Source organism: Myxococcus faecalis (assembly GCF_050039385.1).
GTDB lineage: Bacteria > Myxococcota > Myxococcia > Myxococcales > Myxococcaceae > Myxococcus > Myxococcus fulvus.
Genome location: NZ_CP144336.1, coordinates 9966803 through 10197488 on the forward strand (window position 1 = coordinate 9966803; position 230686 = coordinate 10197488).

At 68.6% G+C, this 230686-nt stretch carries 162 protein-coding genes, 2 tRNA genes and 1 riboswitch (2 of these 165 cut by a window edge); of the genes, 71 read left to right on the forward strand and 93 right to left on the reverse strand.

All coding sequences use genetic code 11. From position 1 onward, the window contains the following. Together VZQ01_RS39795 and VZQ01_RS39800 are read left to right on the forward strand one after the other, a co-directional pair. Positions 1–450 carry the 3' portion of a hypothetical protein gene (locus VZQ01_RS39795; RefSeq protein ID WP_426746239.1) on the forward strand. It extends 123 nt beyond the left edge of the window, so the window shows 450 of its 573 coding nt (coding positions 124–573); its start codon lies beyond the left edge, outside the window; it ends in the stop codon at positions 448–450. 202 nt (positions 451–652) lie between these two features. Continuing rightward, entirely contained in the window at positions 653–1225 is a 573-nt protein-coding gene (locus tag VZQ01_RS39800) for a hypothetical protein (RefSeq protein WP_408890272.1), read from the forward strand. An 84-nt stretch (positions 1226–1309) separates the two neighbouring features. Here the strand turns inward: VZQ01_RS39800 and VZQ01_RS39805 are convergent, their stop codons facing one another. After that, positions 1310–3181, reverse strand: a complete 1872-nt coding sequence (locus VZQ01_RS39805) for a vWA domain-containing protein (RefSeq protein ID WP_223785833.1) — start codon at positions 3179–3181, stop codon at positions 1310–1312. Between the two features lie 99 nt (positions 3182–3280). Between VZQ01_RS39805 and VZQ01_RS39810 the strand changes: the two genes are divergently transcribed. Beyond that, positions 3281–3769 carry a VOC family protein gene (locus tag VZQ01_RS39810; RefSeq protein WP_223751793.1) on the forward strand — a complete coding sequence of 163 codons (489 nt, stop codon included), beginning with the start codon at positions 3281–3283 and terminating at the stop codon, positions 3767–3769. Here the strand turns inward: VZQ01_RS39810 and VZQ01_RS39815 are convergent. After that, the gene (locus VZQ01_RS39815; protein ID WP_223751794.1) at positions 3755–4864 is read right to left on the reverse strand and encodes a heparan-alpha-glucosaminide N-acetyltransferase domain-containing protein; all 1110 of its coding nucleotides are present in this window, start codon (positions 4862–4864) and stop codon (positions 3755–3757) included. The two genes, VZQ01_RS39810 and VZQ01_RS39815, sit on opposite strands and share 15 nt — an antisense overlap. Before the next feature lie 309 nt (positions 4865–5173). On the opposite strand from VZQ01_RS39815, the gene VZQ01_RS39820 reads away from it, so the two are divergent. Together VZQ01_RS39820 and VZQ01_RS39825 are read left to right on the forward strand one after the other, a co-directional pair. Further along, positions 5174–6154 carry a pirin family protein gene (locus tag VZQ01_RS39820; RefSeq protein WP_426749029.1) on the forward strand — a complete coding sequence of 327 codons (981 nt, stop codon included), beginning with the start codon at positions 5174–5176 and terminating at the stop codon, positions 6152–6154. Positions 6155–6376: 222 nt separating this feature from the next. Continuing rightward, positions 6377–7738 (forward strand): DHA2 family efflux MFS transporter permease subunit, encoded by a 1362-nt coding sequence (locus tag VZQ01_RS39825; protein WP_223751830.1) that lies wholly within the window; start codon positions 6377–6379, stop codon positions 7736–7738. A 29-nt stretch (positions 7739–7767) separates the two neighbouring features. On the opposite strand, the gene VZQ01_RS39830 is transcribed toward VZQ01_RS39825, so the two are convergent. The 25 genes from VZQ01_RS39830 to VZQ01_RS39950 all read right to left on the reverse strand — a co-directional run bounded on the left by VZQ01_RS39830 (position 7768) and on the right by VZQ01_RS39950 (position 32996). Further along, on the reverse strand, positions 7768–8937 hold the full coding sequence (locus tag VZQ01_RS39830) for a hypothetical protein (protein WP_324289176.1): 1170 nt from the start codon (positions 8935–8937) through the stop codon (positions 7768–7770). Positions 8938–9230: 293 nt separating this feature from the next. Continuing rightward, entirely contained in the window at positions 9231–9362 is a 132-nt protein-coding gene (locus VZQ01_RS39835; protein WP_255510287.1) for a hypothetical protein, read from the reverse strand. A gap of 22 nt (positions 9363–9384) precedes the next feature. Further along, positions 9385–9603: a hypothetical protein gene (locus tag VZQ01_RS39840; protein WP_426746240.1), complete on the reverse strand. Its 219-nt coding sequence runs from the start codon at positions 9601–9603 to the stop codon at positions 9385–9387. A gap of 112 nt (positions 9604–9715) precedes the next feature. Then, a complete protein-coding gene (locus VZQ01_RS39845; RefSeq protein ID WP_223751797.1) occupies positions 9716–10483 on the reverse strand; it encodes a hypothetical protein in 768 nt (255 codons plus the stop codon). Positions 10484–10496: 13 nt separating this feature from the next. After that, the gene (locus tag VZQ01_RS39850; protein WP_223751798.1) at positions 10497–12200 is read right to left on the reverse strand and encodes a hypothetical protein; all 1704 of its coding nucleotides are present in this window, start codon (positions 12198–12200) and stop codon (positions 10497–10499) included. A gap of 26 nt (positions 12201–12226) precedes the next feature. Further along, positions 12227–12436, reverse strand: a complete 210-nt coding sequence (locus tag VZQ01_RS39855; RefSeq protein WP_223751799.1) for a hypothetical protein — start codon at positions 12434–12436, stop codon at positions 12227–12229. Next, on the reverse strand, positions 12433–14181 hold the full coding sequence (locus tag VZQ01_RS39860) for a tail fiber domain-containing protein (RefSeq protein ID WP_426746241.1): 1749 nt from the start codon (positions 14179–14181) through the stop codon (positions 12433–12435). Before VZQ01_RS39860 ends, VZQ01_RS39855 begins: the two co-directional genes overlap by 4 nt. Further along, positions 14178–15572 (reverse strand): hypothetical protein, encoded by a 1395-nt coding sequence (locus VZQ01_RS39865; RefSeq protein WP_267700825.1) that lies wholly within the window; start codon positions 15570–15572, stop codon positions 14178–14180. The genes VZQ01_RS39860 and VZQ01_RS39865 overlap by 4 nt, the downstream gene beginning before the upstream one ends. Further along, complete coding sequence (locus tag VZQ01_RS39870) at positions 15569–17152, reverse strand: baseplate J/gp47 family protein (RefSeq protein WP_426746242.1); 1584 nt, start codon at positions 17150–17152, stop codon at positions 15569–15571. Before VZQ01_RS39870 ends, VZQ01_RS39865 begins: the two co-directional genes overlap by 4 nt. Continuing rightward, positions 17134–17622, reverse strand: coding sequence for a hypothetical protein (locus VZQ01_RS39875; protein WP_141323100.1), 489 nt, complete (start codon positions 17620–17622; stop codon positions 17134–17136). Before VZQ01_RS39875 ends, VZQ01_RS39870 begins: the two co-directional genes overlap by 19 nt. A 46-nt stretch (positions 17623–17668) precedes the next feature. Beyond that, positions 17669–18079, reverse strand: a complete 411-nt coding sequence (locus VZQ01_RS39880) for a contractile injection system sheath initiator (RefSeq protein WP_141323099.1) — start codon at positions 18077–18079, stop codon at positions 17669–17671. Beyond that, a complete protein-coding gene (locus VZQ01_RS39885; RefSeq protein WP_223751803.1) occupies positions 18079–18729 on the reverse strand; it encodes a hypothetical protein in 651 nt (216 codons plus the stop codon). The genes VZQ01_RS39880 and VZQ01_RS39885 overlap by 1 nt, the downstream gene beginning before the upstream one ends. A gap of 2 nt (positions 18730–18731) precedes the next feature. Next, on the reverse strand, positions 18732–19364 hold the full coding sequence (locus tag VZQ01_RS39890) for a phage baseplate assembly protein V (protein WP_223751804.1): 633 nt from the start codon (positions 19362–19364) through the stop codon (positions 18732–18734). Continuing rightward, positions 19361–19906 (reverse strand): hypothetical protein, encoded by a 546-nt coding sequence (locus VZQ01_RS39895; RefSeq protein ID WP_223751805.1) that lies wholly within the window; start codon positions 19904–19906, stop codon positions 19361–19363. The genes VZQ01_RS39890 and VZQ01_RS39895 overlap by 4 nt, the downstream gene beginning before the upstream one ends. Then, positions 19903–20787, reverse strand: a complete 885-nt coding sequence (locus VZQ01_RS39900; protein WP_223751806.1) for a hypothetical protein — start codon at positions 20785–20787, stop codon at positions 19903–19905. Before VZQ01_RS39900 ends, VZQ01_RS39895 begins: the two co-directional genes overlap by 4 nt. Position 20788: 1 nt before the next feature. Next, complete coding sequence (locus VZQ01_RS39905) at positions 20789–21817, reverse strand: hypothetical protein (protein ID WP_426746243.1); 1029 nt, start codon at positions 21815–21817, stop codon at positions 20789–20791. A gap of 3 nt (positions 21818–21820) precedes the next feature. Next, positions 21821–22030 (reverse strand): hypothetical protein, encoded by a 210-nt coding sequence (locus tag VZQ01_RS39910; RefSeq protein WP_223751808.1) that lies wholly within the window; start codon positions 22028–22030, stop codon positions 21821–21823. Positions 22031–23916: 1886 nt separating this feature from the next. Next, positions 23917–24783: a hypothetical protein gene (locus tag VZQ01_RS39915; RefSeq protein WP_426746244.1), complete on the reverse strand. Its 867-nt coding sequence runs from the start codon at positions 24781–24783 to the stop codon at positions 23917–23919. A gap of 3 nt (positions 24784–24786) precedes the next feature. Then, the gene (locus VZQ01_RS39920) at positions 24787–25176 is read right to left on the reverse strand and encodes a hypothetical protein (RefSeq protein WP_046713998.1); all 390 of its coding nucleotides are present in this window, start codon (positions 25174–25176) and stop codon (positions 24787–24789) included. 15 nt (positions 25177–25191) lie between these two features. Then, positions 25192–26562 carry a phage tail sheath C-terminal domain-containing protein gene (locus VZQ01_RS39925; protein ID WP_426746245.1) on the reverse strand — a complete coding sequence of 457 codons (1371 nt, stop codon included), beginning with the start codon at positions 26560–26562 and terminating at the stop codon, positions 25192–25194. Positions 26563–26709: 147 nt separating this feature from the next. Continuing rightward, positions 26710–27216, reverse strand: a complete 507-nt coding sequence (locus VZQ01_RS39930; protein ID WP_426746246.1) for a hypothetical protein — start codon at positions 27214–27216, stop codon at positions 26710–26712. A gap of 225 nt (positions 27217–27441) precedes the next feature. Continuing rightward, entirely contained in the window at positions 27442–28977 is a 1536-nt protein-coding gene (locus tag VZQ01_RS39935; RefSeq protein ID WP_426746247.1) for a DUF1501 domain-containing protein, read from the reverse strand. A 3-nt stretch (positions 28978–28980) separates the two neighbouring features. Continuing rightward, positions 28981–30648, reverse strand: coding sequence for a DUF1800 domain-containing protein (locus VZQ01_RS39940; RefSeq protein ID WP_426746248.1), 1668 nt, complete (start codon positions 30646–30648; stop codon positions 28981–28983). A gap of 102 nt (positions 30649–30750) precedes the next feature. After that, on the reverse strand, positions 30751–31224 hold the full coding sequence (locus VZQ01_RS39945; RefSeq protein WP_426746249.1) for an MEKHLA domain-containing protein: 474 nt from the start codon (positions 31222–31224) through the stop codon (positions 30751–30753). Between the two features lie 29 nt (positions 31225–31253). After that, on the reverse strand, positions 31254–32996 hold the full coding sequence (locus tag VZQ01_RS39950) for a thiamine pyrophosphate-dependent enzyme (protein WP_426746250.1): 1743 nt from the start codon (positions 32994–32996) through the stop codon (positions 31254–31256). A gap of 331 nt (positions 32997–33327) precedes the next feature. Here VZQ01_RS39950 and VZQ01_RS39955 point away from each other — a divergent pair, with 331 nt between their 5' ends. Then, on the forward strand, positions 33328–34845 hold the full coding sequence (locus VZQ01_RS39955) for a hypothetical protein (RefSeq protein WP_426746251.1): 1518 nt from the start codon (positions 33328–33330) through the stop codon (positions 34843–34845). 63 nt (positions 34846–34908) lie between these two features. Here the strand turns inward: VZQ01_RS39955 and VZQ01_RS39960 are convergent, their stop codons facing one another. The 3 genes from VZQ01_RS39960 to VZQ01_RS39970 all read right to left on the reverse strand — a co-directional run bounded on the left by VZQ01_RS39960 (position 34909) and on the right by VZQ01_RS39970 (position 38485). Then, positions 34909–36726, reverse strand: a complete 1818-nt coding sequence (locus VZQ01_RS39960; RefSeq protein WP_426746252.1) for a hypothetical protein — start codon at positions 36724–36726, stop codon at positions 34909–34911. Positions 36727–36821: 95 nt separating this feature from the next. After that, positions 36822–37385 (reverse strand): thioredoxin-like domain-containing protein, encoded by a 564-nt coding sequence (locus VZQ01_RS39965; RefSeq protein ID WP_223785847.1) that lies wholly within the window; start codon positions 37383–37385, stop codon positions 36822–36824. Further along, the gene (locus tag VZQ01_RS39970) at positions 37385–38485 is read right to left on the reverse strand and encodes a DHH family phosphoesterase (RefSeq protein ID WP_426746253.1); all 1101 of its coding nucleotides are present in this window, start codon (positions 38483–38485) and stop codon (positions 37385–37387) included. The genes VZQ01_RS39965 and VZQ01_RS39970 overlap by 1 nt, the downstream gene beginning before the upstream one ends. A 133-nt stretch (positions 38486–38618) precedes the next feature. Between VZQ01_RS39970 and uvsE the strand changes: the two genes are divergently transcribed. The 5 genes from uvsE to VZQ01_RS39995 all read left to right on the forward strand — a co-directional run bounded on the left by uvsE (position 38619) and on the right by VZQ01_RS39995 (position 44951). Then, on the forward strand, positions 38619–39557 hold the full coding sequence (gene uvsE, locus VZQ01_RS39975) for a UV DNA damage repair endonuclease UvsE (protein WP_426746254.1): 939 nt from the start codon (positions 38619–38621) through the stop codon (positions 39555–39557). 52 nt (positions 39558–39609) lie between these two features. After that, complete coding sequence (locus VZQ01_RS39980; protein ID WP_141323082.1) at positions 39610–41442, forward strand: M2 family metallopeptidase; 1833 nt, start codon at positions 39610–39612, stop codon at positions 41440–41442. Between the two features lie 117 nt (positions 41443–41559). Further along, entirely contained in the window at positions 41560–41763 is a 204-nt protein-coding gene (locus VZQ01_RS39985) for a cold-shock protein (protein ID WP_015349926.1), read from the forward strand. A gap of 91 nt (positions 41764–41854) precedes the next feature. Beyond that, complete coding sequence (locus VZQ01_RS39990; protein ID WP_426746255.1) at positions 41855–43981, forward strand: hypothetical protein; 2127 nt, start codon at positions 41855–41857, stop codon at positions 43979–43981. Positions 43982–44000: 19 nt separating this feature from the next. Continuing rightward, on the forward strand, positions 44001–44951 hold the full coding sequence (locus VZQ01_RS39995) for a class I SAM-dependent methyltransferase (protein WP_141323081.1): 951 nt from the start codon (positions 44001–44003) through the stop codon (positions 44949–44951). An 8-nt stretch (positions 44952–44959) separates the two neighbouring features. On the opposite strand, the gene VZQ01_RS40000 is transcribed toward VZQ01_RS39995, so the two are convergent. Then, positions 44960–45691 (reverse strand): FKBP-type peptidyl-prolyl cis-trans isomerase, encoded by a 732-nt coding sequence (locus tag VZQ01_RS40000; RefSeq protein WP_223751818.1) that lies wholly within the window; start codon positions 45689–45691, stop codon positions 44960–44962. Between the two features lie 174 nt (positions 45692–45865). Here VZQ01_RS40000 and VZQ01_RS40005 point away from each other — a divergent pair, with 174 nt between their 5' ends. From VZQ01_RS40005 to VZQ01_RS40065, 13 genes are all read left to right on the forward strand, one after another. After that, a complete protein-coding gene (locus tag VZQ01_RS40005; RefSeq protein WP_046713983.1) occupies positions 45866–46213 on the forward strand; it encodes a PilZ domain-containing protein in 348 nt (115 codons plus the stop codon). 119 nt (positions 46214–46332) lie between these two features. Beyond that, positions 46333–47139, forward strand: a complete 807-nt coding sequence (locus tag VZQ01_RS40010) for a TP0624 family protein (protein WP_194869005.1) — start codon at positions 46333–46335, stop codon at positions 47137–47139. Between the two features lie 50 nt (positions 47140–47189). After that, positions 47190–47570, forward strand: coding sequence for a PEGA domain-containing protein (locus VZQ01_RS40015; RefSeq protein ID WP_426746256.1), 381 nt, complete (start codon positions 47190–47192; stop codon positions 47568–47570). A gap of 870 nt (positions 47571–48440) precedes the next feature. After that, positions 48441–49607 (forward strand): AI-2E family transporter, encoded by a 1167-nt coding sequence (locus VZQ01_RS40020; RefSeq protein WP_194869008.1) that lies wholly within the window; start codon positions 48441–48443, stop codon positions 49605–49607. A 130-nt stretch (positions 49608–49737) separates the two neighbouring features. After that, positions 49738–50415, forward strand: coding sequence for a uracil-DNA glycosylase (locus VZQ01_RS40025; protein WP_426746257.1), 678 nt, complete (start codon positions 49738–49740; stop codon positions 50413–50415). 86 nt (positions 50416–50501) lie between these two features. Then, positions 50502–50573: transfer RNA gene (locus tag VZQ01_RS40030), tRNA-Val, on the forward strand. A gap of 79 nt (positions 50574–50652) precedes the next feature. Further along, positions 50653–52581, forward strand: a complete 1929-nt coding sequence (gene thrS, locus VZQ01_RS40035; protein ID WP_426746258.1) for a threonine--tRNA ligase — start codon at positions 50653–50655, stop codon at positions 52579–52581. Positions 52582–52925: 344 nt separating this feature from the next. Next, positions 52926–53132: a 50S ribosomal protein L35 gene (gene rpmI / locus VZQ01_RS40040; RefSeq protein WP_046713978.1), complete on the forward strand. Its 207-nt coding sequence runs from the start codon at positions 52926–52928 to the stop codon at positions 53130–53132. A gap of 92 nt (positions 53133–53224) precedes the next feature. Next, entirely contained in the window at positions 53225–53572 is a 348-nt protein-coding gene (gene rplT / locus VZQ01_RS40045; RefSeq protein ID WP_141323077.1) for a 50S ribosomal protein L20, read from the forward strand. Positions 53573–53730: 158 nt separating this feature from the next. Beyond that, the gene (pheS, locus tag VZQ01_RS40050; protein ID WP_074952357.1) at positions 53731–54780 is read left to right on the forward strand and encodes a phenylalanine--tRNA ligase subunit alpha; all 1050 of its coding nucleotides are present in this window, start codon (positions 53731–53733) and stop codon (positions 54778–54780) included. Positions 54781–54873: 93 nt separating this feature from the next. Continuing rightward, complete coding sequence (pheT, locus tag VZQ01_RS40055) at positions 54874–57288, forward strand: phenylalanine--tRNA ligase subunit beta (protein ID WP_426746259.1); 2415 nt, start codon at positions 54874–54876, stop codon at positions 57286–57288. 99 nt (positions 57289–57387) lie between these two features. Then, positions 57388–57777: an integration host factor subunit alpha gene (locus VZQ01_RS40060; RefSeq protein ID WP_046713974.1), complete on the forward strand. Its 390-nt coding sequence runs from the start codon at positions 57388–57390 to the stop codon at positions 57775–57777. Positions 57778–57873: 96 nt separating this feature from the next. Then, positions 57874–57950: transfer RNA gene (locus VZQ01_RS40065), tRNA-Pro, on the forward strand. Here the strand turns inward: VZQ01_RS40065 and VZQ01_RS40070 are convergent. Next, complete coding sequence (locus VZQ01_RS40070) at positions 57929–58318, reverse strand: tyrosine-type recombinase/integrase (protein ID WP_426746260.1); 390 nt, start codon at positions 58316–58318, stop codon at positions 57929–57931. The two genes, VZQ01_RS40065 and VZQ01_RS40070, sit on opposite strands and share 22 nt — an antisense overlap. Before the next feature lie 75 nt (positions 58319–58393). Between VZQ01_RS40070 and VZQ01_RS40075 the strand changes: the two genes are divergently transcribed. After that, positions 58394–58597: a hypothetical protein gene (locus VZQ01_RS40075; protein WP_426746261.1), complete on the forward strand. Its 204-nt coding sequence runs from the start codon at positions 58394–58396 to the stop codon at positions 58595–58597. A 17-nt stretch (positions 58598–58614) separates the two neighbouring features. Here VZQ01_RS40075 and VZQ01_RS40080 read toward each other — a convergent pair whose 3' ends face one another. Together VZQ01_RS40080 and VZQ01_RS40085 are read right to left on the reverse strand one after the other, a co-directional pair. Further along, positions 58615–59106, reverse strand: a complete 492-nt coding sequence (locus VZQ01_RS40080; protein WP_426746262.1) for a hypothetical protein — start codon at positions 59104–59106, stop codon at positions 58615–58617. Between the two features lie 641 nt (positions 59107–59747). Beyond that, positions 59748–60725, reverse strand: coding sequence for a DUF932 domain-containing protein (locus tag VZQ01_RS40085; RefSeq protein ID WP_426746263.1), 978 nt, complete (start codon positions 60723–60725; stop codon positions 59748–59750). Positions 60726–61001: 276 nt separating this feature from the next. Here VZQ01_RS40085 and VZQ01_RS40090 point away from each other — a divergent pair, with 276 nt between their 5' ends. The 4 genes from VZQ01_RS40090 to VZQ01_RS40105 all read left to right on the forward strand — a co-directional run bounded on the left by VZQ01_RS40090 (position 61002) and on the right by VZQ01_RS40105 (position 66723). Further along, the gene (locus VZQ01_RS40090; protein WP_426746264.1) at positions 61002–62366 is read left to right on the forward strand and encodes an AHH domain-containing protein; all 1365 of its coding nucleotides are present in this window, start codon (positions 61002–61004) and stop codon (positions 62364–62366) included. A 15-nt stretch (positions 62367–62381) separates the two neighbouring features. Next, a complete protein-coding gene (locus tag VZQ01_RS40095; protein WP_426746265.1) occupies positions 62382–63632 on the forward strand; it encodes an imm11 family protein in 1251 nt (416 codons plus the stop codon). A 191-nt stretch (positions 63633–63823) separates the two neighbouring features. Beyond that, on the forward strand, positions 63824–65752 hold the full coding sequence (locus VZQ01_RS40100) for a serine/threonine protein kinase (RefSeq protein ID WP_426746266.1): 1929 nt from the start codon (positions 63824–63826) through the stop codon (positions 65750–65752). A gap of 74 nt (positions 65753–65826) precedes the next feature. Next, on the forward strand, positions 65827–66723 hold the full coding sequence (locus VZQ01_RS40105; RefSeq protein WP_426749030.1) for a DUF2381 family protein: 897 nt from the start codon (positions 65827–65829) through the stop codon (positions 66721–66723). A gap of 127 nt (positions 66724–66850) precedes the next feature. On the opposite strand, the gene VZQ01_RS40110 is transcribed toward VZQ01_RS40105, so the two are convergent. Next, positions 66851–67348, reverse strand: coding sequence for a hypothetical protein (locus VZQ01_RS40110; RefSeq protein ID WP_426746267.1), 498 nt, complete (start codon positions 67346–67348; stop codon positions 66851–66853). A 416-nt stretch (positions 67349–67764) separates the two neighbouring features. Between VZQ01_RS40110 and VZQ01_RS40115 the strand changes: the two genes are divergently transcribed. Continuing rightward, entirely contained in the window at positions 67765–69042 is a 1278-nt protein-coding gene (locus tag VZQ01_RS40115) for a phospholipase D family protein (protein ID WP_426746268.1), read from the forward strand. A 43-nt stretch (positions 69043–69085) separates the two neighbouring features. Here VZQ01_RS40115 and VZQ01_RS40120 read toward each other — a convergent pair whose 3' ends face one another. Then, the gene (locus VZQ01_RS40120) at positions 69086–70264 is read right to left on the reverse strand and encodes an IS256 family transposase (protein WP_426746269.1); all 1179 of its coding nucleotides are present in this window, start codon (positions 70262–70264) and stop codon (positions 69086–69088) included. Between the two features lie 190 nt (positions 70265–70454). Between VZQ01_RS40120 and VZQ01_RS40125 the strand changes: the two genes are divergently transcribed. After that, positions 70455–72017: a helicase-related protein gene (locus tag VZQ01_RS40125; protein ID WP_426749031.1), complete on the forward strand. Its 1563-nt coding sequence runs from the start codon at positions 70455–70457 to the stop codon at positions 72015–72017. Here the strand turns inward: VZQ01_RS40125 and VZQ01_RS40130 are convergent. Continuing rightward, a protein-coding gene (locus VZQ01_RS40130; RefSeq protein WP_426746270.1) for an IS3 family transposase occupies positions 72005–73191 on the reverse strand; the annotation gives its coding sequence in 2 pieces (ribosomal slippage) (positions 72005–72909 and positions 72909–73191; 1188 coding nt in all). The two genes, VZQ01_RS40125 and VZQ01_RS40130, sit on opposite strands and share 13 nt — an antisense overlap. Before the next feature lie 54 nt (positions 73192–73245). On the opposite strand from VZQ01_RS40130, the gene VZQ01_RS40135 reads away from it, so the two are divergent. Further along, the gene (locus tag VZQ01_RS40135; RefSeq protein ID WP_426746271.1) at positions 73246–74193 is read left to right on the forward strand and encodes a hypothetical protein; all 948 of its coding nucleotides are present in this window, start codon (positions 73246–73248) and stop codon (positions 74191–74193) included. Between the two features lie 268 nt (positions 74194–74461). On the opposite strand, the gene VZQ01_RS40140 is transcribed toward VZQ01_RS40135, so the two are convergent. From VZQ01_RS40140 to VZQ01_RS40230, 19 genes are all read right to left on the reverse strand, one after another. Further along, positions 74462–75385 (reverse strand): hypothetical protein, encoded by a 924-nt coding sequence (locus VZQ01_RS40140; RefSeq protein WP_426746272.1) that lies wholly within the window; start codon positions 75383–75385, stop codon positions 74462–74464. Next, the gene (locus VZQ01_RS40145) at positions 75372–76124 is read right to left on the reverse strand and encodes a hypothetical protein (protein WP_426746273.1); all 753 of its coding nucleotides are present in this window, start codon (positions 76122–76124) and stop codon (positions 75372–75374) included. Before VZQ01_RS40145 ends, VZQ01_RS40140 begins: the two co-directional genes overlap by 14 nt. A gap of 258 nt (positions 76125–76382) precedes the next feature. Further along, entirely contained in the window at positions 76383–77564 is a 1182-nt protein-coding gene (locus VZQ01_RS40150; RefSeq protein ID WP_426746274.1) for a DNA cytosine methyltransferase, read from the reverse strand. Further along, positions 77561–78007, reverse strand: a complete 447-nt coding sequence (locus tag VZQ01_RS40155) for a very short patch repair endonuclease (protein WP_426746275.1) — start codon at positions 78005–78007, stop codon at positions 77561–77563. The genes VZQ01_RS40150 and VZQ01_RS40155 overlap by 4 nt, the downstream gene beginning before the upstream one ends. A 42-nt stretch (positions 78008–78049) precedes the next feature. Further along, positions 78050–79270, reverse strand: coding sequence for a PD-(D/E)XK nuclease family protein (locus tag VZQ01_RS40160; RefSeq protein WP_426746276.1), 1221 nt, complete (start codon positions 79268–79270; stop codon positions 78050–78052). Positions 79271–79280: 10 nt separating this feature from the next. After that, complete coding sequence (locus tag VZQ01_RS40165; RefSeq protein ID WP_426746277.1) at positions 79281–85901, reverse strand: DEAD/DEAH box helicase; 6621 nt, start codon at positions 85899–85901, stop codon at positions 79281–79283. Positions 85902–85916: 15 nt separating this feature from the next. Further along, positions 85917–89003 carry a hypothetical protein gene (locus VZQ01_RS40170; protein WP_426746278.1) on the reverse strand — a complete coding sequence of 1029 codons (3087 nt, stop codon included), beginning with the start codon at positions 89001–89003 and terminating at the stop codon, positions 85917–85919. Positions 89004–89101: 98 nt separating this feature from the next. Then, positions 89102–90055 carry an HNH endonuclease gene (locus VZQ01_RS40175; RefSeq protein ID WP_426746279.1) on the reverse strand — a complete coding sequence of 318 codons (954 nt, stop codon included), beginning with the start codon at positions 90053–90055 and terminating at the stop codon, positions 89102–89104. A gap of 456 nt (positions 90056–90511) precedes the next feature. Then, a complete protein-coding gene (locus tag VZQ01_RS40180) occupies positions 90512–91096 on the reverse strand; it encodes a phospholipase D-like domain-containing protein (RefSeq protein ID WP_426746280.1) in 585 nt (194 codons plus the stop codon). Next, a complete protein-coding gene (locus tag VZQ01_RS40185; protein ID WP_426746281.1) occupies positions 91059–93581 on the reverse strand; it encodes a helicase-related protein in 2523 nt (840 codons plus the stop codon). Before VZQ01_RS40185 ends, VZQ01_RS40180 begins: the two co-directional genes overlap by 38 nt. A 391-nt stretch (positions 93582–93972) precedes the next feature. Further along, entirely contained in the window at positions 93973–94458 is a 486-nt protein-coding gene (locus VZQ01_RS40190) for a helix-turn-helix domain-containing protein (protein ID WP_426746282.1), read from the reverse strand. Beyond that, a complete protein-coding gene (locus tag VZQ01_RS40195; protein ID WP_426746283.1) occupies positions 94455–95780 on the reverse strand; it encodes an MFS transporter in 1326 nt (441 codons plus the stop codon). The genes VZQ01_RS40190 and VZQ01_RS40195 overlap by 4 nt, the downstream gene beginning before the upstream one ends. Positions 95781–95868: 88 nt before the next feature. After that, complete coding sequence (locus VZQ01_RS40200) at positions 95869–97617, reverse strand: FAD/NAD(P)-binding protein (RefSeq protein WP_426746284.1); 1749 nt, start codon at positions 97615–97617, stop codon at positions 95869–95871. 12 nt (positions 97618–97629) lie between these two features. Continuing rightward, complete coding sequence (locus VZQ01_RS40205; RefSeq protein WP_426746285.1) at positions 97630–104664, reverse strand: non-ribosomal peptide synthetase; 7035 nt, start codon at positions 104662–104664, stop codon at positions 97630–97632. Then, positions 104661–107093: a penicillin acylase family protein gene (locus tag VZQ01_RS40210; RefSeq protein WP_426746286.1), complete on the reverse strand. Its 2433-nt coding sequence runs from the start codon at positions 107091–107093 to the stop codon at positions 104661–104663. The genes VZQ01_RS40205 and VZQ01_RS40210 overlap by 4 nt, the downstream gene beginning before the upstream one ends. A gap of 32 nt (positions 107094–107125) precedes the next feature. Beyond that, positions 107126–110386 carry a non-ribosomal peptide synthetase gene (locus VZQ01_RS40215; RefSeq protein ID WP_426746287.1) on the reverse strand — a complete coding sequence of 1087 codons (3261 nt, stop codon included), beginning with the start codon at positions 110384–110386 and terminating at the stop codon, positions 107126–107128. A gap of 35 nt (positions 110387–110421) precedes the next feature. After that, complete coding sequence (locus VZQ01_RS40220; RefSeq protein ID WP_426746288.1) at positions 110422–115779, reverse strand: non-ribosomal peptide synthetase; 5358 nt, start codon at positions 115777–115779, stop codon at positions 110422–110424. Then, positions 115766–121540, reverse strand: coding sequence for a type I polyketide synthase (locus tag VZQ01_RS40225; protein ID WP_426746289.1), 5775 nt, complete (start codon positions 121538–121540; stop codon positions 115766–115768). Before VZQ01_RS40225 ends, VZQ01_RS40220 begins: the two co-directional genes overlap by 14 nt. Before the next feature lie 41 nt (positions 121541–121581). After that, positions 121582–122457 carry a TauD/TfdA dioxygenase family protein gene (locus VZQ01_RS40230; protein WP_141332462.1) on the reverse strand — a complete coding sequence of 292 codons (876 nt, stop codon included), beginning with the start codon at positions 122455–122457 and terminating at the stop codon, positions 121582–121584. Between the two features lie 151 nt (positions 122458–122608). Here VZQ01_RS40230 and VZQ01_RS40235 point away from each other — a divergent pair, with 151 nt between their 5' ends. Continuing rightward, a complete protein-coding gene (locus VZQ01_RS40235; protein ID WP_426746290.1) occupies positions 122609–124612 on the forward strand; it encodes a RiPP maturation radical SAM C-methyltransferase in 2004 nt (667 codons plus the stop codon). Between the two features lie 217 nt (positions 124613–124829). Further along, positions 124830–125843, forward strand: a complete 1014-nt coding sequence (locus VZQ01_RS40240) for a lactonase family protein (protein WP_426746291.1) — start codon at positions 124830–124832, stop codon at positions 125841–125843. A 58-nt stretch (positions 125844–125901) separates the two neighbouring features. Here the strand turns inward: VZQ01_RS40240 and VZQ01_RS40245 are convergent, their stop codons facing one another. Beyond that, positions 125902–127062, reverse strand: a complete 1161-nt coding sequence (locus tag VZQ01_RS40245; RefSeq protein ID WP_426746292.1) for a methyltransferase — start codon at positions 127060–127062, stop codon at positions 125902–125904. A 517-nt stretch (positions 127063–127579) separates the two neighbouring features. Between VZQ01_RS40245 and VZQ01_RS40250 the strand changes: the two genes are divergently transcribed. Beyond that, on the forward strand, positions 127580–128398 hold the full coding sequence (locus VZQ01_RS40250) for a siderophore-interacting protein (RefSeq protein ID WP_248542546.1): 819 nt from the start codon (positions 127580–127582) through the stop codon (positions 128396–128398). Positions 128399–128446: 48 nt separating this feature from the next. Here the strand turns inward: VZQ01_RS40250 and mxcL are convergent, their stop codons facing one another. The 13 genes from mxcL to VZQ01_RS40315 all read right to left on the reverse strand — a co-directional run bounded on the left by mxcL (position 128447) and on the right by VZQ01_RS40315 (position 147816). Continuing rightward, the gene (gene mxcL, locus VZQ01_RS40255) at positions 128447–129715 is read right to left on the reverse strand and encodes a myxochelin B biosynthesis transaminase MxcL (RefSeq protein ID WP_426746293.1); all 1269 of its coding nucleotides are present in this window, start codon (positions 129713–129715) and stop codon (positions 128447–128449) included. A gap of 59 nt (positions 129716–129774) precedes the next feature. Then, positions 129775–130965, reverse strand: a complete 1191-nt coding sequence (gene mxcK, locus VZQ01_RS40260; RefSeq protein ID WP_426746294.1) for a myxochelin export MFS transporter MxcK — start codon at positions 130963–130965, stop codon at positions 129775–129777. A gap of 80 nt (positions 130966–131045) precedes the next feature. Beyond that, entirely contained in the window at positions 131046–131876 is an 831-nt protein-coding gene (locus tag VZQ01_RS40265; RefSeq protein ID WP_426746295.1) for a TonB family protein, read from the reverse strand. Next, positions 131863–132312, reverse strand: coding sequence for an ExbD/TolR family protein (locus VZQ01_RS40270; protein ID WP_426746296.1), 450 nt, complete (start codon positions 132310–132312; stop codon positions 131863–131865). Before VZQ01_RS40270 ends, VZQ01_RS40265 begins: the two co-directional genes overlap by 14 nt. Before the next feature lie 2 nt (positions 132313–132314). Further along, positions 132315–132980: a MotA/TolQ/ExbB proton channel family protein gene (locus VZQ01_RS40275; RefSeq protein ID WP_426746297.1), complete on the reverse strand. Its 666-nt coding sequence runs from the start codon at positions 132978–132980 to the stop codon at positions 132315–132317. A 93-nt stretch (positions 132981–133073) separates the two neighbouring features. Continuing rightward, the gene (locus VZQ01_RS40280) at positions 133074–134303 is read right to left on the reverse strand and encodes a DUF4374 domain-containing protein (protein ID WP_426746298.1); all 1230 of its coding nucleotides are present in this window, start codon (positions 134301–134303) and stop codon (positions 133074–133076) included. Positions 134304–134351: 48 nt separating this feature from the next. Next, complete coding sequence (mxcH, locus tag VZQ01_RS40285) at positions 134352–136922, reverse strand: TonB-dependent siderophore myxochelin receptor MxcH (protein ID WP_426746299.1); 2571 nt, start codon at positions 136920–136922, stop codon at positions 134352–134354. 105 nt (positions 136923–137027) lie between these two features. Further along, positions 137028–138404, reverse strand: a complete 1377-nt coding sequence (locus VZQ01_RS40290; RefSeq protein ID WP_426746300.1) for a class II 3-deoxy-7-phosphoheptulonate synthase — start codon at positions 138402–138404, stop codon at positions 137028–137030. Continuing rightward, on the reverse strand, positions 138401–143023 hold the full coding sequence (locus tag VZQ01_RS40295; RefSeq protein ID WP_426746301.1) for a thioester reductase domain-containing protein: 4623 nt from the start codon (positions 143021–143023) through the stop codon (positions 138401–138403). The genes VZQ01_RS40290 and VZQ01_RS40295 overlap by 4 nt, the downstream gene beginning before the upstream one ends. A gap of 69 nt (positions 143024–143092) precedes the next feature. Further along, entirely contained in the window at positions 143093–144019 is a 927-nt protein-coding gene (locus VZQ01_RS40300; protein ID WP_223749098.1) for an isochorismatase family protein, read from the reverse strand. Positions 144020–144061: 42 nt separating this feature from the next. Next, positions 144062–145693 (reverse strand): (2,3-dihydroxybenzoyl)adenylate synthase, encoded by a 1632-nt coding sequence (locus tag VZQ01_RS40305; protein WP_267700866.1) that lies wholly within the window; start codon positions 145691–145693, stop codon positions 144062–144064. Continuing rightward, on the reverse strand, positions 145690–146907 hold the full coding sequence (gene dhbC, locus VZQ01_RS40310) for an isochorismate synthase DhbC (RefSeq protein WP_223785906.1): 1218 nt from the start codon (positions 146905–146907) through the stop codon (positions 145690–145692). Before dhbC ends, VZQ01_RS40305 begins: the two co-directional genes overlap by 4 nt. 135 nt (positions 146908–147042) lie before the next feature. Next, positions 147043–147816 (reverse strand): 2,3-dihydro-2,3-dihydroxybenzoate dehydrogenase, encoded by a 774-nt coding sequence (locus VZQ01_RS40315; protein WP_223749095.1) that lies wholly within the window; start codon positions 147814–147816, stop codon positions 147043–147045. Positions 147817–148348: 532 nt separating this feature from the next. Here VZQ01_RS40315 and VZQ01_RS40320 point away from each other — a divergent pair. From VZQ01_RS40320 to VZQ01_RS40350, 7 genes are all read left to right on the forward strand, one after another. Next, positions 148349–149152 carry a cyclic nucleotide-binding domain-containing protein gene (locus tag VZQ01_RS40320; protein WP_426746302.1) on the forward strand — a complete coding sequence of 268 codons (804 nt, stop codon included), beginning with the start codon at positions 148349–148351 and terminating at the stop codon, positions 149150–149152. Positions 149153–149532: 380 nt separating this feature from the next. Next, complete coding sequence (locus VZQ01_RS40325; RefSeq protein WP_426746303.1) at positions 149533–157560, forward strand: non-ribosomal peptide synthetase; 8028 nt, start codon at positions 149533–149535, stop codon at positions 157558–157560. Positions 157561–157566: 6 nt separating this feature from the next. Further along, positions 157567–158799, forward strand: coding sequence for an aminotransferase class I/II-fold pyridoxal phosphate-dependent enzyme (locus VZQ01_RS40330; RefSeq protein WP_223783371.1), 1233 nt, complete (start codon positions 157567–157569; stop codon positions 158797–158799). Continuing rightward, a complete protein-coding gene (locus tag VZQ01_RS40335) occupies positions 158796–159686 on the forward strand; it encodes an aldolase/citrate lyase family protein (RefSeq protein WP_141331190.1) in 891 nt (296 codons plus the stop codon). Before VZQ01_RS40330 ends, VZQ01_RS40335 begins: the two co-directional genes overlap by 4 nt. Next, entirely contained in the window at positions 159683–160210 is a 528-nt protein-coding gene (locus tag VZQ01_RS40340) for a MaoC/PaaZ C-terminal domain-containing protein (protein ID WP_046713949.1), read from the forward strand. The genes VZQ01_RS40335 and VZQ01_RS40340 overlap by 4 nt, the downstream gene beginning before the upstream one ends. Beyond that, positions 160197–161195: an NAD(P)H-quinone oxidoreductase gene (locus VZQ01_RS40345; RefSeq protein ID WP_223749092.1), complete on the forward strand. Its 999-nt coding sequence runs from the start codon at positions 160197–160199 to the stop codon at positions 161193–161195. Before VZQ01_RS40340 ends, VZQ01_RS40345 begins: the two co-directional genes overlap by 14 nt. 145 nt (positions 161196–161340) lie before the next feature. After that, entirely contained in the window at positions 161341–162666 is a 1326-nt protein-coding gene (locus VZQ01_RS40350) for an IS701 family transposase (protein ID WP_223752272.1), read from the forward strand. A gap of 58 nt (positions 162667–162724) precedes the next feature. Here the strand turns inward: VZQ01_RS40350 and VZQ01_RS40355 are convergent, their stop codons facing one another. Both VZQ01_RS40355 and VZQ01_RS40360 read right to left on the reverse strand, forming a co-directional pair. Beyond that, positions 162725–163795 (reverse strand): ornithine cyclodeaminase family protein, encoded by a 1071-nt coding sequence (locus tag VZQ01_RS40355; protein WP_228557217.1) that lies wholly within the window; start codon positions 163793–163795, stop codon positions 162725–162727. Between the two features lie 202 nt (positions 163796–163997). Continuing rightward, a complete protein-coding gene (locus VZQ01_RS40360) occupies positions 163998–165011 on the reverse strand; it encodes a formylglycine-generating enzyme family protein (RefSeq protein ID WP_426746304.1) in 1014 nt (337 codons plus the stop codon). A 236-nt stretch (positions 165012–165247) separates the two neighbouring features. On the opposite strand from VZQ01_RS40360, the gene aspD reads away from it, so the two are divergent. The 5 genes from aspD (at position 165248) to VZQ01_RS40385 (ending at position 171723) form a co-directional block, all read left to right on the forward strand. Then, the gene (gene aspD, locus VZQ01_RS40365) at positions 165248–166915 is read left to right on the forward strand and encodes an aspartate 4-decarboxylase (protein ID WP_426746305.1); all 1668 of its coding nucleotides are present in this window, start codon (positions 165248–165250) and stop codon (positions 166913–166915) included. 36 nt (positions 166916–166951) lie between these two features. Then, complete coding sequence (locus VZQ01_RS40370; protein WP_223749088.1) at positions 166952–168118, forward strand: type II asparaginase; 1167 nt, start codon at positions 166952–166954, stop codon at positions 168116–168118. Between the two features lie 24 nt (positions 168119–168142). Next, a complete protein-coding gene (locus VZQ01_RS40375) occupies positions 168143–169282 on the forward strand; it encodes a hypothetical protein (protein WP_267700871.1) in 1140 nt (379 codons plus the stop codon). A gap of 110 nt (positions 169283–169392) precedes the next feature. After that, the gene (locus VZQ01_RS40380; RefSeq protein WP_223749086.1) at positions 169393–170283 is read left to right on the forward strand and encodes a hypothetical protein; all 891 of its coding nucleotides are present in this window, start codon (positions 169393–169395) and stop codon (positions 170281–170283) included. 111 nt (positions 170284–170394) lie between these two features. Then, entirely contained in the window at positions 170395–171723 is a 1329-nt protein-coding gene (locus VZQ01_RS40385; protein WP_426746306.1) for a DUF1254 domain-containing protein, read from the forward strand. Positions 171724–171941: 218 nt separating this feature from the next. Here the strand turns inward: VZQ01_RS40385 and VZQ01_RS40390 are convergent, their stop codons facing one another. The 3 genes from VZQ01_RS40390 to VZQ01_RS40400 form a co-directional block, all read right to left on the reverse strand. Then, positions 171942–172799, reverse strand: a complete 858-nt coding sequence (locus VZQ01_RS40390; protein WP_426746307.1) for an SMI1/KNR4 family protein — start codon at positions 172797–172799, stop codon at positions 171942–171944. A gap of 358 nt (positions 172800–173157) precedes the next feature. Then, positions 173158–174981, reverse strand: a complete 1824-nt coding sequence (locus tag VZQ01_RS40395) for an aspartate:alanine exchanger family transporter (RefSeq protein WP_408890326.1) — start codon at positions 174979–174981, stop codon at positions 173158–173160. Between the two features lie 108 nt (positions 174982–175089). After that, entirely contained in the window at positions 175090–175809 is a 720-nt protein-coding gene (locus VZQ01_RS40400; protein ID WP_223749082.1) for an outer membrane beta-barrel protein, read from the reverse strand. Positions 175810–175988: 179 nt separating this feature from the next. Here VZQ01_RS40400 and VZQ01_RS40405 point away from each other — a divergent pair, with 179 nt between their 5' ends. Together VZQ01_RS40405 and sugE are read left to right on the forward strand one after the other, a co-directional pair. Then, positions 175989–177695 (forward strand): SulP family inorganic anion transporter, encoded by a 1707-nt coding sequence (locus tag VZQ01_RS40405; protein WP_426746308.1) that lies wholly within the window; start codon positions 175989–175991, stop codon positions 177693–177695. A gap of 104 nt (positions 177696–177799) precedes the next feature. Beyond that, positions 177800–177859, forward strand: a riboswitch (guanidine-III (ykkC-III) riboswitch). 18 nt (positions 177860–177877) lie between these two features. Next, positions 177878–178204, forward strand: coding sequence for a quaternary ammonium compound efflux SMR transporter SugE (sugE, locus tag VZQ01_RS40410; protein ID WP_223749081.1), 327 nt, complete (start codon positions 177878–177880; stop codon positions 178202–178204). Positions 178205–178210: 6 nt separating this feature from the next. On the opposite strand, the gene VZQ01_RS40415 is transcribed toward sugE, so the two are convergent. After that, positions 178211–179272, reverse strand: coding sequence for a hypothetical protein (locus VZQ01_RS40415; RefSeq protein WP_223749080.1), 1062 nt, complete (start codon positions 179270–179272; stop codon positions 178211–178213). Between the two features lie 200 nt (positions 179273–179472). On the opposite strand from VZQ01_RS40415, the gene VZQ01_RS40420 reads away from it, so the two are divergent. From VZQ01_RS40420 to VZQ01_RS40430, 3 genes are all read left to right on the forward strand, one after another. Next, a complete protein-coding gene (locus VZQ01_RS40420) occupies positions 179473–180840 on the forward strand; it encodes an amidohydrolase (RefSeq protein ID WP_426746309.1) in 1368 nt (455 codons plus the stop codon). 116 nt (positions 180841–180956) lie between these two features. Next, on the forward strand, positions 180957–181256 hold the full coding sequence (locus tag VZQ01_RS40425; protein ID WP_141330885.1) for a hypothetical protein: 300 nt from the start codon (positions 180957–180959) through the stop codon (positions 181254–181256). A 51-nt stretch (positions 181257–181307) separates the two neighbouring features. Continuing rightward, complete coding sequence (locus tag VZQ01_RS40430; protein WP_426746310.1) at positions 181308–182078, forward strand: ATP-binding protein; 771 nt, start codon at positions 181308–181310, stop codon at positions 182076–182078. Positions 182079–182093: 15 nt separating this feature from the next. Here the strand turns inward: VZQ01_RS40430 and VZQ01_RS40435 are convergent, their stop codons facing one another. Then, the gene (locus VZQ01_RS40435) at positions 182094–182357 is read right to left on the reverse strand and encodes a hypothetical protein (protein ID WP_141330881.1); all 264 of its coding nucleotides are present in this window, start codon (positions 182355–182357) and stop codon (positions 182094–182096) included. A 269-nt stretch (positions 182358–182626) separates the two neighbouring features. Here VZQ01_RS40435 and VZQ01_RS40440 point away from each other — a divergent pair, with 269 nt between their 5' ends. Both VZQ01_RS40440 and VZQ01_RS40445 read left to right on the forward strand, forming a co-directional pair. Continuing rightward, the gene (locus VZQ01_RS40440) at positions 182627–184159 is read left to right on the forward strand and encodes a methyl-accepting chemotaxis protein (protein ID WP_426746312.1); all 1533 of its coding nucleotides are present in this window, start codon (positions 182627–182629) and stop codon (positions 184157–184159) included. A gap of 258 nt (positions 184160–184417) precedes the next feature. Then, a complete protein-coding gene (locus tag VZQ01_RS40445; protein WP_426746313.1) occupies positions 184418–185179 on the forward strand; it encodes a hypothetical protein in 762 nt (253 codons plus the stop codon). 683 nt (positions 185180–185862) lie between these two features. Here the strand turns inward: VZQ01_RS40445 and VZQ01_RS40450 are convergent. Next, positions 185863–187365 carry an MFS transporter gene (locus tag VZQ01_RS40450; RefSeq protein ID WP_426746314.1) on the reverse strand — a complete coding sequence of 501 codons (1503 nt, stop codon included), beginning with the start codon at positions 187363–187365 and terminating at the stop codon, positions 185863–185865. Between the two features lie 208 nt (positions 187366–187573). Here VZQ01_RS40450 and VZQ01_RS40455 point away from each other — a divergent pair, with 208 nt between their 5' ends. The 6 genes from VZQ01_RS40455 (at position 187574) to VZQ01_RS40480 (ending at position 193210) form a co-directional block, all read left to right on the forward strand. After that, positions 187574–188572 carry a polyprenyl synthetase family protein gene (locus VZQ01_RS40455; protein WP_223783361.1) on the forward strand — a complete coding sequence of 333 codons (999 nt, stop codon included), beginning with the start codon at positions 187574–187576 and terminating at the stop codon, positions 188570–188572. Next, a complete protein-coding gene (locus VZQ01_RS40460; RefSeq protein WP_141332387.1) occupies positions 188569–189159 on the forward strand; it encodes a GbsR/MarR family transcriptional regulator in 591 nt (196 codons plus the stop codon). The genes VZQ01_RS40455 and VZQ01_RS40460 overlap by 4 nt, the downstream gene beginning before the upstream one ends. 10 nt (positions 189160–189169) lie before the next feature. After that, on the forward strand, positions 189170–189691 hold the full coding sequence (locus VZQ01_RS40465) for a gamma-glutamylcyclotransferase (protein ID WP_267700880.1): 522 nt from the start codon (positions 189170–189172) through the stop codon (positions 189689–189691). A 402-nt stretch (positions 189692–190093) separates the two neighbouring features. Beyond that, positions 190094–190753 (forward strand): thioredoxin domain-containing protein, encoded by a 660-nt coding sequence (locus VZQ01_RS40470; RefSeq protein ID WP_426746315.1) that lies wholly within the window; start codon positions 190094–190096, stop codon positions 190751–190753. Then, complete coding sequence (locus VZQ01_RS40475) at positions 190750–192249, forward strand: methyl-accepting chemotaxis protein (protein WP_426746316.1); 1500 nt, start codon at positions 190750–190752, stop codon at positions 192247–192249. Before VZQ01_RS40470 ends, VZQ01_RS40475 begins: the two co-directional genes overlap by 4 nt. Positions 192250–192325: 76 nt before the next feature. After that, positions 192326–193210, forward strand: a complete 885-nt coding sequence (locus VZQ01_RS40480; protein WP_426746317.1) for an efflux RND transporter periplasmic adaptor subunit — start codon at positions 192326–192328, stop codon at positions 193208–193210. A 9-nt stretch (positions 193211–193219) separates the two neighbouring features. Here VZQ01_RS40480 and VZQ01_RS40485 read toward each other — a convergent pair whose 3' ends face one another. The 4 genes from VZQ01_RS40485 to VZQ01_RS40500 are packed head-to-tail and all read right to left on the reverse strand — an operon-like array spanning position 193220 to position 200990. Then, entirely contained in the window at positions 193220–194614 is a 1395-nt protein-coding gene (locus tag VZQ01_RS40485) for an MBL fold metallo-hydrolase (RefSeq protein ID WP_426746318.1), read from the reverse strand. Between the two features lie 4 nt (positions 194615–194618). Next, complete coding sequence (locus VZQ01_RS40490) at positions 194619–196838, reverse strand: peptidase domain-containing ABC transporter (RefSeq protein ID WP_223749065.1); 2220 nt, start codon at positions 196836–196838, stop codon at positions 194619–194621. Then, positions 196831–197787: an efflux RND transporter periplasmic adaptor subunit gene (locus VZQ01_RS40495; RefSeq protein ID WP_223749064.1), complete on the reverse strand. Its 957-nt coding sequence runs from the start codon at positions 197785–197787 to the stop codon at positions 196831–196833. Before VZQ01_RS40495 ends, VZQ01_RS40490 begins: the two co-directional genes overlap by 8 nt. Next, positions 197784–200990 (reverse strand): lantibiotic dehydratase, encoded by a 3207-nt coding sequence (locus tag VZQ01_RS40500; RefSeq protein ID WP_426746321.1) that lies wholly within the window; start codon positions 200988–200990, stop codon positions 197784–197786. Before VZQ01_RS40500 ends, VZQ01_RS40495 begins: the two co-directional genes overlap by 4 nt. A gap of 255 nt (positions 200991–201245) precedes the next feature. On the opposite strand from VZQ01_RS40500, the gene VZQ01_RS40505 reads away from it, so the two are divergent. Further along, positions 201246–201452: a hypothetical protein gene (locus VZQ01_RS40505; protein WP_223749062.1), complete on the forward strand. Its 207-nt coding sequence runs from the start codon at positions 201246–201248 to the stop codon at positions 201450–201452. Positions 201453–201642: 190 nt separating this feature from the next. Further along, a complete protein-coding gene (locus VZQ01_RS40510; protein ID WP_426746322.1) occupies positions 201643–202839 on the forward strand; it encodes a lanthionine synthetase C family protein in 1197 nt (398 codons plus the stop codon). 91 nt (positions 202840–202930) lie between these two features. Here the strand turns inward: VZQ01_RS40510 and VZQ01_RS40515 are convergent, their stop codons facing one another. The 7 genes from VZQ01_RS40515 to VZQ01_RS40545 all read right to left on the reverse strand — a co-directional run bounded on the left by VZQ01_RS40515 (position 202931) and on the right by VZQ01_RS40545 (position 213183). Then, positions 202931–203281, reverse strand: a complete 351-nt coding sequence (locus tag VZQ01_RS40515; protein ID WP_223749060.1) for a DUF2019 domain-containing protein — start codon at positions 203279–203281, stop codon at positions 202931–202933. Continuing rightward, positions 203281–204633: a SitA5 family polymorphic toxin gene (sitA5, locus tag VZQ01_RS40520; protein ID WP_223783353.1), complete on the reverse strand. Its 1353-nt coding sequence runs from the start codon at positions 204631–204633 to the stop codon at positions 203281–203283. Before sitA5 ends, VZQ01_RS40515 begins: the two co-directional genes overlap by 1 nt. Positions 204634–204770: 137 nt before the next feature. Then, a complete protein-coding gene (locus tag VZQ01_RS40525) occupies positions 204771–205385 on the reverse strand; it encodes an NAD(P)H-dependent oxidoreductase (protein ID WP_223783352.1) in 615 nt (204 codons plus the stop codon). A 600-nt stretch (positions 205386–205985) separates the two neighbouring features. Beyond that, positions 205986–208190: a 1,4-alpha-glucan branching protein GlgB gene (gene glgB / locus VZQ01_RS40530; protein ID WP_223783351.1), complete on the reverse strand. Its 2205-nt coding sequence runs from the start codon at positions 208188–208190 to the stop codon at positions 205986–205988. Further along, a complete protein-coding gene (locus tag VZQ01_RS40535; protein ID WP_426746323.1) occupies positions 208187–209521 on the reverse strand; it encodes a phosphotransferase in 1335 nt (444 codons plus the stop codon). Before VZQ01_RS40535 ends, glgB begins: the two co-directional genes overlap by 4 nt. Next, positions 209518–211173 carry a maltose alpha-D-glucosyltransferase gene (gene treS, locus VZQ01_RS40540; protein WP_141331174.1) on the reverse strand — a complete coding sequence of 552 codons (1656 nt, stop codon included), beginning with the start codon at positions 211171–211173 and terminating at the stop codon, positions 209518–209520. The genes VZQ01_RS40535 and treS overlap by 4 nt, the downstream gene beginning before the upstream one ends. A gap of 15 nt (positions 211174–211188) precedes the next feature. Next, complete coding sequence (locus tag VZQ01_RS40545; RefSeq protein ID WP_426746324.1) at positions 211189–213183, reverse strand: alpha-1,4-glucan--maltose-1-phosphate maltosyltransferase; 1995 nt, start codon at positions 213181–213183, stop codon at positions 211189–211191. Positions 213184–213403: 220 nt separating this feature from the next. Between VZQ01_RS40545 and VZQ01_RS40550 the strand changes: the two genes are divergently transcribed. The 3 genes from VZQ01_RS40550 (at position 213404) to VZQ01_RS40560 (ending at position 216571) form a co-directional block, all read left to right on the forward strand. Beyond that, the gene (locus tag VZQ01_RS40550; RefSeq protein ID WP_426746325.1) at positions 213404–213994 is read left to right on the forward strand and encodes an RNA polymerase sigma factor; all 591 of its coding nucleotides are present in this window, start codon (positions 213404–213406) and stop codon (positions 213992–213994) included. 106 nt (positions 213995–214100) lie between these two features. Further along, on the forward strand, positions 214101–214775 hold the full coding sequence (locus VZQ01_RS40555) for a response regulator transcription factor (protein ID WP_426746326.1): 675 nt from the start codon (positions 214101–214103) through the stop codon (positions 214773–214775). Beyond that, on the forward strand, positions 214772–216571 hold the full coding sequence (locus VZQ01_RS40560; RefSeq protein WP_426746327.1) for a HAMP domain-containing sensor histidine kinase: 1800 nt from the start codon (positions 214772–214774) through the stop codon (positions 216569–216571). The genes VZQ01_RS40555 and VZQ01_RS40560 overlap by 4 nt, the downstream gene beginning before the upstream one ends. A gap of 16 nt (positions 216572–216587) precedes the next feature. Here VZQ01_RS40560 and VZQ01_RS40565 read toward each other — a convergent pair whose 3' ends face one another. Both VZQ01_RS40565 and VZQ01_RS40570 read right to left on the reverse strand, forming a co-directional pair. Continuing rightward, a complete protein-coding gene (locus VZQ01_RS40565; RefSeq protein ID WP_223783348.1) occupies positions 216588–218123 on the reverse strand; it encodes an ankyrin repeat domain-containing protein in 1536 nt (511 codons plus the stop codon). Positions 218124–218195: 72 nt separating this feature from the next. Further along, positions 218196–218546: a hypothetical protein gene (locus tag VZQ01_RS40570; RefSeq protein WP_426746329.1), complete on the reverse strand. Its 351-nt coding sequence runs from the start codon at positions 218544–218546 to the stop codon at positions 218196–218198. 401 nt (positions 218547–218947) lie between these two features. Here VZQ01_RS40570 and VZQ01_RS40575 point away from each other — a divergent pair, with 401 nt between their 5' ends. The 3 genes from VZQ01_RS40575 to VZQ01_RS40585 all read left to right on the forward strand — a co-directional run bounded on the left by VZQ01_RS40575 (position 218948) and on the right by VZQ01_RS40585 (position 220876). Further along, the gene (locus VZQ01_RS40575) at positions 218948–219106 is read left to right on the forward strand and encodes a hypothetical protein (protein WP_223749049.1); all 159 of its coding nucleotides are present in this window, start codon (positions 218948–218950) and stop codon (positions 219104–219106) included. Positions 219107–219230: 124 nt separating this feature from the next. Then, positions 219231–219911 carry a hypothetical protein gene (locus VZQ01_RS40580; RefSeq protein ID WP_223749140.1) on the forward strand — a complete coding sequence of 227 codons (681 nt, stop codon included), beginning with the start codon at positions 219231–219233 and terminating at the stop codon, positions 219909–219911. Between the two features lie 11 nt (positions 219912–219922). Continuing rightward, on the forward strand, positions 219923–220876 hold the full coding sequence (locus VZQ01_RS40585; RefSeq protein WP_223749048.1) for a hypothetical protein: 954 nt from the start codon (positions 219923–219925) through the stop codon (positions 220874–220876). Between the two features lie 252 nt (positions 220877–221128). On the opposite strand, the gene VZQ01_RS40590 is transcribed toward VZQ01_RS40585, so the two are convergent. Further along, complete coding sequence (locus VZQ01_RS40590; RefSeq protein WP_426746330.1) at positions 221129–222064, reverse strand: DUF4382 domain-containing protein; 936 nt, start codon at positions 222062–222064, stop codon at positions 221129–221131. Between the two features lie 158 nt (positions 222065–222222). After that, entirely contained in the window at positions 222223–223620 is a 1398-nt protein-coding gene (locus VZQ01_RS40595; RefSeq protein ID WP_223749046.1) for a sigma 54-interacting transcriptional regulator, read from the reverse strand. 62 nt (positions 223621–223682) lie between these two features. On the opposite strand from VZQ01_RS40595, the gene VZQ01_RS40600 reads away from it, so the two are divergent. The 3 genes in view from VZQ01_RS40600 to VZQ01_RS40610 are tightly spaced (at most 52 nt apart) and all read left to right on the forward strand, a layout consistent with a single transcriptional unit that may run on beyond the window. Next, positions 223683–225743, forward strand: coding sequence for a serine/threonine protein kinase (locus VZQ01_RS40600; RefSeq protein ID WP_426746331.1), 2061 nt, complete (start codon positions 223683–223685; stop codon positions 225741–225743). Positions 225744–225770: 27 nt separating this feature from the next. After that, positions 225771–228170 carry a protein kinase domain-containing protein gene (locus VZQ01_RS40605; protein ID WP_426746332.1) on the forward strand — a complete coding sequence of 800 codons (2400 nt, stop codon included), beginning with the start codon at positions 225771–225773 and terminating at the stop codon, positions 228168–228170. Between the two features lie 52 nt (positions 228171–228222). Next, on the forward strand, positions 228223–230686 hold the 5' portion of the coding sequence (locus tag VZQ01_RS40610) for a serine/threonine-protein kinase (RefSeq protein WP_426746333.1). Its footprint extends 1820 nt past the window's final position; 2464 of the gene's 4284 nt are visible here — the first part of the coding sequence; its start codon is at positions 228223–228225; its stop codon lies off the right edge, out of view.

Below are 230686 nucleotides of genomic sequence, written 5' to 3' on the forward strand. Positions count from 1 at the left end.
GTGCGCGCGGGCATGCTTCCGCCCATCCACGACATCTTCCTGAGCCGGCTGGCCTCCGGGACGTGCGCGTGGCCCGCGGCCAGCATCGGGCTGGGCACCTCCATCAACTCCACACCCAGCCTGTCCCTGGTGGCCAATGACCTGGGCGTGGCGGCGGGCTTCACGGTCAAGAGCGGCTACAGCGGCAGCTCCCCCAGGACCGTGGGCATCAAGCACGTGGACCCGGAGCTGCTGACGGTGGTGCGCAACACCGGCTTCGCGGTGTACCTGGGCACCGGCAGTGTCTTCCTGGGCTACCTGGCCATCGGCGCGGACGGCACCACGCTCACCGCGGGCGGGACGAAGGCGGGCATCATCAGCCCCACCGAGACGGGCAGCGGCAGCAACTTCATCGCGACGTTCCCGGACTTCTTCACCAGCACCACCCCACCCAGCGTCGTCGCGTACTGAGCGCGGCCGTGGGCGGACCGGGCCTCCAGGTGATTCTCGGAGACGGAGAGGATGGGGTTGGGGTTCTCAGCGCGTGAGTCTTTGTCTGGCTGCGATTCCGGATGCAAGACATTGCGGGGGTGGTACGGTGCCGCCGCCACATTCCTGAACCGGGGGTTGTCACGTCATGGGGTTCCTCAAGAAGTCTGTCTGTCTTTGTGCGATGTCGGTCCTCTCCGCCTGCGGTGGGGAGGCTCCCGGGAGCGAGCAGGAGGCGTCACTGGAGGCTCGGGAGGCGGCGCTGTCGTCCACGGCGACGTCCAGGGGCTGCACGTTCGAGGTGACGTCGGTGGTCGTGACGCAGGCCCCGGTGCCTCCCGTCACCGAGAACAAGCTGCACCGGCGCGCGTCCGCGTCGTGCCCGTGGGCCGCGGCGAGCCTGTCCCTGCCCTCGTCCAGCGGCTACGCGCCCCCGTCGCTGTACGTCGCGGCCAACGAGCTGGGCGTGGCGGTGGGCCTCACCTACAAGAGCAGCTATGGCGGCGGGCCCTACCGCACGCTGAGCTTCTTCCACGTGGACCCGGAGACGATGACCATCATCCGGCGGGATGGCCACCAGGTGTCCGGCACGATTGACCTGACGTCGGTGGCCATCGAGCTGGACGGCACGACGCTGACGTCCTACGGGACCAAGGCCGGCGTCATCTACGGTGAGACGGGCACCGGCCCGGAGTTCGTGGTGTCGTACCCCGACTTCTTCACCAGCACCACGCCGGGCACCGTCCTCGCGTTCTGAGCGGGCGTGCCGGAATGAAAAAGTGGGGTGGAAGGCTCCCCCAGTGGGCCTTCCACCCCACGACCCCCGACAGCGAACCTCTCTTCAGCGACCGCGCGCCGAGGCACCCGACAGCGCGCGGGCCTGCGTCACCAGCCGGACGAACTCGGCGCGGTCCGCGTCACCGCCCACGGCGCCCTCGGCCAGCTTCTGCGCGGTGGCCAGGCTCCAGCCCTCGGCGGCCGGGTTGCCGCGCAGCACGTCGGCGGTGGCGGCCACGGCCAGCGCGAAGCGGAAGTCGGGCGAGGCGGCCTCCAGCGAGTCGCGCAGCAGCGAGCGCTCCAGCGGGAAGGCCTGCTCGGAGGCCTCCGTGCCGTTGGGCGCCTTGGCGCGCACGCGCACCGTGGCCAGCGACTCCCTGGCGCCCTTCACCAGCTCCACCTCGTACAGCGCCGTCACGTTGTGGCCCGCGCCAATCTCACCCGCGTCCACCTTGTCGTCGCGGAAGTCCTTGTCCGCCACGTCGCGGTTCTCGTAGCCGACCAGGCGGTAGCGGCTCACGGCGGCGGGGTTGAACTCCACCTGCAGCTTCACGTCCTTGGCGATGACCTCCAGCGTGCCCGTCAGCTGCGTCTCGAAGACCTTCTTGGCCTCCTTGTAGCTGTCCACGTAGAAGCTGTTGCCGTTCCCCTTGTCGGCCAGCTTCTCCATCATGTCGTCACGGTAGTTGCCCATGCCGAAGCCCACGGTGGTGAGGGTGACGCCCTCGGCCACGTACTTGCGGATGCTCTCCAGCATGGACTCCGGGGACACGCTGCCGATGTTGGCGTCGCCGTCGGTGAGCACCACGACGCGGGAGACGACCTGCCCGGACGCCTTCTTCACCGCGTGCTTGTAGGCCATCTCCATGCCCGAGCCCATCGCCGTGCCGCCGCCGGACTCCAGCCCGTCCAGCGCCGCGTGGATGCGCTTGACGTCCGTGGCGGGCGTGGGCGCCAGCACGTCCCGCGTCGAGCCCGCGTAGGTGACGATGGCCACCGTGTCGTTCTCGTTGAGGTTCTTCACGGCGATCTTGATGGCCTCCTTGGCGAGCGGCAGCTTGTCCTGCGACGCCATGGAGCCGCTGGTGTCGATGAGGAACACCAGGTGCGCGGGCTTGCGCTGCGAGCGCGAGACGACCTTGCCCTGCACGCCCACGCGCACGAAGTGGCGCTTCGAGTCGAACGGGGAGGGCGCCGCCTCCAGGTGCACCGTGAACGCGCCCTTCTCCGGCGGGGCGTAGCGGTACTTGAAGTAGTTGACGAACTCCTCCACGCGCACCGCGGAGGCCGGCGGCAGGTTGCCCTGCTGCAGGTAGCGGCGGGCCACCGTGTACGACGCGGTGTCCACGTCCGCGGCGAAGGTGGACAGCGCGTCCTTGGCCGTCTCGGTGAAGGCGTTGGGCTTCCAGTTCTCGAACGTGTTGCCCTGGTGCGTGGTGTCCGCGTCCGCCGGGGCCAGCGTGTCCTGCGCGGGCTTGCGCGTGGGGAGGCTGGGCATGCTCTTGCTGGGGCCGGGGGCCGCGCGCTTGGCGAGCTCCATGGCCCTGGGCGCGGCGCCCGCGCCACCCAGCGTGGCGGGGCTCGGCGGAGGAGGCGCGGCCATCATCACTGCGCTCGGCTCCTCCATGGGCGCGCCTTCCACCGCGGAGGACTCGTCGTGCTCGGTCTCGGCGAACGTGTGGGGGTCGGCCTTGGGCGCCTCGGGCCGCATCGCCTGCGCCACGGCGCCCGCGGGGGCCTTCTCCCTGCGCTCGTCCTTGGCGCCGTCCTGCGCCGCGTCATCTCGGTGGGCGGCCCGGGGCTTGTAGTCGGCCTGGGGGGCCACGGAGAGGCCCTCCGCGGTGGGCTTGGACGACGTGCACGCCGGCAGGGTGCAGGCGACGAGCAGGGCACTTCCCCACTGGCTCAGGCGGCGCTTCAGGAAGGACTGGGACATGCGTTCTCCGGGGGACGGATACGACGTTCGCCGCTTCGAAACGCACGACCTGGGAAATGGGTCTATTCCCCCGGATTTTCCCGTGACAGGGTGCCCCCCATGGAGACCTCGAGACCCTTTCGAATCCTGGGCGTCCAGCAGATCGCCATCGGCGCCGCCGACAAGGCCCCCCTGCGCAAGCTGTGGGTGGACCTGCTGGGCCTGACGCCTCACTCCACCTATCGCAGCGAGCGCGAGAACGTGGACGAGGACATCGTCACGGCCGGTGCGGGCCCCTTCAAGGTGGAGGTGGACCTGATGCAGCCCATCAACCCCGAGGGCAAGCCCCGGGTCCACGAGACGCCGCTCAACCACGTGGGCTTGTGGGTGGATGACCTGCCCGTCGCCGTGGCGTGGTTGGAGAAGCAGGGCCTGCGCTTCGCCCCCGGCGGCATCCGCAAGGGCGCCGCGGGCTTCGACATCTGCTTCGTGCACCCCAAGGCCAACGAGCAGTTCCCCTACAGCGGAGAGGGCGTGCTCATCGAGCTGGTGCAGGCCCCGCCCGAGGTCGTCTCCGCCTTCGAGAAGCTGGCGTCAGCTTCCCACTGACGTCAGCGCTCCACGCGGGCGCTTCGTCACGGCCCGGAGCGCGCTCTTCACCAGGCGCTCCAGCCCGTCCCACGCCAGGCACAGCATCCACGTGGCGACGATGAGCACGGCGGTGAGCAGCCAGTACTGGGGCCAGTCGCTCTTGTCCCCCCAGAAGCGCTGGAACGAGAAGACGCCCCCCAGCCGGTAGAACAGCAGCATCTCGTGGAAGAAGTATGCGGAGAGCGACGAGGTGCCGAACACCTCGATGAACCGCCGCAGGCGCGAAGGCGCGCTCGCCTCCGCCACGCGCCCCTCCAGCCACATCAAGCCGAGCAGCACCGCGCACACCCACGCGAAGCGCGCCGCGGAGTTGGACGGGTTGGCCACGAAGAAGCGGTGGTGCGGGTAGAGCTGGAAGAGGAAGTCGCCGGACGCGGCGCCCACGGCGCCCACCGTCACCAGCGCCAGCAACGCCAGGGCCAGCGCGCGGCGGCCCCACGCGCCCGCGAGTGTCCCCGCGAACGCGCCCAGCCACCCGAAGCCCAGCCAGGGCAGCAGGGGGAACGGCGCGAAGGAGGACTTGTTCGTCAGCGTGGCCCACGGCCCCGTCACCTGTTCCCCCAGCGGCGCCACCGCGAAGACGGTGAACGCCAGCGCGAGGCTCAGGCCGGCCAGCGCGCGGGGACGCGAGGCGAGCAGTGCGGCCACCGGCAACATCAGGAGCAGGCACACGCCCACGCACTGGAGGATGTCCATGCGCAGCAGCCACTTCGGCTCGCTCAGCAGGGGGAACCAGGCCCAGTTGACCAGCGAGGCCACCAGCAGCACCTCGCAGGCGCGGCGGAGGTTTCGCGGCACGCGCTCGCGCAGCTTCCCGGCGGCGGCGCTGCGCACCATGACGAGGGCCAGGGCGAAGCCCGCGGAGAAGATGAACGCGGGGGCCACCAGCCCGTCCACCTTGAGCAGGCGGCCCACCCAGACGCTCTTGCGCAGCTCCGGGGTGAGCAGGGCCAGCGAGTGCGTCTGGACCATGAACAGCACGGCGATGCCGCGCAGCCAGTCGATGGCGCGCACGCGCTCTTGGGACACGGCGAAGGGGGGGGATGGGCTCACGGCGGGCGAACCCTACGGCAACCCCAGGCGAAGGTGTATGGGGAGCGGGCTGGCGGGCCCCGGACGTGAAAGAATGCGCCCCGGGCTGGCCGGGATTAGAGGCTCCGGACGGCGTCACGCGTGGCAGGAGGCCCCTTGAGCGAGGAAGTCAGTCGGAGAGCGGCGCTGCGGTTGCTCGCGGTGGCGGGGGCCACCACCACGGCGAGCTGCACGAAGAGCCCGGGAAAGGCAGAGGAGCAGGGGATGAGCCAGTCGTCGAAGGGGAGTGAAGCGCCACCCGTCATCCTGGGCATGAGCCCCCTGCGGGGCATGCCCTGGCCCACGCCGGACCCGTTCCTGTTCTGCGTCCACCACGTCGACGCCTACCCCCAGGGCAACGAGCAGCTGGGGCCCACCGCGTCGCTGGCGGGCCGGCAGCTGGGCCAGGACTTCGAGGGTCGCGACGGCTGGAACATGTACCACGGCACCGTGGTGCCGGGCTTCCCGCAGCATCCGCACCGGGGCTTCGAGACGGTGACCATCGTCCGCAGCGGGCTGTTGGATCACTCGGACTCGCTGGGCGCCGCGGCGCGCTTCGGCGGCGGGGACGTGCAGTGGCTCACGGCGGGCAGCGGCGTGCTGCACTCGGAGATGTTCCCGCTCCTGAAGAAGGACGCGCCCAACCCCGTGGAGCTGTTTCAAATCTGGCTCAACCTCCCGCGCGCCGACAAGCTCGTGGCGCCGCACTTCTCCATGCTCTGGGACCACGCCATCCCCCGCCACGTGGCGAAGGACGAGGCGGGGCGCACCGCCGAGATCACCGTGGTGGCCGGCAGGCTGGGGGACGCGAAGCCGCCGTCGCCTCCGCCGAAGTCCTGGGCCGCGCGGGTGGACTCGGACGTGGCCATCTGGACGGTGAAGCTGTCGCCCGGCGCGCGCTGGACGCTGCCCGCGGCCCAGCGCGGCAGCAACCGCTTCGTGTACTTCTTCAAGGGCTCCACGCTGAAGGTCGGCGGCCGGGACGTCCCCGCCCGGCATGTCCTGCAGCTGCGCCCGGACGCGGACGCGCTGCTGGAGAACGGCCCGGACGAGACGGAGCTGCTCATGCTCCAGGGGCGCCCCATCAACGAGCCCGTCGTGCAGCACGGGCCGTTCGTCATGAACTCGCGGGAGGAGATCGTCCAGGCGTTCAACGACTACCAGCGCACCCAGTTCGGCGGGTGGCCCTGGAAGAGCGACGACCCGGTGCACGCGCGCGAGGAGGGGCGCTTCGCCCGGCACGCGGATGGCCGGCTGGAGCGGCCGGCCTGACGAGTCCCCCGCGCCCCGTCCGTGATTCCACCGGGGCGTCGGCCGAGTGCCGGCCGCCCGGTGGCAGGGTGGGCGAGGGGCCGCCCGCGCGCAGTGTCGTCGAGCGTGACAGTCGCGCGGCCACATGTGCATAGAAGAGAGGTGTCCGACTCCCCTGGCTCCTCTCCACCCGGCTCGCCGCCCGCGTCCTCCCAGAGAGGCTCCCGGCTGGCGTCCATCGCGGTGGCGAGCGCGCTGTTCATGGAGTTCGTCGACTCCACCGCGCTGTCCACCGCGCTGCCGACGTTGTCCGCGGCCTTCGGCACGGACCCCATCCACCTCAAGCTGGCGCTGACGTCGTACATCCTGGCCCTGGCCGTGCTCGCGCCGGCGAGCGGCTGGGTGGCGGACCGCTTCGGCCCTCGTCGCGTCTTCATGGTCGCGATGAGCGTCTTCCTGCTGGGCTCGGTGTTGTGCGGCTTCTCGCGCACGCTGCCGCAGCTGGTCCTCTTCCGCACGCTGCAGGGGTTGGGCGGCGCGCTGATGACGCCCGTGGGCAGGCTCATCGTGGTGGGCTCGGCGCCACGCGAGAAGCTGGTGTCCGCGCTGAGCTGGTTCACCATGCCCGCGCTCGTGGGGCCGCTCATCGGTCCCCCCATCGCCGGGCTCATCCTGGGCGTGGCCGACTGGCCGTGGATCTTCTTCGTCAATGTCCCGGTGGGCCTGTTGGGCATGCTCGCGGTGGCGCGCTTCGTCCCGGAGCTGCCGCAGCCGCACCCGGGGCCCTTCGATTGGAAGGGCTATGCCATCGCCGCCGTGGCGATCACGCTGACGATTGTCGCGGTGGAGACGCTGGGTGTGGGGCTGGTGCCTCCGGAGACGCAGCTGGGCATGGCCCTGGTGGCCGTCGGCGCGGGGGTGCTCTACGTGCGCCACGCGCTGCGGCGCCATCGGCCGGTGCTGGACGTGCGGCTGGTCAAGGTGGCCACGTTCCGCGCCAGCATCGCGGGCGGAGGGCTGGTGCGCATGGGCCTGGGCGCGACGCCCTTCCTGCTGCCGCTGCTCTTGCAGGTGGGCCTGGGATGGGGCCCCTTCGAGGCGGGCATGATGACCATCGGCACGGGCCTGGGGGCCATGTCCTGCAAGCCGCTGGCGCCGTGGGTCATCCGCAAGCTGGGCTTCCGCGCCACGCTGACGGGCTCCAACCTGGCCGCCGCGGTGCTGACGGCCGTGCCGGCGTTGTTCCGCGTGGGCACGCCCATCCCGGTCATCGTCGTCACGCTGTTCGTCAGCGGCTTCGTGCGCTCGCTCCAGTTCACCGCCATCAACGCCGTGGCCTACGCGGACATCCCCCCGGAGAAGATGAGCCAGGCGTCGACCATGGCGGTGGTGACGCAGCAGATGGCGTTGAGCGTGGGCATCAGCTTCGGCGCGCTCATGCTGCACCTGGCGCGCGGGGCCGGCGAGCTGCCCCTGACGCCGGACCGCTTCCTGATGCCCTTCATCGCCATCGGCGTGGTGTCCTCGCTGGCGGGGTTCTTGTTCCGCCGGCTGCCCGAGGACGCGGGCTCGCGCATCGGTGGACGCGCGGCCCGGGCATCGTGAGGCACCCGGGCCGCGAGGAATGGCGGTGACTACAGGCCGTCGTGGTAGCAGAAGCCCATGGTGCGGTCGAAGCCGCCGGGCGGACGCGAGTAGCTGAAGTAGCCCAGCTCCTCACCCGGACCGCAGTTCGTGCGGGCCCGCTCGTAGCGCAGGCAGGTGGCGGTGCCCGTGCGGCCCAGGTCCAGGCACGTGCCGCGCGCGCCCTCGCTGCCGCAGAACTCGGCGAACGTCACGCCCGGGGTGCACGTGGAGCCCACCGGCGCGGTGTCGAACCGGAAGCCGAACGACTGCAGCACGGCCTGCGTGGTGCACAGGCCGTAGACGCCGCACATCATGCCCTCGGGGCACCCAGGGTCGGCGGCCAGGAAATCACACGTCTGGGTGCACTGCGCGTTCTCCGAGAGCAGGTCCGTGCAGGTGTAGCCCTGCTCGCAGTCCGTCGACGCCAGCTCGTACTCGCTCGCGGCCGGCGTGGTGGTGCACGCCTCGCCCTGCGTCTTGGTCCCCAGCGAGCGCTCCAGCGTGCCGTCCGAGGCCACGTAGTTGGTGGGCACGCACGTGGTGTCCGGCAGGTTCGCCGTCAGCGAGCCCTGGCGGGGATCACACCCGCCCTGGCGCACGGTGTTCCACGTCGCGAAGCGGATCCACTTGCACTCCCCACCCGGCACCAGCGCGCTGCCCCAGAAGGGCGCGTTGAGGGGCGGGGCGTCCACGGCCTCGCGCAGCACCACGTTGGCCAGCGCGCCGATGGTCTGGTCGGGGGACACCTTCAGCGCCAGCAGCAGCGTGCCGGACTCGGCCACCAGGTCCTTCTGCGTGGCCGCGCCCGAGTCCTTGGTTCCGAAGACGCACTGGTCGCACGCGAAGGTGTTTCCGCCCGCGGTGGCCAGGTTGTAGAGGCCCGGCGTCGTGTCCACGTCCAGGCGGATGAACGCCCGGTCCCGGGCGGCCGGGTCTCCGAAGCTGCTGAAGTCGCCGCGCAGCGTGGGCTGGTTGGTGTACATGACCGGCGTCAGCTCGACGCCATTGGCCATCTCCCCGAGGGTGATCTCCTCACAGCCCGGAGGCGCCGTCAGCAGCCTGGCCTGCTCCTCCAGGGAGCCCACCTCCTGGTGATTCGTCGCGGGCTCCTTCGTCGTCGTGGGCTCACAGCCCACCAGGCCCGCCAGCAACACCGCACCCCAACGCAAACCCTTCACGCTCGAAACAGCTCTGACGTAGGACGCCATGTGTCTCCCTTTCGCTCGAATGCTGACTGGAATGACATGGGCGCCGGTGTGCCGGCCTCCCATGCATTGGATTGAACGAGCGGGGGCGGGAATTGTCGCGGGAGATTTGTCAGGACTGGCTATTTTGTCTGGATTTCATGGTTAGGTGTGACTGAGTGTGTGATTGATGTCACTCGCGGCGTGGCTCATCTCGCGGATGGGGTGGGGTGGCCAGACGTGGCGGCTCCTTCCTTCGAGAGGAAGGGGCCGCCATGCTGCGGACGTCAGGGCTGGTAGTCATTGACGCGGAAGCCGCCGACCCAGGTGAACCCGTTCGGGTCCCTGGCCGCGAAGCCAATCACATACCGCTCACCGGCCAGGATGGTGTGCGCGGGAGGCGTGCCCCGCGCGTCCATGCCTCACCCCAGGCCGCGCGGCTCACGGCAGGAAGTAGCGGGCGCGGAAGCCGTAGAAATTGACGCTCGCGTTGGGGTCGCGCGTGCCGAAGCCAATCGTATACCGGTTACCCACCGTCACCGTGTGGGCCGGCTGGGACGCGGAGAAGATGGGGAAGCTGGTGAAGCCGCCGTTGATCGCCACACCCGAGGACTGCCAGGTGCCTCCCAGCGCGTGCACGGTCGACAGATGACGAGGCATGTCGATGTCCTTTGGGTTCGTAGTGCGTGCGTGGGTGATCGCGCCCGAATGTCGATGGGACGACACATGCTGGAGTTGCTTCAATTGCTGCTTAGTCTAGCTGTTGTGAATCCTACGTTTCCCGCCGCACCTCGAGGATGATGCCCTCGGACTCGGGCGTGCCGAGCGAGACGAGCTGCTCCAGCTCTCCGCGGACCAGGAAGTTCGCCTGGGCGCGGTGATAGGGAATGTCGCCCTGCAGCTCCAGGGTGCGATGGACCTCCACCAGGGTGGCCTGGGGTTGGAGCAATCGCAGACGCACCCCGGAGGTCTCCGCCTCCGTGTCCTCGTCCTCCAGGTTTCCCAGGTCCGCGGACGCGGCCAGGGCCGCGGCGAGCGCGCGGGACAGCAGCGGCGCCGCGTTGCCCGGGGACTTCACCCACGCGCGGATGGACAATCGCAGCTCACAGCGCCGCCGCTCCAGGAAGCCCTCGGCGCGGGTCCCTCGCAGGTAGGCCACCACGGCCTCGCTGGCGACCGCGGGCGCGCGGTACAGGCGCAGCGTGGACTCCTCCACGACGTAGTCGTCGCCCCGACGCAGCGGACGGCCAGGAGGGGACTCCACCTCCACCACCTGTCCCGTCGCGTTCGCCGGCAGGGTGAAGTCCTTGCGCGTGCCATTGCCAGCCCAGCGATGCACCTGCGCGAAGTAGGACGGCTGTCGCAGCGCGGTGAGGTCATCGCCCTCGGGCAGCGTGAGCTTCATCCGCGAGGCGATGACCTCGACGAGCGCCTCCATCTCGACGGAGGGCCCTCGCGAGGGGCCGGTCGCGACCTCCACCGTCTCGGGAATCGCGGCGCGCAGCGCATCGTGGAAGTAGGACTCGATGGCAAGGAGCATGGGTGGGGGCTCGCTATCTCGGGAAGAGCGCGTAGGTCTCCTGCCGGGGGATGACGACCTGGAGTCCGGAGAGGGTGACCTCACCGGCCACGCGGGATTGGACGATGAGCTCGAGCGGTGGTGCTTCGCCCGTTCCTCCGGGCGGAGTGAGCACCGCCAGCGCCTGGGCGTCCAGGTGGACGACGCCGTCACCGTCCGGTGTCACGTCGAGCACCTTCGTACCCCAGCGCAACTGGAGCCGGGGCGGAGGCGGCGGCACGGGCACGATGGGGCGGAGGCGGGGACGGGCGCAGGCCCAGAGCGGCGCGGCTCCCGGGGCCTCTCCGGGCAGCTCGCTGTCGCGCGGCAGCCAGGGGCCGGTCGGCTCGGTGCGATGGAGCGTGGTGTCCGGTGTCACCGCTCCCGGCTCGGGTGTGCCGGACGCGGGCTCGATGAGGCTCCAGAGGACCTCTCCCTCGTCGGTGGTGACGACCACCCACCAGCGCCCCTTGTTCAGCGCGAGGGGCTTGGGGAGCGTGAAGGACACCCAGCGCGCGGGCCACGGCGGAGGCCCCGACGCCTCGAGCAGCAGTGGCACGGCGCTCCCCGGGAGCGGTGCCTCGTCGGGCCGGTCGTGCACGTCCGCGTGGAGGGCGACGGTGCCCGTCACCTGGCGCGTCCCCGGGCGCAGGTGGAGGTCCACGGCCGTCAACGCCCCCGGAGCACGCGACGCGATGAAGGCCTGTGCGGCGGAGCGCCCGGAGCCGCAGCGATGAGCGCGCGAGGGCCGCGCGGGTGGACGCGGTGTCAGAGGCAGGTGCTCGTCGCGCAAGGCGTGGCGCACGTGGAAGCGCACCTCCGACAGCGCGCGGTCCCTGGGGACGGAGACGCTCGCGATGGCGGTGCCGTCCGTGTCCAGCGCCAGCGTCCGCTCATCGGCGCCGTCGCTGAAGCGTCGGATGTCATCGAGCGTGTCCAGCGCGAGCCGGACGCGGTCGAACATGCCCAGCCCGGAGGCGCGCAGGGACACCGTCACGCGGCCCGCCTCGAGGTTCGCGGGCCAGGCGCGCTGGAGCGCCTGGGTGAGCACGTCCTCCATCACCAGCTCCTGGCGCGCGTTCATCGGGAGCGCCTGGTGGAAGAAGAGCGCGCCCGAGCCCGTGCCCGCGGAGGCGGTGAGGTCCGGCGGACGCGCGGGCGCGCGCAGGGTGAGGCTCGCGAGCTTCGTCGCCGACAGCGTCTTCGGCGTCCCCAACGGAGGGTGGGAGTTGTTCGCCTCCACGAACTCCACCAGCAGGCGGCTGGCGAAGATGCCGGGCAGGGGCTCCACGGCGTTGACGCCCACCGTGTCGGACGGCGTGGGCGGATACCAGGCGCCGCCCTCCGCGATGCTGAGGCGGCCCTTCTTGGCCGTCTGGGTCGGTAACGCCGGAAGGGTCAGCTCCATCGAGGACAGGGGCCGCCGCGAGCCCCAGTCCAGGCTGAGCCAGGTGATGGCCTGGCTCGCGTCCACCACGTTCTGCCCGGTGCTCGTGGCCAGCGTGGCGGTGGGAATCAGGTTCACCGTCACGTCGTCGCCCGGGGCGCGCAGGGCGAGCGACGCGCGCAGCAACACCACCCCCGCCGGCACCTCCAGCGCGACGACGAGCCCGGCCGGGTCCACCGGCACCTGCGCGGGCGTGGGAGGAGTGGCCGTTCCGGTATAGGTCAGCGTGGCGCCGACGCGCGTGTCGCTCATGGCAGGAGTCTCTGCGCCGCGGGGCTTCAGCGCGCGGCGTGCGGGAGGTTCGTCACGGTGGCGTTGGTGGCCTCGTCGGCGGGCAGGAGCTCCTGGAGCACCTGCATGGCGCCCTCGATGCGCAGCATCGTCTGCACCAGTCCCGTGCGCTTCGCATCCAGCTCCGCGAGCATCTTCTGTCCCGCCTCGTGCTCGGCCTTGAGGTCCGCGAGGCGCTTCTCGATCTGGCTCTTCATCCGTGCTGCTCCTGGTCGTGGAGGCGCCGCTCCAGCGCCTCGATGCGTGTGTCGTAGTGCGCCTTGAGCTCCTGGAGCGCTGCGATGGCCAGCACGCTGAAGGCCTCGTACGCGAGCCCCTTGAGCGGCTTGCCGTCCTCGAGCATGGGCGCGTCCGAGACGAGCTCCGGGAACAGGGGCTCCACCTCCTGCGCGACGAGCCCCAGCTGGTGATGGCCCGTGGACTTCAGGTCGAAGCTCACCGGGCGCAGCGCGAGCACGCGCGGGAGGATGCCCTGGAGCGACTCGATGTTCTCCTTGAGCTGGACGTCGGAGAACTTATGCCACTCACCATCCTGGGGCATGTAGCGGCCGTTGCCGCTGCTGTGGAACATGCGGAAGGTGCCCTGGCCCTCGTACGCGATGTCGATGTAGCGACCGGAGGTGTTCTCGCTGAGGCGGATGCCCACGTTCGCCTCGCGCTGCTGGACATGCAGGGGGGCCGAGGGCCGCGCCGCGCCGATGCCGACGTTGCCGTTGACGATGCACAGCCGCTCCGCGGTCCCCTGGAAGATGGCGAACGCGTCCCCGGGGTCGTTCTCGACGCCGATGACCAGCCGGCCATTCTCCTCGTCGCCCGGGAGCGGATTGGGGAGCCGGTAGTAGCGGATCCACGCGCCGTCGCCCGCGCCACCGAAGGCGTCCACGGGGAACTGGATGCCATTGCCCGTGGAGTTCCCGATGGAGGGCGTGATGGCGCCGCTGACGCGCAGGTTGCCCCCCTGGACGTCCAGCCGCGCGCCCGGCGTCTGCGTGCCGATGCCGATGTTCCCATCCGCGTTCATCCACAGCGTCGACGTGTTGTTGACGATGAAGGAGAACGCGTTGTTCGCGCGCGCACCCACGTCCCAGAACAGGCCGGAGGCCGTGCCGCCGCTCAGGCCATAGCGGATGGAGGCCCGCGACTCGCCCTTGTGCCAGACGACGTGGGGGTTGTTGATCATCAGCCCCGCGGCCTGCCCCGCGCCGATGGTGACGTGGGACATGCCGGGGGACCAGTCGCTGGTCAGGTTCACCACGAAGCGGTCGAACCCGGACGCGCCCCCTGGCAGCCGCACGTCCAGCGCGCCCTGCGGATCGTTGGTGTTGAGCCCCACGCTTCCGCCGGCCTTGATGTGCAGCCGAGGCGTGCCCGGGCCCGAGCCCGTCTCCGGGTCTCCTCCGTCCTCGGTGATCTGCAAGCCCAGCGCCGCCGGGCCGGGCTCTCCGCGCACCTGCCAGCTCTTGGTTCGGGTGCGCAGGAGCATGGACGCGCCCTCCGCGCCGCCCATCGTCTTGACGACGAGGCCGATGCCCCAGGTCTGGCTGCCCGAGGTGCGCACCTCCAGGGGCGCGGGGGCCTCGGTGTTCGGCGGTGCCACCACCAGCAGGCGCTTGGTCCCCGGCGCCGCGCCGATGCCCACGTTGGCGTTCACCGTCAGCGGGCCACTCAGGGTGCCCCCCGTGAGGGACAGCTTCTGGGCCTCCAGGTCCAGGAAGCGCGTGGTGACGTCGACATTCCTCACCACGAGGGTGTCGGTGGCCTCGACGCGGGTCACCTTCAATATGGCGGAGGGGGAGATGCTGTCGCCCGCGAGCTGCTTGCCATCCAGGCCGCCGCGGTGGGTGTGGTTGTGGATCTCCGCTCGCGCCTGCAACTGCATGTTGTTCCAGGTGTCCGCGAGGATGGGGTCACCGGGACGGGCGGGGTAGTAGGGCTGACTCATGGCTGGAACCTCGAGGTATCGAAACGGGTGCCGTCGAAGACGCCACCCCAGGTCAGCGACTCCTGGGGCGCGGGGAACTGTTCATGCAATTCGATGTGGGAGCCGAACGACGTCAGCGCGTCGGTGGGAACGAGCCGCTCGGAGAAGTCCGCCTCCAGCACGACGCCCAGCGGGCCCTCGCGCGCCACGAGCGCCTCGGCGGGCATGGGCAGCGTCAGCTCGATGCGCGTGCGCACGCCGGCGCACCGTCCGTACTCCAGCGCGGCGGTGAGCTCCTGCACCAGCCCTGGCAGTCCGGGCGTCACTCCCTCCTCGTTCGGCTCCAGCAGGTGCGGCGGGATGTGGTCCGCGGGGATGCGCAGCGAGAAGGTGGCGGGGGACACCTCCGTCCAGTCGAAGCGCAGCTCCAACGGCGGGGTGTCCCGCTGGGGCAGGGCCTGGGCCTCGGCCTCGAGCACGTCCTCCTCGCTCCACCCGAGCAGATAGGCGCGCACCTCGGGCCGCTCCAGCGTGCCGTAGGTCCAGTGACTCTCGCCGGGCGGCAGCTCCGGCAGCCGATGGTCCTCCTTGAACACGGAGAAGCGGGAGTCCACCGCGTCGAAGCGCGTCGGTGGGCTCGTCCCGTTCTCGTCGGAGAAGCGGGTGGGGTGGGCCAGGATGATGGGCCGCTCCACGGGGACGCCGTCGAGCATGGGCGCGAAGCCGTCCCGCAGCTTCAGCGTGGCGCCCTGGGGGATGCGGCCCAGGTAGATGAGGTCGAGCCCGGACTCCGCGTGCCGCAGGATGGGGACCGCGACCTCGCGCGAGGTGGCCCGCAGGGTGATGGTGGGCATCGCCGTCGCGAGCCCCGCGTTCGTGGTGAGCAGCCGCTGGCCGCCGCTCACGTCGCGGAAGCCGGCGGTGGCGGGCGTCTGCGGATTGTCCACCAGCTCCAGGGTGAGCGGCCGGAAGGTGCCGTCCTTCCGGGGCACGACGAGCCGGGCCACCGTCCGGCCCTCCTCCCACGTCACCGCCGGAGGTTGCCGCGCCATGTAGACCAGGGAGACCAGGCGCAGCAGCGCGGACGCCGAGCCCAGGCCCGTGCGGTGCAGCTCCACCACCGTCGCCAGTCGCGTGCGGAAGTACTCGGCGGACTCCCCCCGGCGGGGCAGCAGCCCGTGGAGCGCCCCGAGCCGCCCCAGCTCGGAGAGCGCCTTGTCCGCGGGTGACTCCGCCACGGCGAAGCCCCGGGCCAGGGTGTACCAGCGCGAGCGCATCAGCCGCGTCAGCCCGCCCTCCATCTGCTCCAGCTCCAGGGCGAGCGTGGAGAAGAACGCGTTGAGCTTCGTCCCCGATTGGAGGACCGGGGGAAGGTAGCCGACCATGCGGCGTCTGCGCTGGTCCGCGCTCATCCGACCCCCACCAGCTCCGCTCCGCCGAACACGAGGCGCAGGTCCGCGGACACCTCGAGCTGCGTCACCTCCTCGGTGAGCGCATTCGCGGAGGCGGCGGAGACCAGGGCCACCGTGGTCCCCGACGGCAGCGTGACGTCACAGCCGAGCAGCCCCGCGACGTGGGCCTGCGAGCGCAGCGCCTCCTCCAGCTTGCCGCGCGTGAGGTACGTCGGGAGGGTGGGGCGCTGCTGCGCCTCCTCGGTGAGCCGCGCCGCGTGGACCTCCATCGCGCCGCGCAGCGCGTCGCGCACCTGCTCCGCCGTGCGCGTGTCGCCCTGGGCGAGCGTGACGACCAGGTCCAGCCGCCACGTCGGCGGGCGCAGCCGGGTGATGCGCGGCGGCTTGCGCACCAGGTCCACGCGCGCGGCCTCGAGCGACTCCAGCCGCCAGTCCCGGTTGGCCCCATACAGGCGGCTGGTGGACTCCAGCACGAGCGTCTTCTCGAGCGCGGCCTCGGAGGCGGTCCCCCACACGTACGTCTCCACCTGGATGTCGGAGATGCGCCGCACCGCCGGGTCGCCGTAGAACAGCGCCTCCAGCTTGCGCCGGCTCACCGACGCGCCCACGGGCAGCTCCCGCATGTAGCTGGACAGCTTCTGCTGGAGCTCGCGGCGCAGCCGGTCGAACGTCGCCTCGTCCATGGCGTCGTCGTTCGGCTCCACCTTGAAGTCGAGCAGGAAGAAGATGGTGCGCGCATAGCGCAGCCGCACCAGGATGCCCGCGGCCTTGGACTCGCGGATGGCGGCCTCGACGCGCCGGACGCCCTCGACGTCCGACTCGAAGTCCGTGTCGCCCACCAGCACGTCGACGACGCCAGGCGGCGCGTCCGCGGGCTCTCGCACCGTGACGTGTTGGACCCCTTGCTTGCGCACCGCCGCGGCGATGGACTCCAGCGTGCCCTTCTCGCCGTCGCGCATCGCGGTGCGCGCGCGGGCGCGCAGGTCCGTGTCCGTCTCGTCCTCCGAGTCCCGGCGCAGCGGGGCCGGGTTGGAGACGGCCTCGATGCCCAGGATGGGCCGGGGCATCAGCGTCAGCTGGAAGGGGTTGATGACGGGGGGCGCCTGACGCGCGTCCTCGTCGTCCGACTGGACCTCCTGCACCGGGATGAGCACACGCGTGTCACCCTTGCGCAGCGTGGCGTCCTCGAGCGTCTCGAAGAGGGGCAGGGGCTGGCCGTCCGCCGCCATGCCCGTCACCTGCCGTCCGGCGGGGATGCCGATGTCCTCCGGCGCGGGCGCGGCGCGGCTGAGCTCCACCTCGCCGGTGAGGCGTCCGGCGCGTGCGCGCGTGAGGCCCAGCACGGCCACCACGTTGTCCAGCGCCGCGCCCTCGGCGGTGTCCAGGTAGCCCGAGCGGTGCGCCAGCTCCATCATCGCGTAGAACGTCGCCATCTCCCGCGCGTACGCCTCCGCGAGGGTCCGAGCCATGCCTCCGGCGTTGGGGTCCGTTCCGGCCCCCATGTTCGCCAGCAGCCGCTCGACGATGGCGCTGAACGTGGTCGTCTCCGGAGGGATGAGGCTCAAAAGGAGATCTCCCACGTCATCTTCATGACCATGTTGGAGCCCCGGTTGACCTCCTCGAAGCGCACGCGGTTGAAGAGGATGGGCGCCCCCGTCCCCAACGTGACGAGGATGCCGGCCTCCGTCAGGGGCTGGACCGTGGACTGGGCCGGCGGCGGGGGCAGGGTGGCCGTCACCAGGGCGCGCACCGTGCTGGTGCCGTCGCCGAGGATGACCTCCTCCACCTTGGGCGCGGTGTCCGCGGCCAGGTCCACCTGGTTGTCGAGCTTGATGTTGGAAGGCATCGGCTGCGTGGTGCCGGTGCCCACGGCGATGGACCAGCTCGTGGTCAGCGCGTTGACGCGCCCCATGAGCAGCTCCGCCACCAGTCGCTTGCCGGCGATGGTGATGAGGTTGGGGACCTTGCGGCGCTCCATCAGCGTGCCGTCCAGGTTCAAGAGCTCCAGGGTCAGCACTCCGTTCATGCCCTGCGTTTCCTTGCCGTTCATCACGCTCTCCCGAAGTCGTGTCCGTACCCCGTGTGTCCCGCCGCGCTCAGCCCAGGTCGAGCGATAGCCCCAGCTCCACCGGGTCGCCGGTGATGGCGCGGATGCGCGCCCGCACCTCCACGGCCCCCGGGAGGTCCGGCCGCGCGGAGACGGTGAGCTGCAGCACCTCGTCCACGCGCGGGTCCTCCTTGATGGCCTGCCGCACGTACCTGCGCAGCAGGTCCAGGTTGGCGCGGTCCAGCGGCTCGCCGATGAGGTCCGCCACCCGGCTGCCGTAGCGCTGGTGGCCCAGCTGCTCCAGGTGTCCGCGGTAGACGAGCAGCCGCATCGTCAGGGCCTGGATGAGGTTGTCCTTGCCGCTCACCGTCGCGGCGCCGCCGTCGTCGGACCAGTCCAGGTCCACGCCGCCCGACTCCTTGAAGGAGAGCCGCAGGTCGGTCTTGAGCGCGTCCGCCATCAGAGCAACCTCCCCGGGCCCGCGGTGGCGCCGGGCGAGCTGGGGATGCCCGGGGCGACCTTCAGGCGCGTCATCATCTGCGTGAGCGCGTCGGCCAGCGTCTGCGCCATCGCGCCCGCCAGGTCCGGCGCGTTCTCTCCCCGGATGCCACCGGCCTGGAGGAAGCCGAGCGCAATCGGCTGGAGCATGGGCTTGGCGGGCGCGGCGCCCATGAGGCTGCCCGGCGACGTGGTGGTGAAGCCCGCGATGGCCATCCCCGGCGCCACCATCACCGTCGTGGTGAAGAGCACCAGGGCCTGCTCCACCGTCTGCGCGATGGCCTTCGCCAGCGCGTCGCGCTGCTCGCCGTTGAGCTGGTTGGACGCGAGCAGGCCCTTGGCGATGGGCTCTATCTGCGACGCGCCGGGGCCGCCCGCGGGCGGGGGCAGCATCATGCCGGGCCCCGCGGTGCTGCCGGCGCCCGGAGGCGGAGGCGCGGCGGCGGGGATGCCTGGTGACACGATGGCCATGTTCGCGAAGAGGGTGAACGCCTGGCCGCACGCGTCGCCGAGCGCGGTGGCCAGGTCCGGGGCGTTCTCTCCCCGGAGCCCCGCGGACTGCATGGCGCCCTTCGCCAGGCCGCCTATCTCGCTTCCGCTCGGTGCGGGCATGGTTACTTGGCCTTCACGTCCTGCGAGCCCTTGAGCGGCGCGCCGGTGAAGTAGCACTTGTGGCTCTGCTCGGTGATGACGCCGCTGCCGCCCTTGCCCAGGTCGATCTTCCCGGACGCGTCCACCGTGCAGTCGGTGCACTTGAGCTGCACGTTGCCCTCCACCTCCAGCGACAGGTCCGTCTTGCCCTTGATGGTGATGACGTCGTCCTGCTTCACCGTGACGACGGTCTCCCCGGCGGTGATGACCACCGACTGCTCCTGGTCGATGGCGATGGACGTCTTGCCGTTGGGGGGCGAGACGACGCGCCACTCGTCCGCCTCGTGGATGGGCGGGTTGAGCTTGTCCGAGTAGAGCCGGCCGGTGATGACGGGGCGGTTGGGGTCGCCGTTGAGGTACGTGATGACGACGAGGTCCCCGGCGTGCGGCGCGCTCACCATGCCCAGGTGCGGCGTCGCGATGGGCACGCGGCGCAGCTCCAGGCCGCTCTCGCGCAGCTTCACGTTGCACTCGTGGTTGTGCGCGTCGCCGTCCGCGTGGGGGAAGGCGCTCGTCACCACGCCCAGGTCTCCCAGGCGCAGCGAGGCCAGCTCGTCGCGGATGATGGCGCGGATGATGGTGACCAGGTCGCTCATGCTCCGCCTCCCACGAGCTGGGGCGCGCTGGACGGCAGGGCGGTGAACGACTCGGTGCCGGGGGCGACGAGCGCTTCGGCCAGCTCTTTCAGCGTGTCCTTCAGGTCGATGACGGCCCCGCGCAGCGACGCGAGGGACTGCTTGGGCAGGTAGCCCTGGAGGACGACGGTGACGCCCGCGCGGATCTTCTCCAGGAGCTGGTGCGCCGCGTGCGCCGCGCCCGCCAGCGGGGCCAGGGGCTCCAGACCCATGTCGCGCATCTCCTGTTCGGACTTCTCGCCCAGCGCCTTGAGCCCATCGAGCGCGGGGTCCAGCGCGTCGAGCAGGTCCGGGATGGCCGCGACCTGCTCCAGCTTGCCGATCCACGTGATGATGAAGTCCAGCGCCTTGTCCATGCCGTCGAGGACGACCTTCACGGGGGCGCCGATGCCGCACTTGCGCACCAGCCGGACGATGGCGGCGACGGTGTTGGATTCGAGCAGCTCGTCCAGCGCGTCGATGAGCCGGGTGATGCCATCCACGATGTCGGCCGTCGTGCTCACGGGAGTTTCTCCAGGTCCTTGAAGGGGCCGAGCGGATCGAACCCGCTGATGACCTCGCCCAGGGCGACAGCCTCCTTGCCCACGCGCTGGACCTTGGCGAGGAAGTCTCCGGCGCCGGCGATGTCCTTGATGATTTCGAGCGCGTCGCCCAGGTCCAGGCCCGTCATCTGCTCCAGGATGTTGATGCCCTCGGTGGCGAGCTTCTCGATGAACTCGCCCAGGCTCCCCGCCTGGCTGAGCGACTGCACGAAGCCGATGATGGCGCCGGGGTTCACCTTGCCGAGCTTGCCGAGCAGGCTGCTGAAGTTGCCTCCGGTGAGCGAGCCCTTGGTGCCGTTGACCACCGAGCCCAGCTCGTCCGGCGACAGGTGGCCGAGCAGCTCCGGGTTCGCGTCCACCGCGTCCATGAGCGTCTCCGGCTTCTGGAGCACGCCCGCGGCGTCCGTGGAGCTCCTGGCCCAGGACTGCGCGTCCTGGGAGACGGCGTCGTTCACCGCGCCCACGCCCGCGTCCGCCTTGGCGGGGGGCTCGACGTACTCCTTCACGCGCAGGAAGAAGCTGAAGCGGCTCTGGTGGCCCGCGAGCTGGCGCACCTGGAAGTCCGCGATGAGGACGTCGGTGAGGTCCGCGCCGGCGATGGCGTCCGAGGCGAACGACAGGGGCGTCGCCTTCATCTGCGCCTGACGCAGCTCCTCCAGCGCGGCCTGCGGGTCCTCGCCGAGCAGCAGGCCCTCCATGACCACGGTGACGGGCTCGCGGCCCAGGTCCTGGAAGACGCTGCCGGCCTGCCCGGGCACGCGCTGCTGGACGAGGTTTCGCGCGTCCTCGGTGTAGATCTTCGTGAGCCCGATGAGCTCGATTCTTCCGATGCGGACGGGCATGTCAGAGCTCCATCCGGGTGGTGAAGCCCGTGCGGGCGTCGAGCTGGTGGCGCACGGTGCGCACGCGGAGCACCTGTCCGGAGAGCAGGTCCTCCACGGGGTGTCCCTGGGGGATGTCCTTCACGGCGATGAGGTCTCCGGGTTGGACGGCGGGCGCGCCGAGCACGACGAGGAAGCCCTGGAGCTTGCGTGACGCCAGCGCGGTGACGCGGCCCTTGGCCTGCGCGGAGGCGCCGTGACCGCTGCGCACGGCGCCGTCCTTCACCTCGCGCGAGTGCTTGCCCACGGAGCCACCGCGGACCTGCCCCTGGTCACCCAGCGCGGCCTTGCCGTGGATGGGGGCGACGTCGTCCACCAGCCAGTGGGCCTTGCTGTCGCCCTGGGAGCTGGCCGCGCCCTCTCCCCAGACCTCGAAGCCGTCGATGGCGGGGAGCGCCTGGTGCAGCTGCGTGCGCAGCACCTGGGTACGGTAGACGAACGTGTGGTCCGCGCCGCCCTTCCTGGGCGCGGAGAAGTGCACCTGGCCTCTTCCGTTCGTGAAGACGTCGAAGCCGCACTGTTCGGCCAGGCGCTGGATGTGGCGCAGGGCGCGAGGGCCGCGGTGGAGCACGTAGCTGGGGAACGTCAGGCCGTCCTCGACGGTGCCCGCCTTCGCGCTCGCGAGCCCGAGCAGGTCTCGCACGATGGCGCCCGCGGACATCTGCTCGTAGGCGCCCGTGGCGTCGATGCGGGCGAGCTGGGTCAGCGCGTCGCCGCCGATGACGACGGCGGAGTCCGCGGCGGCGCGGGCCTCCAGCACCTGTCCGGTGAAGACGGTGATGGAGCCGTCACCCGGGTCCAGGGCGATGGTGGTGGATTCGCCGGGAGAGGGGAGCCCCGCGTCGGAGGGGACGAGCTCCACGGTGCATCGTCCGCCCACGCCGTCCATGGTCAGCTCGCTGGAGATGGAGCGGACCAGGGCCTGGCCCTGTCGGGAGGAGTTGGAGGCCCGGAGCGAGCCGATGCTCACCGTGTATCCGATGCCGGCCATGGCTCAGACCTCCAGTCCGTGGCGACGCGCCGACTCGCGGAGGATGTCCACCAGCGCGTCCTCCAGCGTGCGCCGGTCCATGCCCGTCGCCGTGTTGTCGGCGCCGACCTGCACGCTCACGTTGAACGTGTTCTGGACGGGGGCGCTGGTGTTGGGCTCGGTGCTCGGGGCGGGGACGGAGAGCTGTCGCGCGTGCTCCAGCAGCGGCGCCATCGCGTGGGAGACATCACGCGAGAGGGGGAGCACCGGCTGGGGGGAGGGCGCGGCAGCGGGCGACGGCGCTTCGGGAGGCGCGAACGTGAGTCGGGACTTGGGACGAGCGTGGGGAGTCGTGGGCGACGGCGGTGTGGGAGACAGCAGCTGCACGACGCGTGGGCGTGGGCCGACGTCCGCGCTCGTGGGAGTACCGCTCGCGGCGGGCGAGGGGAGGGGGACCTCGAAGGCTCGCTCGTGCGGAGCTGGGAGGGTCGTCGCATCGGCGACGAGCGGCGGAGCGGGCACCGCGGTGCTGCTGGGAGGCAGGGTTCGCATGAGCCGGACGACCTGTCGCTTCGGCGAGGCCGGGTCCGTGGACTTGACGGTGATGCGGAGTCCTTCCGGTGCGGGTCTTGTTGCGGCGGAAGCAACGGGCGTCCCGGCGGAGACCTCGGGCCCTCGGGGAACGCTGGCGTGCGGCGATGCATCGGGGCGCGGTCCCACGGAGACGGACAGGGGAGTCGTGGCCGTGCCGCTTCCGTCATCGCTCGCGAACATCGAGGCGTCGGAGGACCACCCCCTGGGAACAGGAGAGGCTCCGAGGGACTCGGACGCCCGCGACGCAACTCCGTGCTGCACGCGCGGAGCGTGTTCATGTGTCGCGGAGGCACCGGTTCGCACCGAGTCACCCGACGAGGCGTGAGACGCGGACGCTTCAGGGGAGAGCCCCCGAGCGGCGAGGGCGGCTTCGCTCGATGACGCAAGCGATGTGAGGTCGGATGCCCCATGCGCCGCATCACGGGATGAGGCCCAAGACGGGCTGGAGGCCGCTGCTCCATCTGCTGCGTGACTCGCGACGGGACCGTGCCGAGCCTCGCGCGTCGCAACCATCGAGAGGGCAAGAGCGCGCGTCCCGTGTGCTGTGTGACTCGCGCGCGAAGCGTGCTGCATCTCACGCGTCGCATCCGTTGAGAGGGCGAGGTCGCGTGTTCCCTGCGCAGTGTGACCAGCGGAAGGAGCCTGCTGCGCCTTGTGCGCGGCATCCGCCGAGGGGACGAAGTCGCGCGGCCCAGGCGCTGTGTGACTCGCGGAAGGAGCTTGCTGGGCTATGTGAGCGGCATCCGCCGAGGGGACGAAGTCGCGCATCCCAGGCGCTGTGTGACTCGTGGAAGGAGCTTCCTGGGCCTTGTGCGCGGCCTCCGTCAAGAGCGCGAAGTCGCGCGGCCCAGGCGCTGTGTGACTCGCGGAAGGAGCTTGCCGCGCCTTGTGCACGCCATCCGTCGAGAGGGCGAAGTCGCGCGGCCCAGGCGCTGTGTGACTCGCGGAAGGAGCCCGCTGGGCCTTGTGCGCGGCCTCCGTCGAGAGGGCGAAGTCGCGCGTCCCAGGCGCTGTGTGACCCGAGGAAGGGCCTTGGGGGGCCATGTGCGCGGCCTCCGTCGAGAGCGCGAGGTCGCGCGTCTCATGCGCTGCGTGACTCGCGGCCACGTCCTGCTGGATCTTGTGCGTGGCAGCCGTCGAGAGGCTGCTCGGAACGGATGCTTGGGACGCAAGCCCCCGCGTCTCAATCGATGGGGAGAGGGGTGCTCGTTGGGGCGGCGCCACGTCCCTCGACGAGAGGCCTGAGGGCACCTCGTGTCCATGCGCGGGCTTCAAGAGTGCTCCGTCATTCGCCATGACGAGCGCTCCGGACTGCATGTGGCTTGACGGGTTCGGAGTGCGAGCCAGGCGGGATGCGTCGGTTCCAGCCGTCGCGCTCGCGACGTTCTCCTCGGCTGGCCCGGGACGTGGCTCCTCGAGGGGGCGCGGGAGGGGCGCGCCGATCTGCCGCGCGACCCCTTCGAGTGCACGCAGCGCCGGGGTGCGCAGGCGTGAGGTCAGCTCCGCGGTGGTGAACGTCGTTCGCATCAGTCGTCCTCCACCTGGATGACCACCGCATCGGGAAGGTCGGACAGCCGCGGGGCCCGCGATGCGGGGGGCTGACGCGGAGGCGGAGCAGGAGGCTCCGTGAGCTTCAACATCGTCAGCAGTCGGTCCACCTCGGAGGCGGGCGTCGCCCAGACCTGGGCGGGAGTCCACCCCAGGGCACGGCACAGCTTCAGCGTCATCTCCGCGAGGACCCGGGCCTGCTTGCCGGAAGCCTCCAGCATCCGGTCCTCGGGACTCGCGGCGTCCGCGTTGACGGTGACCACCGCCTCCAGCAGCGCCGCGGTGGTGGCGCCGTCCAGCGACTCCAGCGTCACCGGGGGAGCCCACTCGACGACCGACGCGTCGAGCATCCCGCGCAGATACCGCTCCAGGCTCAGCTCGCGGGCGCCATCGGCCATCGTGACCAGGCTCGCCTCGAGCACCTGGGTGCGCTCGGCGAACGTCCATGGGCGCAGCCGGGCACGCACCTCGCCCACCTGCCGCCATCCCTCGGGAAGCACCCCGACGGACGGCTCGCGAAGTCCACACAGCGCCCACCACAGCGCGAGCGGCGCCAGCTCCGTGAAGCACGACTCCGGAACGCCCGAGTCCCGCAGCACGTCGAGCGCGAAGCCCTCCGCGTCGAAGTCCAGCCCCGCGCCCTCCAGCCGCGCGTGCGAGTCCAGCGCGCGCAGGTGCGCCCCGAAGCCCCACCGTCGGAGCGGGACGCGCTCCCCGGTGGCGACCTCCACCTCGATGCTCCGCGAGGAGTCCTCGGTGTGGAGGCGGAATCGCCGGCCGTCGATCTCGATGGAGAGCGACGCTCCGGGCGACTCCGTGTGTGGGCTCGCGGGCGCCTCCCTCACGGACTATTCCTCGCGCAGGCGGGTCGCCGTGAAGGCGTACGTCGTGGCGGCGCTGCCGTGGGCGTCCATCTGGAACGACTTGCTCTCCACGAAGCAGTCGTCGAAGGACAGGGTGCGCGTGTCGTCCGTGCCCTCGGTGCGCTTGAGGTTGGCCACCAGCTGGAACTTGCCGCGCGCGTCGAGCAGCGAGTCCAGCTTCACGGCGGCGGAGCGGATGACCAGCTCACCGATGACGGTGCGCAGGCCGAAGATGACGTCCACGCGCTCGTTGGAGCCGATGGCGCGGATGTCCTCGCGCTCCGTGACCACCCGGAAGGCGAGCGACTGGAGGCCGTCCACGGCCTCGCCGTCGACGAGGATGCTGCTACGGTTGGCTGAGAATACCGTTGGCATCGATGCGTTCCCTCATCAGACCTGGACCGTGATGGTCGCGTAGATGTAGTCGATGGCGCGCACGGGCCTGACGGCCATGTTGACCCTCACGATTCCGAGCGCGAAGTCCTGCTGCGACGAATAGACCTCCACCTTGAAGGCGGGGTCCTTGCCGTCGGTGGAGGGGACGATGGCGCCGTCCTTCTCCATCTGCACCAGCGCTTCCACCAGCTTCTGCTTCAGCGCGCTGCGCCCGTCCGCGTTGTTGAGCAACCCGATGAACAGGTCGCCCACCATCTTCAGCGTGCGCACCGCGCGGTCCGCCACGCGGCGCACGTTGATCTGATCTCCATCCGTCGTCAGGCCCCGCACGACGATGGTGCCCCGGCCGCGCTCCGTGACCACCGGCACCACGAAGGCCCTGAGCAGCGCCTTCTGCTCCTCCACGCTCAGGGACAGCTCGTTCAACCCGGACACGCGCTTGAACGTGGGCGACTGGTGCGGCGTGAGGCCGCCCACCATGCCCGCCACCGCGCCCACCACGCCGTGCGGCGCGACGAGCACGAACCTGTCACTCACCAGGTTGGAGGCCAGCTGCGCGGTCTCCTCCAGCGTCCCCGTGGGAGGAATCTGTCCGAAGCCCAGGCGCCCCTTGCTCTCGCCGCTCAGCGCGTTGCAGTGGCTGATGACGTCGCCATAGATGCGCGACAGCTTGGCCCTGTCCGTGAAGTCCTGCACCGCGGCCAGCACCAGGTCCACGTCGGGATGGTCCTTCAGCTTCCCCAGCGCCGCGGCGTACTCGTCCGGCGACGCGTCCTTGCCGCCCGCCAGCGTGTACGTGCCCGCCGTGGGCCAGCCCACGCCCTTCGTCGTGTCCACGCGGATGAACGACGAGGTGTCCAGTGTCGACACCAGCCCCGCCGAGTTCACGTTGCGCAGCACCTCCGCCGCGCCGCTCGCCGGGTGGATGACCTCCAGGTCGAACGACACCGTCTTGTCGATGTTGTCCCGGTAGCTCACCTTGACGGTGATGCCGTTGGCCCACGGGCCGGCGACGCGCGCCTGGAACGTCGCGCCATACTTCTCCCCGGTGGAGCCGGAGGGATACTTGCTCGCATCCGGCGGCGCGGTGATGGTCGCGCTCGTCCCCGCCGTCGCGGCGAGCGGCGAAATCACCAGCTCCGAGACACCGTTGTCCAATGCCTGTCGCGCCTCCGGGAGGCTGTAGGCGCTCGCGCGCCCGGCCACCTCCAGGAACCGCGACCAGCTGCTGGCGCGTATCACCTTGCCCTGGGCTGACTCCAGGAAGCCGGTGATACCGAGAACCCCAGACGGCGCGAGCTGTTGGGGCAACACTTCCTTGACGACCGTGACCTGGACACCGGGAATGATGAGACCTGTGGCCATACGCTCCCCGACCCTCGTGAGCGAGGGGGTATCGAACCCTGCTCAGGGTGCAGGTTCCCCGGACCGTGTCACTGGGCACACGCCCACCCCGACCGGGGCACGGTCCTATTCAATGACTGGTTGTTTTTGAGCCGACGACGTCTGGAATCAGGTATTGGTGGCGGGAATCTGCACGCCCGTCTTGCGCAGCGCCGCGAGCGTCGCCGGCAGCAGCGTGGACGCCTCGTTGATGAGCGCCTTGCCCACGTTGAGCAGCAGGTCGACGATGGCGACGATGTGCTCGACGCCCGCTCCCACGAAGTCGACGATGATGTTCAGGAAGCGCTGTCCCGTCAGCGCCAGGTTCCGCGCCGAGTCCGGTAGCAGATCCAACGTGGAGTTCACCAGGTCGCGCCCGGCCTCCAGCACGTTCTTGATGGAGTCCACCACGTTGGGGTCCATCAGGGGCTTGATGAGCCCCTCCACCTGCTTGAGCACCGAGCTCAACACGTTGCGCACCGGCGTCCAGATGACAGCAATCTTGTCGGTGATGGTCTTGAAACCCGAACCGCTCACCGCCAGATACAGCTTGTACAGCGCCTGCTCGACCTGGATGGCGATGTTGTCCACCGTGGCCAGGGCGTCGGATACGTTCGCCGCTGCGTCTGCTGCCATGGAATGTCCCCCTCGGATGATTTGAGTGCGCTCACGCGAAACATGAACGCACACGGAGAGTACGCGAAGGAACATTCGGGATTCAAGGTTTTATCGGGTAGGCAACAAAACAAGTCTTCATCCTACCGGGCTTGAGTTGTCGCAAGTGACCCATCCCACGTGACGTGAGGGGGAGACGGACGCGGGGGGACGTGGAAGGTCCACACCCGCGTCCACTCCGAGGGCTCAGGGGTCCGGAGTCAGGAAGGGAATCCGGTTGGCGCGCGCGGCCGCGGGGAAGCCACCCGTGGTCGCGGCGGCGGTATAGGCCGACAGGTTCGGGAAGGCGTGATCCCTGTCCGCGGCCCCTCCGAGCCCCAGCCACGACGCGAGCGTGAAGCCATACTGGTCCACGCAGAGTGAAGGCAGCCAGCGCCCCCTTCCATCCACGGAGTCGGGGTTGTTGGCATTGCCCAGGTCCAGGTTGGGATAGGTGCCATGGAGCCGGCGGCCCTGGACGCGATCACCCACGACGATGGCGTGACTTCCCCAGCCATGGTCCGTGCCCTGCTCGCCGTTCTCCGTGAGCGTCCGGCCGAAGTCGCTCATGGTGAACAGCGTGGCCTGGGGAGGCTTCGGGCCGAAGACGCCCTGGTCCTTCAAGAGGGTCATCGCCCGCTGGAAGGCATCCAGCGAGAAGTCGAGCTGGCTGAGCAGGGCCGTGTGGGTGGCGTCCTGGCCCGCGTGGGTGTCGAAGCCGCCGAGCCCCACGGAGAACATCTGTCGGCGCACGCCCAGCCCACCGCTCGTGACGGGCATGGCGCCCGCGACCAGGTCTCGCACCACCTGGAAGAGCTGCGCGGGCAGCGTCCAGCCGGAGGTGCCCGCGGGCGGGACGAAGTAGCCCGCGAGCTCCTCCTGGATGTCCTGGAGCAGGGCGCCCCAGGCCACCTCCCTCGCGGCGGTGCGCGCGGCGGAGAACGTCTGCGCGGTGGTGAAGATGCCGCCGTAGCTCGCCTGGAGCGTGACACCGTCGTGCAGCGCCATCACGTCCTCGAGCGCCTGGGCGCGCAGCGCGTTGAAGGTCGCGCCCTGGGCGGGGGTGAGGCCCAGCTCACCGGACGGTGACACCATGAGCGGCTGTCGCTCCGCGCCCGCGCTGAAGAGGGCCTTGCCGCCGAAGGACGTCACCTCCGGGTAGTCGTTGGGGTTGAGCTCGTGGAGCCGGTCCGCGGTGCGCCCGCCCCAGCCGGTGGCCTTGTTCTCGAGCAGCGGCGGCAGGTCCACCGTGGAGGGATTGGCGATGGCGCTGGCCCAGGCGTCCTGCTGGTCGGCGTGCGAGAAGAGGTTGTCGGGACGTGCCACGGTGCCCTGCTCGTAGTCCTGCTTGCGCATGGGCAGGGTGAGCGGGCCCACGTTGCACACGAAGGCGGCGCGCTCTGCCTCGAACAAGGCCTGGAGCTTCTCGAGTGAGGGATGGAGGCCATAGGCCCCGGCGGCCATGCCGATGGGGTTGATGGTGCGCAGCTCGTCGAGCGGAACGCGGAGCGTGGGGCGCGCGGCGGTGTAGTGCGCATGGGCCGCGGTGGCCGTGGGGATGAGCATGTTGTTGGCGTCATTGCCCCCCAGCAGGAAGACACACACCGTCGCGCGGTAGCCGTCGTAACCGGACAGCGTCGCGGCGGCGGCCTCTCCGAGCCACCGGGGGAAGGTGGAGGACATCGTCAGCGCGCCCAGGCCCAGCGAGGTGTTGCGGAGGAATTGTCGTCGTGAGTGGCCCATGGGTCACCTCTGGATCTGGAATTGGGGGGAAAGGGCGGTGAGGTACACGGCGAGCTGCCTCCTGCGCGTGGGATCCACGTCGTCCACTTCCGAGAGGGCGCTGGCGAGGACTCCCTGGAGGGTCGGGGACATGGTGCCGTGCAGCCAGTAGCGATTGAGCCACTGGACCAGGGCATTGGGGGTGGCTGGAAGGACGGTCAGGTCCACGAGCACGCCCTTGGTGGCGGTGCTGGACCTGAAGAGCAGGTCGTGCGTGACGTTGGCGCGCGCGGTGATGGTGGCCGTGTCGAGGATGGCGAACTCGGGGCCGAGCAGTCCTCCTCCTCCGGGCGCCGGAGCGTTGGGCGGGTAGTAGCTGAAGACGGAGGGCGGACGGGGCACGCTCTGGCCCATGGCCTGGCTCCACTGGTTCAAGAGGCCCCCGGGGTCCTGGGCCCCTCCGAGCGTGTCGAGGGTTGCGTTCAGCCCGCGGACCAGCGTGGTGACGTGGAGCGCGGGCGGACGCAGGCGCCCGAACGCCGCGAGCTGCGACGGCGGAGGCCCGGCCCCGCGAGCCTCGTCGTGCTGGAGGATGCGGCGGATGACCGCGCGCAGGTCTCCGCGTTGACCGCTGCCGTTGTCCTTGAAGACCTGGACGACGTCCTGCACGTACTCCTTGCTGGGGTTGCTGGTGACCAGGTGTTGGATGAGCTGCTTGCAGATGAAGGGCGGCAGGTTGGGGTCGTGGAAGATGTTGTCCAGCGCCTCGTCCAGGTGCTGCCGCGGGCCGGCGCCGGGCGTGGTCCAGAAGCCCCGGAGCAGCTCCCGGGACGTGCTGTCATGGTTCACCGCGCAGCCCATCATCGGCGCCGCGTACGTCGCGGGGTTCGAGCGGCCGATGGCGGGGCACGTGGGGGCCGCGTACGTCCAACCCGAGAGGGTGTGGGCGAAGGCCTCGACCTGCGCCTCCGTGTAGACGGGCACGGTGTTCCCGGACACCACCACGGGCTCGCCGTTCTCCTGGAGCTTGTGGAGGCCGAGCGTGAAGAGCTGGAGCAGCTCCCGGGCGAAGTTCTCGTTGGGCGCGATGGGCTGGCCGTTCGGCTTGAAGGCCTTGTTGTTCGCCAGGTCCAGGTACGTGCCCATGGCGGGGTGCAACGTCACGGCCTCCATCAACTGACGGAAGTCGCCGAACGCCCGTTGGTTGAGCAGGTTGAGGTAGCTGGCCATCGCCACGCGCGGCTCGGACTCCGGCGTGGACATGAGGTTGGGGATGCCGTTCTGCGAGACGACCATGACCTGACTCAGCGCGAAGGCCACGCGCTGTCGGAGCTGGTCCTGTCCATGGATGGCATGGTGGAAGAACTGCGAGCCCAGGTCCGGGGTGGCCAGCCCGTCGAACGTCGAGCGCGGCGCGGCGAACTGCTCGGTGATGGCCTGGCGGATGCCCACCGCCATCACATGCTCCACGGAGTCGCCGGGTGGCGGCGTGACGCCGTGGGCCAGTCGCGGGCCGAACGTCGCCTGCTCCAGGAAACGCAGCGCGTTGGGCTCGCTCGGCGTGTCGAGCGGCTCGGCGCGCTGCGTCTGTTGGCCAGGTGTCTGGGGTTGAGGGGTGTCGGGGTGGGGAGGTCCCTCGGGCACACAGGCCAGCGTGCACACGGCGAGGGACAACGTGAGGCGTCGAATCATCCGGGAGCGCTCCTTCAGCGGGGTCGTGAAAAAGGGGATGGAAATCCCCCGGAATCACAAAACACTGAAGTCGTGAAAAGGTTGCGTTCCCTGTGATATTTCCTAGGGGGGCGCGGGCCAGACGAGCGCGCCCATGCCGCGGTGGATTCCCTCGTCGTCGATTCGCCACAGCTCCGCGTCACGGATGCGGAACAGCTTCCCACCCTTGGTGACGCGGAGGCCGGAGTAACCCGTGATGGAGCCGCGCGCCTCGACCTCTCGAATCACGGCCGCGCGATGTTCCTGGCCATCGGGTGGCGCGCTGAGCCGAGCGGGCGTGCGGAGGAACTCCTCCGCGGAGTAGCCGAACTGCCGGGACGCGGCGGCGTTGGAGTAGAAGTAGAGCGGCTCTGCCTGGAGGCCCTGCGCCAGCAGCATGAAGGGCGCCTCGGCATGGACCCACGAGAGGCGGGTCGGGTCGGGGGCGTGCTCGAGGTCGGGCGGGCAGAAGCCGACGCCCAGGGGCTTGCCGAAATGTCGCTGATAGGAGGCGTCGAGCAACTTCAGGAGCGGCATCACTTCGGGGATGGTTTTCATCGGACTTTCCTCCGGGGAGTCGCGGCGGGTCAGAGGTTGCCGGCGCGGGGGTTGAGGCCAAGGACCTGTTCGCTGTCGACGGGGATGGTCACCAGGATGGACTGGCCCGCGCGAGCACGGTGGAGGCTCAGGATGGCGTCCAGGTTGGTGAGGTCTGGCTTCAAGTCGAACGCCACCCATCCACAGGCGCGTGCGATGTCACCGAACTCCATCTGTGTGAGCTGGGTGTGCCTGCGAGGACCTGGCAGGCCAGGGAGGATGTCGGGAAGGGCCTGCTCGACGATGCCGTAGCTGGAGTTGTCGAGCACGAACAGGAGCAGGTCCAGGCGACTCGCCTCGGACAGACAGCCCGCGAAGAGACGGAAGCAGCCGTCACCCGTGAAGCCGACGACGTGGCTGTCGGGGCTGGCTAGCCGCGCGCCGATGCACAGGCCCAGCACGTTGCCCATGGCCGAGCCCCGGTAGAGCGAGAAGAAGCGCGCGTTCGGATGGGGGCGCTGGGTGACGTATTGCCGGTCCTTGTAGGAGAGACAGACATCGTCGAAGCCGAGCGTCCCCGGGGCCCAGCGTTCATCCAGGCGGGCGAAGAGCTGGCGCAGGTCCACGCAGCCCGTGCGAGGGGGCCTTCGCGGCGAATGGTTGAGGTTCTCGGGAGCGGGGAGCGCCCGTCGGGTGCGCGGAGGTGCGTACTGGAAGTGCTCGACGAGCGCATGCAGCGCGCTGTCCAGGGGCGTCACCCACTGATGGAATTCGTGTCGGGCGCGGTGGCCGAAGCTGCCCTTGAGCTGCCCATAGCCGTCCTCGATGCCGGTGACGACGAAGGTCTTCCCCGCGGGGTAGGGCTGGAGGTTGACGGTGTATTCGTCCGGGCAGGCTCCGAGCACGAGCAGGACGTCGTCCTCGCCCAGGCTCTTCCAGAGGTCCATGGCCGCGTCATTCCCGCCGAAGGAGATGTAGCCGTGGCCCAGCGGGTTCCGCCGCTCGACGCCGTTGGCGCCGTTGATGCTCCAGACGAGCGCGGCCCCGAGTTGCTCGCACAGGCGCGTGGTGAGCTTCGGCGCCCGGGGGACACGCGCCAGCTCCTCACCAGCGAGGATGACGACGCGTCGCCCCTCCGCGGCCGCGTGGAATGACTTGACGAAGTCACGGACCTCCTCGGTCCTTGGCGTGGAGGGACGCAGCGGGGGGAAGTGACAGCTCTCCACGCCGGCGGGGAGCTTGAGGCGGTTGGGTTCGATGACGAGCACGACGGGCTTGGATTGCTGGAGTCTCTGCTGGGCTTGTCGGAGCTGGTCGACGACGGCGGTCCGCTGGTCGAGGACGAACACGCCTCCGGGGAGCTCCGCCTGGAGTTGGTGGATGATGTTGCTGCCTTGCGCGGAGGTGTCCTGGAGCGGGCTCAGTCCCTCGCTCTTCGTGGAGCAGAGGGGGACCAGGAAGACCGCGGGGATGTCATGCAGCTTGGCGTCGCTCAGACCGCAGGACAGGAGCTTGGTCGCGGCTCCCGTCGTCGCCACGCAGCACCCCAGCTCGCCCGTGGCCAGATAGCTCCCCAGGGGCGTGAAGCCCGCGGCGTACTCGCCCAGATTGAAGAAGCGGGGAGCCTCTTCGGGTCGTGGCTCCTCATCTCGTCCCGGGTGGGGCGTCAGGTGCTGGAGGAAGTGCAGGAGCCCGCCCCCCGTGACACCGGTGCACGTCGTGACGCCCCAGTCACTCAGCGCGCGCAGGACTACGTCATAGCCACTCAATTCGCCCGACGAGATATTTGTCATGGCGCAAGGCTAAGGGCGGATGCCTGTTTTTGCTCGTGGATGATTGTGTTTTCTTGTGGAGGGGATGTGTTGCTGCGGGCATGGTATCGGGGAAGTGTGTCTTTGGGGTTTTGAGGAGTGTTGAGAGGGTTTCCCGCACGGTGAGGTTCCATGCGGGTGTTTCGCGGAGCGCCGTGCGGGAGCCGCCACGACGTCTCCGGATGGACTCGTGGCGGGCCGCGTCATCTGAAAGTCATCGCGGGCCCGCGTGCGGGTCGAGGCAACAAGTTCGCGCGCCGGGCCGAGAACCGTCTTGTCAGTCATTTCCCTCAAGAGCCCAGGAGGTCTGCCCATGACCGCCCGCATCGATGGCAAGCCACGCCCGCACGTCGGGAGCACCCAGAAGAAGGAGGAGCCTTCGGCCGTGCCGGTCCGGACGCCCTCCGGGAACGGCGTCGCGGAGCGGGCGCGTCAGAAGGGCGTCGTGGATGCCTTTCAGGGAGCGCGGCTGAGCGAGCGTTCGCTGGCGAGCCTCGGCAATCCCACGGCGCTCGCGAAGCAGGGGGCGGCGTGTCCTGTCCCGGTGCTGACGCCCGCGGAGGAGGCGGAGGCGCGGCGGGCCATCGAGGAGGCGACGGGCCGCGAGGACCCGGAGACCATCGCGGAGTGGCTGAGGGCGCACCCGGACCCCGCGGAGCAGGCGGCGTTCATGGACATGCTCTTCGACTACGGCCCCACGGTGGGGAACATCCTCGACAACGCGGACGACCTGAGCCCGGAGGACCAGCAGCTCCTCTCGGACGCGCTGGACGCGGCCTACCGGCGGGGAGAGGTCACGCTCGAGGAGCTGAAGGAGGCGGTCGGCTCCCACGGGAACGGGACGTGGAGCGGCGAGTCCCACGAGATGTTGGCGAAGATCATCGCCGGGACGGGGAACCCGGACCTCATCAACGCCTACGTGGAGCGCGAGCTGGAGATCATGCAGGCCGAGAACGTGGAGGACCCCGCGCGAGCGGTGGCCATCGCCACGGCCCTCGCGAGCCTCCCGCCGGACGAGCTCCAGAAGTTCCTCGAGCGCAACCCGGAGGTCGTCTCGCGGGTGTTGAAGAACCTCGAGGAGCCCATCGCGCGCATGGGGACGGGGTCGTACGAGGCGCTCGGGAAGCTCCTGGACGCGGCCGGCGCCATCCAGCCGCCCACGCTTCAGTCCCTCCAGGTGTTCATGGACAGCATCCCGTACCTGGGTGAGAACGAGGAGTCCCGCGCCGCGGCGGCCCGGTTCTTCACGCGCAACGCGGATGCCATCCTCGCGTCCGTGGCGGACGCCTCTGGAGCCATCAGCAGCCAGAGCGCCGGGAAGCTCGCGGAGTTCTTCACGAGGACGCTCTTCACCGACCCTTCATTCGAGGGACAGGAGGCCCTGCACACGTTCGTGGTGCAGAAGCTGGGGGAGATGCAGAGGCGGCTGGAGACCGAGGCGACCGCCAATCCTCCTTCCCAGGACGCTCAGCGCCTGGCCCGGGGCATGGGCAGCCTCGTGGGCGCCATCGAGGGCGGCTTCATGCTCGCCGTCGAGGAGCTGGACGCGCGCAACGAGGCCACCGAGGGCCTGGTGGGGTTGATCTTCAAGGCCAAGGACCTGCTTCCGGACGTGTCGCTCCCCGTGATTGGGAGCGTGCGCGACCTCACGCTCGACCAGATCCAGGACTGGGTCACCGACGCGTTGAAGGAGCATCCGGATGACCCGAAGGATGCGATTCCCTTCCACCTGCTCTTCGGAGAGGCCATCTCCAATCCGCTGCTGGCGACCATCTACGAGACCGCGCGGGGCACCGCCCTGGACAACCGCGAGCTCGGCCTGGACGACTGAGTCCGGACGGGAACGACACGGCTCCGGCCCTCGAGTCGAGCGCCGGAGCCGTCGTGCTGGTTGCTACCAGGCCACGCTGTCCAGGTGGACGGTGCCCGTCCAGCCCGCGTTGGTGATGAGCTCCACGCCCAGTTGGTACAGCGGCGTGGTGCTGTCCGAGGGCAGGGGAAGGGTCAGCGTGTTCCAGGCCCCCGTCTGGAGGCTGCTCGCGGCGGTCCACTTGCCCGTGTAGCGCCAGTTGCTGGTGGCGCCCTCCAGCGCGAACGGCTGGACGGCGGTGAGCTTGCTCCCTGCGGGAACCCACAGGCGCATCGTGACCACGCCCGCTTGAGGCACGGTGGCGGTCATCACGGACACGACGCCCGTGCCCGCGGTGCCACTGAACGGAATCGCGAGCGAGCGCGTGCCCGACTGGGGCCGGGTGGTGGTGGACGTCGCGGCCTTGAGCGGCGCGCCCGTGGCCGACCAGCCCTCGGTGCCGGACTCGAAGCCATACCCACGACCCGTGCCCCCGCCCGAGCCGGCATCCGGTGTCCCCGCGTCGGTGCCGCCCGAGCCGGCGTCTCGCGGCCCTCCTGCATCCGGAACCCCCGCGTCGGTACCGCCATCCGTGCCGGTTCCCGGGACGGGCAGGGTGGTGCCCGTGGCCGGCAGCGTCAGTCCACCGGCGGTCAGGAAGGGTGAGGCATTGCTCTTGAGATAGGGCTGGCCGTTCGTGCCCAGGTCATTGGTGTAGGAACTCTGTCCGCCCGCGCCCGCGCCGAAGAGCAGCGCGATGACACCCGCGTTGGCGAACTTGCGCCGGTGCGCGTCTCCAGCGGGGCCGAAGAAATACTCGGTCCGGTTGTCTCGGTAGCCCGCGCGAGGGGTGCCATCGTTGTTGATGTTGCGGTGCTGTGAGTTTCCGAGCGGAATCTGCCAGAGCACCCAGCGCTTGCCGGAGGTCTGGTTCATCAGCGTGAGCCACTGGTGGTAGCGATTGAACGAGCGCGAGGCGATGGCGGCGTTGTCGTTCGTGTCCCACCACACGTCCTGGCCCCGGGTGAGCTTGTAGAAGTCCGCGTCACGGTCCAGCGGGTCTCCGACGAGCACGTCATATGTCGCGCCGGTGCTGTTGGCGCCCAGGCCCAGCGGCTTGAGGAAGTTGACGACCTTGTCCACCTCCGGCTGCAGGGGGTCGCTGATGGAGCAGCAGGAGATGTCCTTGCCGCTGGCCCACGCGGAGATGTGGAGGCCGAGGATGACGTTGTTCGCGCCCACGGCCTTGCGCAGTTGGAGGAAGGCGAGCCCCCATCCGGCGACGGTGTTGGGCAGGCCCGCGAGCTCCGGCATGCCCGTCGCCGCGACGGCGGCGTACGTGTTGGGGTTGGAGTTCGTATAGAACTGGAGCAGGCCCACCGCGTCCGGTTCGATGGGCATCAGCACCGGCTTGCCGTACTCCTTCGCGCGCTGGAGGAGGATCTTGAAGTCACTGAAGTAGCCACGCATGGTGTCGATGTTCTGCACCTTCGCGAGGGACTCGGCCTCGCCGCCGCCCGGCTCCGCGAAGAGCTGGTAGAAGACGGGCGCGGGGATGAAGCCCTGGGAGTTGGACTCGGTGAGGAAGGTCTTCGCCCACGCGCCATCGCGCGGGCCCCAGCCCCAATTGTCCACCCAGCCCTTGGTGAGGTAGCGGTAGCGCACGTCCCAGGGGACGCCGCTGTCACGCATCCAGTTCTGGCCCGCTTCCTCGAACAGGCCGATGGACAGGCGATTGGGGAGGCCCGTGGGCACGGGGCCCTTCACGCCGGGCGGTGCGGCTTGAGCGAACGCGGACGACACAGCCAGGGTCGTGCAGGCCAGCGCCAGCACGGCGACGGTTCTTCGGAGCGTTGTTCTCATGCCCCTGAATACAAACGGCGTGCGGTCGCCACGCCGGTTGCCCGCAGCGGGAGCCTCGTCGCCTGCTATACGTCCGGGGCCTCAGCCCCTCGGTGTCACGGGCCGGGACAGGCGAGGCCCGGCTCGGGCGCGTCCGTGTCCTGGAAGGCGAGCAGGCAGCGGAGCGCTTCCGGATCCGCGGCGTCAGCCAGATACGTGCGCCGCCACAGCATCGCGGCCACGCGGTTGGGCAGTCGCGGGTCCTGCGCGATGAGCGCGCGGCGCACGCCGTTGGCGCCGATGGGCACGGTGGCCGCCGCGGCCTCCAGCTTCGCCACTTCGTCGGGACAGCCGTCCGGGCAGTTGTAGAGGAACACCGCGTGTCCGTGCTCCAGGTTGTGGACGTACAGGCAGCGCGACACGGGCTCTTCGTAGATGCCACAGCGGGCCACGCTGGCGCAGTGGGGACCGGAGTTCGGAGGGTTCTCCCCGTTGCCGCAGGCGGGGCTGTCGCAGACGGCGAGGTGCCCGGAGGACGTCTGCGTGGAGAGGGGGAAGCTGAACTGGCCGCAGCCGCCAGGCGCCGCGTCCGAGGAGTCGCAGGCGGACAGGGACAGGAGCGCGAGCAGCGAGGGGAGGGTGAGGAGGCGTTGGGCGTGCACGCCCCCGTCATACCGCATCAGCCGGGGAACGCACCGCGACGCTCCACGTCCTGGGCGCGCAGCCCTGGCAGCCCCACGGCTTCGGCGAAGCGGAGGAAGTCGGACTGGCTCACGCTGCCTCCCGTGGCGCGAGCATGGCCGTGGCCCAGCTCCTCGCCCATCGGCGGCAGGCCCAGTCCCTGGATGAAGGCCCTCAGGTCGATGGGCGCATGGCTGCGCATCGCGAAGTTCACGCGGCCGGGCAGGTAGCCCGTGTTGGCCGCGATGACGATGTGCTCGGGCAGCCGCTGCGTCCATCGCACGGCCACCAGCGGATGAACCTGCGCCTCCGAGCTGAACAGGAGCAGCGCCACACGCGAGGCGACGCGCGGCGGTGTGCGAGCACACCGTTCGACCTCGCGGCGCACCTCCACGCGGCAGTCGTGCAGCTCGTCCACGCCGGGCACGCGACCCTCGGAGATGTCCTTCGCGGCCCCCGCGCGCAGCAGGACCTCCAGGGCCCGGGGCGCGGCGAAGCGGGCCGAGCGTCGGGCCGCGTTGATGAGGGACACCGTCTCCGTCACCGCCTTGCGGTTCGCGCGTCGCAGCGCGTCCTTGAGGAACGGCATGGGGGCATCCGCGCCCAGGTCCCCCACGGTGCCGAGCACCGCGAGCCACTCCAGCGGCCCCGGCACGACGAGCGGCGACACCAGCACGAAGGTGAGCAGGCTGCTGCTCGCGATGGGCTGATGGCCGTACGCGGTGACGACGCGTGCCTCGGGAGGGAAGGACTCCGCCGCGTGGTGGTCCACGATGAGGGTGGGGACGGAGGGCAAGAGCGGCGCGGGCCGGCTGCCCATGTCGAGGACGACGAGCGCGTCGGGCTTCGTCGCGCGGAGCCGCTCCAGGAAGCCGGGCGAGTGGGCATGCTCTCCCTTCCCGGGTACGCGGACGGCGACGCGGGCGCCCATGGCCTCGAGCGCTCGCACCATCAGGACGCCGGAGGCCAGGCCATCCACATCCGAGTGGGGCGCCACCAGCACGCGCTTGCCGCGCTGGGCTTGGATGAAGCGTCGGGCCTCGGCGAGCGCCTCTTCAGACGTGGGCCAGGCGGGGTCCTTCGTGTGACCGAGCAGCATGCCTTCAAGCTGTAACGCCAACCCCTGACAGCAGAAGGAGCGGCAAGGGGAGCCCGCCTGCTCCACGAGCGTGCCCGAGTGGGGCTGGTGGCCCGCTGTGCGTGGGCCCGTTCGTGGCGAGCTTGTCCTGGTGATGGAAGGCTTCGACTCCTACCGACTCGGCTATGTCGCGCAGAGCCTGACGCTGGGCGTGAGCGCGGGGCACACCTGCCGCCTGGCGGGCGCCACGCCCCAACGCCTGGAGTCGCTCATCGCTCAGAACCTCGAGGAGCTCCAGCGCCTGCTCGAGTTCAACGCCTCGCGAGGCATCGAGGTGTTCCGCATCGGCTCCTCGCTCATCCCGTTCGGCTCGCACCCGGTGAACACGCTCCCGTGGTGGAAGACCTTCGGCCGGGACTTCGAGCACCTGGCCCGCCTCGCGCGCCGCTCGAATCAAAGGCTGTCGATGCATCCCTCGCCGGCGGGCGCCTCGCTGTCCTCCCGGCACGCGCGGGTTCGCGAGGCCTCGCTGGCGGAGCTGCGCTACAGCGCGCGCGTGTTGGACTTGCTGGAGGCCGGGCCCGAGTCGCGCGTGGTGCTCCACGTCGGCGGCGCCGCGCCGACGCGCGAGGAGGCACGGGTCGCCGCGCACCGATTCCTGGACGAGCTGCCCGAGCCGCTGCGCGAGCGGCTCACCATCGAGCACGACGACAAGGTGTGGAGCGCGCGGGAGGTCCTGCCCCTCGCGCGCGAGCACGGCGTCCCGATGGTGGGAGACAACCTCCACAACGCGGTCCTCGCCTCGACGCCTGTGATGTCATTGAAGGAGCTCCTGCGCGAGGCCGCGTCGACGTGGACTGCGCTGGACCTGCGGCCCAAGTTCCACCTGGCCAGCCAGCGTCCCCAGGCGCGGGCCGGGGCCCACTCGGACCGGGTGGACCCGGCGGACTTCCGGAGGATGGTGGCCGCGCTGCCCGTGCCGGCGGACCTGATGCTGGAGGCGAAGGAGAAGGACGTCGCGGTTTTCGCATTGCGTCAGCTCGCGAACGAACGCCGAGGCCGACGCGGTGGGGTGGGCGCGCCGGCGCCGTAGACATTGTTTTCTTGGATGTCTTCGGGCGGCGGTTCCTCTACGGTCCGCGTCCATGAACCGGACCCGACTCACGCAGTCGTTGCTGCGCTCGGCCCTCGCGGCCCTGGCGCTGACCGCCGCCCCTGGCCTCGCCCAGACGCCCGCCGCCAAGGCCACGCCCGAAGAGGCGAAGCAGTTCGCCGAGAAGGTGAACGCGGACCTCAAGCGCCTGTGGACGAAGCAGGCCACCGCCGAGTGGATCAAGTCCACGTACATCACCGACGACACCGAGCGGAACGCCGCCTACGTCAACGAGGAGGTGCTCGGCTACGTCAACGGCGCCATCAAGGACTCGCGCCGCTTCGACGGGCTGAAGCTGGACGCGGACACCGCGCGCATGCTGCACCTCTTGCGCGTGTCCCAGGCGCTGCCCGCGCCGTCGGACGCGAAGAAGCGCGCGGAGCTGGCCACCACGGCCGCCAAGCTGGAGGGCCTCTACGGCAAGGGCAAGTACTGTGGCGCCGACGGCAAGGGGAAGTGCCGCGACCTGGAGGAGCTCTCCGACGTCATGGCCGAGAGCCGCGACTACGCCGCGCTGCTCGATGCGTGGCAGGGCTGGCACTCCATCTCCCGGCCCATGCGCCCGCTGTACGAGAACCTGGTCACCATCTCCAACGATGGCGCCAAGGACATCGGCTTCAACGACCTGGGCACGCTGTGGCGCTCCGGCTACGACATGCCGCCCGCGGAGTTCGAGAAGGAGGCCCAGCGCCTGTGGGGCCAGGTCAAGCCCCTGTATGACGACCTGCACTGCTACGTGCGCGGGCGGTTGGCGAAGCAGTACGGCGCGGACAAGGTGCCTGCGGGCAAGCCCATCCCGGCGCACCTCTTGGGCAACATGTGGGCCCAGGAGTGGAACAACATCTACCCCCTGGTGGAGCCGTTCCCCGGTCAGGCCAGCCTGGACGTGGACGCCGCGCTGAAGGCGCAGAACTACGACGCGCTGAAGATGGTGCGACTGGGGGAGAAGTTCTTCACCTCGCTCGGCCTCAAGCCGCTGCCGGAGACCTTCTTCGAGCGCTCGCAGTTCACCAAGCCCAGGGATCGCGACGTCGTCTGCCACGCCAGCGCCTGGGACGTGACGTACGAGAACGACCTGCGCATCAAGATGTGCATCAAGCCCACCGAGGAGGACCTGGTCACCATCCACCACGAGCTGGGCCACAACTACTACTACACGTACTACTACAACCTGCCCGTGCTCTATCAGGCCGGCGCCAACGACGGCTTCCACGAGGCCATCGGCGACGCGCTGACGTTGTCCATCACCCCCGCGTACCTCCAGCAGGTCGGCCTGCTCAAGGAGGTGGCGAAGAACGACAAGAACCTCATCAACCTCCAGCTCAAGGACGCGCTGGAGAAGGTGGCCTTCCTGCCCTTCGGCCTGCTCGTGGACCAGTGGCGCTGGGAGGTCTTCTCCGGCCGCGTGAAGCCGGCGGACTACAACAAGTCCTGGTGGGCCCTGCGCCAGAAGTACCAGGGCGTGGCCGCGCCGGTGGCCCGCTCCGAGCAGGACTTCGACGCGGGCGCCAAGTACCACGTCCCCGCCAACGTCCCCTACACCCGCTACTTCCTGGCCCGCATCCTCCAGTTCCAGTTCCACAAGGCCCTGTGCGAGGCCTCCGGCTACAAGGGCCCCCTCCACGAGTGCTCCATCTACGGGAACAAGGAGGCCGGAAAGCGGCTGCAGGCGATGCTGGAGCTCGGCGCCAGCAAGCCCTGGCCGGATGCGCTCCAGGTCGTCACTGGGACTCGCCGCATGGATGCGACACCGTTGCTGGATTATTTCAGCCCTCTGCGTCAGTGGCTGAAGACCCAGAACAAGGGCCAGAAGTGCGGATGGTGAAGGTCCCTGGTGGACTTCCCGGGGAAAGGCCGCGTAGATTCTCGGGGTCCGTTAGAGTTCGCTCGGTAGGACCGGACGGCGGATTTTCGCGTCCGTGACGAAAGAAGAAGAAAGCAAATGGCTACTGGTACCGTGAAGTGGTTCAACGATGCGAAGGGCTTTGGCTTCATCACCCAGGACGGCGGTGGTGAGGACGTGTTCTGCCACCACACCGCCATCAACATGGATGGCTTCCGCACCCTCCAGGAGGGGCAGAAGGTGGAGTTCGAGGTCGCCCGCGGCCCCAAGGGTCTTCAGGCGCAGAACGTCCGCGCTGCCTGATTCCCGGCGTCGTTCGTAACGACTTCCTGGATGCATCATGAGGGTCCGGCCTGCCAAGGGTCGGGCCCTTCGTGCTTTCTCGGAGCTGTCCATGTCCTCGTCGAAGCCGCGTCGGGTGTCCCCGCTGCACGCCCTTCCCCTGGTGATGCTGCTGGGGTGCTCCACGACGTCCCCCACGCCGACGCCCGCCGCCGCGGTGGATGCGCGGCCCGCTCCCGAAGGCCCCGCGATGAAGCCCTCGTCCGACGCGCTGGCCCAGGTGACGGCGGAGCTGGTGGCGAAGCACGGCGAGGCGCAGCGCGCGCGCATCGAGCGCGGCGTGGCTCAGGTGGCCCTGCTGTGGCGCGCCGAGGACGGGGACCTGGCCGCCTTCGCGCGCGAGCAGTTCGTGTCGGACCCCCAGGTGCTGGACGCGACCTTCGCGCGGCTGGAGCGCCTGTTCGAGCAGCTCGACGGGCACATGCTGGAGCTGGGGCGCGAGACGCAGTGGTACACGGACCTGGACCTGGGTCCGCTGCTCCCCGTGGAGCCGCTGGTGGCGTCGTATGACCCGTCCTCGCATGTGACGGAGGATCTGTTCCGCGCGAAGGTCGGCTTCGTGGTGCTGCTCAACTTCCCGCTGACGACGTTGGAGGAGCGGGCGCGCCAGGGCGCGACGTGGACGCGGCGGCAGTGGGCCGAGGCTCGGCTGGCGGGGCGCTTCAGCATGCGCATCCCCGCGGACGTGCAGCAGGCGTCCTCGCGCGAGGTGGCGGCGGCGAACCTGTACATCGCCGAGTACAACGTGTGGATGCACCACCTGGTGGACGAGCGCGGCGAGAGGCTCTTCCCCAAGGGCCTGCGCCTCATCAGTCATTGGAACCTGCGCGACGAGCTGAAGGCGGACTACGCGGACCCGCGCGGACACGAGAAGCAGCGGACCATCGTGCAGGTGATGGAGCGCATCGTCACCCAGACGATTCCGGCCGCGGTCATCGACAACCCCAGGCTGGACTGGAACCCGTTCACCAACGCCGTCACGGTGGCGCCGCCCCAGACGGTGGAGGCGGACGCGCCCCCGCGCGAGGCCCGCGTGGACGCCACGCGGGAGGCGGACGTGCGCTATGCGCGGATGCTCGCCATCTTCCGGGCGGAGCGGAAGCTGGACGCGTACGCGCCGGTGGCGCCCACGCGCATCGCCCGCTCGTTCGAGCTGGGACGTGAGCTGCCCGAGGCGCGGGTGAAGGCGCTGCTGACGCAGGTGCTGGAGTCGCCGCTGGTGCCCCGCGTGGCCGCGGAGCTCCAGTCCCGGCTGGGACGGAAGCTGGAGCCGCAGGACGTCTGGTATGCGGGCTTCAAACCCGGGGCGAAGCGGCCGGAGTCGGAGCTGGATGCGCTGACGCGCAAGCGCTACCCGACGGCGGAGGCGTTCGCGAAGGACCTGCCGCGCATCCTCCAGGGCATGGGCTTCAGCGCACAGAAGGCGGACTGGCTGGCGGCGCGCATCCGCGTGGATGCCTCGCGTGGCGCGGGCCATGCGCAGCAGGCGCTGCGGCGCGGTGACTTCGCCCGGCTGCGCACGCGCGTGGAGAAGGGGGGCATGGACTACAAGGGCTACAACATCGCGGTGCACGAGCTGGGGCACAACGTGGAGCAGACCTTCGGGCTCTACGGCGTGGACCACACGCTGCTCACCGGGGTGCCCAACAACGCCTTCACGGAGGCGCTGGCCTTCGTGTTCCAGGCGAGGGATCTGGAGCTGCTGGGGCAGGGCAGGCCCACCGCGGAGAGCGAGCGGGAGCGGGTGCTCGGCGACTTCTGGCAGACCTGGGAGCGCTCGGGCATCGCGATGGTGGACATGGCCGTGTGGCATTGGCTGTACGCGAACCCGGAGGCCACGCCCGCGCAGCTGCGGGACGCGGTGGTGTCCATCTCCCGCGACGTGTGGAATCGCTACTTCGCGCCGGTGCTGGGTGGAAAGGACACCACGCTGCTGGCCGTCTACAGCCACATGATCAGCTACCCGCTGTACCTGCCGGACTATCCGCTGGGGCACCTCATCGCGTTCCAGATCGAGGAGCACCTGTCGCGCAAGGGGCCGCTGGGGGCGGAGTTCGAGCGGATGGCGACGTACGGCTCGGTGACGCCGGACCTGTGGATGACGCACGCGACGGGGGCGCCGGTGAGCGCGGAGCCGCTCTTGCGCGCGACAGAGGCGGCGCTGAAGGCGCGACCGTAGGGTAGGCTCGGCGCCGCTCATGCCCATCAAGCGTCGCATCAAGGAGCTGTTGGCCCAGGGGTTGGTGAAGGGAAGCCGGCGGCTCGGGTTGCTCGACGACCCGAGGCTGTTCCAGGTCTACGAGCGTGGCGGCTACCACGTCACGCCGAACCACTTCTATCAGCCCATCCCCGACACGGGCTCGCTGCCCGAGGCGCTGTGGGGCACGCGCTCGAAGATGGTGGGAATCGACCTGCGCGAGTCGAGCCAGCTCGCGCTGCTCGAGCGCCTGTCCTCGAAGTACCGCGACGAGTACCAGGCGTTCCCGAGGTCCGCGACGGGCGAGCCGCACGTCTACCACCTGGGCAACAGCGAGTTCGGGACGGTGGACGCGGAGGTGGCCTACGGGCTGGTGCGCGAGCTGCGGCCGCGAAGGCTGTTCGAGATCGGCTCCGGCTGGTCCACGCGGCTGTCCGCGCAGGCGTGCCGGAAGAACGAAGGGGAGGGCGCGCCCGCGTGCGAGCTGGTGGCCTTCGAGCCCTATCCGAGCGAGGTGCTGCGCGCGGGCTTCCCGGGCCTGACGCGCCTGGAGCCGCTGAAGGCGCAGGACATCCCGTACTCGGAGGTGGAGCGACTGGAGGCGGACGACATCCTCTTCATCGACTCCAGCCATGTGTTGAAGGTGGGCAGCGACGTGCAGGTGGAGTTCCTGGAGCTGCTGCCTCGGCTGAAGAAGGGCGTGGTGGTGCACGTCCACGACATCTTCCTGCCGGCGGAGTACCCGCGCGCGTGGGTGCTGGAGCACCGGCGCTTCTGGACGGAGCAGTACCTGCTGCAGGCGTTCCTGAGCTTCAACGACAGCTTCGAGGTGCTCTGGGGCAGCAGCTTCATGCACCTGACGCATCCGGAGCGGTTGCGTCAGGCGTTCCCGTCGTACCGGGGGGCTCCCGAGGACTGGCCCGGGAGCTTCTGGCTGCGTCGGGTGAAGTGAGGCGCTGACTACTGACGGGTGTCGCCGGGGATGGCGACCAGCTCCACGTCGAAGGTGAGGACGGCGTTGGGCGGGATGCGCGAGCCGGAGGGCGGACGCTCGCCGTACGCGGTGTCTCCAGGGCAGGTGAGCTTCGCCTTGCCGCCGACCTTCATGCGCGACACGCCCTGCGTCCAGCAGGGGATGACGCCGTTGAGGGGGAACTCGACGGGGATGCCGCGCTTGGCGGACGTGTCGAAGATGGAGCCGTCCACGAGCCGGCCCTCGTAGTGGACCTTGACGGTGTCGGTGGCGCGCGGGCTCTTGCCCGTGCCCGCCTGCGTCTCGCGGTAGATGACGCCCGAGGGCAGCTTCACCGCGCCGGGCTCCCTCGCCGCGCGCACCAGGGCCGCGTTGCCGGCCTGCGCCTGACGCGACTTCGCGAAGGCCTGGATCTTCGGCGCGAACTCCTTGGGCTCGAGGGCGGCCGTGCCGGCCATGCCGTCCACCATGCCGCGCTGGAGGATCTGCACCTCCTCCGGCGTGAGCGCGAAGAGGGACAGGTCCTTCCCCACGCTGGCGCCCAGCGCGTAGATGGTCTGCTGCTCCTCGGTGAGCTCGCTGGGGTCCACGGCCGCGGGCGCCGCTGGCGCCTTCGTGGCGGGCTCGGCCTTCTTCACGGGAGCCGGAGCACCGCCTTGCGCGTGCGCACCCGTGGCGCCGAGCACCAGGGCGAGCGTTGCCATCCACATCGTTCGCATGGTTCCACCTTTCCTCATGGGCACTGGAATATAGGGCCCGAGCGTCCGCGCCCAGCACGAACTGGGAGTCGCGAAAGGGTCGTTTTCTTGCGCGACACGCTCGTGCCTCTACCCTGCGTCCAGGTTGCTTCAACCCCGGAGCAACCTGTTGCACGCAGCGAAGGAGCTGGAGCGATGAGCGACAAGCGTAAGTCGAAGCGGGCGCCCCTCGACATCTACCTGAACAAGTACATGGGCGGCGTGCCGTACATGTCGCGGGCCGCGGACATCAGCCCGGAGGGTGTGAGCCTGGCCCGGTTGATCGAGCCCCAGCACGACGCCAAGCGCGTGGGTCTCCAGTTCCAACTGCCGGGCTCGGAGGAGATCATCTACGCGGAGGGCGAGGTGGTGCGCGAGTGGGTGGAGCTGTCCACCGCCAAGCGCGAGCACTCGGGTGTGCGCTTCACGCTGCTCACCGAGCGGCACCGGAAGATGATCGACGCGTACGTGGACCGTCACGGCCGCGCGGGCAGCGAGAACTGACGCGCCGCGCTGTCGGGCCTCGGGGGTTGCCTTGACTTCCTTCGAGGTGGGCTCGTTGAATGGGTTGCCATTCTGCCCTGGGACTACCCAAGGTATCGGGTGAGGACAGGAGGAGCTCCGTGAGCCGAGCACGATGGGCGGTATTGCTGGTGGTGCCGATGGTGGCATCGGCCCAGGGCAAGGCGGTGAAGCCCGCTCCCACCGTGGAGGTTGTCCGTCCGGTGGGAAGTGTGGGTGTGAACTGGGAGGGGCAGGTGCTCCGGGCGACGGGAGCGGGTGCTCCGGACCTGAAGGCCGCGAATCCCTCTCAGGCGAGGCTCGGGGCCGAGCGGGTGGCGCGGCAGGTCGCGTCCCGGAATCTGCTCGAGCAGGTGCGCGCGCTGCAGCTGCGGGCGGACCGGAGCGTCGGTGACGAGATGGCGCGCGACGACGTGCGCGGCCGGGTGGAGGCGGCCGTGAACGGGTTCAAGGTGGTCGCGAAGCGTTTCTATTCGGACAGTGGCGTGGAGCTGGACGTGGAGGTGCCGCTGGCGGCGATCACCTCCGCGCTGGTGGACCGCGGGCCGGAGTCCGTCATCGTCTTCAACCGCGAGGGCGCGAAGAAGTACACGGGCCTGGTGGTGGACGCGCGAGGGCTCGGGGCGAAGCCGGTGCTCGCGCCCCGGTTGTTGGATGCGGCGGGCAAGGCGCTCTATGGCGCGGGTGCGTTGGCGAGCGAGGTGCGGGAATCGACGGGGGTCGCCGCGTGGTTCCGGAGCCTGGATGCGGCGAAGAAGGCCGCGCTCGTGGGCGAGAAGCCGATGGTGGTGAAGGCCACGGGGCTGAAGGGCTCGGACCTGGTGCTCGCGTCGGAGGATGTGAAGACGCTGGGCGAGGTCGACGCGCGCTTCCTCGCCGAGGGCCGGGTCGTCATCGTCACGCAGTGACCCGGACATGGATTCGCGGCGCGACTCCGCGGGGAAGAGTGGGTGACGGGGTGCGACGCCGTCTGGTGACTGGGTGGTGTGCGTGGTTGGTGGTGGGCGCGCTGTGGGGGTGTGGGCGCAAGGAGCCCGACTCCGTGGCGAAGGCGCGCGAGCTGATGGCGGGTGCGAAGCCGACCAGCGGGGATGTGTCGCTGCGCTGCGTGCCCGAGGACGCCGAGGTGTATCTGGACGGCGTGCTCCAGGGCGTGTGCAGCGACTACGCGGGCAATCCACGGGGGCTCAACCTGGGCGTCGGGCTGCATCAGATTGAGGTGAAGAAGCACGGGTACTGGCCGTACACGACGTACTACGAGCCCAGTGGTGCGCGGGCGCGGCTGAACGTCACGCTGCGCGCCACGGAGTCCGCGCCTCCCGCGGAAGGGACGCCCTGAGGGGCGTGAGTCTTCGGCGGTGACTCGGGCGCTGTGGTGCACGGCGCGACGGTGATTCCCGGGGCGTGCCGGACCTCGCCCGGGATGGCAGCCCTGGGTTCGATGTCGCGAGGAAGCACGAGCAAGGCGCGTCGCCCAGAAAACGAGGCGCCCGGGCGAGAAGATCCTTCTTCCATGGTCTCGCCCCTTCTTTCCGGATGGCAGCCCTGGGTTCGATGTCGCGAGGGAGCACAGCAAGGTGCGTCCCCCTGCCCACGAGGCGCCCGGGCGAGAAGATCCTTCTCCAGTGTTCTGGTCCCTTCCTTCTGGATGCCAGCCCTGTGTTCGATGTCGCGAGGACGCACGAGCAAGGCGCGCCCCAGACCACGAGGCGTCCATGCGGGAAGGTCTTTTTCCAGTGTTCTCGTCCCTTCCTTCGTGCGTCGGGACGGCCCGCGCGGGGCGTAAGGAGGCACTTCGACCAGCCGGTCTCTCGCTCCCGGTGCAGGCCCCGGGCCTCGCTCGGGATGGCGGCCCTGTGTTCGATGTCGCGAGGATGTACGTGCAAGGCGCGCTCCCCTCGGGCCACGAGGCGCTTGAGCAAGGAGCCCCTCCGGGGTTCTCGTTCCTCCGCACCTCGGGACGACCCGCGAGGGGCACGGCGGCACTTCGACCAGCCAGGCGCTCGCTCGCCGAGGTATTCAGGGCTGCGAGGGCGCGGCCCGAGGTGGGTCCTTCGTCCAGGAGGGGCTTGCAAGCTAGGCTGCGCGCTTTCGGGTCGTGACATGGCGGCTTGTAAGGAGCCGGAGTCCGCGAGTGCTTCGCGGAGGAGCGTGGGTCATCGGACGGCGCAACAAGAAGAGCAGCCCTGGGTCCATCAGCCGTGCGCCGGTGCCGCCCGTGCTTCACTCGGTGAAGACGGAGGAGCCTGTCGCGCCTGGGGCCGTCGAGCCCGTGCCTGATGTCGAGCTGACGGAGACCGAGGCGCGCCGCATCGACCTGTGGTGGTCGGCGGTGATGGTGGGCTCGCTGGGGCTGGTGTTCGCGCTGCTCGCGGTGTTCGGCGGCGTGGCGGTGCCCGTGCTGCTGGCGCTGTCCGGCGCCTACATCTTCAACCCGATGGTGACGTCCCTGGAGCGCCGCGGACTCGATCGAACCCTGGGGACGACGCTGGTCTTCGTCGCCGGGACGTTGCTGCTCGTGGGGGCGGTGCTCTACCTCATCCCCGTGTTCCGCGACGAGGCGTTGAAGCTCCCGGACTTCTTCTCGCGAGCGAGCACGCAGGTCGTGCCGCGTGTGGAGGCGCTGGTCGGCGCCTCGTTGCCGGACCTCATCCGTCAGCGCACGACGGAGCTGGGGCAGCAGGCCTCCGAACTGGTGCAGAGCGCGGGGCCCGCGGCGGCGCGAATCGTGGCGGCCTTCGCGGGCAACACGGCGCGCTTCGTGGTCACTCTGCTGGGGCTCGCCGTGGTGCCGGTGCTGGCGTTCTTCTTCCTCCAGGACTACCCCCGGTTGATGGGGCGGGTGAAGGACCTGCTCCCGCGTCGCTCGGTGGCGCTGGTGGCGCGCCGCTTCGCCGAGGTCGACGAGGTGCTCTCGGCCTTCGTGCGCGGGCAGCTGACGGTGGGGGCGCTGCTGTCGGTCATCTACGCGGCGGGCCTGTCCATCGGCCGCATCGACATGGCCATCGTCATCGGGGTCATCGCCGGCTTCGGCAACATGGTGCCGTACCTGGGCACGGGCGTGGGCATCCTGCTGTCCCTGGTGGGGCTGATGCTGTCGTGGCAGGGACCCTGGCAGATTGGCGTGGTGGCGGGCACGTTCATCATCGGCCAGATGCTGGAGGGGTTCGTCATCACCCCGCGCATCGTGGGCGAGAAGGTGGGCCTGGCGCCCGTGGCGGTCATCATCGCCATCCTGGCCTTCGGTGAGCTGTTCGGCTTCGTCGGCATCCTCCTGGCGGTGCCGGTGGCGGCCATCCTCAAGGTGGTGCTGCGCGTGGTGGTGCAGCGCTACCAGCGCACGCGCCTGTACACCGGCGAGTCGCAGTCCGCCTGAGGGGGGAGGGCGGCTCCCTGCGAGCCGCTGGGCCACCCCTTGGGTGGGAACCCCGCGCCAGGAGCGGGCCTCCGCGTTATGCCCGGTCTGGTTTCGAGCGGCGGAGGGCCGCATTGAACAGGAGCGCGCGTTGACGAAGCTGGAGAAGCTGCACCAGGAGATCGCCTCGTGTCGGGCCTGCCCCCGGCTGGTCGAGTGGCGCGAGGAGGTCGCCCGGGTGAAGCGCCGTGCGTACCGCGAGTGGACCTACTGGGGCCGCCCCGTCCCCGGGTTCGGTGATCCACGGGCCCGGCTGGTCATCGTCGGTCTGGCGCCGGCCGCGCACGGAGCCAACCGGACGGGGCGGATGTTCACGGGAGACCGCTCGGGCGACTTCCTGTTCGCGGGGCTGCACCGGGCGGGGTTCGCGAACCAGGGGACCAGCGAGCACCGGGGCGACGGCCTGGCCCTGAAGGACGCCTTCATCGTGGCGGCCGCCCGCTGCGCTCCCCCCGACAACAAGCCGCTCCCGGAGGAGGTGGCCCGCTGCGCCCCGTTCCTGGACCGCGAGATGGCGCTCCTACCCGCGCGGGTCCTGCTCGCCCTGGGCGCCATCGGCTGGAACGCGGCGCTGGCCTCGCTGGAGCGGACGGGGGTGACGTTCGGCTCACCCCGGCCGGCCTTCGGGCATGGGGCGGAGCTGCCGCTGCCGGGCGGGCGGACGCTGGTGGGCTGCTACCACGTGAGCCAGCAGAACACGCAGACGGGGCGGCTGACGCCCGCCATGTTCGACGCGGTGATGGCGAGGGTCCACGCACTGATCCGCTAAAAGAAGGAAGATCGAAGGCTCACCTGCGTGTTTGCTTGACAGTCGCGGGAGCCCGCTGGTATTCCCCGCGCCACCTCAGCACCAACGGGTCGTTAGCTCAGCGGTAGAGCACTACCTTGACACGGTAGGGGTCAGTGGTTCGATCCCACTACGACCCAACTCAGTTGAAGTGAATCTCCAGCGGGCGGCACGGCTTCTCAAGAGCCCTGCCGCCCGCGGTTTTTTCGGAGGTATCGCATGTCCGACATGATCACCGTGACGCTCCCCGACGGCACCCAGAAGCAGACGGCCCGGGGGACGACCATCGCGGACTTCGTGCGGGAGGGCATCGGCGCGGGCCTGGCGAAGGCCGCCCTGTTCGCCCGGGTGAACGGCCAGGACATGGACCTGAGCCGCAAGCTGGACGAGGACGTGAAGCTGCAGATCTTCACGCCCAAGAGCCCCGAGTCCCTGGAGCTCATCCGTCACGACGCGGCCCACGTGGTGGCCAGTGCCGTCCAGCGCATCTTCCCCGGCACGCAGGTGACCATCGGTCCGGCGACGGAGGAGGGCTTCTACTACGACTTCTTCCGCGAGAAGCCCTTCACGCCCGAGGACCTGGAGAAGATCGAGGCCGCGGCCAACGCCGAGCTGAAGAAGGACCTGGCGTTCGTCCGCACCGAGATCTCCATGGAGGAGGCCATCCGCCTCTTCGAGGAGAAGGGCGAGAAGTTCAAGGTGGAGATCGTCAAGGACATCGCCGAGCGCGGCGCCAAGACGCTCACCCTCTACACCCACGGCGACTGGGTGGACTTCTGCCTGGGGCCCCACGCCCCGAGCACGGGGAAGATCGGCGTCATCAAGATCCTCTCCTCGAGCGGCGCCTACTGGCGCGGCGACCACCGCAACCCGATGCTCCAGCGCGTCTACGGGACGGCCTTCTTCGACAAGAAGGCGCTGCAGGAGTACCTGACGCGCGTCGAGGAGTCGAAGAAGCGCGACCACCGCAAGCTGGGCAAGGAGCTGGACCTCTTCCACTTCCACCCGTACGCGCCGGGCGCGGCCTTCTGGACGGCCAAGGGCACGACCTTCTACCAGACGCTCTCCGACTGGATGCGCCGCCTGACGAAGGACGATGGCTACGTGGAGATCAAGACCCCCTTGATGTTCAACAAGGGGCTCTGGGAGACCAGCGGCCACTGGGGCAAGTACAAGGAGAACATGTTCCTCGTGCTCGACAGCGAGTCGGGAGAGCATGACTTCTCGCTCAAGCCGATGAACTGCCCGTCGCACCACCTGTTCTACGGCTTCAAGAAGCACAGCTACCGCGACCTGCCCCTGCGCCTGCACACCCAGGACGTGCTGCACCGCAACGAGGCGGCGGGCTCCCTGGGTGGCCTGACCCGCGTGCGCCAGTTCGCACAGGACGACGCGCACATCTACTGCACCGAGGCGCAGATCACCGACGAGGTGAAGCGCTTCGTGAAGCTGCTGGACCACGTCTACAAGGCGGTGGGCCTGACGTACGCGGTGAAGCTGTCCACCCGTCCCGAGCAGCGCCTGGGGGACGACTCCCTGTGGGATCGGGCCGAGGCGGGCCTCAAGACGGCGCTCGAGTCGCTGGGCCTCGCGTACGAGCTGGCCCCGGGCGACGGCGCCTTCTACGGCCCGAAGATCGACTTCGCGGTGTCCGACAGCATCGGCCGCCGGTGGCAGCTGGGCACCATGCAGCTGGACTACCTGGCCCCGGAGCGCTTCGACCTGTCCTACGTGGGCGAGGACAACGCGCTGCACCGCCCGGTGGTGCTCCACCGCGCCATCTTCGGCTCCTTCGAGCGCTTCACGGCCATCCTCATCGAGCACTTCGCGGGGGCCTTCCCGGCGTGGCTCGCGCCCATCCAGGCGGTCATCGTCGTGGTGGCGGACCGTCAGGCGGACTACGCCCGCAAGGTGCGCGACACCCTGCGGGCCAAGGGCTTCCGGGTGGACTTCGATGATCGCGGCATGTCGCTCAACGCGAAGATCCGCGAGGCCCAGCTCCAGAAGATCCCGTTCACGCTCGTGGTGGGCGACAACGAGGTCTCTTCCGAGAGCGTGTCGCCCCGTCGCTACGGCGGAGAGGACCTCAAGAGCATGAAGCTCACCGACTTCGAGGCCCTGCTGGCCAAGGAGTCCGCGCTGCCGTGAGCAGTTGGCCCGCGTCTTGCGGACGGGTCTTGACTCCCAGTTGCACCCAAGTAAGGTGCGGCGCTTTCCGATGGGGGCGTACACCGCTCGGGTGGTGAGCGAGCGGGTGGCTGGGCGAGGGTGGAGGACTGGGAGGGTGGCCAGGGCGGACGGATGGTGTGGGAGTGGGCAGGCAACCTGGAGAGGCGGCGACCGTGTAGGCGCGCGGTGCCACTTCTGAGTGCGGTAGCCGTTCCAGTCGAGACGAAAGAGTGATACAGGCTGCCGCCTCCCGCCGTGGCCTGGAAGTGACAACGCCTGAGGCCGCGAAGCTGACGGCACGCTGTAAGGAAGGAATCAGGACGATGCCGAAGTTGAAGACCCGCAGTGGCGCGAAGAAGCGCTTCCAGGTGAAGAAGAGCGGCCAGGTCAAGCACGGCAAGGCCTACGGCAAGCACCTCTTCACGCACGCCAAGACGCCGAAGCAGAAGCGCGGCAACCGCGGCACCAGCCATCTTCGCGATATGGACGCGAAGAAGGTCATCAAGGAGATGTTCCCCTACGGGGCCTGAGCCTCGGCTCGGCAACCCTGACGTCCCTGGTGGAGCGGCGTGAAGCCTGCGCCCCGGGACCGACAACCTACGCAGTACGGAGTGAGTGAGACATGCGCGTCAAGAAGGGTGTAAAGGCTCGTCGCCGTCGCAATAGTATCCTGAAGCTGGCCAAGGGCTTCCGCGGCCGTCGCAAGAACTGCTACCGCCGGGCGAACCAGGCGGTCGAGCGCGCGCTGGACTACGCCAGCCGTGACCGCATGCAGCGCAAGCGCGACTTCCGTCGCCTGTGGATCGTCCGCATCAACGCGGCGGCCCGCACCGTGGGCCTCTCGTACTCCAAGCTCATCGCGGGCCTGGCCAAGGCGAAGATCAGCCTGGACCGCAAGGTCCTGTCGGACATGGCCATCGCGGATCCCGCGGGCTTCGCGGCCGTCGCCAACATCGCGAAGGCGGCCTGAGACACGCCGGCCCTCACGGGCGGGTGACAGAGCGGGTGGGGTGGCCTTCACGGGCCGCCCGCCTGCGAGAGTGAACGGGTCGCCTCACCAGGCGGCCCTTTTTTTTGTCCCGGAAGAAGCCCACGGGCCCGGGGAAGCGACAACGGAGGCACACGGCCATGCGAGACAGGTTGCAGGCGTTGGCGGAGGCCGCGCGGCAGGAGATTGCGGGCGCTTCGGACAGGCCCGCGGTGGAGGCGCTCAAGGTCCGCTACCTGGGCAAGAAGGGCGAGCTGTCCGCGGTGCTGGGCGGCATGGGCAAGCTGGCCCCGGACGAGCGCCGGGCCCTGGGCGAGGTGGCCAACACCGTGAAGGCGGAACTGGAGACGCTCCTGTCCGCCGCCCTCCAGCGGGTCGAGGACGCCGAGCTGGAGGCGCAGCTGCAGGGTCCCGGGCTGGACGTGACGCTGCCGGGCCGCGCGGTGAAGCCGGGCAGCCGGCACCCTGTGTCGAGGACGATGGAGGACATCGTCCGGACGTTCTCCCGGCTCGGCTTCGACGTGGCGAGTGGTCCGGAGATCGAGCTGGACTACTTCAACTTCGAGGCGCTGAACCTGCCGAAGGACCACCCCGCGCGGGACATGCAGGACACGTTCTACGTGGACGAGCCCTCGCTGGGACACGCGAAGAAGGCGGACAGCTCGGTGCTGCTGCGCACGCACACGTCGCCGGTGCAGGTGCGCTACATGCTGCAGCGCAAGCCGCCCATCCGCGCGGTGATGCCGGGGCGGGTGTACCGGCGCGACTCGGACATCACGCACACGCCGATGTTCCACCAGGTGGAGGGCCTGCTGGTGGACAAGGACGTGACGTTCGCGGAGCTGAAGGGCTCGCTGGACGCGTTCGTGAAGGCGTTCTTCGGCTCGGAGACGAAGACGCGCTTCCGTCCGTCGTTCTTCCCGTTCACCGAGCCGTCGGCGGAGGTGGACATCTCCTGCACCTCGTGCGGCGGCAAGGGCTGCCGGGTGTGCAAGCAGACCGGGTGGCTGGAGGTGCTGGGCAGCGGGATGGTGCACCCGAACGTCTTCACGTCCGCGGGGTATGACCCGGGCGAGGTGACGGGGTACGCGTTCGGCATGGGCGTGGAGCGCATCGCCATGCTGCGCTACCGCATCGACGACCTGCGGATGATGTTCGAGAACGACGCTCGGTTCCTCGAGCAGTTCTGAGTCCTGGCGGGCGCGGGCCCGCATGCCGCTCCTGGGAGGAGTGGCGCGGCCCGCGCTCCTGTCTTCGTCCCGAGAGAGCAAGAGGGTGGACCTGTGAAGATTTCGGTGAAGTGGCTCGGCGATTACGTGGCGCTGCCGCCGTCGGTGGACGAGCTGGCGCGCAAGTTGACCGCGGCGGGCCTGGAGATTGAGGGCCAGGAGAGTCCGGCCGAGGGCCTGCGCGGCGTGGTGGTGGCGCAGATCAAGGAGTCGGTGCAGCACCCCAACGCGGACAAGCTCTCCGTCACGAAGATCGACGCGGGCGGGGACGCGCTCATCCAGGTGGTGTGCGGCGCGAAGAACTACAAGGTCGGCGACAAGGTGCCGCTGGCCACCGTGGGGACGAAGCTGCCCAACGGGATGGAGATCAAGCAGGCGGCGCTGCGCGGCGTGGACAGCTCCGGCATGCTCTGCTCCTCGAAGGAGCTGGGGCTGAGCGAGGAGTCGAGCGGGCTGCTCATCCTCTCGCCGGACTTGAAGCCGGGCACGCCCATCGCCCAGGCGCTGGGGCTGGATGACGTGGTGCTGGAGGTGAACGTCACGCCGAACCGGCCGGACGCGCTGAGCCACCTGGGCGTGGCGCGCGAGGTGGGCGTGGTGACGGGCGCGGCGCTGAAGCTGCCCCAGCCGAAGCCGGTGGAGTCGGGCGGTCCCATCTCCGAGAAGGTGAAGGTCCGGGTGGAGAGCCCGGAGCGCTGCCCGCGCTACGCGGCCCGGGTGGTGGAGAACGTCACCATCAAGCCGTCGCCGCAGTGGATGCAGGACCGGCTGAAGGCCTGTGGCGTGCGGGCCATCAACAACGTGGTGGACGTCACCAACTACGTGAACCTGGAGTACGGCCAGCCGCTGCACGCGTTCGACCTGGACAAGCTGTCGGGGCAGGAGCTCGTCGTCCGCACCGCGGCGAAGGGCGAGAAGCTGACCACGCTGGACGGCAAGGCGCGCACGCTGGACGTGGATGACCTGGTCATCTGCGACAAGGAGCGGCCGCAGGCGCTCGCGGGCGTCATGGGTGGTGGGGACAGCGAGGTCACCGAGAAGACGACGCGGCTGGTGCTCGAGTCGGCGAACTTCGCGGGCGCCGGGGTGCGCCGGACGGCGAAGCGGTACGCGCTGCACACGGAGGCGTCGCACCGGTTCGAGCGGGGTGCGGACCTGGACGCGGTGGTGCCGGCGATTGATCGGGCCGCGCAGCTCATCACGGAGCTGTCGGGCGGCACGGTGGCGCCGGGTCGGGTGGAGGTGTACCCGGCCGAGAAGCCGCGGCGGCAGGTGACGCTGCGCTTCGCGCGGGTGGAGAAGGTGCTGGGCGTGGCGGTGCCGGAGGTCGAGGTGCGTCGCATCCTGGCGGCGCTCGGGTTCGAGCAGGTGTCCGAGGGCGCGGGGCAGGCGACGTACGAGGTGCCTCGGGCGCGCGTGGACGTGGAGCGTGAGGAGGACCTGCTGGAGGAGGTCGCCCGCGTGTTCGGCTACGACAACATCCCGGCGAAGCTGCCGCGGGGGCTGGCGTCGCTGGCGCCGGAGCCGGCGAACTCGGAGGCCGAGCGGCGGTTGCGGCACGCGCTGGCGGGGGCGGGGCTGGACGAGGTGGTGAACTACTCGTTCGTGGCGCCCAAGAGCCTGGAGGTGCTGGGCCTGAAGGAGCAGCCGGTGGCGCTGCTCAACCCGCTGAGCGTCGAGCAGTCGGTGATGCGGACGAGCCTGCTGCCGGGGCTCCTGGAGAACCTGTCGCGCAGCGTGCGGCACCAGGTGGAGTCGGTGTCGCTGTACGAGACGGGCCGGGCGTACTTCCGGGATGCGCAGGGCGGGCAGGGGACGCGGCCGGCGGCGCGCGAGGTGAACCGGGTGGCGGGCCTGGTGTGGGGCCTGCGGGGTGGGGAGCGGAGCTGGACGCAGAAGGACGCGCGGGCGGACTTCTACGACGCGAAGGGGGCGGTGGAGGCGCTGCTGGCGGCGCTGCGGGTGGAGGGAGTCACCTGGTCGCTGGGCGGGCCGTCGGCGTACCACCCGCGAGCCAGCGCGGAGGTGAAGCTGGCGGACGGCACGGTGCTGGGCCACGTGGGGGAGCTGCACCCGAAGGTGGTGAAGGCGCTGGGGTTGCCCGAGGGCGTGTTCGTGTTCGAGCTGGACACGGAGCCTTTGTACGCGGCGTCCCGGCTGGTGCCCGAGTACCGGGCGCTGCCGAAGTTCCCGGCGGTGCTGCGGGACCTGGCGGTGTTGGTGCCGGTGGAGCTGGAGACGGGGGCGGTGCGGAAGGTGATTCTGGAGGTGGGCGGGGCGCTGGTGGAGGACGCGTTGGTGTTCGACGTGTACACGGGCAAGCAGATTCCCGAGGGGAAGAAGAACCTGGCGTTCGCGCTGCGGTACCGGGCTTCGGACCGGACGTTGACGGACGTGGAGGTCAACGAGGCGCACAAGCGGATCGTCTCGGAGGTGGACCAGCGGCTGGGTGCTTCGTTGCGTGCCTGAATTCCTGAATGAAGTCAGAGGGTTGACTTGGCTTCGGGAAGGCTGCAACAGTGGCCGGGCGTTCACCGCGCTGAGGGTGAGGGCATCCCGAGGATTCGCATGACGAAGGCGGACATCATCGAGGGCGTCTACGAGAAGGTCGGCTTCTCGAAGAAGGAGTCGGCCGAGATCGTGGAGCTCGTGTTCGACACGCTCAAGGAGACGCTGGAGCGTGGGGACAAGATCAAGATCTCCGGGTTCGGCAACTTCCAGGTGCGCCAGAAGAAGGCGCGCGTGGGCCGCAACCCGCAGACGGGCAAGGAGATCGAGATCTCGGCGCGTCGGGTGCTGACCTTCCGGCCGAGCCAGGTGTTGAAGAGCGCGCTGAACGGCGAGGCCCCGCCCGAGGATCACGCGGAGATCGACGCGCGGGAGGAGGCGGCGGCGGACGCGGCGGAGGCCCGTGGCGAGGACTTCGACGAGGAGGGAATGGAGGACTCGGAAGGGTAGGTTTTTCCACGGCGCCCTGCTGCTCTTGCTTGACCTGGGCGTTGTGTAGGGGCATAAGGGCGCACCGTTTCACGACGGCGGCCGCAAAGAAGTTCTCGGGGCGTAGCGCAGCCTGGTAGCGCACTTGCTTGGGGTGCAAGTGGTCGCAGGTTCAAATCCTGTCGCCCCGACCAATAGAAGGCCCTGGAGATTCGCGGGTTTCCCGTGAGCCTCCAGGGCCTTCACCTTTTGGGCTCCCGGACTCCAGCAGCAAACTAGAAGCAAGCGGAGTGGGCTCGGCGCCAGCAGCAAGCAGCGCGTGCGGAACGGCCTCGGCGGGGCCCGGAACCGCGGGCCCGAACGCGAGCAGGTTGAGTCCCTTGCGCATGTCCTCCACGTCGAGGTGGCCGTAGATCTCCGAGGTGATGGCCGGGTCCGAGTGGCGGAGGATGCGCTGCACGGTGGCCAGCGGGACGCCCGCCTTGAGCAGCAGAGTGGCGGTCGTGTGCCGCAGGTCATGGAAGCGCAGCGGGCGAGGGAGCGCCCGGGGCCAGAGCTTCATGCCGCAGCGGGGGCAGTGCTCAAGTTCGGCGTGACTCAACGAGACCGGTGTAACTCCAAGGCCGGACTTGGACCCGTGCGCGAGCGGCTGGCCGCCGAGGTGCTGCTGCTGGAGGACGCGGACTTGAAGAAGATGGAGAAGTCCCGGCGCACGCTGGAGTCCAGCCTGCTGCGGCAGACCGAGCTACTCGGCAAGATGCGCTCCCAGGTGGCCGCCGCGAAGTCCGAGGCGCTGATGGAGGCGAAGGAGCTGCGGGTGAAGCTGCGGCTGGTGCAGTGACGATCCGCGCGAATGGACTACGGCGGGTTCGTAGCTGTCCTGGGCGCTGAAGTGGCCTGCCGGAACTTGGCAATGGCAGATTCGCATGCGGCCTTCCACTCGGCCTCATGTCGAGTAAGCATGGCATCGAATCGCTCCAACCTGCGTTCGGCCATCTGGCCGGCAAGATCCACCCGTTGTAGGGCCCGGTCAGCCGCAGCTTCAGGTGGGAGAAGTCTGTCCCTGATCTCGTCAGCCTTCAGTTGAAGGTCATCGAGATCGTTCTGCACGCTCCACTGGTTCAGCTCTTGGACATGCCGTTCTCCAAGAGCTTCAAGCTCAGGGTGTGCGCGTCGAAGCGCCTCATCGTAATGGCACGGGTCGGCCGCGCGTTCACGAGCGATGTCCGCCTCCCGATGCTGCTCCGCGCGACGCATGTCGTAGTGGCACACGCCCACGCACGATGCGGCCATGACGATTGGCCACAAACACCCAGATTTCACGAATGCGCCCCAGCGCGACATCCCCATCCTTCGAGTCTACTCGCGAAGTGCGTGTGTTGAATCGCCCCGGGTTCGTTCTGACGGCCTTCCCGGCCTCCCTCTCCGTTCTCGCCTATTGCTAGAGCTATCGACTCCGGGCAGGGCCCCCATCCCCTGGGGAGACTGGGGTTCCCTTGCCTCAGGTCCACCTGGAAGGGGCCCCGGGTCTTCTTCGAGTTGCCGGGGGAAGGGGGGGCTTGGAAATTTTTGGGGCCTACTTGGCGCCGGTCGCCTGCCCCCGTCAGGTCCTGATGACCGCCCCTCCTGTGTTCGCCCTCTCGCTTCTCACGCACGAGGGGTCGGGGCGCTCTCGGCGCTTCTGCTTCTTGGGGACGGACTGGGAAAGGAGCCCAGGGACTTCGGCCACCCGTGGGGCAACCTCCGTCCACCTCCACCAGCTACCAGGGTGAGGACCCGGCCCACCCGGTGCTTGAGCGGTAAGAAGAAGGGTGGGGCCGCAGATGAAGAACGGCCCCACCCCTCCCACGTCACCGCGCTTCCCTGCGCCGTCCCAGAAAGTCGGACACTACCGTGAGGATGGCAGCGGCCACCTCCCGGATCAGGCGCGAGGTCAGCGCCTTCCGGAGCCAGTCCATGGGGGCACCTCTGCTAGCTGTCCGCCTCGGGCTCTACGCCACGAGCCGGAGCTGGGACTCGCTCAGGATTGCGGTGAGGGCCTGCCGCTTCATGCTGGCGGCCTTGCCCATCCAGATGGACTCCAGGCGCATCGCGTCCATGCGCTTGCCCTGCACGACCCGTGTCTGCCGGTGGTGGTCCGCGTACTCCGCCACCGCCTGGAGGGCCGCCCAGGCGGAGCCCTGCATGTCGCCCTCGATGCCGGTGCCGGCGTGGTACAGCTCCACCACCTTCTCCCGCGCGTGGATGATGCGCGGGTGGTTGCCCTCGTCCTCGGGCATGGGCAGCACCACGTCCAGCACGCGGCGGAACTGCTCCTCGGAGAAGGGCGTCACCGCCAAGCGGTTGGCCAGGTTCCCGAAGCGGGCGTAGCTGTCCATCAGTTCCCGGAACGCCCGGCCCGCCTCCTCCAGCCTCTGCTTCGCGTTGTCGAAGTGCGGGATGTGCCACTCGGCCCCGTCCTGCTCGTTGAGGGCGACGCCGATGGTGTTCTGGCAGACCACGCGGGTGGCCACGTTCTTGAGGGTGATGGCCGTGGTGCCGTCGTGGCCGGTGTAGCCCAGCACGTAGCGGCGGATGGGGCTCTTGTCGCCCCGGACGCGCAGCGGCTCGGGCAGCTCGCCCAGCAGCCACCCACGCACGCCGTTGCGGCCCAGCGTGCCCGCCGTGTGAAAGATGGCTCCCACGCCGCCGGCTGCCTCCACCAGCGTGCGGGCCACCTCCTCGAACTGCACCACCTCGTAGCCCTTGTGGACCGTGGACAGGTACTCGCCCGTGTCTCCCCGGAAGAGGCCCTTGCGGTCCGGGATGGGCTCCTCCATGGGTGGCGAGTAGAGGGGGCGCTCGACAGCGGTGTAGAAGCCGGCCGCCTGGACCACCTCCTCGTAGGTGCTGGCGGTGGGCAACTGCGTGCCCAGGCCGTGCCAGGGCTCCTCGCCGACGTAGGCCATCTGGTGGATGTCGTGAGACATGGTGCTCCTCCTCGTGGAGAGGGCGCACCTCGGGCATGACGGACAGGGAGCGGGTGCTGCGCGGCCCGTGTGACTCGCGGTACGCCGTGTTGCGGGTTGGGGTTGGAGGAAGACGCCCGGCCCACAACGGGCTGGACGTCAGCGGAAGTCTCCCGCCAGGTGCTTATGCCGCAGCATGGAGCGCCTTTTCTTCAGGCTCCCGGGGCAAGGTCAATCTGCTCTGGAATTCCATGAACTTCGACCCTCAAGATGGGGAGCGATGACGCGGAGAAGAGCATGACGCTGCGCTGGGGAGCGGTGGTGCTGCTGGTCCTGACGGCCACGGGTTGTGCCACCTCGCGGGTGGTGCGCCTGGACACGGGCGAGGGCCAGCCCATCGTTTACACGCCGCGCGCGGACGCGGAGCCCGTCGAACTGGACGAGGACGAGTTCGCGGAGGCGGTCCAGAAGCTGGCGCGCACCGCGCCTCTGTCCTCTCGGCCAAGGGAAGCGGCGTTGAGGCTGTTCAACCTGGGCCAGCCCCGCGCTTTCTCTCCTGTGCGCGGGCGCATGGGACTGGTCTCCGTCGAAGATCCGCAGCGGGGCCGGCTTCTCGTGACCGAGGAACCCGACGCGGAAACGGAGCTGGCGAGCGCCTACGGACGCTGGTGCCAGCGCCAGAAGCAGCCCCGGGACTGCCTGCATCTACTGGACGAGGACGTCACCCTGGACGAGGAGGGCAAGCGCACCCTGGCCTTCCGTCTGGCCCTGGATTCGGTCTGGGACGAAACGGCCGAGGCACTGGGCGAGCTGACGGACAAGGAGGCGATGGTGACGATGCTCGCCACGACGGGAGCCATCTACTTCGGCTTGTGGCTGGTGCCCGACCCGGTGCTGTCGAAGGGCATCGCCGCGACCCTGACAGTGGTGCTGATCGGCTACCTGGGCTGGGACACGGTGTGGAGCCTGGTGAAGGGCTGGAGGGTGCTGGCGAAGGAGGTGGAAGTAGCGACCACCTTCGATGAGATACAGGACGCGGGAGAGAAGTACGGGAAGGTGATGGGGAAGAACGCGGCGCGGGCGTTCATCATGCTCGCGATGGCGGCGCTGGGCAGCACGGCGCAGACGCTGGCGACGAGGGTTCCCACGTTGCCCGGATCCGCGCAAGCCTCGCTGGTGGGGGCGGGGCAGGGCGGCTTCCGGCTGGCGGCGGCGGGTCAGGTCACCTCGGTGGTGGTGGCACCGGGAGGCGTCATCACCATTGCACTGGACCCGGAGGCTGTCGCGGAGACGGCGCGCGGCACGAGAGCCGTGGCGTCCGAGCCAGTGGCGACCGATGCCCACGAGCACCACATCGCGACGAACAAGTGGTGGGACTCCACCAGCAGCGGTGGCCCTTGGTCACCCAAGTTTCAGAAGCTCTTCGACCGGGCGGGCATGTCACTCGATGACGCGGCCAACAAGGTCCGCGTGCCGGGCCACAAAGGGCCTCACCCCGTTGAATACCATCGAGAGGTCTTCCGCCGACTGCAGGACGCGACGAGGCGCTGCAGGAGCATCCAGCAGTGTCGTGAAAGTCTGACGGCAGAACTGAGGGATTTGGCCGTGCAGATCTCCAAGCCGGGCACCGAACTCAACAAGCTGGTGACGCGGTCTGAGTGAGGTGAGGAAGGATTCATGGCGAAGCGATTCTTTGATCTATCTGATGACATGGAGCTCCAGGGGCGCTGGCTGCTGGGAGACCCCACGGATTCACAGGGGCAGGAGGTGGACGACCCGTGGCAGTTCACGGATGGCTGCCCTGTCCAGGTTGAAGCTCGACTCAAGATCCCCATCGACCATTCCGGGAGTCCTCTTGATTTTTCCCTCGCGGGCGTGGGGGTCACCCCTATTGTTCACAAGGGGGTGGCGCACATCTTCGCGGATCTGGCGCCCGACGACGTGCAGCTCTTTCCAGTCGACGTTGCCGGACAGTCCGAGCCGTACTTCATCCTCGTCGCTACTCGGCTCATTCGGTGCATTGACGACAACGCCTCAACGGAGGTGCGGTACTGGAAGCCGGAGGATGGGCGCCCGGAGAAGGTCGGCAAGTACCGGGCGGTGTCCGGCATGAGAATCGACCCGACGAAGGTGGGCGGCGCCAAGGTCTTCCGGACCTGGGGGTGGAGCATCGCGCTCATCGTGTCCGAGGACATCAAGGAGGCGCTGGAACGCGCGGGCGTCACGGGCTGCCATTTCAAGGAGGTCACCGGCCCAAGCGCCATCAGTCCGGAGGAGCGCGAACGGAACCGGAGGCTCCTGGCGCTTCGGGATGAGACGGACGCGGCCCGCGAAGCCTTCTGGCGCACCCTGGGAAAGCTGGACAAAGAGGTCATCATTCCCATCGTCGTCGGTGGTGGCTGGCCGGCCCGGCGTCAGGTCTGGCGCGTCATCCACCGCGCCGAGGGGCGGACCCTGCTGGTGACGGACGGGCTGTCAGACTTCTTCGTGGACCACGTGGAGCCGTCCGTGGGCTTCGGCCTGGAGCTGGCCCTGGAGACGAACGAACCTCTCGGTGACGTCGAGAAGAGCTGGCCCCTGCTGCTCCTGGAGCGGGTGGGGAACGAGCTCGCGGGCAACGAGCGCGTCCGCGAGAAGGTGAAGGCGGGCTTCCTTTCCATGGAGGTCGCTGGCCAGGGCATGCCCGAGCCGCTGTTGACGAAGGAGGGCCGGGTGGGGGTGCTGCTGGGCATGGAGTCGAGCACGCTTCCCCGGAGCTTCACCATGCCGGCCGGAGAGGTGCGGCTGGTCACCGTCAAGGTGCTGATGCCCGCCGAGCTGGCGTACCTGCTGGAGTACGGGAAGCGCGGTCGGGACGAGTTGGTGCGGCGCTTCGCCCAGGAAGGTCAGGAGCACCTGTCTCGTGCCTGGCGCCAAGCCGTGGTGTGACTACCGGCCAGCTCCAGGGGCTGGGAGGTGGCCGGTGCCACCATGGAGCCGCTGGAGCCGCTGGAGCGGTGCTCCGGGAAGTTGGGGCTCGTGCCACCACCTGAAGCGAGCAACAGCCTGACCAAGCAGGTAGCGAACCTCTCAGCAGCCCTCAGGAACCTGCTAGGTTGGGTTCGAGGTGGGCTGCTCCCATGGTCATGCACGCGGAGAACTTTCAGGTGTACCCGGCGGCGCTGGGGCCCGGCACGGAGGTGGGCACCTGGCGGGTGGTGGAGCGGCTGGGCGTGGGGGGCTTCGGCGCCGTGTACCGCGTGGAGGACATGGCCCGGCCCGGCGAGTTCTACGCGTTGAAGCTGGCGCTGCGTCCTGGTGACGAACGGGCCGAGCGTGAAGTCGCGCTGCTCATGGTCAAGGCCGTGCACCGCAACGTGGTGCGCTTCCACGCCTGTGGCAGGTGGCCCCACCCGCAGACCGGCTACCTCTACTTCGTCATGGACTGGGTGGCCGGCCGGCCGCTGGACACCTGGGCCGAGGAGGTGAATCCGAGCTTCCGCGAGCTGGCGCAGGCCGCCGGCAAGGTGGCCCTGGCCTTCGATGCGCTCCACCGGGCGGGAGTGCTGCACCGCGACGTCAAGCCCGCGCACATCCTCATCCGGGAGCCGGACGGCGAGCCGATGATCATCGACTTCGGCATCGGGGACTACGCGGGCGCGGCGACCATCACCGAGCAGACGGTGCCCCCGGGCACACTCCTCCTGCGCAGCCCCGAGGCGGTGCGCTTCCACCGGGAAAATCACGGACGTCCGGGAGCTCGGTACGAGTACCGGCCCACCGATGACCTGTACGCACTGGGCGTCAGCCTGTACAGGGCGGTGACCGGGCACTACCCGTTCCCGCCGCACCTGCCGCCCGACATGCTGTACCTGGCCATTGAGGCCCAGACGCCACCGGCGCCAGCGGACTTCAATCGGCGCACGCCTCGAGCGCTCAGCGACGTCATCATGCGGCTGCTGACGAAAAAGCCGCAGGAGCGCTACCCGGCAGGGGCTGAATTGCACGCGGCGCTCATGGAGGCAGTGAGCTTCGGCAAGCCCGCCGCGTGGGAGGTCAGCCTCTTCGAGTGGGAGGAAGTTGAGGGAGCCGAACCTGTACTCGGCGACGGCGCACGGCGACGCATCCGCAGACCGGAATGGCCCACGTGCTCCGCGACTCCGCCCGCGCCCAGGCTGGTGCTCGCCCCGTCATTACCCTTCGTCCGGCGCCCGGCCAGGCAGGACCCAGGTGCTGTGATGCAGGGGCCTTCAGCGGGCGTACCTTCACGGCATCGGCGGGTGCGCTCACCCGTGCTGGTGGCGGTCGTGCGGCTCGCGGGGGTGGTGGGCTTGGCTGCCTGGGGGATGCAGGCGCTGGATCGCGGGCCTTCATCCAGGGATGCGAAGGTGCCCGCGCCGCTTTCCGACGTGGTGACGCCCCCCGCGCCGCTCCTTGAAGTGGCGTCCGTGGGGCCGCTACCGGAAGCTTTCCCTGCCACAGCTCCGCCCATGGTGGAGGCAACCGCTGTGTCCGCCGCGGCTTCCGCGGCGCTGTCGAAAGAGAATTCAACCGTGATGAAGCAGCCGAAGCTGCCTGCCAGTTCGCTGAAGAAGGTGGGAAGGACCGCCATGGGTGTTGCTGGCGCCTGCCTTGAACTCTCCTGCTCCAGCCCCCAGGTGCGCCCCCCTCCTTCGCCCCCACCGGAAGCCTGCCCGCAGGACGCATTGAAGACCATGGAGGAGTTGGGCATCCGGTTGGGCTACAAGCGCACCATCATCTTCAACGTCATCAAGGGTGAACCTCGTGTCATCTCCGTGGACGCCGGAGTGACGCAGGTGAGACTGGCGGAGGGGTGGGAGGGTCTGCGCAGCGCCTCGGTGGTCACCGGCCAGCTCATCCTCGGGGATCGCGTGTACGGCCGCTTCACCTCGGCGGTTACGCATGACCGCCGCGCGACCTACCCCGTGTGCATGGAGCTGATTGGTCAGGACGGAAAGCGGGGCCTTGAGCGAAAGCCCGGCGGCGATGCCGACTCCGCGCTTGTCTTCCCCGTGGGGGAATTGAAGCCGGTCGACCACTTCGAGTGACGCGGCCTCAGGGCTGCTTCGTGAGGTTCCGCCTCGTGCATGCCTCGTACTACGCAGTCCTGCTGGTGCTCATCGTGTTGGCGGGGACGGAGTCCACCGCCCAGCCACGCTCCGTCCCCTGGACTGGCGGTGTCCGTGTGGTCGAGCTGCCGGAGGAGCCTTCTGGTCAGGAACCAGAGATTGTTATCAGCCCGGGGTTGTCCACCACGTTCACCTTCGACGCGGAGCTGTCGCGTGGGGAGAGCGGCAAGGAACTGGTGGACCTGGAGCGACGGGAGGTGTTCTCGCTCGTGGATGTCGGGCAGACCACCCTGCGTCTGACGCCCTCCGACAAGCTGGCGTCCGGCGCGAGGCTGCGGCTGTCCGTGCGCTTCAAGGATGGCGCGGCCCCGTCAGGCGCGACGTTCATCCTCGTAGTGCACCCGGTCCGGGCGGAGCGCCTGGTGGAGGTGTACCGGAAGGCCCAGCCCGTGGAGTTCTACCAGCGGGAGGCTCGAGCGGCGCGGATGGAGGCCGAGCTGTGCCATGAGGATCTGGAGCGGGAGCGCGCCGAGCACGCCGTTCCAAGGGGACTGGCGGGCCTCATCGCCGCCGGCACTGTGGACATCACAGGGGTTAGGACCCGGACGCTCACGGAGTCGGTCATTCGGGCCCAGCGCAACGCGCTCGTGACGGTACGCGTCCTCAGCTACCGCTCCGCGCGGCAGGTGGCCCTGGAGGTTCTTCTTGAGAATCCCGAAGGCGCCCAGACCTGGACGACCACGGAGGCCGTGCTGACGGACCCGAAGGGCGTGGAGCTGAAGACGCTGCCGGTATGGCAGTCCGGGCCCGTGGCTCCGGGCGGAAGCGAGCAACGCATCGTGGTGCAGGCGAAGGCGCTGGAAACGCAGGCCCAGGGCCTCTACACCCTCAAGCTCTGGGAGCCCAGCACCGGCCGCACCGTCATCCTGTCCGGAGTATCCTTCCCATAGCGTGGCCCAGGTGTGCATCGACGTAGCGCCGAGAGCTAAAGAGGTCTGACGACCTCCGGGTGTCCGCACCGTTGCAGGTGCATGACACCCTCGTGGGTGCTCCCGCCCATCCACCAGGTGATGGTTGTCACGGAGCAGTGGAGGCAGGTAAAGCCGACCCGCCCTCGTCTCTTGTCAGTGGTGACTCTGCTCCAGCCGCCGCCGTCTTCCTCGCGGCCCGCTTCACTTGGGGCTTGCGCCTGGCCGTCCTGCCCGCGCGCTTCCTGGTGCCGGGAGTGGCCGATGGCCCGGACGCACTCCGGGGTTCCAGCCTCACGTCCTCTTCATCCCCTGGAAGCGGCTCCGGGCTGATGGCGTTGTGCGGCGCCCACAAGTGCCGAGCATCTGCTTCACCTCGGATGACCCGGCGGAGTTGCTGGAGCCGTGAATCCGCCAGGGCCAGGATCGCGACGATGGAACGGGGCGCCTGCCGGTCGGCATCCTCGGTCGGCAGGTCGTTGTTGGCGAGGAGTTCGGCCAGGAGGTGGGCCCCTCGCAGGGCATGCTCCAGGTTGGCGAGCTCCAGGTTGAGGCTCACCACCTTTTCCTCGTAGAGGTGGGCCGGGGTGTCGTCCTCGTCCTTCATGGTGTCCTCCAGGACGCACGCGCACGGCAGGCCCGGGGGCAGCGTGGCGCGCATCGTGAGTGCGCCCCGCAGGGCGCTGGTTGATGGGTGAGGTACTGCAACGGTGTGGTCCGTCACTGCTCTTATGCCGCTTATTGGGACGGACTTACCGTCTGCGCACCGCCGCATCACGTTCGAGGGAGTGGCCTCCGTGTCCCATGCACCGAGGATATCTCCGACACCTCCCCTCCTTGCATGAGGAGGGGAATTGGCGCCCTTACCCCTGCAAGGGCGAGCTGGAAGCATTCCTCGGAGCCGACCCGTGTGGCCTCCGAAACGCCATGCCGGTCGTGTACGCTCGGGCAGGGAATTCAGCAACAGGCAAGGCAGCTTCAGTTCCACGGGAGGACGGCTGCTGCTCTGAAAGAGGATGCCGGATGCGCAGGCGCAGGACGAAACAGCTCTCCAGCGACGACATCCCTCAGGCAAATTATCTGCCACGACTGATGGTCCTGCTGCGCCACTACACCCGGTACAACGACTGGAATGCGCCTGGCTCTCATCAGATGCAGGACATTCCGTCCTACCGTAAGGCCTGCCGCATCTTGGGCCTGATCGATGATTCGGATGCAGTGACTGAGTCTGGCAGGAACGTGGTGAGCGCTGACCCACGAGAGGCCCGTCGCGAGCTCTCCGCCGTCTTTGCGCGAAGCCGGTGTGGCCAGACCTGGCTCGAATGGCAGGGAGTATCGGACATCAGGAACCTCGATTTGGAGCTGGTCGAGAGCTTCCTCTCGGAATGTGCGGAGCTCTCAGGGCCCATTCGTTGGCGAAAGGCCACGGTCCTGCGCCGGTGGCTCAAGTGGCTGAACGACTCGGCACCTTTTCTCCCAGGGACGCCGGGCCGCAAGAAGGTGAGGCAGGCAGACCCAGCCCAGCTCAGCCTGGCTGATTATGCTCCACCTTCCACGCCAGAGGCGGCACCCGTTACGTGGCCACATGCCGCCCGATTCCCCCATAATGAAGGAGGCGCCTCGGTCGATGAGATCGTGAAACAGGACCTGGCTGCCTCCGAGCAGGTGCTCCTCATCGTCGGGTATGCGTCGCTCGAACGGGTCATCGACTTCCTCGCGAAGCGGTCATTCACCTCGAGCAAGGAGAAGGTCCGCCTGCTGTTTGGCTGGGAACCCTTCGAATCCCAGCGCTCCGTCTACCGGAGCCACGACCAGAGCATCGCGGATGAGGTCCGGGACTACTGGCTTTCGAGAGGGATCTCCGTCACGCTCTCGGGAGCCCTTATCCGGGTGCGGGAGCTGGTCGAACATGGGAAGGTCGAGGTCCGCCTTGCCCAGGCGAGGCGTCCCGTCCACGCCAAGATCTACCTGTCCGAACAGGCCGTGACGCTCGGTTCGAGCAACTTCACCGTCCAGGGACTCAAGAAGCAGTCTGAAGCCAACGCCCGCTTCGGGAATCAGGAGAAGCGGAGATACCGCGAGGCCCAGCAACTCGCCGAAGGCATCTGGCTGCAGGGCAGGGATTACAAGGACGACTTCTTCGCGCTCCTCGATGCCCTGCTGCGACAGGTGACGTGGCAGGAAGCACTCGCACGTGGTTGTGCCGCGATCCTTGAGGGAGAGTGGGCGAAGAAGTACGTGCCTCCAGACCTGCTCGACCGGCTCGCTCCCCCGCTCGGTCAAGTCCCGAATCGTGTGTAGTTGGTTCGGAGGGGGTTCGGGGGAGGAATGCTCCTTGGCGGTGTCAAGCAGCGGCAGTGTCTGGGGTTGAGTTGAGCAGGGTCATGTCGAGGTAGCGGCGGTCGTCCCAGATACCAGTCACTTCGAGGGTGACGGCGGTGATGAGACGCAGGGCGCTGGCACGGTCCGGGAAGGCGCCCACGGAGCGGATGCGGCGCTTGACTTCGCCGTGCAGACGCTCCAGGCCGTTGGTGCTGCGCAGGCGCTTCCAGTGGGCCTTGGGGAAGGAGAAGAAGCAGGTGGCGGCGGCGAAGCCCTCGCGCAGGCACTCCATGGCCTCGGGGACCTGGCGGCCCAGCCCGGACTGGAGCGCCTCCAGACGCTTCCTGGCGTCCAGGAGAGAGGGGGCCTCGAAGACGGCCGAGGTCTCCTTGCCGAGGCGTCCGCGCAGGCGCCAGGGAGCCTTGGCGAGGACGTTCCGGGTGAGGTGCACCGTGCAGCGCTGGAGCTGGGCCTCGGGCAGTGCCTGCCGGGCCGCGGCGGCCAGTCCCGCGTGCCCGTCGGCGATGACCAGGCGCACGCCCCTCAACCCTCGCTCGAGCAGTTGGCGCAGCAACTCCAGCCAGGAGTCCTGCGACTCGCTGCCCCCCAGAGTCACGGCCAACAGGTGCCGGTGCCCATCCTCTCCCACGCCGTAGGCCACCAGGGCCGAGACGTTCTGCACCGTGCGCGCCCAGCGGGCGTCCAGGAAGGTGGCATCCAGGTACAGGTAGGGGAAGGCCTGGGTGAGAGGCTGGGTGCGAAGGCCCTCCACCTTCTCTTCCAGGGACTTCGTCACTCGGCTCACCGTCGAACGCGAAACCTCCTCCCCCATGAGCGCTCGCGTCACCCGGCCCATCTTCCGCGTGGAGACGCCCTGCACGTACGCGCTGGTAATCGCCTCGTCGAGTTCCTCGCTGCGCCGCTTGTAGCGGCCCAGGACGGCCTCCGCCGAGCCGCTGGCCCGCGTCCGGGGCACGGCCACCTCCAGGTGCCCCATGGACGTCAGCAGGCCTCGCAGGTAGCTGCCGTTGCGCTGGTCCTTCCGCCCTGCCACCTGCTGCCAGCGCCCGGCCCCCACCAGCCCTCGAATCTCCTCTTCCAGCAGCATCTCCAGCGTCATGCGGATGGCTCCCAGGAACAGGCCTCGCACGTCGGTGCGCACCTCCTCGTGCGAGGGCGCGGCAAACTCGGTATCGTCCACTTCAGGGAACTCCTCGGCTCCTCTGCCAGGGGGAGACCGTCTCGGTTGGTTTCACCGAGGAGCTTCCCTCTTTCCCGCTCGTCCCTGCTCGCCGACTACACACTTATAGGGACACGACCCCCCGCTCTGGCCGCACCAGCGTCAGGGCATCTCCCAGGCCCTGTGGATCCTTGAGAATGTCGGGAGCGTCCTGGTCTCCGACGCTACGGGATCGGGAAAGACGCGCATGGGAGCGTGGTTGATCCGGGGAGCCTTCGACCGGCAGCTGCGCATGGGCCAGAGCCGGCCCGCGACCATGATCGTTACCCCGCCTCAGGTCGTGGAGCAGTGGGAGAAGCAGCTCCAGGAGACCGCACACCCTTTTCAGGTCCACTCGCATGGCCCGCTCAGCAACTCCTCTGCTTCGCGCCATGCGTTGCTCACGACGGCCATCTCGGACATCGAGATCCTCGCGGTGGACGAGGCGCATAACTTCCTGAACTGGTCCGACCGCACCCGGCGCATCGTCTCCCACTACGCGGACAATGCGCTCCTCTTCACGGCGACTCCCATCAACAAGGGCGCATCCGACCTACTCGCGCTCGTGGAGCTTCTGGGGGCAGACAACCTGCCTCAGTCCTGCCTTGATGTTCTGGGGCAGCTCAGGCGCGGCACACGCGACGCCTCGAAGCGGAATCCAGAGCACCTGGAGAGGCTACAAGAAGAGATCCGGAGATTCAGCGTCCGGCGGACCCGCGCCGAACTCAATGCCATCGCCGAGAGTCGGAGCTCGGAGTATCGACTGCCCACAGGCCGATCGGCCTGCTACCCGCGGCATGAGCCCCTCTATTACCCTTGCGATTGCCGGGACAGCGACAGTGAGCTCGCGCGCGAAATCGCCAATCTGGCCGAGCGGCTCAAGGGAATCTCCCGCGTCGGCAATCGGCTGGAGCTTCCAAGGGGCTGGGATAGCACTGAAGAAGCATATGTCCGGAGGGTGGTCGCGAGCGCCCGGGCCCTGGCGCGCTATCACGTGATGAAGAGCCTCCGCTCCTCGTCGGCCGCCCTCTTCGAGCACGTGCACGGGACTTCAGCAGCCTTCGAGAAATTCGCAGCCCACCTCACCGACTCCCGCGGCAAGACCGACACCGGGAACATGGTGCTCAGATGCGAAGAACTCGCTGGGCAAGTGCCGGAATGGCGGTTGAAGCGGCTCAAGGCGAAGTCGGTAGAGCCCTCGTGGCTATGGGACCCCGGGGCCCACCGGCGTGCGTGTCAGGAGGAAGCTGAGCTGTACAGGCAGATCGGGCAGCTCGTCGTCAGAATGCAGAGGGACCGTGAAGAAGCGAAGATCGACCGGCTCGTCAGGCTCTACGCCGAACACGGTCAGGTGCTCGCGTTCGACTCGCATGTCATCACGCTCAAGCTCTTTCAGAACGCGCTGGAGTCGAGGAAGGTGAGTGCGACGCTGCTGACGGGGGCGGGAGGGAAGGCCGCGAAGCGCCGCGCAACGCAATCGTTCGGGCTTGGCGCGGGTTCCCAGCCCCTGGTGGCGCTCTGCTCCGACGCCTTCAGCGAAGGGCTGAACCTCCAGAAGGCTTCGTGCGTCGTCCACCTGGACGCGCCGACCGTCATTCGCACTGCGGAGCAACGCGCGGGACGGGTCGACCGGATGGACAGCCCCCACAAGACAGTCCAGATCTGGTGGCCGAAGGATCCGGAGGCCTTCATGAGCTTGCCCCGGCTCCGTGGACAGCGTGGTTATGCTGCCTGAGCTATCGATGAGGCCGTCCGCTCATACTCCACCGGGCTCACGTAGCCCAGCGAGGAGTGGCGGCGCTGCCGGTTGTAGAAGACCTCGATGTATTCGAAGAGCGCGGAGCGGGCCTGGTCGCGCGTCGCGAAGTCCGCATCGTGGACGAGTTCCATCTTCAAGGTGCTGAAGAAGCTCTCGGCCACGGCGTTGTCCCAGCAATTGCCCTTGCGGCTCATGCTGCACTCGATGCCACGGGAGGCCAGTGCCTGCTGGTAGTCCTCGCTGGCGTACTGGCTACCACGGTCCGAGTGGTGCAGCAGCCCTCGCGGAGGCTGGCGGCCCTTGAGCGCCATATCGAGCGCGCCCAGAACCAGGTGGCGGTCGATGAACTCGCTCATGGCCCAGCCGACGACTCGGCGCGAGAAGAGGTCGAGCACCACGGCCAGGAAGAGCCAGCCCTGCCTCGTCCAGACGTAGGTGATGTCCGTCACCCAGGTGCAGTTGGGCTGGTCGGCAGAGAAGTTCCGCGCGAGCACGTTGGGCGCCACCGGCTGGCAGTGGCGTGAGTCCGTGGTGCACACGAAGCGACGCTTCTTGCGCGCGGCCAGTCCCTGCTGGCACATGAGGCGCGCGACGCGTTTGCGGCTGACGTACCGGCCTGCGGCTCGCAGCTCCGCGTGCACCCGGGGGCTGCCGTAGGTGCCGCGGCTCTTCTGGTGCACGGCCGCCACCTCCGCCGCCAAGGCCCGGTTCGCCTTCTGCCGCTCGGACTCCGGTCGCTTCTGCCACGCGTAGTAGCCCGAGCGGGCCACCCCCAGCTGCTGACACATCAGCTCGATGGGGAAGTGGGCCTTCTGCGCTTCGATGAGCTCGAACTTCACTTCGAGCCCTCCTTCGCGAAGAAGGCCGCTGCTTTTTTTAGGAAGTCACGCTCCATCTGCAACTGGCGGTTCTCCTTACGCAGCCGCGCCAGTTCCTCACGCTCGGCTGTCGTCAGCGCTCCCGCCTTGCCCTGGCCCCGGTCCGCCCGGGCTCGCTCCACCCAGGTGCGAAGGGCCGTCTCGGTGAGGTCCAGGTCTCGCGCCACCTGGCCCACCGTCTTGCCCTCCTCCAGCACCAGCCGGACAGCCTCCACCTTGAACTCGGCGGTGAAACTGCGGCGCTTCCTTCTCTGCTTCGTATCCGTGGACATCCTTGGTCCCCTTCATCACATCTCGGGTGTCCACGGAACTGGGGCAGACTCATCATGCCCCAGAAGCGGGACCTGCTCCGTGAGCGCCACGAGATGGTGGCCGACCTCATTGGATCGAACTTGTGCCTTCCGGAAGACGGGCTGCGGTCGGAAGAGCACCTTCAAGACACGACTGCCATTGACGTGCGGGAGCTTGCGTCCAGGGCACTGGCGAGCAGGGAGCAGGAGCCCGTCGAACTAGGTGATGCCTTCGGTGCAGTCCGAGGCATGGTGGGGCGCAGCTCGCTGGTGGACCCAGCGCTCTACGAGCGCATTCGCACGAGTCAGGCCGAAGTAGTGTCGTGTGTGGGAGCGGTCCGAAGCAAGGAACCCTGGGCGTTTCTCGTCGTGGGCGGGCGCGACCGTGGGGCGCCTCGATGGGTCTTCTTCGCCGGCCGCGATGCGGAGCCCATCTTCGACCTGGGAGAGGTGGCACAGGCGCTTAAGCAGCGGCTGGGCTCCCATACCCGAGACCTCGACGCCTCTGATGAGTGCGAGGAGTTCATCCGGCACTTCGTGGAGCGTCTTCGCCAGAGCGAGCGCAGGCTCCTCCCCGTGCGCCGCCAGCGCGCACTGGCCCTGCTTGAGCGGGTCATGGATGGATGGATTTCGCGCGCGAACAAGGACGTGGACCTGGATCGTCGGCGTGTGCTGGGGGAGCTGAGGAGCCACCTCTTCCCGGAATACCTGCAGCCAGAGGGGCTTTCTCCGGACCTTCGTTCCGTCGCAGATCAGTGGTTGAGATTGCTGCGCCCGCGAATTAAGCAGGTGCTCGCCCAGCGAGCAAAGCGGAAAAGCCTCTGGACGCTGGACGCGTTGGAGGGCCCCCTGATTGACGAACCCATCGAGTCCCCGGACCTGGAAAGAGCGTTCTCGACCGTGCCGCTGCTCCAGCCGGTGGCTCAGCGCATCATTGCAATGATTGTCGGTATTCCGTCATCGGGCGTAGCGCCCGACCGATAGCGACGTGCATACCCTTGTGCAACTACTCGGACTCGCACTTGGACTTCTTGTACAGCGAGGTAAGCCACCGGCCCTGGCCAGGTAACGGCCGGGAGTTAGGTGCCGCACAGTGCGCTGCACGATGACGACAGCAGCGACGACGAGAGCGGAGCCGGCGTGGTTGGTAGCCGCGCGGCAGCCGAGAGGGACCCTGGAGGTAGCCGCCGAGGAAGAGGGCTTGGGAGTTGCTCCTGAACTTTTGGCGCCCTACTCAGCTGAGCGAAAGAGGTCAACCTGGCCCTGCACGCAATATACGGCTCACGTCTCTTGCGAGGGTTCTTTCCAACGTCTCAGCGACGGTATCGGGAGCCTCAAGCATTCGGGCCACGGCACTTCCACGGACGATTCCTCCTTCCGAGAAAACGTGCAGCCGCAGCACGAGTGCATCCGTTTCTATGAGCAGGATGGTCTCCCCTTCGCGTTCCAGGAACTGTACGCCGCTCCCGGTCGCAGCCACGAAGTCGACTTCGACCGTCCCAGTAAGCGAGTATCCACACAGCCGTATTGCCGGGTCCTCGGCTCCCGACCATGTCCATCGAAGGCCCAGCCTGCGCGCCTCCTGTGAGAGCTCCCTGACCCTCGCCCATGAGTCACGTTCCGGTGCTGCAGGTCTGTTCTGTGCCTTCCTGCCGAGCAATGAAGCCGTTACGACGGCGAATTGGTCGGCTCGCAAGCCGTGCGGGACATTCTGCGGCTGGAAGTGGATGAGCGCATGCATGTCAGCCTCGGTCCACCCACGTGATTTCTCCGTGGCACGAGATGTCAGCTCCATCAACACCTGCGACTCGCGGTCCGACAGGACGAGCCTCCCCATGACGAGTTCCTTTGGATTTCTCTCGTCCAGGGTCCGCCGGCTTTCCAGGTCGACGAGTCTCTTCGCCCTCTTATTGCGGACGTGGGCGTCGCGCGCCTGGGCTTCAACCCGATTCCAAAATGCCGCTGGCTGCACGAGCGCCTCATAGGCTCCGGCTTCCATCCGTCTCCAAAACGCGTCCAACAGATTTCGCTGTTCTCCCTCAGGCTCCATTGTGACGAGCGAGGGAAGAAAGACGAGCAAATCCTCAAGGACCCACGCTGCAACATCATCCCCCGCCCAAGTGGCGAGCGCATGGAGACGGAAAAGCCGGTCGAACAACGCCTCAACCCTCGACAAAGACACCTCCGGTCGCGGCTGCGGGGAACTGCATCATAAATGAGGCTTTGCTTCCCCCAGCGTGCTTTAGGGGTCCATTCAATGATGCTGCGAAGCTGACCGGATCCTGTGGCGCGAGTACGTGGATGTCCACCTCGCGCGCTGCAGAGCTCACCTTTCGGGTGAGTAGAAGCACGCCGTAGCCCAGTGCTGGATCGTTCGGTGCGACTTCGTGGAGCGAGTGCCAGTACTCGACGAGTTGCCAAAGTCCGTTCCAGCGCGCACTTCCCATGGTATCGGAAGCAGCCTTGGCCTCGACCGGGAAGCGCGACGGGAAGGACTTCAATTTGGCGGCGACCGCCGCCGGGCGAGAGCTTCCACGGGTGACGAGCTGCCGCATGCGCTCAGGCCCGGAGGCCGGGTCGCTCAGCGCAACGACGAAGTCTGGAGTGCGCTGAGCGACAGGTTGCTGGCGCTGCTTCTGGCGCCTGACACGGGTTACCTCCATCATCCGGATGCCGGACAAGTGGATTAGCGAGGCCATCCCGATGCCCTCTCCAATGTTTCCAATGACGTGCTGGGAGCCCGTCTTCTGAACCTGTCGCTTTAGGAACGGTGGCGGCTGAGTGCTTGCAGCCACCGCATTCAGGGGGCTCATCAACCCTGCCGCATAGTGGCTGTCATGTTTGGACATGTCGAGGACTTCGAACTCACTCATCGTCTCCATGGCGACACTAGCCAGTGAGTCCGGGATCTGCACGAAGTCATTCCAGCGCCACACCGTGCCGACGTGGCCGACCCTCACTCTGATCCTTACCCTGGGCACGTCACGCACCTCCTCGTCGACATCCGCAGCCCTCGTCCATCCTTCGGTGCAGTGGAACACCCTACAGGAGCGGATTCCGGTGCTGCGGCGGAGCTAAAGCCCGTTTCGATAGGATGCACTGAAAGCTCTTAGCCCGAGAAGTAGGGTGCTAGGAATGGCGCCTAAAGAGATGGGCTCTTACCCCAGCGAGCCTCAGGCGGCCTCTCCTTGGGGCGTCTGCGGCATTGTGCTGGCTACCCGTTTGCGCAGGAGCCGCACGAGGACGGAGAAGGCCAGTTTCGGAGGCACTGCATTACCGATGCAGTGGCCAAGCAGGCGTCGACTGGGGTCCTCGCCAAATTTGAACCAGTCCGGGAAAAATTGCACCCGCGCCGCTTCATGAGGGGTCAAAGTCCGCGGCTTGCTAGGGTGCAGATAGCGCCCCTGACCAGGGCTGCCATATCCCGTAGTGATTGTGTGCGCGGGCTCCTCCCACTTGAGTCGCCCGTACATTGCCGTGTAGCGATGCGACGGGTTATCTCTATGACAGGGAGGGCGAAGCCTGTTCGGCAGGTCGTACTTGCCGCTCTCAAGAAGGTACTTCGCCCGCTTCTGGTTTTCGGGAGTTAGCCGAGCTGCGATGTCGAAGGGCGAGCGAGGGGCAATCTCCAAGAGATCCGCGATAGCCCACTCCAACGTTCGCGGGTTTTCGCGGGGCGAGAAGTTAAGCACTTCTTCGACGTTTCTGCCTCGGGCTGCGACAAGGATGTGGCGAACGCGTTTTTGGGGTACACCGATGTCAATCATGCGCACCAAGCGGTGCTCTACCGAGTAGCGCAGCTTCTCTCTTAGCCACCAGGTTGCACGCTCAAGGACCTCTCCGTGGTCGCGACGAACGCCCTGGACGTTCTCGATAAGCACATAGGTAGGTTTGAGCACCTCCACCGCACGGATCATCACCATGTACAACTCGTTCTTCTCGTCGCGCCGGCGGGTATGATTGTTGAGATCCGAGTGTCCCTGGCAGGGTGGCCCTCCCACGAGAATGTCTATCTTTCCAACTTCTTGTTGGGTCTTAAACTCGGCGTCGGATAGCTTCTGTCCGGGATCTCGGTCGAACCGGCTACGCACATCTGCCCGATTGTCCTTGAGTGATGACTCGAAGTTAAGGTCGTACACACCACGGACTTCTTCGTCCAACTCCATGGCTAAGCGGACCTCAAGACCAACTCCCAGCGTACGGCAGGCCTCCATGGCTCCGAGCGTGAGGCCTCCCGAGCCCGCGAAGAGGTCGACCAGCCGTAAGCGCTCGGAGCCCTTAGGGGCCTCCGGACGACTCCTGCAGCACAGGAATGACAGGTCGTCACCGCCGATTTCGTCTAGCTCGTAGCTCATCGCTTCGTGATACCTGCCTTGGAGAACCGACGGGCGAGGGCGCCCTCGTCGCGCAGTTCGCACTGCCATACCACGAGAACCCGGAACCCGAGATGCCTGAGCGCGAGTGCCTTGCGAGCATCTCGCTGGCGGTTGGCTGCGAGCTTCGCCCTCCAGAAAGCACTGTTGCTCTTCGGGATTGTCGCCAGCTTGCAATTACGATGCCCGTGCCAGAAACACCCATGGACGAACACCGCCCAGCGAGCTCCCTTGTTGGCAATATCGGGTGTTCCGGGTAAGTCGCGAGGACAGAGCCGGAACCTGGCTCCTGCATTCCACAGGATGCGCCGGACGGTTACCTCCGGTTTCGTGTCGCGCTGCCGCACGGCCTTCATCCGCCGCGAGACTTCTTTCGAGGGTCGTATGGGTGCTTCAGGGCGTGTCACGTAGGGAAGGATTATCATGCTCCCCTCGCCATCGACCGGCTGATGCTCGCGTTTTCTATTCTACGTGACCGCTCTCTCGGTGAAGAGCCGAGTCTGGCGTGCACACCTCCAGCGAGGCCCGGGTTGCCACTCGTGAAAGGAGCGTGGGTGGATGCGGCGCCCGTGTGCGTAGGTGTCCTCCGTCGGTTCCAAGTTGAAGGCGTACAACAGGATCCCCGCCGGAAGAGAACCGATTCCGTGCGTGTCCGCCAGTCCCCGCAGAACGACACGGCGCCCTGCGGCGTCCTCCAGCCACACGGACCATCCCTGTGCTGCGCGCTCATGCCTCGTGATCCGCCCCCAAACGTCGAAGGGTAACGGACGGGGGTGCTCGCCGTTGTTCTCCCACCATGCCGGCACTCTCTCAAGGTACTGCTTGCAAGAGGGACGCAGGCGACATCCGATGCAATGCGTACCGGGCAATGCCGCTACATCGGCAGCGAGTTGCTTGCCTACAGGGAATCGGGCAGTAAACTCCTGAAGGTGAACCAAAAGCCTCTTGCTCTTCTCTAAATCCCAAGGGACAGAGACCTCTTTCCGTCCGTACACACGTCCTCTGGCAGGTCGGCTCGTCAGGGTTTCCGCCATCAGAAGGTAGAGCTCCATCTGCATCTCGATGTTGGGCATGAGTCGACCATTGGCATCAACGGAAACGCCCGTCTTGTAGTCAGTGACCTCGATGACCCCATCGGCAGTGAGACGAGCCTCGTCGGCTCGGCCTCGGAGTCGTAGCGGATTGCAGGTCCACCACTGCTCTGCGCCCAGTGAGAAGCTGTTTGGGAAAACATCATTAGGAGCAGACCCGCCCTTCTGCTTAACCCTCAGAGGGCTTTTCTCGCCTACAGAGTTGCTATTTTTGATCGGCGTCTCGGCGAGTCTGGCCCATGATTTCAACTCTTCAGTGAGCTCAAGCCACCTCAACCGGCCGATTGCCTCTTGAATGGGGATAAGTGCGGCATACCCTGGGTCAGAGCGGAGTCTCGCTTCATAGTGGTCTCTGTGGATGATGAGGCACTCCTCCACCTGCCTACTATGATCCACGCCAGTGAGCCCCTGGGTGAGCACTGCTTCTCGAGCATGGTGCAGCAGGCTTCCGACAATGGCTTCGATACTCTCGGGAAGAGGACCCTCGGTCCCACTCCACACTCTCAACGGGCACCGCTCCATCAGGAGCCAGTTAGAGGGGGAGAAGTACCGAGGGACGGTGACCGTTGAGATGGGGGTCGGTAAAGGAGGAGGCATTGGGGATGCTTCAAGGATTCGAGCGGGCCCTAATGCGTTCGCGCACGAGAACCTGACGGCGCGAGAGGTTGAATGTATCCCAACAAAGAGGCACCTCTCCTGCTGCCCTGGCAAGGTCAAAGGCCTTTGCGAGCACCGTTCCTGGTGCTGGCCCGTTCTGTTCGTCCCAATCCCAAAGGGGGTGTGCAATCAACACCCAAGGGCTCTTTTGTTTGCCGTCCACAGGAATCCTGAATGCAGGTACCCCGGCGAATTCGCCTGCATCCCCTTGGAAGCGCTCTTCCATCTCCTTCGCGAACCGACGCGCAAGATTGGGCCATGAGGTGAGCCCGGGAGCGCCGAACTCTCCGTCGAGGCCACAGCGGAAAGAGGGGTACACCATCGCTTGCAGATAGGCGAGGCCAAGTTGCCAATCAAGAAGCCCGTGGAGCGGCTGATTCCCGTAACGCAAGAGGCACCGATAACATGCCGAGTCGCACTTGGCATGCTCCGGCACTTCGAACTCGCGCCTAGGGTATTCAGATTCATCAACCAGCATCGAGCGGATGAGTTCAGCCACCCATGGTGTGCCCAGTGAGGAAGGTTCGGAAAGCTTCTTGCAGAATCCGGCACCATTGACGAGATGGTCCGTGATCTGAAGCAGGGGAAGCTGCACGTCTCGGCCATAAATGCGAGGCTCGAGCACGTCGAACTCCTCGGGGTCGATATCGAGCTCCAAGGACGCACGGTTGACTAGCAAGTAGGTGGCTGAGATTGCCGCTGCCCTAACCCCGAGCCAACGTTCTTGCTGCTCTGCGGGTTGTTCCACTCTCGCGGGCAATTGGTGCAGGGCGAGGCCCTGAGGGTTCTGCGTTGGAAGCAGGAACATCGCGTCTGTGGTCTTAGGGGCTGCGAGCCAGATCGGCGACATCGGTGGGGCGCCAGGCTGGAATCCACGGATAGCGCCGGTGAGGTCGCTGGCGATGACCTGCAAAGGAAGATCGATGCCAGTGAAGGGATATCCGAGCTGCTTTCCGGGTTCGAGGATGAATCCTAGGCCCTTTCCGTTCTGAAGCTTTGGTCCTCTGTTCAGTCGGTACGTGCGGGCGGTCGATTCGAACCCCAGCTTGAATAGTCCGCCCGCGGCGTTAGCGCCACAGACTACTTCAGTGAGCGTGAGAGCTTTTCCTTCCGCCTGCACGGACCGATGCCGCACGCCCATGCCTGTATCCTCCTGGCGTACCTTGGGCCGGAAGTCCGTGCGAAAAGCGTTGGGTACTCGGCACTCACGTGCGTTTTCGCGGTGCAGTGGACTCTCACAGCTGGGGCAGTCCTCAAGACCAGCCTTCTGATCCAGCCGAGTCCACGCATGACAATGTGTGCACTCGACCATTTCAAACGTGGCGCCAAAGGCATCTCGCTGGAACGCGTGGAGTTCCTGAGGCTGTTTCGTTGAAGCAGGGGGGGCAAGGTCAGGGGTGAATCCCGCGCTGCGATGCTCTTTCTTGTCGATGACGACGGTGGATCCTGGCGCGAACTCATAGATTGCCAAGTCTAGATCGCGGTCGACAGTGACCCATTCCCGGCGATGCCCATCGTCCTCGTCGCGTTCGAGCATCAGGTATAGGTTCCGCACCCGTGTTGGCATGCCGTACATTGGAAGCCAGCCACGCTCCGCCAGGCAGTGCGCGAGACCGCGCTCGCCGTTTTGCTCGACAGCCTCATCTATCTCGCTCACGAGCGCGTCCGGATGTACCAGGATCTCCGAAGGCGGGAGTTTTGTTCCCTCTGTCAGGGCGGCGACAATCTCGTCACGACGCCCGATACTGTCGTGAAGGAGTTCGCGCACCCGCTCTCTCCAATCCAGTCCATCCGCAACTGGCCACAGGGAAGAGGGGACATACTCTCCGTGAATGTCCGGGGGGGACATGACGTCCCCCGGGAAGATGCTGCCAGTCTTGCGGTCCTTGCACCTCAAGACAGAGAACACGTGCCCGAGCCATGCTTTACGAAGAAACCGCCGAGCAATGTCCGGCATCTCTTTGGTCAGGAATGGGGTGGGAGGAATGTCACCGGTCATCAACTTCGATTCACGGAAGTAGTGAAGATCGTGGCTTTTCGTCCGACAAATGGTCAGGGCCATCGAAAAGGCTTGGCCCCGGCGTCCTGCGCGCCCCACCCGCTGCTGGTAGTTGAATCGTTGCGGCGGCATGTTGGCTTGGAGAACGACCTGGAGCGGTCCGATGTCGACACCCACTTCCATTGTCGTCGTCACGGTGAGGAGGTCGATTTCCGCTTGAGCCTTGTAAGTGCGATCCACTTTCCGAATTAGGGGACGCGCATTCTCCTCATCTTGCGCTTGGTCATCCTCTGAATCGACCAGTTCCCACGAGGGAACGAAGATTCCCCTAAACTCCCGCTGTCGCTTCGCCGGATCGCCTGTCTGCCCGGTTAATTCTTCGCAGTGGAGCCGGAAGGTGCTGGCGGTGCCATTTGCCTGCTCGGCCTTGCGCACCACGCGCCGCGACAAGAAGTTGCGGACATATAGGTCTCGGACATCTCCCGTTTTCTCGGAAGGGAGCTTACGACAGCAGCGAGTGCAGACTCCTGTTCCGGTGTGCAGGTGGACTCGGCCGCAATTCCCACACCGATAGTAGGGATCTTGGGCAGCGACGAGATGCATCGATACCTTCGCTACGCCGATGATGCCATTCTCGTGGCCAGCGGTCGCCAGATCGGTGAGCGCTTGTTTCAAGCGGTTTGCTGCTTCACCTGGCCAGCTTGCCTCGGCGAAACGCTTCATCCGGGACGAAACATCCCCCAAGCGGGACCAGGGCTTCTTGTCATCTTCGTCCTTCTCATCGCGATAGGGGTTCGGATAGAATCTGTAGGCATCCGCTAGCATGCGTAACACTGCTGAGAGCTTGCGCCGCCAGTCAGCGTCACGACCTGGCAGGGCAGCGGCCGAAACAGTGGGATAGCCCAGTCCAGACTCTTCGAAAGAGAAGTACGTCTTGCTGAAAACGACGTCGACGAGGGACTCGTAGACGCTCTGAACTAACTCTTGTCGGGCGCTGACGAGTTTCTGCCTGAGGGCGGTATCTTGGTGCCAGTTTACTGTAGGGCCATTGAAATCGAACAGTTCCACCCAGCCGAACCACTTCTTGTCCTGTCCGTCTTTCCCCAGGACTCGTGCCTGTCCTGCTTCATCGAAGGGGTGAATGCCCTTGGTGACCATGGACTGTAAAAAGGGCAGAACCTGCGAGGGATTCGTGAGTGCTTCGTAGGTGGGCTCCTCCATCACCTTAGAGATGTTGACGCTTGGGTCTTGAGCGCGTGCAAGTTGCGTCGAGAGTTGCTCCAGTTTCTTCCGCAAGTCCGCGACCTGCTCGGAAAGACCGAGCGTCTCAAGGGCCACAATGGCTTGTTGCTGCTTTTTGATCTTGTCTTCGAGTTCCTTCGGATCTTCCTTGCCGCTGAGGGCAGCCCGCATCGTCAGGGCGAGGAGCTCACGACGAACGTCCTGGTGGTGGTTGCGCTCGATGGATAGGGCGCCCTTGGCAGCATCCTGTCGACTGTCCGAGAAAGACACGAGCTTGGGTGTTGCCCCTGGGTTTGCGATGCGCTGTGCGTCAAATAGTTCTGTCGCTAGCAGCTGGGTCGTCTTTCCGAAACCTGCCCGGAAGTTTCGGATAGGCGACAATCGCATGTTTTTTCGCCTGCGGGCATAGGACGTACCACAGGCCGGGCATGCATAAGGGACGTGGGTTCCTGGAGTAGAAGAGCTTCTCTTGTGCCTCTCCCTATTCCCCTCATGCATCCGGTCGTAATAGCGGCCTAGGAGCAACGAGGGGTTCGCAAGGACTTGCTCCGGCGTCAAATTACCGGGGACGCCCGCCTTGCGGAGACCTCCCGTCTTGCGCTCAAGATATGCCAGCACCCAAGGCGTCCCCTTAGGAGGCGGTCCCGGCAAGTCGTCATCGGGTATGGGCTGTCTATCATTGGGCCAGAACACGCCGTACTGATCGAACGTCTGGTCCTCGAAGCGTTGCGAGGCAGCGTTGTCCGGCAATCCATCGAGGATGGGCTCATGGGGAAGCAACTCGGCGATGTAAGCCTTACTCTTGATTCCCTTCATTCCACCGAAGAAGAGGTCGCCGCAGGCCTCACAATACAGCAACTCGAACAGCCGGAAGCTGGTGCGCTGGTCTCCTTCGACAAGCTCGATTCGAGGTTCCCGCTCGATGGTGAGGCGCCCCACCTCGACGTCACGTTGGGGACGGTGCAGCCCTCCCGGGGCAAGCCCAAGGCCTTTTGCCGCCGGAGCATAGAGCCCCTCGATGCTCCTGAAGAAGGTATGAACTCGGAAGGTGGGGGGCGGTGACTCCCACGACCCCAGATGCTTTTCAAGCTCGTCGCCAGCGCCGCGGACGAAAAGCAAGGCTCGAACTGCCTTTAACCGCTCGTTAACACTGGTCAACTCGCGGAAGCCCTCGAACAGTTTGTCTCCGACTTCCTCAAGTGGATGGGCCCGTACGCGTCCGTGGGGGGGCCGCTTGGCATCCTCCTCCCAGCATGCCCAGACTAGGCGCTCAGCCACCTCAGTGACGCAAGCCTTGATCCGCTTGGAGAGTGAAGCACTCGCGGAACCTGGAGTTAGCTGGTCGGCGACACCCGTCCAGGCTTGCTCAAGCGCAGACCCTGCTGCCGGCATGGTTGCCAATGCAGGCTGCGCGAGCATCCCGTCCATATCGAGCTCGCCCCGGGTGACCGACAGCGAAAGCAAGTCGAGGAATGGCTCGATGCGTACTCGCGATGGGGCTTTGCCCTCTGAATACCGCGACTGCACTTGTTGGCCCGAGATGATGGCTTGGAGCCACTGTTTTCGTCCTTCCTCCTCAGTAACCTCGGCATTTCCAAGGCCGAATGGTCCGAACATGTCCCAGAGGTACTGAGCGCTTTCATCGGCTTCTTTTGAGGGGCTATCCGGAAGCGATGCGCTTGAGCTGAGTACGCGCACCTTGTGGCGGTGCTCCGGCTTCGTGAGCCCGAGCTTCTCAAGCAGTAGCCTCAACAGATAAGCGACTTCCGTGCCAGCCGAGCCGCGCTGGAGGTGGAGTTCGTCGAGGACAAGATAGAAGTATGAATCTTTCTCCTGCTCAAGCCATTCGCGAGTAGACGCAAAGATAGGTTCGTCGACCTCTCGGCTCAGCATTGCGCTAAGCATACTGACGTTGGTGATAAGAATGTCCGGTGGGTGCTTGTGCATGTCCCATCGCGACACCATTTCCGCGCCATCGGTCGAGGGGAAGAGGAACGGCGACTCATCTCCGGAGACACTTGCTGCCGCATGCGCGTCCGACGGCTTGAGCGTGAATTCGTCGAGCGCCGCTTTCTCCTCCAAGCTAGGGGCACGACCGACAGCATCAGGACTGCTGAAATCGGCGGCGAGTGCTTCTGCCCACCGCTTTCCTGCTGCTCGCGCCATCGCGATGAACTCTTCCCCTGATATCGGCGTCGAACCAGCGTTCTTCCGGGACTGCAGTTCCTTTTTCAACCGTGCTGCTGCATTTAGGTCGAGTGCATGGAGGCGCGCTTGGAGTTGCCCCTCCTCTGTATCCACCATGAAGTCGAAGAGCTTCTCAAGGTTCCGCTTGCGCCTCTCGAACTCCTCCTTGCGAATTGTAGCGAGCGGCACATGCCCTGTGTTGGGGTCGGCTTTTTTGTGATCGGGGAAGAAAATGCTTCCTTGTCCGGCGTCCTGATTGAGCAGCGGACTCAACCCCGGATGCTCATGGTATCCGGTCACGGGCGCTGCACTCGTGTAGCGTCCGAAATAGATGAGGTTGCCTTTCAGGTGGCACCTCATGGCTTCACGCGCCTCGGTCGAGTCAAGAGCCTTTCTCAGGCGTACCATCTGGTCTTCGACGAGCGCGTTCATCGGGTACAGCAGCAAGGCACGTACGGCCGCGGGGCGCGTTTCTCCTTGCCGCTGAGGCATAAAAGGGGTCCGGAGCGGGTATTTTTCAGTTGGACGCGTTTGCTTCGGAATGGCCGAGAAGGTGATGACGTCCTCACCCTTCTTGTTCTTCTTGTGCCAGGGCCGCTCATCCGGGCCATGCCACCACGGTCGTTCGGGCGTCTGATCTAGGTTGGGGGCTTCCCAACGCGTCCCAGCTTCTTTGCTGATCTGCGCTAGTACGGGTAGGAGGAAGGATTCTGTCTTGCCGGAACCCGTACCGGTCGTTACGATACCGGGCTTGCATGGCTGGAGCCCTCGTCGGAGCATTTCGACCTGATGACGGTAGGGCTTGTACTTTCCGAGACGGCGGCCCTTGTCTTTGCCGACGCTCTGCATCACCGATGGAAATAGCCCCGCGAGAACGAGGTCGACAAACCTTTTGCGATCTTTTGGGCCGAAACCTGGCAGGGCCGTGGCGATATCGTTCTCAATCCACTCGTGGAAGTGGGTATCGAAAGGTTCGTAGCGGGGAATAGGCTCGATGAGCGGGTCCGTGCAGAGGGTCTTCGGCTCTCGCAGCAGGTTCCGGCGCTCCTCCGCGACCGATGGATCGCGAATGCGAAAGGCCGTGTCCAGGTAGCTGATGTAGAACTCACGGATTCGTACGAAGCTGCCAATAGGGTCTTGCATGTACTCTCCTGGGCACTAGGCCTCGCTCTGGACCCACTCGGCGGGTAGAACGCGCTCTACGAGGCGGTAGAGCCTGGGACCAAAGGGGTAAACGTACTGCATGACGCCGGTTGCGCCGACGGTGAAGACCGGGCCAGGTAGCCCCTCGCCAACCAGCACACATAACCTGCCCAGTGGCAGTGGCAGATGGACGGGCGTGCGTCCTTGGCACGCGAGCCTACCTGGGGCCGTAACAAGAAAGGGGCGAGTGGCTCTCAGGCTATACGCGCTCAAGATGGCCCAGGACCGTAGGTGGGACCAGAGTCTGGGCTCGCCACCTTCGAGGACAACGTAAATTGCCGACGAGTCCTTGTGGAGGCGTCTTTCCAACTGGACGTCGGCGGTGGGGGGGCGAGCCCCACGGCGAAAGGTGAGCGCATTCCAGTCCCAGGCCGCCTCGGGCCTATAAGAAATGGGCGGAGACGTCCTGGGAAGTGAGTCTAGCGCTCGCCGAGCGTCGAGTTCTATGGGGATGTTGGCGGGGTGCGGCCAGAGAAGCCACTCTGATGCGACGAGTCCTGCTCGTTGCCTTAGGTATTCAAGCGCTTTGGGAGTTGCACGGATGCGCGGCGCCGTGGGCTGCCATTGATTGCCCGGAAGAATCTCCGTAAACTGTCTTTCCAGGCGCAATTCTTTGATTCCTTCGCGCAGTTGAGCACGCTTCACGGAGCTGAGCATTCCCATCACGGTTGCTTCGACTTCTGTCCCACGTCGGACCATTACGAAGCGCGGTTGGCGCGCCAAGATGGTGAGGCGACTAGTGGTTGCGTTCCGCAGCACGTCGACAAGGCCCGCCTCCGCCCACGCACGCAGGACCTGCTGGAACACGACTGGGTTATCGTTTCCCAACATTGCATCAAAGACATCTCGGGCTTCTTGATACCGCAGGCCGCTACGTCGGGAAGAAAGTGCCGCGATCGCGTCGACAGCATGTAAGGTTCTTTCGTCTGGGTGGCTTCGAGGGAGATCGGTATCGAGATGGGTATCCAGCCTCGTTTCCTCACAAATCGGCGCGGAATCATCCACCTTGTGTCTGCGGTATTGCTCAAGTACGTCACGAATGGAGACAGGCCCTTCACTAAGCGGCCAATAACGGCCGGCTTTGTCTCGCCACAATTGCTGGGCGGAGTTGAGGCCGCATCTCCAGTGCTTGCGGTCTCCCGACCGAGGTGAGCGACGCTGTGCCGGTAGAGTGGGGCGCTCCGGGTCCCCGACGAAGACGATCAACTCCGGCGAATTCTTTGGTCCGAGAACAAGCCAATCGAATCCTGGCTTGGGGCTGAGAGACATCTCTCCAATCCCAGGGCCAAGAAAGCGAAGTCCGACGTCGAGCTCGAGGAAGTCTGCCGAGGCTTCCGCCTCGAAAGTAGTTATTCCTAGCGGTACATGGTCGCTGTCCGTGACGTCCAGTTCGGCGTCAGGGCAGGCCTCGACGTAGAAGCTTCCCGCGGGTTTACTCTTGTAAGCATCGTTGAGAACGTATTCTACCAGCCGTAGAGAGGCTTCTCCCGTTCGCTCGACGTGGTGGCCCGATGGAGATTGAAGCGACCACTTGGCTTCGATTTGGTAGTTGCCAGGTTTAGCGATACTCGCTGGCAGCTTCCACTCAGTCGTGCCATCCCGACGAATGCAGGAATCCAGATCGCCCTCCGGATGCCGAATCGTAATCAAATCAGCTCCCGGTGCCCTGATGGATGGCAGGAGCGATGGAGCGAATAGGAAGCCCCCACTCACTCGAATGCCGCCGCTCAGGCTCACAGATGGCGGCGCCATTGTCCGAAGCAACTGGCTTGCAGACTCCAAGCCTTGCGGCAGGCGTTCAAGCTGTCGCACCTCGCAATCCATTATCTCCAACCAGCCATCAACGACCGATGGGCTGGCGTTCCCACCGAAGTTTCGGACGAAGGCGTCGGCGCGGTCATCGCGTACAAGGGCATGCTGACAGCCGTGGACCTCAGCACCGGAAACGATCTCGAATTGCCCGCTCGCAGCCTGCCTGAGAATGAGCAGCCCTTGACTCAGGAGGGTTCGGGTCCCCACGGGAAGCAGCCAGCCAGTCTTGAACGCTCGCTGCCAGGCTATCTCCAGGTCGCCGTCAGGCCCTGTAACATATGCCTCCCATTCGGGAGAGTCCTCGAAGGCCAGAGCCTCGAAGCCTTCGGGGAGTGCAAGGTCCAAGGGGCAGGCGATAAATGGCTGGAGTCCCAAATCGTTGGCTGCGAAGAGCAGAGCCGTCCGGGGGCTACGCTCTATCCCGGAGCCTGAGGCATCCACCGATGGCTCTAATGCCTCTTGACGAACCGCTCTCCAAAATGGTGACTCTCGCGGGTCTTCTCCCTTAGTAAAGCGCTTGGTGAAGTCTGCCAGGTCTCTGACGAAATCTCGGCTGAACTGCTTGTGCCTAGCCTCCAGCGCCGCCAGGACCGGTTGAATGGGGGGCTCGAAGCCTATCAGTTCTTCATCCCAGAGCACTCGAGCCAAGGCATTCCTGTCAAGACGGTTCGGGAATGCCAAGAAGTGGGAGTAGCCGATGACCTCACGGTCAGGACTTTCGGGGGGAAGTTGAAGAATACGAATATTGTCGCCAGCGGCATTCCGCGCTTGCGTCCACGCCGCAAAGTCCCTCCACAGCTTTGGCAGGCAAGCTTGCTGATTCTTACCATGCTGGAAGTTCTCATGCTTCCCAAGTATCCGCTCAAGGCGGGTGGCAAATGCCCCATCGCCGGTAGGGTATCCATAGGCAATTAGGCAGGTGAACCACAGCATGGCAAAGAAGTGGGGACGGGAAGGAGAGTCAGGAGCCCACTCTCGCTCGCGAGTCAGGCAGTAGGTGCAGAAGCGAATCTGTCCGATAGGCAGTTCGCCGGTCACACACTGAACGAAGGCGTTGGCGACCTTCGATGGATCGAGCGCAGGCTTTCCAGCAACCAGCCAGAGCTCCTCTGGAGTTGCGGGAATGCGGCCTACTGGAGCGCCGGCCTCTCGTGTCGATGGCGCCACGAAGTGGTGGTTGATGAGCCGATCGTTCCAATCGGGGTAGGACCAATTTTCGAACTGCTCCAATCAGGCCTCTTCGGAGAGATTTGTGTGAGGATCCATTCTGGTGTCCGGCGGTACCCACTCTGCTCGTGAGCATTGCCTCGGAGCCAGGTGAACAGGAATCACCCGATAAATACCGTCTCTCGATGATAGGAGAGGTACCGGCGCTGCTCATGTAGAAAGGATCCTACGTTTCGCTGGAAGCGTTCTTCTAGGCCGAGCTTTCGAAGGTCACCCATATCGATTCGAGGTGAGAGGAGGATCTTTCCGTCATCTTGGAAGCTGATGAAGCCCCGGTCGAACAATAGATCTACGTGAGGGGTCAAGAGCAGCCCATTGTGTCCATCGAGTCGTTCATTCGCTGACCCGCAAGCTCTCCATGGCTTTATGTGGCTGGCGACGAGCAGGGCTGGGTTCGATACTCCAGTGATTCGGCAGCCTCGCTCGATCTTGCAGAGCCTCTCTTTGAATTGTCCCTGTCCGCGCCGAGCCTTCATCAACTGCATCTTCTCAGTCTCGCTGACGGAACGATCCGCCTTGAGCTGCTTCTCAACAGCGGATTCCAACTGCTCCACCAGTTCATGGAAGGGGCTTTCAGTCGACCCATGAAGCGACGGCGCAGTGTCGACAGCACCGCCTGTAATTAGTTCGAATACCTCTCTTGAGATCTCAGCCAAATAGACCTTTTGGTTACCGTCTCCGGTGGCGGCTTTGATGGGCGAGTACTTTGACGGCAGAAGAGGGGCCAGTTCGGCGATTCGCGCTTTCGGGTGTGCCGGGGGGGTGAGCTCGGACCATATTATCGGCAAGAGCCATCCCTCGGCCGCCCAATAGGACCCCACGGAACCAAACTCAGAGGGCTTGGGCGCGCTGAGCGCAAAGTCGGCCACGCGGCCAATAAAGCTGATCTTTGTTTTTGCGAATGAAAGAACTAAATCGCCCGGGCTCGCTAGGCGCATGTTCTCGTAAAACTGGCTTCGAGCGCCGTGCCTCTCTCGCTTCGGCGACCAGAGGTACCCGCCATCGATTTCCTGACGGAACGTCTGCGTGTGGTTGACCCACCAGTACCTGGCCATTTCACCCCTCGGTTTACCGTGCCGCCAACTTTATGCGCTGGAAACGCTCAAAGGAAAGGCCCAACGCAAGGGGGGAGGTAAGTCAACGGAGCGTCCGTTTCTTCCAACATAGCTGGGTGTTCTTTCACCCGCCCTTTCGCCTACTCCTCCTCAGTCACCGTGGGGCACGTGCCCGTAGTGAGTCCCTCCAGCGCGCATCTAGGGGATGCAAGGGGGAGCGCAAGGTCGGACTGTGCGGATAGGCGTATCCATCCGGCGGACGGCGTGCTGCGGAGCATTGCCGAGCTGAGCGACTCGGGTCATCCGCCGGCGCGTGATGAAAGAGTTGACAAGCCAGAGTGGAGCGGGTCGCGGAGAAGTTCGAAAGGAGCGGGCTGACGCAGCGTGACTTCGCTGGGCACCAGGCGGCGACGCGCATCCATCCGATGACCATCGGCCACGAAGGCCAGGGACCTATCACCGGCGGCGCGGCTTGCGGTTGAGCACGAACGAGCCAGGGACCTCCTTGAGCTTTGCTTCCGCCACTGGATCTATGACTTCTTTCGTGTATCCATTGGCGGCGGAGCGAGTCGTGAGGGAGCGCTGGACTGGTTGCGCGTCCTCCGCTTGCTCCCAGATGACCTGAACTTCATCGAGCAGTCCTGATGTGCTTGCGACTGGGCCACGAAGTACGATCTCGCGGCTCTCCTCAAGACTGTAGCGGTACCAGTTGGCGCTGCCGCAATAGCCGATCTGCTCGTCGACAACGATCACCTTTGCGTGAAGGTTGACGAGCAACTTTACGACGGTATTCGGGCGAGCCTCAAGGCTGGCACGTGCCGAGAGCGCATGCTCGCCGAAACTGGAGTTCGCTCCGCTCGGCGGACGCGTCACGACGTACAACGCAGTCGATGCTGGCAGTGCTGTCACCAGAACCTGCGCGAAGAACTCGTCGATCCACGGTCCGATCACCCACACACTCGACGAGGCTTTCTTCAGGTCGGCACGGAGGTGGCCGAGGACGTCACCCGTTCCAAGCGCCTGCCAGGAGCTCAATGGCATTGACCACCTCCGCAGCGGTAACGTCCGAGTCGATCCGACACTCTTCAGCCAGGTAGCGTCGGAAGACATGCTCGGCTCTTCGTCTTTGTGAACGGATCTGCTTGATAGAGGCCGCCCACGCAGCGGAGACACGGCCTTCCGTCAACAAGGCTTCGCTCAGCCCGTTGCCACCCGGAGTGCCATCGACAACCCTGATTTCGCCGTTCTTCGAGTCCAGCGTGACCTGCAGATCGTTTTTCGCGCATTCGACGACGTCACAGAAGAACCCCTGAAGGAGGGGCCCCAGGACTGACGCCAAAGTTTTACGCGTGTTTTCGTCGAGTACTCGAGTGATGAGCCACTTCCAGCCCTTGGTGCGGTATGAGAAATGATGCAGAAATGGGAATGATTTTCCATCTTCCACGGCAGAGTCGAATCGACGGGCCACTTCGGCTAACGAGACAGGCTTCGGCGGCTTCCGCGCTCGCAGATCGATCTGCAGATAGCCGTCGAACTGGCGGAGGAAAGTAAAGATTCCGAAGGTTAGCGTGCCTTGTGCAGGTCGATCATGACCGTCGGGCAGGTGTTTCCGCTCTTCGAGCTTGAAGGCGTCCTTCCAGCGCCCGCGCGTCGCCACAGTCGGCTTCTCCTCGCAAACCTCGATGTGCTTGAGCCCCTTCATGTACTTGCCGAGGAGAACCCCTCCCGGACTCTTCCATGTTCCCACGTCCCAATCGCCGACGTAGCGCTTGATGCGATAACTGGCCCCACGGTGCCCTAGATAGACCCCCTCGGGATGGGCGTCGCGAAAGACCGCAATATCCTCGATCGTCGCGACAATGGTCTTCCGATCGCTCTCAAGAATCAACTTGCGCTTGCCTTGCGACGCACTGACGCGGAAGCCCTTGTAGTGCCAAGCTCCCTCATCGAGATCGACGACGTCACCGAGCACCTCGTCGAGGTGCTCCTTCAAATCGTCAATGTGAGGCGCCCACTGAAAGTAGCGCTCAAGTGCCTCATTGAAGTCATCCCAGGAGACCTTCTTCTTCCTAAGACGCCACCGCCACTCTTCGAATACCGCTGACATGGCCCGAAGACGCACCACATCAAGATGTAGCGGCAGAGACAGAGGCTTTATGTCGTCCACTGCGACCGTTGTCAATGGTTCCTGAATGAGCCGCTCATCACCGGGCGAATAGCCTAGACATAGGACCGCGAGCCCAGGTCGCTCCGCGGAGCGACCCACACGTCCCAGCCGTTGAAGCAACTCACAGCGGCGTGGCGGCAATTCGTCCATCACGACAACATCCAGTGTGGGCAGATCGACCCCAAGTTCAAGGGCGCTCGTGCCGACAATGACCTTGGGCTTTAGGTCCTCATTGAACAACTCGTCCTCTACCTTGCGTCGCTCCTTCGCTGGCAAGTCGCCGTCATAGGCGACCACGTTTCTGCTTGGAAGAGAGCGGTGAAGCTCCTGTCGAAGGCGATGGCCTACGAACTTACTCTGGACGAAGCAGAGGGCATTCGCATCCGGGCCAAGCACGTCCGACTTTCCAAGAACGTCACGTGCCGCAAGCGGCTCAGGTTCCGGCTCGACGAGAAAGACATACCGACGCAAGAGTCCAGGCTCCGCCGGTTGGGAAAGCAATACGGGAACATCTTTTGTTGGAACAAGAGCTGCTTTAGAGGCTCCCTTGTCATGGACCTCCAGAAAGGAAGATGCGGCAGCCCCGGTGAGGCTTGCGGCAAATCTTGTGGCGTCAGCGAGGGTCGCTGATGCAAGAAAAAAGGAGGGATGCGGGCACTTGAGCATGTCCATCGAGAGTCGTAGCCGATCGAACATTGCGCGCACGTTCGCGCCCGAAAGCCCGTGCCAGGAATGCGCCTCGTCGAGAACGATGCCTGCGAGGTGCGACAGGAAGTCCGCATCGTTCTCCCGCATCAGGCTCCAATGGACTTTATCGAGGGTCGAGAGCCTCAGACGAGCACTGGTAAACGCATGGGACTGCGCGTGCTTTTTCATGTACTCGCACTCGCTCGTCCCGTACCAGACGGACCAGGGGATCGACGTGTCGCCGACCTCGATGGTGCCCGCGAAGCAGACAGAGTCCATGCCCTCGAACTCAACGAGGCTCTCGGGAGCGGACATGTCCGCGAGCCGCTTAGCCTGTCCCCAGAGGAGGGCCTGAGTGGGAAATGTCGCGACGAGCGTCGCTTCATCATTTCGAGCCATATGCTCGAACGCCCATGCCCAAAACGCCAAGCTCTTGCCAGAGCCCGTCGCTGTCGTCATCACGATATTGGGGATCGCTCGTTTCTTGAGCGCCTTCACCACATCTGCCTGGTGCGAGTAAAGCCCGCTGGTGCTGACGCGTTGCTCGTACCGAGACAGGAACTCGCGCAGTGATGGAGGCGGTTCTACTTTTGACAAGGGAACCAGTTTCGGGACTGGGGTCGTCAGGCAAATGGCGCTCTCGTGCAACTGGTTGCCGAACGTCGCGATCATCTGCTCTGCCACTTGGGCGGCAGGCGGCTCACGGCGTACTACAGCCCGTTTAGACGACCGCGGCATCTCATCCTCCCTCTGCTGTTCTGAGGATGCTGCGAACGGTCGCACGAGGTGCATACGCGTGCAACCGGCGTCTGACCGTGGAGCCCGAGCGCACTTGGTCTGGAGCCTCGCACTGTTATAGCGGGCAGGCGCTATGCAGCCGTGGTCTGCGACCCAGTCGACCACTCTAGGCCTCGGCGCTCTACGGCGGGCCTCAGGCTGCTTCCTAGCGAAGTCCATAGGGCCTCACTAGCCAGCTCCTTTGTGCCTTCAATCCGCTCCTTCAGCGGGCTTTACGTACCGCGGCGTTTTGAGTGAGTGGCTGGGGGGGGGAAGAGGAGCTGCTCTACGGTGCTTCTTCTGGGTGCTCAAGCAGGAAGCGTTCCAGGGCTTCAGCCCTGACGCGAACCGCGTGGGAGATTCGGATGTGGGGCAATGTGCCCCGTGCGCATAGGCGGTACACGGTGGCCCGGCACACCCCCAGCCGCTCCGCGACGTCCCGGACGGTCAGCAGAAGGCCAGGACCGGAGGCCACCGATGCCGGCGGGGCAGGGCCCAGCAGCAAACTAGCAGCAAAAATCTTGGTGTCCTGGGGTACTGGATGGGAGGGCTGGACAACCGCGGCCGAAGAAACCCGAGTATTTACGATGGGTTGTGAAGGGATGGTAACCGCTGGACGGCTCCCGGGGTTCCTTGGGGTGCAAGTGGTCGCAGGTTCAAATCCTGTCGCCCCGACCGATAGAAGGCCCTGGAGTCCATGGCGAAAGCTGGGGGCTCCAAGGCCTTCGACTTTTAGGGCTCCGGACTCCAGCCGCGAACCGGCAGAGTTCACTGCCTCGGCCTTGCGTCGGGGAGTTCCTCTTCCAGTCGACGGATGCGTGGGTGGAGGAGCGCCAGGAGCGTGGCCACCAGGATGAGCGCACCCGCGATGACGAGCAGCGCCGCGCTCCCTCTCCCGGTACCCACTCCAATCCAGGTGCCGAGGCTCGTGCTCCAGCCTCCGCCTGGCGCCATGCGCGGCTCGAAGACACGGTCAACCAGCGGCCCCGCTACTGCGTAGGCCAGCGGCGTCGGGCTGGTGGCGAGCAGGAGCCGGATGGCGAAGACGCGTCCCTGCACGGCAACCTCAACCTTGGCCTGCCAGAGCGCCTGACTGGATGCGTTCGCCACGGCCGCCCAGAACATGAACGAGAAGGCGGCGAGCTGGATGAAGACGAGCGACGGCCGCGCTCCCGCGAATACGAGGCTCATGCCGAGCATCGCTCCGGAACCCAGCACCACATACATCCGGCCTCTTCGTGGGCCGCCCCAGACGCTCATCAAGAGACTTCCGCCCAGCATGCCGGACCCGGCGATGGTCAGCGTGATTCCCAGGGCCGCGGGCGAAGCCAGGCTCAACACGATGGGCTGCGCCAACACCTCAGTGAACGCGGCGCACAGGTTGATGAGCGCGAAGTACACCAACATCCCCATCAACCCCGGGCGCGCGGCGACGTAGTGCCAGCCCTTAAAAGCATCTCGCCAGAGTGTGCCTCGCGCGGTGTAGGTGCTTGGCATGCGACCCAGCGGAGGAATCCGCGCGCTCAGCAGCGTGACCAGCGCGACCAGGAAGGTCGCGAAGTCCACCAGCATCACACCCTGGATGCCAACCGCTACGAGCAACAGCCCCGCCACGGGTGGCGCCGCGAGCCTCCCTAGGGATTGGGACAGCTGCACCATGCCACTGGCTCGACCCAACTGCTCCCTTGGCACCAACTGCGTCGTGGCCGCCGTATACGCGGGCACCTGGAAGGTGCTGGCGATGGCTCCCACCATCACGGAGACGTGGACGTGCCAGACCTCCAGCCTGCCCGCGAACATCAGCAGCGCGAGACTCGCCGTGGCTGCCGCCGCCAGCGTGTCGCTCAGGATCATCACGCGACGACGGTCCATCCGGTCCGCCAGCACTCCCGCCAACGGCGAGAGCACGAGCGAGGGCAGCGCCGTGTAGAGCGAGATCAACGCGAACTGCGTCACCGAACCCGTGCGCTGGTAGACCCAGACCCCCAACGCGAACGCCGTCAGCCTGGAGCCCAGGATCGAGACGAGCTGACCTGCCCAGATGCGCAGGAAGACGGCGAAGGCCGGGGCAGGGGACTCCTTGGGCTGGACCACGAAGCCTCCTGCCACTGGCGTTCCCGTGGCCAGGGCAGGTCCCTCCGGTTGTTCCTGTCGAGAAGCCATCGGGCCGGGCTCCCCGAACTCATGGTTGCTGCTGGCTCAGCTTCCGACACAGGTCCGCGACGATCCGGAGTGAATCGCGTTGCGTCTGCCCCAGGCTCTGCGCGTCGGTGAACTGTCCGCACACATTCGGGCCCATGGCGTACATGGCCGTCCGGTTCGACCCACTGGACTCCAACTCGTACGTGCCTCGTGGGATGACCTCTCCGCTCTTCGGGTTCACGTAGATGCCCCCGGTGACGAGGTAGGCCTTTTCCCCTCGGGTGATGACGGACCTCTTCTTGTCCGAGGGCACCGAAAGCCCCTCCGTCGAACGGAAGGCGCGGAGACCGGGTTGGATGAGCCCGTTTCCCAGCATAAACTGAATCAGCGGCGACGGATGCGCCTCGATGCTCGAGTACTGGCCCGTGGCGTCGACCACATCTGTGAACCACCGTGTGTGCGAGCGCCCCAGCGCATCTCCGTACGTGACGCTCACTCGCCAGACCGGGTCTGTCACAGGATGGAACTCATAACCCCGTCCCAGCGCGATGACCTCCAGATGACCCGAGCGCATCATGGCTTCAATCTGGAGCGCGTTCCCCAGCGTCATGGGCAACATCGTGTTGAAGAACGTCGTCCGGATTTCGCGGTCGAAGTACAGGTGATCCTCCGCGGAGAACCACGGGGAGTTCTCACTCCACAACTGGATGGCCGCGTCGATGCACGCCTGCCACTCCACCACTCGCATGTGCTCGTAGCCACCGTACGGCTTCCCCGTGGTGAGCACTGCGGCGATGTCCCGACGCAGCGTCTCCGCCTTGTCCGCGCGCGCCAGGTGCCGCTGCCATGCTCGGATGCGACGACGCACGGGGGCTCCACGTCGACGGACGCGCTGACGCCCAGCCGCCTCCGCCAGTTCGTCTCCCAGCATCTCCAGGGTGGTGTCGATGGAGAGGAGCCGGCCGCTCCCGCTCGTCTGGAAGGTCTCCTGCAGCCGCTCCGCCGTGAACCAGCGTGGCTGATAGGGCGAGGTCGCCTCACGCCCCCAGACCTTCGGCAGTTGACCCGTTCGGGAGCCCAGGGTGACCTTGAAGTCTTCAGGCGCCTCGTATCGCAGACGACCCTCGGTATCCGGTACGAACCGTCCTGTCTTGACCGCGAGCGACAGCGCCGCGTCGATTCCGTTCAGATACGAGCCGAGGATCAGGACGTGCTTGGGGCGGTTCCCGCCCCCCTCCAACACAGCATCCTGGAGCGCCTTGGCCGGCCACGGTGAACCGTGGACTCCAGGCCGACCATCCAGCAGGGACTCCGGCAGGGCCCGGCTTCTCCAGGCCCGCTGTCCATAGCCCGTCGCGAGGATCACGTAGTCGGCGGTGACCGACGGTGCGGACGCGAGGCCTATCTCAAAGTGCTCCGCTCGCTGTTCGAGCGTCAGGGCCTCCTGGCCCGTGAGCAACTCGACCGAGAGTCCCAGCTCTCGAAGGAGCCCCAGCGTGCGCTGGAACTGCACCTGTTGCCGCTCGCCGAAGCTCCACCGGCTCATCTTCGCCGGCAGGCTCGCGAGATGCTCCTCCAAGGCGTTGCGTCGGCTCCACGCGAGGCCCGTCCCGACCTCCGTCTGTGCCTCGATGATGGTGAGACGGCAGCCTTGCAGCGCACGTTCTCCTCGTGCGAGCCGCTCCGTCAACGCGAAGAGGAACCACCGCGCGGACTGTCCACCTCCCACGATGGCGATGTGGGGCGTCCGCTTCGTGGCGTCTCCGGGACTGATGCGATGGACGTTCATGTGCTTCCCCGTTCAGCCATTCATCGAGCGCAGCGCGGGCTGCTCCAGGAGAGAGGTGAGGAGGCGTGCGAGTGCCTCGACATGGGGCGGACGCAACAGTGAGTAGTGATCGCCCGGAAGCTCGATGCACTCCGTGGACTGGGTCGCCAGTACCGCCCAACCTCGAGCGGGTTGGGGCGTTTCTTCAGCTTCGGTGGTGTCCGTGCCGAGCACGACCGTGAGCGCCCCCGGCCACGGTCGCAGCGCATGCTGATGCAGCGCTTTCGCATTCGCCGTGAAGACCTTCATTAAGGGACGAAGCTGCGTCTCGGAACTCTCAACAGGAGCACCCGTCGTTCGCGCCAGGTCCGTGGTGAACGCGGCCCACGGAGCGTCGCCTTCAATCGGCGCTCCTCGCGCATAGGTCGTGGGACTGGGCTCGATGAGCACGAGCACCTCCACCGTTTCCCCCTGTTGCTTCAACTGCTGCGCCATCTCGTACGCGATGACGGCCCCGAGAGACCAGCCGCCGAGGCGATAAGGGCCCTGCGGCTGCACGGTGCGGACATGTTGGACGTAGAGCGCCGCCATCTCCGGGAGAGACTCCAGGGGCGGCAAGCGGCCGTCGAGCCCTTGTGCCTGGAGTCCGTAGAAGGGCTGTTGCGAACCCATGTGTTGAGCCAGCTCCGCGTAGCAGAGGACATTGCCGCCGACGGGGTGGACGCAGAAGAAGGGCGGACGGGTTCCGTAGGGCTGGATGGGGACGAGGGGCGACCAGGGGGCTTCATCGCCTCGGAGCTTCGTGGCGAGTCGCTCGACCGTGGAGGCCTGGAAAAGCGCGGAGAGGGGGAGGGTCCTCTTCATGCGCTGTTGGAGCCGGGCCACCAATCGCACGGCCAGGAGCGAGTGTCCGCCGAGCTCGAAGAAGTCGCCGTGGAGCCCGACAGGTCGCACATCGAGCACCTCCTCGAAGAGTTCCGCCAGCACGTGCTCCAGTGCATCCCGAGGCGCAGCGTATTCACGATGGTGCAGATGCGAGGCGTCTGGAACGGGCAGGGCCTTCTTGTCCACCTTGCCATTCGCGGTGAGCGGGAGCGTCTCCAACGGAATGAAGACCGCCGGCACCATGTACTCGGGGAGCCGCTCCCCGAGGAACCCACGGAGCGAGTCCACCTCCAGGACCTGTCCGGGCGCGAGCACGCAATACGCGACCAGGCGCTTGTCTCCAGGCGTGTCCTCACGTGAGAGCACCACGGCGGCGCGCACAGCAGGATGGAGCAGGAGCGTGGCCTCGATCTCCCCCAGCTCGATTCGGAAACCACGCAGCTTCACCTGCGTGTCGATGCGTCCGATGAAGTCCAGGTCGCCGGTCGGTAGATAGCGGACCAGGTCTCCGGTCCGATACATGCGCGCTCCCGCCACTGGATTGAACGGGTCCGGCAGGAAGCGATCCGCGGTCAGCTCGGGGCGTCCCAGGTAAGCTCTCGCCACTCCGACACCTCCGAGGAACAGCTCTCCCTTCACTCCCACCGGCACCGGCTGCAACGCCGCATCGAGCACGTACGCGCGCACGTTGGCGAGCGGGCGGCCGATGGGCGGTGTTCCCCCATGGGTCTCGCACTCGGCGAAGGTCGCCAGCACCGTGGCCTCGGTGGGACCGTAGGAGTTGAGGAACCGCCGACCGGGCGCCCAACGCGCGACGAGCTCAGGACCGCAGGCCTCGCCCCCAGAGATGATTGTCCGCAGTGCTGGAAGTCCCTCGGAGGGCGTGAGTGCCAGCGTGGCGGGCGTGACGCTGAGGGTCGTGATGGCCGCGTCCCGTAGGAGTTGGTGCAAGGCCGGCCCCGGCATCGCCTTCTCCACTGGCGCGAGCCACAGCGTGGCTCCCGCGCACAGCGTGGTGAGGATCTCCTCGACAGACAGGTCGAAGCCCAGGTTCGCGAGCTGGAGCAGCCGGCCGCCCGGCCCGAGTCCGAAGACCTCCGCCTCCTGCACCACCAGATTGCACACACTCTGGTGTTCGACGAGCGTCCCCTTGGGCCGTCCCGTGGAACCCGAGGTGTAGATGACGTACGCCAACGAGCGGCTCGGCAATGCGAGTCCGAGGTCTCCTCCTTGTTCACTCGAACGCGTTTCTTCCAGGTGCACCACGTGTTCGAAGGCCCCCGGGACTCGTTCACGCAAGGCCTTCTGCGTGAGCAGCACACTCGCTCCACTGTCCTGCACCATGAAGGCAAGGCGCTCACGTGGCAGCGTCGGGTCGAGCGGTAGCCATGCCCCTCCTGACTTCAAGATGCCCAGCAGACCCACGACCATGGCCGGGGAACGCTCGACGCACAGGCCCACCAGCACCTCGGGCCCCACTCCGAGCCCACGCAGGTGTCGTGCGAGCCGATTGGCGCGCTCGTTCAGCTCCCGATAGGTCAGCCTCTCGTCCTCGAAGCCCAATGCGAGGGCCTCGGGGGCTCGACGGACCTGGGCTTCGAACAGGTGGTGGATGCACGCGTCCGACGGATACTCAGCCCGCGTGTCGTTCCACTCGACGAGCAGCTGTTGCTGCTCCCGCGCCGTCAACAGTGGCAGCGCGTACAGGGCCGTCTCAGGACGAGCGACCGCTCCCTCCAGCAGGACGCGAAGGTGCTCCGCCATGCGCGCCACGGTGGCCGGGTCGAACAGGTCGACGCTGTACTCCAGCTCTCCCTCGAAGCCCGTTGGGGTCTCGAGGAAGCTCAAGGTGAGGTCGAACTTCGCCGTGTCGAGCGGGGCGGGCAGGGGCTCGAACGTGAGGCCCGGCAGTTGCAGGGGCTCCAGGGGTGCGTTCTGGAGCGCGAAGAACACCTGGAACAACGGACTGCGGCTGAGGTCCCGGGCGGGCTGAATCGCTTCAACCAGCTTCTCGAAGGGAACCTCCTGATGCTGGAAGGCCGCGAGAGTGGAGGTCCGTACCTCGGACAACAACTCCCGGAACGACGCGTGTCGCCTCAGTTGGGTGCGCAACACCAGCGTGTTGACGAAGAAGCCGATCAACCCCTCGGTCTCCGCGCGCGTACGCCCCGCGATGGGCGAGCCGACGGAGATGTCCTCCTGACCGGAGTAGCGCGCGAGCAGGACCTGGAACGCGGCCAGCAACGTCATGAAGGGCGTGGTCCCTTCGCGCTGCGCGAGAGCGAGGACGCCATCGGAGACCTCGCGGGACAGGTGAACTGGGACGACCGCACCGCGCGCCGAGAGGACCGCGGGGCGAGGCCTGTCGGTCGGAAGTTCGAGGACCGCGGCTCCCTCGAGGTGTTGCTTCCACCACGTGAGCTGCCCCTCCAGCACCTCGCCTTGCAACCAGTCCCGCTGCCACAGCGCGAAGTCCGCGTACTGCACGGGCAGCGCTGGCAACGTGACCCCGTGGCCCGACGCGAAGCCCTCGTACAGGGCCCCCAGCTCGCGCACCAACACCCCCATGGACCAGCCGTCCGAGACGATGTGATGCATCGTCAGCAGGAGCACGTGCTCCTGTTCGCCCAATTGGAGCAGGGTGGTCCGCAACAACGGACCCTTGGCGAGGTCGAACGGACGCAAGGCTTCCTCGCGTGCGAGTCGGGTCGCCTCTGCCTCCCGCGTGGGCAGGGCCCGCAGGTCGACGGCGCTCAAGGGGAGGGTGACCTGGGCCGCGATGAGCTGGAGGGGCTGGCCTTGTTCCGTCAGGAAGGTCGTTCGCAGGGACTCGTGCCGAGCCACGAGTGCCTCGAAGGTGCGCCGGAGCGCTTCCACATCCAGCGGCCCTCTCAGCCTCACCGCGACGGGGATGTTGTACGTCGCGCTCCCGGGCTCCAGCTGGTCGATGAACCAGAGGCGCTGCTGTGCGAACGAGAGAGGCACGGGCCCTGTTCGCGGTCGAGGCACGAGCGGCGGTGCTTCGACACGGGGCGCGGACTCCATGCGTTCGGCGAACGACGCCAGGGTCGGTGCCTCGAAGAGGGCCCGCAGCGGCAGCTCCACCCCGAGCCGCGCGCGGATGCGCGAGATGAGCTGCGTCGCCAGCAGGGAGTGCCCACCGAGCGCGAAGAAGTCATCCCGCACTCCGACACGCGGGACGCGGAGGACCTCGGCCCAGAGGTCGGCCAGGCGCTCCTCAGTGGGGTTCCGGGGGGCGACATACTCCGTGCTCGGAGGCAGTCCCTCCGGCGCCGGGAGCGCCTTGCGGTCCACCTTGCCATTGGCCGTGAGCGGAAAGGCCTCCAGCGTGATGAGGGCCGAGGGCACCATGTACTCGGGCAGGTGCTCTCGCAGCGACTCTCGCGTGGGTGGTGTCCCGTGGGGATGCACCGTGACGTAGGCCACCAGCCGCTTGTCTCCGGGACCGTGTTCCCGGACCAGGACCAGCGCATCACGGACGCCCGGGTGACGACGCAGGACGGATTCGATTTCGCCCGGCTCGATGCGGAAGCCACGCAACTTCACCTGGAAGTCGATGCGGCCCAGGAACTCGAGCGTCCCATCCGCGCGCCAGCGGACCCTGTCGCCCGTGCGATACACGCGACCAGGACCCCAACGGTTCTCCACGAACCTCGTCGCCGTCAGCTCGGGTTGATTCCAGTAGCCGCGTCCCACGCCCTCGCCGCCGATCCACAGCTCACCCGCGACGCCCACCGGGACGAGCTCGCCCCGTGTGTCCACGACATAGGCCGTCGTGTTGGAGATGGGGCGGCCGATGGGCACGGACTCGGCTACCTGCTCGGGATACTCCACCGCGTGACAACACGCGAACGTCGTCGTCTCCGTTGGCCCGTAGCCGTTGATGAGGCGGCGTCCTCCGACCTCCAGGAAGCGCCGGACGTGCCCCGGTGAGAGCGCATCTCCTCCCGCGAGGACCTGTCGGACGTGCGCAAGGCTCCGCGTGTCCTCGTCCACGAACTGGTGGAACAGGCCCGCGGTCAGCCACAGCGTCGTCACTCCGCGCTGCTTCACCCGCGTCGCGAGCTGGCTCAGCGTCGGGTCATACGGCGGATGGACCACGAGCCTTCCGCCATTCAGCAGGCTGCCCCAGAGCTCGAAGGTCGACGCGTCGAAGGCGAGCGGCGCGAGCTGGAGGAACACCTCTTCTGGTCCGAAGTCGACGTAGCTGGCACCGCGTACGAGGCGAACCACGTTCCGGTGCTCAATCGCGACGCCCTTGGGCTCACCCGTCGAACCGGAGGTGTACATCACGTACAGCAGGTTGCTGGCGGTGGCGCCACTCCGGGGATTCTCGACCTCGCGAGAAGAGGACTCCTCCCACGTCCCGAGCTCCAGCACTTCACCCAGCTTCTCCGCCACGTCACGATGTGCTCGCGACGCCACGACGAGCCGCAGCCCCACGTCCCGGGCCATGAAGGCGAGCCGCTCCAGTGGATGGCGCGGGTCCAGTGGCACGTAGGCACCGCCCGCCTTCAAGATGCCCAGCACCGCGGCCACCATCCCGGAGGACCGATCGACACATAGCCCCACGCGCGTCTCGGGCCTCACTCCACGCTCGCGCAGGGCGTGGGCCACCCGGTTCGCTCGGGCGTTCAGCTCCCGGTAGGTGAGGCGCTCCTCCTCGAACTCCACCGCGATGGCGTCGGGACGTCGCGCGACCTGGTCCTCGAACAGCTCGTGGACACAGCGATCGCGTGGAAGCTCGGTGGTCGTCGCGTTCCACTCCTCGACGATGCGGCGTCGCGACTCCTCGTCCAGCAGGCTCAACGTCGAGCAGCGTGCCTCGGTGGGCGCGGCACACAGGCGCTCCAGGAGCGTCGTGTACTGGCGTCCGATGCGCTCGATGGTCGCCGCATCGAACAGGTCGACGTTGTACGTGAACGCCGCCTCCAGGGTCCCGTGCTTCTCTCCCATCTGGAGCGTGAGGTCGAACTTCGACCTGCCGTTGTAGACCTCCATCGGTGTTGCCGTCAGACCCTCGAGTCGCAAGGTGCTTGCCCAGGAGTTCTGGAAGGTGAACAGCACCTGGATGAGGGGAGGGCGTCCCGGCTCTCGCGGCGGCGCGAGCTTCTCCACCAGCATCTCGAAGGGCACGTCCTGGTTCGCGAAGGCCCCGAGTGTCGTCTCCATCACCCGACCGATGAGCTGCTCCACCGTCGGGTCGCCGCTCAGGTCCGCGCGCAGGACCAGCGTGTTCACGAAGAATCCGAGCAATCCCTCCAGCTCACGGTGAGTCCGGCCCGCGATGAGCGCGCCCACCACCAAGTCGTCCTGCCCCGACAGCCGGGACATCAACACCTGGAACCCGGCGAGCAACACCATGAACGGAGTCGCGCCCTCGCGCATCGCGAAGGACTTCACCGCCTCCGCGACCTTCGGAGGCAGCTTGACCACGACCTCTGCCCCCCGGTCCGTCGCCACCACGGGCCTCGGACGGTCCGTGGGAAGTCTCAGCGAAGAGGGCACGTCGGCGAGCTGCCGGCTCCAGTACGCGAGCTGCTTCTCCCGCGTCCCGCCCGTGAAGCGCTCCCGCTGCCAGGCCGCGTAGTCGCCGTACTGCACGGGCAGCTCGGGCAGTGATGCCGTGCGCCCCTGTCGCAGCGCCTCGTACTGCGCCGCGAACTCCCGCATCATCAGCCCCGTCGACCACCCGTCGCTGATGATGTGGTGCATGTTCACGAGCAACACGTGCTCGGCTGCATCGAGCTTCAGGAGCGTGGTCCGGAACAGAGGTCCTCGCTCCAGGTCGAACGGTCGCCGTGCCTCCTCGTCCGCCAGTCTCCGCGCGTCCGCGGTGCGTGTCTCGGCAACGCTCCCGGACAGGTCGACCACCGGCATGGGCCACGACGAGGGCGGATGGACGCGGAGGAATGCCTCGCCCCCTCGCTCCTCGAAGGTGGTGCGCAGGATTTCGTGCCGGTGCGTGAGCAGCTCGAACGCCCGACGCAGCGCCTCCACGTCCAACGGGCCCGCGAGGTGCAGCGTGAAGGGCATGTTGTACGTCGGGCTGTTCGGCGCGAGCCGGTCTAGGAACCACAGGCGCCGCTGGGCATAGGACACCGGCGTCGGTCCATCTCCCTGACGGCGCGGGATGGTCTGGGCTCGCGCCTCCGGTTTCATGGCGCCGTCCTCTCGAGCACCAGCTCGGTGGTCACGAGCGCCGGGTCCGCGAGGATGTCCTCCTGCTCGAAGAGGACGGGGCGGAGCTGCTTCCGCGAGAAGAGCCGGGTCTGATCGGCGAAGAAGGGCGAGGCCGGGTCCGTGGCCCCGGAGTAGGCCAGCACCGCACTCGCGCGGGGGCCCTCCCGAGTGAACTCCATCACCATCAGGAAGGAGGCGCCGTGATTGACCAAGTAGCCCTCCGACGTGAGGCCCGTGGTCTCCGACAGCACCTGCTTCCGCTCGGTGCGCGGCAACAGCGTCGAGTTCGCCAGCGAGAAGCCCGCGATGTTCGCCGCGCCCTCGATTCCATCCACGCCTCCGTGAATCGGAATCACCTGCGACCCCTTCCGGGCGAACTGCACGTCACCCAGGCGGGCATCGAGTGGAAGGCCCGCCTCGCGCAGCACCCAGACGGCCTCGCCCAGCTTCTGGAGGATGGGGTCCGGGCCCGACGCCGGCGCTGGCGCCAGTCCCGAGGGCGTCTGCACCGGCCGGCTCGGGTCGAACGGCTCCGCGAAGAGCGGTCCCCGGTCATTCAGCTCCGGGCGCGTGAACCGCCCCAGGAACTCTCGCCAGACCAAGGCTCCCTTGCGGTCGATCTCCAATCGCCCATCCCATTCCGTGAGCAGTCGACAGGCCTCGCGCAAGTCGACCTGCGCCTCCTTGACCGACACCGTCGTCGCGCCCTGGCAGCGCTGCGCGACGGGGGGCCGGAGTTGCTCCGCGAGCCAGTTGCGGTTGTTCAGGATGGCCTGCTCGAGCTCTTCACGCGTGAAGGCTCCATCCGCTCCCGAGGCCGAGTCCGGCCCCTTCTCCGACAGGATGGCGAGGTTCGTCCGCGAGCGGTTGGAGAGCCGGCCTCCCGGGCTCGCGTAGTTCTCGTAAGGGAAGGGGACCGAGGCGAGCAGCTCCGCGGGGTTCGTGTACCGCGCCGAGTCGTTCGCGTTCATCACGAAGTCCGTGCGCGTGAGGCGAGGCGCCTGGTCGACGGGGAACAGTCCTCTGCCCGGACCCGACAGGTCGACCCACTCGTCACGTGATGTGCTGCCATCGAGGAGGATGACGCGCAGGCTCGCGAACCCCTTCACGTCCGGGACCGTCTCCCGGGCGGTGCGATACGCGGCGATGGCCTCGTCGCTCAACCGGGGCACCCGCGAGGCGTCCACGTAGCGGGTGTCTCCCCGCGCGCTCGTCATGATGGTGTTGACCCAGGGGATGCCGCGCACGGTGCGGTCCACCTCGGCGAGGGCGTCAAGGCTCTCCGCCCTGTTCATCCGCAGCCACTGCTCTGCGAACTGGTGGTTGTCCTCGTTCGCGTCTCGCAGCGTGTAGGCCACCGTGTCCGTCCAGGGGACCAGTCCGGGCCGCTCGACCATGGGCCCGTAATGCGAGCGCCAGAACGTGCGCGTCACCTGGCTCATCCGCCCGTCCGCCTCGAGCACGTCCACCGTGTGCTCCTCGTGCGTCATCCGACGGACCTGCCCGTCGTACAGATACGCCGTGGGATCTCCAGGGACCAGGCGGAGCCGGTACACGGTGAAGTGGCTCGACGCCGTCACCGTATGGGTCCACGCCACATTCCGGTTGAAGCCGATGTTGATGACCGGGATGCCCACCAGCGAGGCGCCGTACACATCCAGCCGTCCCGGGATGGTGAGGTGGCTCTCGTAGAAGCGCAGCGCTCCTTCCCACGGGAAGTGGGGATTGGCGACGAGCATCCCTCCGGCACTCCGCGAGCGCTCACGCCCGACCGCCCAGCCATTGCTCCCCAGGCTCGTCTCACGAACCCCCGGAGGCCACCCGAAGGGCAGTGAGGCTTCCTTCGTCGACACGCTCTCCACACCAGGAGGCTGGGCGTTGGCGATATCCCCGAGGAGCGGCTGCAACGTGTCCAACAGCGAGACATCCAGGTGGTACGCGAGCAGGTCCAGGCTGGTGATGGGCTTCACCCAGTTCGCGCCCGTGCACGGCGCGGGCAGTCGCTCCGGCGGGGTCTGCGCCAGGTAGTGGTTGTAGCCCTGTGCGAAGCCCTCCATCAGGTCGCGGACCTCCTGGGACTGACGCCCATACGCGGCCTGGGCCCGGGGCCGCAGCGCGAGGCCCCGATAGACGAGGTCGCTCTCGACGTGGACGTCCTTCTCGCCTCGACCGAAGTACCGCGCCCGCTCACCCCGGACCTTGAGGAACTGGTCCGCGAGCGTGCAGACCAGGTCCTGCGCTTGCGCGTAGCCGTAGCCCGCGCCGAGGCCTCGGTAGTCCGAGGCTGTGATGTGCGGAACACCATGGGCGGTCCGATGAATCGTGGCCTTCAGCGGCGCGGGCGGCGGCTCCGCCCTCCCGCACTTGGAGAAGGCGGCCATCCCGAGGACGAGCAGGTAGAGGCGCATGGCGGAGTCGGTCGAGTGGGTGGGCGCGACGGCTACGGCTCGATGAACGCGGAGAGGGCGCGGATGGTCGGGTGCTTGAAGAGGTGGGTGATGGACAGTTCCTTGTCCACGGCCTCCCGCAGCCGGTTGAACACGCGCACGACAGAGAGTGAGTCCCCACCAATCTGGAAGAAGTTGTCGTCCAGGCTCACCGACTCCACGTTGATGGCCTCCTTCCACAGCGCGGCGATGGTCCGCTGGAGTTCGGTCCACTGCGCCTGCGAAGGGGCCTGCGTCACCACGCGCAGCGTCTCGGGCGCGGGCAGGGACTTGCGGTCGACCTTGCCGTTCGGCAGCCGCGGCAGGCTGTCCACCTGGACGAGTTCGGACGGGACGGCATGGCTGGGGAGCTGCTGGAGCGCAGATTCCCTCAGCGCGGTGAGTGACACGCCCGCGTCCGCGACCACGTAGCCCACGAGCCGCTTGTTCTCGCGCTCATCGTCACGAACGGCGACCACGGCCTCGCGGACCGAGGGCAGGCGACTCAGCACGGCCTCGACCTCGCCCAGCTCCACGCGGAAGCCGCGCACCTTGACCTGGTCATCGACGCGCCCCAGGAACTCGAGGCTGCCATCCGGCAGGTACCTCGCCAGGTCTCCCGTCTTGTAGAGCCGGGCCTCGGTGTCCTGGATCGAAGGGTCTCGGATGAACCGCGCCGCCGTCAGCTCGGGGTGGTTGAGATACCCGCGTGTCACCCCCGGGCCTCCGACGTGCAGCTCGCCGGGGACACCGATGGGGACAGGGTGCAGGTGCGCATCGAGCAGGTAGATGCGCGTGTCCGAGATGGGGCGACCGATGGGAACACTCGCGCGCCGCGGAGCCTCTTCGAGCCTGTGCACCGTGCACCAGACCGTCGCCTCGGTGGGGCCGTACTCGTTGTAGAGGGCCGCGCTCGGGATGACCCGGCGATGCTGCTCGAAGAGCCGAGGCGGGCAGGTCTCGCCCGCGACCATGACGGTCTTCAGGGATGCGAGGTCCTCGGGACGGGTCTGCTCCAGCAGGAGCGAGTACACCGATGGGATGCACAGCAGGTGCGACACCCGATGCGCGGAGATCAACCCGCCGAGCACGCCGAGGTCGGGCAGGCCCTCGCCCTCGGGAAGCACGAGCGTGCCTCCCTGGCTCAGCGTCCAGAAGATGCCGGCCACGGAGCTGTCGAACGCGTAGGACGACAGCAGCAGGAAGCTGCTCACGGGCTCGCGGTAGTACGTCCACCTCGCGATGGTGGAGTGCACCACGTTCCGGTGCGTCACCTGCACGCCCTTGGGCATGCCGGTGGAGCCGGACGTGTAGATGACGTACGCCAGGTCGTTCTCACCGGCCAGCGGCGTGGGGCGCTCCTTGCCCTGTCTCGCGAGGTCGCTCCCGTCCACGCAGACCACCTGCGCTCCGTGCGTGGCGAACCGCGTGCGCAGCGAGTCCTGGGTCACCAGGACCGCGGCCTTCGAGTCCTCGAGCATGAAGCCCAGGCGCAGCGGGGGATACGACGGGTCCAACGGCACGTAGGCGCCACCGGCCTTCAGCACACCGAGCAGCGCCACGAGCAGCTCCGGAGCGCGCTGCAGGCAGACGCCGACGAGCTTTCCCGGCCCGACGCCCAAGCCACGCAGGTGGTGCGCGAGCTGGTTGGCCCGCTCATCCAGCTCGAGGTAGCTCAGGCGTTGACCGGCATGGGCCACGGCGACGGCCTCGGGTGTCCGGGTGGCCTGGTCCTCGAAGAGCCGGTGCAGTGAAGGCGACAGGGGGAACGCGGCGGGCTGGGTCTGGTTCCACTCGATGAGCAGCCGCCGCTCCTCGGCCTCGGGCAGCAGGGGCAGCTCAGCGAGGGGCCGCGTCGCATTCTCGACCACCGCGCGCAGCAGCACCTCCAGGTGCCCGCTCATGCGCCGGATGGTGTCCGCGTCGAACAGGTCGCTGTTGTACTCCCAGTGTCCGTGCAGCCCGAGGGGCGTCTCGTCCATCACCAGCGTCAGGTCGTACTTCGCGGTGACGCTCCCAATCTCCAGGGGCGAGAGCGTCAGCCCCGGCAGCGTCAGGTCCGACGCCGGCATGTTCTGCAGGATGAACATGACCTGGAACAACGGGTTGTAGCCGAGGGAGCGCTCGGGCTTGAGCGCGTCCACCAGCTTCTCGAAGGGCAGCGACTGGTGCTCGAACGCGGCGAGCGCCGTGGCGCGCGTGCGCTCCACCAGCTCCTCGAAGCGAGGGTTGCCACCCAGGTCCCCGCGCAGGACGAGGGTGTTCACGAAGAAGCCGATGAGCTGCTCCAGCTCCGGCTGCTCGCGGTTGGCCACCACCGTGCCCACGGGGATGTCCGTCTGACCCGTGTACCGGTGCAACAGCGTCTGGAAGGTCGCGAGCAACGTCATGAAGAGGCTCGCGTTCAGGCGGCGGCTCAGCGCGGACAGGCCCTTGCTGACCTGCGCATCCAGCGTGAAGTACTCCCGCGCGCCCGCGAAGCGCTCCGTCTCCGGGCGTGGATTCGCGAAGGGCAGCGTCAGCAAAGGCGGCGCGTCCTTCAGCTGCCGCGTCCAGTACTCGAGCTGCCGCTGGAGCACGTCGTCCTTCATCCACTGGCGCTGCCACATCGCGTAGTCCGCGTACTGGATGGGCAGCTCGCGCAGCGGAGACGGTCGGCCCGCGCTCAGCTCCCGGTACAGCTCCGCGAGCTCTCGCTGGAAGACGCCGATGGACCAGCCGTCGAGGACGATGTGGTGCACCACCGTGAGCAGCACGCTCTTGCGCGCTCCCAACTGGAACAGCGTGGTCCGCAGCAGCGCGCCCTTCATGAGGTCGAAGGGACGGCGGGACTCGGCGTCGATCAACCGTTGGAGTTCTCGGGACTGCTCCGCCTCCGCGAGCCCACCCAGGTCGACGACGTGCAGCCGCGTCGCCACCGTGGGCGTGATGATCTGGACGGGGCCCTCGGCGCCCTCGGCGAAGGAGGTGCGCAGGACCTCGTGGCGGCGGACGATCTCCTGGAGGCTTTGCTCGAGGACCGCGACGTCGAGCGTCCCTTCGAGGCGCAGCGCGGACACCTCGTTGTAGGCGTGGCCACCGGGGCGGAGCTGCTCGAACAACCACAGCCTGTTCTGCGCGAGCGAGACGGGGACCGGCGCCTGCGGGTCCGCGCGCCGGGTGATGCGCGGCGACTGCGTCTGGAGTGCCTCCTGCTTCAGGGACTTGAGAACCTGCGCGCGCTTCTCCGGCGAAAGGCTGTTGAGCAGCTCGAGGGTGTCCTTGGTCGCGGTCATGGGAAGGTTCGCTTCGTGAGGGTGTGAGGGGCGAGCTACGACCGGTCCTTCTTCCGGCGGTTCAGGTCGAGCGCTCGCTTCTGCTTCCGGATGCGGTCCTGGATGCGCTGCAGGTCGGTGTTGTCGGTGGCGCTCTCGTCGCCTCGGCTCAGGTAGGCCGCGAGGGAGCGGATGGTCGGGTGCTGGAAGAGCTGCACGAGCGGGAGCTCGCGCTTCAGCGTCTCCTGGAGCTGGTGGTGCATCTGGGTCGCGAGGAGGGAGTGGCCTCCCAGCTCGAAGAAGTTGTCGTCCACGCCCACGCGGTCGACCCGGAGCAGGGACCTCCAGAGCGCCGCGAGCGTCTGCTCCAGCTCCGTGCCGGGGAGGACGTAGGCAGCGGCCAGCTCCGGGCGCGAGGTGTCCGGAGCGGGCAGGGCGCGTCGATCGACCTTCCCATGCGACGTCAGCGGCAGCGCCGCGAGCGTCACGAAAGCCGAGGGCACCATGTAAGGCGGCAGTGAGTCGGCGAGGAAGCGTCGCAGCTCCACGACTCCGGGCCGCGCGGTGGACGTCTTCCAGACGAGATACGCGACCAGCCGCTTGTCACCCTGGGCCTCGGCACGCACTGCGACGGCGGCGTCGAGGACCTCGGGGTGCTGGCGCAGGGCTGCTTCAATCTCTCCGAGCTCGATGCGGAAGCCGCGCAGCTTCACCTGGTCGTCGATGCGCCCCAGGAACTCCAGCGTGCCGTCCGGTAGATAGCGCGCGAGGTCGCCCGTCTTGTACATCCGCTCGCCGGGCTCGGGATGGAAGGGGTCCGGCAGGAAGCGCTCCGCGGTCAGCTCGGGGCGGCGCAGGTAGCCGCGCGCCACTCCGGATCCGGCGATGTGGAGTTCGCCGGGCACTCCGATGGGGACGGGGCGCAGGTGGCCGTCCAGCACGTAGAGCCGCGTGTTCGCGATGGGCCGGCCGATGGGCACGGTGCCCGCGGCGAAGTCGAGGTCGGTGACTTCATGGACGCAGCAGCCGACCACGGTCTCCGTCGGGCCGTACTCGTTGATGAGCCTCGTCGAGGGGGCGTGTGTCCGCCAGAAGCCCAGGCTCTCGCGTGAGAGGGCCTCGCCGCCGATGACGAAGGTGCGTGTTGCCCCTTCGGCGCACTTCGCCGGGAGGGAGCTTCGCAGCACGTCGAGATGCGCGGGCGTCAGCTTGACGAGGCTGAAGTCGCGCTGCTCCCGGAGCAGCTCCACGAGCGCGGCGAGCTCCTCCTGCTCCCGCACGAGGATGACCTTGCGGCCCACCCAGAGCGGCGCGAAGAGCCCGGTGATGGTGGCGTCGAAGCCGATGGAGGTGATGACGGGCGCACCGTCGCCGTTCGCGACCTCGTAGGCTCGGGTGCACCAGGCGAGATAGTTCGTCAGCCCGCGGTGCTCGATGAGCGCGCCCTTGGGGCGCCCGGTCGAACCCGAGGTGTAGATGATGTACGCCAGATTCGCAGGCGTGGCCTGGCGCCCCAGGTTCTCGCGTCCGTTCCTCGCCAGCTCATCCCAATCCGAGTCCAGGCGGACGACCTTCGCGCGGGTCTCCGGCAGTCGCGACAGGAGCGCGTGGTGCGTGAGCAACACCGTGACCTGCGCGTCCTCCAACATGTACGCCAGTCGCTGCGGGGGGTACGACGGATCCAACGGGACGTAGGCGCCGCCGGCCTTGAGCACACCGAGCAGCCCGACCACCAGGTCGATGGAGCGCGGGAGACAGAGGCCGACGAGCTTCTCCGGTCCCACGCCGAGCCGCACCAGGTGCCGGGCGACCTGGTTGGCGCTCTCGTTGAGCTGGCGGTAGGTGACCTCCACGTCACCCTGAACGAGCGCGATGGCGTCCGGGGTCCGCGCGGCCTGGGCCTCGAAGCGCTCGTGGAAACACGGCTCCTCGGAGATGGGGATGCGGGTGTCGTTCCACTCCACGAGGATGCGCCGTCGCTCGACGGTGCTCAGCAGCGAGAGGTCCTCCACACGCTGACGCGGGTCCTCGATGATGGCCACGAGCAGGGCCCGCAGGTGGTCGTCCATGCGCCGCACCGTCGCCGCGTCGAACAGGTCGCTGCTGTACTCCCAGGCCGCCGTCATCGTCTCGCTGCCGTCGGTCAGCTTGAGCGTCAGGTCGAACTGCGCCGTGTGCTGCTCCAGCGCCACCGATGCAATGGTGAGGTCCCCCAGGATGGCGGAGGCCCCCGGAGTGCCTGTCACCAGGGCCGCGATGGCTTGCTGGCGGTGCGGCTTCTCCAGCACGAACATCGTCTGGAAGAGCGGCGAGCGGCTCGTGTCTCGCTCGGGCTGCAGGCGCTCCACGAGCAGGGCCAGCGGGTACTCCTGATGGGCCAGGGCCCCCAGGACCGTCTGTCGGACCTGCCGCAGGACGTCCTCGAAGGTGGGGTTGCCCGTGAGCCGTGCACGGAGCGCGAGCTGGTTCACGAGATAGCCCACGGTGCCCGCCAGCTCGGAGCGGGTCCGCCCCGTCACCGAGGTCCCCACGAGCAGGTCGTCCTGCCCCGAGTAGCGGTGGAGCAGGAGTTGGTAGGCCGCGAGCAGCACCATGTACGGCGTCGCGCCGTGCGAGGCCGCGAGCGCCCTCACGCCCGCGACGAGGTCGCCTTCCCAGCGGGAGAGGTGCACCGCGCCCCGGAAGCTCTGCACCGGCGGCCGGGGCCTGTCCGTCGGAAGCGCGAGGACCTGTCGGGCTCCGGCCAGCTGCTCCCGCCAGTATCGCCAGAGGACTTCGCCGGCGGGGCCCGACAGCTGCTCCGCCTGCCACTTCGCGTGATGCGAGGGCTGCGCGAGGACGGGTGGGAGGGAGACCGGGCGCCGGGCCCTGAGGTCGGAGTACACGACAGCCAGTTCGTCCAGCAGCACCACGAGCGACCAGAAGTCGGTCACCAGGTGATGCGCGGTCAGCACCAGGAAGTGGTCTCCAGCGGCCCTGTGGAACAACCGGGTTCGCAGGAGCGGCGCGACTCGTGTGTCGAAGGGACGGTGGGTGTGCTCCAGCACCGCCTTGTCGAGCGTGTCCTGGCTCCAGCCCCTGGCGTCGAGGTTCGCGAAGTCCAGCGGGGGTGCTTCGTGCACGCGCGCCATGGGCTGGCCCGACATCGTCTCGAATGACGTGCGGAGCGCGGAGTGTCTCTGGGTCAGGAGTCCGAGTGCCTCCTTCAGCTTCTCCACATCCAGGTCGGAGACGATGCGCACCGCGAACGACACGTTGTAGGCCGCGCTCTCCGGGGCCAGTTGATGGAGGAACCACAGCGCCTGTTGTCCTCGCGAGAGCGGATGGGTGGGCTGAACGGACGACTCGAGCGTGGTGGATGGCTCGGTGACGGGTGTCGATGTGTTGCCCAGGACCTCCAGGAGGTGCGCGGCGAGCTGCTCCAGCGTGCTGTCCTGGAGGAACAGGACCAGCGAGACGCTCACGCCGAGCTCCGTCTCGAACCGGTGTTGGAGCTCCGTCGCGGCGAGGGAGTCCGTTCCGAGCTGAAGGAGTGTTCGGGTGGAATCGACCTGCGAGACGGGCAGGCGCAGGACCTGCGCGACGACCTGCTGGAGCCACGCGGTCAGCCAGGGGAGCGTGAGCAGCTCCTCCCGTGCGAGGACGGTCCTCGGCGTCTCGATAGCGTCCGAGGCGAGGACGCTGTCGCCGATGGACTCGAAGGTCCCTTCGAGGAAGCGCGCGCGACATGCGCTTCGTTGGATCTTGCCGCTCGAGGTCTTCGGGAGCTGCCCGGGCTTGAGCAGGATGACGGCGTGCGCCTGCAACTCGTGGTGCTCGGCGATGGCGTGGCGGATGGCCGCGATGACCTCTTCGACGTTCGCCTTGCGCAGCGCGACGCGCTCGACCTCCTGCGCGATGACCAACCGCTCGGTGCCGTCCACGACGACGGAGAACGCCGCGCCTCCATCGGGCCGCAGCGCGGGATGACTCCGGGCGACGGTCAGCTCCAGGTCCTGGGGATAGTGGTTGCGCCCCCGGATGATGAGCAGGTCCTTGAGGCGGCCCGTGACGAAGAGCTCCTCGCCTCGGAAGAACCCCAGGTCTCCGGTTCGCAGGAACGGCCCTTCTCCCGTGTCGGCGAGGTGGGCGTGGAAGCTCTCTTCCGTCTTCGCCGCGTTCCGCCAGTAGCCCATGGCGACGCTTCCACCCGAGACCCAGACCTCGCCAATCTCGTCCGCGCCGCGGCGGGTCCGGGACTCGGGGTCGACGATGACCACCGTCGTGCCGGGATGGACCCGCCCCGAGCCGACCAGCGCCGTCGCCTTGTCTCCCCCGGACGCGGGCGCGACCTCGTGTCGCTCCAGTCGCTCGGTGTCCACGTCACAGTAGACAGGCGGCGCCTCGACGAGCCCTCCGGTGACCATCAACGTGACTTCGGCCAGGCCGTAGCAGGGATAGAAGCTCCGAGGGCTGAAGCCCTGTGGCGCGAAGGTCGCGGCGAACGCGTCCAGGGTGGCGCGGCGGATGGGCTCCGCGCCGTTGTAGGCCATGGTCCAGCAGCTCAGGTCCAGCCCCGCTCGCTGCTCGGGTGTCGTCCTTCGCACGCAGTGCTCGTAGGCGAAGTTCGGCCCTCCGCAGTGCGTCGCGCGCAGGTCCGAGATGGCCTTCAGCCAGCGGATGGGCTGCTGCAGGAACGACGCGGGGGACATGAGGTGCGCGGGGAACCCCGCGTAGATCGGCTGGAGGATCCCGTCGATGAGGCCCATGTCGTGGAAGCTCGGCAGCCACGTCACCGACACGTCCTGGGGCCCGAGCCCGAAGGCCCGGCGGATCTGCCCGGAGTTGTGGAGGAGGTTCGCGTGGCTGACCATCACGCCCTTGGGCGTCGACGTGGACCCCGACGTGTACTGGAGGAAGGCGAGCGTGCCTCCCTCCAGGGCGGGAGTGCGCCAGGCGGTCGCGCGCGAGTCCTCGACCTCGTCGGTCGACAGCAGCCTCATTCGCGCGAACTCGGGCTGCTCCGCGAAGTGCGCGCGGATGCCGTCGGCGAGCGGGGACAGCGTGAGGATGGCGGTGGGCTCCGAATCCAAAAGGATGGACCGGAGGCGTTGGACCTTCTGGTTGCGCCGGGGCGGATAGGCGGGCACGGGCACGACGCCCGCGTACAGGCAGCCGAAGAACGCGGCGATGAAGTCCAGGCCGGAGGGGTAGAGCAGGAGCGCGCGGTCTCCGACGTGACTCGAGTCCCGGAGCGTGGCCGCGATGGCCTTCGCCTTCCTGGCGAGGAGCTCGTAGGTCAGCGACGCGCCCTGGGCCGTGTCGTCCCCCAGGAAGGAGAACGCGAGCCGTTCGGGCTGGTGCTCCGCCCGATGCTCCAGCAGGTCGACGAAGGTCGGGTGCTCGCGGCCCGACCCGGGCTCACTTGTCGCCATCGAGCTTCCTCAGGATCTCAGCGAGCTTGTCCGCGCTCACCGTGCCGATGAGCGCCTCGTCGATGGCCGTCGACATGCCTCGGAGGGTGGGGTGCGTGTAGATGCTCTTCGTGGACAGCTTGACGCCGAAGCTCCTGTTCACCCGGGAGATGAGCTGCGTGCCGATGAGCGAGTCCCCGCCCAGCTCGAAGAAGTCGTCCGTCGCGCCGATGCCGTCGATGCCGAGCAGCTCCTGCCACAGGGGGGCGAGCGACTCCTCGGTCTCTCCTCGTGGTCGCTCGTAGGTGTTGCCCAGCTTCGGTCGCGCGTGCAGGGAGGTCCCGCCCAGGGCCTCCAGGTAGAGCTCGGAGAGGTCGCGCCCGCGCGTCTTCATCACCTGGAGGTAGTCGGACGTGGAGATGAGCACGTGCGGGAGCCTGGACCCCAGGACGCGGCGGAAGACCTCGACTCCCTCGTGGTGCAGGATGCCGCGCTGGTCGAAGTCCTCCTCCTTCAGCTTCTGGAGTACCCGCGGCGCGCGCGCGTCGTAGGCCATGCCCTCGCCCCGCCACACGTCCCAGCTGATGCACGCCACGCGGCGATGGGCGCGCGCACTCCGGCCGTGGACGAACGCGTCGAGGAAGTTGTTCGCCGCCGAGTACGCGACCTGGCCGAACCCCGGCTCGATGGCCGAGAGCGAGGAGAAGAGGAGGAAGAAGTCGAGCGGCGCGTCCGCGAAGAGGTCGTGCAGGACCAGCGTTCCCAGCACCTTCGGCGCGAGCACGCGCGACAGCTCCCCGGGTGACTTCTGCTGGATGGCGCCGTCACCGAGCACGCCGGCCGAGTGGATGACGCCCTGGATGGGACCGAAGCGCTCGTTGGCGCGTGAGCGCGCCGTCCGCATCTGCTCGGCGTCGGCGACGTCCGCGCGGAGGACCAGGACCTCGGAGCCCAGCTTCTCCAGCTCGCGCAGCGCGAGGATGTGACGGTGGGTCGGGTCCTCCTTGGGATGCGCGGACAGCCACGCGTCCCACTCCCTCGGGTCCGGGAAGGGGGAGCGCTGTGTCAGCACGAGCTTCGCCTGGACGGCGCGCGCCAGGTACTCGGCCAGCGTGAGGCCCACCTTCCCCAGGCCGCCAGTGAGCAGGTAGACGCCGTGCTTTCGCAGCACCAGCGGAGGCTCGGGTGGGGCCTCCAATCGGACCGGCTCGAGCGTCCGCACCCAACGATGGGGGCCTCGATACGCGACGATGGCCTCCGATGACGTGGCCTGGAGCTCCTCCAGGAGCTGCGTCACCGGGTCCTCGAGCCCCGCTCGGGTCGGCACCGCGAGGTCCACGCTGGTGCACTGGATGTTCGGATACTCCAGCGGGATGACCTTGCACGGCGCGAGCAGCAGGGCCTTCTCCGGGGCCACCTCGTCGCCGTGGACCTCATGCAGGTCGTTGGACACGACCCAGAGCCGGAGCGCGTCCGTGACGCCTCGGCTGCCCAGGGTCTTCGCCAGCAGGAGCAGGCTGTCGAGTCCGAGCACTCGCGCCTGCTCGACCGCCGCGAGGCCCACCGTGGCGGTCTCGGAGGCGGTGACACTCCACAGGTGCACCATCCTGCTCGGGGTGATTCCCTGTCCCTGGAGCGCGCCGAGGAGCGCGTCGTAGTCGGCGGGCGCCTTCGGGTCGATGGTGAATCGATTCGGCCCGTCCTGGTGGAAGCCGGTACCGGCCCGCACCGTGATGCTGGCGTTGCCCAGTCGCTCCGCCAGCGCATCGCCCACGCCCAGCGCGTCGACGAAGAGCAGCCAGTGCCCGGCATCACCCAGAACCGACGGCTCATGACGGGGCACCCGCTTCCATGAGGGCACGTAGAACCAGTCGCCCACGTCGGCCTTCTTCGTGAGTCCCGCGGCCGCGCGAGGCTCTGTCTCGCCCGCGAGCCGCGTCGACTCCGTGAAGGCCGGCGCCACCGACTGTCCCGAGAGCGGTGACGAAGAGGCCTGAGCGAGCAGTGCGTGTTGTCCCAGGACATCCACGTCAGGCGCGGCCGCGGTCCTGCTGAACCCACTGGCCCCGAGGACCGCGCTCCACTGCGCGGGCGTGAAGAAGGGGTTGCCCTGGTCTCGCTCCGGGTCCTCGACCGGATTCATCATCAGGCTGTAGGTGATGGCGAAGTCCGGCGTGGGCTCGGTCAGCTCGCCCAGGAGCAGCAAGCCCCCGGGCGCGAGGAGCGAGCGCACGTGCGCGAGCGTGGTGCGCAGGTTGCGCGTCGCGTGGAGCACGTTGACGGCGACGATGACGTCGAACGACTCGAGGGGAAGCCCCTGCGCCTCGGGCGCGCGCTCGATGTCCAGCGGGACGTACTTCATGAACGGCCAGGCGCTGAACTTGCGCTTCGCCTGGGACAGGAACAGCGGCGCCACGTCGGTGAACGTGTACTCGGTGCGCTCGCGCGGCAGGATGGGGAGCAGCTCCGTGGTCGCGATGCCCGTGCCGCCGCCAATCTCCAACACCCGGAGCTTCGTGGCGGGCCCGAGCTGCCGCACCAGTCGCTCCACACCGGCGCGCAGGATGCCTCGGTAGTACGTCTTCAGCCCGAACTCCGTCTGCGCCTTCTCGGCCGAGCCCTCCAGGATGGACGCGAACAGCTCCGTCGGTGACTGCTCCCCGCGCAGGACGTCCCTCAGTGCGTCGCCACACCGGCGGATGAGGTCCACCACCTGCGGCGTCCTCGCCCAACGCTCCTCCGCGTCCCGCACCCGTGACTGCACCGTTTCAAGGGAACACGGGCGCAACGACCGATAGCGCCCCGTCGTGTCCTGTTCGAGCTGCCCTGCCTCCACGAGCAGTCGCAGCCACCGGGACAAGAGCTGCTCGTACCGGCCGATGACCCGGCACTGTCCGAGGAGCTCCTCGCGCGTGTACGCCGCGCTCGAATCAGGGAAGGCCCCGAGGGCGCGCAGCGTCACGTTCATGTACGCGGTGCAGGCCGCGTCCAGGCTGTGCTTGTCGAGCTGATGCGAGGAGGCATCGAAGCCCGCGAGCTCTTTCTCCGCCTGGGCACGCGCCGCCTCCTGCACGGGCTGCCAGAGCGTGGGCGATTCGGTGGCCTCCGCGCGAGCCGGGTCGATCCAATAGCGCTGACGCTCGAAGGGGTACGTCGGCAGGGGGACACGGCGGGGACGTGCGTCCCGCTGCGCCCTGGGCCAGTCCACCGAGAGGCCCTCCATCCAGAGCTGCCCGAGCGTGTCGAGCACGAACGAGAGGTCCGACGTCTGCTCTCGCGGATGCGGCAGGGACGAGAACACCGCCTGCGCGGGCGCGCGTCCGGGATGCTTCCTGACGAGCTGGGTCAACGTCCTGCCCGGGCCGACCTCGAGGAGCGCTCGCTGCCGGTCCTCGAACAACACACCGACACCCGCGGAGAAGCGCACCGTGCGCCGCAGGTGCTGGACCCAGTAGTCGGGGTCCGTCGCCTGGGCGGCCGTCAGCCACGTGCCGGTGAGGTTCGAGACAATGGGCGTCCGGGGCGCGTCGAGGCGCAGGCGTCGGAGCTGCGCCGCGAAGGGCGCCAGCACCGGCTCCATCATCTCCGAGTGGAACGCGTGCGAGGTCTCCAGGAGACTGCCGCCGAGCCCGCGTGAATCGAGCTGCTGTCGCAGCGCCGCGATATCCTCCGTCGTCCCCGAGACGACGCAGGACGAGGGCGCGTTGACGGCGGCCAGGCCGAGGCGTGTGCCTCCCAGCAGCGGTGTCAGCTCCTGCTCCGACAGCGGGACGGCGAGCATCGCGCCGGGCGGGAGCGCCTGCATCAGTCGGCCCCGAGCGACAACCAGCGCCAGCGCGTCCTCCAGCGAGAACACGCCCGCCAGCGTCGCGGCGACGTACTCCCCCAGGCTGTGGCCGATGGCCGCGTCCATCCGCAGGCCCCAGGCCATCCACATCCGCGCGAGGGCGTACTCGATGACGAAGAGCGCGGGCTGGGCGTTCTCCGTGCGCTTCAGCTTCTCGGCCGCGAGCTCGCGCTGCGAGTCCGGCGGGTAGAGCAGGGCCTGGAGATCCACACCGTGGCGACTCCGGAGCAGGTCGAAGCACCGGTCCGCGTGCTCCCGGAACGTCGGCTCCGTCCGGTGGAGCTCGCGTGCCATGCCGACGTGCTGGCTGCCTTGTCCGCTGAAGAGGAACGCGATGCCCCGGGCCGGAGACTCCGTATGCCGGGTGCGCACGCGCTGTGCGTCGCGCGTGCCCAGCGCGGAGGCCGCGTCAGCGAGGCCGTGGCACACCAACACGCGGCGATGCGCGAAGGGCTTGCGCCCGACCTGGAGCGTGTAGGCCACGTCCGCGAGCTCCAGCTCCGGGTGCGTATCCAGGTGATGGGCCAGGTTCGTCGTCGCCTGCTCCAGCGCCTCGCGCGTCTTCGCGGAGAGCACGAGCAGGTGTGGCCCCGCGACGGGCTTCGTGCGCGCGGGTACCGGCGGCTCCTCCAGGATGGCGTGGGCATTCGTACCGCCCAGGCCGAAGGAGCTGACGCCGGCGCGCCGGGGGAACCCCTGGGGCTTCCACTCGGTGAGCGCGGTGTTGACGAAGAAGGGCGTGCTGGCGAAGTCGATGCGCGGGTTGGGCGTCTCGAAGTGCAGGCTCGGCGGCAGCTGCCCATGCTGGAGGGCGAGGGTGGTCTTGATGAGCCCCGTGACACCCGCCGCCGCGTCCAGGTGCCCGACGTTGGTCTTCACCGAGCCGAGCGCGCAGAACGACGTGGCCTCCGTGCTGGCGCGGAACGCCTGCGTCAAAGCCGCGACCTCGATGGGGTCTCCGACGGTGGTGCCCGTGCCGTGGGCCTCCACGTAGGTGATGCTCCGGGCGTCGACCCCCGCGGAGGCGTGGGCCTCCATGATGGCGGCCGCCTGCCCGTCGATGCTCGGCGCCGTGTAGCCCGCCTTCGTCGCGCCATCGTTGTTGATGACCGCGGACTTGATGACCGCGTAGATGCTGTCCCCATCCGCGAGCGCGTCCTCCAGCCGCTTGAGGATGACGACCGCCGCGCCGTTCCCGATGACGGTGCCCTGGGCCCGCGCGTCGAACGCGCGACAGTGTCCGTCCGGCGAGAAGATGCTGCCGGGCTGGTGCAGATACCCCGTCTGCGGAACGGTGATGGAGACGCCGCCCGCCAGCGCCAGGTCACACTGGTACGTGAGCAGCGCCTGGTGCGCCACCGCCGTGGCCACCAGCGACGTCGAGCAGCCAGTCTGCAGCGTGAGGCTGGGCCCCTTGAGGTTCAGCTTGAAGGAGACCCGCGTCGCCAGGTTGTCCTTGTCGTTGCCCAGCAGGACCTGGTGCCCCGTCTCCGGGCCGAGCAGGTGGGGATGCGTCGCGAGGTTGAACAGCAGGTAGCTGGGCCAGCCCGCGCCCGCGTACACGCCCACGGTGCCTGCGTGGGTGTCCGAGGTGTAGCCCGCGTGCTCCAGCGCCGACCACGCGACCTCCAGGAACACCCGCTGCTGCGGGTCCGTCAGCTCGGCCTCACGGGGACTGAAGCCGAAGAACGCCGCGTCGAACAGCTCCGCGCCGGCGAGCACCCCCTTCGCCCGCACATAGTGCGGCGAGGCCAGCGATGCGGGCGGGACACCGCGGGCGCGCAGCTCCTCGTCGGAGAAGAACGTGAGCGTCTCCGTGCCCGCCTTCAGTGCGCGCCAGAACGAAGCGATGTCCGCGCAACCTGGGAACCGCCCCGCCATTCCGATGATGGCGACCGCGGCCCCGGTGTCGCTGGTGGGCTCGAGTGACTCCACGGGCTGCGACTCCTTGGGAAGAACGCCAGGGGTGGACGTGCCTAGAAGTTGAGGAAGCTGAGGCTGGAGAAGATCTTCCGCCGCGTGTCCGTGTAGGCATTGCGGCCATGCAGGTAGCGGGAGTTGTCGATGAACGCCAGGTCCCCCGGATGCCAGGCGATGGCGTCCTCCAGCTCCTTCATCGCCTCCTGGACCTCGGAGACGATGTCGTCCGAGATGGCCGAGCCGTCATCGAAAGACATCAGGTCCCCCAGTGTATTCTTGCGCTCCGACAACAGGCTGTTCGCGAACGCGTCCTGCCCTCCGTAACGGGTCTTCACCACCGCGGGACAGACATATTCGAGGTAGATGGAATCGTCTGGGCTGACGTAATAGGAGACACCCTCAATTCCATCCAAGGTGGTCTGAACGTCGGCCAGGGTGGCGCCATTCCCCATGAAGCGCTGCCATTTGTCGTTGGAGTATCGCTGGAAGAATCGCAGCTTCTTGTTCCGGAAGAGCTGCTTGAGCTCCGGGCGGAGCTTCTCCCAGAGGCGGACCCCGTCCCAGGCGAGCGTCTCGCCGCCCTCCGCCGCGGGGACGCTGCAGCAGAACCAGAGCGCGTCCGGACGGAAGGGGGAGTTGGCCTGCTCGGCGTGGGGCTCCACGTAGCCCATGCCCTCGGTCACCATCTGCACATAGCCGTCGCTCCCGGCGACGACGGGGCGCAGGCGGTCCCGGTTGAAGCGCGTGCTGAAGCGACCCGCGAAGTCATGCATCACCTGCGGGCTGGTGGTGAAGCCCCGGAAGATGACCAGGCCCGCGGACTTGAAGAGCGCGATGAGCTCCTCCGCGGGCAGTTGGAGGATGTCGTCCGGACCCTCCCGGTGGACGAGCCGGCCACTGCCGCTTCCAAACGGTTCGATTCTGAGCGTCATGGACGCCTCCCCTCGATGCGGGTGATGGCTGTAATTTTATGGATAGACAGTCTTGGTCAGGTTATCCGGGTATATGCCGGAATATGCGCTAGGCTTGATGATTTGATTGAATGGGATGGAAGTCAATACGAAGTCAATGCAGAGGCCCCTCATGCGAATCGGTCTCGTTGCACTCCCCTGGTCGCTCCATCGGCATCCCTCCTCGGCGATGGGGGCGCTGTCCGCGTACCTGCGTCAGCAGGAGCCGACGGTGGAGGTGGAGTGCCGCTCCGCCTATCTCGAGGTGGCGAACGAGATTGGCCTGGCGTTCTATGACCTCATCTCCCAGAACTCGTATGAGGTCGGAGAGATGTTGTACACGCCGTGCCTCTTCCCGCAGCAGAAGCAACGGGTGCGTGACTTCTTCGTCAAGCGGATGGAGGCGACCGGAGAGGCATTGACGGGGCCCGGCGCCATCGTGTCCCCGGCCCACTTCGGGGAGGCGTCGACGTGGGAAGAAGTCTTCGACACGCTCACCGCCCGGCTGGAGGCGCACCTGGACCGGCTGGCGGACGCGCTGGCGGGGCGCTTCGACGTGGTGGGCCTCACGACCTGCTTCGGTCAGCTCTTCGCGAACCTCTCGCTCTGTCAGCGCATCAAGCAGCGCTCGCCCGCCACGAAGACGTTGCTGGGCGGGTCGACCATCTCCAACCAGGTGGGGCCATCGCTGCTGAGGGAGTTCGACTTCCTGGACTACATCATCCAGGGAGAAGGGGAGCAGCCGCTGCTCGCGCTGGTGCGTCAGCTGCGCGAGGGGCAGACGGAGATGCGGGGCATCAAGGGCGTCATCTCGCGGGCCACGGCGGGGGAGCTCGCGGGCGGCGCGCAGCTCTGGGAGGTGCCCAACATCAATGCGCTCCCGCTGCCGGATTACGACGAGTATGCGCGCAAGGCGGAGGAGGGGAACCTCCTGTGGTTCCTCACCATCGAGGGCTCGCGCGGGTGTTGGTGGGACCGGGCCAAGCGCACGGGGAACCCGAAGGCCACGTGCTTCTTCTGCAACCTGAACGTGCAGTGGAATGGCTACCGCGAGAAGAGCGCCGAGCGCGTGGTGACGGACATCCTGGCGCTGAACGGGCGCTACCAGACGAACGTGCTCTTCTTCCTGGACAACATCATCCGCGCCAAGGGCATCGAGGAGTTCGCGGACCGGGTCATCGACACCGGGAAGGACTTCGTCATCTTCTATGAGATGCGCGCCAGCGTCCGGCCCTACGAGCTCTTGCGGCTCTGGGAGGCGGGCGTGCGCTACGTGCAGTTCGGCATCGAGGGGCTGTCCAATTCGTACCTGAAGCGGATTGGCAAGGGGACGTCGGTCATCGCCAACCTGCAGGCGATGAAGGTCTGCCACGAGCTGGGCATCCTCAACAGCGCGAACCTGTTGACGGACTTCCCGGGCGCGCGGCAGGAGGAGGTGGAGGAGACGACGCAGATCATCCTGGACTACGCGCTGCTCTACACCCCGCTGAACCCGAACCGCTTCTGGCTGGGGCGGGGCGCGACCATCGACACGCTGAGCCAGGAGTACGGCCTGTCGAACATCCGCAACGCGGACTTCTACAAGGTGGGGTTGCCGGAGGAGGTCTATCAGCGCATCTCGCTGCTCGACCTCTCGTATGACAGCCCGAGCACGCCCACGGACTGGAGCAGCGTCTACGACGCGTGCCGGAAGTGGGGGCGGGCCTACGCGGCGGCGAAGGAGACGCAGTACCGGCACCTGCTGACGTACCTGGACAGCGGCGACTCGATGCGGCTCTACGACACGCGCAGCGGGATGCTGAACAACATCGTGCTGCGGGGACTGGAGCGGGACGTCTACATGGCCTGCATGGAGATCCAACGCTGGGAGGACCTCCGCGAGGAGTTCATCGAGACCGGGCGCGCGACCCAGGACGAGGTCGCGGCGCTGCTCGGACGCTTCGTCGAGCAGCGCATCGTGTACCAGGAGGGGAGTCGGCTGGAGGGCAGTCGCTTCCTGTCGCTCGCGCCCGCGTACACCGCGGAGATGGCGACCCGCCGCATCCGCCGCGCCCACGAGGCCGCGCAGCTGCGCCGCAAGAAGGGGACGGCCGCGCCTCGACAGGAGCAGCCCGTCGCCCTCGCCGAGAGCGCTTGAGCGGACGCCCCGGCGTGGACCCTGCTGGGGGTGTGTAACCATCGGGGGCGATATCGCGTATGGTGGGAGTCTGGCCCCCCGCGTCCATGGTGCGGGGGGCATCCGTTCAGCCGGAGGCCTCCCCGTGGTCAGCCCCATCTCCCCTCGGACCGTTTCCATCCCCACCCAGGCCCGTACGACGGAGCCCGTCGCGTCCCCGGCGACGCCGCTCCCCGCCGTGAGCCCTTTCTCCCAGGACGCCCTGGAGCGCGCGAAGCCCGAGCTCGTGAACCTCACGGGGCACAGCCCGGCGCGCACCGCCGCGCCCGAGGGGGCGAGCGCCGTGGCGACGGACGCGGGGGCCGCGCAGTCGGTCGGCCCGAAGCTGCTGCACCTGGACGCCGGTTGGACGCCGCAGGGGCAGGGCTACGACGCGAAGCGCGACCAGGTGCTCACGACCTACTACGCCGATGGCCGTGGCGTGCTGCTCTCGCTCCAGGACAAGGACTCGGGCGTGGAGGCGCAGCAGGTCCGCCTGGGGGGCTCCAGCTCCAACCCCGAGGCCGGGGCGCCCTCTCACGGTGGCGGTGTCTCCACGGACGGTGAGTTCGTCTACGTTTCCGACACCCATCACCTCTACGTCTACCGGCGCGAGGACATCGAGAACGCGAAGCCGGGCGCCGAGGTGCCGGCCTTCCAGGTGACGGAGGTCCCCAGCGGCGACGGGCTGACGGACCCGGCGACGGGCATCGGCCTGGTGTCCGCCGGCAGCTACATGACGGTGAGCGATGGCTACGCGTACGTCGGCTCGTACAGCAAGGACGGCGATGGCAAGGCGGGCGCCGTGTGGCGCTACGAGCTCGACGAGAAGACCGGGGAGATCATCGAGGGCTCGCGCCAGGGCCCCATCCGCGCGCCGGACCGCGCGCAGGGCATGACGGTGGTCGACGGGGCGCTGCTGTTCACCACCGGCGACCAGAAGCTGGTCTACCAGCCTTTCGAGGGCACCCCGGACTCCTTCACCGCGGACATCTCCGAGCGCAAGGACATCAGCAACGGGCTCATCGACCCGTATGCCCAGGGCTTCAACATCATCGATGGCGAGCTGTGGGTGACGTACGAGAGCGGCTCGGAGAAGTACCGCGACAAGCTCAATCCCAAGTATGAGCCCCGGGAGCACATCCAGCGGATTCCGCTGGAGGACCTGGACCTCGAGGCCGTCGGCGTCACGCCCGAAGACCTCGAGGGCTGAGGCTCGCGATGCGGCGCGCCGCGCAGGCGAGGCGCTGCATGCCGCGTCGGGTGTCCGCTCACCCCGCGGTGCGCGTGAGGCAGTAGAGGGTGGTGAGCTCGCGAGAGCGCGCCATGTGCAGCGGGTCCGAGGTGTCCTTGGACTTGGAGTGTCGGGCCGCTGTCGAGCGGCTCCACTTCACCGTCAGGCCGCAGCGGGCGAACTGCTCCTGGAGCCATCCCTGGGGGCGCAGGCCGAGCAGGACCGCGAGGTCGGAGAGGATGAGCAGCCCCTCGCCTCCGGGCGTGAGCGCGTCGGGGAGCCCTTCGAGGAAGCGCCGCAGGAACTGGTTGTCCTCGTCGAACACCGCGCGGTCCACGCGGTTCTTCGGGGGCTCTGGAATCCACGGCGGGTTGCACACCACGAGGTCCGCCTTGCCCTCCGGGAAGAGGTCCCCCTCGGTGACCTGGAAGGACTTGCGCAGCCCCAGCCGCTCCGCGTTCTCCCGGGCACAGGCCACCGCGCGGGAGTCGATGTCCGTCGCCTGCACGGACGAGGCGCCTCGCTGGAGGAGGAGGAACGAGAGCACACCCGTGCCCGTGCCGATGTCGAACACGCGCGGGCCCTTCAGCGTGGGGAGCGAGAGGAGCAGCTCCACGTAGTCGGTGCGAGTGGGCAGGTACACGCCGTAGTGCGGATGGATGAGGCCGGTGAGGCCGGGCACCGACAATCCCTTGCGCCGCCACTCCGCGGCCCCGAGCATGCCGAGCAGTTGCTTGAGAGGGACGACGGTGAACTCCGTCTCGGGCTCGCCCCAGACCTGTCGGCAGGCCAGGGCGACGTCGGGTGCGCGTGAGAGTGCGAGCCGGTAGTCGCGGTCGAGTGACACGACGATGCGCGACAGCGTCTCGTGCTCCAGTTGCCGTGCGCGGCGCTCGGCGCGGAACGCCTCCAGGGGAGTGCGGGCGTTCGACGCACGCTCCAGTCGGCGGCCGAGTGCGCCCAGCAGCTGCTTCGCGTTGTGGAAGTCGCCGGAGTACAGCAGGAACTCGCCTCGGCGGACCCGCTTGAGCGCCGTGTCCGCGCTGAGCCGATCGTCCACCGGGTGCAGTCGGGCAGGAGAGGGCTCATCGCTCTCCGAGCGCCAGGTGAACGGGGCGCCAGCAGGCAGCGGTGCGGCGGGGGCGACGGTGGGCGCCGGTCCCTTGGACGGGGGAGCGGTTCGAGGGGGGCGTGGCATGGACCCGGTGGGTAGCACGTCCACGCGCGGGTGTGGAGACAGCGTGCGGAGAGGGGCATGAGGCCCCCCTCCGCGTCGCCTTCGTCACGGAATCTCGGGCGGGCAGTAGATCGCGCAGTTGCCAGGACCCTGCGGGAAGCAATCCTCCGGGCACGTCGCCCGGGTCTCCGAGCCATTGCAGATACCGTCACCGCAAACCATGCAGTCCGCTGGGCAGAGCTCACCTGACTCACAGACGTTGTCCCCGCACGGTTCCCCAGGGGAGTCCATGGTGACATCTGTCGTGGGTGTGTGGCTTTGGCGCTCGTTGAATCGCAGACAGGGTGTCTGGATGTGTCGGCGAGCGGCGGGGGGCGCGATTCCCTCGCCAGGTCAGGGGCACCTCCGAGCTCGATGGCGGAACGCCCCGCGAGCGGCACCCGTCAGGCAGCCAATCGCCCGCCCCGGCGAGCGAGCGATTTCAGTTGCGTCGCTGAAATTGCGAGTCAATATTGAAATGAAAAGTGAAGGAGAGCACGTGACGACGAGCGTGACCGAGAAGGTGTACCGACGGGGCCCGTTCCCCGTGAAGTTCCGCTGCCTGGAGGTGCTGCGGGTGACGCCCGTCACCCCGCATGTGGTGCGCATCACCCTGGGCGGCCAGGACATCGAGGGCTTCCACAGCGAAGGCGCCGATGACCATGTGAAGGTCCTGTTCCCGGAGCAGGGCAAGCGCCGGCCCGTGATTCCGACCATGGGCCCCACCGGCCCCCAGCTCCAGCCCGGTGAGAAGAAGCCCGACTCGCGCGACTACACGCCGCGCCGCTACGACTCCACCACCGGCGAGCTGGACCTGGACTTCGTCCTCCACGGCTCCGGCCCCGCATCTTCGTGGGCCGCCCAGGCGAAGCCCGGCGACATGCTCGGCGTCGGCGGCCCGCGCGGCTCGCTCTTCGTCTCCAATGACTTCGACTGGTACCTGCTCGCCGGCGATGAGACCGCCATCCCCGCCATCGCCCGCAGGCTGGAGGAGCTGCCCGAGGGCGCCCGCGCCATCGTCTTCGTCGAGGTGGCCGACGCCAGCGAGGAGCAGCCGCTCACCACCCGCGCCAACGTGACGCTCACCTGGCTGCACCGCAACGGCGCCGAGGCGGGCTCCACCGGCCTGCTCCACAAGGCCATCCGCGAGCTCGACTTCCCGCCCGGCGACTACTTCGCCTGGGTGTCCGGAGAGTCGTCGGAGATGCGCACCATCCGCGAGCACCTGCTCAACGAGCGCGGCACGCAGAAGAGCTGGGTCCGCGTCACCGGCTACTGGAAGCGTGGCCACGCGGACCACATCCACGATTCCAAGTGAAACACCCCTCGGGGAGGCCAGCCACTCCGGCCTCCCCGAAGGCGAGCGCTACGCGGGCTTCGCGAGCGAGCGCAGCACCTCGCCCGCCATCTCCACCGTGTAGTCGATCTGCTCCTCGGTGTGCGCCGCGCCGATGAAGTTCACGTCCCGGCGCAGCAGGATGCCCCGACGCGCCATGCCGCCCTGGAACGGCGTCATCAGCTTCGCGTGCTCCGCCATGTCGGGCGAGTAACGGAAGAAGGGGATGGCGTCGTAGCCCAGCACGCGCAGCGACGAGCCCGCCGCCTCCGCCTTCTGGTTGATGCCCTCCCGCAGCTTGCGGCCCAGGTGCGAGACGTGCTTCGCCGGGTCGTTCTGCTTGTAGTGCTTGAGCACCGCCTCGCACACCGCCAGCGTCAACAGCTCACCGCCGAAGGTGGTGGACACCTGCAGGTCCGCCAGCTTGGAGAGGTACTTCGCCGGGCCGGAGATGGCCGACAGCGGCATGCCCGCGGCGATGCTCTTGGACATGCAGCAGATGTCCGCCTTCACGCCGAAGAACTCCTGCGCGCCGCCCAGCGCCAGACGGAAGCCCGTCACCACCTCGTCCATCACGAACATCACGTTGTGCGCCGTGCACGCCGCGCGCACCTGCTTCATGAAGTCCGCGGACAGCACGCGGTTGTACGGGATGGAGAGGATCACCGCCGCCAGTTGGCTGGCCTGCTTCTCGATGGTGGACAGCAGCACCGCCTCGTCCGGGGGCGTGAAGAGCGGCAGGCGCGTCGTCAGGCCGGCGATGGCGGCCGGCACGCCCGGCGTGTCGAACATGAAGTGGTCGTGCCAGCCGTTGTAGCCGACCGTGATGATGCGCTCCTTGCCCGTCACGTAGCGCGACAGGCGCACCGCCGCGGACGTGGCGTCCGCGCCCGTCTTGAAGAAGCGCGCCTGCTCCGCGCCCGGCACCAGGTCCAGCAGGGCCTGGATGGACGTCACCTCGACGGGCGTGGGCAGCGAGTGGAGCACCCCTTCCTCCAGGTGCTTGCGAATCGTGTCCACCACCGCGGGGTGGTTGTGGCCCAGCATGTTGGCGCCGAGGCCGCTGATGAAGTCGATGTACTCCTGGCCGTCCACGTCCTCCACCAGCGCGCCCCGGCCCTTGGCGAGGAACACGGGGAAGGAGCCGGGGGCGAAGTGCTCCGGCTTCTTCATCATCGACTGGGTGACGCCGGGGACCGTCTTGCGCGCCTCGGCGAGGAACTGGTTCGAGCGCTCCAGCTTCATCTCACCCTGGATGGGGCGGGGGAGGGACGGGTGCTTCTGGGGGGGCATGTCCATGGGGCTTCCTTTGAATCGAGGTGCTGCGGGGGCTGCGTTTCAGGGAGAAGGTTCGAGGCTCACGTCGTCGCCGTCTTCAGGGCCACCGCGCTCCGGCCGAGCGTCCACAACAGGCCCAGCGACAGGAGCGTCACGGCCACGGCCATCCACCCCACCTGGCCGAAGCCGACGAGCGCGCCGTCCGGAGCGGTGGTGATGAAGAGGCCGCTCACCCACGCGGCCAGCCCGGAGGCGCCGTCGCTCGCGGCCATGTTGACGGCGAGGAACCGTCCGCGCAGCGAGGGCGGCACGCGCGACGACACCAGCGCGATGGTGGGGATGGCGCGCGTGGACGTCACCGCCATGAAGAGCACGAAGGCCGCTGTCACCACCGGCAGCGACGACGAGGACAGGTGTGTGAACAGCAGGTGCGGGCCCACGGTGCCCACCAGGAGCCACCCGAGCATCCGCCCCGCGCCCAGGCGGTCCGTGAAGCGCCCCACCAGCTTCGCCGCCACCAGCGTTCCCGCGCCGCCGCCCAGGTACACCCACGGCAGGTCCGTCTGCGCGAGGCTCAGGTTGCCCACCATGAAGGTGCCCAGGTACGGAATCAGCAGGAAGCTGGCGAACACCACGAAGAAGGTCAGCACCCAGCCCATCGCCACGCCCGGCGAGGCCAGCGTCGACAGCGGATTGCTCCGGGGCTCGTGGGCGCCGCGCGACAGGTGCTGTACGACGGGCGGGAGCACGCGCCACAAGCCCAGCCACAGCACGAGCGCGAGCGCGCAGATGACGAAGAACGGCGAGCGCCAGCCGAACAGGTTCGCGAGCCCCAGGCCCAGCGGCACCCCGGCCACGGCGGACAGGCCGAGCGCGGACATCACCGTGCCGATGGCCCGCCCCCGGCGCTCGCCCGGGACGACGTCCGCGATGATGGCCATGATGACCGCGCCCATCAGCCCCGCGCACGCCCCCGCCAGCGCGCGCGCCACCAGCAGCGAGACGAACCCCGACGCGAGACCGCAAGCGGCGGTGGCGAGGATGAAGCCCGCGTAGATGGCCAGCAGCGTGCGCTTGCGGTCGAACCTGTCCAGCCAGAACAGCCCCAGCACCCCCATGGCCGCGGAGGCCAGGGTGTACGAGGAGACCATCGCGCCGAACTGCGCCGTGGTCAGGCCGAAGCGCCGGATGAACTCCGGCCCCAGCGGCATGATGATCATGAAGTCCAGCAGGTGGCTGAACTGGACCCCCGCGAGCAGCAGGGTCAGCACTCGCTCCTGAGGGGGTGGAGAAGCGGCGTTCACGAGAGACTCCATCTTCACGGACCCGCGTCGGTCGCGCGGGCAAGCGTCTAGGGGCGCACGAAGCGCACACGAATCGGGGGAGAGACCGCCGCGTAGGGACGACCCTCGCGGTCCAAGGCGGTGTCGAAGCGCGCCTTGCGTGCACACGCGAGCGCGGCCTGGCCGAAGCCATGGCCCGGGTCCGAGACGAGCTCGGCGGACGTCACCTCGCCGTACTCGTCCACGGAGACGCGCAGCACCACCGTCTGGTCATCGATGCGAAGCGTGTCGGCTTCCTTCGGCCAGGGGCAGCTCCAACTGCGCGCCGAGAGCTGGATGGAGCGCGCCCGGCTTCCACCGGTGCCCGTGCCCTCGCTGTCTCCGGCGGGCACCGTGTTGACGGCCGTGGTGGAGCGGCCCGTGGAGGCCGTCACACCGCCCGCGTAGCGCGGGGCATCGCCGGTCGTCATGTCGAAGTCGGTGAAGTCGAGCGGCGCGGCCGGCTCCTTCGCCGTCACCACGGCGCCTGCCCGAGCGGGCTCGGCGGGGGCGGGGCGGGCGGAGTCTCGTGGAGCGGGGCTCGGCGTCTTCACGCGCGGCGCCGGCGGGTCCGCGCGGGCGACGCGTTGAGGTGGCGGCGGAGGAGGTGGCGGCGGGGGATTCAGGTCCACCTCGTGGTCCACCTGGATGACCTGCTTGCGCGCGGTGGCCACGGGCAGCCGTCGCTCGGAGGAGGACTTCCAGCCGTGCCAGGCCACGACTCCCACGGTGGCGTGCACGAGGCCGGAGATGAGCAGCGTCCACGCGAGGCCATGGCGGCTCTTCCGCGCGGGCGGCGGTCCCAGGATGATGCTCGCGATGTCCTCGTCGCGACGAGGCGCGGGCTCAGGGAGTGACACGCCCGTCCTCCGCCGTGGGGGGCGCCTCGGTGGGCTCCGGCCGCACGGTGCCGAACGCGACCTTGGTGAGCCCCGCCTCCTTGAGCTGGTCCAGCACGAAGATGACCCGGCGATGGGGCACGGCGCCGTCCGCCTGGATGACGGCGCGCAGCTCGGCGTCCTTCGCCAGCGCCTGGCGCGCGCCGTCCCGCAGCGCGACGTCGGAGACCTCCTCGCCGTTCACCAGCACCTGGCCCGTGGACGAAATCGCCACCGCGTAGACGGTCTGCACGTCCTCGCTCTGGGCCGCCTTGGGCAGGTCCAGGGGCACGGCGGGGCTGTCCACCAGCCGCGCGGTGACCATGAAGATGATGAGCAGCACCAGCATGATGTCCACGAGGGGCGTGACGTTGATGCCCTCGATCAACCCACCGCGAGGCTGCGTTCCGCCGGCCATGCTCAGGCGCCTCCGTTCCGCTCACGGGCGGAGACGTAGGCCAGCACCAGGTTCGTCAGCGCCTCCGCGTCCGCGAGGATGCTGGCGATGCGGCGCTGGAAGTAGTTGTAGGCGGCGACGGCGGGCAGGGCCACGCCGATGCCGACGGCGGTGGCCACCAGCGCCTCGGCGATGCTGCCCATCGCCGCGTTGGAGGCGACCTGGCTGGTGCCCGTGGGCGCGCCCTGCGTTTTGCTCAGCGCCTCGAAGGCCAGCAGCACGCCGATGACGGTGCCGAACAGGCCGATGAACGGCGCGTTGTTGCCCAGCGTGCCCAGGAAGGCCAGCCGGTTCTCCAGCGTGGAGCGCTCGATGGCGAGCGCGCTCTGCATGCCCTTCTCCGCGGCCGTCATGCCCTGCGGCGCGAGCCTCAGCCCCGCGCGCGCCACGGCGGCGCCCACCGACGTGCGCTTCTCCAGCGTGGAGATGGCGGCGGGGAAGTCGCCCGTGGACAGCGTCGCCTCCAGCGCGCCGGACAGCTCGCGGACCCGGTCCTGCTTGGTGCGGAACAACCACCAGCGCTCGAGGATGATGCCCAGGCTCACCAGCGACAGCGCGAACAGGAGCCAGAGCACCCAGTTGGCGCCCCAGTGGATGAAGACATCCTTGACGATTTCGACGATGTGCATGGGTCCGGTCCTCGAGGTCGTCGGTGGGGCGCGGTTCGACCCCGGAGGCACCCTGTGTGAAGCCGGTGCCTCTGGGGCCGTCCCGCCAGGACTTCAGCGCAGTTGCAGGAACGAGAAGATGAGGCCGTCGGAGCTGAAGACGAGCTTGCCGCTCTGGTCCGTGAGCTCACGGAAGTTGGTGAGCGACGAGTTGTTGGTGAACTCGGTGAAGAGCAGGCGGTTGTCGTCCGCCTCGTAGAGGAACGTGCTGCCGGAGGAGGCGGGGAGCGTGTTCACCGCGGTGGCGGTGAAGGTGCTCAGGTTGAGCTGCCAGAACTTCCAGGCCGGGGCGCTGGCGACCAGGCGCGGGTGGGCCTCCGGGTCCACCGTGTAGCCCTGCTCGTCCAGCACGCGCAGGTAGGCGGTGCCGTTGGGGCCGCGCAGCAGCGAGCCCGTGGTGGTGCCGTTGGTCAGCCCCGACAGCTCGCGGTAGAAGTTCGCGTCGAACGCGCCGCTCTCCGGGTTGAAGCGGATGAGGCAGGGCGTCGCGGCCTTGTCCGCGCCCTTCAGGCGGTTGACGGCGGAGCCGTACGCCTCGGTGGCCAGGTACACCTGGTTGTCCGGGCCGACGACGCTGTCACGCACCCAGCCGCAGCGGTTGTCCGTGACGACCTTGACCGAGTCGTTCGTGGTGTCGATGACCACCACGCCGGCCTGGTTGATGACGGCGATGTCCGCGCTGGGGCGCCAGGCGATGGGGATGATGAGGCGGGTGCCCACGCGCACCGGCATGGTGGAGAAGGACGTGAGCGCGCCCTCGATGGCCAGGCCCGGCAGGGGGATGGCGCTCGTCACGGACATCGCGGTGGGGTTCCACACGATGATCTGCGCCGTGTGGGCGTCCACGAAGTACGCCTTGGTGTCCGAGATGAACTGGAACTGGTGCTGGTACTCCTCGATGTTGTCGATGCCGCGGCCCTTGAAGCTGACCTCGCCATCGGACTCGAGCTTGCCCTTGGAGGTGATCTTGAACCGCTCGACCTTGGCCTCCTCGCTGTGGCTGACGAACAGCACGCCCGCCTTGCGGACGCCGGAGCCGAGCGCGCGGCCGGGAATCTCCACGGCGTCCTTGAGGGAGATCTTCTCGGTCTGGTCGACCGAGCGCAGCAGCGCCACGTAGCTGATGGCCTCGCCGTCGACGCTCGACTGGGTGATGGCGGCGTAGAGCGGGCCGTCGTAGTCGGCCTCGTCGGAGTCCTCGTCGTCACCGCAGCCCGTGAAGAGCGACAGCGCGAGCGCCGCGGCGGTGATGCGCGGCAGGGGGAAGAACGAACGGACCTTCATGGGGGGATTTCCTTTCACGACGTTGCGAGATGAAGCGTGGGGACTGAGTCAGAGCTCGGCGACCATCTTGGCGGACACGCCGCGGCCGGGGCGTTGCACGCCGTAGAAGTCCATGGCGGTGGCATCGGTGAGGTTGCGCACGTCGACCGTCCAGCTCAGCGTCGCGCGAGCGGTCCGCGTGACGTACGTGACGGCGAGCGAGTGCAGCAGCTGCGAGGGGATGCGCGACTTCGAGTCCTTGCTGCCCAGCCCCTCCCAGCCCCGGTAGAAGGTGTTGACGAAGCGGGTGTGCCAGGACAGCGACAGCTCGTCGCGCGCGGAGGCCAGGCCGCTCAGCTGGAGGCGGGCGCTGCCGTTGGCCAGGAGCGAGGGCCGGCCGGGCAGGCGCTGTCCGTCGAACGCGCCGAAGTTGCCCTCGGAGGAGGCGTTGCGGATGTCCTGGAAGGTCGCGTTGCCATCCAGCGAGAGGTACTGGCCTGGCGAGGTCCACCCCGCCGCGCCCGTGGCGCCCAGGATGCGGGCCGCGAAGACGTTCTGGTAGGTGAAGTAGCCCTCGCGGCCGATGGGCATGATGAACTGGTCGGTGAGGCGGGCGAAGCCCAGCGCGCCGCCGCGGAACGTGCCCCGGGGCGTCTCGCCGCTGTCGAACGCGAGCTCCAGGTTGACGTTGTGGCTGGTCTCCGGCTCCAGGGTGAGATTGGAGTCGATGAGCATGCCGTCGCCGAAGATCTCATCGGGGCCGGGCAGGCGCGTGGCCCACTCGTACGCGGCCTTGGCGGTGAGCCGGGGCGTGACGTGGTAGCGCAGCGAGTCGCCCACGCCGAAGTTGAAGGTGTCCCGGTCGACGGGTGCGAAGGCGCCGCTGGCGCTGATGCGCTCCGCGCGCGCCAGCTGCACGTAGCTCTTGGCGAAGGCGATGTTCTCCAGCCGCTCGTCGAGTGCATCGAGCTCGTGCTCGAGCCCCGTCACCAGGTTGAACAGGCCGCGGTCCCCCCTGAGCGGGTCCTGCTGTCCCAGCCGCGCCAGCGCGCGGTCCTCTCCGGCGCGCGTCACGTACGTGGGCGCCACGGCCAGGCGCAGCATCTGGTTCGGGGCGAAGGTCCACCCGGCGTTGGCCCGGACGAAGGCCGTGTGCTGTCCCACCCGCCGGTCGATGGCGCGGGACTGAAGCTCCCCGGGCTGGGGCAGGGTGAGGATGCAGCGGCCGAACCAGTCGTAGGCGCAGGAGCCCAGGTCCGTCAGCGAGGCGCGGCGGTAGACGTAACCCCCCACGGCGTCCAGCACGAGGTCGCGCCCGGCGAGCTGCTCGAAGCGGAGCGTGGCGCCACCGGAGCGGTTGCTCGTGTCGACGTCGCCATACGCGTTGCTCATGGTGGCGTCGTGCTGGACCTCCTTGGTGGAGGCGGAGCCGAAGACGCGCAGGCTGAGCCTGCGGGCCCAGGGCCGGTTCAGCACGCCGACCTCCACGCCGCCGCCGCCCGCGCGGAAGGCGTCATGGAAGCGCGGCAGGCGCGCGTCGTGGATGCGGCCCTCGGCGTCGTCCACCTTCACGTCCACCCGGTAGTCGTTGGGGCTGGAGTCGAAGAAGCCGCTGGCGCGGACGAACATCCCGGAGCCGGTGCCGTGCTGCGCGCTCGCCGTCACCCGGTGCGTCTCGAACGAGCCCAGCTCATACGAGGCCGAGGCGCCCGTGCGCTGGAGGTTCTCCGAGGTGACGATGTGCACCGCGCCCCCCAGCGCGTCCGCGCCGAAGCGCGCCGGCACCACGCCCTGGTACAGCTCCATGCGCTGGACCAGGTTGACGGGCACGTTCGCGAAGTCCGGGCCGAAGCCGGCGAGCTCCAGCGGGACGCCGTCGATGAAGAAGCGCACCTGGTCCTCGGACAGGCCCGCCAGCGAGAAGCGCGCGCGGCTGCCCAGGCCCCCTCCACGCCGCACGTCGACGCCCTCGGTGCGCGCCAGCGCCTGGGCCATGTCCACGGCCTCGCGCTGGAGGTTCTCCGTCTCGATGACCTTCACCGACTCGGCGGATCGCCGCCGACGGTTCGCCACGGACTCGCCCTCCACCGTGACTTCGATGGCCTCCTGGGTGACGTCCACGGGCGCGGTGGTGATGACCGGCGGTGGCTCGGTGGGCTCGCCCGGAGAGGAAGGCCCCTGCGGCGCGGGCTCCTCCGATGCGGTCGGCTCGGAAGCGACGTCGCGCGCGTGGCCGGGAGCCTCCGTCACCACGGTGGGCTCGGGGGTGACGGGGAGCCGGAACTCGTAGCTGTAGGCGATGCGCGAGGGGACGGCGACCCCGTCACGTCGCGCGGGCTCGAAGCGGAAGCGCAGCGCGGCGTCCTTCGCCGCCTCGTCGAAGCCGTGGCCCTGGGGTTCCAGGACCTGCGCCTCGATGACGCCGCCCTGGTCATCCAGCGTCAGCTTCAGCCGGACGGAGGCCTCCAGCCGGGCCTGCTCCGCCTCGGCCGGGTAGGGCGCCTCGATGAAGGTCACCAGCTTCGGCGGCACCACTGACGGCGGTGGTGCCTCCGCGCCAGGAGGGGGCCCACCGTCGACCTGCGCCCACACGGGCAGCGGCGCGGCCAGGCACGCCAGCAACGCCGCGCCCTGGAACACGCGCCCCGCTCCACGCCGGGCGTGGATTATGAAAATGGTTCGCATTTTCATTTTCGATGCCGTCTATTCCCGGGGTGCCATTGATGTCAAGGTTTGGGGGTTGAGTCAGGCTGCGCGGGCGTGAGGAGACTTCATGTCCCGGAGCTTTTCCGCGACCATGAAGGAAAGCTGGAGCGCCTGGTCTCCGTTCAGGCGAGGGTCGCAGTGCGTGTGGTAGCGGCTGTGGAGGTCGTCCTCGGTGACGGCGAGCGGGCCGCCCAGGCACTCGGTGACGTTCTGGCCGGTCATCTCCAGGTGCATGCCGCCGGCGTGGACGCTCTCGGCGGCGGCGACCTCCAGGAAGGTCTTCACCTCGGAGAGGATGCGGTCGAAGGCGCGCGTCTTGTAGCCGTTGCTGGCCTTGTGGGTGTTGCCGTGCATCGGGTCGATGGACCAGATGACGGGGCGGCCGTCGCGGCGGGTGGCGGTCATGAGGCGCGGCAGACAGTCGGCGACCTTGTCGGAGCCGAAGCGGCCGATGAGCGTGAGGCGGCCTGGGAGGGCGTCCGGGTTGAGGGCGTCCATCAGGCGCAGCAGGTCATCGGGCTCCATCGTGGGGCCGCACTTGACGCCAATGGGGTTACGGATGCCGCGCATGAACTCGACGTGGCCGCCGTCGAGCTGGCGGGTGCGCTCGCCAATCCAGAGCATGTGGGCGGAGCCGTCGTACCAGTGGCCGCTGGAGGACTCCTGGCGGGTCATCGTCTCCTCGAAGTTGAGGAGCAGGGCCTCGTGGCTGGTGAACAGGTCCACGGGGATGGGGGACGGCGTGTTGTGCTCGGCGGTGGGGCTGAGCGCGTTGATGAAGCACAGCGACTCGAAGATGGAGTCGGCGAGCTTGCGGTAGCTGTCGGCGCCGGGCGTTCCGGCGACGGAGTCGAGCGACCACTGGTGCAGGTTGCACAGGTCCGCGTAACCGCTCTGGGCATAGGCCCGGAGCAGGTTCAGCGTGGCGGAGGACTGGTGGTAGGCCTTGAGCAGGCGCTTGGGGTCGGGCGTGCGCTCCGCGGCGTCGAAGTCCATGCCGTTGATGATGTCGCCGCGATACGCGGGGAGGGTGACGCCGTCGAGCGTCTCCACGGGGCTGGAGCGCGGCTTGGCGAACTGGCCGGCGATGCGGCCCACCTTCACCACGGGCCTGCCGCCGGCGAACGTGAGCACCAGCGCCATCTGGAGGATGAGGCGGAAGGTGTCGCGGATGTTGTCGGAGGTGAACTCCTTGAAGCTCTCCGCGCAGTCGCCGCCCTGGAGCAGGAAGGCCTTGCCCTGGGCGACCTGGGCCAGGGCGGAGGCGAGCCGGCGCGTCTCCGCGGGGTTCACCAGCAGGGGCAGCCGGGACAGCTCATCCTCGACCTGCGTGAGGGCGCGCGCGTCCGGATAGTCCTCCGGCATGTACTTCACGGGCTTCTGCCGCCAGGTGCGGGGGTTCCAGGTTCGGTTCATCGGGAGGGGGCCGTTTCCAGAGGGGTGCCGGGCGTCGCCGGCAGCAGGCCGTTCGCGACGCAGTAGGCGAGGTATCGGAAGAAGAGGGGGCGGTCCGCGGGGGGGCAGGTGATGGCCGTGCCCTCCAGGGCGTGATGGAGGCGCTGACAGCGGATGGGCCCCAGGCCGAACGCGGGCTGGGCGTCACTGGATCGCAGGTCGAAGAAGGCCAGCGTGGTGGTGTTGTCGGCGGTGCCCGCGCGCTCGGCGACCTGGGCGCGCCACTGGGGGACGGGGAGCAGGTCCACGGGGTAGCCGTACTCGCGCACCCAGCGGAACAGGTCCGGCAGGCGCACGTCGGGGACGGGCGTGACGTTGAACACCGTGCCGGGCGTGGCCGTGCGCGACAGCTTGACGATGGCGCGCGCCACGTAGTCGACCGGCGTCCACGTCTCGCCCACCTCGAGCATCGGCAGCGTGCGGGCGGGGATGCCCGCCAGGAGGATTCGCCAGACCAGGTCCTGCGGGTTGACGATGGCGGTGTCGGTGGCGCCGACGACGCGGCCCAGCCGGTACACGGCGACGGGCAGGCCGCGCTCGGACGCCTGTTGCACGAGCCGCTCCGCGACCCACTTGCTCTGCTGGTAGCCGTCGCGCAGGCCGGGGTGCGCGGGCACGAAGTCCTCGGGCACCTCGGGGCTGACGTCGGCCTGGGGCGCCACGGCCAGCGTGGACACGTAGTGGAAGGGCTTGGGCCGCACGGCGGCGGCCAGCCGCAGCAGCTCGCGCGTGCCCCGGACGTTGACGGCCTGGAGGCTGCCGTACTCTCGCACCACGCTCACCACGGCGGCGTTGTGCAGGATGACGTCGCACTCGGCCGCGAGCCCATGGAAGCGCGCGCTATTGAGCCCGAGCGAGGGCTGGGTGAGGTCCGACGGGAGCGCGAGGACGCGCTCGCCGAGGCCCTCGGTCGACAGCCGCTGTGACGTCATCGCCGCGCGGATGCGCTCCAGGGCCTGGGCTTCGTCCTTGGCGCGCACCAGGCACACCACGCGCGCCTGGGTCTGGCGCAGGAGCTGGTCGAGCAGGTGCGCGCCGACGAAGCCGGTGGCGCCGGTGAGCAGCACCTGGCGGGGCTCGGGGAACAGCGCCTCGAAGGTGCGCGCGGCTCCCGTCGTCGCGGGAGGCGCGAGGCGGGGGACGATGTCCTCGGACAGCTCGGCGTCCGCGAGCACCGTCGTGCTCGGGCCGGAGGTGTCGTGGCCGCTGGACTCACCGTGCTCCAGTGCCTGGGCGAGCGCGGCGGCCGTGGGGTAGCGGAACACCGTGGCGACGGGGACCTCGCGTCCCAGGGCGATGCCCAGGCGGTTGGCCACCTGGATGCTCTGGAGGGACTGGCCGCCGCGGTCGAAGAAGTCGTCCTGCGCCGTGAGGCCCGTGGCGCCCAGGACCTCCTCCCAGATGCCCAGCACCACGCGCTCCAATTCCGTGGTGGCCTGCGCCGTCTGGGTGGCGGGGTCGACCACGGCTGCCTTGCGCAGCTCGGCGCGGTCGATCTTCCCGGTGCTGGTGCGAGGCAGTCGCTCCACGAACACGATGGCGCCGGGCACCATGGGGGCCGGCAGGTTTGTGAGCAGGTGCTTGCGCAGGTCCGCGGCGGACGGTGCCGGTGACTCCGCGACGATGTGCGCGCACAGCCGGCGAGCGCCACCCGGGAGCGTCTGGCCCACCACGGCGGCCTCGCGCACGCCGGGGTGGCCGAGCAGCACCGTCTCCACCTCGGCGGGGTCGATGCGGTGGCCGCTGATCTTCAGCTCGTCGTCCACGCGGCCGACGAAGACCAGCTGTCCGTCCTCGCGCATCCGAGCCTTGTCGCCGGTGCGGTAGGCTCGGGGCTGGCCGGGCAGCGCGGCCAGCGAGATGAAGCGGGCCTTGTCCAGCTCCGGGCGTCCCAGGTAGCCGCGCGCGAGCGCGCCACCCAACAGGCACAGCTCGCCCTCGGAGCCCCGGGCGACGATGCGACCGTGCGCGTCCACCAGCGCCGCGCGCACGCCGGGCAGCGGCACGCCGATGGGGACCTCGTCACGCTCGGACGTGAGGCCGTTCGCGTCAGCGAGCGAGGTCGTCGTGTCCGAGCGCATGCCGGGCGGCGGCACGCCGATGGGGACCTCGTCACGGTCGGACGCGGAGCCATTCGCGTCAGCGCGCAAGGTCGTCGTGTCCGAGCGCATGCCGGGCGGCGGCACGCTGATGGCGACCTCGTCACGCTCGGACGCAGGGGCGTTCGCTTCACCGAGCGAGGTCGTCGTGTCCGCACGCACGTCGGGCATCGGCAGCTCGGACGTGGGGGCCTTCGCATCGCTGAGCGAGGCCACCGTCGCCACCACCGTGGCCTCGGTGGGGCCGTAGGTGTTGAGCAACTCCACGCTCGGGCCCACCGTGGCGCGCCAGCGGGCGACCCGCTCCGGGAGCGCGGCCTCGCCGCCGATGATGACCGTGCGCAGGGAGGAGGGCAGCTTCGCCGCGCCCGTGGACACGGCATAGGCCAGCTCGTGCCAGAAGGCGGTGGGCAGGTCGAGCACGGTGATGCCGTGGGCCGCGCAGGCCTCGAGCAGGCGCGGCACCGACTGGAGCATCTCGTCGGTGCGCAGCACCAGGCGTCCACCCACACACAACGTCAGGAAGACCTCCTCCACGCTGGCGTCGAAGTGCAGCGGCGCGAACTGGAGGACCCGGTCCTCGCGGGTGAAGCGGTAACGGTGCGTGGCACCCGCGACGAAGTGCGCGAGTGCGTCGTGGGAAATCTGCACGCCGTTGGGCTGGCCTGTGGAGCCGGACGTGTAGATGACGTACGCCAGGTGCTCACCGGCGGCGCGCGTGGGCTGCTCGGCGACGGCGACGTCGCGCCGCTGGATGTCCAGGTGCCCCGAGGCGCGAGGGCTCGCATCGGTGGCCTCGACGGCATCGGAGGGGAGCACGAGCAGCGAGGGCGTGGCGTCCTCGAGGATGGCCGAGGCGCGGGACGCGGGGCCATTCGGGTCGAGCGGCAGGTAGCCCGCGCCGGCGCGGAGGATGCCCAAGGACGCGATGATGGCGTCGAGCCCGCGAGGCACCTTCACCGCCACGGGTGTGTCGGCGCGCGCGCCCTGATCGGTGAGCCGGGCCGCGAGCGCTCCGGAGGACTCCCACAACTCGCGGTACGTGAGCCGGAACCCGCCGTGCTCCAAGGCGATGGCGTCCGGCTGCTCGCGGACCTGCTGCTCCATCAGCTTGAGGACGGGCCGGGGCGCCGTGGGGAGCGGGCCGCCGTCGAGCAGCGAGGCCTCGGCGGAGGATACCCCCGCGCCCTGGCCACGCACGGGCGCATCCGGCGCGCCCAGCCAGGTGTCGAGCGCCTGGAGGAACTCGCGCTGGTGGCTGTCCACCGTGCGCGCGTCGTAGCAGACGGGGTTCGCGTCGAAGTCGACGCGCAGGCCGCCGCCGTCGGAGCGGGCGTACATGCCGATGGAGAGGTCCTCCACCGGGCCCGCGGAGATGTTGTGCGCGATGCCGGGCAGCCCCGCGAAGCGCAGGCCGTAGTCGAACGGCATGATGTTGACCACGGGCCCGAACAGCTTGCGCTGACCACCCACGCGGCGCAGGTCGCGGCGCAGCTGCTCGTAGCGGTAGCGCAGGTGCGGCCGGGACGCCTTCAGCTCCGCGGCGATGTCGCGCGCCAGCGACGCGAGCGAGGCGTCCGCCGCCACGGGCACGCGCAGGGGCACGATGTTCATCGCCATGCACGGCACGCGGATCGCCGCCGAGCCCAGCCGCGTCATCACCGGCAGCCCCAGCACCACCTCGGGCGCGCCCGTGCGCTGGTGGATCCACGCGGCGGCCGCGGCGAGCACCAGGTCCGGCCACGTCAGGCCCACCTGCTTCGCCACGGCCTGCATCCGCTCCACGTCGACCTTCTCGAGCTGCCGCGTGGCGCGGACGAAGGTGGCGGACATGGGCGCGGGCGGGGCCAGCGTCACCGGCAAGGGCGCGTCCGTGAGCCGGCCGACCCAGAACTCACGGTCCTTCTCGAGCTGCGGCCCCGCGCGGTACGCGGCGTCCTCGTCCAGCACGGGGCGCAGGGGGCCGAAGCCCGCGGGCGCGGCCTTCCCCGTGACGCGCGAGGTGTAGAGGTCCGCCACGCGGCGGGCGAGCAGCGAGAAGCCGAACCCGTCCATCGCGATGTGGTGGACGCGCTGGAACCAGAACCAGCGCTCGGGACCGGCCTTGAACAGGACCTGCGCGAAGAGGGGCCCACGGGTGAGGTCCACGGTGCGCGTCAGGTCCTCGCGCATCCACGCCTGGGCGGCGGCCCACGGGTCCTCGGCGGACGTCAGGTCGACGTGCTGGAGCGCCCAGTCCACCCGCGGCGTGACCTGCTGCGAGGGGCCCGCCTCGGTGGTCTCGAAGCGCGCGTGGAGGGCCTCGGCCTCGGAGACGGTCTGCCGGACGGCGGCCTCGAAGTGCGCGGGGTCGATGGCGCCGCGCAGCTCGATGCACTCGCCGGCGTTGTAGATGGGGCTGGCGAGGTCGAGCTGCTGACCGACCCAGATTCCGTGCTGCGCCGCGGAGAGCGGCCAGGGTGCGGCGTGTGATTCGGGCATCGCCAGATCCTTCTGGGGGGACGTCGAGCGGGAGCGAGGTGGGGGAGGCCTCGCTCCGTCAGCGGTGCACTACGAGCGGGCGGACACCTGGACGCTGCTGGCGTCCGGGAGCGGGAGCGTCATGGCGCCGAGCATCGAGTACCACTCGGTCAGCGTGGGGCGTTCGGCCAGCTCCACGAAGGAGGACTCGAAGCCGTAGCTCCTCCAGCGCTCCACCAGGCTCATCAGGCGGATGGAGTCCAGGCCGAGCTCGAGCAGGTTCGCGTCCTCATCCACCTCCTGCACCGACTGCTGGAGCATCTCCGCGACCTCCGCGCGAATCTGCTGCCGGGTCAGGCGCGGGAGCGTCGTCGGCCCGGGCGCGCCCAGCATCTCCAGGACCTGCTGCGTGGTGGTGGTGACCGCGCACAGCTTCGCGGCGTAGTTGAGCGCGAGGTGGTGGTGGTCGAGCGAGAAGTCACCCAGCGCGTCCGCGACGAGGAAGGGCTGGATGTGGCTCATGAAGCCGTCGCTGGCCGTCTGCAGGCAGCCGATGTGCGCGTAGATGCCGCAGATGATGAGCTGATCCCTCCCGAGCGCGCGCATCGTGTTCAGCAGGTCCGTGCGGCGGAACGCGCTGTAGGTCCACTTGGTGAGCTGGAGGTCGACGTGGGTGGGCGTCAGCTCGTCGATGATCTTCTTCTGCTCCGGGGCGTCGGGGATGCCGCCCCCCCAGAAGTCCAGCAGGAGCCCGCGCTGCTCCGGCGTCTGGCCTCCCGGCTGCGCGGAGTACGCCACGGGGATGCCCATCGAGTGGGCGTGCTGGCGCAGCCGCTGGATGTTGGGGACCAGCTCCTTCACGGGCGACTGGCCCGGCGTGAAGGCGTTCACGAAGTAGTGCTGCATGTCGTGGATGAGCAGCACCGCGCGCTTCGGCTCGAGCTTCCAGGCGACCTTGTTCTTGGGCAGGTCGGCGGCGCCGGGCATCGGATAGGGGGAGATGGCGGGGAGCGCCATGGGGGAAGAGCCTTTCTGGTGCGGACGTGGGGGGAGTGGGCTTCAGCGGGGCGCGTTGGGCTGACTGAGCTTCTCGCGCAGCGCCTTCTTGCTGACCTTGCCGACACCCGTCTTGGGGAACGCGTCGAGGAACTCGACCCGGTCCGGAATCTTGAAGGCCGCCAGGCCCCGCTCCCGCAGGAACGCGGTGAGCGACGTGGCCGGAGGCGGCGTGCCGCGCGGGATGACGAACGCGCAGGTGCGCTCGCCCAGGAACGCATCCGGCATGGACACGACGGCGGCGTCGTGGACCGCGGGGTGCGCCAGCAGGTGGTTCTCCACCTCTTCGGCCGCCACCTTGTCACCGCCGCGGTTGATCTGATCCTTCGCGCGGCCCTCGACCACCAGGTAGCCGTCCGCCGTCATGCGCACCAGGTCTCCGGTGCAGTAGAAGCCGTCGGGGGTGAAGGCGCGCGCGTTATGCGTCTCCGCCTTGTAGTAGCCGCGGATGGTGTACGGCCCGCGCGTGAGCAACTGGCCCGTCTCGCCCACCGCGACGTCCTGCCCGTCCTCGTCGACGATGCGAAGCTCGTCGTCCACGCAGATGGGGCGGCCCTGGGTGTTGACGATGCGCTCCTCGGAGTCGTCCAGGCGCGTGTAGTTGACCAGGCCCTCGGCCATGCCGAAGACCTGCTGCACGGTGCAGCCCAGCGTGGGCTTCACGCGCGCGGCGGCCTCGGCGCTGAACCTGGCGCCGCCCACCTGGAGCACGCGCAGGCTGGACAGGTCATGCCGGCGCGCCTTGGCCGAGTCCATCCACACCATGGCCAGGGGCGGCACCAGGGCGGTGATGGTGACCTTCTCCTTCTCGATGAGGGGGAAGGCCACGTCGGGGCTGGGGTGCAGGGCCAGCACCGCGGTGCCACCCGCGTAGAACGTGCCGAACACGCCCGGCGAGCTCATGGGGAAGTTGTGCGCCGCCGGCAGCGCGCACAGGTACACGCTGGAGGTGTCGAGCTGGCAGATCTCCGCGCTGGCCCGGAGGCTGTAGATGTAGTCGTCGTGCGTGCGCGGGATGAGCTTGGGCACGCCCGTGCTGCCGCCGGACAGCTGGAAGAAGGCGACGTCGTCGGGGCGGGGCTCGGTCAGCGCCACGGGTTGCGCGGCGTACAGGCTCTCCAGCGAGGTGAATGGGCCCGCGTCGCCCACGACGAGGACGTGCTTGAGTGTGGGCGTCTTCGCCTGCACGGCGGAGGCGAGGTTGCGGTAGTCGAAGCCGCCGTGGCGGTCCGCGATGACGTAGGCGACCGCCTCGGTGAACTCGCAGAAGTAGCCGATCTCCGAGCCGCGGTGCGCGGGCAGGGCGAAGACGGGCAGGGCGCCCAGCCGGAACAGCGCGAAGCATACCTCGTAGAACGCGGCGATGTTGGGCAGCTGCACCACCACCCGGTCCTGCGCGCGGATGCCCAGGCCGTGCAGGCCCGCGGCGAGCTGGTCCACGCGCGCGTCGAGCTGCCGGTACGTGAGCCGCTCGGCGCCGGAGACCAGCGCGGTGAGGTCGCCGTGGCGCTCGGCGCGCTCGCGCAGGAGCATGCCGAAGGTCTCCCCGCGCCAGTAGCCCGCGGAGCGGTAGCGCGCGGCATATTCCTCCGGCCAGGTGGGGCAGCCGGGGAGCCGGGACGCGGTCGTGCTCATGGCTTCACCTCGGCGCCCTGGCCCAGGCCCATGGCCTGGAGCATGGTGCGGAACTTGGCCTCGGTCTCCGCCAGCTCCGACTCCGGCTTGGAGCCCGCGACGATGCCCGCGCCCGCGAACAGCCGCAGCGAGCTCTCGTCCGCCTCCGCGCACCGGATGGTCACCGCCCACTGCCCGTCGCCGTTGGCGTCGCACCAGCCCACGGTGCCCGTGAAGTAGCCCCGGTCGAACGGCTCGATGTGGCCGATGGCCTCGTGCGCCAGCTCCGTGGGGAAGCCGCACACGGCCGGCGTGGGGTGCAGCGCCATCGCCAGCGTCAGCGAGGAGATGGACGGGTCGGCGATCTCCCCAACGATGCGGCTGGACAGGTGCCACATCGTCTGCGTGCTGACGAGCGACGGCAGGGCCGGCACCTCCAGCGTCTTGCAGAACGGACGCATCGCCTCCGCCACCGCGTCGATGACCACCGCGTGCTCGTGCAGATCCTTGGGGGACTCGAGGAGGCGGGCCGCCCGGGCCTGGTCCTCGACGGGGTCCGGGCTGCGCGCGGCGGAGCCCGCCAGCGGGTTGGCCACCACCTGCATCCCGTTGCGAGACACGAGCAGCTCGGGGCTCGCGCCGATGAGCGTGCGCCGGCCCTCGCCCGCGCTGGCGCCGGGCAGGTCCACGGCGAAGGTGAAGCCGGACGGGTTGCGGCGGGCCAGGTTGTGCAGCAGCCGCTGCAGGTCGATGGGCGTGGTGGCGCTCAGGTGCAGCGAGCGCGACAGCACCACCTTGCGCAGGGGGCCGCTCTGCATGAGCTTGAGCGCCTGGGCCACGCCGTCCAGGTACGCGGCGGGCTCCGGCACCGGGCGCACCGTGTAGCTCTGCGGGAGGACGGGGTGCGGCATGGCCACGTCGTCGAACACGAGCGGGCCGGCGCGCTGGAGCGTCATCGGCACCACGAGCTGCGCGGGCGCGCGGCCGACGAAGGGCACCGCGCCCACCGCCACCGGGATGTCATGGTCCGCCTGGCGCGCGTCGCTCAGCACCTTGGCCACGCGCTCGCCCAGCCGCTCCAGCGAGCTCTGGCCGCCCACGTGCGGCACCGTGGCGAAGGTGCCCCGCGCCAACAACGTCCGGCGTGGCGAGGCGAAGAAGAAGGAGGAGCCGGCCTCGTAGCTCTCGAGCAACTGCGCCGCCAGCTTCTGGGGTGCCACTTCGGTCGTCTTCACAGCCAACCTCCAGTCGCGGAGGACCCGGAGCGCGCATCGGACGCGACTTCCGTGGCCTTCCACTGTTTCAATCGTGAAACAAAGGTAACAAGTCGAACAGAGAACCACGGGTGCCCGGCGGGGGAGGGCACGTGCTCAGGTGCCCAGGGTGGCGCCGCCGTCGACACACAGGTCGTGCAGGGTGATGTGGCGCGCGCGGTCCGACACCAGGAACTGCACCGCGTGGGCGATGTCTCGCGGGTCGGCGATGCGCTTGAGCGGGATGCCGACGCGGAAGCTCTCGGAGGAGCCGGCGATGACGGCCTGGGCGCCGTTGGCGTCCTTCCACATGCCCCGCTGCATGTCGGTGTCCGTGGAGCCCGGAGACACCACGTTGCAACGGATGCCGTATTGCGCCAGCTCCAGGCCCAGGCACTTGGTGAACATGGTGGAGGCGGCCTTGGACGCGGCGTAGGCGCCCATCCGCAGCCGGGGCGTGCTGGAGGCGTTGGAGGCCACGGTGACGATGACACCCTCGCGCCGGGGGACCATGCGACGCGCCACCGCGCGCGAGACATGGAACACGCCGTTCGTGTTCACCCCGAAGGTCGTCGCCCAGTCCTCGTCGCTCAGGTCCACGATGGAGGACATGCGCAGCACGCCCGCCACGTTCACCAGGATGTGGATGGGGCCCAGCTCCTTCTCGATGCGCTCGACCGCCGTCTCCACCGCCGCGGCGTCACTGACGCTGACCGGCCATGCGCTGGCCTTCTGTCCCCGCGCTCGCAGCTCCGCCACCAGCGCCAGCAGCCCCTCGGCGTTCGTGTCGAGGGCGGCGATGGTCGCCTCGGGGGCCAGCACCCGCGCGACCTCGGCGCCGATGCCCCGCGCCGCGCCCGTCACCAGTGCCACCCGCGGTGTGTCTCCCATCGAGTCCGTCTCCTTCGTCCTGGGCCCGAGGGTCCGTCCAGAGAATGGGATAATGAGAATGGTTCTCATTATCGTTATTGGACGTCTAAGTGCCATGCGCAAACGAAGGTGTCAAGGGTGGTGACACGGTGCGCGAAGGTTGCGGAGTATTTCGGGGCGCCTTCCGGTGTGAGGTTGTCTTCCATCACGGAGACGTGGGGCGGTGGTGTCTGTCATCCTCGCGTTGTTTCGTTTGACGCCCGAGGACCCGGCGGCAACCGCCAACAAGGCCTCGGCCGGGCCGTCCTCCCGAGGGAAGGGATGGGGGTTGGCGTCCCGCGGCGGGCGGGAAATGCATGTGGGAATCCCGTAGTACCGGCGGGCTGCTGGGAGGAAGTTTTCTTCCCAACGACAATTCCGGACGGTGGAGACGTCTGTCATACGTATCCACTCTGTGTCCGAGGGGGGCATGACGATGAGCCGGTCCACCGCATTGCCAGTCGTGTCTCCGGATTCTCGGAACCCCGAGAATGACGGAGGGGGGCCTCCGGCGGTGCCGACCATCCCTTCGAGAGACCGGGAGCCGGTGGGGCGGGCTCCACTCCCCGTGTGGACGCGGTTCCTGCCGGCGGGGCGGGTGGTGGTGCGCGAGGGAGACCCGGGCTCGTCGATGTTCGTCATCCTGGAGGGGCGGGTGGGGGTGTACCGGGAGTCCGCCGGCGCCGAGGCGCGCATGGTGGGGCAGCTGTCCGGGGGGCACTTCTTCGGCGAACTGGCGCTGATGACGAAGTGTCCGCGGACCGCGAGCGTGGTGACGATGGAGCGCACCGTGCTACGCGAGCTGACCCGGACGGGGCTGGTGCTGATGGGCGCGCGTCACGGGCTGGAGGCGCCGGTGGTCGAGATGCGATGCCGCGAGCGGTTGCTGGAAGATGCGTTGCGGAGCAGCCCGCTGCTGCGCGGGTTGTCACCGGAGCTGTGGGCGCAATTGGGCAGCGCGCTGGTGCCCTGTTCCATCGGCGCGGGGGAGACGCTGCTCACGCGCGGCGTCCCCGGCGAGGCGCTCTACATCCTGCTGCGCGGCAGGTGCGCTGTCTTCCACACGCACCCGGATGGTCGTGTCACCCCGTATCCGGACATGGGGGAGGGCGCCATCTTCGGCGAGGTGTCGTTGCTGCGAGGACGGCTCGCGACGGCGACGGTGAAGACGCTGACGCCGTGCACGTTGCTGCGCCTGGACCGTGACGTGTTCCGCAAGTTCTTCTGGGGACAGGCGGAGATTCGTCGTGCGCTGGTGAGCCTGGGGCTGGAGCGCATGCACCGGACGATGGACGTCATCGTCAACCCGTCGGAGTGAAGCGCGCCTCCGTTCAGCGCTGAGCCTGGTTGATCGCTCGAGTCATGTGCGGGCGCGTCACACGCATCGCGTCGGACGTGCCCGCACGGGTCGCGTATCCAGGTGTGGGGCAATTTTCCGAGTGCCCTGACGCGAACGCTTCAGCCCGGGTCCCGCGCACACCACGCTCGGAAGTGTGAACCGCACGTCCTTGTGGGGAGGCTGCGTGCAATTACACCGGTTTTGTATGTAAGACATGTTTTACCTGGACTCCCCTCCCAGGCCCCTCTCTCATGACCCAGCCACGCTCCCAGGACCTCCGCGTTGAGCGCAGCGTCACCCGTGCGATGGAGCCCCGCACCGAGACCGAACGCGCGGTGGCGCTCATCTGGAGTGAGGTATTGAACATTCAGCAAGTGGGCGCGCTCGATGGCTTCTTCGAGCTGGGGGGCCACTCGTTGCTGGCGACGCAGGTGTTGTCACGCATCCGGACGGTGATGCGCGTGGAGGTGTCGCTCCAGGAGATGTTCGACCTGGGGACGGTGGAGGCGCTGGCGGGGCGCATCGACGCGTTGGTGGCGCTGCGGCCCGGAGAGGTGCTGGAGCCGGTGCGCGCGTCGCGGGAGCGGCCGTCGTCGCTGGTGCCGTGCGAGCGGCAGGCGGAGTTGTCCTTCGCGCAGCAGCGGCTGTGGTTCCTGGACCAGTACGCGCCGGGCAGCGCGCTCTACAACCTGCCGGCGGCCATCCGGTTGGAGGGCACGCTCGATGTGGCCGCGTTGGAGCGGGCCTTCACGGAGCTGGTGTGTCGGCACCAGTCGCTGCGCACGGTATTCCCGGCGCGGGATGGGCGGCCGTTGCAGGTGGTGGCGCACGCGGGCAACGCGCCGATGGCGCTGGAGGTGGAGGACCTGCGCTACCTGCCCGCGTCGGAGCGCGAGGCGCTGGGGCTGCGCGCGGTGCGCGAGGAGGCGCGCAAGCCGTTCGACCTGGTGCGAGGGCCGCTGTTGCGCGCGCGCTTGCTGCGGCTCCAGGAGAGCGAGCACCTGGTGGTGGTGACGATGCATCACATCGTCTCGGACGCGTGGTCCATCGCGGTGCTCATCCGGGAGATGGTGGCGCTCTACGAGGCCTTCAGCGCGGGCCGCGCGTCCCCGTTGCCCGAGCTCCCCATCCAGTACGTGGACCACGCGGTGCGGCAGCGCGACCGGCTGCGTGGCGAGGCGCTGGAGCGTCAGGTCGAGTGGTGGCGCAAGCAGCTGGACGGAGCTCCTCCTTCGCTGGAGCTGCCGACGGACCACCCTCGCGGCGAGGACACGTCGAACCCGGGCGCGGTCATCAAGGTGACGCTGCCGGTGGGGCTGGTGCGGATGCTGCGCGGCTTCTGCCGACAGGAGGGCGCGACGCTGTTCATGGGCCTGCTCGCGGGGCTGCAGGCGCTGCTGGCGCGCTACTCGGGGCAGGACGACATCTGCGTGGGGGCTCCCGTGGCGGGGAGGACCTCCGCGGACACGGAGGGGTTGATCGGCTTCTTCGTGAACACGCTGGTGCTGCGCACGAAGCTGGAGGGGGAGCCGACGTTTCGTGAGCTCCTGAAGCGGGTTCGGGAGACGACGCTGGGTGCGTACTCGCACCAGGACGTGCCCTTCGAGAAGCTGGTCGAGGTGCTCCAGCCGGAGCGACAGCCGAAGCGGACGCCCTTCTTCGAGGTCGCGCTGGTGCTGGTCAACACGCCCATGGCGGCGCTCGAGAGCCCGGGGCTGCGCTTCCGTCCGCTCGATGTCGACAGTGGCACGTCGAAGTTCGACTTCACGCTGACGTTGAGTGAGTCCCCCGCGGGGCTCACGGGCGCGCTGGAGTACCGCACGGACTTGTACGAGCCCGCGTCGGCCGAGCGCCTCGTCGCGCACCTGGAGCGGTTGCTGGAGCGCGCGGTGCTCGCGCCCGATGTCCGGCTGTCCGAACTGTCGCTCCTCACGGAGTCGGACCGGCGGCTCGCGCTGGAGAGCTGGAACCCCGCGCCGTCGGAGACTCGCGTCGAGGTCTGCGCGCACGAGCTGGTGGAGGCACAGGCGAGGAGGACGCCGGAGGCGGAGGCGGTGGTGTGGGGAGGGGAGTCGCTGACGTACGCGGAGCTGGAGCGTCGGGCGAATCAGCTGGCGTGGCACCTGGGGGCGCTGGGAGTGGGGGCGGGGGAGCGGGTGGGGTTGTGCATGGAGCGCTCGTTGGAGCAGCTGGTGGGGCTGTTGGGGATATTGAAGGCGGGGGCGGCGTACGTGCCGCTGGACGCGAAGTACCCGGCGGAGCGGCTGGGGTACATGGTGGAGGATGCGGGGGTGGCGCGAGTGCTGACGACGAAGCGTCAGCTGGGGGCGCTGCCGGCGGGGGTGAAGAAGAGGGCGCTGTGCGTGGACGAGGAGGCGGGGGAGGTGGCGCGCAGGCCGGAGATTGCGCCGCCGAGGGCGGTGCCACCGGGTGGCACGTGCTACGTGGTGTACACGTCTGGAAGCACGGGGAAGCCGAAGGGGGTGGCGCTGTCGCACGCGGCGCTGTGCAACCTGCTGCTGTGGCAGAAGGCGCACTCGGTGAAGGCGGAGGCGAGGACGCTGCAGTTCGCGTCGCTGAGCTTCGACGTGTCATTCCAGGAGATTTTCGCGACGTGGAGCGCGGGAGGGACGCTGGTGGTGCCGCCCGCGGCGCTGAGGCAGGACGTGCCTGCGCTGCTGGACTTCATGGCGAGCCAGGGGGTGGAGAGACTCTTCGTGCCCTTCGTGGCGCTGCAGGCGCTGGCGGACGCGGTGGCGCACGGGGCGAGGGTGCCGGAGTCGCTGCGAGAGGTGGTGACGGCGGGAGAGCAGCTGCAGGTGACGCCGGCGGTGGTGGCCCTCTTCGAGAAGCTGCCGGGGTGCGTGCTGGAGAACCAGTACGGCCCGTCGGAGACGCACGTGGTGAGTGCGTACCGGCTGAAGGGGCCGGCGGGGAGCTGGCCGAGGCTGCCGCCGATTGGAGTGCCGCTGCCGGACACGAAGCTGCTGGTGCTGGATGAGAAGGGGCGGCTGTGTCCGGTGGGGGTGGCCGGAGAGCTGCACATTGGAGGGGCGCAGCTGGCGCAGGGGTACCACGAGAGGGCGGAGCTGACGGCGAAGCGCTTCGTGCCGGACGGGTACGCGAGGGAGGTGGGGGCGAGGCTGTACCGGACGGGGGACAGGGCGAGGTGGAGGGGCGACGGGGTGGTGGAGTTCCTGGGGCGACTGGACGCGCAGGTGAAGGTGCGCGGCTACCGGATTGAGTTGGCGGAGGTGGAGGCGGCGCTGAGGGAGTTGGAGGGGGTGAAGGACGCGGCGGTGGGGGTGCACGAGGAGACGCCGGGGGACAGGAGGCTGGTGGGGTATGTGGTGCCGAGGGCGGGGGCGGCGTGGGAGCCGGAGGGGCTGAAGGAGGCACTGGGGCGCAAGCTGCCGGAGTACATGGTGCCGCCGGCGCTGGTGAGGCTGGAGGCGCTGCCGCTGACGCCGAGCGGGAAGGTGGCGAGGGCGAAGCTGCCGGCGCCGGACCTGGCGAGCCTGAGGGGCGTGGCGCCCTTCGTGGCGCCGAGGGACACGCTGGAGACGCAGCTGGCGGAGGCCTTCGCGTCGGTGCTGAAGCTGCCGAGGGTCAGCGTCACCGACAGCTTCTTCAGCCTCGGCGGTCACTCGCTGCTGGCGACACAGGCGATGGCTCGCATCCGTCATCACCTGCGCAGGGAGCTCCCGTTGCGCATGCTCTTCGAGGCGCCGTCCGTGGCCGCGCTGGCCCGACGCATCGAGGCCGAGATGCCTCCGCTGGAGAGCCGCGCACCGACGCCGATGCGGGCGCGGACGAGATTCCGAAACGAGAACGAGCAGGGCGACACGGAGGAAGAGATGCTCTCTTTTGCCCAGCAGCGACTGTGGTTCCTGGACCAGTACAGGCCCGGCAGCCCCCTCTACAACATCCCCGCGGCGCTGCGGCTCAAGGGCGCGCTGGATGTGCCCGCGCTGGAGCAGGCCTTCACGGAGCTGGTGCGGCGTCACCAGTCCCTGCGCACCGTCTTCCAGTCGCGCGAGGGCAGGCCCATGCAGGTCATCTCCCGGAGCGCGCCCCCGCGAATCCTGCTCTCGGTGCAGGACCTGGCCCCGCTCTCCGAGTCGGAGCGAGAGACTGAAGCACACCGCCGGGCGTGGGCCGAGGCCCGTCGCCCCTTCGACCTGACACGCGGGCCGTTGCTGCGCACGGCGCTGCTCCGGTTGGGGGCGCGTGAGCATCTGCTCCTCGTGACGCTGCATCACATCATCGCGGACGCGTGGTCCATCGCCGTGCTCATCCGAGAGGTGGTCACGCTCTACGAGGCCTTCAGTGAAGGCCGGCGGTCCCCCTTGCCCGAGTTGGCGATCCAGTACGCGGACTACGCTGTCCAGCAGCGCGAGTGGCTCCAGGGCGACGTGCTCGAGCGGCAGCTGACGTGGTGGCGCAAACAGCTCGACGGGGTTCCCGCCATGTTGGAGCTGCCGACGGACCGGCCGCGCCCCGTGGAGGCTCGCAACCCGGGCGCGGTGCTCAAGGTGGACCTCTCGCGTGAGCTCACCCGCTCCCTCGTCAGCCTGTGCCAGCGCGAAGGGGCGACGCTGTTCATGGGCCTGCTCGCGGGGTTGCAGGCGCTGCTGGCGCGCTACTCGGGACAGGACGACATCTGCGTGGGGGCTCCCATCGCCGGGCGCCAGCAGATGGAGACAGAGGGGTTGATCGGCTTCTTCGTGAACACGCTGGTGCTGCGCACGAGGCTGGACGGAGACCCGACGTTCCGCGAGCTGCTGGGGCGGGTGCGGGAGACGACGCTGGGGGCGTACTCGCACCAGGACGTGCCCTTCGAGAAGCTGGTCGAGGTGCTCCAGCCGGAGCGACAGCCCGGACACACGCCGTTCTTCCAGGTGGCGATGGTGTTGCTCAACACCCCGCCCATGGAGCTGTCCACGCCGGGGCTCTCCTTCGAGGCGATGGACGTGGACAGCGGCACGTCCAAGTTCGACTTCACGCTGATGCTCCGGGAGACGCCCACGGGCCTGACGGGCACGCTGGAGTACCGCACGGACTTGTACGAGCCCGCGTCGGCCGAGCGATTCGTCGTGCACCTGGAGCGACTGCTCGAGGGCGCTGTCGCCAATCCGCTCCACCGCGTCTCCGAGCTACCGCTGGTGTCCGACGCGGATCGCCGTCTGGTGCTGGAGGACTGGAACGCGACGAGCACGGGGTCTCGTTGGGAGGTCTGCGCGCACGAGCTGGTGGAGGCACAGGCGAGGCGGACGCCGGAAGCGGTGGCGGTGGTGTGGGGAGGGGAGGCGCTGACGTACGCGGAGCTGGAGCGTCGAGCGAATCAGCTGGCGTGGCACCTGGGGGCGCTGGGAGTGGGGGCGGGGGAGCGGGTGGGGTTGTGCATGGAGCGCTCGTTGGAGCAGCTGGTGGGGCTGCTGGGGATATTGAAGGCGGGGGCGGCGTACGTGCCGCTGGACGCGAAGTACCCGGCGGAGCGGCTGGGGTACATGGTGGAGGATGCGGGAGTGGCGCGAGTGCTGACGACGAAGCGTCAGCTGGGGGCGCTGCCGGAGGGGGTGAAGAAGAGGGCGCTGTGCGTGGACGAGGAGGCGGGGGAGGTGGCGCGCAGGCCGGAGATTGCGCCGCCGAGGGCGGTGCCACCGGGTGGCACGTGCTACGTGGTGTACACGTCTGGAAGCACGGGGAAGCCGAAGGGGGTGGCGCTGTCGCACGCGGCGCTGTGCAACCTGCTGCTGTGGCAGAAGGCGCACTCGGTGAAGGCGGAGGCGAGGACGCTGCAGTTCGCGTCGCTGAGCTTCGACGTGTCATTCCAGGAGATTTTCGCGACGTGGAGCGCGGGAGGGACGCTGGTGGTGCCGCCCGCGGCGCTGAGGCAGGACGTGCCTGCGCTGCTGGACTTCATGGCGAGCCAGGGGGTGGAGAGACTCTTCGTGCCCTTCGTGGCGCTGCAGGCGCTGGCGGACGCGGTGGCGCACGGGGCGAGGGTGCCGGAGTCGCTGCGAGAGGTGGTGACGGCGGGAGAGCAGTTGCAGGTGACGCCGGCGGTGGTGGCCCTCTTCGAGAAGCTGCCGGGGTGCGTGCTGGAGAACCAGTACGGCCCGTCGGAGACGCACGTGGTGAGTGCGTACCGGCTGAAGGGGCCGGCGGGGAGCTGGCCGAGGCTGCCGCCGATTGGGGTGCCGCTGCCGGACACGAAGCTGCTGGTGCTGGATGAGAAGGGGAGGCTGTGTCCGGTGGGGGTGGCCGGAGAGCTGCACATTGGAGGGGCGCAGCTGGCGCAGGGGTACCACGAGAGGGCGGAGCTGACGGCGAAGCGCTTCGTGCCGGACGGGTACGCGAGGGAGGTGGGGGCGAGGCTGTACCGGACGGGGGACAGGGCGAGGTGGAGGAGCGACGGGGTGGTGGAGTTCCTGGGGCGACTGGACGCGCAGGTGAAGGTGCGTGGCTACCGGATTGAGCTGGCGGAGGTGGAGGCGGCGCTGAGGGAGTTGGAGGGGGTGAAGGACGCGGCGGTGGGGGTGCACGAGGAGACGCCGGGGGACAGGAGGCTGGTGGGGTACGTGGTGCCGAGGGCGGGGGCGGCGTGGGAGCCGGAGGGGCTGAAGGAGGCGCTGGGGCGCAAGCTGCCGGAGTACATGGTGCCGCCGGCGCTGGTGAGACTGGAGGCGCTGCCGCTGACGCCGAGCGGGAAGGTGGCGAGGGCGAAGCTGCCGGCGCCGGACCTGGCGAGCCTGAGGGGCGTGGCGCCCTTCGTGGCGCCGAGGGACACGCTGGAGACGCAGCTGGCGGAGGCCTTCGCGTCGGTGCTGAAGCTGCCGAGGGTCAGCGTCACCGACAGCTTCTTCAGCCTCGGCGGTCACTCGCTGCTGGCGACACAGGTGGTGGCGCGCATCCGCCATCGGCTCAAGGCGGACATCCACCTGACGACGCTCTTCGAGGCACCGTCCGTGGCCGCGCTGGCCCGACGCATCGAGGCCGCGCCGCGCGCGCCGCTGGCGACCCTGCCTCCCATCGTCCCCGCATCACGCGACAAGCCGGTGCCGCTGTCCTATTCGCAGGAGCGCCTGTGGAAGCTGTTCAAGGCCAACCCCCAGTCCACGGCCTACAACCAGCCCGCGGCCTATCGCTTCAAGGGCGCGCTGAACCCCGACGCGCTCCGGGCCGCGGTCCAGGCGCTGGTGGACCGACACGAGTCCCTTCGCACCACCTTCACCGAGGAAGCCGGTCAGCCCGTCCAGAAGGTCGCCGCGACGTTGCGAATCGACCTGCCGCTGGAGGACTTCCGGGCCCGCGAGGACCGGGAAGAAGAAGTCCTCCGTCGCATCGCCGAGGACGCGCGCAAGCCCTTCGACCTCACGCAGGGGCCCCTGGTGCGCGGCGGTCTGATCCGCCTGGCGGACGACGAGTACCTGTTCATCTTCAGCAAGCACCACATCCTCTCGGATGGCTGGTCCGAGAGCGTCATCACCCGCGAGGTGGTCCACCTCTACACCGCCTTCGCGCGCGGCTCGACGCCGTCGCTGCCTCCGCTGGTGATTCAATACCCCGACTACGCGGCCTGGCAGCGCCGCTGGCTGTCCGGTGTCGAGCTGGAGTCCCGGCTGTCCTACTGGCGCAACGCCCTGGCGAAGGCGCCGAAGCTGCTGGAGCTGCCTCTCGACAAGCCCCGTCCTCCCACGCGCACGTTCAACGGCACCTGGATTCCCGTGTCGCTGGGGCGCGCGCGCAGTGACGCGCTCAACCTGCTGTGCCAGCGCGAGCGCGTGACGCCGTTCATGGCGCTGCTGTCCCTGTTCGGCACCTTGCTCTGCCGCCGGGCTCGACAGGAGGAGCTGGTCATCGGCTCTCCCATCGCGAACCGCGCGCTCCCGGAGGTGGAGTCCCTCATCGGCCTGTTCGTCAACACCGTCGCGCTGAACGTGGATGTGCGCGGCAATCCCTCCTTCCGGCAGCTGTTGGCCCGGGTGCGCGACGTCACCCTCGGCGCCTACGCGCACCAGGAGGTGCCGATCGATCAGGTGGTGGACACCCTCGTCCCCCAGCGACAGCAGAACCGGGCGCCGCTCTTCCAGGTGATGTTCGTGCTCCAGAACACTCCCGCAGAATCGCTGGAACTGCCGGAGCTGACCTTGATGCCGATGCCGTCGGATCGCGGTGCCTCCATCTACGAGCTGACGCTCTCGCTCCAGGAGCAGGAGGACGGGTTCTCCGGGCTGCTGGAGTTCAACACCGACCTGTTCGAGCCCGACACCGCACGACGACTGTGTGACGCCTTCTCCGCGCTCCTCGACGCGGCGCTGGCGACGCCGGACATGCGGGTCGGAATCGACGCGGTCATCCCAGGATTCGAAGGGCAGGAGTGAGCCGTCATGGAACTCAAGAATCGCTATCGCAACACGGAGTCGATGATCGGCCACGGCAACCCGTCGTTCACGTCGGCGAAGGAAGCGGGGCTGCTGGACCTGTCCGTGCACAACACCGGACGCGGCACGCTGGCACTGCCGGATGGCCGTGAGTTCATCAACATGTGCTCGTGCTCGTACCTGGGGCTGGACTCGCACCCGGACGTGCTCCAGGGCGCCATCGACGTGCTCCAGCGCGAGCGCACCCTGTGCATGTCCATCTCCCGGCTTCGAATCCGGCTGGCGGACCTGGACGCGCTCGAGGAGGAATTGACCCACCGCTGGCGCGCGAAGACCATCGTCACCAACTCCGCCAGCTCCGCCAGCGCGGGCCTCCTGCCCCTCATCGCGTCCGGCCACCTGCTGCCCGACGGGCACAAGCCCATCCTGGTCTTCGACAAGTCCGCGCACTTCTCGATGAACCTCATCAAGCCCATCTGCGCGGATGAGACGCACGTCATCACCGCGCCGCACAACGACCTGGACTTCCTGGAGGACCTCTGCCGCAAGCACGCGCGCGTCGCGTACGTGGCGGACGGCTTCTACTCCATGGGCGGCGTGGCCATCGTGAAGGACCTGTTCCACCTGCAGGACAAGTACGGGCTGTTCCTCTACTTCGACGACTCGCACTCGCTCTCCATCTACGGCGCGTCGGGCGAGGGCTACGTGCGCGCGACGATGGGCGGCGAGGTCAACTCGCGCACCATCATCATCGGCTCGCTGGGCAAGGGCTTCGGCACGGCGGGCGGGGCCGTCATGCTGGGGCCCCAGCAGCACGCGGACCTGGTGGGCCGCTTCGCGGGTCCGCTGGGCTGGTCCCAGAGCCTGTCGATTCCGGCCATCGGCGCGAGCCTGGCCTCGGCGCGGCTGCACGGCGGCGCCGACCTGGCCGAGCGACAGCGCGCCCTCCGGGCCAACGTGCGCTACTTCGACGAGCGCGTGCCCACGCGGACCGCGGGCGAGGACTTCCCCATCAAGATCATCGACGTGGGGCCCGAGCCCCTGGCGGTGGAGCGCTCGCGGCGGTTGATGGCCGCGGGCTTCTACTCCTCCGCCGTGTTCTTCCCCATCGTCCCCAAGGGGCGGGCGGGGCTTCGCATCATGCTGCGCTCCAACCTGTCCACCGAGGACCTCCAGCGGCTGTGTGACGCCGTGCTGGAGCTGGCGGCGCCCGGGACCTCGGAGCCACTCGCATCATGACCATGCCCTTGCAGTGCAGGTCCTTCCTGGTGACGCCCGCCATCGACCCCTCCCGCTTCGACAAGGCGGTGGAGGTGGGCGCGGACATGGGACTGCTCGACCTGGAGGACGGTGTCCCCCACGCCCTGAAGTCGGAGGCTCGCCGGCTGGCGCTGTCCTATCTGTCCTCCTCCCGCCCGCGCGGGCCGCTGTGCCTGCGCATCAACAGCCTGCGCACCGAGGCGGGCCTGCGCGACGTGCTCGCGCTGCTGGACTCCAACGCGCGACTGGATGCCCTGCTGCTGCCCAAGGTGGAGTCGCCCGCCGAAATCCAGCAGCTGGACGCGCTCCTGGGAGACCGCTTCCCGGAGCTGTCGCTCCTGGCCATCATCGAGACGGCGCGCGGCGTGGAGGCCGTGGACGCCATCGCCCTGTCCGCGCCCCGCCTGCGCGGCCTCATCTTCGGCGCCGCGGACCTCTCCGCGCAGATGGGCGTGTCCCTGTCCTGGGAGCCCATGCTCTATGCGCGCTCGCGCATCGCCATGGCGGCGGCCATCGCGGGGCTCAACGCCATCGACTCGCCGTACTTCGGCCTGGGAGACCTGTCGGGGCTGGAGGAGGAGACGCGCAAGGTGGGGGCGCTGGGCTACACCGGGAAGATCGTCATCCACCCGGACCAGGTGGGCGTGGTGCACGCGGCGCTGCGGCCCACGCCGCAGATGGTGGCCCACGCGCGCCGGGTGCTCGCGCAGGCCGGTGACGGAAAGGGCGGCATCCACGTGGTCGGAGGGAGCATGATTGGCCCCCCGCTCGTGACGGTGGCGCGGCGGGTGCTGGCGAGCGTCCAGCATGACGAGGCCATGGCGCCCGTCCACCTGCGCGCGGGCTCCGGGAGCGGGGACTCATGAAGAAGATGGTGGCCGCCCACAAGAAGGTGGGCAAGCAGCGCTACCGCGAGACACACGGGCTGTTCTACGAGGACTTCGAGGTGGGCGATGTCTTCGAGCACCGCCCCGGCCGCACCCTCACCGACGTGGACAACATGTGGCAGTCGCTGCTCAGCCTCAACACCCACCCGCTCCACATCGACGCCGTCTACGCCAGCAAGACCGAGTGGAAGCGGCCGCTGATGTCCAGCCTCGTCACCCTGGCCATCGTCGGGGGGATGAGTCTGAACAGCACCAGCGCCAAGGGCGTGGCGAACCTCGGGTGGGACCGCATCCGGTTGACGGCCCCCGTCTTCGTGGGGGACACCCTGTACGCGGAGAGCCGGGTGCTGGCCAAGAGGAGGTCCCGCTCTCGCGCGAAACAGGGAGTGGTCACCGTGGAGACCAAGGGCCTCAAGGCGGACGGCACCGTCGTGATGACCTTCGAGCGCTCCTTCCTCGTGCCCTTGCGGCGCCATGGCGTGGACGTGGATGCGAACTACTGAGGTGATGACCGCGGTCGTCGTGCGGACTCCAGGCGGTCCGGAGCAGCTCCACCTGGAGACCCGACCCCGGCCCGTCCCCGGCCCCCGTCAGCTCCTCGTGCGCGTGCGCGCCTCCGCCCTCAACCGCGGAGACACCAGCCAGCGCGCCGGCGGCTACACGCTGCCTCCCGGCGTCACCAGTCCCTTGCTCGGCATCGAGGTCGCGGGCGAGGTGGAGGCCGTGGGCCACGAGGTGCGCGCCTTCCAGCCCGGCGCGCGCGTCTTCGGGCTGGTGGACGGCGGCGGCTACGCGGAGGCGTGCCTGATGGAGGAGGGGATGGCCCTCCCGATTCCGGAGGGCTGGTCCTTCGTCGAGGCCGCGGCCGCGCCCGAGGCGTACTGCACCGCGCACGAGTCGCTCGTCGAGCTGGGCGGACTGGGGCCCGGTCAGTCCGTGCTCATCCACGCCGCGGGCAGCGGCATCGGCACCGCGTGCATCCAGGTGGCGCGCGAGGTGGGCGCCACCGTCTTCGTCACCGTGGGCAGCGACGAGAAGCTGCGCCGGTGTCTGGCGCTGGGCGCCTCGGCGGGCGTGGTGCGCACGCGCGAGAACTTCGCGGACGCGGTGCCCGAGTGGACGAAGGGACGCGGCCTGGACGTGGTGGAGGACTTCGTCGGAGGCGCGGCGCTGGGCCGCAACCTGCGCGCGCTGCGCTTCGGCGGCACGCTGATGCTCGTGGGGCTGATGGACGGAATCCGCGGCGACCTGGACCTGAAGCAGGTGGTGCTGCGCCGCCTCCAGCTCAAGGGCATGGCGCTGCGTCCGCTGCCCCTGGCCGCCAAGGTCGCCGTCGTCCAGCGCTTCCGCGAGCGCTGGCTGCCCCGGCTCGTCGACGGCCGCGTACGCGCGGTCATCGACACCACCTTCCCGCTGGCGCGCGTGGCGGACGCGCACCGGTACATGGAATCCAACGCGAGCTTCGGGAAGATCCTCCTGGAGCTCTGACTCGACTTTCGCCCTTTTGGGGTGGGATGCCCAAGCAGGGGGCCGAGAGGAGAGAGGGCTGAGGGTAGGTAAAGAGCGGCCATCGAGACCAGCTGAGAGAGGTGTCCGGCAAGACACGCCTCTTCCAGCACCTTCGAGGTCTGCGATGGCCGCTTCCCATTTGTATGCACTGCTTCGAGTCCTGCAGCTGGTTCGGCCGGCGTTCACCGAGCCCTCGTTCCTCCGCTTCCTGGTGCTGTTCGCCGGCTGGGTGTGCAGTGGAGGCACGCACGCCGTTACCGAGGCGCTGGTGGCAGCGGGAGTGTCGGGCGTGCAGCACCATGCGGCCTTCCATCGCTTCTTCTCCCGGACGCGGTGGAGTACGGACGAGGTAGGCCGACTGCTCCTGTTGAAGCTGGCGGCATTGGGACCCGTGCGGTTGGTACTCGATGACACCCTTTGCAGTCACAAGGGGCCGAAGGTTTTCGGCCTGGGCAGTCACCTGGATGCGGTTCGCTCCACCCGGGCCATGCGCGTCTTCTGCTTCGGCCACGTCTGGGTGACGCTCGCGGTGCTGGTGCACGTGCCCTTTGCTGCGCGCCCCTGGGCACTGCCCGTTCTCTTCCGGCTCTACCGCACCCAAGCCGAGTGCCAGAGGAGGGACATCCGGCACCGGAAGAAAACGCAGTTGGGCCGAGAGTTGGTTGAGCGTGTCCTCAGCTGGCTGCCAACGGGCCCTTTGGAACTGGCCGCGGACGAAGCGTACTCATGCAGCACCCTGCTCAAGGGGTTGCCGCAGCGGCTCGTCTTCGTCGGAGCCATGCGTCCAGATGCAGTGCTGACGCGCCCGCGCGTGCACCGCTGCCGCTCGCGGAAAACGGGCCGCTGGCTGACGCGTGACGTGCCGGTGCCCAAGCCCGAGGCCCTTGCCAGAGATTCAGCACTCCCCTGGATGCGGCTGACAGCCCAGCTCTACGGCCGCTCGCAGCAGGTGGACTACAAGGAGGTAGTGGCCCGGTGGAGGAGTGCTGCCGGCGAGCGGATGCTCAAGGTGGTCGTCGTGCGGATGACAAGTGGAAGCCGCCCCCTGCGAGTCTTCTTCTGCACCGCCCCCTCCCTGTCTGCCCTCGAAGTGGTGGAACGGTATGCCTTCAGGTGGAGCATCGAAGTGCTCTTCCGGGACTTGAAGCAACTGCTTGGCTTCGCCGACTCGCGGGCCCGCCGTCGCCTGGCCGTGCTTCGCACCGCTCCCTTCGCTGGCTTGAGCTACACCCTGCTCGTCCTCTGGTACCTGGAGCTCACCGCCAGCTGGCAACAGATGAGGTGGCCTCTGCGCCCCTGGTACACCACCAAGACCACGGTCAGCTTCGCGGATGTCCTCCGCCTGGCTCAATCCTCCCTGGCCCGGGCCCGCTGGCATTCGCCGCGTCGACTTCGCGCCAACTTACGTGCTGCCTCTCGCGCCCCGCCATCTCTGGAGAGCGCGGAGTAGACCGCCGCGCTCTCTCCCTCGCTCTAAAATGGCGAAAGTCGAGTCTGAGGCGGGGGCTTCAGCTGCCCGTGGCGCGGCGCAGGTTGCCGCGGGCCGCGGCCCCCGGCTCGTGCAGGAGCGAGTAGGGATCCAGCGCGTCGCCCCCCACCGTCTCCAGCCCCACCGACGTGCCCAGCCCCAGCCGCTCCGCGTGACGGAGGAACAGCGCGGTGACGACCTGGTCCTCCAGCGCGTACCCGGTGGAGTCGAACACGGTGGCCTGCTGGCGCCAGGACTCGTAGCGGTCCGGGTTCTTCACCAGGGTGACGAGGTCCGGGCCCACCTGCTCGGGCTTCAACTGCTGGCACTCGCCCTCCACCAGCGCCTGCACGGTGAAGTCCGGGCACACCAGGCTCTTCTCCAGGAGCGCGCGCGGCAGCTCCGTCTTGCCCGGCAGGTCCGAGCCCACGGCGTTGACGTGCACGTGCGGCTTGAGCGCCTTGCCGGAGATGACGGGGCCGGCGCCCACGGCGATGGAGGTCGCGGTGCAGATGATGTCCGAGCGCTCCTCCAGCTCCGAAAGCGACACCTGCTTCACGTCCAGCCCGAGGAACGCCGTGCGACGCGCGAGCGACGCCTGCGCCTCCGGGTTCGTGTCGTACGCGAGCACCTCCGTGAGCGGGAACACGCGGCTGATGGCGTGTAGCTGCGTCACCGCCTGCGCGCCGCAGCCCACCAGGCCCAGCACGCGGCTGTCCGGCGAGGCCAGGCAGCGCGTGGCCACCGCGGAGGCCGCGCCCGTGCGCAGCGCCGTGGCGAACACGCCGTCCATCAGCGCGACCAGGTGGCCCGTCCTGGAGTCATACAGGCTGTTGGTCGCGATGATGGTGGGCAGCCCCTGCTCCTCGGGGTTGAACGGGCTGTAGCTCACCATCTTCACGGTGACGGCGCCGCCCTTCTGCATCACCGGCATCCACTCGAGACACCCGGGCTGGCGCGGATGCTCCGTCAGGAAGCCATCCCGCTTGCGCACCTCGGTGAGCTCTCCGTCGAACGTGCGCAGCGCGTCGGTGAGCGCGCGGATGAGCTCGTCCATCAGCGCGTCCGCACCCACTGCCTCCACGATGCAGCGCAGGTCCGCCCGAGTCACCAACAGTGTCCGTGTCGCGTCGCTCTTCACTCGAGTGTCCCCTGGGCCAATCCGCTGTTTCAGTCGCTGACTCGCGAAACAGGATCTGCTGATAACACAGCTCTGTAATGGGAGCGCAAACTAGCAGGGCTTTCGTGTTCACGACAGGGGGGGCCCAACCCAGCGGAACCCGGTCGTTTTTTCCGGGCGGAACGTTGGCGTCTCACGCGTCCGAGACATGGACGACACATCGGAATCCGATGTGCGAGGTTCCGCTGTCGATGGACTGCGGCGAGCGCGCGGCGGGGCGGTAGCGCAGGCAGTAGTTGGACGCGCAAAGGTGGCTGCCGCCCTTGAGGACGCGGCGGGGGATGCTCACGTGCGGAAGGCTCGGGTCCAGGCTCTTGCCGCTGGAGGCGGGGCCGCGCGGGTTGACGGGGATGCAGCACGCCTTGCCGCCGTTGCCCTGGTGGCGCTCCTGATACCAGTCGCAGGTCCACTCCCACACGTTGCCCGCCATGTCGAAGAGCCCATACCCGTTGGGTGGGAAGCTCCCGACTGGCGAGGTCCCCTCGAACCCATCGGTGTTCAGGTTCTGCCAGGGGAACTCTCCTTGCCAGATGTTGGCCATCTGCTGGCCTCCCGGAGAGAACTCGTCGCCCCAGACGTACACCTTGCGGTCCAGGCCGCCGCGGGCCGCGCGCTCCCACTCGGCCTCGGTGGGCAGGGCCTTGCCGGCCCAGGTGGCGTAGGCCTCCGCGTCTTCATAGGCGACGTGGACCACCGGGTGGCGCTCGCGGCCGAGCCACGTGCTGCCGGGCCCTTCCGGGGCCTTCCAGCAGGCGCCGGGGGTATAGGCCCACCACTGCGTCAGGTCCTTCAGGCTCACGCGCCGGGCCGTCTTGCGGAAGACGAGTGAGCCGGGCACGAGCAGCTCCGGCGTGGCGCCGGGGAAGTCGTCCGGATTCAGCGGACGCTCGGCGACGGTGACGTAGCCGGTGGCCTCGACGAAGCGCGCGAAGTCGGCGTTGGTCACCGTGTGGCGGTCCATCCAGAAGCCGCTGACCGTCACCTGGTGCGCGGGCTTCTCCTCGGGATAGTGATGGTCGGAGCCCATCCAGTAGGTGCCGCCCGGAATCCACACCAGGTCCATGGCGGGTGCGTCCTTCTCCGCCACCTCGTTGCGCGAGACGGGGGACTGCAGGCCCTGGGTTTCACCGACGACATCCACGCTCATCCGCCGCCTCGCTCTTCGTCTGTCCACACCGGTGGAGGGGCACGCTCGTGGCCCCAGGCGGCAAGCTGGGTGGCTTCGTCGCGCGGGACAACCGGGCCCCGCGGGGCGGGGCGACCGAGGGGCCCCGGGCGCTCGGAGGCACCCGGACCTGCGAGCGCCCGCGGCGTGTTCGCCTTCGGATTGGCGGCGTGTGCACGCGTGGACAACGTCCTGTCGCCAACGTGCAGGAGGGGCTCATGGAGACGAGGACCGAGACGGAGACGCGCGTGAGGGAGCAGACGGACACCACCACGCCCCGCGAGCTCCACAAGCTCAGCCCCTTCGAGCTGAAGGACACGCTCATCGAGATGGCGGACGAGTCCGCGAAGACGCGCGCGGCGGTGATGCTCAACGCGGGGCGGGGCAACCCCAACTGGATTGCCACCACGCCGCGCGAGGCGTTCTTCCTGATGGGGCAGTTCGCGCTGAGCGAGAGCCGCCGCACCTGGAACGAGCCCGAGGTGGGGCTGGCGGGCATGCCGAAGTCACCGGGCATCGCCCGGCGGCTGCGCGGCTTCCTGGACGCACAGGAGGACAGCGCGGCGGTGAGGCTCCTGCGCGACTCGCTGGAGCACGGCGTGCGCGAGCTGGGCTTCGACGAGGACGCGTTCGTCTGGGAGCTCACCGACGCGGCCATCGGCGACAACTATCCGGTGCCGGACCGGATGCTCGTCCACGCGGAGCGAATCGTTCAGTCCTATCTGGCGAAGGAGATGTGTGATGGCCGTCCGCCGCCGGGGCGCTTCGACCTGTTCGCCGTCGAGGGCGGCACCGCGGCGATGACGTACATCTTCCGCTCGCTGATGGTGAACGGCCTGCTCCAGAAGGGGGACACCATCGCCCTGGGCACGCCCATCTTCACGCCCTACCTGGAGATTCCGCGCCTGGAGGAGTTCGACCTGCGCACGGTGGACATCCGGCAGAGCGAGATGACCGAGGAGGGGCGGCACTCATGGCAGTATCCGGAGTCGGAGCTGCGCAAGCTGGAGGACCCGCGCATCAAGGCCTTCTTCGTGGTCCACCCCGGCAACCCGGGCGCGACGGCGATGCGGCGTGAGTCGCTGGACCTGCTGGTGGACATCGTCCGGAAGAAGCGGCCGGACCTGCTGCTGCTGACGGATGACGTGTACGGCACGTTCGTGGAGGGCTTCCGCTCGCTCGCGGCGGAGCTGCCCCACAACACGCTGCTCGTCTACTCGTACTCGAAGCACTTCGGGTGCACCGGCTGGCGCCTGGGCGTGGTCGCGCTCCACGAGGACAACATCCTCGACGACATGATCGCGCGCCTTCCGGCCGCCCAGCGCGAGATGCTCGAGGAGCGCTACGGCTCCATCACCCTCGAGCCCGAGCGGCTGAAGTTCATCGACCGGATGGTGGCGGACAGCCGCGCGGTGGCGTTGAACCACACCGCGGGCCTGTCCCTGCCGCAGCAGCTCCAGATGTCGCTGTTCTCGCTGTTCGCGCTCCTGGACAAGGACGACGCGTACAAGAAGCGCTGCCGGCGCATCTGCCGCGAGCGGCTGGCCGCGCTGTACCAGGGCCTGGGCGTGGACCTGCCGGAGGACCCGCTGCGCTCGGCGTACTACCAGACGCTCGACCTGGAGGCGTGGGGGCGCAAGCACGTGGGGAAGGACTTCGTGGAGTACGAGGAGGCGCGGCATGACCCGCTCGACATCGTGCTCGCGCTGGCGCGCAGGCATGGCGTGGTGCTGCTCAACGGCAGCGGCTTCGAGGGGCCGGAGTGGTCGGCCCGCGTGTCGCTGGCGAACCTGGACGACGAGGCCTACCCGCGCATCGGCCAGGGCCTGAAGGACATCGTCATCCGCGCCATCCAGGAGTGGAAGGGGCGCGAGCTGGACTCGTGAGCGCGCGAAGATGCCCACCTTCGACGGAGGCCCATCATGAATGGCTCGAAGAACTCGATGCGAGGACTGTTGTGCGCGGTCGGCCTGCTGCTGACGGGCGCGGGCATCGCCGCGCAGGAGGGCTCGGCGCGGCCCACGTCCCCAGGCGCGGAGGCGTCGTCGACCCGCGGGGCCCCGGCGGACACGAAGGCGAAGGACGGCAAGGACGCGGCGCCGCTGCAGTCGGTGCGCATCCTGGCGACGGGCGGCACCATCGCCGGCTCGCAGGGCAACCCCCAGGGGTATGGCTACAAGGCGGGGGCCTTCAAGGTGGCGGACCTCATCAAGAGCGTGCCGAACCTGGACAAGCTGGCGCGGCTGTCGGGTGAACAGGTGGTGAACATCGGCAGCCAGGACATGAACGACGCGGTGTGGCTGAAGCTGGCGAAGCGGACCAACGAGCTGCTGGCCTCGCCGGACGTGGACGCCGTCGTCGTCACGCACGGCACGGACACGCTGGAGGAGACGGCGTACTTCCTGGACCTGGTGGTCAAGAGCGACAAGCCGGTGGTCCTGGTGGGCTCCATGCGGCCCGCCACCGCCACCAGCGCGGACGGGCCGGGCAACCTCTACAACGCGGTGGCCGTGGCGGCGTCGCCGGAGGCGAAGGGGCGGGGCGTGCTCATCGTCATCAACGACGAAATCCACGCGGCCCGGAACGTGACGAAGACGAACACCACCAACGTGGAGACCTTTCGCAGCCTGAACCGTGGGCCCGCGGGCGTGGTCAACACGGGTGACATCCACTGGTTCGAGAAGATGGACAAGCGGCACACGGTGGACTCCGAGTTCTCCATCGCGGGCGAGAGCGCGCTGCCGCGCGTGGACATCCTCTACGCACACGCGAACATGAGCCCGGACCTCATCGACTCGGCGGTGAAGAACGGCGCCAAGGGGCTGGTCATCGCGGGGGTGGGGGATGGGAACATGACCCAGCCCGCGCTCGACACACTGGCGAAGCACGTGAAGAAGGGCGTGGTGGTGGTGCGCAGCACGCGCCTGCCGAGCGGCCTGGTGCTGCGCAACAACGAAATCAACGACGACCAGAAGGGCTTCGTGGCCTCGGGCGAGCTGAACCCCGCGAAGTCGCGCGTGCTGCTCCAACTGGCGCTGCTGGAGACGAAGGACCCCACGCGCGTCCAGCGGATGTTCGAGGAGTACTGAGGCCCTCCGCCTCGCGGTGCTCCCATGGTGGGCTCGGAGACGCTGTCGGACTTCTCGCTGGTGAGGGGCGGTCCATTCCAGACGCTGGGACGGCGGCTGCGCGGTGTCGAGCCGCGCCGCTCCGGCCTCTTCGCGCTCGTGCTCGCGTTGGGGTGCTGGGGGCCGCTGGTCCTGATGACGTGGATGCAGGGGGGCGACGCCCCGCGCCTGCTGCTTCGGGATCTCCAGGTCCATGGCGAGCTGCTGCTGTCGCTGCCGGTGCTCGTGGCGTCGGGGCCCTACATCGACAGCCGCCTGGGCGCGGCGGCGCGTCAGTTCCTCCGGGCGGACCTGGTGGGCGAGCGGGGACGGGGCGCGCTGGAGGCGCTGGCCCGGAGGTGCACGCGGTGGTGTGACTCGGCGGGCGTGGAGCTGCTGCTGCTGGGGCTGGTCATCGCGTTCGCGTGGCTCACCTCGCCGGACCCGTCGCGGGCGTGGCAGGTGTCATCCTGGGGCCAGCCGTCGCTCGCGGGCGGCTGGTACCTCTGCGTGGCCCAGCCGCTGGTGCGCTTCCTGGTGCTGCGGTGGCTGTGGCGCGGAGTCGTGTGGGCGGTCTTCCTGCTGCGCGTCTCGCGGCTTCCGCTTCGCCTGGCCTTCACGCACCCGGACCAGTCGGGCGGCCTGGGGTTCCTGGCCGTCTGTCAGGCCAGCTTCGCGCCGGTGGTGTTCGCGGTGTCCGTGCCGGTGGCGTCATACTCGTTCCGGACGAACGCCGCCGCCATCACCGAGTCCCCGCTGGTCTACATCATGCCCCAGGTCCTCTACGCCGTGCTGGCCTGCCTGGCCGTCTTCGCGCCACTGGCGTGCTTCTTCCGGCCGCTGGTGGCGGCGAAGCGGCGAGGGGACCCGTGGTTCTCCGCCGTCGCGGCGCACCACTCGCGCGAGTTCGAGGACCGGTGGTTCCAGAAGAAGCCCGAGCTCCCCGCGCTCGGCGCGCCGGACTTCTCGTCGCTGGCGGACCTGGGCTCGTCCTTCATGGTGGCTCGCAAGATGAAGCTGTTCCCGTGGGACCAGCGCGGGCTGCTGGCGGTGGGAGCGGCCGGGCTGGCGCCGCTCGTCATCCTGCTGATGGTGGACCGGCAGTTCCTGGCGGTGGTGAACCAGCTGCGCCAGAGCATGAGCTGAGCGGCGGCCTGCGCTCGGGTGCCTGTCCGCCGAGGACTGTCGGCAGGGGGCGGACGTGAGGATATCCAACGACGGCGGCCGGTGTGCATGCCGCTTGGAAGGAGGCGAGCATGCTCAGGACCCTGGCCGTGTTCGTGCTGGGCAACATCGTCACCCTGTTCATGTTCACCCAGGGCCTGGAGCGAAGGCCCGGTGACATCCGGCACGTCCTGGAGCGCCCGGCGCTGTATGCGCGCTCGCTGCTGGTGGTGCTCCTGCTGGTGCCGTTGGTGGCCATCGCGTTGGTCCATGTCTTCCGGCTGCCGACGGTGGTGGCCAGCGCCGTCCTGCTCATGGCCGTCTGTCCGGGCGCGCCGCTCCAGGTGAACCAGGCCCGCTCCCTGGGCGCCAGCAGCACCACGTCCCTCAACCTGTTGTTGCTGCTCAGCCTCTGCGCGCTGGTGACGGTGCCGCTCTGGGTGCGGGGCGTGGACCGGCTCCTGGGCGTCGAGTTCAGGGCGGCGCCGAGCCTGGTCTTCCGGCTGCTGCTGGTGAAGATCGTCCCTCCGCTCATGGTGGGAGTCGCGGTGGGGCACTACTTCCCGAGCCTGGCCCGGACGCTCGCGCGCTGGTGTGGTCGGGTGTTCAACGTGCTGCTCATCGCCGTGTCGGTGGGCGTGCTCTTCATCGTCGGTCCGAAGCTCATCCACACCGCGTGGCTCGCGGTGGTGGCGTTGGTGTTGCTGGTGACGATCTCGGCCGTGCTGGGACACTGGGCGGGGGCGCCGCGAATGGAGGACCGCAAGGCGGTGGTGCTGGCCGCGGCCTTCGCGCACCCGGTGTTGTCGATGACCATCATCACCCAGAGCTATCCGAACTACCGGGCGCTCGAGGTGGCGGGCGTGGTGGGTGCGTACGTCGTCATCCGCGTCCTGGCGCTGACCCCGTACAAGCTGTGGGTGAAGCGCCATGGAGAGTCCGAGGGCTCGAAGCGGGTTCCTCCGGGTGGCGTGCCGGCGTAGCGGGCTCACCTCCTGTCGTCCGGCGACGGTGTTGCCCGGGTGGAAGTGGCGGCTCAGCTTGCGGGCATGAGCCGGGCTTCGGACCCGGCACCCACGCCATCGAGGTGAGTCATGTTGGAGCAATCGACCACGGGGCTGTCGCCCCAGGAGGCGCGAGACATCGCGCGTGAGGCGTATGTCTTCGGCCTGCCCCTGGTGGAGCACTACCGGCTGTTCGCGCTGAACTTCCGTCCGGAGTCGCCACAGCTCCGGCCCGCCAACCAGTTCCTGCACTTCTCCCGGCTGTTCACCTCCGAGGACCGGGAGGTCGTCTCCCCGAACAACGACACGCTCTACTCGGTGGCGGTGTTGGACCTGCGAGGCGGGCCCGTGGTGGTGGAGACGCCGGAGCTGAACGGGCGCTACTTCTGCATCCAGCTGGTCGACATCACGACGAACAACCTGCCGTACATCGGCACGCGGGCCACGGGCACGGCCCCCGGGCGGTTCGTCGTCTCGGGGCCTGACTGGACGGGGCCGCTGCCCGAGCCGCTGAAGGACGCGAGCATCATCCGCTCCGACTCCTGGTTCGTGGCGGCGCTGCTGCGCGTCGGCGTGGACGGTCCGAAGGACCTGGCGGCCGCGGTCCCGCTCCAGCGGGAGTTCAAGGCGACGCCGCTCCACGTGTTCTCCGGGCAGCCGGCGCCGAAGCTCCCCGAGGTGTCGTGGCCTCCGTACTTCGATGACAAGGCGGACGCGTCGCTGAAGGCGTTCGAGTACATCAACTTCATGATGCGGTGGCACCGCTTCTCCGATGCGGAGCGACCGCTGCTGGCAAGGCTCGCGCGCGTCGGGGTGCGCCCCGGGGAGTCCTTCGACGCGAAGTCGCTGCCACCGGACCTCCGTGACGCGATGCTGGCGGGAGTCCGCGAGGCCCGCGAGTCCATCCAGCAGCGGCCGATGCTGCATCAGGGGTGGGAGCTGCCGGACCCGAAGGTGGGTGACTTCGGCGACGACTACGCGCTGCGCGCCCGCGTGGCGTGGAACTACCTCTACGCGAACTCAGCGGCCGAGGCCGTCTATCCCATCACCCACCTGGATGGCGCCGGCCGTCCGCTCGATGGGGCGCGTGCCCGCTACGTGCTGCGCTTCCCGAAGGAGGCGATTCCTCCGGTGCGCTTCTTCTGGTCCCTCACCGCGTACGACGCGAAGAGCCACATGCTGGTGGAGAACGACATCCACCGGTACTCGCTGGGAGATCGCTCGCGCACGTTGAGGCGGTCCGAGGATGGCTCCATCTCGTTCTTCCTCCAGAGCACGCCCCCGGAGGCCGCGCGTCAGTCCAACTGGCTGCCGGTGCCCACAGGGCCGTTCTATCTCCTGCTGCGGCTCTATGGTCCCACCGAGGCCGCGCTCCGGGGGCGTTATGTGCCTCCAGCCGTCGAGGCGCTGAACGACTGAGCCCCGGCTCCGCGGGACGACGCGAGTGTCGTCCGTTGACGCTCGCGCCGTCCCTGGCGGCCGGGATGTCCGCCCCGCGGGGTGGGGCGGATTGTCGGCCCTCGTATCCGTCCGGTCAGCGACGGGGCGTGATGTGACGTTGGCAACCAGCACAGGTGCGAAGGCCCATGGACCGAGGCTACCCGTGAGCCGTGGTGGTTGACCTCGAGCCGCCGACGTCAGGCGCGAACGACGCGGCCTCGGTACACGCCCAGCATGCTCAAGTCGTCGGGGGCGCGCGGCGGGCGGTCCTCGAACGTCCATGCGTTGTCGAGCAAGAGGCCGTCCACGCTGGATGCGACGGTGCTCGTGTCTTTCAGCGGGCCGCCGATGGCCCGCGAGGCCACCGCGAGCGCCTCCGGCTCCCAATCTTCTGCTCCTGAGAATCCCCACACCCACCGATTGGCGTCGACCTGAACATAGAGGTTCCAGAATGGGCGCATCGCCGCGCCGAGGGTGCACACGACGATGGCGTCGCCGATCCCCAGCGCCCCCACATGGACCGCGCTCTCCCTGCTCCACCCGCCGATCCGCATCAGCGCCCCCTGCTCTCGAACGGGCTTGCTCTCCCAGGTACGCAGTGCGCTGGCCACGAGTGCCGCGAGCGAGGGCGCCCAAATGGGGCGCGAGGCGTCGTCGTGTCGGTACTCGACCAGCTGGCCGGCCTCGGTTCCCGACAGCACATACGCGACGTGGTCGCCGTTGCCCTTCGTGAGCACGGGAACCCAATGTTCGGAGAACCGCGCACCGTCACTGTCGAACCCGAGGAGAAACCGACGAGTCGAGATCGCCTCGGCGCAGCCCATCATCGAGTAAACGCTCGAGCCATCGAACGACACCAGCGCGGTCCCATCGTGCCAGCTGAACAGGGCGCGAAGGTCGCCTGGCAGTGCCGTCCCGAGCTCGGCCTCGAGCCCGGCCAGCTGCTCGGGCGCAGCCGGCGGTAGGAACGAGGCGTGCCCCCCGGGGTCGGCGCGGCGGATGGCCACATCGAGACGTTCGAGAGCGCGGACGAGCTCCTTGGGAGGCTGCGGCATCGAACGACATCACCACCGGAGGGATGCTGCGTCAAAGATCTCCGCGAATCAGACGCGAGAGCCCGCGGCGACCTCTCGATCACCGCGGGCCGTCGGGTGTGCAGGCGGCTCAGCGCTCGGGGGCGGTAACCGACCGATGGGAGACGTCCGACGGATGCACTCGTCCACTCGCACCGCATGGAAGCCGCGCGTGGAGGTCAGGGGCGCCGATGCTTGCCTGACTTCAGGAGGAGTCCGGCGCGAAGGAGGAGGACGGCTGCCAGCGGTGCGGCAGCAACTCGTCCAGCGAAGTCCAGCAGCGCCTGTCGGGTGGCGCCGTCGTTCCACGAGGGAAGGGGCTTGCTCATGGCGTCCTCACTCAGCCCATCAGGGCGAACAGGTAGCAGATGAGGGTCAGCAGCAGGTTGGAGATGGCGAACGTCACCGGGTAGCCGATGGCGGGGACGATGCTCTTCGACGCCTCCTGCGCCGCCCGCATGCCGGCGCTGTTGCACCGGGCTCCCGCGATGGCGCCCATCAGCACCGCGCTGTTCATCTTGAAGATGTACTGGCCCACCACCCAACCGATGATGGGCGGGATGAAGGCGGCGATGGAGCCGATGATGAGCGTGGGCCCCAGGAGGCCGCCCTCGATGGCGTGCGCCACGCCCGCGCCGGAGTTCAGTCCGAGGATGGCGATGAAGACATTCAGCCCCACATCCTCGAGCAGCTGACGCGCGGACTCCGGGAACGGGCCGCCGAGCGCGGGGTTGTGCGTGCGCAGGATGCTCAGGCCGATGCTGACGATGAGCAGGCCCACCGCCGAGCCCAGGCTGAACTTGATGCCGTAGAGCGGAACCGTGATCGCGCCGAGCAGCGCGCCCGCCGCGAGCCCCAGGCCCAGGGTGATGATGTCCGTGGAGAGGCTCGGCTTCACGGGCGGACCGAGCACCTTGCGCAGGTCCGCCACCCGCTTGGGGCTGCCGGTGATGCGCAACACGTCGCCCTTGTTCACCACCTGCTCACGGCTGACCGGCAGCTGGTCACCCGCGCGGAACAGGGCGTTGAGGTAGATGCCGTGGCCCATGCGCAGCGCGAGCTCTCCCAGCGTCTTTCCGACGACCTGCTTGTCGTGGACGATGAACTCCACCGTGTCGAACTTCACGTTGCGCAGCTTGGAGTCGTCCACCTCCGGGCCGATGTGCGGCCCACCCGCCAGCAGCAGCGACACGGGGCCGAGCATCGCCACCTCGTCGCCCCGGCTCAGCACCAGGTCCGGCGGCGGGTTGTAGACGCGGCCGTCGTGGTAGACGCGCTCGATGGCCACGCGAGGGTGCGCATGGTCCAGGTCCGCCACGGTGCGGCCCTCGAGCGCGGGGTTCTCCACGCGGAACACCCGCAGGTCCAACGGCATGTAGCCCCGGATGAACGAGTCCGCCGTGCCCGGCAGCGGCGCGGAGTCCTCGCCCGCCAGCTCCTTCTCCATCTTCTTGCCGTCCGCCACCGCGTCGCGGCCGAACATCTTCGGCATCACCGACATCATCACGGTGAAGAGCACCATGCTGATGCAGTAGAGGAACGCGTAGGACGTCGTCAGGTTCCCGGGCGCCTGCCGCGCGGCGTCCCCCGTCAGCGCCGCCGAGCCGCTCGCCAGCGCCGCCTGCGCCGCGCCGAAGCCCGGCGTCGCCGTGTTCGCGCCGGAGAGGATGCCCGCGAGCAGACCGGGCGCCAGGTGCGTGAAGTACCGCGAGGCGTAGACCAGCGCGGCCGACAGCAGCGGCACCAGCAGGGACAGGAGGATGAGGTGCTTGCCCTCGCGATGGATGCCGCCGAGGAACTGGGGACCCACCTTCATGCCGATGGCGAAGATGAAGAGGTTGAAGAACACCGTGCTGGTGAACTCCGGCAGGGCGTATTCGATCTGGTAGGCGTCGAAGGCCCAGAAGCTGACGATGAGGGCCAGCAGCAGCGTGGCCGCCGTGGAGCCCATGCCCACGCCCTTCACCTTCAGCTCGCCGAGCGCGTAGCCGACGGCCACGACGAGGAAGAGCAGGATGAAGGGCTGCCGGCGCATGTAGTCCAGCACCACGCCGAAGACGCCGTGGGGTTGGGGTTGCACGGCGGGCGCCGGCTGACCCTGTGCGAAGGCGATGACCGCGAGGCCCACGACGGCGGCGCCCGCGAGCAGGGCGGTATGGCGCATCTGGCTTCTCATGCGTGCATCCCTCCAGCGTTTCCGGTCAGGGTAGGGCGCGAGGCTCCTCGCCGGACGTGCCCCACGGGGAGAGGCGGCCGACGCGCCGGCCCGTCGTCAGAAGCGCAGCCCCAGGTTGATGGGCAGGTACTGGCCGTTCGCCCGGCGCGCGCCCGTGGCCGTCTGGTACTCGGGGCCGAAGATGTGGTGGTAGCGCGCCTCCAGATACACGCGCACCGTGCCGTAGAGCCGGTACGTGAGGCCCACGCCGCCATTCACGCCGATGTCCGTGGAGCTGCGCGAGTCGAGGATGACGTCCACCGGGACGACCTCCGTGTAGCAGGTGAAGAAATAGGGATCACACACGGGGACGAGCCCCGTGCCGGCGAACTGGGTGAGCTCCACCTTGCGGTAGTAGAGGCCCGGTCCCGCCGTCACGTAGAGCCCGAGGCGCCTGCCCGACAGCAGGCCGAGGAAGAGGTTGAGGTCTCCGTACTGCATGATGTGATCGCCGGAGACGCGCTCGTCGGGGAGGACGTCGCTCTTCAGGTTGTAGTCGCTGTATTGGTACTCGGCGCGGAGGCCGAAGTGCTCGGTGAAGTGGTAGCCGCCGCCGAGCAGGAAGCCCCAGCCCGCCTTGAAGCGACTGTGTGATTCGCCGACGGGGAAGACGAGGCCGACCCCCAGGTTGAAGGTGAAGCGCCCGGCCATCGGCGGCGAGTCCTCCACGAAGCCCGCGGCGGGGTCCTCCGCGACTTGTCTCAGCGGACCTCCTCGCGCGACCCAGGGGACGAGCAGCGAGGACAACAGCACGAGCCTGGCGATGCACCGAGGCATGCGACCTCCTCACGACATGGCTCGCTGAAGCTGGGGACGTGGTGCCCTGGGGGCCGCGCGCGGCGCGGGCTCGTGGCTCCCTCTCGCGCCGGGTCGTCGTGGCGTGTTGGACAGCGTCGCCCGGCTGCCCCTCCCCCGGGGCCCGTGCCGCGGCGGGCCCGAGGACACATCGTCGAGGCGTGACGAGGCTCACGGCGACAGCAGGCTGGCGACGCGCCCGACGGTACGTGCCGGGGCTGGGGTGGATGTCCACCTACTCGCGGGCCTGGCTGCGCCCGGACCTGCTCTCCGCGCTGACGATTGGCGCGATGCTGGTGCCGCAGGGACTGGCGTACGCGCAGATTGTCGGCGTGCGCCCGGTCACCGGCCTGTACGCGGGCGTGGCGGCCATGCTGGCCTACGCGCTCTTCGGTCCCTCGCGTCACCTGATGCTGGGGCCGGAGGCGGGCGCGGCCATCATCGCCGCGAGCGCCCTGGGCGGCGTCGTGTCGGGAGACGACCCCGCGCGGTATGCGTCGCTCGCGGCGCTGCTGGCGCTGATGGTGGGGCTGTTGAGCCTGGCGGCGGGCCTGCTCAAGACGGGAGCGCTGGCGGACTTCCTCTCCAAGCCCATCCTCATCGGCTACACGAACGGGGCCGCGCTCATCATCATCGGCAGCCAGCTGGCGCGGATGTTCGGCCTGGAGCGGCGGGCGGAGGACTTTCCGGGACAGGTGCTGGAGGTCGGCCGCAACCTGCACGGCATGCACCTGCCCACGGTGCTGTTGGGGGTGGGCATCATCGGGTGTCTGGTCCTGCTGAGGCAGTGGCTCCCGAGGCTGCCCGGGCCGCTCATCCTGGTGGTGCTCACCACCGTGGCGGCGAGCGTGTTCCAGCTCCACCACGCGGGGGTGAAGGTGGTGGGGCCCATCGCCGCCTCGCCGCCGTCGTTCGGGTTGCCCCGGGTGGGCTTCTCGGATGTGAGGGCCTTGCTGCCCGCGGCGCTCAGCCTGGCGCTGGTGAACTACGCGAGCTCGGTGCTCGCGGGGCGGCTGTATGCCGACAAGCACCACTACCGGCTGGACGGGAACCAGGAGCTGCTCGGGCAGGCCGCGGCGAACGTGGCGTGTGCCTTCACGCAAGGGTTCCCGGTGACGGGGAGTGACTCGCGCACGGCGGTCAACGACGCGATGGGCGGGAGGTCGCAGCTGGTGGGCGTGGTGGCCGCGGTGCTGGTCGCCGTGTTCGCGCTCTTCTTCACGCCGCTGCTCCAGAGCCTGCCGCTGGTGACGCTGGGGGCCATCGTCATCGTCGCGGCGGTGTACCTGGTGGACGTGTCCTCGCTCGTGGCCCTGTGGCGGATGCGGCGCGTGGAGGCGGTGCTGGCGGCGGTGACGACGTTGGCGGTGCTGGTGCTCGGCATCCTCCAGGGCATCCTCGTCGCCGTCGCGCTCGCGCTGGGGGACCTCATCCGACGTGCCGCGCATCCCCACGACGCGGTGCTCGGCGAGCGCGAGGGCGTGTCCGGGTGGCACGACGTGACACGGCACGAGGGCACGCGCACCGTTCCGGGGCTCCTGGTGTATCGCTTCGATGCGCCGATGTTCTTCGCCAACGCGCGGCACCTGCGCGAGCAGGTGCGCGTCCTGGTGGCCCGGGCGTCCCCTCCCGTGCGCGAGGTGGTGCTGGACGCGAGCGCCGTGTTCGACCTGGACGTCACGGCGGCGGAGGGGCTGGAGAAGCTGCGCCAGGAGCTGGAGGACGAGGGCATCGTCCTGGTCATCGCGGACGCGAACGCGCCGCTGCGAGGCATGCTGCGGCGCACGGGGATGATGGAGCGACTGGGGGAACAGAACGTCTACCTCACCGTGGAGGCCGCCGTGGCGCGGTTCCAGGCCTTGCATTGACGTGGGGCCCCGGCCGGCCGCCCGCCTGGGGAATGAAGGGGGATTCGAGGACGTTGAAGACAGAGGGGCGAGGCGCTATAGACCTCGCCGTCCGTCGTTCCCAGGGTGGGTTCGGCGGGCCCGGACGAGGTGCGCCGTACCCGGTCACGACAAGACGACGCTCATCTCTGGAGTCGTACGTCATGGCGTGGATCATTCTCGTCATCGCGGGTCTGCTCGAGGTGTGCTGGGCCATCGGCCTCAAGTACACCGAGGGCTTCACCCGCCTTGTTCCCAGCATCCTCACGGGCACGGCCATCGTGGCCAGCATGTTCCTGCTGTCCACGGCGGCGAAGACGCTGCCCATAGGCACGGCCTACGCGGTGTGGGTGGGCATCGGGGCGCTCGGCGCCGCGGTGCTGGGCGTGGTGCTCTTCCATGAGCCGCTCACCCCGATGCGCATCGTGTTCCTGTCGATGCTGCTGGTCGCCATCATCGGTCTGAAGGCGACGAGCGGCGCGGACCCCTGACGGGGCTCACCAGACGTAGCGCAGGATGAGCTGTCCATAGGACAGCGTCGGGTCTCCGGAGCTCTGCTGCGAGCCCTCGTCGCCGTAGCCCCGCTGGGGCTCGCCATTCAGCATCACCACCGCGCCCAGGCCGAGCTGGAGGTTGGCTCGGCCCGAGTAGTAGACGCCGAGCCCCAGCGAGCTGTTCTTCAACGTCCGGTCCGAGCGCCCGAGCTCCTCCTGGCGGCCGGTGCGGAACAGGTACTCGCCCATCACCGCCACCGGCACCGACGTGGTGGGGTAGAGGTCCAGGGCCGCCGCGAGCGAGAAGAAGAAGCGCACCGCGTGGGTCTTCTGCTCCAGGCGGTCCCCGAGGATGCGGTCGAACGGCCTGCGCTTCTGCCAGGCGTACTCCGCCAGCGCCGAGCCCTGCAGCGAGAACATCCGCCCCAGCGTCTGCGCCGCGTAGACGCCGCCGTTCGCCGTCGTCTCCTCGCTGGGGACGAACAGGAACTGTCCCAGGCTGCCGTTGATGATCTGCTCCACCGTGACCTGGGGCGTCTCGACGATGGCGTTGATGAGGGGCAGCAGGGTGATTTCGCGCCCCTTGTCGTAGCCGAAGTTCGCCCGGACGGAGACCTGCGTCCCGCTGTGCTCGCTGCGGAACAGCCGCACCACGCCGCCCACCTGGCCCAGCAGGTCCACCGTGGCGCCGGAGGACAGCAGGCCGTCCGCGTTGGTGCCGGTGATGATGGTGGCCCGGCCGAAGCCCGCGATGCCCAGCCAGTCGGTGATGCTCAGGCTCAAGTCCAGCGTCTGCTGGACACCGGTGAGCGTCACGTCCAGGGGCTGCAGGTCATTCACCGGCACATCGGGGATGTCATAGAGCGCCAGGCCCTCGCGGATGCCGACGTGCGAGGTGACGAACGCGCTCTGCTGGAGGATGGGGAACACGTAGGTGTGTCCCGCGAGTTGGCGGGTGCGCGCGCCGCAGGGCTCCTGGCAGGACTCCGCGCCCGAGGGCGCACCCGCCGCGACTCCCGCACCGAGCAACAGGCCCACGCCGAGGCTTCGAAGAAGGGTCTTCATCTCGGGGAACGTGGGGAACGTGGCCACTGCGGACCATTGCCCCGCGCGCGCGGTCAGCGTCGCGACGAAGACAGCCCACGGGTGGACGACGCGAGCGCCGTCGTTCCACGGACATTGGTGGGCGGGGAGTTGGAGCTCGGTGCTCTGCGTGGGCCCGGGGAGGGGCATCTTGCGCGCGCTTTTCGGGGAGGAGACGTGGAATGGAAGTGACGGAGACCTTGCAACGCACCGAGCCCGCGCATGCCTGGCGCCCTCAGCTGACGACGGCGCACGAGCAGCTCGCGCCCAGGTTGGAGGCGTTCTATCGGGACCTGCATGAGCACCCGGAGTTGTCCATGCAGGAGCATCGGACGGCCGCGAAGGTGGCGAAGTGGTTGGAGGACATCGGCTACGAGGTGACCTCGGGCGTGGGGGGGACCGGCGTCGTCGGCATCTTGCGCAACGGGTCGGGGCCCACGGTGCTCCTGCGCGCGGACATGGATGGGCTCCCCGTGGAGGAGAAGACGGGCCGGCCCGACGCGAGCCATGTCACGGTGAAGGACGCACAGGGGCACACGGTGCCGGTGATGCATGCCTGCGGGCATGACGTGCACCTGACGTGTCTGGTGGGCGTGGCGGAGTTGCTCGCGTCGTCTCGCAACCACTGGCGGGGCACGCTGATGATGGTGGCCCAGCCCGCGGAGGAGACGCTCCAGGGCGCTCGGGCGATGATGGACGACGGGCTGTATGCGCGCTTCGGCACGCCGACCGTGGCGCTCGCGCAGCACGTGGGGCCGATGCCCGTGGGACTGGTGGGGTACCACCAGGGCGCTTCGATGATGGCGTCCGCGAGCGTGCGGGTGCGCATCCACGGCAAGGGCGGGCATGCCTCGCGGCCGCAGTCCACGGTGGACCCGGTGGTCATCGCGGCCTACCTGGTGACGCGGCTGCAGACCATCGTCTCGCGCGAGCTGGACCTCACCCAGGGTGGCGCGGTGATCTCGGTGGGGAGCCTGCACGCGGGGAGTCGCGCGAACGTCATCCCGGACGAGGCGGTGCTGGAGATGTCGGTGCGCACGCCGACCGACGCGCTCCAGGACCAGCTCATCGAGGCCATCTCCCGGATGGCCCGCGCGGAGTGCGAGGCGGGGCGCACGCCTCGGCCTCCGGACATCGAGGTGATCAGCCGCACGCGGGTGATGGTGAACGACGACTCGTACTCCCGCCGGGTGCGCGCCGCGCACGCCGCGTGGTTCGGCGAAGGCCACCTGGTCGACACGGGCATGGTGAGCGGCAGCGAGGACTTCCCGTACTTCGACGGGCGCACGTCCAACGACGCGTCGAAGGCGAAGGTCCCGCTCGTCTACTGGTACTTCGGCGGCACGTCCCACGACGCGTGGAAGCGCGCTCCAGGCAAGACGCTCTGGGAGAAGCTGCAGAGCCTGCCGTCGAACCACTCACCGTACTTCAACCCGTCACCGGACTGTCTGCGCTTCGGCTGCGAGTCGCTGCTGATGGCCGCGCTGGCGTGTCTGGATGAGGAGCCCAAGGCGGAGCAGGCGCCGGAGGCAGGCAAGCGGCTGCACTGAAAAGCGTCGGCAGCCGGCGCTGACATTTCTACAGGGATTCAAGCGGTCCGTGCGCCAACCGTCCGATTTTCTTCAAAGGGCGGATGGCACGCGGACTGCTTTGTGCAGCGACCGTCATGAAGTCACCCAGGAACACGCACCGCCCGTACACCGTCGAGATTTCGGCGGGAGCCTGGAGCCAGGTCGCCCGGCTCTCCCAGGAGCGCTATCGCGCCATCCAGGCCCACCTGGAGCGCGTGGCCTCGCTCGGCGCGCAGACGGAGGTCTCGGCGACGTTCCAGGTGGACGAGCTGCACGTCCACTACGCGGTGGATGCGCGGCGCCGGCTGGTGACGCTGGTGGACATCACCCGGGACAAGGCGGGGGTGATGAAGGCGGCGGGGCGGTCCACGGCGCCCAAGGCCCCGGGCCTCTGAGTCGGGGCGGTGTGCTACGCCCGGGGGCATGACACGGGTGGTGGACGGGGCATGAGCCAGGACGACAAGCGGGAGCCTCGGCGGCTGGCGGACCTGCTGCGTCGGGGCATGTCCCAGGCGAAGCAGCAGCCCTCGGCGGGCCTGGCCCAACTGGAGGCGGACTGGAAGCAGCGGGAGCTGGCGCGGCAGCGGGCCGCGGAGGAGGCGAAGGCCCGGCATGCGTCCGCCCAGGTGCACGCGTGGCCCTTGCACCTGGAGCAGTGCGGCGCGCCGGCCGAGGCCGTGGCGGGCCTTCGAGGAGAGACGCCGCTCGAGACGGCGGCGCTCCGCGCGGCTCGGCATGTCCTGAGGGAGCGGCTGCGCAGCCTGCTGTTGTCGGGAGGCCCTGGCACGGGGAAGACGACGGGGGCGTGCTACCTCTTCCGGGCCGCCGTGCGCGGCGACCGGGGGCTGTCGGCGTGGGATTCGTCGGCGGGGCTCTTCATCGACTGGGCGCGTCTGTCGCGCGAGGAGGACTCCGAGGCGCGGCGGCGGTTGCTCCAGCGGGCGGCCCAGGTGCGGGTCCTGGTGCTGGACGATATCGGCGGGGAGGCGTCGGGCCCGCGGCAGCGGGAGCTGTTGGAGTCGCTCGTGGAGCAGCGGGACAGGCCGGACCTGGTGACGGCGTATACGACGCGTCTGTCGGTGCAGCGGCGCGAGGGTGGGCCCTCGCGCTTCGCCGAGTCCGTGGGGGCCCGCGTGGTCCAGCGCATGAGCCGCCAGGGGACGTTCCACCTGGCGGACTGTGGGAACAGGGACCTGCGTCAGGGCGGGAAGCCGTGAGCCCGGGCGAGGCGCTCAGGTGCAGCCGGGATCGCACGACTGCTGGGAGACGGAGTCGTAGCAGAGGTTGAAGACGACGTTGGAACAGCACTCCTGCACCTCGACGTTGCAGCCGTCCTGACAGGTCCAATAGGTGAAGACATGGCGGAAGCCGTCGATGCAGACCTCCGCCTTCTGCTCCTGTTCAGCCAACGGTGGTGGCTCCTGGGAGGGCTCCTCCACGCCACCACAGCCCAGCAGCAAGCACGTCGTCAGCGCGACTCCGAGAAGCTCTCGCATGCGACCTCCAGGGGTGAAGACTCGCGAGCGTAGCGCGGCCTTCGTGGCGCATGTCGAGGCCAGGGGACTCACATGCGGCGCCTCCGGGTGCAATTTTCTCCTGGGGATGCGAAAGCCAGACGTCTTCGCTCTCGCAGGGGTGTGCTGGGATTGGGGTGCCGACGGACCCTCGCGAGGATGAGAGGAATCGCTCGGCGGGGTGGGGTTGCGCTATTGGCAGTCACGCGTCCACAATTCGTCGCGTTCGCTCTGCATACCCTCGTGCTCGGATGCGACTCTCCCTCGTCCATAAAATCACCGTGGCGCCCGTGGTCGTGGCGCTGTTCTTCGCCCTGCTGTCCATGGGCTACACCATTCCGCGTCTGCGCCAGGCCTTCGAGGAGCAGGGCCACGAGATGAGCATGGCGGTGCCGACGGCGCTCGCCTCCGCGATGGCGGACCTGCTGCGCAACCGCGAGCAGCAGGAGGTCCAGCCCACGCTGGACGCCGTGGCTCGGGAGGGCGCGCTCGCCTACGTCGCGCTGGTGGACGCGCGGGGCTCGCTGGTCGCCGTGTCCGGGACCCACGCGTCGGTCCTCCGCGAGCACGTGGAGGGGCTGGCCATCTCGAAGGAGGGCACGCCGCTCGAGGCGCAGGGCCTGGAGCTGCTCGACATGGCCGCTCCGGTCCCGGGGGGACTGGGGGCCGTGCACGTGGGCTTCAACCGCACGGAGGCTCGGGGCCGTATCGAGAGCGTCCTCGGCAACATGCAGCTCATCCTGATCGCCGTGCTCGTGGTGTTGATGGGCGCGGCGTGGACGCTGAGCCGCCGGATGGTGGCGCCGCTCGTCTCGCTCACGGGGGCCGTGCGCCGCATCGCCGAGCACGGGGACTTGCGTGAGCCGGTGCACATCTCGACGCAGGACGAGGTGGGGGAGCTGGCGCTCGCGGTGGGCATCCTGGTGGGGAAGCTGAAGGACCTCCTGCACCAGCTCCACTCGTCCACGGAGCTCTTGAGTGACTCCGTGCAGGGGCTCAACGAGTCCGCCAGCGAGCAGAACCAGATGGTCTCCCGGCAGGCCGCCGCCGTGCAGGAGACGCAGGTGACGGCGCAGGAGATCCGCCAGACGGCGCTGCTCGCGTCCAGCTCCGCGCAGTCGGTCATCGAGGTGGCCGAGCGCGCCGAGGCGCTGGGCAGGACGGGGGAGGAGGCGGTGGCCGCCAGCATCGATGGGCTGGTGGACCTGCGCTCCCAGGTGGAGCAGATCACCGAGCGCATCATGTCGCTGGGGGAGAGGACGCAGCAGATTGGTGGAATCACGGAGACGGTGAAGGACCTGGCGGACCAGTCGCATCTGCTCGCGGTGAACGCGGCCATCGAGGCGGCCCGCTCGGGCGAGCACGGCAAGGGGTTCGCGGTGGTGGCGCGGGAGATTCGCGCGCTGGCGGACCAGTCCATCCGCGCGACCAATCAGGTGCGGAAGATCCTCAACGACATCGGCGAGGCGATTGCGGGGACGGTGCAGATCACCGCGGAGGGGACCCAGCGGATGGAGGCGGGGCTCGCGCAGGCCCGCGCGTCCGGGGACACGCTGCGCGAGCTGACGACCATCGTCCAGGACAGCACGGCGTCCGCGCGGCAGATTGCGCAGACGGTGAACCAGCAGGCCACCGGCATCGAGCAGATCTTCACCGCCGTCAACGAGCTGAACGCGCTGATGGGCGACACGGTGAAGCGCATCTCCACCACGAACGAGTCGGCCGTGTCGTTGAAGATGCTCTCCGAGCGGGTGGCGGAGGTGGTCCGGGCGTATCGGGTGTGAAGTCACGCCACCTCGAACAGCGAATTCTATGATGGGCTTGTTTTCAGCGTGAGCCTCGGGCGAGTCGGCGGGATGTGTGTAGGCATCCGCCGAATGCCCTGTTTCCCGAAGGTTTGTCAGACGTCAATGCCAGCATTTTGCCATGGGCCTTCACATAAGGAAGGCGTGGGGTGACGAATGCATGCTGGTCTTTGGGTGGTGAGTGTCGCCCTTCTTTTCATGGGCTGCGCTGGAGTGGACTCCTCGACACGCGGGGACATGTTCCAGCAGCGAGCGGCGACACCAGGAGAGCGGTGGGATTCTTCGAGCGAGATTCCCGAACGCGAAGTGGATGGCGAGCCGGTCGACGCTCCCTCCGGTCAACGGCTCCACCGACGCCATTTGTTCCGGGACTCCGTGTCCCTTGGTACGGGCAGGAGACCTCAGGATTCGTTTGTTGCCCTGCTTCAGAAGGCGGGACTCGAAGATCGCGACGCGCAGCCAGTCGGGGGAAGCGCTCTCACCCCGATTCACGCAGCGAGACTCCTCGAAGCGTTGTTGAAGAGGGAGGTCACGCTGGGGCAGTTCCCAGCGCGGGTTGCGGTGGGCTTCTTGCTGCGGGAGATCTTGGTCACGGGCGAAGTGTCGCGGGTCGAGTTGGTGCGCCGGGTCGGGCGCTTCAATCATCTGGCGGTACTCCGACCTGACGGATGCCTTGCGTGGGTGCTCACCGGAAGGACTCAGCAACGGGTGTCGCCCGTTGAATGGAAGGGCGGAGCCTTTCGCGCGCACGGCTTCGAACTGGGCCGCTTCTACGATGGGCGAACGGGCGTCTTCCGACTCCTCAACGATGAGCTGTGGGAGGAAACCGGCTTCCCCCTGGCTGACGTCCATGACGATGCCGATGTCATCAGTCGCACCCTGGACGGGGCCGAAGAGGCGTTCATCGGGCTCGCGCTGGCTGTGGGAAGTTCTTCTCGACGTCACCAGCAGACAACTTCGCAGCCCTTCGGCAGATGCCTGCCTCCGTTGTGGCGTTGATGGAGTCCTCTCCGGAATACCTGGAACGCTTCCGATACATGCCCCGGGGCGAGCAGGTGCAGGCTGTCTCCAAACTGGTGACGAGTCTCATCGCCACGTGGGGAACAGTATCCGCCGCGACACGCACCTTGGAGGGGACAGCCCTCGCCACTGCGAGAATTCCAGCCCTCACATTGGCCGCAGACGGCACGGTGGCGCTGCGTTTGGTGGCGGCGCCTGTGGGGCGTGCGGCTGCGGTGCTGGGCGGTGGGCGCAGCGAGACTTCGGGCTGAGGGCTGTCGAGAACGTCCGCAAGGGGAGTTGGTGATGGACCTGGAGTCGCTCGTCACGCAGGTCGCTGAGAATATCGCGGCGCAGACGGATTGCATCCGGAGTGGGGATGCGAAGCGCGGAAACAAGCATGCGGACAAGGCCTATGCCGCGTTCACGAAGTTGCGTTCCCTCGGCGATGCAGGCCGCGATGCCCTCGCATCATTGTTCTCGTCGCCTCGGGTCGACGTGCGAGTCACCGCCGCGGCCTTCCTGTTGAGGCACAAACCCAAGGAGGCCAGGGGGGGCTCGAAGAGGCGGCACGAGGCGAGGGGATCTCCGCGCTCGGGGCTCAGCAGACGCTCAAGAACTGGGAGAACGGCACCTGGGCGTTGGACCCCCTGGAGTAGCCGGCCCCCGCCCATGTCGGCGCTTCAGCTCGGGCGGTGACTCCCGGTGCTCTCCCGCGCCAGCATCCTCGCCGCGTGCAGCCGGGGCATGAGCCGCGACACGAGCGCGCTCACCGACGTCACCGGGTGTGCCCCGGGCTCCGGGAGCCGCGCCGCGAGCAGGGCCGCGCCGAGCCTCGCCACCGATGACAGCACGAACAGCACGTGCAGGTTCACCCAGGGCTGTCCTCCGAGCACGAAGTTCTCCGGCAGCGCGGAGGCGATGGCGCCCCCGAGCGCCGCGGCGAGCGCGTACGCCAATCCACCCGCCGTCGCGAACGCGGCCAGATAGAACGGCCGCCCCTTGCGCGGCGCCACCGTGAGCGGCAGCGCGAAGATGGCCAGGCCGTGCCCGCTCCACAGCGCCCCCGCGAGCACCACGTCGAACAGCAACGGCCAGAGCGTCCCCGCGGAAGGCAGGAGCCACAGCGCCGGGATGACGCCGATTCCCAGTGAGCACGCCATCAACACCGGCTGCGCCCCCACGCGGTCGATCATCTTCCCCCACAGGGGCGCGGTCAGGATGCGCACCCCCGCCACGGCCGCGGCATGCAGCGCCAGGATGACGAACGTCATCTTCAGGTTCTGGATGCTGTGCAGCGCGAAGAACGGCGCGGACACCCCCACCGCCGCGTTCCAGGCCACCTGATACGTGAGCACCCGCCGCGCGAGCGGGTCCTTCAGCGGCCCCAGCGCGCCCTTGAGCTCCAGCCGAGGCGTGGTCCCCGGCGGCGCCGGGTCATGCTGACTGGCCATGAGCAGCGTCGTCACCACGCCCATCACGCAGGCCCCGAGCGCCAGCAGCGGCAGCGCCAGTCCCACCCCGTCCGCCGGACGCAGCCGGTCCAACAACAGCCCCGCCGCCAGCGACGCCAGCGTGCCCGCCAGCGTGGTGAGCGCGGTGCGCCGCCCGAAGAACCGGCCTCGCACCGCGCGCGGCACCAATTCCCCCATCCACGCCACCCACGCGTTGTTGCCCACCACCCCCAACACCGCCGACGCCCCCGCCACCCCCAGCAGCACGTGCTGGCGCGCCGTCAGGTCCAACTCCCACCACGGCAACACCGCCAACGGGAACATCACCAGCCGCGACAGGCAGATGGCCGTCAGCGCGACGCGCCGGTGTCCGAACGTCGACGTCAACCACGCCGCGGGGAACTGGATGAACTGCGCGCAGAACGGCAGCGCCGTCATCACCCCCACCAGCAGCGGACCCAGCCCCAGCGCCATCGCCCACGCGGTGAGCACCGTGGCCCCGGCGCACGCGGTGAACACCTCCGCGAACATGCCCTCCGCCACGGACAGGCCCAGGGTCGCGCGCAGGCGCCGGGTGGGCGTCAGGTGCGCGTCCGGCCCGTCCACCGGAGGCGCCCCGAGCAGCGGCGCGGACGAGCCGGGCAGCGACGAGCCCGGACGGAAGAGGGGGACGGCGGAGGCGAGCGAGGCGAAGCTGCTCAGGACGTAACGACGGAAGGCGGCGGGGCTCAACGCGGTCCTTGCGACGAGGAAGCGGGGCGTCCCACGTCTGTCTCACGCCCGCGGCAGGGGCCTCAATCCGACCTCCCACCCCCCTCGGCCGCCCGCCTGGAGCCCTGCCTCCCCAGGCCGCCTGCTCCCCCGTCCGGAGGGGGACGCTGGAATCAGGTGCAGTTCAAGCGGTCTTGAACTATATGAACGTTCGAGGAGAACGGCGCACATGGAACTGGCTCGGGAGCTCACGGACTTTCTGGCGGCGGTGGAAGAGCGGCTCAGCGGCATGCTGGTGGATGGCAACGCCGGTCCGGACGTGAAGGGCGACACGCTGATGGAGGCGGCCCGGCACCTGTGCCTGGGGACGGGCGGCAAGCGGGCCCGGCCCATGCTGGTGCGGCTGTTCGGCGGCGCGGTGGGGGTGGCTCCGGAGCGGCTGGTGGACGTGGCGGTGGCGTCGGAGTTCATCCACTCGGCCAGCCTGCTGCACGACGACGTGGTGGACGCGGGCATGTTCCGCCGGGGCCGTCCCACGGTGAACGCGCGCTGGGGCAACATCGTGGCGGTGATGAGCGGAGACCTCATCCTGTCGACGGGCCTGCACCAGCTGGCGCTGCTCGACTCGCGGCTGACGCTGTCGGCGCTGTCGGTGGTCTCCGAGATGACCCGCGCGGCCATCGCGGAGGTGGAGGCGCGCGGAGACCTGGACCTGCCGCTCAACCGGCTGCGCTTCATCGCCGAGGGGAAGACGGGCTCGCTGTTCGGCTGGTGCGGACACGCGGCGGCGACGCTGGCGAACCAGCCCGACGCGGTGGAGCGCTTCGACGGGTTCGGCCGTCACCTGGGCGTGGCGTTCCAGATCGCCGACGACATCCGGGACATCCTGGGCACGGACGCGGGCAAGCCGCGGTACGCGGACGTGCACTCGCGCACCCCGTCGATGCCCATCCTGCTGGCGGTGGCCAAGGATGAGAGCTTGCGCCGCAAGCTGAAGGACGCGTGGGCCTTCTCCACCATCACGCCCGAGCGCACGAAGGAGATTGGCGCGGCCATCGAGGCCACGGGCGCGGTGGATGCGTCCATGGCGCGGATGAACGTGGAGATCGAAGCGGCGCTGGACAAGCTGGGGCACTTCGCGACGGACCCGGCGGGGGCGGAGCTGGTGGGCTGGGCTCGCAAGCTGTCGGCGGGGATCGCCGAGCAAGTGCAAGGACGCGCCGCATGAAAGGCTACCTGTGGACGGGGGGACACGGGAGCGCGGGCGGTGAGCCGCCGGTCGTCGAGGGCCGGCTCGCGCCGTGGGAAGCCATCGCGGTGGACGCGGTGGGCAACGTCATCGAGTTCTGGGGCTTCAAGCGCAACCAGGGCCGGGTGTGGGCGCTCCTGTACCTGCGCGGCGAGCCGCTGACGGCGGGGGAGATCGAGCGCGAGCTGGACCTGTCGAAGGGCGGGGTCTCCATGCTGCTCCGGGACCTGGAGCGCTGGGGCGTCATCCAGCGGGTGCGGCTGCCGCAGGACACCGTCTGGCGCTATGGCGCGGAGACGGACCTGGTGCGGATGGTCCGCCACGTCATCGAGGAGCGCGAGGCGGGCTTCGTGGCGCGCATCCGCGCGGACCTGGCGGAGGCGCGCAGGCTGGCGGAGACGACGGGCGGGGTGCCGCTGGAGCGGCTGGAGCGGCTGGAGAAGATGGCCACGCTGGCCGAGCACGTGGAGCGGGCGCTGCGGCTGTTCATCAAGACGTCGCGCCTGGACGTGTCCGGGGTGCTGGCGGTGTTCCGGGACGGGGCCTCGCGGCGCGGGGACCGGTAGGGGAGGGCTGATGGATTCGCACTACGACATGGTGATGAAGGCGCGCGAGGGCGCGGACCCGAAGGCGACGCGGCTGTACTTCGCGTACTCCACCATCCTGGACCGGGCGGCGTTCGAGGAGTGGCGGCAGCAGCACTCATACGGCTTCTTCGATCTGCCGGAGGGGCGGCTGGCGGAGGCGGTGGACGTGGACCTGGTCTACGACTTCCCGTCGCGCTGGTGGGGGGGACGGGTGGCGGGGCTGGCGGATGCACCGGGTGGCCGCATCTTCGGGCGGCTGTTCGAGATTCGCGGGCAGGACTGGCCCATCGTCCAGCACAAGGAAGGCTTCGTGACGGGGATGTGCGTGGAGCGCGCGGTGAAGGTGCGCGTGGACGGGCAGGAGGTGGAGGCCACCGCGTTCGTCACCAATCCCCGGCGCGCGTCGCAGGACGGCCCGGTGAGCCCTCGCTTCGTGGAGGCCCTGGTGCGAGGCGCCCAGGCGGCGGGCCTGCCGGCCGAGTACGTGGAGCGGCTCAAGCGCGGGGCGTAGCGCGGGCGGTGGGGGCGACCTTCGGGGGCGTCGTGCGAGTGCGCGCGGCGATGCCTAGGTTGCCTCCACGGCCATGTTCCTCTTCTTCTCCAACAAGCTGGGCTGCGCGGGCAGCATCCTCGTCTCGGTGGCGCTGAGCCTGCTGCTGTACTTCCTGTTCATGCGTGCGTGAGCGCCGCCCCGCTCTGGGTGTCGGACGTTCGTCCAACGTCTCGTGGCTCTCGGCCCCCAGAAACACCGGGAAACGACGGGGCTTGTCACATGAAACAGTGATGTCTTGCCTGACAGGAAATGCTCTGTCTGGGCACGCAATGCCTGCTTCCTCTGAAATACTGTTGCCACATCCACGGGATTTCTCCAGCATGGCCAAGAATGGCCGTCCAGGATGACCCACCCCCCGCCGTGGCTGTATCAGCCCGGGACTCCACCCAGGTCGGGTTGAGACATCGTGTGGGGCGGCCGGGTGTCCTGGCGTGTCTGGTGGGCGCGTGGCTCGTGGCCTGTATCGCGGGAACGGGTCTGCTGTGGCGCTACGCGAACGCCGCGGGTGAGCGTTCCCTGCCGCCCGCGAGGCTGCCGGAGTCGCTGGGGCTCGCGCGTGGCCCAGGCGACTGGGCGCTGCTCGTCTTCCTCCACCCTCAGTGCGCGTGCTCGCGCGCGACGCTGACGGAGCTGGGGAAGCTGGTGCACTTCGCGGGGGCGCGGCTGGTGACGCGGGTCTACATCTGGGCGCCCCGCGAGGCGCCCGAGGGCTTCGTCCAGTCGGAGCTGTGGGAGCGCTCGCGGGCCTTGCCGGGCGTGGAGGTGCTGGCGGACGTGGACGGGCAGGTGGCGCGGGAGCTGGGCGCGGTGACCTCCGGCCACGTGGTGCTCTACGCGCCGGATGGCACGGAGCGCTTCAGCGGTGGCATCACCTCTGCGCGCGGACATGAGGGGGACAGTCCTGGGGGACTGGCCCTGCGCGCGTTGGTGTCATCGGGCGAGGCCGAGCGCTCCGAGTCGCCGGTCTTCGGCTGTGCGTTGAGAACACCTTCACAGGTCACGGGGGCTTCGCCACGATGAGGATCCAGGTTTCCGAGGCGGAGCTCGCCACGCTGTCTCAACAGCTCCACGCGAAACAAAGTCTGGCATTGAGCCGCCGCACGGACCGGACGTTCGCGGCGTTGATGGTCTTGCAATGGCTGGGCAGTATCGTCGCGGCGCTGACCATCTCCCCCAGGGCCTGGGCGGGGCTCGAGAGCTCGGTCCACTTCCATGTCGAGGCCGCCGTCTGGCTGGGCCTGCTCTTCGGCGCACTGCCCGTCACCCTGGCGCTGACGCGGTCGGGGCGGGCCTCCACGCGCCATGTCATCGCGGTGGGACAGGCGTTGATGTCCGGCTTGCTCATCCACCTGATGGGCGGCCGCATCGAGACCCACTTCCACATCTTCGGCTCCCTGGCGCTGCTGGCCATCTACCGCGACTGGCGGGTGCTGCTGACGTTCAGCGGCGTGGTGGCGGCGGACCACTTCCTGCGCGGGGCGTTCTGGCCGGAGTCGCTCTTCGGGATTCACGCGCTGGAGTCCTGGCGCTGGCTGGAGCACACGGCGTGGGTGGTGTTCGAGGACCTCTTCCTCATCGCGTCCTGTGTGCAGGGGCAGCGGGAGATGCGGGACGCGGCGCGGAGGGAGGCGCTGCTGGAGTTGTCGCGGCGCGCGGTGGAGGAGCGGGTGGTGCGGCCGCTGATGGAGTCGGCGGATGCGCTGCGGGACTCCATGCGGACCCTGACGCAGGCGACGGCGGAGCAGCGCCGGGAGCTGGCCCGACAGGCGGGGGCGCTGGAGGAGACGCGGGTGACGGCGGAGGAGATCCGCCAGACGTCGCTGGTGGCCTCGCAGCAGGCGACGCGGATGATGGAGACCACGGCGGAGGCCGGGAACATGGGCGAGGCGGTGGAGGCCGCCATCGGCAAGAGCGTGGAGGGGCTGGCCGCGCTGCGCGAGCAGACCGAGGACCTCACCGAGCGCGTCCGGTCGCTGGGGGCGCACACGGACCGCATCGCGGGCATCACCCGCTCGGTGCAGGACCTGGCGGACCAGTCGAATGTGCTGGCCATCAACGCGGCCATCGAGGCGGCCCGCTCGGGCGAAGCGGGGCGGGGGTTCTCGGTGGTGGCGCGGGAGATTCGCGGGCTGGCCGGGCAGTCGGTGGCGGCGACGCAGCAGGTGAGGGTGGTGCTCGGGGAGACGCGCACGCGCATCCAGGGCGTGGTGGAGATCACCCGACAGGGCGGCGAGCGCATGAGTCGAGGCATCGAGAGCATCCGTGACTCCGGCGAGCAGCTGAAGACGTTGTCCGCGCTGGTGAAGAACAACGCGGACTCGGTCCGGCAGATCTCCGCGGTGGTGAGTCAGCAGTCCGCGGGCGTCGCGCAGATCTTCAACGCGGTGTCGGACCAGACGGAGCTGATGCGGACCTCGATGGCCCGCCTGGAGACCACGCACGCGGCCGCGGACGGGCTGCGTCACGTCACGGACCAGATCCACGACATCATCGCCCTGTATCAGGCCAAGAGCTGAGGCGTCACGCCTGCCCCACTGCCCAAGCCCGCCGCATGGACTACACTGGGCGAACGGCATGGGCTCCAGGCATTCGATGAGGTTCGGACAGGGAAGGGCGCTGGCGGGACTGTTGTGGCTGTCCTGCGCGAGTGCCCTGGCGCAGACTTCGGAGCCGGGCCCCAAGGAGCAGGTGCTCTCCGCGCCGCGTCCGCTGCTGGGCGTCGTGGTGGCCAGTCAGGTGCTGGACCTGGTGTTCGCGGTGGAAGGCCAGCTGAGCGAGGTCAAGGCCCACCTGGGGCAGCGCGTGCAAGCGGGCGAGGTCGTCGCCGCGCTGGACGCGGAGCCCCTCCGGCTGGAGCTGGGCACGCGTCAGGCCAACATGCGCGCGTCGGAGGCCGTCGTGCACCGGGCCGTGCTGGTCGTTGCCCAGGCCAAACAACGACTCGCGCGCGAGCAGCGCATCCGGGACTTCTCCGCCGCTCAGGCCGAGGAGACGGCGCAGAACGACGTGGCGCTGGCGGAGGCGGACCTCCAACTGGCGCAGGCCCAGCTGGCCTCGACCACGGCCCGCGCGGCGCAGGCCGAGCGCGACGTGAACGTGGCCCGGTTGAAGGCCCCCTTCACCGGGACGGTCACCGAGCAGTACCTCACACCGGGCATGCGCGTGAGCATGGGCATGCCCGTGCTCAGGCTGGTGAGCGAACAGATGCGATTGCGCTTCGCCATCCCGGAGCAGCTGGCTCCAAGCGTGCGTCCCGGTGACACCGTGCGGGTGCGCCTGCCCGCGGTGAATCTGGAGCTGACCGCCGTCGTTGACCGGTTGTCGCCCGAGGTGGACCTCTCCTCGCGCCATCAGAAGGCCGAGGCCTTGCTCCAGGTGTCCGAGGCGCTGCGCAGCCAGCTGGCCAGTGGACTGGTCGCGGATGTGTACCTCCAGCCCGGCCCCCGTGCGCGAGGCCGTGTCGTGACCACGCCTTGAGCCCGGGCGTCAGCGTGCGGCGTCCAACCGCAGCTCGCCGCGCTCGAAGCGCGCCACGTCCCCGGGGCTCCAGTCCAACACCTTCGTGCCGACGCCCAAGACCTTCAGGTGGTCGCGCACCGCCGCGCCGCAGGCGGCCTCGGACGGCTCGCCCAGTCCCCAGCCGACGTCCTGGATGGCTCGGCCCACGCCCTCGAAGCCGTTCGCGTAGGGCAGGAACCAACGTGCTCCGGCGGCGGCGCACACCTCGGCCACTCCCGCGGGCCCGGCCGTGGCACTGCGCAGCCGTCCGGCCAGGTGGTCCGCGTACAGCTCGCGCAGCCTCGTCCAGGGCAGCGCGGCCCAGTAGTGACTCAGTCCTCCGAAGAAAGGCGAGAGGAACTCACGCTGGCACGAGAGCACCCCGTCGACCGGCCCCAGCTCCCGGCGCGAGCGCTCGACCACCGCCTCCATCCGTCCCTCCGGGTCCGTCCCGCTGTCCACCAGCAACAGGCAGCTGAAGTCCTCGGTGGTGAAGCGGTAGCAGTTGCCCCAGCTCCGCAACCCCTCGGCGAGCGGCGGACCGTCCGGCGACGGCTGCTCGCCGTAGAAGGGCAGCACGTCCACGCGGATGTCCCCCACGTGCACCGTCTCACCCCACTGGGGCGCCAGGGCGCGCTGGCCACACGTGCCCAGCACCTGGGCGAAGTCCTGCATCGTCAGCAGGTTGGGGCGAGGCACGCGCGGCACCAGCACCGGCACGCTCGCGTCCGTCAGGTGCGACAGCATCGACGGCACGTGCCAGTGGTCCACATGCCCATGGGTGATGGCCACCGCGTCGGGGGGGCCGTGGGCCAGGTTTCCCGGTGCCAGTCCGATGTGATTCATCCGCCGCTGGAGCGGAATCGGGTCCACCAGCACCGACGTCGTCCGTGAGCGGATGAGCACACTCGCATGCTCGCGTCGGTAGATGCCCGGACCGGAGGGCTCCACCCAGGGCGCGGGGGGCGGCCCCGCGGCGAAGAGCGAGTCACGCCAGCCCGCCTCATCGAAGGGCCACGCCTCGCGCACCTCCTCCAGGGTCGAGGCGAGCGCCGTGGCGCGCAGGAACCCGGCCACCGCCGGCACGTCCTCCACGGCCAGCCGCGTGCGCCAGCGCGCCTCGCCCTGCTGGAGCACCCACCACCAGGCACCCTGCTCGGGGAAGAGCACCGGTGACTCCACCAGGAAGCCACCGTCGTCCACGCCCTGGGGACGCAGCAGCCCCGGCCCCAGTCTCGCTTGCGCCGCTTCCAGCACCCGCCGCGAGCCGTCGGGGTCGAAGCCCTCACGCAGCAGCCCGTCCAACAGCTCGGTGAACGGCACTGCGCCCACCCTGTCCGGCAGCGGCGTGAGGTCCAGGATGACGTCCGGCGCGAAGCGCATGCGGCTACCCCGCGGCCTGGTGGGGACGGTCCTGCGAGGACACCAGCTCGAAGTAATCTCCGCGCTTCTCCATCAGCGCGGCATGCGTTCCCTGTTCCACCAGCTGGCCGTTCTTCATCACCAGGATGAGGTCCGCCTCGCGCACGGTGCTCAGCCGATGGGCGATGACCACCCGCGTGCAGCGCAGCTCGGCCAGCGCGTCCTGTACCGCCCGCTCCGTCCGGGCATCCAGGGCATTCGTCGCCTCGTCCAGCAGGAGGATGGAGGGGTTGGCCGCCAGCGCGCGCGCCAGCGCCAGTCGCTGCCGCTGGCCTCCGGACAGCGAGGAGCCCATCTCGCTCAGCACCGTCTCGTAGCCCATGGGCATGGCCACGATGTCGGCATGCACCTGCGCGCGGCGCGCCGCCTCCTGCACGGTCTCCATTGGCAGCTGCGGGTCCGAATAGGCGATGTTGCGACGCACGTCGCCTCGGAACAGCGAGGGGTTCTGCAGCACCACTCCCATCTGCCGCCGCAGCTCCTTGAGGTCCAGGTCCTGGAGGGGCACGCCGTCGTAGCGGATGGTGCCCGAGCTGGGCAGGTACAACCCCAGCAGCAGGTGCGCCAGGCTGGACTTGCCCGCGCCCGACGCGCCGACGATGGCCACGAACTGTCCCGGCTCGATGGTGACCGACACGTCCCGCACCACCAGCGGCGAGTGCGGCCCGTAGCGGAACGACACGCCCTCCACCTGGATGCGCCCCGCCACCTCGTGGCTGCGGCGACGCTCTCCCGGGAGCTGCTCGGCGGGTGACTCCAGCACGTCGTCCACGCGTGCCAGATAGCTGCCCACGAGCTGGAGCTGGAACGCCGTCGTCACCAGGTTCGAGACGGGCAGCAGGAAGCCCGCCGCCAGGGCGTTGAGCGCCAGCATCTGTCCGAGCGTGAGCTGCCCCTCCATCACCAGCAGCGCCCCCAACCCCATCACCATCAGCGGCGACGCCATCCGCAGCGTCGCGGTCAGCGAGTCCGTGAGCGCCGACACCCGGCCGCGCTCCAGCGACACGTTGAGCACGTCCACGTAGAGGTTGGACCAGTGCTGCACCGCGCGGTCCTCCAGCCCCATCGCCTTCAGCGTCTGCACGCCCGTGAACAGCTCCACCTCGTAGTTCTGCGCCGACGCGCTCACCTCCAGGTTCTGCGCCATCAGCTCGCGCTGACGTCGGCTGGAGAAGAGGAACACCGCGCCTTGCAACAGGGCGAGCACCGTCACCAGCGCGCCCATCTTCGCGCTGCCGGCGAACAGGAGCCCCAGGTAGAGCAGCACCAGGCTGCCATCCAACAGCCCGGACAGCGTGCCCGCGGTGAGCAGCTCGCGCACCGTGGTGTTGCTGTTCAGGCGGTTCATCAGGTCGCCCGCCGAGCGCAGCTGGAAGAACGAGAACGGCAGGTGCACCAGGTGGTCCAGGAAGCCCAGCGTCAGCCGCGCATCCAGGTGCGTGCGCAGTTGCAGGAGCAGGTGCGCGCGCACGAGCGACGAGAGGAACTGGAAGCCCACCAGCGCGGCCATCCCCGCGCCCAGCGTGGCGAGCAGCGGCACGTCTCCGGCCGGCACCACCCGGTCCACCACCGCGCCCGTCAGCGACGGCAGCGCCAGGGCGAACAGCTGGAGCAGCAGCGACATCACCGCCACGCGCAGCAACGCGGGCCGCTCCTCCAGCAGCAGGTGCAGGTAGCGATTGGGTCCTCGACGCGGCGCCGCCGTCTCGAAGGTCTCCGAGGGCTCGAAGAGCAGCGCCACGCCGGTGAAGGACTTGCGGAACTGCTCCAGCGGAACACGGCGCCGACCGAAGGCCGGGTCCACCACCTCCACGCCCGCGCGCGTCAGGCGCTCGAAGACGATGAAGTGACGGAACTCCCAGTGCAGCACCGCGCCCGGCTCCAGCAGGTCGAGCTGGTCCATGTCGACCTGGGCCGCGCGGCCCACCAGGTCGAAGCGCCGGCCGGCCTCCAGGATGGCGCGGGCGGAGATGCCCCGGATGGAGAGGCCCGCGGCCGCGTGCACCTCATCCAGCTTCACGTGGCGGCCCCAGTAGCCCAGCACCATGGCGAGGCACGCCGCGCCGCAGTCCGTGGACGCCATCTGCGTGACGACGGGGATGCGGCGCCGGCTGAAGCGCGCGCCCAGCCGCTGCAGCGCGGGGAAGCGCTCGAGGAACGAGGGGGGTGGGGTGGGCTCAGTCACGTTGCTTCCCGAGCAGCTCCAGCACCGGCAGCAGCGTCAGCCAACCATTGCGCGCGCGCACCTTCACCCAGGCTTCTCCGGCCATGCCGGGGTGGTACGCGTAGGTCTCGCCATCCGACTCGAAGGTCTCCCGGGGCAGCCGGGCCTCCACCAGCACCACGGGGCCGTCGTCCACGGTGATGGCGTCCCCGACGCCGGGCCCCAGGTAGCGGCGCACCTCGGCGGGGCCCACCAGCTCGTCGCTGACGGAGGCGACCTGGAGCGACTGCCACGCGTACGGAAAGCCGGTGAGCTCCATGCGCAGCGGCTGTCCGGGGCGCAGCATGGGACGGTACTGTCCGGGCACCAGGGCCACGGCCCAGGCCTCCGCGCCGCCGCGCACCAGCGACACGACGATCTCGCCCGCGGTGAGGAACTGCTGCTCGCGCACGCGCACCTCGCCCACCTGGCCATCACAAGGGGCCTTCAGCACGCGCTCACCCATCCGGGCCTCGGTCAGCTCGAGCTGGGCCCGGAGCGTGGTCAGGGCCTGCCTGGAGTCGACATTGAGTGGCTCCAGCAGCCACATGGCGAGACGCGAGCGGAACTCCTCCTTCATCCGCTCCCGGTCCGCCGTCTCGCCCCCCGCGTACAGCTCCACCAGGGGCTGGCCCGCGCGCACTTGTTCGCCCCGGCGCACCAGGACCCGACTGACGCGGCCACCGGCGGTGGAGGTGACCTCCTCCATGCCCTTGATGCGCACCAGCACCGGACCCCGCGCGTAGTCGTTGATGTCCACCAACGCGAGGCCCACGCCGCCCACCACGACGAGCGCGACCACCAGCCACCAGACGGCGTGGGTCCACCCTGGCGTGATGCGCAGGAGCGCGCCTCGGGCCTCGGGCCGGGCGTGATGCTCCAGCGCCTCTTGTCGGAAGAGCTTCTGCGGGGGCGGCTGTACGTCGCTCATGTCTTCATCGTCCGTGCCCGGCGCGAACGATACAGGCGCGTCAGGAAGTCATAAAGGATGAGCTCCTGCGCGCGCTGGTCCGCGGGCAACAGCCGGTTGACGTGCATGTGCAGGAGGCTCTCCGCCAGCGCCTCCACCTTCCCGGAGAGCCGGCCTTCCGATTCGGCGTGTCGCAGGTGCTCGACCACGGGACGCATCGCTTCGCTCCGGCGCTGGAGGGCGCGCAGCCCCGGCTTCCAGGGGCCCTCCGTATCGTGGGGCGTCTGGAGCAGCGCCTCCAACGCGCGAGCCTCCTTGCGGAACCGGGTGCTCAGCTGCGCCTCGAAGTGTCGCTCCACCTTGAACTCGGCGCCGAAGCTCCGGCGAAGTCGCTGCATCACCTCCAGCTTCGCGTCGAGGTGCATCCCCAGGTCCTCGAGCAGCGCATCCAGGCCCTTCACGCCCAGACGCCACCGCGTCTCCGCGCCCGCGTCGCCGGGGTACGCCTCCAGCATGGCGAGGACCGCCTCGCTGTCCGCCTGGAACGCCGCCTCGCAAGCCTCCATTCCGGCCGGGCCTCCGTAGCGCTCCACCTCGCGCTCGTAGGTGTCGAGTTGCAGCCGCCACGCTTCACCCGAGGCGAGCGCCCGCGCACAGGCGTCGCGCAGCAGGGGCCACACCTCGGTGTCCAGTCGCCGCGGTGCGCCGTGGAAGCGCAGCCGCACGTGGGGCTCGGGGTCGTGATAGCGGATGAAGAACCAACGGTCCGACGCGCCGCTGGCCACCGCCGCGCGGATCGCCTCGCCCAACGTGGTGCGCAGCCATCGGTCCAGCGTGCCGGTGCCGCCATACAGCTTCACGTACAGCCACTCCGAGCCGGGCGGGAAGGTGCGCACCCCGGACGACTCGACGGTGTTCCTCGTGGCGGGCCGAGGGGGCTCCGCCGCGTGACGGAGGAAGGGGATGACCACCTCGTGTGAATAGCGGCCGGTCTCGCCCTCGATGCACACGTCTCCGGGGCCGGGCAGCAGCTCCTCCAGCGTCGCGTACGGGCGGGCCTTCACCACCTGCACCAGGGACTCGACGCTCAGCACGTTGTCCAGGTCCACGGGGAGCTGGTTGTCCGCGTCACTCAGGCAGACCCAGCGCGGCAGGCGCGCCTCGTCGCGATGGCGCTGCACGGCCTCGAAGCGCGCCACGCCTCGCGCCGCGCCCCAGTCCTTCAGCGTGTCGCCGCGCACGCGCCACGTGGCGGGCGACAGCACCAGTCGTCCGTGCGCCACTCGCGGAAGGAAGGGCGCATCCGACAAGGGCCCCCACTCGAATCGGAGCGCGTCGACGTCCTGGGATTGCAGCGCGCCCAGGAAGCGGTAGGCCCCCAGGCCGCGAGCACCGAAGTTGTGCGCGTTCGTCAAGCGCGGCACGACCTCGCGGCCCTCTCGGCCCGAGCGCAGCACGATGCGGTGGCCCTCCACCGACACCCACAGGTCCGTCATCGGGAGCTGCGACGACTCCGGCAGACCGGAGCGGCCGAGGAAGACCAGGTCGTGCTCGCGCAGCGCTGGGCGGCAGAGGATGTTGCCCACGCGGCCCTCGGGCATGTGCACCACCTCCGCGAACAGGGCGTCGGGCCGCAGGGCCTCCTCGGCCTTCAGGTAGCGCCGCACCGCGGCTTCCAGCTCCCTGTCCCCATGGCAGAAGCGCCCCAGGTAGAGCGCTCCCGAGGGGCCATGCACGTTCTCCAGCAGGAAGCGGAAGCGCCCCGCCTCCACGGCCTCCGGTGAATCCGCCAGCACCGTGCCCACCACGCCGAAGGACTCCGGCAGCCGCGCGGGGCGGCGGGATTCGAGGGCCTGGAGGTCCGACTCGTCCAGCACCAGCTCCACCGCACCCGAGCGGCGTACGGACTCCAGCCGGTGGAGCAGGTGTGTCCAGCGCGGCTCCCACCGGGGGCCCTCCTGTCCTCCCTTGCCGGGGAAGAAGAAGCCCGCGAGCAGCGGGCCGGTGCCCGCGCCCGGTCCTCGTGACGTCATGAAGCCGACGCCGCTCTCTTCATCCAGGGCCTCCAGCAGCGGCACCGGACGTCCCTCGTAGCGTTCCAGCAGGCGCTGGCGGAAACGGCCCAGGGCGGTTCCTTCTCCCGCCGCGGGAGAGATGCGCTGGAGCAGCGTCACGCCTCGCACCACCTCGTCCAACACGCGACGCGGCAGACGCACCTCGTGCGCGGGACGGAACATGTCCACCTGGAACAGGCGCGACAGCTCCACGGGGACCGGCAATGCCTCGAGCGTCCTGGCGACTTCGCGGTAGGTCTCCGGCGGCAGGCCCGGAGGCCTCGAGTCCAGGTCGGTCAGCGTGGTGGCGACCTGCGTGAGTCGCTCGCTCACGGTCGACAGCGCGGGGAGGTTTCTCGCGGACTCCAGCAGCGAGGGCAGGGGCTCGGGGCCGGTGACGACGGGCGCCCACGTGCTCACCAGCAGCTGCGCCTGCACCAGGCTCTCCAGATACTCGAGGGCCTCCTCCTCGGAGACACCCTCGGTCGAGACCAGCGCGTGGGCCAACGTCGCGAGTGGCGCGCCGCCGCGGGCCTTCTCCAAGGTGGTCTCCAGGTGGGGTTCGGGCTCCACCGCGACCAGGTGATACGAGCGCTCGCGGCCGTTCAGCCGGGACTCCATGTAGCGGAGCTGGCCACCGGCACGATACAGGCTGGAGTTGGGGACGTAGTGGAGCGCGCGTCGAACCTCCGGCTCCCGCGATACGTGAGACACCAGGGCGCTCACGTAGTCCATGTCCAGCCGCGTGTGACGGCGCACCCCGGTGCGCCCCTGGATGCGCAGCGACGCGGTCTCACCCAGGCCGCCCACCGCGTGGCCCGCGAACAGGCCGAACGGCGTGGCGCGACCGGCCATGCGCGCCAGGTAGCGCACCAGGGTGTGCTCCACCTTCTGGCCCGCTTCGGACCCGGGTGACTCCAGCCATGTCGACAGGCTGTCCATCAACGAGGGCGAGGCGATGAACAGCGCCTCGCGCACCAGCGGATCCTCCACGTGCGCGCGCAGGCGTTGGCGCAGCAGCACGCGGTCCCGTGCCAGCGCCGCCTCGAGTGCCTCGGGCCGGGCTCCCGGCGCCTCGAGTCCGCAGGCCCACTCCACCAGCACGTCCAGCGGCAGCAGGGGCGTGCGGATGGCCAGGAAGCCGTCGTGTCGGAAGGGAGCCCTCCGCACGGAGGGGGAGCGAGCATCGGCGGCGGTCAAGGATGTCTCAAGGTGACGGACTGTGTCGCGAGTCTCCGGATAATGGATGTGCGCGTCATCCGTCAATCCACCCATTTCTTTATGACCCACCTTTTCTTGACTTGATTGTTTGAGTTAGGAGTCAAGCTGTCCGCCACGGAAGGTTGTCGTGACGGATTCTGCACCGCGTCATGTTTCGTGACGTGAAACCCGTGTCGTCATCCCCCTCACTGATCAGGAGTTCTTGTGAACGAGCCGAAGAAGACGGTCGTCGCGAAGCGCAAGCTCACCCTTCACCGCGAGACGCTGCGCTCCATGGACGAGGGTGCGCTCCAGATGCTGGATGGCGTTGTCGGTGGCACCGGCACCACCAACCCCTACACCAACTTCCCCTCGGGCAAGTGCGGTGTGATCGAGACCTCTCCCGAGGTGGCCGGTCAGGTCGATCCGTAGTCGTCTTTCCGTGTCGCGGTGCACACCGTGACGCGGGAGTCGAAGGCCTGGGGTGCCCGGTCAGCCCGTGGTTGGCTGGGCACCCTGTCGCGCGAGCTGGGTCGAGAATGTATCAGGTCTGGGGTGTTTCAGACTCGGCGCGCCTGTCTGTGATGGGTTTTGTGGCGCGTGACGTCTTGAGACATGAAACATGAACGGAGACATGGACTGCTCCGCGAGTTGGCGGCCCCTGGTGGCAGGGGCGCTTCAGGAAGAGGTGCTCCAGGTCGTTCAGGGGTTGGCTCGGGCGATCGAGGAGTCCCTCTCGCAGCGTGTTCCGGATGCATCGCTGGCGTCTGGAGACTCGGGCCTGGCGCTGCTGTTCGCCTGGATGGACAAGGTGGCCGCGTCCGCGCATCACGCGGGGTTGGCGCGGGGGCTGCTGGATGACGCGATGGAGGCGGTGGCGTCACGTCCCATGGGGATGTCGCTGCATTCGGGTGTGAGCGGGGTGGCGTGGGCGTTGGAGCACCTGGGGGAGGGCGGCGACGCGTTGGAGGAGGTGGACGCGGCGCTGGCCCAGCGGCTGGCCGTGGCTCCCTGGACGGGGCCCGTGGAGCTGCTCTCGGGGTTGGTGGGGTTGGGGGTGTATGCGTTGGAACGTTTGCCCCGGGCGGATGCACGGCGTTGCCTGGAGGGTGTGGTCGCTCGACTGGGAGAGACCTGGCGGCGCGAGTCGCCCGAGGGGGGGCACGACCTGGGCGTGGCGCATGGTGTGCCGGGCGTCATCGCGGTGTTGGCGGGGGCCGTGAGGGCTGGGGTGGCGGAGTCAGAGGCCCGGGGATTGTTGGACGGTGTGTGGTCCTGGGTGATGGCGCAGCGACTGCCACTCGTGGGGCGACGATTTCCGCACGGGGTTGTTGCTGGCAAGACGCCGCAACCCACTCGCGCCGCGTGGTGCTACGGAGATCCGGGCGTGTCGCTGGTGCTGTTCACGGCGGCGCGTGCCGTGGGGGAGCCTGGCTGGGCGGCCGAGGCGCTGGACATGGCGCGTGAGGCCGCGAGGCGCCCGCTGGAGGACTCCGGGGTGAAGGATGCGCCGTTGTGCCATGGCGCGGCGGGGCTTCTCCACATCTACAACCGGTTTCATCAGGCCACGGGGGAGGAGCTCTTCGCGAGCACGGCGCGGCGGTGGCTGGAGCATGCGTTGCGCTTCGGGCAGCCGGGGAGGGGAGTTGGGGGCTTTGCCTTCTGGGGGCAGGATGCGCGGGGTGCGCCCTCGTGGGTGGATCGCCCTGGGCTGTTGGAGGGAACGGCGGGCATCGCGCTCGCGCTGCTCGCGGCGGCTTCGAGCGTGGAGCCGAGTTGGGATCGGGTGCTGCTGATGTCGCTTCGTGAATCGGCGTGAGTCTGAACGAGAGCCGTCGGAGGCATCGCACCTCGGGGCATGGGGGCGGGGGCTACAGGGCCCTCGCCTCACCGTTCATGACGGTAGGTGGCTACCCCGGGTCGAGCGCCCAGGTTCCTTCTTCCCATCGCTTCAAGGCCTGCTGCGCTCCGAAGGGGACAAGCCCCTTTCCCTTGGCGGCCTCTTCCAAGACCGCTTTGGCCTCGGCCGTTCGATAGCGGAGCAAATGGGCAGCAGCCATCACTCGTACATCCATTCGTTCGTGCTTGAGCAGGACGAGAAGCGCATCGCGCCCTTTATCTCCGTGAGACAGCAACGTATCGACGGCAGCACCGTACTTCCTGGCGTGCTTGTTCCCCGTCTTGGCGTCTCCCCGGAAGATGGCTTCGTTCTGCGCCGCCACGTTCAGCGCGAATTCCTCGACGAGCTTTTCCAGGTCCATCACCAGAGCCCCTTCGCCACGTTCTCGATGGCCAGCAGTCCAAAATCACGCTGGGCCCCGTACGACTGTGTGCTCAACCATTGCCGTACGGTCAATGGCGAGCCCGTAATATCGCGTCGAATCGAAGAGAAGAACGCGCTGACGTCCGTGTGCAGGAGCTTGTCCATCGGGATGACGTTCTCGGTGTTGTGAAGCGCCTGGGGCCCGAAGCGATTCACGTTTCCTGGGGTCTGCTCGACGATGTGGTGCCACTCCTTGTCTTTTCCCGCCGGGCCCATGGCCTTCTTGAAGCCACTGTACGACCCCCAGGCCCTGTAGCCCGCCGGCTGGACCTTGGTGGCCGTGCCTGCGCTAGTGCCACTCACCGCCATGGCCACGGCGCCGGGGGCGAGGGCGATGGTGACGGTTTCGGCGCTCACCGCCACCGCGCTGACTTCAGCGACCGCAGCGAGCCGGATTCCCACCTGTGCTTCGGCCTGCACCGCTGCCTGCGCGGCGGCTGGGAGCCCTGACACCTTCGAGCCCAGACCCGCCGCCGTGTTTCCGATGGCCGCCATGGCCAGCATGGCGAACGCGCGCGCCGCGTTGCGGCCCATGACCTGGCCGTATCGCATTCCCGCCTCGCGGAGTTCGTCGAACGTGGTCGCTCGCTCCGCCTCCGCCATCAATTGCTTGAAACCGACGATGAGACTCCAGAACGTGTCGAGCCCTACGTAGGCAATGAGCGAGGCAGTCATCACCGCGGCCACACCCTTCGAGAAGGGCTCGGGAACCGTGAGCAGGATGCAGTACGTGGTCCATGTCCAAAGGACCGCCGACATCACGGCCTGGGGATCGGCCATGTCCTCGAAGGCGTCCATCATCTCGTCCCACACGGCCCCCTGGGCCTGCGCCATGGCAAGGGCGTAACGACCATCTCCAGTGACGGTGGGGTTCTCTGTCAGGATGCTCAGGCAATCGCTGGGTTTGTTCGTACGTTCGCACCAGCGCAGGTAGGCGCGTGTCAGCGCGACTTCTGGGGCGGGTTGTTCGCTCTCCAGATGCTCGCTTGGTCCCAGCGGGATGACGCGGTGCCCACGTGGCTCGTACAGGTACGTGCCGCTGCGCGCATCCATCTCGAACAATCGCCGAGCTGCTTCCTGGGGATGACTTGGCAGCCGCACGCCGCGCGACAGCCTCTTCATGGCGTCAACGAAGTCGTCCTCATCCACTTCAACCGGCGCGGCCCCGGCGCCGCGTGGCGTCAGGAGGATGGGGGCATCACGGCCCGTCTGGAGTCGAACGGACCTCGTGGTGCCGCTGCATGCAGACAACAGCACGAGGATTAGGGGGATCGACCATCGTGGCAGCATCCAAAGTCCTCTTGGCGAAGGCTCCCCATTCGAGAGCGTGCGTCGTCGCCAGGGATCGTGAAATACTAGCTAGTCATGAAATTGTCTCCCACTGGACTTGTTGCTGGGTCGAAGGGCTGCTGTCGACCCACGCTCATTCAGGCGGCATCCGCGCCGCGTGCCTGCTCCGTGGCGCCGAAGAGCTTCGTCCCCAGTGCATGCGCGGTCTTCAGGTGGACCTTGGGGTCCTGGGTCTCCGAGTCGACCAGCAGCTCCGAGGTGACGACCTTCGCTCCGCAGTAGTCGAAGATGCCGTGGTCGATCTGCGTCTTCATCGCCCCGAAGTACCCGTGCCGCGCATAGGTCCGCAGGTCCGCGCCGGCGATGGCGACCAGGTGCACCTTCAGGTGCCTCAACTTCTTCTCCAACCCCGTGTTCAACCCGAAGTCGAACGCCCACCCGTTCGAGAACACCCGATCGATCCACCCCTTCAACAACGCCGGCATCGACCACCAATACACGGGGTAGACCAACACCAACGTGTCCGCGCGGTCGATTCGCGCCTGCTCGACCAGGACATCCTGCGGCGGCGTCTCCTGTCTGCGATGCACCGCCAGGTCCGCCTCGCTGAACCGCGGATCAAACCCCTCCGCTGACAGGTCTGCGAGCTCGAACGTATGCCCCGCACCCTCCACAGCAGCCCCTATCCGGGCGGCGATGCCGTGGGTGAGCGACTTCTCTTCAGGATGCGCGACGACGATGAGGGCATGCATGGCGGAAGCTCCAGACGACGGTCACCTGCGGACCGCTGCGTACTCTTGGTAACTTACGTTTGGTAGGTTCGTTTTCAACCCGAAGTTCGAGGGCGCGAAGGCGGACGGAGCAGGATCACTCGCGGATCAGAATTGCCGTGCCTACATGAAAAAAATGCAGCCCCTTGCGGTGACAGGGTCTGCTCGATTTGTTCAGCAATTCTCATGTGTTGAATGGCATCCGCCTGAAATCACTCAAGATCCCGACCCACTGAGTCTCAGTGCAGGTGGGTCTTCCACCCCTGTCCCTGGCACTCGTGCGGCTGCGATCGCGATCACCTGCGATCCTGATCGCCATGCCTACATGCACGCTTTATCAGTGCCCTGACGTGGCCTGAAAATCACGCCATTTCAAGGGCAATGCCTACATGCTCTGATGTTTAGTAGTTTTCGAGGGCCCCAGGCCGCCCGGAAAGAGGACAATGCCTACATGGTCCGATGTTCAGTGGTTTTCCGGCCGCGACAAATTAATCACAAACACAAATTTGTTGTCTGTGATTGATTTGTTGAATACACAGACATCTCATGGGCGGCGCGGACTTCACGCCGCCCGCGGAAGTCTCAGCCCGGCGTGAACCACAGCACGGACAACGGGGGCAGGGTGATCAGCGCGGACGCCGGCTGCCCATCCCAGGGCGTGGGCTCCGTGTGGAGCTGTCCCAGGTTCCCCACGTTGGAGCCGCCGAACTCGCCCGCGTCGGAGTTGACGATCTCCGCGTAGCTCGTGTGCAGCGGGAAGCCCACGCGGTAGTTCTCACGCACCGCGGGCGACAGATTCGCCACGCACACCACATGACGCCCTGGCTGCCGTGATCGCCTCACGAACGCCAGCACGTTCGACGCCGCCGAGTCCGGCTGCAGCCACTGGAACCCCACCGGCTCGCTGTCCGCGTCGTGCAGCGCCGGCAGCTCCCGGTACACGCGGTTCAGCGTCGCCACCAGGCGCATGATGCCGCCGTGCCCCGGGTCCTGCGTCAGGTGCCAGTCCAGGCTCTTGTCGTGGTTCCACTCCGCCGGCTGGCCGAACTCTCCGCCCATGAAGAGCAGCTTCTTGCCGGGGTGCGCCCACATCCACGCGAACAGCGCGCGCAGGTTCGCCCGCTTCTGCCAAGGGTCTCCCGGCATGCGCCCGTACAGGCTGCCCTTGCCGTGCACCACCTCGTCATGGCTCAGCGGCAACATGAAGTGCTCGCTGAACGCATACAGCAGCCCGAACGTCAGCTGATTGTGGTGGTACTGCCGGTAGATGGGGTCCTTCGAGAAGTACGACAGCGTGTCGTGCATCCACCCCATGTTCCACTTGAAGTGGAAGCCCAGGCCGCCCTCGCTCGTCGGCGCGGAGACCTTGGGCCATGCCGTGGACTCCTCGGCGATGACCACCACGCCGGGGTGCTTGCGGCGCACGGTGTCGTTGAGCTCGCGCAGGAACTGGATGGCCTCCTCGTTCTCCCGGCCACCCCAGCGGTTGGGGATCCACTCGCCCTGCTTGCGGCTGTAGTCGAGGTAGAGCATCGACGCCACCGCGTCCACGCGCAGTCCGTCGATGTGGTACTCCTCGATCCAGAACAGCGCGTTCGCGATGAGGAAGTTGCGCACCTCGTTGCGGCCGAAGTTGAAGACCAGCGTCCCCCAATCCGGCTGCGCCCCCTTGCGAGGGTCCGCGTGCTCGTACAGCGCGGTGCCGTCGAACTCGCCCAGCGCATGCGCGTCCCGGGGGAAGTGCCCCGGCACCCAGTCCACGATGACGCCGATGCCCTCCTGGTGCAGGTGATCCACCAGGAACCGGAAGTCATCCGGATGTCCGAAGCGCGCCGTGGGCGCGTAGTAGCCGCTGACCTGATACCCCCACGAGCCACCGTACGGATGCTCCGACACGGGCAACAGCTCCACGTGGGTGAAGCCCATGTACTTCACGTACTCCGCCAGCGCGGGCGCCAGCTCCCGGTACGTCATCGGCCGGTCGCCATCCTCGACCACGCGGCGCCAGCTCCCCAGGTGCACCTCGTAGACGCTCCACGGCTGGTGAGCGACGTCCTCGTGCTTCGCGCGCGTCTCCAACCACGGCGTGTCCCCCCAGTCGTACCGCCCCAGGTCGTGCACCACCGACGCCGTCGCCGGCGGCACCTCCGTGCGGAACGCGAACGGGTCCGACTTCAACACCCGGGGCCCACCCTGGCCCGGACGGATCTCGAACTTGTAGCGCGCGCCTTCGCCCACCTCGGGGACGAACAGCTCCCAGATGCCGGAGGCCCCCATGCGCCGCATGGCGTGCAGCCGCCCGTCCCAGCTGTTGAAGTCGCCCACCACGGACACGCCCGCCGCCGTGGGCGCCCACACCGCGAAGGCCACGCCCCGCGTGCCGTTGTGGTGGCTCAGGTGCGCGCCCATCCGCTCCCAGAGCCGCTCGTGGCGCCCCTCGCCCGCGTAGTACAGGTCCATCTCCCCGAGCGTGGGCAGGAAGCTGTAGGGGTCTCTCAGCGTGAAGACACGCTTGCCGGGGTACTCCACCTCCAACAGGTAGCCGAAGGTCTTGTCGCGGCCGTTCACGCGCGCCTCGAAGACGCCACCCAGCCTGTGGCTCATCGGCACGCGCCCGCCGAACTCCGGGAGCACGTGGATGGCCACGGCCTCCGGACGGAAGGCGCGAATCACCACGCCGTCACCGTCCGGATGGATGCCGAGCACGGAGTGGGGCTCCGGGTGCCGCAGCTCCACCACGCGCTGCAACTCCGCGTCGACCTGCGCCTTGTCCGCGGGCTTCCTCACTGGCCTTCCTCCATCCGCATGAGGGCCTCGACGGGGATGCGCACCCAGTCGGGCCGGTTCGCCATCTCATACCTCACTTCGTACAGGAGCTTCTCCAGCTCGAACGCGCGCAGCATCGTGTCGAATGCCGCGTCGTCCGAGGGCAGGAAGGCCGCTCCCTGGGTCGCCTTGCGATAGCCCGACAGGAAGGCATCGCGGCTGGGGCCCACCCGTCCCCGAGGCGTCCCGCCCTCGAGCGCCACCGTGGCCTCCGCGTAGTCGAACGAGCGGATCATCCCCGCCACGTCGCGCAGCGGGCTGTACTTCTCCCGCCTGGACGTGAAGCTGCGCGCCGGCTCCCCCTCGAAGTCGAAGATGAGCCACTGGTCATTGGCCCGCAGCACCTGACCCAGGTGCAGATCTCCATGGATGCGGATCTTCTGCCCGGACGGCGTCACCTGCGCGAGCCGCTTCGCGTACTCGATGAGCCGCTCCCGCCGCTTCTCCAGGTCCGCATGCAGCCGACCGGCCTCCGCCAGCGTCACGCCCAGCTCGCCCACGATGGACGCGCTCCAGCGCTGCAGGTCCTCCTGGAGCAGCGGCTCCGGCGCGAACGCCGTGTCGTCCAGCGGCGCCGAGCCGAAGGCCTGGTGCAGGTCTCCCAGCCGCGCCCCCAGCTCCTCCATCTCGCTCAGGAACCGGTCGCCCACCGGCCGCGCCTGGCGCATCCGCTCCAGCGTGTACTTCCAGCCGTCCACCGAGTCGGGCACGAACCGGTGCACCAGCGCGAGCGTGGCCCCGGCGGCGCCCTCCAGCCGCAGCGCGCCCAGGAGCACGGGCGTGGCGCGGAACGAGGTGCGCGTGGCGAGGAAGCGCCCCACCTCGTACTCGGGATTCACGCCCGCCTCGAGCTTGCGGATGATCTTCACGATGACCTTCTCTCCGAGCACCACCGACGTGTTGCTCTGCTCCACCAGCAGCCGCCGCACGGGGAGGGGGGAGGGCAGGCCCAGCAGGCCCTCGGGGCCGCCAATCCACTCGCCCACCACGCGGCCGGAGGCGGAGGGAATCTGCGCGCCGTCGCGGATGAGGTCGAACAGCGCGCGCAGGCACCCGTCGTCCTCGAGCGCGTCCTTGATGCCGTCCGTCGAGGGCTTCACCGGCAGCAGATAGCGCTCCGGCTGCCCCAGCTCGTAGACGACCTCCACCACGGCGAGCGACAGGTCGCACGGGGTGGCGTCCAGGTTGGCGTGGTCCACCACGCTGACCTGCTTGATGGGCCACGCCTTGCCGGAGAACCAGCGCTGGCTCTTGAGGTGTTCGGGCAGTTTCGTCAGGTCCAAGGTCGTCATGCTCGGCTCCCTCCGGGCACCGGCTGGTCCAGCCGAAACCACAGGAACATGAAGGGCCCCATCGACAGCTGATAGGGCAGGTCACTGATACGCGGGAACGGTGTGTCGCCAATCAACTCCACGGGCACCATGCCCTGCCACTCGCGCAGGTCCAGCACCGCTGGCTGCGAGAAGCGCGACAGGTTGCACACCACGAGCACCGTCTGGCCCTCCCATTCCCGCACGAACGCCAGCACCTTGCGGTTCTCCAGGGAGATGAACCGCAGCTTCCCCAGCGAGAACACCGGGTAGCGCTGGCGGATGCGAATCATCCGCTTCACCCAATGCAGGAGGCTGGACTTCACGCGCTCCTGCGATTCGACGTTGATGGACTGATATCCGTAGACGGGGTCCGCGATGACGGGCGCGTAGAGGCGGGCGTAGTCCGCCCGGCTGAAGCCCGCGTTGCGGTCTCCCGTCCACTGCATGGGCGTGCGCACGCCGTTGCGGTCGCCCAGGTAGATGTTGTCCCCCATGCCGATCTCGTCGCCGTAGTACATCACCGGCGTGCCGGGCAGGGTGAACAGCAGGCTGTGCATCAGCTCGATGCGCCGGCGGCCGTTGTCCATCAGCGGCGCGAGCCTGCGGCGGATGCCCAGGTTGATGCGCATGCGCGGGTCGGTGGCGTACTCCCGGTACATGTAGTCCCGGTCCTCGTCCGTCACCATCTCCAGCGTCAGCTCGTCGTGGTTGCGCAGGAAGATGGCCCACTGACACGACTCCGGGATGTCCGGCGTCTGCTGCATGATTTCGACGATGGGGGTGCGGTCCTCCCGGCGCACGCCCATGAACAGGCGCGGCATCACCGGGAAGTGGAAGCCCATGTTGAACTCGTCGCCCTCGCCGAAATAGACGCGCACGTCGGCGGGCCACTGGTTGGCCTCCGCGAGCAGCATCTTCCCCGGGTACTCCGAATCAATCGTCTTGCGCAGGCGCTTGAGGAAGGCGTGCGTCTCCGGGAGGTTCTCGCAGTTGGTGCCCTCGCGCTCGAAGAGGTAGGGCACCGCGTCGCACCGGAAGCCGTCCACGCCCATGTTCAGCCAGAAGCGCATGATGTCCAGCATGGCTTCCTGCACCTGGGGGTTGTCGTAGTTCAGGTCCGGCTGGTGGCTGAAGAAGCGGTGCCAGAAGTACTGCTTGGCCACCGGGTCCCACGTCCAGTTGGAGCGCTCCGTGTCGGTGAAGATGATGCGCGCGCCCTTGTACTTGTCCTCGGTGTCGCTCCAGACGTACCAGTCGCGCTTGGGGCTCTTCGGATCGCTCCGGGCCTCCTGGAACCAGGGGTGCTGGTCGCTGGTGTGGTTGACGACCAGCTCGGTGATGATGCGGATGCCGCGCTTGTGCGCCTCGTCCACCATGCGCTGGAAGTCCGCGAGCGTGCCGTAGTCCGGATGCACGCCGTAGAAGTCCGCGATGTCGTAGCCGTCATCGCGCAGGGGGGAGGGGTAGTGCGGGAGGATCCACAGACAGTCGACCCCCAGGTCCTGGAGGTAGGGCAGCTTCTCGATGAGGCCCGGGATGTCCCCGTGGCCGTCGCCGTTGGAGTCGTGGAACGCTCTTAGATGCAGCTCGTAGATGAGGGCCTTCTTGTACCAGAGGGGATCCAGTTCCATACGCCTCTCAGGGTGTCACTCGTAGTAGTCGAACGCGTGCTCGGTGCGACGGAAGCGGTACACGGCCCAGACGGCCGCGGGCTGCTCGGGTGTCAGGCGCACCTGGACGTCGGAGCCCTGCCACAACGAGCGCTGGTCCGTCATCAGTTCGTGCACCTGATACGTCTCGTCGGGCTTCGCGCCCAGCCAGTCCAGGGGGAGCCGCAGCAGCGCCTCCTGGGCGGCGTACGGGTCCAGGCTCACCGCGCACAGCACCGTGCTGGTGCCGTCCTTCGTGCGCTTGCCGTAGAAGAGGACCCGCTCGTTGTCGGAGTCGAAGAAGCGCAGCGTGTCGTACGTGTGCAGCGCGGGCTGGGTGCGCCGCGCCGAGTTGAGCTTCGTTATCCAGTCCCGGATGTTGCCGGGCCGGTCCAGGTCCCACGCGACGAGCTGGTACTTCTCCGAGTCCAGATACTCCTCCTTGCCGGGCAGCGGGCGGCCTTCGCACAGCTCGAAGCCGCAATACATCCCGTAGACCGAGGAGAGCGTGGCGGCAAGCGCCGCGCGCAGGCGGAACGCACCGGGCCCCGCGTTCTGCAACAGCTCCGGCAGGATGTCCGGCGTGTTGGGCCACAGGTTGCCGCGGAAGAAGTCGGACACGGGCGGGCGGGTGATCTCCTCCAGGTAGTCCTGCAGCTCGCCCTTGAAGTTGCGCCAGGTGAAGTACGTGTACGACTGGGTGAAGCCCACCTTGCCCAGGGCCTTCATCACCTTGGGGCGGGTGAAGGCCTCCGACAGGAAGAGCACGTCGGGGTGGCGGTCCTGCACGCGGCGGATGAGCCACTCCCAGAACTGGATGGGCTTGGTGTGGGGGTTGTCCACGCGGAAGGTCCGCACGCCCTGCTGCACCCAGTGGAGGACGACGGACTCCAGCTCCACCCAGAGCGACTCGCGCGCGGGGCCCATCCAGTCGAAGTTGACGATGTCCTCGTAGCGCTTGGGCGGGTTCTCCGCCGTCTTGATGGTGCCGTCCGGGCGGCGCTGGAACCACTCCGGATGCTCCTTCACGTACGGGTGGTCCGGCGAGCACTGGTAGGCCAGGTCCAGCGCCACCTCGATGCCGTGCGACTGCGCGGCCTGCAGGAAGTGACGGAAGTCCGCGAGCGTGCCCAGGCTGGGGTGCACCGCCTTGTGGCCGCCCTCCGCGGCGCCGATGGCCCACGGGCTGCCCACGTCATCCGGGCCCGCCTTGAGGCTGTTGTTCTTCCCCTTGCGCGCGGTGCGGCCGATGGGGTGGATGGGCGGCAGGTACACCACGTCGAAGCCCAGCTTCTGGATGTACGGCAGCCAGCCTTCCGCGTCCTGGAACGTCGCGTGCGTGCGGCCGTCGCGCCTGGCCGAGCGCGGGAAGAACTCGTACCAGGCCCCGAAGCGCGCCTTCTGCCGGTCCGCGAAGACCTGGAGCATCGGCTCGTGGCGCCTGGCCAGCGTCCGGTCCGGGTAGGTCGACGCCACCGTGGCCAGCTCCGGCGCGAGCGCCACCGCGATGAGGTCCGGGCTCGCGGGCTGTCGCAGGCGCACGGCGGCCTCGGTGAGCACCCGCGCGTCGTCCGCGTCCACCGGCTTCGCGCGCGCGGCGGCGCCCTCCAGCAGCGCGGCCCCCTCCAAGAGCTCGCTCTTCACGTCCCGGCCCGCGTCCACCTTGCGCTTCAGCTCGGAGGTCCACGTCCGGAAGAGATCTGGCCAGGCTTCAATCGTGTACTCGTAGCGGCCATTGCGAGCCAGGGGGAACTCGGCCTCCCAGGCGTCGTTGCCGAGGGGGCGCATGGGGACCTCGCCCCAGTCGGTCTGCTCCTGTTGAGGGGAGACCTGGCGCCAGCGGACGACGGCGACGAGGACGTCATGGCCCTCCTTGAAGATGTCGGCGCGGACGGTGAGGCTGTCCCCGGCGATGCGCTTGACGGCGTGACGGCCTCCGTCGAGCTGCGGCTGGACTCCCTCGATGAACACGCTCCCGATTCGCTCTTTCATATCGGCTCGCGGCCCTTATAGGTCTGAGGTTGGGTGAAGCCGGGCGGCGTGTCGCGGGGTGCGTTGATGAAGGACGACTGGCGCGTCGGCCGCGTTGGCTCGTGAACGTTAGGGATGGGGGGCGAGGACGCCCACCCGGTGGACTCGAAGGGGCTGAGTGCCCGGCTGCCCATACTTGAAGCTGGGATCCGCACCTCGGGTTGCGGTATCCGGGAAAGGCATGGCGCTTCCTTCACCCACTGCTCAGCGGGCGAGCGACCCGGCGGCCGACAGGGCCCTGCTCCAGCAGGTGGCCCTGGGCAGCGCCTCCGCCATGCGGGACGTGTATGCGCGCTGCGCCTCCCGGGCGTTCGCGGCGTGTCTTCGCCTGCTGCCCTCCCGCGCGGACGCGGAGGAGGTGCTCCAGGAGGCGTTCATGGAGGTGTGGCGGCGCGCGCGCGACTTCGACCCGGAGCGCGGGGGGCTGGAGACGTGGGTGACGACCATCGCTCGCACGCGCGCCATCGATCGGCTGCGCTCGCTGGGCACCGCGGCGCGCGTGGCGGAGGGCGTGGTGCACCATCCGCCTCCGACGAGCGCCACGCCGCTGGCCCCGGACGACGCGTTGGGAATGGGGCAGGACCGGGTGAGGGTGCGCGCGGCGATCCGGACCCTGCCTCCCGAGCAGCGGGAGGTGGTGGAGCTGGCCTACTTCGAGGGGCTGTCGCAGCGAGAGATCGCCGAGCGCACCGGGCATCCGTTGGGCACGGTGAAGACGCGGGCGCGGCTGGCGCTGGAGAAGCTCGCCGACGTGCTCGGGCGGGGCGGCTGAGGCCTCACGTTAAGGGAGTCTTAAGAACCTCCGGGTACTGTCGGCCTTCATTCATCCATTCGTGACGGCACCGTGGTGACCGGGAGGGAGAGGAGGCGAGCGGGAGATGGGGGAGCGAATCCTGCTGGTGGAGGACGACGCCCGGCTGGGCGCGCAGATCGTCGAGCACCTGAAGGGCGCTGGGTTCGAGGCGGAGTGGTGGACGGAGGGGCGGATGCTGCTGCCCGGCGAGCTCCCCGACGTGGGGTTGGTGGTGCTGGACCTGATGCTGCCGGGGACGTACGGGCTGGACATGCTCAAGGCGCTCCGGGGGTTCTCGGAGGTGCCGGTGCTCATCCTGAGCGCGCGCAACGACACGCTGGACAAGGTGCGGGCGCTGAAGCTGGGCGCGGATGACTACCTGACGAAGCCGTTCTGGCCGGAGGAGCTCATCGAGCGGGTGCGCGCGCGGCTGCGCCGGCCGGTGTTGCAGAAGCCGGAGTCGGTGCTGGAGCTGGGGCCGCTGCGCGTGGACTTCCTGGGGCGCGAGGTGCGCGTGGAGGGGCGCGTCGTGGAGTTGACGCGGGTGGAGTTCGACGTGCTGGCGGCGCTGGCGCGCAGGCCTCGTGAGGCGGTGACGCGGCAGTGGCTGGTGGAGCACGTGTTGGATCCGGAGCGCGAGGGGACGGAGCGGACGCTGGACGTGCACGTGTCGCGGCTGCGCAGGAAGCTGGCGCCGGCGCAGTGCGTGGAGACGGTGTGGGGCGTGGGGTACCGGCTGGTCGAGGGGGAGGGGGCGTGAAGCTGCGCTTGCGCCTGGCGCTCACGGCGATGGCGGCGGCGCTGCCGGTCGTGGTGGCGATGGCGTACTTCCAGAAGTCCCTGCGGGAGCGCTCGCAGGAGGAGGTGCTCGAGGCCGCCACGCTGGCGCGCGTGCAGGTGGAGCGCTCGCGCTGCGAGGCGTCGCCGGAGACGTGGCGCCCGCGTCCCTCGGAGCGAGGAGCGCCGCCGCCTCGGCGTGGGGAGGATGGACGTCCGCCACCACCGCGTCCGCTTGATGAGGGGGCGGAGCGGCGCCCGCCGCGACAGGGCGGGCTTGGTGCCGAGGCTGTCCGACCACCCTCACCGCGCGTGCAGGATGAAGGCGCGGAGGGGCGCCCGCCGCGACAGGGCGGGCCCGGTGATGAGGCTTTCCGACCACCCCCACCGCGCGCGCAGGATGAAGACGCGGAGCTGCACCCGCCGCGTCAGGGCGGGGCTCGTGGCGGCGATGGGGCGGGGCCTCCCGCCTTCGCGGATGCTCCAGACGGCCGCGGGCGCTCTGGTGCTGCCACGGCGAATGGCCTCGGTCCGTCTCTCTTCGCCAACGGGCGTCCTCCACCTCCGGCGGACGGTGATGGCGGGCGTGCACCCGCGCGAGTCGAGCACTTCCCCTATGACGCCCAGTTCGTCTCACGCAATCCGAGGGCCCCCGTGTTGTCGGAGGACATGCGGGTCGCGGCGAGTGACGGGACGGTGGTGCGCCGCTTCGAGCAGGACGGACGGCGCATGCTCGAAGTGCTGCTGCGCATGCCGTGGGAAGGGGGACCGTGTGCCTTCATCCTCGCGCGCCGGGAGGAGCCGCCGCCTCCCTCGATGCTCTCCCTGCCGCCGCTCAAGGACTGGAGCCTGCTGGTCTCCACCGTCGTGGCCTCGGTGGTGCTCGCGCTGGGCCCGGTGGTCCGCAGGATCCGCATGCTCACCGAGGACGTGCGCGCCTCGGCCCGCAGCGGCTACGCGCAGCCGGTGGCCGTGCGCGGACAGGATGAGATCGCCGACCTGGCGCGCGCCTTCCAGGAGGCTCGCGCGGAGATCCAAGCGCGGATGGCGCACCAGGAGGCGCGCGAGCAGGGCCTGCGTGACTTCCTGGCCAACACCACGCATGACGTGATGACGCCGCTCACGGTGTTGCAGGGCAACCTGTCCGCGATGCAGCAGCGCGTGTCGCGCGGCGAGCCCGTGTCCGCGACAGAGGTGGCCTCCGCGATGAGCGAGGCCCACTATCTGACCTCCCTCGTCCACAACCTCGCCGCGGCGACGCGGCTGGAGGCCGGCGCGCCCCACGTCCAGCGCGTACCCGTGGACCTCAATGACGTGGTGGGCCGGGTCCTCGGTCGTCACCAGCCCATCGCCCGGCAGCAGCGCATCTCCCTGGAGAGCGGCGTTCCCGCCGTGCCCGTGCGAGTGCTCGGCGACGTGACGCTCATCGAGCAGGCCGTGAGCAACGTCGTGGGCAATGGCGTGCGCCACGGCCGCGAGGATGGCCACGTGGCGGTGGTGCTGGAGAGCACCCGCGAAGGTCGCTTCCACCTGCGCGTCCTCGACGACGGGCCCGGCATCCCCGAGGACGAGCGCGCGCGGCTGCTCGCCCGGGGCGCGCGTGGCAACGCGGCCCGCACGCGCGCGCCGGAGGGGCAGGGGCTCGGGCTGCACATCGCCCACGACGTGGCCCAGGCCCACGGCTGGACCCTGACCCTGAGCCCGTCGGAGTACGGCGGGCTCGAGGTGTGCTTCTCCGGCGAGGTGCTCGCCGATGATGCCCCGGTGTCTCGCGGGTGACGCCGGGGCCGCGAGCTCATTCGAGCTCGCTGGCGTCGTAGCGTCCGCTCTCCAGCTTCCGCAGATACTCCTCGAAGAAGTCCTCCATCGAGTCGGCGAACGGGCCAAGCGGACCGCCGTGGATCTCCCAGCGAATCACCTGCCCGACGCTGCCGTGCTCCTCGGGCTCCAGGTCCACGCAGTACAGGTTGCCGCCACTGTCCGAAGCGAAGGGCACCCAGCCCGGGTGCCACCACGTCCACTTCACGAACCGCTGGTCCTTGGACAGCTCGTGGGGCCGGGCCTTCTTGAAGACGCCATTGTCGACGTGCTCCCGCAGGCCCTTCCACAGCTCCTGGATCTGCTCCGTGGTCAACACGTCGTACTCGGAGATGGACAGACCGCGGGACGTCGGGGCGCCGCCGCCGAACTTCTGGAGGAACGCGCGGAAGTCCGAGGGCAGCGCCTTGCCGACCTGCTTCTCCAGCGCGGCGATCCGCTCGGGCGTGGCGGGGCGGTTGACCGTCAGCCGCGAGGCATGGTCCGGGTGGTGCTTGTCGGCCCAGTCGCCAATCTGCTTCCAGATGCCGTCCATGCGCTTTCGCGCGGCCTGTTCCCGCGTGGGGCTTCCGGCCGCGAGCAGCCGCTCGATGACCTTCGTGTGGCCACGGCGCGTCGCCAGGTCGATGGGGTAGTAGCCCACGGTGTTGGCGAGGTGCGGGTCCGCGCGCGCCGCGAGCAGCGCCTCCAGCGGCGCCACGTCCTCGATGCAGGCCGCCAGGTGCAGCGGCGTCCAGCCTCGGGCATTGGGCTGGTTCGGATTGGCCCCCGCGCGCAGCAGCGCGCTCACGATTCGCGGCGACGGAGTGCTGAACAGCTCGTCCTCGTTGACGGTGAGGGTGAGCGCGGTGTCACCCTCGTCATCCGTCGCGAGGTGATTGACGTTGGCGCCCTTCGCGATGAGCCGCTCGACGGCACCCTCGTTCCCGGCGCGGATGGCCCACATCAGGGCCGTCCACCCGCGGTCGTTGACGGTCTCCACCGAGGCGCCGTGCTCCAGCAGCAGCTCCGTCAGCTTCGGCTGGTCCTTGAACGTCGCGGCCAGCATCAAGGGCGTCTCCTCCTGCCCGTTGGGAGCGTTGACGTCCACCCCCGCCTTCAGGAGCACCGCGAGGATGTCCTCCGACGGCGCCTCGTTGTCCTCGCCGAACAGGTCCGTGAGCACCGTGGAGCCCGCTTCGTCGTTCCAGCGCTGGTTGACGTTGGAGCCCTTGTCGATGAGCAGCCTCACCAGCGCCACCCCCTCGTCACCCGACTGCGCCGTGGCGAACGAGAGCGCGATGGCCCCATCCGAGTCCTGGGCGTGGACGTCCGCGCCGGCGTCGAGCAGCAGTCGGACCAGCTCCAGGCTGCCCTCGCTGGCCGCGGAGTGCAGGGCGGGGTAGCCCTTGGCGTCGACGGTGTTCGGGTTGGCGCCCGCCGCGAGCTGCTTCGCGACGTCCTTGGCGTTCGAGGCTTCGATGGCTGCGAGCAGCCTGGCGTCCAGGGGGGACAACTTCTTCTTGGGCGACATGAGGGGGGCTCCGGCGGGGACGGTCGTTCTCCTGAACGTCGCCTCGGCGGAAATGTCGCGACCCGACCGGTTTCAGGGGAAGCGCGCGAGGAAGGCCGCGAGCAGGGGGCCTCCTCGTCGCGCCTCCTCGGGGGAGCCGGGCCCGCCCTCGCGCAGCCGGGTGCGCAGATCCTCGAGCGCCGGCTTCATCGCGTCATAGGCCTCGCTCGCCGCCTCCGCGTTGTCGAAGAAGCGATGGTGGAGCAACCAGCCCGACACGGCGCAGGTGACGGCATGGAACGAGCGGCTGTCATCGCGCTCGTACGTGAGTCGCAACTGCCCCGCGAGCTCCTCATCCCGAGCGATGGAGCCCCCCTGCGAGCCCGCCCAGCCGAGCGAGGCTCCTGCTTCGTACGGGGTCCATTCGACCGGCGGGGCGTGCATCGGCCCACCATTCCAGCGAGCCCCGTGAGGGTGCAAGCGCTGGTGCGCGCGTGTGTCCCGCGGGCGTCGACATGGGGGCAGGGGAGCGCCTCGATGACGCGAGGCAGGCCGCGCGGTGGGCCCGGGGCTCGCGCCCGGCAACGTGCGGGCCCGTTGCGCATCCCCGCGCGGTGCTCCACGTTCCAGACAGGTTCCCCTGGCTGACGCCGCGCCGCCGGAGGGGGCGGGTCTCGTGCCCAGGGGTTGGGGCGCGAGACACCTGGTCGAGTCGAGACGAGGGGGCCCGCGTCATGCCAGCCGAACCGTCCAGCCCATGTGGTCCTCGCCCGTCGGGGCGCTCCTCGCGAGGGTGGCCTCCGACGTCGCGACAGGCCTGGCGACGCTCCCTGTCCATCCTCGCCATGCTGCTGCTCCTCGTGGCCGGCGAAATCTATGTGAGCGTCCTGGTGGGCCGACGCCTGTCCTTGATGCTCGTCGTCGCGCTGACCTGCGTGGTCATCAGCGTCGTGGTCTTCGGCTACCTCTTCATCTCGGACCGCGGCGACCTTCCACGTCCATGACGCCGGGAGCGCGCGCCGTGGGGAAGTGCACGGCGAATCGTCCTGGAGGCCCAGATGTGGGGTGAACAGTGACACCGGGCCTGGTTTGTGTGGCGCGCCGCGAGGCGGCTAACCTGCCGTGTCCATGAAGGCGCTCATCGTCTCCCTGTTCTTGTTGGGTTCGGCTCCTCCCGCCGCGACTCCGGCGCTGGCACCGGAAGCACTCTCGGCGCCGCCCGTCTCGGATGATTCCCCGACGGCGTGGGCCTGTACCGTCGACACGCTTCGCGAGGGCAAGGAGTGTGTCTTCGAGTCCGAGGCCACGCCAGGCACACCGAGCCCCGAGCAGGACGCCGCCAACCGCAAGCTGCTCAAGGACATCTCCCGCGCGCTGTGCACGGAGACGGTGGGCAATGCGCGCGAGGGCGTCTCCGACGCGACGCTCGTGGCGATGTGCGAGAAGCGCTATCTCGCCGCCGTGGACAAATGCGGGCTGGGGGGCAACGTGTCCATCGTGGACTCGAAGGGCCGCTTCGCGGCGACGGCGCGCACGTGCTACCGCGGCCTGTCCACGGTCCTCCAGGAGGCGCAGTTGATGGCCACCGTGGCCGCGCCCTGCTGTGAGTGCGCCGCGCGCCGAGGCTGTCCCGCCGCCGGCGACCGCTGCTACGCGGACGTCGCCCAGCAGCAGACCAGCCCCGCGACGCTCGCGTGCCTGAGCGAGCGCTGCGAGGACGTGTGCTCCGTCGTGTTGCCCTCGACGTCCACGGCGCCCACCGCGCGCGAGCGTGCGGGGTCGTCTCGTTCCGGTTCGGCTTCGCTCTAGGAGTCTGCGCCATGCGCCACCATCCCTGGACTGTCCCCACCTGGGCCCTGTTGGGCTCGCTCGCCGCCGGCTGCGGCGCGTCGCACTCCCATGTCACCTGGACGGAGTCGCCGCCCCGCGAGGACGCGCCCGTCGTCGAGAAGGCCCGCGAGGCCCCGCCGCCCAGCGCCTCCGCGGACCCCAAGGGCTTCGTCGCGCGCTATCCGAATCCGGCCCTGTGCGAGGCCGCCGCGCGTCGGGTCCAGGCCGAGTCCCGCGACGAGGGCTGGGCCGCCCTCAAGGCCTGCATCGAGCTGACGCCCTTCACCCAGCTTCGAGCGCTGCTCGGCGGCGCGTGGGCGGAGGACCTGAAGGTGCGTCCCGAGGCCGCGAACCTCATCGCGCGCGTGGTGGCGCAGCGCGGGGGCAGCGTGCCCGGTGAGCTCCAGTACCTGCAGGAGCGCAAGATCCCCATCTTCTCCCTCGCCTCCGCGGTGGAGCGGCCGGACACGTACAAGGGCCGCTACGTGCTGCTGCGCGCGCGCGTGGCGGACCAGCGCTCGGAAGGGGAGAAGCCCACGGTGTGGCTGGTGGAGCACACGCTGGCCTCGGTGGAGTCGGATGCCCCGGTGGGCTACGGGGAGACGTTCGACACCACCACGACGACGAACGGTGACCTGGGCGGGCAGACGCAGCTCACGGGGCCGGGGCGGCTGGGTGGGAACCTCAGCACCCGCGAGCGCGGCACCGCGTCCACCACGCGCAAGCACTTCGACAATGTCTCGGATGAGACGGGCCGGGAGGCGCTGGGGCGGCTCTCCGGCGCGGACCCCTTCCTCGAGGCGCGTCGCGAGTACGTCTTCCTGGCGCGCTTCGACGGGGTGCGGTTGACGTCGGGCGGCAACGACGATGACGCCGAGGCGCCGCGCATCCCGGTGCTGACCATCGTCAGCTACCACGCCCCGCAGGCGCTCGTCGTCTACTGAGCCGTCGCCGTCGCGAGGCCCAGGCCCGCAAGAAAAAACGAGGCGCCGGGGACTGTCCCGACGCCTCGTCTGGGGAGCTGGCCCCGCGCCAACCCCACCTGATTCCGAGAGTTCCGCGGGAAAAAACGGCCTCTCATCCAGGAGACCCCTCGCGCTCGGGGCCGGCCACGAGCTGCGTGGATTTTTCCTCTCGCCGTGGCGCACGCACATCGCGCGCTGTGAGGCGGAGTGGGGAAGCGGGCCCCGTGAGGACTACGGGAGCTGGGCGCTCGTGATGACGAAGGCCTGGGTGCTGTCGCGTCCGGACTCGAGCCGCACGGACACCGGCTGGGCCGGCGTGGTGCCCAGGCTCACGCCCACCGGGGCCTCCACCTGCACCTGGAAGGTGCCGGGGATGAGGAACCGGAAGGTGGCCTCGAAGGTGCCGTCCGCGTTGGCGTCCGTCAGCGGCAGCGTCTCGCGGCTGCCCTCGGCGTTGATGAGCACCGCGTTGAGGTTCGCGAGCGTGAGGACCTGGCCCTCGAGTGTCGGCAGGACGACACCGGCGCCGAGCGTCACCTCCACGTCGATGCTCGCGGAGGCGGTCAGCTCCGCGGACTTGATGACCGGGCTCATCACCCAGCGGCCGGAGTTGCCGGCCTCCTTGCCGAAGCTCTGCGCCACGTCGAAGTCGACCAGGAGGATCTTCTGCTCACCCTCGATGGTGAGCTTCTCCGTGAACTTCACCTTCAGGCCGGAGGAGCCGTAGCTGGGCATGTGCAGCCGACCGGACACCTCGGCGCCCTCGGGCAGGCCCGCGTAGTCATCCGACGTGGCGAAGATGGACGTGGTGCCGTCCTCGTTGCGCACCTCCAGGTAGCCGCCGGTGATGACGAAGCGCAGCTGGTCGTAGTCGCCGTTGGGCACCACGGCCTCGGACACGAGCTCCGAGGTGGAGTTGGCCAGCTCCAGCAGGCTCACCGTCACGGGCTCGTCGCGCAGGACGACGCGACCGCCCTCGGAGTCTCCGCCCTGCAGGTAGATGTTCGAGATGGTGACCACCGCCGTCTCGATGCCGTCACCCGGCGCGTCCGTCAGCAGGAGGGAGACCTTTCCATCATCGCCACCACCACAGCCGAGCAGTGGCAACAGCAACACCATGGCGAACCTCGAGACGAGGCTCGCGCGAAGCGAGTCGATGAACGACATGAGGGCTTTTCTCCAGCGAAGGGGCCTCGGGGTGGAGGCCGTTTCGACGGAAATGACTCGCCACCGGACGCATCGGCCACGAGAAAGGCGGTGGACCTGTCCGCAGACTCACCCCGCGTGGAGGTGGGCGTGTCCGGTAGCGTGTGTCGCCGTCCGACTCAGGGCCCGCCCGAGTCCAGGCCGTGCTTGCGCAGGAGCTTGCGCAGGTACACGCGGTCGATGCCCGCTTCACGCGCCGCGCGGGACACGTTGCCCTCGCAGCGCTCGACGAGGTTGCGCAGGTAGTCGCGCTCGAAGCCCTCGATGAGGCGCTCCTTGGCTTCCTTGAAGGGCAGGTCGAGCGCCAGCGACAGCGTGGACTCGTCGTCCTCCTCGTCCTGGGAGGAGGGCGCGCGAGGGGGCGCCTCGGGCAGGTCGGGCATCTCCGGGAGCGCCTCCTCGCCCATGCTGACCACGCGGTCCACCACGTTGCGCAGCTCGCGCACGTTGCCCGGCCACGGGTACTGCGTCAGCAGGGCGCGCGTGACCTCGGAGAGGGCGCTGGGAGGCTTGCCCAGGCGCGAGAGGACGGTGTCGATGAGCAGGGGGATGTCCTCGGGGCGCTCGCGCAGGGGCGGCAGCACGACGCGCAGCACCGCGAGGCGGTGGAACAAGTCGCCGCGGAAGCGGCCCTGCTTCACCGCGCCCTCGAGGTCCTGGTGCGTGGCGGCGACGACGCGCACGTCGAAGGTGCGGTAGTCGTTGGCGCCCACGCGCTTGACCTGCCGGCGCTCCAGCACGCGCAGGAGGCGCGGTTGGACCTCGAGCGGGAGCTCGCCCACCTCGTCGAGGAAGAGGGTGCCGCCGTGGGCGCGCTCGAAGGCGCCCGCGCGATCCGCCTGGGCCCCGGTGAAGGCGCCCTTCACGTGGCCGAACAGCTCGCTCTCCAGGAGCTGGGGAGGGATGCCCGCGAGGTCCGCGATGACGAAGGGGCCCTTGCCGCGCGAGCCGTGCGTGTGGATGGCCTCCGCGCACAGCTCCTTGCCGGTGCCCGTCTCGCCCTGGATGAGGACGTCGGACTCGCCCTGCTGGGTCATCCGCTCCAGGAGGGTGAAGACCTCCCGCATGCGGCGGCTGGTGCCCACCAGGCCCCCGAAGCTCGTCCGGGTGGAGAGGGGCGGAGCCTTGGACTTCTCGCCTTCGGCGACGAGCCGCAGCTCCGTCGTCCCAAGGGTCAGCGTGGCCCCTGGACGAACCTCCAATTCCGAGAAGCGCATGCCCTCGCAGAAGGAGCCATTGCGCGAGCCTGGATCCGTGGCGCGCACGAGATTGTCCCGGACCTCCAGCAGCAGGTGCTGCCTGGAGACGGCGCGATCCGGCAGGACGATGTCCGCCGACGCCTCGGAGCCCACCCGGTAGCGCCCTGGCGCCAGCGGGTACACCCGTCCGGCATCCGGCCCGGACAGCACCGCCAGCTTCACCCGGACGCGCGCGCTCCGGAGTGCCGGCAGGGTATCGGTCCGGACCAGCGCGTCATCCCCATCCTCGTCTCCCATACTTGCCACGGTCCGGAACATAGCACGGGGAAGACCTGGGAAGTTCGGGGTCCCAGGAAAGTGGGGTAGGGTCTGTTCTTGATATGGCCTTGCAGCCCGGCGACAGGTTCGGCCGATACGAGTTGGTGTCCTGGCTCGGTCGGGGGGGAATGGCGGAGACGTGGCGTGCCCGGTGGATGGGCGACGCTGGCGTGACGAAGTCCGTCCTCATCAAGAAGGTGCTCCCGGAGTTCGTGGCGGACGACGCGTTCGTGTCGATGTTCGTCAACGAGGCGAGAATCTCCGCCACGCTGTCCCACGGGAACATCGCGCAGGTCTTCGACTTCGGGCGGGTGGATGGGCAGTACTACCTGGCGATGGAGCTGGTGGACGGGCCGCCGCTGCACCGCATCATGAAGCGGGCGGTGAAGACGGGCCTGCCGCGGTTGCCCATTCCGATCGCGACGTACATCACGTTGGAGATCTGCCGGGGGCTGCACTACGCGCACACGCGGACGGATGACAAGGGTGTGCCGCTGGGCATCGTGCACCGGGACATCTCTCCGGACAACGTGCTGGTCAGCTACGAGGGGCAGGTGAAGATCGTCGACTTCGGCATCGCGAAGGCGCGGATGGCGCGCAACTTCCAGACGGAGCCGGGGGTGGTGAAGGGGAAGTACCTGTTCTTCTCGCCGGAGCAGGCGCGAGGGCGGGAGGTGGATGCGCGGACGGATGTGTGGGCGACGGGGCTGGTGCTGTACGAGATGTTGTGCGGGCAGCCGCCGGTGTCGGGCTCGCAGGCGGCGGTGATGATGAAGATGGCGAACGGGGAGTTTCCTTCGCCTCGGGAGGTGTACGCGGGCATCCCGGAGGAGCTGGACGACATCGTCATGAGGGCGCTGTCGGTGGATTTGTCGGCGCGGTACGAGTCGGCGAATGCGTTCGCGGATGCGCTGGCGGGGTTCCTGTACTCGTATTCACCGCGCTTCTCCGCGATGAACCTGGCGTACCTGGCGCGGGTGCTGTTCCGTGGGGACATGGCACAGGAGGGGCGGGAGTTGTCCGTGCCTCCGTCGTTCATCGATGAGCTGACGCTGTGGCGGCAGCAAGCGGAGACTCCGGCGGAGGAGCCGCCGCAGCCCTCACGTGGGTCGAAGCCGGTGGTCTCGCAGGCGCTGTCCAAGGTCGAGACGGACTTGAAGCCCCGGCTTCAGCGGGCGACGCGGAAGCTGTTGCCCGCGGTGAGCGAGGCGCCGCCTCCGGTCGTGGATGATGCGCCCGAGGTTCCGACGCACGCGACGGGGAGCCTCGCACGCGGGACGAAATGGGGGATGCTGATGGTCGCCGCGGCGGTCGTGGGCGCGCTGTGGGGGGGCGTCTATTGGCTCTTCGGGAGGAGTCGGGAGCTGCCCCTGCCGCAGTCCTCCCGCCCGCAGGTGAATCCCGCGTACCCGATTCCGAGGCGGCTCGACGAAGAACAGGGCGCGCGCCGGATGTCGGCCGCGGAGCTCGCCGAGGAGGCTCGGAAGAAGGCTCAACGCGCTCGGGATGACGGGGCCTATCGGAGCGCCGCGGACTTCGCGGATCAATGTCTCAAGAACGTACCGGACCATCCTCAGTGTCTGTTGATTGCTGGGGCCAGCCATGCGCGAGACGGGAGGTTCGAGGAGGCCGCTGCTCGGTATCAGCGGTTCGTCGAGCGTCACCCCGAGCATGATTTCGCGAAGACCGCGCGGACCCTGGTGGAGGAGTACTCGAGGAAGAGCGCGGAGGCGAAGGTCGCGCAACCCAAGGAAGCTCCTCCCGGATACAAGGTCATCTACGACAAGGATGCCCCTGCGAATCCACCAGCGGGAGCTGGCTCCGCCACATCTTCGAACACGAGCACCCCTGAGAGCGTGGCGCGCGACTTGGTTCAGAAGACCCGGGAGTTGCTCAAGCGACAGAAATACCCGGCGGCTCTGGATATCGCGCAGGAATGCCATGCGATGTTTCCCGAAGATCCTGATTGCCACCTGGTCCTGGGAATCACATACGCCCGGCTCAACAAGATCGATGAGGGGGCAAAGAGCTACAGGCGTTTCCTTGAGCTTGCTCCGAAAAACCATCCGAGCCGCAGCGGAGTGACGAGTCTGCTCAAGGCCTACGACTCAAGCCGCTATTGACCCATTCTTCCGCCACGGCACGCGCCCATGTCCACCGAACGGAACCAACGCTTCGGCCGATACGAGCTCCAGTCCCTCCTGGGCCGGGGCGGGATGGCGGAGACGTGGCGCGCGAAGCTCGTCGGTGCCGCGGGCGTCACCAAGCCGGTCCTCATCAAGATGGTGCTGCCCGAGTTCGCCAACCACTCGGACTTCATCTCCCGGTTCATCAGTGAAGCGCGCATCTCCTCCACGCTGTCCCACGGCAACATCGCCCAGGTCTTCGAGTTCGGGCGCGTCGAAGGCCAGTACTTCCTCGCCATGGAGCTGGTCGACGGCCAGCCCCTCCATCGCGTCCTGAAGCGCGCCGCCAGGCTCGGCCTGCCGCGACTGCCGCCTCCGCTCGCCGCGTACATCGCCCTGGAGATGTGTCGGGGCCTGCACTACGCGCACACGCGCACCGACGATAAGGGCGCCCCGCTGGGCATCGTCCACCGCGACATCTCTCCGGACAACGTGCTCATCAGCTACGAGGGCCAGGTCAAGATCGTCGACTTCGGCATCGCCAAGGCCCGCATGGCCCGCGACTTCGAGACCCAGCCCGGCGTCGTGCGCGGCAAGTACCTCTACTTCTCCCCCGAGCAGGCCAAGGGCCTGGAGGTCGATGCCCAGAGTGACGTCTGGTCCACGGGGCTCGTGCTCTACGAGATGCTCTGCGGACAACCTCCCGTCACCGGCACCCAGGCCTCGGTGATGCTGCGGCTGGCCTACGGCGAGTTCCCTCCACCCCGACACCTTCGCCCCAGCCTCCCCGCCGAGCTGGACGCGCTCATCATGTCCGCCCTCTCGGTGGACCTGTCCGCGCGCTTCCACTCCGCGCATGCCTTCGCCGAAGGGCTCGCGGAGTTCCTCTACTCCCAGAACCGCTCGTTCTCGTCCCAGGACCTGGCGCACGCACTCCGGCTGCTCTTCCGCGAGGACCTCCAGAAGGAGGGACGCACCCTCAACGTCCCTCGCTCCTTCGAGGAGGAGTTCGCGTCCTGGCGCACCTCCGAGGCCCGCTCCAGGCCCCCCTCGAAGCCGCACCCCCGGGAGACCCTGGAGCTCCCCGCCGCTCCACACCCCGGCACCATGCCCCTGGCCAGGAGTCCGGACCTGGACCGCACGGTGCTCGATGCCGCGCGCCTGTCCGGCGAGCCGCCCACGCAGCTGCTCGGCGCGTTCGGGCTCATGTCGCGCCTGTGGCTCTCCCGCAGATGGCGTGTGGCCGGACTCGTGTCCCTCGGGGGGATCGGCACGGTGCTCACCGGACTCCTGATCGCCCGCGCCATCCCCTCGGACTCCACCGGCACTCCGGTAGCGGGGGACGACACGCGGCCCGTGACCGGCGAGCTGCGCCCTCCCGCCGTCATCGCGTATCCCGTGAGGGAGCTGATGCTCGAGGCGGACCGCGATGTCCTCATCGTTCCGCGGACGTTCCGGACCTTCGAGTCGCTCGACCCCTCGCGGACCTATGCGCTCGGCGACGCGACGGTCCCCGCCCAGGACGAGCCCGAGGTCCTCACCCCCGACGTCGACGGGCCGACCCCGGTCTTCCATCTGTTGTCCGGGGACGCGGACACACTCCCCGAGGCCGTCCGTCTCGGTCAGGTGACGCTCGCCCCGACGCGCTTCTCGGGGGCCCGCTTCGCCTCGCTGTTCAGGCTGGGACCGCCGGGGCTTCGCGCCATCCCCGGACGCACCATCCGACTCGCGGGCCGTGGCCGCGAAGAGTTCCAGACCACGACCTTCCGCCCGGACGCGGAAGGCCTCCTCCTGAAGCGAGCGCTCACGCTCACCGGCCTGGACCCGGCGGTCCTGTACTCCCTCAAGCTGGAGCCGACCGAGCGCGACGCGTTCCTCCACGGACCCAAGGCAGGACCCGCGCGCGCCGTCCTCTGCGCGCAGTGGCTGCCCGACGCGGAGTCCGCGCCACGCAACGCCCCCAGGCCCGAGCGGGAAGGGGCCCTGCTCCAGTTCCTCCTCTCCGTCGGTACCGAGCGTCGCGTTCGAGGCGTGCTCGGGCTGCGGTGTGCATTCATCGACGACAGCGTGGACGGCAACTCGGGCGCGCTGCGGCTGCGCATCGAGGAGCCCGAGCCCTCCCAGCGTCCGCCTCCGAAGAAGGCGCGGAGCGCGGACGTGGGGACGCTGGTCCTGCAGATGCGGCAACGGCTGCAGGCCGGTGACGCCGGGGGCGCGCGCTCGCTCGGGGAGAAGTGTCTGTCCTTGGCCCCCCAGCACGCGGAATGTCTGCTCATGTCCGGGACCGCGTCGACGCTGGAGGGGCGCCCGGACGAGGCGGCGCGCATCTACAGACGGTTCCTGGAGCTGCATCCCCGGCATGCACAGACGGAGGTCGTGAAGGGCTTGTTGTCAGGTCTGGAAGGGGTGGATCCACCGCGGTGAGCGTTCGTTCGTGACCTGTCGTATCTTCCGCGCAAGGCCCGGGGGGGCACTCATGGCGCATGATCCACATGAGCAGTTCGGACGCTACGAGCTCCAGTTCCTCATCGGCCGTGGCGGCATGGCGGAGACGTGGCGCGCGCGGCTGCTCGGCGCCGCCGGAGTCACCAAGCCCGTCCTCATCAAGAAGGTCCTGCCCGAGTTCGCCGACGACGACGCCTTCGTCTCCATGTTCATCAGCGAGGCGCGCATCTCGGCCTCGCTGTCCCACGGCAACGTCGCGCAGGTCTTCGACTTCGGGATGATGGATGGCCAGTACTTCCTGGCCATGGAGCTGGTGGATGGACAGCCGCTCCATCGCGTCCTGAAGCGGGGCGCGCGGATGGGCCTGCCGCGTCTGCCCATCCCCCTGGCCGTCTATGTCGCCCTGGAGATGTGTCGGGGATTGAACTACGCGCACACGCGCACGAACGAGAAGGGCGTGCCGCTGGGCATCGTCCACCGCGACATCTCTCCGGACAATGTCCTCATCAGCTACGAGGGCCAGGTCAAGATCGTCGACTTCGGCATCGCCAAGGCCCGCATGCTGCGCGGCTTCCACACGGAGCCCGGCGTCGTGCGCGGCAAGTACCTGTACTTCTCCCCCGAGCAGGCCCGGGGGCGCGACGTGGATGCTCGCACGGACATCTGGGCCACGGGACTGGTGCTGTACGAGATGCTCTGTGGACAGCCTCCCGTGGTGGGGCCCGAGCCGGTGGTCCTCACCCGCATGGCCCAGGGCGACTTCCCGCCGCCCATCCAATTGCGCCAGGAGCTGCCACCCGAGCTGAATGAGCTGATCCTCAAGGCGCTGTCGGTGGACGTGGCGCGGCGCTTCGAGTCCGCCAATGCCTTCGGCGACACGCTGGCCGCGTTCCTCTATTCGTTCGCGCCCCGGTTCTCGACGATGAACCTGGCCTACCTGGTTCGTGAGCTGTTCCGGGAGGACTTGCAGAAGGACGGCCGTGAGCTCCAGGTCCCTCCCGCCTTCGTCGAGGAGCTGTCGACGTGGCGAGAGCAGGAGTCGCCAGGCTCCGGTGCCCGAGCACCGCTGCCGGACGTGACGCCCGAGGATGCTCGACCCACGACGCCCGGAGTGGGGGCCGGGGTTCGCCCCGCGCCATCAGGTCCTCCGCTGGCGTCCACGCGGCCCACGACGCCTGGACCCGCGAAGGCAGTGAGAGGGGATGGCGGGGCAGGGGAGCGCTCGACCGGCGGGGGCGCCTCGCCAGCAACGCCGCCGCGCGCCTCGACGTCGGGGTCAGCGACCCGGTCCACGCCGCCTCGGTCCGCGGTGACTTCCGGCCCCCGGGCCATGCCTGGCGGCGCGGTGTCCTCGGTGGAGGCGCCGAACGGTGGAGCCTCGAGTCCGACGACTCCGGGCCCCTCATCACCGCGTCGAACCCAGACGTCTGGGGAGCTGCCTGCGTCCTCGGCCAGCACCTCCGAGGCGCGGTCGTTCTCGGCGTCTCCAGCACGTCGTACCCGCACCGAGGGCTCGTTGCCCGCGGCACCTGAGCTCACGGTGCCCGCGTTCGCATTCTCCGCTTCCGCTCCGTCGGGGCCATCCGTGTCGCCGCCTCCTCGACGCACCCGCACGGAGGGCTCGCTGGCCTCGGTGGTCCCCGAGGCTCCCGACTCCACGGTGCCGGAGTTCTCGCTCTCCGCTTCGAACCCGTCGGGACCTTCATCGTCGCCGCCCCGACGCGCCCGCACGGAAGGCTCGCTGCCCTCGGTGGTCCCCGAGGCTTCCGAGTTCACGATGCCGGAGTTCTCGCTCTCGGCGTTGATCGCATCGGGACCTTCGTCGACGACGCCACCGCGTCGCACGCAGACCTCGACCTTGTTCTCCGTGGCGAGCGATGACGCGGCGGAGAACACGATGCCCGCGTTCTCGGTCTCCGCCTCGAGCTCGTCGGGGGGCTCGGTTTCGTCACCTCGCCGTACGCAGACTGCGGGCTCGCTCCCCGCGGCGGTTCACGACGCCTCGTCGGCCGTGAGCACGCCCACCGTGCGGTTCCCCTCGGTCCAGGGGCCTTCCTCGTCGTCACCACACCGCACCCAGACCTCGGGCTCGATGCCCAGCGACCTCCAGGAGGTGTCGTCGGCGCGCGCGGCGAACAGCCATCCGGAGGGGTACCCCGGATCCGCCCAAACAGCCTCGGGGGCGGCTCCTCCCCTTCCACGTCGCACGCAGACCTCGGGCTCGATGCCCATGGTCCTCCAGGAGGTGCCGTCGGCGCGCGCGGCGACCAGCTATCCGGAGGGGTACCCCGGATCGGCCCCATCCACCTCGGCGGCGGCCCCTCCGCCCCCACGTCGCACCCAGACCTCGGGTCCGGTTCCCCTGGTCGCCCAGGACGCGTCGACTCGTGCGGCGAGCTCGCCCGCGGAGGGGCACTCAGGTCCCGCGCCGGGAACCGTGGCGACCTCCACTGCGCCGCCACGTCGTACTCGCACCCTCGGCTCGGCTCCCGCGG

Bases quoted from the DNA above. Each gene is read 5' to 3' on its own strand.
- VZQ01_RS39800 (WP_408890272.1), top strand. From the start codon at position 653: ATGTCGGTCCTCTCCGCCTGCGGTGGGGAGGCTCCCGGGAGCGAGCAG.
- VZQ01_RS39805 (WP_223785833.1), bottom strand. From the start codon at position 3,181: ATGTCCCAGTCCTTCCTGAAGCGCCGCCTGAGCCAGTGGGGAAGTGCC.
- VZQ01_RS39810 (WP_223751793.1), top strand. From the start codon at position 3,281: ATGGAGACCTCGAGACCCTTTCGAATCCTGGGCGTCCAGCAGATCGCC.
- VZQ01_RS39820 (WP_426749029.1), top strand. From the start codon at position 5,174: ATGCCCTGGCCCACGCCGGACCCGTTCCTGTTCTGCGTCCACCACGTC.
- VZQ01_RS39835 (WP_255510287.1), bottom strand. From the start codon at position 9,362: ATGGACGCGCGGGGCACGCCTCCCGCGCACACCATCCTGGCCGGTGAG.
- VZQ01_RS39840 (WP_426746240.1), bottom strand. From the start codon at position 9,603: ATGCCTCGTCATCTGTCGACCGTGCACGCGCTGGGAGGCACCTGGCAG.
- VZQ01_RS39845 (WP_223751797.1), bottom strand. From the start codon at position 10,483: ATGCTCCTTGCCATCGAGTCCTACTTCCACGATGCGCTGCGCGCCGCG.
- VZQ01_RS39850 (WP_223751798.1), bottom strand. From the start codon at position 12,200: ATGAGCGACACGCGCGTCGGCGCCACGCTGACCTATACCGGAACGGCC.
- VZQ01_RS39855 (WP_223751799.1), bottom strand. From the start codon at position 12,436: ATGAAGAGCCAGATCGAGAAGCGCCTCGCGGACCTCAAGGCCGAGCAC.
- VZQ01_RS39860 (WP_426746241.1), bottom strand. From the start codon at position 14,181: ATGAGTCAGCCCTACTACCCCGCCCGTCCCGGTGACCCCATCCTCGCG.
- VZQ01_RS39865 (WP_267700825.1), bottom strand. From the start codon at position 15,572: ATGAGCGCGGACCAGCGCAGACGCCGCATGGTCGGCTACCTTCCCCCG.
- VZQ01_RS39875 (WP_141323100.1), bottom strand. From the start codon at position 17,622: ATGAACGGCAAGGAAACGCAGGGCATGAACGGAGTGCTGACCCTGGAG.
- VZQ01_RS39880 (WP_141323099.1), bottom strand. From the start codon at position 18,079: ATGGCGGACGCGCTCAAGACCGACCTGCGGCTCTCCTTCAAGGAGTCG.
- VZQ01_RS39885 (WP_223751803.1), bottom strand. From the start codon at position 18,729: ATGCCCGCACCGAGCGGAAGCGAGATAGGCGGCCTGGCGAAGGGCGCC.
- VZQ01_RS39890 (WP_223751804.1), bottom strand. From the start codon at position 19,364: ATGAGCGACCTGGTCACCATCATCCGCGCCATCATCCGCGACGAGCTG.
- VZQ01_RS39900 (WP_223751806.1), bottom strand. From the start codon at position 20,787: ATGCCCGTCCGCATCGGAAGAATCGAGCTCATCGGGCTCACGAAGATC.
- VZQ01_RS39905 (WP_426746243.1), bottom strand. From the start codon at position 21,817: ATGGCCGGCATCGGATACACGGTGAGCATCGGCTCGCTCCGGGCCTCC.
- VZQ01_RS39910 (WP_223751808.1), bottom strand. From the start codon at position 22,030: ATGGCGCCGCTGCTGGAGCACGCGCGACAGCTCTCCGTCCCCGCCCCG.
- VZQ01_RS39920 (WP_046713998.1), bottom strand. From the start codon at position 25,176: ATGCCAACGGTATTCTCAGCCAACCGTAGCAGCATCCTCGTCGACGGC.
- VZQ01_RS39925 (WP_426746245.1), bottom strand. From the start codon at position 26,562: ATGGCCACAGGTCTCATCATTCCCGGTGTCCAGGTCACGGTCGTCAAG.
- VZQ01_RS39930 (WP_426746246.1), bottom strand. From the start codon at position 27,216: ATGGCAGCAGACGCAGCGGCGAACGTATCCGACGCCCTGGCCACGGTG.
- VZQ01_RS39935 (WP_426746247.1), bottom strand. From the start codon at position 28,977: ATGGGCCACTCACGACGACAATTCCTCCGCAACACCTCGCTGGGCCTG.
- VZQ01_RS39940 (WP_426746248.1), bottom strand. From the start codon at position 30,648: ATGATTCGACGCCTCACGTTGTCCCTCGCCGTGTGCACGCTGGCCTGT.
- VZQ01_RS39945 (WP_426746249.1), bottom strand. From the start codon at position 31,224: ATGAAAACCATCCCCGAAGTGATGCCGCTCCTGAAGTTGCTCGACGCC.
- VZQ01_RS39950 (WP_426746250.1), bottom strand. From the start codon at position 32,996: ATGACAAATATCTCGTCGGGCGAATTGAGTGGCTATGACGTAGTCCTG.
- VZQ01_RS39955 (WP_426746251.1), top strand. From the start codon at position 33,328: ATGACCGCCCGCATCGATGGCAAGCCACGCCCGCACGTCGGGAGCACC.
- VZQ01_RS39960 (WP_426746252.1), bottom strand. From the start codon at position 36,726: ATGAGAACAACGCTCCGAAGAACCGTCGCCGTGCTGGCGCTGGCCTGC.
- VZQ01_RS39965 (WP_223785847.1), bottom strand. From the start codon at position 37,385: ATGCGGTATGACGGGGGCGTGCACGCCCAACGCCTCCTCACCCTCCCC.
- VZQ01_RS39970 (WP_426746253.1), bottom strand. From the start codon at position 38,485: ATGCTGCTCGGTCACACGAAGGACCCCGCCTGGCCCACGTCTGAAGAG.
- uvsE (WP_426746254.1), top strand. From the start codon at position 38,619: ATGGAAGGCTTCGACTCCTACCGACTCGGCTATGTCGCGCAGAGCCTG.
- VZQ01_RS39980 (WP_141323082.1), top strand. From the start codon at position 39,610: ATGAACCGGACCCGACTCACGCAGTCGTTGCTGCGCTCGGCCCTCGCG.
- VZQ01_RS39985 (WP_015349926.1), top strand. From the start codon at position 41,560: ATGGCTACTGGTACCGTGAAGTGGTTCAACGATGCGAAGGGCTTTGGC.
- VZQ01_RS39990 (WP_426746255.1), top strand. From the start codon at position 41,855: ATGTCCTCGTCGAAGCCGCGTCGGGTGTCCCCGCTGCACGCCCTTCCC.
- VZQ01_RS39995 (WP_141323081.1), top strand. From the start codon at position 44,001: ATGCCCATCAAGCGTCGCATCAAGGAGCTGTTGGCCCAGGGGTTGGTG.
- VZQ01_RS40000 (WP_223751818.1), bottom strand. From the start codon at position 45,691: ATGCGAACGATGTGGATGGCAACGCTCGCCCTGGTGCTCGGCGCCACG.
- VZQ01_RS40005 (WP_046713983.1), top strand. From the start codon at position 45,866: ATGAGCGACAAGCGTAAGTCGAAGCGGGCGCCCCTCGACATCTACCTG.
- thrS (WP_426746258.1), top strand. From the start codon at position 50,653: ATGTCCGACATGATCACCGTGACGCTCCCCGACGGCACCCAGAAGCAG.
- rpmI (WP_046713978.1), top strand. From the start codon at position 52,926: ATGCCGAAGTTGAAGACCCGCAGTGGCGCGAAGAAGCGCTTCCAGGTG.
- rplT (WP_141323077.1), top strand. From the start codon at position 53,225: ATGCGCGTCAAGAAGGGTGTAAAGGCTCGTCGCCGTCGCAATAGTATC.
- pheS (WP_074952357.1), top strand. From the start codon at position 53,731: ATGCGAGACAGGTTGCAGGCGTTGGCGGAGGCCGCGCGGCAGGAGATT.
- VZQ01_RS40060 (WP_046713974.1), top strand. From the start codon at position 57,388: ATGACGAAGGCGGACATCATCGAGGGCGTCTACGAGAAGGTCGGCTTC.
- VZQ01_RS40070 (WP_426746260.1), bottom strand. From the start codon at position 58,318: ATGAAGCTCTGGCCCCGGGCGCTCCCTCGCCCGCTGCGCTTCCATGAC.
- VZQ01_RS40080 (WP_426746262.1), bottom strand. From the start codon at position 59,106: ATGGGGATGTCGCGCTGGGGCGCATTCGTGAAATCTGGGTGTTTGTGG.
- VZQ01_RS40085 (WP_426746263.1), bottom strand. From the start codon at position 60,725: ATGTCTCACGACATCCACCAGATGGCCTACGTCGGCGAGGAGCCCTGG.
- VZQ01_RS40090 (WP_426746264.1), top strand. From the start codon at position 61,002: ATGACGCTGCGCTGGGGAGCGGTGGTGCTGCTGGTCCTGACGGCCACG.
- VZQ01_RS40095 (WP_426746265.1), top strand. From the start codon at position 62,382: ATGGCGAAGCGATTCTTTGATCTATCTGATGACATGGAGCTCCAGGGG.
- VZQ01_RS40100 (WP_426746266.1), top strand. From the start codon at position 63,824: ATGGTCATGCACGCGGAGAACTTTCAGGTGTACCCGGCGGCGCTGGGG.
- VZQ01_RS40110 (WP_426746267.1), bottom strand. From the start codon at position 67,348: ATGAAGGACGAGGACGACACCCCGGCCCACCTCTACGAGGAAAAGGTG.
- VZQ01_RS40115 (WP_426746268.1), top strand. From the start codon at position 67,765: ATGCGCAGGCGCAGGACGAAACAGCTCTCCAGCGACGACATCCCTCAG.
- VZQ01_RS40135 (WP_426746271.1), top strand. From the start codon at position 73,246: ATGCCCCAGAAGCGGGACCTGCTCCGTGAGCGCCACGAGATGGTGGCC.
- VZQ01_RS40150 (WP_426746274.1), bottom strand. From the start codon at position 77,564: ATGAGCTACGAGCTAGACGAAATCGGCGGTGACGACCTGTCATTCCTG.
- VZQ01_RS40155 (WP_426746275.1), bottom strand. From the start codon at position 78,007: ATGATAATCCTTCCCTACGTGACACGCCCTGAAGCACCCATACGACCC.
- VZQ01_RS40160 (WP_426746276.1), bottom strand. From the start codon at position 79,270: ATGCCTCCTCCTTTACCGACCCCCATCTCAACGGTCACCGTCCCTCGG.
- VZQ01_RS40165 (WP_426746277.1), bottom strand. From the start codon at position 85,901: ATGCAAGACCCTATTGGCAGCTTCGTACGAATCCGTGAGTTCTACATC.
- VZQ01_RS40175 (WP_426746279.1), bottom strand. From the start codon at position 90,055: ATGGCCAGGTACTGGTGGGTCAACCACACGCAGACGTTCCGTCAGGAA.
- VZQ01_RS40180 (WP_426746280.1), bottom strand. From the start codon at position 91,096: ATGCCATTGAGCTCCTGGCAGGCGCTTGGAACGGGTGACGTCCTCGGC.
- VZQ01_RS40185 (WP_426746281.1), bottom strand. From the start codon at position 93,581: ATGATCGCGACGTTCGGCAACCAGTTGCACGAGAGCGCCATTTGCCTG.
- VZQ01_RS40200 (WP_426746284.1), bottom strand. From the start codon at position 97,617: ATGAACGTCCATCGCATCAGTCCCGGAGACGCCACGAAGCGGACGCCC.
- VZQ01_RS40205 (WP_426746285.1), bottom strand. From the start codon at position 104,664: ATGAAACCGGAGGCGCGAGCCCAGACCATCCCGCGCCGTCAGGGAGAT.
- VZQ01_RS40210 (WP_426746286.1), bottom strand. From the start codon at position 107,093: ATGCGCCTCTACCTGCTCGTCCTCGGGATGGCCGCCTTCTCCAAGTGC.
- VZQ01_RS40215 (WP_426746287.1), bottom strand. From the start codon at position 110,386: ATGACCGCGACCAAGGACACCCTCGAGCTGCTCAACAGCCTTTCGCCG.
- VZQ01_RS40220 (WP_426746288.1), bottom strand. From the start codon at position 115,779: ATGGCGACAAGTGAGCCCGGGTCGGGCCGCGAGCACCCGACCTTCGTC.
- VZQ01_RS40230 (WP_141332462.1), bottom strand. From the start codon at position 122,457: ATGACGCTCAGAATCGAACCGTTTGGAAGCGGCAGTGGCCGGCTCGTC.
- VZQ01_RS40235 (WP_426746290.1), top strand. From the start codon at position 122,609: ATGCGAATCGGTCTCGTTGCACTCCCCTGGTCGCTCCATCGGCATCCC.
- VZQ01_RS40245 (WP_426746292.1), bottom strand. From the start codon at position 127,062: ATGCCACGCCCCCCTCGAACCGCTCCCCCGTCCAAGGGACCGGCGCCC.
- mxcL (WP_426746293.1), bottom strand. From the start codon at position 129,715: ATGGACATGCCCCCCCAGAAGCACCCGTCCCTCCCCCGCCCCATCCAG.
- VZQ01_RS40270 (WP_426746296.1), bottom strand. From the start codon at position 132,312: ATGGCCGGCGGAACGCAGCCTCGCGGTGGGTTGATCGAGGGCATCAAC.
- VZQ01_RS40275 (WP_426746297.1), bottom strand. From the start codon at position 132,980: ATGCACATCGTCGAAATCGTCAAGGATGTCTTCATCCACTGGGGCGCC.
- VZQ01_RS40280 (WP_426746298.1), bottom strand. From the start codon at position 134,303: ATGAAGGTCCGTTCGTTCTTCCCCCTGCCGCGCATCACCGCCGCGGCG.
- VZQ01_RS40290 (WP_426746300.1), bottom strand. From the start codon at position 138,404: ATGAACCGAACCTGGAACCCCCGCACCTGGCGGCAGAAGCCCGTGAAG.
- VZQ01_RS40295 (WP_426746301.1), bottom strand. From the start codon at position 143,023: ATGCCCGAATCACACGCCGCACCCTGGCCGCTCTCCGCGGCGCAGCAC.
- VZQ01_RS40300 (WP_223749098.1), bottom strand. From the start codon at position 144,019: ATGGCGCTCCCCGCCATCTCCCCCTATCCGATGCCCGGCGCCGCCGAC.
- VZQ01_RS40305 (WP_267700866.1), bottom strand. From the start codon at position 145,693: ATGAGCACGACCGCGTCCCGGCTCCCCGGCTGCCCCACCTGGCCGGAG.
- VZQ01_RS40315 (WP_223749095.1), bottom strand. From the start codon at position 147,816: ATGGGAGACACACCGCGGGTGGCACTGGTGACGGGCGCGGCGCGGGGC.
- VZQ01_RS40330 (WP_223783371.1), top strand. From the start codon at position 157,567: ATGGAACTCAAGAATCGCTATCGCAACACGGAGTCGATGATCGGCCAC.
- VZQ01_RS40335 (WP_141331190.1), top strand. From the start codon at position 158,796: ATGACCATGCCCTTGCAGTGCAGGTCCTTCCTGGTGACGCCCGCCATC.
- VZQ01_RS40340 (WP_046713949.1), top strand. From the start codon at position 159,683: ATGAAGAAGATGGTGGCCGCCCACAAGAAGGTGGGCAAGCAGCGCTAC.
- VZQ01_RS40345 (WP_223749092.1), top strand. From the start codon at position 160,197: ATGCGAACTACTGAGGTGATGACCGCGGTCGTCGTGCGGACTCCAGGC.
- VZQ01_RS40350 (WP_223752272.1), top strand. From the start codon at position 161,341: ATGGCCGCTTCCCATTTGTATGCACTGCTTCGAGTCCTGCAGCTGGTT.
- VZQ01_RS40360 (WP_426746304.1), bottom strand. From the start codon at position 165,011: ATGAGCGTGGATGTCGTCGGTGAAACCCAGGGCCTGCAGTCCCCCGTC.
- aspD (WP_426746305.1), top strand. From the start codon at position 165,248: ATGGAGACGAGGACCGAGACGGAGACGCGCGTGAGGGAGCAGACGGAC.
- VZQ01_RS40370 (WP_223749088.1), top strand. From the start codon at position 166,952: ATGAATGGCTCGAAGAACTCGATGCGAGGACTGTTGTGCGCGGTCGGC.
- VZQ01_RS40375 (WP_267700871.1), top strand. From the start codon at position 168,143: ATGGTGGGCTCGGAGACGCTGTCGGACTTCTCGCTGGTGAGGGGCGGT.
- VZQ01_RS40380 (WP_223749086.1), top strand. From the start codon at position 169,393: ATGCTCAGGACCCTGGCCGTGTTCGTGCTGGGCAACATCGTCACCCTG.
- VZQ01_RS40385 (WP_426746306.1), top strand. From the start codon at position 170,395: ATGTTGGAGCAATCGACCACGGGGCTGTCGCCCCAGGAGGCGCGAGAC.
- VZQ01_RS40390 (WP_426746307.1), bottom strand. From the start codon at position 172,799: ATGCCGCAGCCTCCCAAGGAGCTCGTCCGCGCTCTCGAACGTCTCGAT.
- VZQ01_RS40395 (WP_408890326.1), bottom strand. From the start codon at position 174,981: ATGCGCCATACCGCCCTGCTCGCGGGCGCCGCCGTCGTGGGCCTCGCG.
- VZQ01_RS40400 (WP_223749082.1), bottom strand. From the start codon at position 175,809: ATGCCTCGGTGCATCGCCAGGCTCGTGCTGTTGTCCTCGCTGCTCGTC.
- sugE (WP_223749081.1), top strand. From the start codon at position 177,878: ATGGCGTGGATCATTCTCGTCATCGCGGGTCTGCTCGAGGTGTGCTGG.
- VZQ01_RS40415 (WP_223749080.1), bottom strand. From the start codon at position 179,272: ATGAAGACCCTTCTTCGAAGCCTCGGCGTGGGCCTGTTGCTCGGTGCG.
- VZQ01_RS40420 (WP_426746309.1), top strand. From the start codon at position 179,473: ATGGAAGTGACGGAGACCTTGCAACGCACCGAGCCCGCGCATGCCTGG.
- VZQ01_RS40425 (WP_141330885.1), top strand. From the start codon at position 180,957: ATGAAGTCACCCAGGAACACGCACCGCCCGTACACCGTCGAGATTTCG.
- VZQ01_RS40430 (WP_426746310.1), top strand. From the start codon at position 181,308: ATGAGCCAGGACGACAAGCGGGAGCCTCGGCGGCTGGCGGACCTGCTG.
- VZQ01_RS40435 (WP_141330881.1), bottom strand. From the start codon at position 182,357: ATGCGAGAGCTTCTCGGAGTCGCGCTGACGACGTGCTTGCTGCTGGGC.
- VZQ01_RS40440 (WP_426746312.1), top strand. From the start codon at position 182,627: ATGCGACTCTCCCTCGTCCATAAAATCACCGTGGCGCCCGTGGTCGTG.
- VZQ01_RS40445 (WP_426746313.1), top strand. From the start codon at position 184,418: ATGTTCCAGCAGCGAGCGGCGACACCAGGAGAGCGGTGGGATTCTTCG.
- VZQ01_RS40455 (WP_223783361.1), top strand. From the start codon at position 187,574: ATGGAACTGGCTCGGGAGCTCACGGACTTTCTGGCGGCGGTGGAAGAG.
- VZQ01_RS40460 (WP_141332387.1), top strand. From the start codon at position 188,569: ATGAAAGGCTACCTGTGGACGGGGGGACACGGGAGCGCGGGCGGTGAG.
- VZQ01_RS40465 (WP_267700880.1), top strand. From the start codon at position 189,170: ATGGATTCGCACTACGACATGGTGATGAAGGCGCGCGAGGGCGCGGAC.
- VZQ01_RS40475 (WP_426746316.1), top strand. From the start codon at position 190,750: ATGAGGATCCAGGTTTCCGAGGCGGAGCTCGCCACGCTGTCTCAACAG.
- VZQ01_RS40480 (WP_426746317.1), top strand. From the start codon at position 192,326: ATGAGGTTCGGACAGGGAAGGGCGCTGGCGGGACTGTTGTGGCTGTCC.
- VZQ01_RS40485 (WP_426746318.1), bottom strand. From the start codon at position 194,614: ATGCGCTTCGCGCCGGACGTCATCCTGGACCTCACGCCGCTGCCGGAC.
- VZQ01_RS40495 (WP_223749064.1), bottom strand. From the start codon at position 197,787: ATGAGCGACGTACAGCCGCCCCCGCAGAAGCTCTTCCGACAAGAGGCG.
- VZQ01_RS40510 (WP_426746322.1), top strand. From the start codon at position 201,643: ATGAACGGAGACATGGACTGCTCCGCGAGTTGGCGGCCCCTGGTGGCA.
- VZQ01_RS40515 (WP_223749060.1), bottom strand. From the start codon at position 203,281: ATGGACCTGGAAAAGCTCGTCGAGGAATTCGCGCTGAACGTGGCGGCG.
- sitA5 (WP_223783353.1), bottom strand. From the start codon at position 204,633: ATGCTGCCACGATGGTCGATCCCCCTAATCCTCGTGCTGTTGTCTGCA.
- VZQ01_RS40525 (WP_223783352.1), bottom strand. From the start codon at position 205,385: ATGCATGCCCTCATCGTCGTCGCGCATCCTGAAGAGAAGTCGCTCACC.
- VZQ01_RS40535 (WP_426746323.1), bottom strand. From the start codon at position 209,521: ATGACGACCTTGGACCTGACGAAACTGCCCGAACACCTCAAGAGCCAG.
- treS (WP_141331174.1), bottom strand. From the start codon at position 211,173: ATGGAACTGGATCCCCTCTGGTACAAGAAGGCCCTCATCTACGAGCTG.
- VZQ01_RS40545 (WP_426746324.1), bottom strand. From the start codon at position 213,183: ATGAAAGAGCGAATCGGGAGCGTGTTCATCGAGGGAGTCCAGCCGCAG.
- VZQ01_RS40550 (WP_426746325.1), top strand. From the start codon at position 213,404: ATGGCGCTTCCTTCACCCACTGCTCAGCGGGCGAGCGACCCGGCGGCC.
- VZQ01_RS40555 (WP_426746326.1), top strand. From the start codon at position 214,101: ATGGGGGAGCGAATCCTGCTGGTGGAGGACGACGCCCGGCTGGGCGCG.
- VZQ01_RS40565 (WP_223783348.1), bottom strand. From the start codon at position 218,123: ATGTCGCCCAAGAAGAAGTTGTCCCCCCTGGACGCCAGGCTGCTCGCA.
- VZQ01_RS40570 (WP_426746329.1), bottom strand. From the start codon at position 218,546: ATGCACGCCCCGCCGGTCGAATGGACCCCGTACGAAGCAGGAGCCTCG.
- VZQ01_RS40575 (WP_223749049.1), top strand. From the start codon at position 218,948: ATGCTGCTGCTCCTCGTGGCCGGCGAAATCTATGTGAGCGTCCTGGTG.
- VZQ01_RS40580 (WP_223749140.1), top strand. From the start codon at position 219,231: ATGAAGGCGCTCATCGTCTCCCTGTTCTTGTTGGGTTCGGCTCCTCCC.
- VZQ01_RS40585 (WP_223749048.1), top strand. From the start codon at position 219,923: ATGCGCCACCATCCCTGGACTGTCCCCACCTGGGCCCTGTTGGGCTCG.
- VZQ01_RS40590 (WP_426746330.1), bottom strand. From the start codon at position 222,064: ATGTCGTTCATCGACTCGCTTCGCGCGAGCCTCGTCTCGAGGTTCGCC.
- VZQ01_RS40595 (WP_223749046.1), bottom strand. From the start codon at position 223,620: ATGTTCCGGACCGTGGCAAGTATGGGAGACGAGGATGGGGATGACGCG.
- VZQ01_RS40600 (WP_426746331.1), top strand. From the start codon at position 223,683: ATGGCCTTGCAGCCCGGCGACAGGTTCGGCCGATACGAGTTGGTGTCC.
- VZQ01_RS40605 (WP_426746332.1), top strand. From the start codon at position 225,771: ATGTCCACCGAACGGAACCAACGCTTCGGCCGATACGAGCTCCAGTCC.